Annotated in this window: 199 protein-coding genes and 2 pseudogenes (2 of these 201 cut by a window edge); 103 read left to right on the forward strand and 98 right to left on the reverse strand. The window is 73.3% G+C overall.

What is annotated here, in order from left to right; translation table 11 throughout:
• On the forward strand, positions 1-109 hold the end of the coding sequence (locus BM142_RS06460; RefSeq protein ID WP_092195964.1) for a transglycosylase domain-containing protein. The gene continues 1,061 nt to the left of window position 1, outside the view; 109 of the gene's 1,170 nt are visible here — the last part of the coding sequence; the start codon falls outside the window, past its left edge; the stop codon is at positions 107-109.
• A gap of 16 nt (positions 110-125) precedes the next feature.
• On the opposite strand, the gene ribA is transcribed toward BM142_RS06460, so the two are convergent.
• The gene (ribA, locus tag BM142_RS06465; RefSeq protein ID WP_254790604.1) at positions 126-596 is read right to left on the reverse strand and encodes a GTP cyclohydrolase II RibA; all 471 of its coding nucleotides are present in this window, start codon (positions 594-596) and stop codon (positions 126-128) included.
• 129 nt (positions 597-725) lie between these two features.
• Here ribA and BM142_RS06470 point away from each other — a divergent pair, with 129 nt between their 5' ends.
• Both BM142_RS06470 and BM142_RS06475 read left to right on the forward strand, forming a co-directional pair.
• The gene (locus BM142_RS06470) at positions 726-2,597 is read left to right on the forward strand and encodes an HNH endonuclease signature motif containing protein (RefSeq protein ID WP_092195965.1); all 1,872 of its coding nucleotides are present in this window, start codon (positions 726-728) and stop codon (positions 2,595-2,597) included.
• Between the two features lie 208 nt (positions 2,598-2,805).
• On the forward strand, positions 2,806-3,159 hold the full coding sequence (locus BM142_RS06475) for a nuclear transport factor 2 family protein (protein WP_092195966.1): 354 nt from the start codon (positions 2,806-2,808) through the stop codon (positions 3,157-3,159).
• Here the strand turns inward: BM142_RS06475 and BM142_RS06480 are convergent.
• Both BM142_RS06480 and BM142_RS06485 read right to left on the reverse strand, forming a co-directional pair.
• The gene (locus BM142_RS06480; RefSeq protein ID WP_217640610.1) at positions 3,119-3,484 is read right to left on the reverse strand and encodes a hypothetical protein; all 366 of its coding nucleotides are present in this window, start codon (positions 3,482-3,484) and stop codon (positions 3,119-3,121) included. The two genes, BM142_RS06475 and BM142_RS06480, sit on opposite strands and share 41 nt — an antisense overlap.
• Positions 3,485-3,544: 60 nt before the next feature.
• Positions 3,545-5,218, reverse strand: coding sequence for a CocE/NonD family hydrolase (locus BM142_RS06485; RefSeq protein ID WP_175527137.1), 1,674 nt, complete (start codon positions 5,216-5,218; stop codon positions 3,545-3,547).
• Between the two features lie 429 nt (positions 5,219-5,647).
• On the opposite strand from BM142_RS06485, the gene BM142_RS06490 reads away from it, so the two are divergent.
• The 3 genes from BM142_RS06490 (at position 5,648) to BM142_RS06500 (ending at position 8,280) form a co-directional block, all read left to right on the forward strand.
• Positions 5,648-6,565, forward strand: coding sequence for a hypothetical protein (locus BM142_RS06490; RefSeq protein WP_175527138.1), 918 nt, complete (start codon positions 5,648-5,650; stop codon positions 6,563-6,565).
• A gap of 405 nt (positions 6,566-6,970) precedes the next feature.
• Positions 6,971-7,618 carry a dihydrofolate reductase family protein gene (locus BM142_RS06495; protein ID WP_092195969.1) on the forward strand — a complete coding sequence of 216 codons (648 nt, stop codon included), beginning with the start codon at positions 6,971-6,973 and terminating at the stop codon, positions 7,616-7,618.
• A 26-nt stretch (positions 7,619-7,644) separates the two neighbouring features.
• Positions 7,645-8,280 (forward strand): DUF2238 domain-containing protein, encoded by a 636-nt coding sequence (locus BM142_RS06500; protein ID WP_139228790.1) that lies wholly within the window; start codon positions 7,645-7,647, stop codon positions 8,278-8,280.
• Between the two features lie 39 nt (positions 8,281-8,319).
• On the opposite strand, the gene BM142_RS06505 is transcribed toward BM142_RS06500, so the two are convergent.
• The 3 genes from BM142_RS06505 to BM142_RS06515 all read right to left on the reverse strand — a co-directional run bounded on the left by BM142_RS06505 (position 8,320) and on the right by BM142_RS06515 (position 13,829).
• On the reverse strand, positions 8,320-11,580 hold the full coding sequence (locus tag BM142_RS06505) for an acetyl-CoA carboxylase family protein (RefSeq protein WP_254790605.1): 3,261 nt from the start codon (positions 11,578-11,580) through the stop codon (positions 8,320-8,322).
• A 262-nt stretch (positions 11,581-11,842) separates the two neighbouring features.
• Positions 11,843-12,769, reverse strand: a complete 927-nt coding sequence (locus tag BM142_RS06510) for a DUF4253 domain-containing protein (protein ID WP_092195972.1) — start codon at positions 12,767-12,769, stop codon at positions 11,843-11,845.
• Positions 12,770-12,860: 91 nt separating this feature from the next.
• A complete protein-coding gene (locus tag BM142_RS06515) occupies positions 12,861-13,829 on the reverse strand; it encodes an Lsr2 family DNA-binding protein (RefSeq protein WP_092195973.1) in 969 nt (322 codons plus the stop codon).
• A 53-nt stretch (positions 13,830-13,882) separates the two neighbouring features.
• On the opposite strand from BM142_RS06515, the gene BM142_RS06520 reads away from it, so the two are divergent.
• The 4 genes from BM142_RS06520 (at position 13,883) to BM142_RS06535 (ending at position 17,337) form a co-directional block, all read left to right on the forward strand.
• A complete protein-coding gene (locus tag BM142_RS06520) occupies positions 13,883-14,353 on the forward strand; it encodes a hypothetical protein (RefSeq protein WP_092195974.1) in 471 nt (156 codons plus the stop codon).
• A gap of 27 nt (positions 14,354-14,380) precedes the next feature.
• Positions 14,381-14,968, forward strand: a complete 588-nt coding sequence (locus BM142_RS06525) for a tetratricopeptide repeat protein (protein WP_092196186.1) — start codon at positions 14,381-14,383, stop codon at positions 14,966-14,968.
• 87 nt (positions 14,969-15,055) lie between these two features.
• Entirely contained in the window at positions 15,056-15,838 is a 783-nt protein-coding gene (locus BM142_RS06530; RefSeq protein ID WP_092195975.1) for a DUF6308 family protein, read from the forward strand.
• Positions 15,839-15,945: 107 nt separating this feature from the next.
• Positions 15,946-17,337, forward strand: coding sequence for an ADP-ribosylglycohydrolase family protein (locus BM142_RS06535; RefSeq protein WP_092195976.1), 1,392 nt, complete (start codon positions 15,946-15,948; stop codon positions 17,335-17,337).
• 6 nt (positions 17,338-17,343) lie between these two features.
• Here BM142_RS06535 and BM142_RS24415 read toward each other — a convergent pair whose 3' ends face one another.
• The 10 genes from BM142_RS24415 to BM142_RS06580 all read right to left on the reverse strand — a co-directional run bounded on the left by BM142_RS24415 (position 17,344) and on the right by BM142_RS06580 (position 33,852).
• Positions 17,344-17,514, reverse strand: coding sequence for a hypothetical protein (locus BM142_RS24415; RefSeq protein ID WP_175527139.1), 171 nt, complete (start codon positions 17,512-17,514; stop codon positions 17,344-17,346).
• 133 nt (positions 17,515-17,647) lie between these two features.
• Complete coding sequence (locus BM142_RS06540; protein WP_092195977.1) at positions 17,648-18,079, reverse strand: hypothetical protein; 432 nt, start codon at positions 18,077-18,079, stop codon at positions 17,648-17,650.
• The gene (locus BM142_RS06545; RefSeq protein WP_139228792.1) at positions 18,076-19,047 is read right to left on the reverse strand and encodes a hypothetical protein; all 972 of its coding nucleotides are present in this window, start codon (positions 19,045-19,047) and stop codon (positions 18,076-18,078) included. The genes BM142_RS06540 and BM142_RS06545 overlap by 4 nt, the downstream gene beginning before the upstream one ends.
• 288 nt (positions 19,048-19,335) lie before the next feature.
• Complete coding sequence (locus BM142_RS06550; protein WP_217640611.1) at positions 19,336-19,656, reverse strand: hypothetical protein; 321 nt, start codon at positions 19,654-19,656, stop codon at positions 19,336-19,338.
• 271 nt (positions 19,657-19,927) lie between these two features.
• Positions 19,928-21,196, reverse strand: coding sequence for a hypothetical protein (locus BM142_RS06555; RefSeq protein WP_139228793.1), 1,269 nt, complete (start codon positions 21,194-21,196; stop codon positions 19,928-19,930).
• Between the two features lie 141 nt (positions 21,197-21,337).
• Positions 21,338-22,621: a DUF6884 domain-containing protein gene (locus tag BM142_RS06560; protein WP_092195980.1), complete on the reverse strand. Its 1,284-nt coding sequence runs from the start codon at positions 22,619-22,621 to the stop codon at positions 21,338-21,340.
• Positions 22,618-24,264 (reverse strand): nuclease-related domain-containing DEAD/DEAH box helicase, encoded by a 1,647-nt coding sequence (locus BM142_RS06565; protein ID WP_092195981.1) that lies wholly within the window; start codon positions 24,262-24,264, stop codon positions 22,618-22,620. The genes BM142_RS06560 and BM142_RS06565 overlap by 4 nt, the downstream gene beginning before the upstream one ends.
• A gap of 1,287 nt (positions 24,265-25,551) precedes the next feature.
• The gene (locus tag BM142_RS06570; RefSeq protein ID WP_092195982.1) at positions 25,552-31,140 is read right to left on the reverse strand and encodes a DUF4011 domain-containing protein; all 5,589 of its coding nucleotides are present in this window, start codon (positions 31,138-31,140) and stop codon (positions 25,552-25,554) included.
• On the reverse strand, positions 31,124-33,376 hold the full coding sequence (locus tag BM142_RS06575) for a HelD family protein (protein WP_092195983.1): 2,253 nt from the start codon (positions 33,374-33,376) through the stop codon (positions 31,124-31,126). The genes BM142_RS06570 and BM142_RS06575 overlap by 17 nt, the downstream gene beginning before the upstream one ends.
• Complete coding sequence (locus BM142_RS06580) at positions 33,373-33,852, reverse strand: hypothetical protein (RefSeq protein ID WP_217640612.1); 480 nt, start codon at positions 33,850-33,852, stop codon at positions 33,373-33,375. Before BM142_RS06580 ends, BM142_RS06575 begins: the two co-directional genes overlap by 4 nt.
• A gap of 567 nt (positions 33,853-34,419) precedes the next feature.
• Here BM142_RS06580 and drmD point away from each other — a divergent pair.
• The 6 genes from drmD (at position 34,420) to BM142_RS06610 (ending at position 48,634) form a co-directional block, all read left to right on the forward strand.
• A complete protein-coding gene (gene drmD, locus BM142_RS06585; protein WP_092195984.1) occupies positions 34,420-37,638 on the forward strand; it encodes a DISARM system SNF2-like helicase DrmD in 3,219 nt (1,072 codons plus the stop codon).
• Between the two features lie 41 nt (positions 37,639-37,679).
• Complete coding sequence (locus BM142_RS06590) at positions 37,680-41,642, forward strand: Eco57I restriction-modification methylase domain-containing protein (RefSeq protein WP_217640614.1); 3,963 nt, start codon at positions 37,680-37,682, stop codon at positions 41,640-41,642.
• On the forward strand, positions 41,642-45,307 hold the full coding sequence (gene drmA / locus BM142_RS06595) for a DISARM system helicase DrmA (RefSeq protein ID WP_092195986.1): 3,666 nt from the start codon (positions 41,642-41,644) through the stop codon (positions 45,305-45,307). The genes BM142_RS06590 and drmA overlap by 1 nt, the downstream gene beginning before the upstream one ends.
• Positions 45,304-47,409 (forward strand): DUF1998 domain-containing protein, encoded by a 2,106-nt coding sequence (gene drmB / locus BM142_RS06600; protein WP_175527140.1) that lies wholly within the window; start codon positions 45,304-45,306, stop codon positions 47,407-47,409. Before drmA ends, drmB begins: the two co-directional genes overlap by 4 nt.
• The gene (gene drmC / locus BM142_RS06605) at positions 47,406-48,119 is read left to right on the forward strand and encodes a DISARM system phospholipase D-like protein DrmC (RefSeq protein WP_092195987.1); all 714 of its coding nucleotides are present in this window, start codon (positions 47,406-47,408) and stop codon (positions 48,117-48,119) included. The genes drmB and drmC overlap by 4 nt, the downstream gene beginning before the upstream one ends.
• A 107-nt stretch (positions 48,120-48,226) precedes the next feature.
• Positions 48,227-48,634, forward strand: a complete 408-nt coding sequence (locus BM142_RS06610; RefSeq protein WP_217640615.1) for a very short patch repair endonuclease — start codon at positions 48,227-48,229, stop codon at positions 48,632-48,634.
• On the opposite strand, the gene BM142_RS06615 is transcribed toward BM142_RS06610, so the two are convergent.
• On the reverse strand, positions 48,623-49,783 hold the full coding sequence (locus BM142_RS06615; protein ID WP_092195988.1) for a DNA cytosine methyltransferase: 1,161 nt from the start codon (positions 49,781-49,783) through the stop codon (positions 48,623-48,625). The two genes, BM142_RS06610 and BM142_RS06615, sit on opposite strands and share 12 nt — an antisense overlap.
• A 132-nt stretch (positions 49,784-49,915) precedes the next feature.
• Between BM142_RS06615 and BM142_RS06620 the strand changes: the two genes are divergently transcribed.
• Complete coding sequence (locus BM142_RS06620) at positions 49,916-50,836, forward strand: HNH endonuclease (protein WP_092195989.1); 921 nt, start codon at positions 49,916-49,918, stop codon at positions 50,834-50,836.
• A gap of 32 nt (positions 50,837-50,868) precedes the next feature.
• On the opposite strand, the gene BM142_RS06625 is transcribed toward BM142_RS06620, so the two are convergent.
• From BM142_RS06625 to BM142_RS06645, 5 genes are all read right to left on the reverse strand, one after another.
• Positions 50,869-51,969 (reverse strand): PDDEXK family nuclease, encoded by a 1,101-nt coding sequence (locus BM142_RS06625; protein WP_092195990.1) that lies wholly within the window; start codon positions 51,967-51,969, stop codon positions 50,869-50,871.
• A gap of 7 nt (positions 51,970-51,976) precedes the next feature.
• Complete coding sequence (locus tag BM142_RS06630; RefSeq protein ID WP_092195991.1) at positions 51,977-53,062, reverse strand: endonuclease NucS domain-containing protein; 1,086 nt, start codon at positions 53,060-53,062, stop codon at positions 51,977-51,979.
• Positions 53,063-53,119: 57 nt separating this feature from the next.
• Positions 53,120-54,118: a phospholipase D family protein gene (locus BM142_RS06635; RefSeq protein WP_092195992.1), complete on the reverse strand. Its 999-nt coding sequence runs from the start codon at positions 54,116-54,118 to the stop codon at positions 53,120-53,122.
• A 115-nt stretch (positions 54,119-54,233) separates the two neighbouring features.
• Positions 54,234-54,980, reverse strand: a complete 747-nt coding sequence (locus BM142_RS06640; RefSeq protein ID WP_092195993.1) for an enoyl-CoA hydratase/isomerase family protein — start codon at positions 54,978-54,980, stop codon at positions 54,234-54,236.
• A 101-nt stretch (positions 54,981-55,081) separates the two neighbouring features.
• The gene (locus tag BM142_RS06645) at positions 55,082-58,366 is read right to left on the reverse strand and encodes a TM0106 family RecB-like putative nuclease (RefSeq protein ID WP_092195994.1); all 3,285 of its coding nucleotides are present in this window, start codon (positions 58,364-58,366) and stop codon (positions 55,082-55,084) included.
• 237 nt (positions 58,367-58,603) lie between these two features.
• Between BM142_RS06645 and BM142_RS06650 the strand changes: the two genes are divergently transcribed.
• The 6 genes from BM142_RS06650 (at position 58,604) to BM142_RS06675 (ending at position 63,520) form a co-directional block, all read left to right on the forward strand.
• Entirely contained in the window at positions 58,604-59,491 is an 888-nt protein-coding gene (locus BM142_RS06650) for an alpha/beta fold hydrolase (protein WP_092195995.1), read from the forward strand.
• A 120-nt stretch (positions 59,492-59,611) separates the two neighbouring features.
• Positions 59,612-60,859, forward strand: coding sequence for an MFS transporter (locus BM142_RS06655; protein ID WP_092195996.1), 1,248 nt, complete (start codon positions 59,612-59,614; stop codon positions 60,857-60,859).
• A 230-nt stretch (positions 60,860-61,089) separates the two neighbouring features.
• Entirely contained in the window at positions 61,090-61,380 is a 291-nt protein-coding gene (locus BM142_RS06660; protein WP_092195997.1) for a Fe-S cluster assembly protein HesB, read from the forward strand.
• Between the two features lie 144 nt (positions 61,381-61,524).
• Complete coding sequence (locus tag BM142_RS06665) at positions 61,525-62,874, forward strand: ABC1 kinase family protein (protein ID WP_092195998.1); 1,350 nt, start codon at positions 61,525-61,527, stop codon at positions 62,872-62,874.
• Positions 62,875-62,918: 44 nt separating this feature from the next.
• Positions 62,919-63,140 carry a FitA-like ribbon-helix-helix domain-containing protein gene (locus BM142_RS06670; RefSeq protein WP_092195999.1) on the forward strand — a complete coding sequence of 74 codons (222 nt, stop codon included), beginning with the start codon at positions 62,919-62,921 and terminating at the stop codon, positions 63,138-63,140.
• Positions 63,137-63,520, forward strand: coding sequence for a type II toxin-antitoxin system VapC family toxin (locus tag BM142_RS06675; protein WP_092196000.1), 384 nt, complete (start codon positions 63,137-63,139; stop codon positions 63,518-63,520). The genes BM142_RS06670 and BM142_RS06675 overlap by 4 nt, the downstream gene beginning before the upstream one ends.
• Before the next feature lie 49 nt (positions 63,521-63,569).
• Here BM142_RS06675 and BM142_RS06680 read toward each other — a convergent pair whose 3' ends face one another.
• The 4 genes from BM142_RS06680 to BM142_RS06695 are packed head-to-tail and all read right to left on the reverse strand — an operon-like array spanning position 63,570 to position 67,783.
• Complete coding sequence (locus BM142_RS06680; RefSeq protein WP_092196001.1) at positions 63,570-64,334, reverse strand: 3-oxoacyl-ACP reductase; 765 nt, start codon at positions 64,332-64,334, stop codon at positions 63,570-63,572.
• Positions 64,334-65,701, reverse strand: a complete 1,368-nt coding sequence (locus BM142_RS06685) for an aldehyde dehydrogenase family protein (protein WP_092196002.1) — start codon at positions 65,699-65,701, stop codon at positions 64,334-64,336. Before BM142_RS06685 ends, BM142_RS06680 begins: the two co-directional genes overlap by 1 nt.
• Positions 65,698-66,399 (reverse strand): gamma-glutamyl-gamma-aminobutyrate hydrolase family protein, encoded by a 702-nt coding sequence (locus BM142_RS06690; RefSeq protein ID WP_217640616.1) that lies wholly within the window; start codon positions 66,397-66,399, stop codon positions 65,698-65,700. The genes BM142_RS06685 and BM142_RS06690 overlap by 4 nt, the downstream gene beginning before the upstream one ends.
• Positions 66,400-66,418: 19 nt before the next feature.
• A complete protein-coding gene (locus tag BM142_RS06695; RefSeq protein WP_092196004.1) occupies positions 66,419-67,783 on the reverse strand; it encodes a glutamine synthetase family protein in 1,365 nt (454 codons plus the stop codon).
• 233 nt (positions 67,784-68,016) lie between these two features.
• On the opposite strand from BM142_RS06695, the gene eat reads away from it, so the two are divergent.
• From eat to BM142_RS06715, 4 genes are all read left to right on the forward strand, one after another.
• On the forward strand, positions 68,017-69,468 hold the full coding sequence (eat, locus tag BM142_RS06700) for an ethanolamine permease (RefSeq protein WP_092196005.1): 1,452 nt from the start codon (positions 68,017-68,019) through the stop codon (positions 69,466-69,468).
• 14 nt (positions 69,469-69,482) lie between these two features.
• On the forward strand, positions 69,483-70,196 hold the full coding sequence (locus BM142_RS06705; protein ID WP_092196006.1) for a FadR/GntR family transcriptional regulator: 714 nt from the start codon (positions 69,483-69,485) through the stop codon (positions 70,194-70,196).
• Between the two features lie 76 nt (positions 70,197-70,272).
• Positions 70,273-71,109 (forward strand): polyphosphate kinase 2, encoded by an 837-nt coding sequence (gene ppk2 / locus BM142_RS06710; RefSeq protein WP_092196007.1) that lies wholly within the window; start codon positions 70,273-70,275, stop codon positions 71,107-71,109.
• A 111-nt stretch (positions 71,110-71,220) separates the two neighbouring features.
• On the forward strand, positions 71,221-71,844 hold the full coding sequence (locus BM142_RS06715) for an antibiotic biosynthesis monooxygenase (RefSeq protein ID WP_092196008.1): 624 nt from the start codon (positions 71,221-71,223) through the stop codon (positions 71,842-71,844).
• 146 nt (positions 71,845-71,990) lie between these two features.
• Here BM142_RS06715 and BM142_RS06720 read toward each other — a convergent pair whose 3' ends face one another.
• From BM142_RS06720 to BM142_RS06745, 6 genes are all read right to left on the reverse strand, one after another.
• On the reverse strand, positions 71,991-72,452 hold the full coding sequence (locus BM142_RS06720) for a hypothetical protein (protein WP_092196009.1): 462 nt from the start codon (positions 72,450-72,452) through the stop codon (positions 71,991-71,993).
• Positions 72,443-73,030: a helix-turn-helix domain-containing protein gene (locus BM142_RS06725; protein ID WP_092196010.1), complete on the reverse strand. Its 588-nt coding sequence runs from the start codon at positions 73,028-73,030 to the stop codon at positions 72,443-72,445. Before BM142_RS06725 ends, BM142_RS06720 begins: the two co-directional genes overlap by 10 nt.
• Positions 73,031-73,112: 82 nt before the next feature.
• Positions 73,113-74,240 (reverse strand): aromatic ring-hydroxylating oxygenase subunit alpha, encoded by a 1,128-nt coding sequence (locus BM142_RS06730; RefSeq protein ID WP_092196011.1) that lies wholly within the window; start codon positions 74,238-74,240, stop codon positions 73,113-73,115.
• Entirely contained in the window at positions 74,237-75,388 is a 1,152-nt protein-coding gene (gene solA, locus BM142_RS06735) for an N-methyl-L-tryptophan oxidase (protein ID WP_092196189.1), read from the reverse strand. The genes BM142_RS06730 and solA overlap by 4 nt, the downstream gene beginning before the upstream one ends.
• A gap of 2 nt (positions 75,389-75,390) precedes the next feature.
• Positions 75,391-77,838: a GcvT family protein gene (locus BM142_RS06740; RefSeq protein ID WP_092196190.1), complete on the reverse strand. Its 2,448-nt coding sequence runs from the start codon at positions 77,836-77,838 to the stop codon at positions 75,391-75,393.
• Positions 77,839-77,992: 154 nt separating this feature from the next.
• Complete coding sequence (locus tag BM142_RS06745; RefSeq protein WP_092196012.1) at positions 77,993-78,763, reverse strand: IclR family transcriptional regulator; 771 nt, start codon at positions 78,761-78,763, stop codon at positions 77,993-77,995.
• Between the two features lie 213 nt (positions 78,764-78,976).
• Between BM142_RS06745 and BM142_RS06750 the strand changes: the two genes are divergently transcribed.
• From BM142_RS06750 to BM142_RS06775, 6 genes are all read left to right on the forward strand, one after another.
• Positions 78,977-79,261 (forward strand): FmdB family zinc ribbon protein, encoded by a 285-nt coding sequence (locus BM142_RS06750; protein WP_092196013.1) that lies wholly within the window; start codon positions 78,977-78,979, stop codon positions 79,259-79,261.
• Positions 79,262-79,364: 103 nt separating this feature from the next.
• The gene (locus BM142_RS06755; protein WP_092196014.1) at positions 79,365-80,054 is read left to right on the forward strand and encodes an AmiS/UreI family transporter; all 690 of its coding nucleotides are present in this window, start codon (positions 79,365-79,367) and stop codon (positions 80,052-80,054) included.
• A gap of 66 nt (positions 80,055-80,120) precedes the next feature.
• Positions 80,121-81,374 (forward strand): formamidase, encoded by a 1,254-nt coding sequence (fmdA, locus tag BM142_RS06760; RefSeq protein ID WP_092196015.1) that lies wholly within the window; start codon positions 80,121-80,123, stop codon positions 81,372-81,374.
• 121 nt (positions 81,375-81,495) lie between these two features.
• Positions 81,496-85,947, forward strand: coding sequence for an HAD-IC family P-type ATPase (locus BM142_RS06765; RefSeq protein ID WP_092196016.1), 4,452 nt, complete (start codon positions 81,496-81,498; stop codon positions 85,945-85,947).
• A 105-nt stretch (positions 85,948-86,052) separates the two neighbouring features.
• Positions 86,053-86,292: a ribbon-helix-helix domain-containing protein gene (locus BM142_RS06770; protein WP_092196017.1), complete on the forward strand. Its 240-nt coding sequence runs from the start codon at positions 86,053-86,055 to the stop codon at positions 86,290-86,292.
• On the forward strand, positions 86,292-86,609 hold the full coding sequence (locus BM142_RS06775; protein WP_092196018.1) for a type II toxin-antitoxin system PemK/MazF family toxin: 318 nt from the start codon (positions 86,292-86,294) through the stop codon (positions 86,607-86,609). The genes BM142_RS06770 and BM142_RS06775 overlap by 1 nt, the downstream gene beginning before the upstream one ends.
• A gap of 16 nt (positions 86,610-86,625) precedes the next feature.
• On the opposite strand, the gene BM142_RS06780 is transcribed toward BM142_RS06775, so the two are convergent.
• The 5 genes from BM142_RS06780 to BM142_RS06800 form a co-directional block, all read right to left on the reverse strand.
• Positions 86,626-89,904, reverse strand: a complete 3,279-nt coding sequence (locus BM142_RS06780) for a DEAD/DEAH box helicase (protein WP_092196019.1) — start codon at positions 89,902-89,904, stop codon at positions 86,626-86,628.
• Positions 89,905-89,960: 56 nt separating this feature from the next.
• Entirely contained in the window at positions 89,961-90,494 is a 534-nt protein-coding gene (locus tag BM142_RS06785) for a DUF4916 domain-containing protein (RefSeq protein WP_092196020.1), read from the reverse strand.
• A 59-nt stretch (positions 90,495-90,553) separates the two neighbouring features.
• Positions 90,554-92,302 (reverse strand): putative bifunctional diguanylate cyclase/phosphodiesterase, encoded by a 1,749-nt coding sequence (locus tag BM142_RS06790; protein ID WP_092196021.1) that lies wholly within the window; start codon positions 92,300-92,302, stop codon positions 90,554-90,556.
• 59 nt (positions 92,303-92,361) lie between these two features.
• Complete coding sequence (locus BM142_RS06795) at positions 92,362-93,750, reverse strand: DUF4407 domain-containing protein (protein WP_092196022.1); 1,389 nt, start codon at positions 93,748-93,750, stop codon at positions 92,362-92,364.
• Between the two features lie 135 nt (positions 93,751-93,885).
• Positions 93,886-95,529, reverse strand: a complete 1,644-nt coding sequence (locus BM142_RS06800) for a sigma-54-dependent Fis family transcriptional regulator (RefSeq protein ID WP_092196023.1) — start codon at positions 95,527-95,529, stop codon at positions 93,886-93,888.
• Between the two features lie 104 nt (positions 95,530-95,633).
• Between BM142_RS06800 and BM142_RS06805 the strand changes: the two genes are divergently transcribed.
• Both BM142_RS06805 and BM142_RS06810 read left to right on the forward strand, forming a co-directional pair.
• Positions 95,634-96,812 carry an LLM class flavin-dependent oxidoreductase gene (locus tag BM142_RS06805; protein ID WP_092196024.1) on the forward strand — a complete coding sequence of 393 codons (1,179 nt, stop codon included), beginning with the start codon at positions 95,634-95,636 and terminating at the stop codon, positions 96,810-96,812.
• Between the two features lie 238 nt (positions 96,813-97,050).
• Positions 97,051-97,884 (forward strand): hypothetical protein, encoded by an 834-nt coding sequence (locus BM142_RS06810; RefSeq protein WP_092196025.1) that lies wholly within the window; start codon positions 97,051-97,053, stop codon positions 97,882-97,884.
• Positions 97,885-97,927: 43 nt separating this feature from the next.
• Here BM142_RS06810 and BM142_RS06815 read toward each other — a convergent pair whose 3' ends face one another.
• On the reverse strand, positions 97,928-98,203 hold the full coding sequence (locus tag BM142_RS06815) for a hypothetical protein (RefSeq protein ID WP_139228794.1): 276 nt from the start codon (positions 98,201-98,203) through the stop codon (positions 97,928-97,930).
• Positions 98,204-98,433: 230 nt separating this feature from the next.
• Between BM142_RS06815 and BM142_RS06820 the strand changes: the two genes are divergently transcribed.
• Genes BM142_RS06820 through BM142_RS06830 form a run of 3 tightly spaced genes read left to right on the forward strand, consistent with a single transcriptional unit; the run spans position 98,434 to position 101,147 of the window.
• Complete coding sequence (locus BM142_RS06820) at positions 98,434-99,900, forward strand: APC family permease (protein WP_092196027.1); 1,467 nt, start codon at positions 98,434-98,436, stop codon at positions 99,898-99,900.
• A 35-nt stretch (positions 99,901-99,935) separates the two neighbouring features.
• Complete coding sequence (locus BM142_RS06825; protein WP_092196028.1) at positions 99,936-100,334, forward strand: hypothetical protein; 399 nt, start codon at positions 99,936-99,938, stop codon at positions 100,332-100,334.
• A gap of 57 nt (positions 100,335-100,391) precedes the next feature.
• Positions 100,392-101,147, forward strand: a complete 756-nt coding sequence (locus tag BM142_RS06830; RefSeq protein WP_092196029.1) for a DUF6308 family protein — start codon at positions 100,392-100,394, stop codon at positions 101,145-101,147.
• Here BM142_RS06830 and BM142_RS06835 read toward each other — a convergent pair.
• The gene (locus tag BM142_RS06835; RefSeq protein ID WP_092196030.1) at positions 101,114-101,695 is read right to left on the reverse strand and encodes a TIGR03086 family metal-binding protein; all 582 of its coding nucleotides are present in this window, start codon (positions 101,693-101,695) and stop codon (positions 101,114-101,116) included. The two genes, BM142_RS06830 and BM142_RS06835, sit on opposite strands and share 34 nt — an antisense overlap.
• A gap of 91 nt (positions 101,696-101,786) precedes the next feature.
• Here BM142_RS06835 and BM142_RS06840 point away from each other — a divergent pair, with 91 nt between their 5' ends.
• The 8 genes from BM142_RS06840 (at position 101,787) to BM142_RS06875 (ending at position 108,051) form a co-directional block, all read left to right on the forward strand.
• The gene (locus BM142_RS06840; protein WP_092196191.1) at positions 101,787-102,206 is read left to right on the forward strand and encodes a DUF1810 domain-containing protein; all 420 of its coding nucleotides are present in this window, start codon (positions 101,787-101,789) and stop codon (positions 102,204-102,206) included.
• A gap of 65 nt (positions 102,207-102,271) precedes the next feature.
• Entirely contained in the window at positions 102,272-102,709 is a 438-nt protein-coding gene (locus BM142_RS06845) for a YciI family protein (RefSeq protein ID WP_254790608.1), read from the forward strand.
• A gap of 7 nt (positions 102,710-102,716) precedes the next feature.
• On the forward strand, positions 102,717-103,871 hold the full coding sequence (locus BM142_RS06850) for an RNA polymerase sigma factor (protein ID WP_092196032.1): 1,155 nt from the start codon (positions 102,717-102,719) through the stop codon (positions 103,869-103,871).
• 205 nt (positions 103,872-104,076) lie between these two features.
• The gene (locus BM142_RS06855) at positions 104,077-104,811 is read left to right on the forward strand and encodes a hemerythrin domain-containing protein (protein WP_092196033.1); all 735 of its coding nucleotides are present in this window, start codon (positions 104,077-104,079) and stop codon (positions 104,809-104,811) included.
• A gap of 103 nt (positions 104,812-104,914) precedes the next feature.
• A complete protein-coding gene (locus BM142_RS06860; RefSeq protein WP_092196034.1) occupies positions 104,915-105,949 on the forward strand; it encodes a glutathione S-transferase family protein in 1,035 nt (344 codons plus the stop codon).
• Between the two features lie 51 nt (positions 105,950-106,000).
• Positions 106,001-106,432: a hypothetical protein gene (locus BM142_RS06865; protein WP_092196035.1), complete on the forward strand. Its 432-nt coding sequence runs from the start codon at positions 106,001-106,003 to the stop codon at positions 106,430-106,432.
• A 120-nt stretch (positions 106,433-106,552) separates the two neighbouring features.
• Positions 106,553-107,137, forward strand: a complete 585-nt coding sequence (locus BM142_RS06870) for a DUF6318 family protein (protein WP_139228795.1) — start codon at positions 106,553-106,555, stop codon at positions 107,135-107,137.
• 485 nt (positions 107,138-107,622) lie between these two features.
• Complete coding sequence (locus BM142_RS06875; RefSeq protein WP_092196037.1) at positions 107,623-108,051, forward strand: hypothetical protein; 429 nt, start codon at positions 107,623-107,625, stop codon at positions 108,049-108,051.
• A 17-nt stretch (positions 108,052-108,068) separates the two neighbouring features.
• Here the strand turns inward: BM142_RS06875 and BM142_RS06880 are convergent, their stop codons facing one another.
• Both BM142_RS06880 and BM142_RS06885 read right to left on the reverse strand, forming a co-directional pair.
• Positions 108,069-108,887, reverse strand: coding sequence for a discoidin domain-containing protein (locus BM142_RS06880; protein WP_092196038.1), 819 nt, complete (start codon positions 108,885-108,887; stop codon positions 108,069-108,071).
• 66 nt (positions 108,888-108,953) lie between these two features.
• The gene (locus BM142_RS06885; protein WP_092196039.1) at positions 108,954-109,856 is read right to left on the reverse strand and encodes an SGNH/GDSL hydrolase family protein; all 903 of its coding nucleotides are present in this window, start codon (positions 109,854-109,856) and stop codon (positions 108,954-108,956) included.
• Between the two features lie 200 nt (positions 109,857-110,056).
• On the opposite strand from BM142_RS06885, the gene BM142_RS06890 reads away from it, so the two are divergent.
• A complete protein-coding gene (locus BM142_RS06890) occupies positions 110,057-112,075 on the forward strand; it encodes a primary-amine oxidase (RefSeq protein WP_217640617.1) in 2,019 nt (672 codons plus the stop codon).
• A 73-nt stretch (positions 112,076-112,148) separates the two neighbouring features.
• Here BM142_RS06890 and BM142_RS06895 read toward each other — a convergent pair whose 3' ends face one another.
• Complete coding sequence (locus BM142_RS06895; RefSeq protein WP_092196041.1) at positions 112,149-112,889, reverse strand: alanyl-tRNA editing protein; 741 nt, start codon at positions 112,887-112,889, stop codon at positions 112,149-112,151.
• A gap of 160 nt (positions 112,890-113,049) precedes the next feature.
• Between BM142_RS06895 and BM142_RS06900 the strand changes: the two genes are divergently transcribed.
• Positions 113,050-113,670, forward strand: coding sequence for a hypothetical protein (locus BM142_RS06900; protein ID WP_092196042.1), 621 nt, complete (start codon positions 113,050-113,052; stop codon positions 113,668-113,670).
• Between the two features lie 9 nt (positions 113,671-113,679).
• Here BM142_RS06900 and BM142_RS06905 read toward each other — a convergent pair whose 3' ends face one another.
• Entirely contained in the window at positions 113,680-114,612 is a 933-nt protein-coding gene (locus tag BM142_RS06905) for a helix-turn-helix domain-containing protein (protein WP_175527142.1), read from the reverse strand.
• Positions 114,613-114,695: 83 nt separating this feature from the next.
• On the opposite strand from BM142_RS06905, the gene BM142_RS06910 reads away from it, so the two are divergent.
• The gene (locus BM142_RS06910) at positions 114,696-115,679 is read left to right on the forward strand and encodes an alpha/beta hydrolase (protein WP_256381280.1); all 984 of its coding nucleotides are present in this window, start codon (positions 114,696-114,698) and stop codon (positions 115,677-115,679) included.
• Between the two features lie 65 nt (positions 115,680-115,744).
• Here the strand turns inward: BM142_RS06910 and BM142_RS06915 are convergent, their stop codons facing one another.
• From BM142_RS06915 to BM142_RS06935, 5 genes are all read right to left on the reverse strand, one after another.
• A complete protein-coding gene (locus tag BM142_RS06915; protein ID WP_092196045.1) occupies positions 115,745-116,815 on the reverse strand; it encodes an acyl-CoA dehydrogenase family protein in 1,071 nt (356 codons plus the stop codon).
• On the reverse strand, positions 116,815-117,978 hold the full coding sequence (locus BM142_RS06920; protein ID WP_092196046.1) for an acyl-CoA dehydrogenase family protein: 1,164 nt from the start codon (positions 117,976-117,978) through the stop codon (positions 116,815-116,817). The genes BM142_RS06915 and BM142_RS06920 overlap by 1 nt, the downstream gene beginning before the upstream one ends.
• Positions 117,979-118,033: 55 nt before the next feature.
• Positions 118,034-118,333: a hypothetical protein gene (locus BM142_RS06925; protein ID WP_092196047.1), complete on the reverse strand. Its 300-nt coding sequence runs from the start codon at positions 118,331-118,333 to the stop codon at positions 118,034-118,036.
• Positions 118,334-118,405: 72 nt separating this feature from the next.
• Positions 118,406-120,673 (reverse strand): SpoIIE family protein phosphatase, encoded by a 2,268-nt coding sequence (locus BM142_RS06930; RefSeq protein ID WP_254790609.1) that lies wholly within the window; start codon positions 120,671-120,673, stop codon positions 118,406-118,408.
• The gene (locus tag BM142_RS06935) at positions 120,670-121,470 is read right to left on the reverse strand and encodes an alpha/beta fold hydrolase (protein WP_254790611.1); all 801 of its coding nucleotides are present in this window, start codon (positions 121,468-121,470) and stop codon (positions 120,670-120,672) included. The genes BM142_RS06930 and BM142_RS06935 overlap by 4 nt, the downstream gene beginning before the upstream one ends.
• A gap of 210 nt (positions 121,471-121,680) precedes the next feature.
• Between BM142_RS06935 and BM142_RS06940 the strand changes: the two genes are divergently transcribed.
• The 4 genes and pseudogenes from BM142_RS06940 (at position 121,681) to BM142_RS06950 (ending at position 125,793) form a co-directional block, all read left to right on the forward strand.
• Positions 121,681-122,430, forward strand: coding sequence for a hemerythrin domain-containing protein (locus BM142_RS06940; RefSeq protein WP_092196049.1), 750 nt, complete (start codon positions 121,681-121,683; stop codon positions 122,428-122,430).
• 252 nt (positions 122,431-122,682) lie between these two features.
• Positions 122,683-122,940: pseudogene (locus BM142_RS25625) on the forward strand (esterase/lipase family protein); the annotation flags it as partial.
• Between the two features lie 148 nt (positions 122,941-123,088).
• Positions 123,089-123,364, forward strand: a pseudogene (locus BM142_RS24840) (alpha/beta fold hydrolase); the annotation flags it as partial.
• 104 nt (positions 123,365-123,468) lie between these two features.
• Complete coding sequence (locus tag BM142_RS06950) at positions 123,469-125,793, forward strand: HelD family protein (RefSeq protein ID WP_254790612.1); 2,325 nt, start codon at positions 123,469-123,471, stop codon at positions 125,791-125,793.
• On the opposite strand, the gene BM142_RS06955 is transcribed toward BM142_RS06950, so the two are convergent.
• The 4 genes from BM142_RS06955 to BM142_RS06970 form a co-directional block, all read right to left on the reverse strand.
• On the reverse strand, positions 125,790-126,509 hold the full coding sequence (locus BM142_RS06955) for a hemerythrin domain-containing protein (protein WP_092196050.1): 720 nt from the start codon (positions 126,507-126,509) through the stop codon (positions 125,790-125,792). The genes BM142_RS06950 and BM142_RS06955 overlap by 4 nt on opposite strands.
• Positions 126,510-126,638: 129 nt before the next feature.
• Positions 126,639-127,898 (reverse strand): cytochrome P450, encoded by a 1,260-nt coding sequence (locus BM142_RS06960; protein WP_092196051.1) that lies wholly within the window; start codon positions 127,896-127,898, stop codon positions 126,639-126,641.
• Between the two features lie 39 nt (positions 127,899-127,937).
• On the reverse strand, positions 127,938-129,545 hold the full coding sequence (locus BM142_RS06965) for an SIR2 family NAD-dependent protein deacylase (protein WP_092196052.1): 1,608 nt from the start codon (positions 129,543-129,545) through the stop codon (positions 127,938-127,940).
• A 45-nt stretch (positions 129,546-129,590) separates the two neighbouring features.
• Positions 129,591-130,259, reverse strand: coding sequence for a hypothetical protein (locus tag BM142_RS06970; protein ID WP_092196053.1), 669 nt, complete (start codon positions 130,257-130,259; stop codon positions 129,591-129,593).
• Positions 130,260-130,360: 101 nt separating this feature from the next.
• Between BM142_RS06970 and BM142_RS06975 the strand changes: the two genes are divergently transcribed.
• Together BM142_RS06975 and BM142_RS06980 are read left to right on the forward strand one after the other, a co-directional pair.
• The gene (locus tag BM142_RS06975; RefSeq protein WP_092196054.1) at positions 130,361-131,215 is read left to right on the forward strand and encodes a DUF1206 domain-containing protein; all 855 of its coding nucleotides are present in this window, start codon (positions 130,361-130,363) and stop codon (positions 131,213-131,215) included.
• Between the two features lie 22 nt (positions 131,216-131,237).
• Positions 131,238-132,134 carry a DUF1206 domain-containing protein gene (locus BM142_RS06980; protein WP_092196055.1) on the forward strand — a complete coding sequence of 299 codons (897 nt, stop codon included), beginning with the start codon at positions 131,238-131,240 and terminating at the stop codon, positions 132,132-132,134.
• Between the two features lie 56 nt (positions 132,135-132,190).
• Here BM142_RS06980 and fabG read toward each other — a convergent pair whose 3' ends face one another.
• From fabG to BM142_RS06995, 3 genes are all read right to left on the reverse strand, one after another.
• Positions 132,191-132,940 (reverse strand): 3-oxoacyl-ACP reductase FabG, encoded by a 750-nt coding sequence (fabG, locus tag BM142_RS06985; protein ID WP_092196056.1) that lies wholly within the window; start codon positions 132,938-132,940, stop codon positions 132,191-132,193.
• Complete coding sequence (locus tag BM142_RS06990; protein ID WP_092196057.1) at positions 132,940-134,157, reverse strand: acetyl-CoA C-acetyltransferase; 1,218 nt, start codon at positions 134,155-134,157, stop codon at positions 132,940-132,942. The genes fabG and BM142_RS06990 overlap by 1 nt, the downstream gene beginning before the upstream one ends.
• 138 nt (positions 134,158-134,295) lie before the next feature.
• Entirely contained in the window at positions 134,296-134,679 is a 384-nt protein-coding gene (locus BM142_RS06995) for an STAS domain-containing protein (protein WP_092196058.1), read from the reverse strand.
• 199 nt (positions 134,680-134,878) lie between these two features.
• Here BM142_RS06995 and BM142_RS07000 point away from each other — a divergent pair, with 199 nt between their 5' ends.
• Both BM142_RS07000 and BM142_RS07005 read left to right on the forward strand, forming a co-directional pair.
• On the forward strand, positions 134,879-135,181 hold the full coding sequence (locus BM142_RS07000; RefSeq protein WP_139228796.1) for a hypothetical protein: 303 nt from the start codon (positions 134,879-134,881) through the stop codon (positions 135,179-135,181).
• 214 nt (positions 135,182-135,395) lie between these two features.
• A complete protein-coding gene (locus tag BM142_RS07005; RefSeq protein WP_092196060.1) occupies positions 135,396-135,764 on the forward strand; it encodes a hypothetical protein in 369 nt (122 codons plus the stop codon).
• Positions 135,765-135,785: 21 nt separating this feature from the next.
• On the opposite strand, the gene BM142_RS07010 is transcribed toward BM142_RS07005, so the two are convergent.
• A complete protein-coding gene (locus tag BM142_RS07010) occupies positions 135,786-138,761 on the reverse strand; it encodes a sacsin N-terminal ATP-binding-like domain-containing protein (RefSeq protein ID WP_092196061.1) in 2,976 nt (991 codons plus the stop codon).
• Between the two features lie 187 nt (positions 138,762-138,948).
• Between BM142_RS07010 and BM142_RS07015 the strand changes: the two genes are divergently transcribed.
• The 3 genes from BM142_RS07015 to BM142_RS07025 all read left to right on the forward strand — a co-directional run bounded on the left by BM142_RS07015 (position 138,949) and on the right by BM142_RS07025 (position 142,613).
• Entirely contained in the window at positions 138,949-139,380 is a 432-nt protein-coding gene (locus tag BM142_RS07015; protein ID WP_254790614.1) for an ATP-binding protein, read from the forward strand.
• A gap of 66 nt (positions 139,381-139,446) precedes the next feature.
• A complete protein-coding gene (locus BM142_RS07020; protein ID WP_092196062.1) occupies positions 139,447-140,997 on the forward strand; it encodes an aldehyde dehydrogenase family protein in 1,551 nt (516 codons plus the stop codon).
• Complete coding sequence (locus BM142_RS07025; RefSeq protein WP_092196063.1) at positions 140,994-142,613, forward strand: GMC family oxidoreductase; 1,620 nt, start codon at positions 140,994-140,996, stop codon at positions 142,611-142,613. Before BM142_RS07020 ends, BM142_RS07025 begins: the two co-directional genes overlap by 4 nt.
• Positions 142,614-142,712: 99 nt before the next feature.
• Here BM142_RS07025 and BM142_RS07030 read toward each other — a convergent pair whose 3' ends face one another.
• Positions 142,713-144,032: an MFS transporter gene (locus BM142_RS07030; protein ID WP_254790615.1), complete on the reverse strand. Its 1,320-nt coding sequence runs from the start codon at positions 144,030-144,032 to the stop codon at positions 142,713-142,715.
• Between the two features lie 344 nt (positions 144,033-144,376).
• On the opposite strand from BM142_RS07030, the gene BM142_RS07035 reads away from it, so the two are divergent.
• Positions 144,377-145,987 carry a DEAD/DEAH box helicase gene (locus tag BM142_RS07035; RefSeq protein ID WP_254790616.1) on the forward strand — a complete coding sequence of 537 codons (1,611 nt, stop codon included), beginning with the start codon at positions 144,377-144,379 and terminating at the stop codon, positions 145,985-145,987.
• Between the two features lie 156 nt (positions 145,988-146,143).
• Here the strand turns inward: BM142_RS07035 and BM142_RS07040 are convergent, their stop codons facing one another.
• A complete protein-coding gene (locus BM142_RS07040; RefSeq protein WP_217640619.1) occupies positions 146,144-147,910 on the reverse strand; it encodes a sigma-54-dependent Fis family transcriptional regulator in 1,767 nt (588 codons plus the stop codon).
• A 165-nt stretch (positions 147,911-148,075) separates the two neighbouring features.
• Between BM142_RS07040 and BM142_RS07045 the strand changes: the two genes are divergently transcribed.
• Positions 148,076-149,719 (forward strand): flavin-containing monooxygenase, encoded by a 1,644-nt coding sequence (locus BM142_RS07045; protein ID WP_092196066.1) that lies wholly within the window; start codon positions 148,076-148,078, stop codon positions 149,717-149,719.
• A 37-nt stretch (positions 149,720-149,756) separates the two neighbouring features.
• Positions 149,757-150,971 (forward strand): methyl acetate hydrolase AcmB, encoded by a 1,215-nt coding sequence (gene acmB / locus BM142_RS07050; RefSeq protein WP_092196067.1) that lies wholly within the window; start codon positions 149,757-149,759, stop codon positions 150,969-150,971.
• A gap of 107 nt (positions 150,972-151,078) precedes the next feature.
• Here acmB and BM142_RS07055 read toward each other — a convergent pair whose 3' ends face one another.
• The 6 genes from BM142_RS07055 to BM142_RS07080 all read right to left on the reverse strand — a co-directional run bounded on the left by BM142_RS07055 (position 151,079) and on the right by BM142_RS07080 (position 158,712).
• Positions 151,079-152,086: a sugar phosphate isomerase/epimerase family protein gene (locus BM142_RS07055; RefSeq protein ID WP_092196068.1), complete on the reverse strand. Its 1,008-nt coding sequence runs from the start codon at positions 152,084-152,086 to the stop codon at positions 151,079-151,081.
• A gap of 55 nt (positions 152,087-152,141) precedes the next feature.
• On the reverse strand, positions 152,142-153,311 hold the full coding sequence (locus BM142_RS07060; protein ID WP_092196069.1) for a Gfo/Idh/MocA family protein: 1,170 nt from the start codon (positions 153,309-153,311) through the stop codon (positions 152,142-152,144).
• A 67-nt stretch (positions 153,312-153,378) separates the two neighbouring features.
• Positions 153,379-154,434 (reverse strand): substrate-binding domain-containing protein, encoded by a 1,056-nt coding sequence (locus BM142_RS07065; RefSeq protein WP_092196070.1) that lies wholly within the window; start codon positions 154,432-154,434, stop codon positions 153,379-153,381.
• A gap of 93 nt (positions 154,435-154,527) precedes the next feature.
• Positions 154,528-155,661: an ABC transporter permease gene (locus BM142_RS07070; protein WP_092196071.1), complete on the reverse strand. Its 1,134-nt coding sequence runs from the start codon at positions 155,659-155,661 to the stop codon at positions 154,528-154,530.
• Entirely contained in the window at positions 155,658-157,220 is a 1,563-nt protein-coding gene (locus tag BM142_RS07075; protein ID WP_254790617.1) for a sugar ABC transporter ATP-binding protein, read from the reverse strand. Before BM142_RS07075 ends, BM142_RS07070 begins: the two co-directional genes overlap by 4 nt.
• 325 nt (positions 157,221-157,545) lie before the next feature.
• Positions 157,546-158,712, reverse strand: coding sequence for an ROK family protein (locus BM142_RS07080; RefSeq protein ID WP_092196072.1), 1,167 nt, complete (start codon positions 158,710-158,712; stop codon positions 157,546-157,548).
• A gap of 162 nt (positions 158,713-158,874) precedes the next feature.
• On the opposite strand from BM142_RS07080, the gene BM142_RS07085 reads away from it, so the two are divergent.
• Positions 158,875-159,381 (forward strand): hypothetical protein, encoded by a 507-nt coding sequence (locus tag BM142_RS07085; RefSeq protein WP_092196073.1) that lies wholly within the window; start codon positions 158,875-158,877, stop codon positions 159,379-159,381.
• A gap of 46 nt (positions 159,382-159,427) precedes the next feature.
• Here BM142_RS07085 and BM142_RS07090 read toward each other — a convergent pair whose 3' ends face one another.
• Positions 159,428-159,985 (reverse strand): helix-turn-helix domain-containing protein, encoded by a 558-nt coding sequence (locus BM142_RS07090; RefSeq protein ID WP_092196074.1) that lies wholly within the window; start codon positions 159,983-159,985, stop codon positions 159,428-159,430.
• Between the two features lie 28 nt (positions 159,986-160,013).
• On the opposite strand from BM142_RS07090, the gene BM142_RS07095 reads away from it, so the two are divergent.
• From BM142_RS07095 to BM142_RS07110, 4 genes are all read left to right on the forward strand, one after another.
• Entirely contained in the window at positions 160,014-160,361 is a 348-nt protein-coding gene (locus BM142_RS07095; protein ID WP_092196075.1) for a hypothetical protein, read from the forward strand.
• 1 nt (position 160,362) lies between these two features.
• A complete protein-coding gene (locus tag BM142_RS07100) occupies positions 160,363-161,280 on the forward strand; it encodes an alpha/beta hydrolase family protein (RefSeq protein WP_092196076.1) in 918 nt (305 codons plus the stop codon).
• A 99-nt stretch (positions 161,281-161,379) separates the two neighbouring features.
• A complete protein-coding gene (locus BM142_RS07105; protein WP_092196077.1) occupies positions 161,380-161,862 on the forward strand; it encodes a cupredoxin domain-containing protein in 483 nt (160 codons plus the stop codon).
• Entirely contained in the window at positions 161,852-162,292 is a 441-nt protein-coding gene (locus tag BM142_RS07110) for a hypothetical protein (RefSeq protein WP_092196078.1), read from the forward strand. Before BM142_RS07105 ends, BM142_RS07110 begins: the two co-directional genes overlap by 11 nt.
• A 48-nt stretch (positions 162,293-162,340) precedes the next feature.
• Here the strand turns inward: BM142_RS07110 and xylA are convergent, their stop codons facing one another.
• Positions 162,341-163,501 carry a xylose isomerase gene (gene xylA / locus BM142_RS07115; protein ID WP_092196079.1) on the reverse strand — a complete coding sequence of 387 codons (1,161 nt, stop codon included), beginning with the start codon at positions 163,499-163,501 and terminating at the stop codon, positions 162,341-162,343.
• Between the two features lie 50 nt (positions 163,502-163,551).
• Positions 163,552-164,838 carry an ROK family transcriptional regulator gene (locus tag BM142_RS07120; protein ID WP_092196080.1) on the reverse strand — a complete coding sequence of 429 codons (1,287 nt, stop codon included), beginning with the start codon at positions 164,836-164,838 and terminating at the stop codon, positions 163,552-163,554.
• Positions 164,839-165,050: 212 nt separating this feature from the next.
• Between BM142_RS07120 and BM142_RS07125 the strand changes: the two genes are divergently transcribed.
• The gene (locus BM142_RS07125; protein ID WP_092196081.1) at positions 165,051-166,481 is read left to right on the forward strand and encodes an FGGY-family carbohydrate kinase; all 1,431 of its coding nucleotides are present in this window, start codon (positions 165,051-165,053) and stop codon (positions 166,479-166,481) included.
• Between the two features lie 95 nt (positions 166,482-166,576).
• On the opposite strand, the gene BM142_RS07130 is transcribed toward BM142_RS07125, so the two are convergent.
• A complete protein-coding gene (locus BM142_RS07130; RefSeq protein WP_175527143.1) occupies positions 166,577-167,239 on the reverse strand; it encodes an alpha/beta fold hydrolase in 663 nt (220 codons plus the stop codon).
• 128 nt (positions 167,240-167,367) lie between these two features.
• Here BM142_RS07130 and BM142_RS07135 point away from each other — a divergent pair, with 128 nt between their 5' ends.
• Complete coding sequence (locus BM142_RS07135) at positions 167,368-168,792, forward strand: NAD(P)/FAD-dependent oxidoreductase (RefSeq protein WP_092196083.1); 1,425 nt, start codon at positions 167,368-167,370, stop codon at positions 168,790-168,792.
• 18 nt (positions 168,793-168,810) lie between these two features.
• Here the strand turns inward: BM142_RS07135 and BM142_RS07140 are convergent, their stop codons facing one another.
• Positions 168,811-170,118 (reverse strand): erythromycin esterase family protein, encoded by a 1,308-nt coding sequence (locus BM142_RS07140; protein WP_175527144.1) that lies wholly within the window; start codon positions 170,116-170,118, stop codon positions 168,811-168,813.
• A gap of 22 nt (positions 170,119-170,140) precedes the next feature.
• A complete protein-coding gene (locus tag BM142_RS07145; protein WP_175527145.1) occupies positions 170,141-171,292 on the reverse strand; it encodes a carboxylate-amine ligase in 1,152 nt (383 codons plus the stop codon).
• A gap of 210 nt (positions 171,293-171,502) precedes the next feature.
• On the opposite strand from BM142_RS07145, the gene BM142_RS07150 reads away from it, so the two are divergent.
• Positions 171,503-172,456 carry a S1C family serine protease gene (locus BM142_RS07150; protein WP_092196085.1) on the forward strand — a complete coding sequence of 318 codons (954 nt, stop codon included), beginning with the start codon at positions 171,503-171,505 and terminating at the stop codon, positions 172,454-172,456.
• A 69-nt stretch (positions 172,457-172,525) separates the two neighbouring features.
• Positions 172,526-173,458, forward strand: a complete 933-nt coding sequence (locus BM142_RS07155) for a GGDEF domain-containing protein (protein ID WP_175527146.1) — start codon at positions 172,526-172,528, stop codon at positions 173,456-173,458.
• A 3-nt stretch (positions 173,459-173,461) separates the two neighbouring features.
• On the opposite strand, the gene BM142_RS07160 is transcribed toward BM142_RS07155, so the two are convergent.
• Positions 173,462-174,268, reverse strand: a complete 807-nt coding sequence (locus BM142_RS07160) for an SDR family oxidoreductase (RefSeq protein ID WP_092196087.1) — start codon at positions 174,266-174,268, stop codon at positions 173,462-173,464.
• Positions 174,269-174,329: 61 nt separating this feature from the next.
• Here BM142_RS07160 and BM142_RS07165 point away from each other — a divergent pair, with 61 nt between their 5' ends.
• Positions 174,330-174,971, forward strand: coding sequence for a CAP domain-containing protein (locus BM142_RS07165; RefSeq protein WP_092196088.1), 642 nt, complete (start codon positions 174,330-174,332; stop codon positions 174,969-174,971).
• Entirely contained in the window at positions 174,968-175,894 is a 927-nt protein-coding gene (locus BM142_RS07170; RefSeq protein WP_092196089.1) for a YihY/virulence factor BrkB family protein, read from the forward strand. The genes BM142_RS07165 and BM142_RS07170 overlap by 4 nt, the downstream gene beginning before the upstream one ends.
• Here the strand turns inward: BM142_RS07170 and BM142_RS07175 are convergent.
• Positions 175,839-176,831: a helix-turn-helix transcriptional regulator gene (locus BM142_RS07175; protein WP_092196090.1), complete on the reverse strand. Its 993-nt coding sequence runs from the start codon at positions 176,829-176,831 to the stop codon at positions 175,839-175,841. The genes BM142_RS07170 and BM142_RS07175 overlap by 56 nt on opposite strands.
• A 92-nt stretch (positions 176,832-176,923) precedes the next feature.
• On the opposite strand from BM142_RS07175, the gene BM142_RS07180 reads away from it, so the two are divergent.
• A complete protein-coding gene (locus BM142_RS07180; RefSeq protein WP_092196091.1) occupies positions 176,924-177,445 on the forward strand; it encodes a DinB family protein in 522 nt (173 codons plus the stop codon).
• 17 nt (positions 177,446-177,462) lie between these two features.
• On the opposite strand, the gene BM142_RS07185 is transcribed toward BM142_RS07180, so the two are convergent.
• The 10 genes from BM142_RS07185 to BM142_RS07230 all read right to left on the reverse strand — a co-directional run bounded on the left by BM142_RS07185 (position 177,463) and on the right by BM142_RS07230 (position 189,289).
• Positions 177,463-178,392, reverse strand: a complete 930-nt coding sequence (locus BM142_RS07185) for an ABC transporter permease (RefSeq protein WP_092196092.1) — start codon at positions 178,390-178,392, stop codon at positions 177,463-177,465.
• The gene (locus tag BM142_RS07190) at positions 178,389-179,474 is read right to left on the reverse strand and encodes an ABC transporter permease (protein WP_092196093.1); all 1,086 of its coding nucleotides are present in this window, start codon (positions 179,472-179,474) and stop codon (positions 178,389-178,391) included. The genes BM142_RS07185 and BM142_RS07190 overlap by 4 nt, the downstream gene beginning before the upstream one ends.
• Positions 179,471-181,018, reverse strand: coding sequence for an ABC transporter ATP-binding protein (locus BM142_RS07195; RefSeq protein WP_175527147.1), 1,548 nt, complete (start codon positions 181,016-181,018; stop codon positions 179,471-179,473). Before BM142_RS07195 ends, BM142_RS07190 begins: the two co-directional genes overlap by 4 nt.
• Before the next feature lie 92 nt (positions 181,019-181,110).
• Positions 181,111-182,133, reverse strand: a complete 1,023-nt coding sequence (locus BM142_RS07200; RefSeq protein ID WP_092196095.1) for a BMP family protein — start codon at positions 182,131-182,133, stop codon at positions 181,111-181,113.
• 232 nt (positions 182,134-182,365) lie between these two features.
• The gene (locus tag BM142_RS07205) at positions 182,366-183,556 is read right to left on the reverse strand and encodes a vWA domain-containing protein (protein WP_217640620.1); all 1,191 of its coding nucleotides are present in this window, start codon (positions 183,554-183,556) and stop codon (positions 182,366-182,368) included.
• Entirely contained in the window at positions 183,549-184,463 is a 915-nt protein-coding gene (locus BM142_RS07210) for an AAA family ATPase (RefSeq protein WP_092196096.1), read from the reverse strand. The genes BM142_RS07205 and BM142_RS07210 overlap by 8 nt, the downstream gene beginning before the upstream one ends.
• A 9-nt stretch (positions 184,464-184,472) precedes the next feature.
• Positions 184,473-185,378 (reverse strand): XdhC family protein, encoded by a 906-nt coding sequence (locus tag BM142_RS07215; RefSeq protein WP_217640621.1) that lies wholly within the window; start codon positions 185,376-185,378, stop codon positions 184,473-184,475.
• Positions 185,379-185,505: 127 nt separating this feature from the next.
• Positions 185,506-187,908, reverse strand: a complete 2,403-nt coding sequence (locus tag BM142_RS07220) for an aerobic carbon-monoxide dehydrogenase large subunit (protein ID WP_092196098.1) — start codon at positions 187,906-187,908, stop codon at positions 185,506-185,508.
• Positions 187,905-188,399 carry a (2Fe-2S)-binding protein gene (locus BM142_RS07225; RefSeq protein WP_092196099.1) on the reverse strand — a complete coding sequence of 165 codons (495 nt, stop codon included), beginning with the start codon at positions 188,397-188,399 and terminating at the stop codon, positions 187,905-187,907. Before BM142_RS07225 ends, BM142_RS07220 begins: the two co-directional genes overlap by 4 nt.
• Before the next feature lie 11 nt (positions 188,400-188,410).
• Positions 188,411-189,289, reverse strand: a complete 879-nt coding sequence (locus tag BM142_RS07230) for an FAD binding domain-containing protein (RefSeq protein ID WP_092196199.1) — start codon at positions 189,287-189,289, stop codon at positions 188,411-188,413.
• A gap of 115 nt (positions 189,290-189,404) precedes the next feature.
• Here BM142_RS07230 and BM142_RS07235 point away from each other — a divergent pair, with 115 nt between their 5' ends.
• Positions 189,405-190,361 (forward strand): LysR family transcriptional regulator, encoded by a 957-nt coding sequence (locus BM142_RS07235; protein ID WP_092196100.1) that lies wholly within the window; start codon positions 189,405-189,407, stop codon positions 190,359-190,361.
• Here BM142_RS07235 and BM142_RS07240 read toward each other — a convergent pair.
• From BM142_RS07240 to BM142_RS07250, 3 genes are all read right to left on the reverse strand, one after another.
• Positions 190,358-190,705, reverse strand: coding sequence for a hypothetical protein (locus BM142_RS07240; RefSeq protein ID WP_139228799.1), 348 nt, complete (start codon positions 190,703-190,705; stop codon positions 190,358-190,360). The two genes, BM142_RS07235 and BM142_RS07240, sit on opposite strands and share 4 nt — an antisense overlap.
• A 75-nt stretch (positions 190,706-190,780) precedes the next feature.
• On the reverse strand, positions 190,781-191,752 hold the full coding sequence (locus BM142_RS24420; RefSeq protein ID WP_092196102.1) for a hypothetical protein: 972 nt from the start codon (positions 191,750-191,752) through the stop codon (positions 190,781-190,783).
• Positions 191,753-191,861: 109 nt separating this feature from the next.
• Positions 191,862-192,344 (reverse strand): ArsI/CadI family heavy metal resistance metalloenzyme, encoded by a 483-nt coding sequence (locus BM142_RS07250; protein WP_092196103.1) that lies wholly within the window; start codon positions 192,342-192,344, stop codon positions 191,862-191,864.
• 131 nt (positions 192,345-192,475) lie between these two features.
• Here BM142_RS07250 and BM142_RS07255 point away from each other — a divergent pair, with 131 nt between their 5' ends.
• Genes BM142_RS07255 through BM142_RS07270 form a run of 4 tightly spaced genes read left to right on the forward strand, consistent with a single transcriptional unit; the run spans position 192,476 to position 195,020 of the window.
• On the forward strand, positions 192,476-192,820 hold the full coding sequence (locus BM142_RS07255) for an ArsR/SmtB family transcription factor (protein ID WP_254790618.1): 345 nt from the start codon (positions 192,476-192,478) through the stop codon (positions 192,818-192,820).
• Positions 192,817-193,941: an ACR3 family arsenite efflux transporter gene (arsB, locus tag BM142_RS07260; RefSeq protein ID WP_092196105.1), complete on the forward strand. Its 1,125-nt coding sequence runs from the start codon at positions 192,817-192,819 to the stop codon at positions 193,939-193,941. The genes BM142_RS07255 and arsB overlap by 4 nt, the downstream gene beginning before the upstream one ends.
• Positions 193,938-194,588, forward strand: a complete 651-nt coding sequence (locus tag BM142_RS07265) for an arsenate reductase ArsC (protein ID WP_092196106.1) — start codon at positions 193,938-193,940, stop codon at positions 194,586-194,588. The genes arsB and BM142_RS07265 overlap by 4 nt, the downstream gene beginning before the upstream one ends.
• Before the next feature lie 21 nt (positions 194,589-194,609).
• The gene (locus tag BM142_RS07270; RefSeq protein ID WP_092196107.1) at positions 194,610-195,020 is read left to right on the forward strand and encodes an arsenate reductase ArsC; all 411 of its coding nucleotides are present in this window, start codon (positions 194,610-194,612) and stop codon (positions 195,018-195,020) included.
• Here the strand turns inward: BM142_RS07270 and BM142_RS07275 are convergent.
• The 5 genes from BM142_RS07275 to BM142_RS07295 all read right to left on the reverse strand — a co-directional run bounded on the left by BM142_RS07275 (position 195,017) and on the right by BM142_RS07295 (position 199,010).
• Complete coding sequence (locus tag BM142_RS07275) at positions 195,017-195,586, reverse strand: DUF4334 domain-containing protein (RefSeq protein WP_092196108.1); 570 nt, start codon at positions 195,584-195,586, stop codon at positions 195,017-195,019. The genes BM142_RS07270 and BM142_RS07275 overlap by 4 nt on opposite strands.
• Positions 195,583-195,792 carry a DUF4177 domain-containing protein gene (locus BM142_RS07280; RefSeq protein ID WP_092196109.1) on the reverse strand — a complete coding sequence of 70 codons (210 nt, stop codon included), beginning with the start codon at positions 195,790-195,792 and terminating at the stop codon, positions 195,583-195,585. The genes BM142_RS07275 and BM142_RS07280 overlap by 4 nt, the downstream gene beginning before the upstream one ends.
• Before the next feature lie 82 nt (positions 195,793-195,874).
• Entirely contained in the window at positions 195,875-196,744 is an 870-nt protein-coding gene (locus BM142_RS07285; protein WP_217640622.1) for a lysophospholipid acyltransferase family protein, read from the reverse strand.
• A 128-nt stretch (positions 196,745-196,872) separates the two neighbouring features.
• Positions 196,873-197,796, reverse strand: coding sequence for a cyclase family protein (locus tag BM142_RS07290; protein ID WP_092196110.1), 924 nt, complete (start codon positions 197,794-197,796; stop codon positions 196,873-196,875).
• The gene (locus BM142_RS07295; protein WP_254790619.1) at positions 197,793-199,010 is read right to left on the reverse strand and encodes a glycerate kinase; all 1,218 of its coding nucleotides are present in this window, start codon (positions 199,008-199,010) and stop codon (positions 197,793-197,795) included. Before BM142_RS07295 ends, BM142_RS07290 begins: the two co-directional genes overlap by 4 nt.
• Positions 199,011-199,101: 91 nt before the next feature.
• Here BM142_RS07295 and kce point away from each other — a divergent pair, with 91 nt between their 5' ends.
• The 11 genes from kce to BM142_RS07350 all read left to right on the forward strand — a co-directional run bounded on the left by kce (position 199,102) and on the right by BM142_RS07350 (position 210,891).
• Positions 199,102-200,025 (forward strand): 3,5-dioxohexanoate:acetyl-CoA acetone transferase, encoded by a 924-nt coding sequence (kce, locus tag BM142_RS07300; protein ID WP_092196112.1) that lies wholly within the window; start codon positions 199,102-199,104, stop codon positions 200,023-200,025.
• 22 nt (positions 200,026-200,047) lie between these two features.
• Complete coding sequence (locus tag BM142_RS07305) at positions 200,048-200,758, forward strand: GntR family transcriptional regulator (protein WP_092196113.1); 711 nt, start codon at positions 200,048-200,050, stop codon at positions 200,756-200,758.
• A gap of 177 nt (positions 200,759-200,935) precedes the next feature.
• The gene (locus BM142_RS07310) at positions 200,936-201,991 is read left to right on the forward strand and encodes a zinc-dependent alcohol dehydrogenase (protein ID WP_092196114.1); all 1,056 of its coding nucleotides are present in this window, start codon (positions 200,936-200,938) and stop codon (positions 201,989-201,991) included.
• A gap of 27 nt (positions 201,992-202,018) precedes the next feature.
• The gene (locus BM142_RS07315; protein ID WP_092196115.1) at positions 202,019-202,873 is read left to right on the forward strand and encodes an FAD binding domain-containing protein; all 855 of its coding nucleotides are present in this window, start codon (positions 202,019-202,021) and stop codon (positions 202,871-202,873) included.
• The gene (locus tag BM142_RS07320) at positions 202,870-203,373 is read left to right on the forward strand and encodes a (2Fe-2S)-binding protein (RefSeq protein WP_092196116.1); all 504 of its coding nucleotides are present in this window, start codon (positions 202,870-202,872) and stop codon (positions 203,371-203,373) included. The genes BM142_RS07315 and BM142_RS07320 overlap by 4 nt, the downstream gene beginning before the upstream one ends.
• The gene (locus BM142_RS07325) at positions 203,370-205,691 is read left to right on the forward strand and encodes a xanthine dehydrogenase family protein molybdopterin-binding subunit (RefSeq protein WP_092196117.1); all 2,322 of its coding nucleotides are present in this window, start codon (positions 203,370-203,372) and stop codon (positions 205,689-205,691) included. The genes BM142_RS07320 and BM142_RS07325 overlap by 4 nt, the downstream gene beginning before the upstream one ends.
• Before the next feature lie 88 nt (positions 205,692-205,779).
• Positions 205,780-207,066: a Tm-1-like ATP-binding domain-containing protein gene (locus BM142_RS07330; protein WP_092196118.1), complete on the forward strand. Its 1,287-nt coding sequence runs from the start codon at positions 205,780-205,782 to the stop codon at positions 207,064-207,066.
• An 85-nt stretch (positions 207,067-207,151) separates the two neighbouring features.
• Complete coding sequence (locus BM142_RS07335) at positions 207,152-207,808, forward strand: histidine phosphatase family protein (protein WP_092196119.1); 657 nt, start codon at positions 207,152-207,154, stop codon at positions 207,806-207,808.
• Positions 207,809-208,064: 256 nt separating this feature from the next.
• A complete protein-coding gene (locus BM142_RS07340; protein ID WP_092196120.1) occupies positions 208,065-208,937 on the forward strand; it encodes an MBL fold metallo-hydrolase in 873 nt (290 codons plus the stop codon).
• 41 nt (positions 208,938-208,978) lie between these two features.
• A complete protein-coding gene (locus tag BM142_RS07345) occupies positions 208,979-209,779 on the forward strand; it encodes an SDR family NAD(P)-dependent oxidoreductase (protein WP_092196121.1) in 801 nt (266 codons plus the stop codon).
• Positions 209,776-210,891 (forward strand): NAD(P)-dependent alcohol dehydrogenase, encoded by a 1,116-nt coding sequence (locus BM142_RS07350; RefSeq protein WP_092196122.1) that lies wholly within the window; start codon positions 209,776-209,778, stop codon positions 210,889-210,891. The genes BM142_RS07345 and BM142_RS07350 overlap by 4 nt, the downstream gene beginning before the upstream one ends.
• Before the next feature lie 131 nt (positions 210,892-211,022).
• On the opposite strand, the gene BM142_RS07355 is transcribed toward BM142_RS07350, so the two are convergent.
• The 3 genes from BM142_RS07355 to BM142_RS07365 all read right to left on the reverse strand — a co-directional run bounded on the left by BM142_RS07355 (position 211,023) and on the right by BM142_RS07365 (position 214,438).
• On the reverse strand, positions 211,023-212,147 hold the full coding sequence (locus BM142_RS07355) for a transaldolase family protein (protein WP_092196123.1): 1,125 nt from the start codon (positions 212,145-212,147) through the stop codon (positions 211,023-211,025).
• 19 nt (positions 212,148-212,166) lie between these two features.
• Complete coding sequence (locus BM142_RS07360) at positions 212,167-213,657, reverse strand: CoA-acylating methylmalonate-semialdehyde dehydrogenase (protein ID WP_092196124.1); 1,491 nt, start codon at positions 213,655-213,657, stop codon at positions 212,167-212,169.
• Between the two features lie 73 nt (positions 213,658-213,730).
• Entirely contained in the window at positions 213,731-214,438 is a 708-nt protein-coding gene (locus BM142_RS07365; RefSeq protein ID WP_092196125.1) for a GntR family transcriptional regulator, read from the reverse strand.
• A 463-nt stretch (positions 214,439-214,901) separates the two neighbouring features.
• Between BM142_RS07365 and BM142_RS07370 the strand changes: the two genes are divergently transcribed.
• Genes BM142_RS07370 through BM142_RS07390 form a run of 5 tightly spaced genes read left to right on the forward strand, consistent with a single transcriptional unit; the run spans position 214,902 to position 219,579 of the window.
• A complete protein-coding gene (locus BM142_RS07370) occupies positions 214,902-215,771 on the forward strand; it encodes a branched-chain amino acid ABC transporter permease (RefSeq protein ID WP_175527148.1) in 870 nt (289 codons plus the stop codon).
• 3 nt (positions 215,772-215,774) lie between these two features.
• Entirely contained in the window at positions 215,775-216,704 is a 930-nt protein-coding gene (locus tag BM142_RS07375; RefSeq protein ID WP_092196127.1) for a branched-chain amino acid ABC transporter permease, read from the forward strand.
• Complete coding sequence (locus tag BM142_RS07380; RefSeq protein WP_092196128.1) at positions 216,701-217,510, forward strand: ATP-binding cassette domain-containing protein; 810 nt, start codon at positions 216,701-216,703, stop codon at positions 217,508-217,510. Before BM142_RS07375 ends, BM142_RS07380 begins: the two co-directional genes overlap by 4 nt.
• Positions 217,503-218,195 (forward strand): ABC transporter ATP-binding protein, encoded by a 693-nt coding sequence (locus BM142_RS07385; RefSeq protein ID WP_092196129.1) that lies wholly within the window; start codon positions 217,503-217,505, stop codon positions 218,193-218,195. Before BM142_RS07380 ends, BM142_RS07385 begins: the two co-directional genes overlap by 8 nt.
• Positions 218,196-218,247: 52 nt before the next feature.
• Positions 218,248-219,579, forward strand: a complete 1,332-nt coding sequence (locus BM142_RS07390; RefSeq protein ID WP_092196130.1) for an ABC transporter substrate-binding protein — start codon at positions 218,248-218,250, stop codon at positions 219,577-219,579.
• Between the two features lie 108 nt (positions 219,580-219,687).
• Here the strand turns inward: BM142_RS07390 and BM142_RS07395 are convergent, their stop codons facing one another.
• A complete protein-coding gene (locus tag BM142_RS07395; RefSeq protein ID WP_092196131.1) occupies positions 219,688-220,350 on the reverse strand; it encodes a GntR family transcriptional regulator in 663 nt (220 codons plus the stop codon).
• Positions 220,351-220,637: 287 nt separating this feature from the next.
• Between BM142_RS07395 and BM142_RS07400 the strand changes: the two genes are divergently transcribed.
• Genes BM142_RS07400 through BM142_RS07420 form a run of 5 tightly spaced genes read left to right on the forward strand, consistent with a single transcriptional unit; the run spans position 220,638 to position 225,845 of the window.
• Positions 220,638-222,401, forward strand: a complete 1,764-nt coding sequence (locus BM142_RS07400; protein WP_092196132.1) for a PEP-utilizing enzyme — start codon at positions 220,638-220,640, stop codon at positions 222,399-222,401.
• Positions 222,402-222,409: 8 nt separating this feature from the next.
• Positions 222,410-223,282 carry a PEP/pyruvate-binding domain-containing protein gene (locus BM142_RS07405; RefSeq protein WP_092196133.1) on the forward strand — a complete coding sequence of 291 codons (873 nt, stop codon included), beginning with the start codon at positions 222,410-222,412 and terminating at the stop codon, positions 223,280-223,282.
• Positions 223,282-224,148, forward strand: coding sequence for a fumarylacetoacetate hydrolase family protein (locus BM142_RS07410; protein ID WP_092196134.1), 867 nt, complete (start codon positions 223,282-223,284; stop codon positions 224,146-224,148). The genes BM142_RS07405 and BM142_RS07410 overlap by 1 nt, the downstream gene beginning before the upstream one ends.
• Position 224,149: 1 nt before the next feature.
• Positions 224,150-224,443, forward strand: coding sequence for a putative quinol monooxygenase (locus BM142_RS07415; RefSeq protein WP_092196135.1), 294 nt, complete (start codon positions 224,150-224,152; stop codon positions 224,441-224,443).
• Positions 224,436-225,845 carry an NAD-dependent succinate-semialdehyde dehydrogenase gene (locus BM142_RS07420; RefSeq protein ID WP_092196136.1) on the forward strand — a complete coding sequence of 470 codons (1,410 nt, stop codon included), beginning with the start codon at positions 224,436-224,438 and terminating at the stop codon, positions 225,843-225,845. Before BM142_RS07415 ends, BM142_RS07420 begins: the two co-directional genes overlap by 8 nt.
• 64 nt (positions 225,846-225,909) lie before the next feature.
• Here the strand turns inward: BM142_RS07420 and mgrA are convergent, their stop codons facing one another.
• Positions 225,910-226,941 carry an L-glyceraldehyde 3-phosphate reductase gene (gene mgrA, locus BM142_RS07425; RefSeq protein ID WP_092196137.1) on the reverse strand — a complete coding sequence of 344 codons (1,032 nt, stop codon included), beginning with the start codon at positions 226,939-226,941 and terminating at the stop codon, positions 225,910-225,912.
• A 116-nt stretch (positions 226,942-227,057) separates the two neighbouring features.
• Between mgrA and BM142_RS24425 the strand changes: the two genes are divergently transcribed.
• Positions 227,058-227,231, forward strand: a complete 174-nt coding sequence (locus tag BM142_RS24425; RefSeq protein WP_175527149.1) for a hypothetical protein — start codon at positions 227,058-227,060, stop codon at positions 227,229-227,231.
• Positions 227,232-227,256: 25 nt separating this feature from the next.
• On the opposite strand, the gene BM142_RS24430 is transcribed toward BM142_RS24425, so the two are convergent.
• Entirely contained in the window at positions 227,257-227,427 is a 171-nt protein-coding gene (locus BM142_RS24430; RefSeq protein WP_175527150.1) for a hypothetical protein, read from the reverse strand.
• 10 nt (positions 227,428-227,437) lie between these two features.
• Complete coding sequence (locus tag BM142_RS07430) at positions 227,438-228,049, reverse strand: hypothetical protein (RefSeq protein ID WP_139228800.1); 612 nt, start codon at positions 228,047-228,049, stop codon at positions 227,438-227,440.
• 69 nt (positions 228,050-228,118) lie between these two features.
• Here BM142_RS07430 and BM142_RS07435 point away from each other — a divergent pair, with 69 nt between their 5' ends.
• Positions 228,119-229,513, forward strand: a complete 1,395-nt coding sequence (locus tag BM142_RS07435; RefSeq protein WP_092196139.1) for a serine hydrolase domain-containing protein — start codon at positions 228,119-228,121, stop codon at positions 229,511-229,513.
• A 107-nt stretch (positions 229,514-229,620) separates the two neighbouring features.
• Here the strand turns inward: BM142_RS07435 and BM142_RS07440 are convergent, their stop codons facing one another.
• On the reverse strand, positions 229,621-230,686 hold the 3' end of the coding sequence (locus tag BM142_RS07440; protein WP_092196140.1) for a vitamin B12-dependent ribonucleotide reductase. 1,817 nt of this gene lie beyond the right edge of the window; 1,066 of the gene's 2,883 nt are visible here — the last part of the coding sequence; its start codon lies off the right edge, out of view; it ends in the stop codon at positions 229,621-229,623.

The following is a 230,686-nucleotide window of genomic DNA, read 5'->3' on the forward strand; positions in this document are numbered from 1 at the left end:
GGACGCCGGGGTGACCGGGCTGGCGTCGGAGCAGGAGCCCTCGGGGGACGACTGCACGTCCCCGCCGGAGGAGGTCACCGAGCTGATCGCCGCGGAGGGCACCGCCTGACGTACCGCCGGCGCGCTCAGCCGGCGCCGTCGGCCGCCAGGACGAGGTCGTGCTGCATCCGCTCCCGCTTGGTGCGCAGGTAGCGCACGTTGTGCGGTGTCTCCACGACCGGCAGGGCCACCCGGCCGACGATGTCGAGGCCGTAGCCGTCGAGGCCGCCGTACTTGGCCGGGTTGTTGGTGATCAGCCGCAACCGGCGGATGCCCAGGTCGCCCACGATCTGCGCCCCGACGCCGTAGCTGCGCGAGTCGACCGGCAGCCCCTGCGCGGTGTTGGCGTCGACGGTGTCCAGCCCCGCCTCCTGCAGCGCGTACGCCCGGATCTTGTGGCCGAGGCCGATGCCCCGCCCCTCCTGGCCGCGCAGGTAGACGACCGCCCCGCACCCCTCGGCCGCGATCGCGGCGAGCGCCTGCTCGAGCTGCGCGCCGCAGTCGCAGCGCAGCGAGCCGAGGATGTCGCCGGTGAGGCACTCGCTGTGCACCCGCACGAGGGCGCCGCGCCTGCGACCGCCGGACTCATCCGCACCCGACCTCCCCGCATCTAGGGCCCGCCGCCGGCCCATTCCTGATCCAGTTCCCCCTGGTCAAACGCCCGACGGTCCACTACTATCGAACGTATGTTCGACAACGAGACGGTCCTGACGAAGGGGGAGTACGACTCCTTCGTCATCGCCTGCCTCGAGACGGAGTTCGGTGGCGAGTACCCCGATCCGATCGACTTCGTGCGCGACGACCACCAGCGGTTCCTCGACTCCCGGGCCCGGTTGCTGACGTCCGGGGCGGCGCTCCTGGACGACGCGGTGGCCGCGGCGAAGCAGCTGTCCCGCGACGAGGCGCGGCGCGTGCGGGCCCTGGCAGGCTTCGCCCGCAGCCGCCCGGCCGCGATGTTCGACCGGGCACCCGGCGAGCAGGGTGCCGCGTCCGCGGCGTCGCGCGCGTCCCGGCCGGTCGCGCTCACCGAGGTCAGCGAATGGGCCGTCGACGAGGCCGCGGCCACGCTGAGCGTCTCCGGCCGCGCGGCGTCGATGATGCTGGTCGACGCGATCACCCTGGTGGAGGGGCTGCCGGGCACGCTTGCCGCGCTGAGCGCGGGAGACATCTCCCCGGCGCACGCGCGGGTGATGGTCGAGGTCGCCGGCCCGGTGGCCGACCCCGCGAAGCGCCGGGAGGTCGAGGAGTCCGTGCTGCCGCGGGCATCGCGCCAGACCCCCTCCGCGCTGAAGGCCTCCGTGCGGAGGGCGGTCGCCCGCATCGACGCCACCGCGGCCGCCGACCGGCTGGCGAAGGCGGTGCGCGACCGGCACGTCCGGCTGGATGCCCGTGACGACGGCATGTCCACGCTGACCGCGCTGCTGACGACGCCGGTCGGGCGGGCCTGCCGCGAGGCGCTGAGCGAGTACGCCAAGGCGTGCGAGTTCGACGAGAACGGCAACCGCGATCCGCGCACCCACGACCAGCGGATGGCCGACTGCCTGGCCGACCTGATCCTGCGGCCGCACGCCGACCACCCCGCCGTCCGGGTGGTGCTCACGCTCGTCGCCGGCGTCGACACCGTGACCGGGCAGGGGCCGAACGCCGACGAACCCGGAGAGCTCGAGGGCGACCCGGTGTCCGCCGCGCAGGTCCGTGAGCTGGCGCGCCAGCTCGGCCTGATCCCGCGCACCGACGACGACCCCGCCTCCTCCGATGCACCGGCCCCCGCGTCCGCGACCCCGGCTGCCGACGACCACCACGCCGCTTCCTCCGCCGCCCCGGCCGCCGACCCCGCCGCGGCGAACGAGGCCGCGGACGAGACCCGGCTCGCTGCGCTCCGGGACGCGGAGCAGGCGGCGGCCGAGGAGCTGATGACCGCCTACGCCGCAGGTGAGCGGCCGACGAGCACGGACGCGGGAGCGGCGACCCGCGCGGCGCTCACCCGCCTGCTGGACACCCGCCGGCTGATCGACACCGCGCTCGCCGAGCGACCACGCATCGCGGTGGTCGACCAGCTCACCGGGACGTTGCTCGCGCTCACCGACAGCACGGAGCTCCGGTCGGCCACTGCCGCGGGGCGGGGGCTCGGGCCACCGGGCGCGACGGACGCCTACCGCCCCACCGATCCGCTGCACCGCTTCGTCCGGCTGCGCGATCGACGATGCCGCTTCCCGGGCTGCCGGCTGCGCGCCCGATGTTGCGACCTCGACCACCAGACTCCGCACCCGCACGGCGAGACGGCGCACGACAACCTGGCCTGCCTGTGCGAGCACCACCACCGGCTCTCGCACCAGGCGCCGGGCTGGCGGCTGCACCGCGACGCCGACGGCGGCCTGGTCTGGACCCTGCCCAGCGGGCGGACGATCACGACCTACCCGCCGGCCTTCGGCACCGACGACGGCGACACCCGCGTCCAGGAGCCCCCGCGGCGAACCGGCCGCCAGCGGTACGACGACACGCTCGCCGCCATCGCGAGCAGCCGCCCCGTCCCGCGGACCCCCGACATCCCGTTCTGATCGGCCGGCCGCCCGACACACGCTCAGGACCCGGACCACATGCGCGACGAGCCGGCCACGCGTGAGACGGACCGACCCGCCGGGCGAAGGCCCCGTGTGCGCTCGGACAGCTGGGTGACCGTGGCCGGCCAGGACTATCCAGCCGGTGGCCGTCATCTGCGACGATGCCCGTCCGCACCCGACCGCCGCCCCTGGAGGACCTGCACCCATGACTCCTTCAGACCGGGAGCCGTTCCTGCTGGACCTGTACCGCGCCTTCAACGCGCGTGACCTGGACGCGGTGCTGGCCGCCATGGCGCCGGACGTCGACTGGCCCAACGGGTGGGAAGGCGGCCGGGTCGCCGGACGCGACGCGGTGCGCGACTACTGGCAGCGCCAGTGGGCCGAGATCAGACCACGCGTCACGCCGACAGCTGTCCGGGAGCGCCCGGACGGCACGGTCGAGGTCGACGTCCACCAAGTCGTGCGAGACCCCGGCGGGGCGATCCTGGCCATCGCCGACGTCCGTCACGTGTACACGTTCACCGGCGGGCTCGTGGAACGCATGGGCCTCGAGACCTGATCTGCTGCCCCGGGACTCCCCGCTCGCGAGAGGTGATGGCTGGCCGCGAGCAGGTCGAGGGGATGTCGACGATCATGTCCTCCTGGGAGCCGACCAGGCGCCACTCCCCCACCTCGAGCAGGGTGTCTCGATCGTCGACGCCGTAATGCCGTGACGCCGTCTCCGCGTGTCGCAGGAAGCTGGAGTAGACGCCGGCGTAGCCGAGGGACAGCGTCTCCCGGTCCACCTGCACCGGCCGGTCCTGCAGCGGCCGGACCAGGTCGTCGGCGGCGCCCTGCATCGCGAACCGGTCGCAGCCGTGCTGCCTGCCCTGCAGGCTCGCCACCGCGATGAACGGCTCGATCCGGCAGTGGTCCGTGGAACCACCCGCTCCCGGGCTGCCGGCTCAGCCGGCCGGCAGGGTGACCGACGACGGCTGGATGCCTCCGGAGCCGATCCGGTGCTTCACCGGCACGCCGTGCGTCGCCTCGCCGGGCGGCTCGCCCGTACCGAGGTTGCGGGCGTAGCGGGGATGGGCGCCGCCGGAGACCTGCAACCGGATGCGGTGCCCGGCGCGGAAGCGGTGCGCGGTGTCGGGCAGCGTCGTCACCACCGTCCGCTCCCCCGTCGCCGGCTCCTCACCGGGCGCCGGGTCGAGCCGCACCAGCCGGTCGGTGATGTTGACCGACCGCCCGTTCGGCTCGACGTCGCAGATCCGGACGAAGACGTCGCCGTACGGGTTGTCGGACTCGACGGACAGCCGGACCCGCGCCCCGCCGAGCAGCTCCACCGGCTTGCGCAGCGGGCCGGTGGTGAAGGTGGCGACGTCGTCGCGCGCCTCGAGGTCGGAGTTGTCGCGCTGCCCGGCGCTGCCGGCGAGGATCCGGCCGCCGACCGAGGGGGTCGGGTCCATCGGGTCGTAGTGGATCGTCGTGACCCCGGGCTCGCACGGCGCGTCGTCGTCCAGCCGGCCGTCCGGGGCGAGGTACCAGGTGCGGTCGGTGGTGGGCGGCGGCCAGTCGGGCATCGTCCGCCATGTGCGCGCGCCGGTGACGTAGACCCGCACCCGGTCCCGGCGCTCGGGCACGGGTTCCGCGCCGGCCCCGGGCAGGTGGGAGTTCAGCCAACCGAGGCTCTCCGGCGTGGTCACGGCGGCGTCGATGGTGAGGTGCGCCCACGGGCCGACGGTGAGGCCGACGTCGACGCCGCGGTCGCGCAGGGCGGCGTACTGGTAGAGCGTCTGCTCGACGAACCAGTCCTGCCAGCCGCCGATGAGCAGCGTCGGGACGGTGCTCGAGTGGACGGCGGGGGTCGCGCGGTAGCGGTCCCAGTAGGGGTCGGACAGGTCGGGACGGGCCAGCCACTCGTCGAACCACGGGGCCGGGTCGCCGCCGAAGCGCTCGGCCAGGCCTTGGAGCGGGAGGTCGCCGAGATGGGGGGTCAGCCGCCGCTCCGCCGTCGCCAGCCGGAGGAGCCCGCGCAGGAAGCCGACCTGCTCCTGGTGGGCGACCAGGTCGGTCCAGATCGCCAGGTTGGTGAGCTGGAAGGCGCCGTCGATGAGCCCGGCCTGCGCGAGGTCGTGCGGACCGATGTGCAGGATCATCGCCTTGAGCTCGGGCGGCGGGTCGAGCGCGAGGGCCCACTGCGTGTAGCCGAGGTAGCTGGGCCCGAGGGTGGCGAGTCGGCCGTCGAACCACGGCTGGTCGCGCAGCCAGGCGACGGTGTCCTGCCCGTCGTGCTCCTCGTTGACGACGGGCGTGAACTCCCCGCCGGAGCCGAACGTGCCGCGCACGCTCTGGATCACCACCGCGTAGCCGCGCTCGGCGTACGGCACGGTCATGGGAACGGCGAACCCGGCGCCGCGGCCGTACGGGGAGCGCAGCAGCACGGTGGGGTGCGGCCCGGGCGTCGTCGGGAGGTAGACGTCGGCCCGCAGGGTGGCGCCGTCGCGCATCGGGACGTCGACGCCGCGCAGCACCCGCACCTCGGAGGTGGCCGCGGGCAACCGCCAGCGCCTGGCCAGGGCCGTTGCGGCGATGCGGGCGGCTCGGGGAAGCGGCTGACCGTCGGGCTGGGGCACGGACCGGACCCTAACGGTGGGCCCGACACCGGCGTCCTGCTCCGGCGGGTGCTCGCCCAGGAGGTCGGGCAGGCGCTGCGAAGGAGCGGCGTGCCGGCCGGCGACGACGCCGTTGCGAGGCGCGCAGGGTCGAGGGTGGGCATGTTCGTGGAGCGCAGTCGGGCCGGACGGGTCGTCTTTTCGACTGTTCAGCGTGTGCGGCGGTCGGCAGGCAGGCCGCGGCCGGTCGCCGCAGATTCGAGTACGCCAGGTCGCCACTCCCGGGTGTGCGCGCACACCCCAGCCGGGACGGGACAATTCTTCGGCACATTCGGTCATTTCCGTGACGACTGGTCCGTTACCGCCGGATCTCGATCATGGTGTGGTAGGGATGCCCTGCGCCGCACGCGCGAGGCATGCTGAGAACCGACGGGCCGAATCTGGTCGCCTATGGCCGTCGGGGAGCAAATGGCGAAACCGGGCCTTCCGTCTACCCAGAGGAATCTCATGCGCCATCGCCTTCTCCTCACCACGTTGGTCACGTCGCTCGGCCTGGTCGGCACCGTCGCTGTCACCGCCACCGCCGCCGGCGCCGACACGACCGCCGGCTCTGCGCAGTTCACCGGCACGGTGAGCGAGATCGTCGATCCGGCCGCGGATACGGGGATCCCGCGTCGCTGGATGCGCCAGGTGGGCGACCCCGCCCCCGCCGGCTACAGCCACGGCTACCAGTGGGGGGCGCCGCCGATCACGACCCCCGCCGGCCTCGTCACCTTCACCGGCACGCTGGACCTCGGTGACGCGAAGAAGGGCGATTTCGGGCTCATCGGGCTGCTGGACGCGGCGACCCTCGCCGCGGACGAGCGCGGCCTCAACGAGGGCAGCTACATCTACGTCACCATGAAGGACGCCGACACCGCCGTGGTCGGCTTGAGCGATGGCCGCGCGGCCGGCGGCGAGTACGTCCAGAGGTTCCACACGATCGACCTGGCCGGGACGGACGGGGTCTTCGACGTCACCTTCACCATCGACCCTGCCGCTGATCCTGTTGGCTGCGCGAGCAGTCCTGGCGACCTGCCGACCGCCGAAGGCTGCCTGACGCTGGCCGTCGACGACCTCCCTCTTCTCACCGACAGCTACGGCACCATCACGAACGATGGCGCCAACGGTGGCGAGGAGTTCCGCGACGGCGGCACCGCAGGCTGGGACGGCCTGGCTTCCGCCACGGACGCGACCGGCATCGACTACGACTTCACGGTCTCGCCGAGTTCCCCGGAGACCAAGAACGACTGCAAGCACGGCGGCTGGACCACCTACGGGTTCCCCAACCAGGGCCAGTGCATCAAGTCCATCGTGGCGCACAGCTAAGCACTGCAATCCTCGCCCCGGCGGCACGCGTCGCCGGGGCGAGGGCCTGTCCGGGGCAGTGGACGGCCGATGGCAAGGACGCCGCGCGGCAGACTGCCCCACGACACCCCGGCTCCGGCGCCGCCCGGACGTCAGTAATTCTCCGATCAGCAGCTCGCAGTGACAGCCGCGTCTTCCTCCACGGATCCTGCGTATTGCGGGTGCAAGGACCATTCCTGGCTCGTCGGCAACCGTTCCCCCCGGCCGGTTTCGTTCAGGCCTGACGCGCGTCTGCCGAGAATGGCGCTCGGCTTCTCCTCGACGAGCACGAAGCCGAGGGTCTGCACTGTCGGTATGCCGGCCCGTCGATGAGTTCCGCTCCCCGCAGCGGTCGGACCCTCGACGACCATCCCCGGAGGAGCGAACGTGGCGCAGCTGTTGAAGGTCCAGAACATGTTCCTGTCGAGCGACGGCTTCGGTACCGGCGAGGGCCAGAGCCTGGAGCGGCCGTTCGGCCACGCCAACCCCATGGAGCTGGCCGCCTGGGCCGGCGCCACGGCGAGCTGGCCCAACCGCACCGATCCGGGCGGGAGCCGCGGCCTGGACGACTACTTCACCCGCGACTTCTCGCACAACATCGGCGCCGAGATCATGGGCCGCAACAAGTTCAGCCCGCACCGCGGGCCGTGGCAGGACCTGGAGTGGCAGGGCTGGTGGGGCGACAACCCGCCGTTCCACACCCCGGTGTTCGTGCTGACCCACCACCCGCGGCCGTCGTTCACGCTGTCGGACACCACGTTCCACTTCATCGAGAGCGAGCCGGCCGCGGTGCTGGAGCAGGCTCAGGCTGCCGCCGGGGGCAAGGACGTCCGGCTCGGCGGCGGGGTGACCACCGTCCGCGAGTTCCTCGACGCCGACCTCGTCGACACGATGCACGTGGCGGTCTCGCCCGGGGTGACGCTCGGCTCGGGCGTGCGGCTCTGGGAGTCGCCCGACGAGCTGACCGACCGCTTCCACCTCGAGGTCGTCCCGAGCCCCAGCGGCGTGATCCACCACATCTTCTGGCGGCGGTGACGGTGCGCGCGTGGTAGCCCATGCGGGTGGACACGCGCACGCTGCTGCTGGGTGACTGGACGCCGGTGGTCCGGGACGGCATCGACGTCCTGCGGCTGGGAATCCTGGGTGGCGCCGTCGCCTACGCGGTGACCGGGGACTGGGGAGCCGCCACACTGCTGGCCCTGTTCGGCGGCATCACCGTCGTCGCGCGGCTGGTGAACCTGCCGCGGCTCTACGACCTGTCGCTGACCGTGGCGATGGCGCTGCAGGGGTTCGGCGAGGTGCTCGGCCTGTACGACGAGTGGGGGCACTTCGACGACCTCGTGCACTTCACCTTGCCGATGCTCACCGCGCCGGTCGTCTACATCGCCCTGGCGCGGGTGGAGGTCGTGCCGGACCCGCGCGACGAGACACACCTGCCGCACTACGTGGGCATCGCCGTCGTCACGGCCTCGCTGGGCATCTCGATGGGCGCGCTGTGGGAGATCTACGAGTGGCGCTCGGACGCGTGGCTCGGCACGAACCTCTCGATGGACAACGACGACACCAACGGCGATCTGGTCCGCGACACCCTGGGCTCGCTGGTCGGCGCCGCGCTGCTGGTCGCGTGGACCCGCTTCGGCTGGGGCTCGGTGCGACGCATCCCCGGGGTCAACACCCACGAGGACGTCGACGCGTGAGGGAGTCCGCCTGTCGACCCCATGCCCGGGCGGCGGTGCTCACCAGGTGTCGACGTTCGGCCGTCGCCGCCCCGCCGGCCGTGGGGTGTCGGCGACCTCGCGGGTGAGCGTGGTGATCCAGCGGCGGGTGTCGGCGGGGTCGATGACGTCGTCGATCTCCCAGTGGGCGGCGACGTTGAGGCCCTTGCCGTTCTCGTACGCCGCGGCCACGGCCGCGTCGTAGGCGGCGGCGCGCTCGGCGTCGTCCTCGATGGCCGCCAGCTCCCGGCGCATGCCGAGCCGCACGGCGCCCTCCAAGCCCATCGGGCCGAACTCGCTCGACGGCCAGCCGACGGTGAACCGCGGAACCTTCGTGCTGCCGCCGGCCATGGCCTGCGCGCCGAGGCCGTAGGCCTTGCGGACGACCACGGTCCCGATCGGAACCGACAGGTTGGCGCCGATGACGAACAGCCGGGAGAAGTGTCGGACCGTGGCCGTCTTCTCCGACTCGGGGCCGACCATGAAGCCCGGGGTGTCGCAGAGCGAGACGACCGGCAGTCCGTGGGCGTCGCAGAGCTGGAGGAAGCGGGCGGCCTTGTCGGCGGCGTCGGCGTCGATGGCGCCGCCGAGGTGCGTAGGCACGTTGGCGATGACGCCGATCGGCGCGCCCTCGACCCGGGCCAGCGCGGTGACCATGCCGGCGCCCCAGCCGTCGCGGAGCTCGAGCAGGCTGTCCTCGTCCGCGAGCGCGTGCAGCACGGCGCGCATGTCGTAGATGCGCTTGCGGTTCTCGGGGACGAGGTGGCGGAGCAGGCGCTGGTCCGGCGCCGTCCAGTCAGGAATCGGCCCCTGGAAGTAGGAGAGGTACTTCTTCGCCGCGGCGACGGCGGCCGCGTCGTCCGCGACCCGGATGTCGACGACCCCGTTGGCGTGCTGGACGTCGATCGGCCCGATGTCCTCGGGCGCGACCACGCCGAGCCCGCCGCCCTCGATCATCGCCGGGCCGCCCATGCCGATGTTCGCGTCCTCGGTGGCGATGACGACGTCGCAGGTGCCCAGCAGGGCGGCGTTGCCGGCGAAGCAGCGGCCACTGGCGATGCCGACGGTCGGGACGAGTCCGGAGAGCCGCCCGAACAGGGTGAACGCCGCGGTGTCGAGCGCGGAGACGACCGGATGGTCGACGTCGCCCGGCCGGCCGCCGCCGCCCTCGGCGAAGAGGACGACGGGCAGCCGGCGCTTCTCCGCCAGCTCGAACAGCCGGTCCTTCTTGAGGTGGCCGCGCATGCCCTGGGTGCCGGCGAGGACGGTGTAGTCGTAGGAGACGACGACGGCGGCGCTGTCGGCTCTGCCGACGATGTCCCCGTTGATGTCGGCCAGCCCGCCGACGACGCCGTCGGCCGGGGTGCGCTCCTGCAGCTCCTCCCGGCTGCGGCGGCGCTCCTGGGCGGCGAAGACCAGCGGCCCGTACTCGAGGAAGCTGCCCTCGTCGACGAGGTCGGCGAGGTTCTCGCGGGCGGTGCGCCGGCCCTGGGCGTGTCTCTTGGCCACCGCTTCGGGGCGGTACTCGTCGAGGCCCATCTCGTGGCGCCGCCGCACCTGGGCTAGGTCCGCTCGGTCGGCGTCGAGGTCGTGGGTGCCTTCGTCCTGCTCGGCGTCCCCGTCGGAGTGCTCGACGGTGGCGAGCAGCTGGCCCTGCTGGACGGTGTCGCCGAGTTCGACCGTGACGCGCAGGACGGTGCCCCCGGCCGGGAGCGCGACGACGTGCTCCATCTTCATCGCCTCGAGGACGACGACCGCTCCCCCGGGCTCGACCGTCGCGCCTTCCGTCGCCTCGATGGCGACGACGGTGCCGGGGACGGAGGCACGCAAGGCGTCCTCGTCGGGGTCGAGCTGCTCGGTCGGCTCGGGTTCGGCGTGCTGCGGTGCCTTCGCGACGAGCTCGGCGACCTCGTGGTCGACGAGCGTGGTGGTGGCCCGTCCGGCGAGGACGTCCGGGTCGGTCAGAACGGCGCGGAGGAAGGCGGTGTTGGTGGCGACGCCGCCGACGTCCACCTCGGCCAGTGCGCGGTGGAGGTGACGCAGTGCGTCGGCCAGGTCGCCCTGCCGCTCGTGGACGACGACCTTCGCCAGCAGCGAGTCGTAGCGCGAGCTCTGCTCGGCGCCGGGGCGGGCGGCGGTGTCGACGCGGACGCCGGGACCGCCGGGGAGGGTGAGCGAGGCGATGGTGCCGGCGGACGGGACGAGGGCGCCGTCGGCGGTGACCGTCTCGGCGTTGACGCGGGCCTGGGCGGCGACACCGACGGGCGCTGGTGCGCCGTCGGAAAGACCGAGGTCGGCGAGGGTCGCGCCGGTGGCGACGCGCAGCTGCAGCCGCACGAGGTCGAGGCCGGTCGTCTCCTCGGTGACGGTGTGCTCGACCTGCAGGCGTGGGTTGCACTCGAGGAAGACGAAGCGCTCGGGGTCGTCGGCGGAGACGAGGAACTCCACGGTAGCCAGGCCGCGTAGTCCGACGCGCTCGATGAGGTCGGCGGCGGCCCGGTGCAGTTGCTCGCGGAGGTGACCGGGCAGGTGCGGCGCGGGTGCGATCTCGACGATCTTCTGCCGCGAGCGCTGCAGGGAGCAGTCGCGGTCGCCGAGGACGACGACGTCTCCCCTGGCGTCGCCGAGGACCTGGACCTCGATGTGCCGGGCCGGGTCGAGGAAGGCCTCGGCGAGCAGCGTGGCGTTCCCGAAGGCGGCGCGTGCGTCAGCTCCGGCGCTGCGGACCGCCGCCGCGAGGTCGTCGCCACGGCGGACGATTCGGGTGCCACGCCCACCTCCGCCGAAGCGGGGCTTCAGCATGACGGCGCCCGTTTGCTCCATGAGGCTCTCGACGACGGCGACGTCCACCTCGACGCCGAGGCCTTCGAGCACGGGGATGCCGGCCTTCTCCGCGAGGCCGCGGGCGAGCACCTTGTCGCCGAGGGCCACGAGGGCCTTGGAGTTGGGCCCGACGAAGACGAGCGGGGCGTCGCGCCGGCTACTCACCTCCTCGCAGAGATCGGGCAGGTCGGGGCTCTCGGAGAGGAAGCCGTAGCCGGGGTGGAGCAAGTCGCAGCCGGTGGCGACGGCCGCCTGCACGATCGCGTCGGCGTCGAGGTAGGCGGCCGGGCCGGTGCCCGGAAGGACGTAGCTCTCGTCCGCCGCGGCGAGGTGGGGGGCGTCGAGCTCGTCGGCCGCCGTGACGGCGATGCTGGTCATCCCCTCGGCCGCCGCGGCGCGGGCGATGCGGACGGCGATCTCTCCGCGGTTGGCGATCAGCAGGCGGTGCGGGTCAGCCACCCGGGGATGCTCGCACGGACAGAGAACCGGCTCGTCGCTGCCGTGACGCAGGGAACGAAGGCTCGACTGGTGCTCGGCCGGGTCGGCCAGGCGACAGCTCTGGCCGACGGGGACTCCATGGACCACTTTCGAGCCACGCATGGCAACCGCCACGAGCGCGCACCATGCCGGTGACGCAGCGGGATCTACGAGGACGTTCCGGTCCCTGGAACCGGTGGGCCTCGGCCTCATCGCGCCGGCGGTTCAGGCCGTGACAACGGGGTCAGTCCCACCACAGTCTCCAGACCGGCCGGTCCACCAGCAGCCGGGCCAGGCCCGACACCGTGCCACCCGAGGCGTAGCCGAAGCCGTCCACGGGACCGTCCTCTGACAGCACATCGGGGCACAGCGCGGCGATCTCGGCCGCGACGGGCAGCGCCACGGACTCGTCCTCCGGCGGATCCGGCACGAGCAGCGTGAGGGTGGCGAACCCGAGCCCTGCCAGGACGGCGCCGAACCGGTCCTCCCAGCTCCGGAGCACCGCGGACACCTGGGCCGCGCTACGACTGTTGATCGCCCCGAACCAGCCGATCGAGGCGATCGCGTCAGCGGGACGACGGCACGCCACCAGCCCGATCCGCCCTCTGCCCCACAGCCCCAGCGCATCCGGCGTCACGATGGCCGGCGTACCCGTCCGCGGCAGCGGCGGTGCGAGGCCGGGGAACTCCGCGCCGAAGGGCCGGAGGTGCTCGACGTACGGATCCGCCCCCATCGGCACCAGGCTGTCCGCCCAGCCCGTGGCCAGCACCGTGCCCGGGTCCAGCGCGTCGACGGTGGTCAGCGGGGCCGGCTCGAACTCCCCGGCGTCCCAGGGGCGCTCGGCGTACTCGCGGCCGAGCGAGGTCAGCACCAGCGGCCACAGGTTCGTCTCGGCGAACCTGTCGACCAGCCGGCTCCAGGTGTCCGAGGCATCGGGTCTCCCCCGGTCGGCCAGCCAGAGCGCCGGGGGCTCGGGACGCACACCGCCGTCGATGCTCCGCGCGACGGCGGGGCGGCCGCTCCCGAGGTCGACGTCACCGAATCGGAGCCGGCCGGCCGGTGGCAGGTCGAGGAGCGCCGACGACGGCGCGACGACGTCCGCGAGCGACGGCACGCAGAGCCGCTGATCCGGCGGTTCCGGGTGGACGGGGCGATGGTGGAGGTTGGGCATGGGCCGACCCTGCGCTGTTGGCCGGCAGGCCGAGGACGCTCGAGCGGATCTGTGGAAGCGGCTACGTGATCCACAGGCACGCCCAACCCCGTCATGTCCCGTCGACGGACGTCCGGTACCGCTGGAGGAGGTCCCGCGGGATGCGCCCGCGGTCGCTGACCTCCAGCCCCTGGGCACGCGCCCACTCGCGGACGGCGGCTGGCCGGGGCTCGGCGGCCGGCACGGGACCACCGGCGGGGAACGTCGCCTCCACCTCCGCGGTCGCGGCCGCGGCGTCCAGCTCGGCCAGGCAGGCGCCCAGCCACCGGTAGGCCCACTCCTGGGCGAGCGGGCGGGTCTCGCAGAAGACGACCGGCACCGACGGGAAGCGGGCCTGCGCCTCGGCGAGCGCCTCGGCCGCGGCGGCGCCCGGCCAGTACTTGAGGGCGAACAACCGGCTGTACCGGTCCTCGACGACGACGGCCGCGCGCGGGAGGGCGGCCAGCTCCGCGAGGGCGTAGGTGAGCTTGCCGCTGCGCAGGCTGCCGGCCAGGTCGGCGAGGCTCTTGCGCTCCACGGCAGCCAGCGTCGCGCCGTCCCGGAGCACGGCGTAGTCGCCGGCCGGCAGCCGCTGCCGCACCGTGACCGCCTGCTGGTGGCCGAAGGACCACGGGTACTTCTCGCCGGTGTCGACGGCGATCTCCAACACCTGCCCTGCGGCGCGCGCGGTGGGCAGCGCCACGCCCGGCCGGGCCTGCTTGGTGGTGCTCGGCGTCTGCCAGAAGATCACCTCGCGGCCGCGCGCCCGGGTGAGGACCAGTTGCGAGCGGTTCTGTCGGCCGCGGTCGAGGACCAGGTCGATCGCCGGCCCGCGGCGGGTGCACGTACGCACCCGGTGCCGTTCGACGATCTCGGCGTCGGCGGGCCACTCCGCCGCGCGGTGGCAGTAGACCTTCGTCGCGCCGGGCCAGGTCTCGCGCGCCTTGACCACGATGCCCGCCGGCCCGAGTGGCACGCGGATCAGGTACGGCAGCGACGAGTCGGGCTCCGGGTTGCGCGCCACCAGCAGGTCGTCGACCACGGCGTCCAGCGTGGCATGTCCTCCGGCGCCATGGCCCGGCAGACTCGTGCGCCATGGGAGGCCGCAAGCGCGGGAAGTACCCGTACGACTACGCGCCTGGGGACGACGTCCGCTTCGCCGACAGCGGCGCCGGCGGGACACTGCGGGTGCTGCACGGTCCGGGCCGCGGGATGGGCGTGCCCGACGGCGTGGTGTGTCGCGTCGAGGTGGCGGCCGCGGACGGCTCGTTCGTCGACGAGTGCCACGAGGGGAAGCTCGGCAAGGAGCACCGCCTGCACGGCACGTCGCCCGGCGACCGGATCACCGTCATCGTGCACGGCGGGTTCGGCGACGAACAGCTGACCGCGACCCTGAATGTACTCCTGAGCGGCGATCTCGCCGACGTCGTCCGGTTCGGTGTCGGCCCGGCGTGGGAGCTGGTGAGGGCCATCGACACCGGCGACGCGGACCCGCGGGACAGCACGCCGGACGCCGACGCATGGGGAGCCGGCGTCCGGCTGCGCGGAGCCCGCGCAGCCGGCTGACCCCGTGTGGTCGCCTACGGTGCTGGGGTGCGCGGCCCCGTGGACGACGACGACATCGAGGAGCTGGAGTTCTCCGTGCGGAAGCCGGAGGACCACCGGCGCGCCGCCGCGACGCTGCTCGCCTGGGCGGACGAGGAGCATCCCGACGACGAGGCCGAGCCGGCCCGCCTGCTGAACGCGGCGGCGTGGCACCTCGAGCAGGTGGGCGAGCGCGACACCGCGCTGGGGCTGTACCGCCGCTCCGTGGCCGCGCGCGGGACGGTCCTGCCGGACGCCCGCTGCTACCTGCACGCCGCGCTCCTGCGGGCGGGCCTGGTGGACGAGGCCCGACAGCTCGCCGACGAGGTCCGGCGCGAGGCCCCGGCCGATCTGGACGTCTACGTGTTCATGAGCGAGAACCACGAGATGGCCGGTGACCTGCGGCAGGCGCACCGGTGGCTGAACATAGGCCTCCGCACGCTGGAGCTGCCCGACCCGATGGACGTACCACCCGACAGCGGGCACTCCGGGTACGTCCTGCTCCGGAGCCGCCGTCGCGTGCGGGCAGCCCTGGGACTCCCTCCCGACGACGTCGACGACCTCGTGCCTCCGCTGGAGCTGCCGGACGAGGAGTAGACCTGCGGGACGCCTCTCTGTTCCGCGCTCGCTCGTCGACCGGCACTGCTGTCTCCCCCCGCCGCTACGGTCACCGCCGTGCCCCCGATGCCCCCGTTCCTGCTGCCCAGCGCCTCCCCCGAACCCATGGCATGGAGTGACGCCCTGGCCGCCGTGTTGGGGTACGCGCGGGCCCAGCGGGACCTCTGGATCAGGCGCACACCGAGCCATCCCGACGGGATCACGATCAAGGTGCGCGCCTACGCGTACTCCGTCTACGACTGCGTGCCGCCGTCACCGGACGACGAGTTCGCCTGGCTGGACGTGCTGGTCGTCGACGGCATCAACGGCAAGATGGACCAGGCCGCGATCACGGCACTGAAGGACGCCGGCGACCGCGCCTGGCCGCACGTCCGAACGGCGATCGAACGTGCCGACGGCCGGGCGTTCTGGGAGCTGCCGGAGGTGGAGGTCGGCCGCACTCCGCCGCCGGGGACGACGGGAGCCGCCCTCGGCGATGCGTGGCTGGAGTGCACGGCGACAACCGGGATCAAGACCGCGCTGACGCACAAGATGCTGCACCACAAGCGACCCGCCCTGTTCCCCCTGATCGACAATGTGGCCGCTCCGCTGCTGCGGGCGCACACCGATGACGACGTCAATCTCTGGGGCGTCCTCCACCGGGAGCTCGGAGCCAACGACGAGCAGTTCACCGCCCTGGAAGGGACCTTCGCCGAACTGGTGAACGGTGAGGACGACGTCCCCCTGACGCGCCTCCGGCTGCACGACATCCTGGTGTGGCTCACGGCGAGCCGGAGATGGAACCACGCCGTCGCCGCAGGAAGGGAGACCGCGGAGTGGGGCCGGTGGCAGAGCGGCACCGCCTCGTGAGAGCCGGACTCGACATGGCCGTCGTCCGGACGCGCCCCTGGGGGCGTGCGAGGTCGTCGCGCTGATCGACGCGGAGAGCACCACCTGACGCCTGGCACTGTGAAGGCATGCACCGCTCCCACCGCGTGGCCGGCGCGCTGGTCGGCTCGGCCGTCGGTGACGCGCTCGGCGCACCGTTCGAGTTCGGCCCGCCCGGCCAGTTCTCTGCCCGCTTCCCTGTGCCGGCGCGCGGCGCGAACACAGAGATGTGCGGCGGCGGGTCGCTGGGGTGGGAGCCGGGCGAGTTCACCGACGACACCCAGATGGCACTGCTGGTGGCGGAGTCGCTGCTGGAGAACGACGGGTTGGAGGAGGCCGACCTCTTCGGCCGGTTCGTGCGCTGGGCGGAGGTCGAGCCGCCGGACGTCGGCAAGCAGATCCGGGCGGTCCTGCGCTCCGGACGGCCGTGGGACGTCGTCGCGGCCGAGCACTTCGCCGCGACGGGGCGGGCGGCGGGCAACGGGTCGCTGATGCGCGCGACGCCGGCCGCGATCTGGTTCTCGCGATCGGGCGGGGAGGCTTCGGCGGATGCCGCACGCCGGATCTCGGCGCTGACGCACGGCGACCCGGCGGCCGGCGAGGGATGCGCAATCTACGCCGAGCTGATGCGGGTGGCGCTGGACGGCGGTGACCCGCTCACCGCCGTCCCTTCGGCACTCGCCTTGGTCGCGGACGAGCACCGCGAGCGGTGGGCGGCGGTGCTGGCGTCGTCGTGGACGCCGGCGGACGCGACGGAGTCGAACGGCGCGGTGTGGTCGACCCTCGGCTCGGCCGTGTGGGCGCTGCGGCACGGGCGCGACTTCGCCGAGGTGCTGAGGCTGGTGATCGACCTCGGTGGGGACACCGACACGGTGGCGTGCGTCGCCGGCGGGCTGGCCGGTGCGATGTTCGGGATGGGCGGTATCCCGATGCGCTGGTCGTCAGCGGTGCACGGGCGGGTGCCCGCTTTCGGCGACCGGCGGTGGGGGCTCGCGGATCTGCAGGAACTGGCGGCCGCGCTCGACGGCAAACCCCTGGTGCACTACTCCCCGGGCGTCATCCCGCGGATCGGCCCGACGGAGGTGCTGCCGGGGATCTGGGCGGGGAACCTCGACGGCGCCCGGTACAGCGAGGCGGACTTCGCCGTCATCTCGCTGTGCCGGCTCGGCGACCCGTTCCCGCACGAGGTGCACCGGATGGCCTACGTGGCGGACAACGAGTGGAACCACGACCTCGACGCCGTGCTGGCCGACGTCCTCGACGACCTCACCGCGCTACGGGCGGAAGGGCACCAGGTGCTCGTTCACTGCCACGGCGGCGCCTCTCGCACCGGTCTGGTACTGCGCGGCTGGCTGGTGCGCGAGAAGGGGATGTCGGTCGAGGAGGCGACGGCGCACGTCGCCGAACGCTGGCCACACTTGGGCCTCTGGAACGGGAGCTTCACCGCCGCACTGGAGCGGCTACGTCCCGCCGAGGGGTGACCGGCGTCAGCGAATCTCGGTGCCCCGCGGCGGAACGGCCGGCGTCCTCGGACGCGCCGACGCGAAGTCGGGGACGAACCGCTGCGTCGGCTCCAGCTTGCCGGTGTCGGGAGCGGCATGACGGCCGATCCGGGGCATCGCGAACTCGGCTGTCTCATCGGTGAAGTGCTTGGCCACGGCACGACGCTACGAAGCGGAATGGCTCCGGTGCGGCAGGTGCGCGACGCGTCGCGGACGGCTGGGGCCGGAGAGACCGGTGTGGTCGATTTGTCGACTTGGCGGCATGTCTCCGCGTCGATCCGCTGCCGCGCTACAGCTCCCAGACGTGGTCCGGGTCGTCCCACGCCTTCCGGATCTGGCTGAGGTCGCCGAGGTCGACCAGTGGTGACGACTTCGCCAGGTCGACGATGCCCTGGAGCGCAGCCTCGGTGGCTGTTCCGTCGCCGCTGGTCATCGCGACGTCGAGGTGCCGGAAGAGCCCTTCGATCGTCGTCGACCGCTCCGCGAACACCTGCTCGAAGTACTGCTTGAGGAACGAGCTGGCCTCGTGGATGCGCGCGACCTCGACCGTCGCGTAGGCGTCAATCGTCGCGCGCTTGGTCTGCTGCTCCTCGCGCAGGCGGAGGTAACCGAGGGCGCCGTCGATAACGCTGTTGAGCGCCCCGAGAGCGTCGATCGCAGGCAGCGTCGACTCGGCGGGCGAGAGGGCTTTCCCCTCCACCGGCTTCTTGGCGAGCGTCACTTCATCTCCTTGTATTCGACCACCAGCCGGGTGGTGTCCGAGTTCAGCTGCCCGTCTTCCGCGACGAGCGGCACCGTGCAGACGTCCCGCACTGCTCGGGTCAACGTCATGGCGCGCTGGAGCTCGGTGCCGTGCTGCTTGGGGTCGAAGTCGAGCTGCTCCAGCGCGCAGAGAGCGTCCTGGGAACGTCCCACGAGTCCGGCGAGGACTCCGCTCACCTCGTCGACCCGCGTGTCCAGGGTGTCGAGGAACGAGCGGAAGGCGGCGTGGTCCTCGACGGCGATGGCCACCGTCGCCTCGTACTCCTTCGCCTTGGTCACCGCCTTCTCTCCCTGACCGTTCAAGGTCAGACCGCCGACGAGCATCGTCGGGCCGACGGTGACCACGCCGAGGGCGGCGGTGCCGAGCGCGATCCCACCTCCGCCGGCAGACAGGGCTCCCCCGCCCAGGTAGGCCATGGTGGCGTTCGAGGCAGCGGCGCCGGACAGCGAACTGATGGCCGTCCCGGTGCTGGCGGCTCCCAGCGTGGTGACCACGCTCGGGATGCCGATGAAGGCACCTGTACCGGTCACGGCCGCCATTCCGGCCCCCGTGAGCCAGTTGACGTCCGCGGTCAGCGCGCCCGCGAACCCCTCGACCTCCCGCTGCTCCGCGTCGATGCCCGCGAGGAACTGCGCCGCACTCTGCTTGACCTGCTTGCTGTGGCGCTCGATGAAAGCCACCATCCGCGCGATCACCAGCTCACGCGCCTGCTCCTGCTGCTCGCCGTACTGCCGGATCCGCTCGTTGCTCTCCCCGACGCGCTCCTCGGTACGGGCCAGCGACTCCTCGTAGCGCTTCTTCGCCGCGTCGGCGACGGCCCCGGCGTCCTTCATCTTCAGACCACCCATGACGCCGGTGACCAGACCACCGAGTCCGGTGCTCGCGCCGAGGCCCATGAGGGCGAGAGGGATGAGAGGTAGAACCACAGCGATGTCCTCCGGCGTGAGCGTTTCCTGGTCGTCGGCGAACCGTAAGTGCTCATCGCTCGATATCCGGGACGCACCATGCCGACCGTGACACCTGACGACACGCCTCGGGCGGGTGGTGTCGGCGGTGCGAATGTGGTCGCCATCTCGACGGTCGGCAAGAAGCCAACCCGCACCGTCCCTGCGAGGTGCCACCAGCCACCGTTGCTCGGGTGGCTCCGAACCCGGTCATCGCAGTCCGGCTCGGGTCCTTCCGGCTCGGTTCAGCCTGCGGCCGCCCTGCACTGACTACGCCCCCTCCTTCTGACCGCCGAGCCAGAAGAGCGCAAGATCGACGTCCCTCGCCGTCCATTCTGGGTCGTGCACACGGACGGCATCGAGCACACCCACGATCTCGGTCATGTAGCGGAGGTAGCGACCGGGCCGACGGCCGATGTCGCGGCCGAGCACTGCGCGGAGCGCCGCATGGGCGCGCCGGTCATACTCGGCCATCCGTCGGGGCGCCGCCGCGGCGATGACGGCAGACGCCAGCGCGTCGCCGGTCGTGAAACCGGGCAGGGCGGTCAGCGCGCTGCGGGCGGCCGACGCCGCGTCGGGAGTGGTGGTCATGTCATCGCGGGCGGCCTGGACGGCACGTGCGGTGATCTCCCGCACCTCGGACTCGGCTACCTGGTGGAGGGCTGAAGCTCAAGGCGTGTCTGCTCGAAGACGCTTCCAGAACAGCAGCGCGCCGATGTCGGCCTTCCCGGCGCTACCGGCTTCCTCGGTCCGGGCGGCCACCTGGTGGAAGACCTCGTCGTAGGCGCCAGGCGGGTGCAGGCCCGAGCGCTGGCGAGTCGGGCGATGTCGAGCGCAGGCAACATCCGGCCGTTCGTCGCGGTCACGGGAGTGTCCTCGCCTCGGCGAACTGGACGGGCACGGTGACGAGCTCGACGTCGAACGCCCCGCAGACCGCACGGAGACGTTCAGCCCACCGCTCGCTCCCGGACCTAAATTCGGGCACCACGACGGCGGCCCCGCAGGCTCGGTGGTCGAGATCGAACCGCTCGAACCAGGAGGCGAGGGGCGTGGCCTGGCGGATGAACTGGCGGTAGAGGACCGCCTGCTCGACGGCGTGCCGGTAGTAGTTCCCGACGCCTCCCGATCCCTCGATCTTGAGCTCCAGCGCCCACGGCGTGGAACCGTCTCGGAGCAGGGCATCGAGGTACCGGCCGGCGTTGGAGGACGTGCGGCCCCACCGCGTCGGGAACTGGCTCCCCCAGCTCACCCGGTCATCCCGTCCGCCGATGAGCTGTAGCTCACCGGTCGAGACAGGGATGGGTACGGCGCCACGCAGGACGCGTGACTCGAGCGCGTGCTCGTTCTGCTTCACACCCGCGGCCAGGATGTCGCCCCAGGCGTCGGCGAAACGGTTGATCTCGTGGATGGCACGGTCGACGGAGGCCTCCTCCTCGGTGACCTCCAGCCGCCCTTCCGGCACCTGTGCGAGCCATGCCGTCCGCTCGGGGCCACGCTTCCCCAGGTAGTCCTTGGCGACGTCGACCCACCCTCGGCGCTGACCGACCTGGGCCACCTCCAGGCCTTCGAGTCGTAGCGACCACCGGCCCTTGTTCGTCAGCATGGGGTAGGCGCGGAAGCTCTCCCGAGGAACGCCGGCGAGGATGCGCTGGACCAGTGCCGACGACTGATCGCAAAGATCCTCGAAGTAGCCGCGCCAGTCGGAGTACCGGTACTTCTCGTGGTCGCCGAGGTCGTCGAGACCGTGTCGGCTGATGGGGAGTACCTCCGCCCGGCTGGTCAGCCGGCGCAGGTTGACGCGGAACTCCGCGTCCAACAGGGCGGCCAGTGTCCTGAGCGCTCCCTCCGCCTCGGTGTCCCACGCGTCGTCCGCGAGGAACAGCGTCACCTCGTCGGCGGCGACAGGCACTCCCTTGTAATCGCCCTGACCATGCAGGTGCAGGTCGATGAGATCCAGCAGTCCGCCGATCTGCGTCTTCGTGTCCGTGCCGACGGCGATGGTTCGCTGTCCGTTGTAGAGGCAGCGGACGGCGGTGCCGACGATCGACTCCACTCTGTCGTTCTTGCCGTCGATGTCGGAGACGCCGGGAACCTGCTCCAGCAGTTCAGCCACGTCCTTGAGGGCAGTCATGTCCACCTTTCGATGTTGCGTGCACGGACGTCGGACCACCTGTCGCGATCCGCGGAGATGGCCGCATCGGCACCGATCGCCACGTGCGAGCACGTGGAGGGATGGTCCGGGCGGCGAGGGGCCTGCGTGCCGCACGGGAAGTCACTCGTCGGAGGACACCGCCCGTCGTAGCTGGGTGAGGGTGCGCCGCAAGGGACTCGCTGTCATTCCCTGGAGGTTCAACGGCGGATCGGCGGCCCGCAGCATCCGCTCCTCAGCGGGGAGGACCACCGATGCCGGGAGGGGCAGGACGGCGACGCTCATGTGCTCGTGCATCCACCGGCTCAAGGACTCCTCGTCGGTGACGAGCTCGCCGGATTGCCGCAGCGCGGCCGTGAGGGTCATCCGGAAGGTCGAGAAGTTCCGGTTTCCCTCCAGATGCATGCCGCCGACCCGACCCCAGAGCGTATTGGTGGACACCTTTCCGCTCGCCCGGACGCCCCCCGCCCGACCCGCGTACACCAGCCCCGGCGCCACGCGGTGACCGAGCCCGGCCGACAGGCTGTGCGCACCGGGGACATCTACCCACCAGCTGTACAAGCCCGGCGCGTCGTACGCCGAGCGGCCTCGGGCCAGGAAGTGAGCGGGCGCCATGGTGTTGCACTCGTCGAGCAGGGGCGATACGTCGACGGCGTCCATCAGCTCCGCACCGGCTGGTGCGGAGGCGTCGGCGTACCAGGCCAACCGCTCACCCTGCCGAAGCCCGGCGAGCGGCTCCACCACGGTCGCACCCACGGCGGCCAGAGGGACCAGCAGCGGCTCGGTGTAGGCGCGACCGGCGTGAACCTCGACGGCAGTGCCGCGCAGCGGTAGCCGTTCGGCGAGTTGGGCGACCACCCACTGACCCCACGCCGTCCGGTAGTGCGGCGACTGGTCGGCGAGGTAGACGTCGTACGGGGCAACGACGTCGGTGGGCTCGAGCAGGCCGAACTTGGCACTGAGCACGAACCACGGGACCCCTGCCTGCTCGGCGTGCGCACGGGCCTTGGTGAACGCCGCGCCCGTGAACAGCTCGGCAGCAGACCGTGCGGTGGAAGTCTTGGATCTGGAGCACCCGACGAGCACGACGCGTGCGACGGACGCCGCGGTAGCTGGAACTGTGGGCGTCCGTGCCACCGGCGGGGTGGGTGCGCGCGTGTGGGAGACCTCCGTGGCGTGCCGCCGGTATTGGCCGTGGCCGACCCGATCGAGCAGTGGCTCTCGGTGGGCGAAGGGGTTCCGGCTGTTCTGCGCGTTGGCCGTGGCGTACTGGATGTGCACCCCGACGGAGGAGGGCTCGACATCCGGCCGCTGGCTGAGCACCCAGTCGACGAGCGCCGCGCGGCTGAAGGGCTCGGGCAGGGTCTCCGCGGCGCGACCCAGGAGGTCCCAGATCGACTCGGTCACGCCACGCCCCCGCCGGTGAGGCGCCGCACGACTCCGCCGCCACCCACCCGGCCGATGAGATCGAGATCTCCGCAGACGACGAGCAGGTCGCGGGCGCGGGACAGGCCGACGTAGAGCATCTCTCTGGCACGCACCTCGTCCCGGAAGCCGTTCACGGCCAGGACGACGGCCGGCCGTTCGAGACCCTTGAAGCCCAGCACGTGCCCGTAGAACAGGTCCTCGTCCTCCCAGAACGAGTCCCAGTAGGCCTCGGGGCCGCCCTTCTGACGCGCCGCCTGCTCGGGGTGACGCCGGTAGGTGGTCAGCAGGGCGACGGCGTCGGCCGGCCACCCGTCGTCGAGCAGCCGCACGGCCTCGTCGTCGGCGACGTCGACCGTCTGGTCAGTAGTGCACTGCACGAACCGGACCGGAACGCCGTTGCCGCCGCGGTTCTTCATCTGCGACGTCGTCAGGCTGCCGAAGGTGCCGGCGATCTGCTTGGTGTTGCGCAGGTTCTCGGTCAGGTTGATCGGGGTGAGGGCCACTGTCGGCCGGCCTTGCCGGGCGAAGACCCGCTGGCCCTCGTCGGCGAAGACGTAGAGGCAGCCGTCGTCCGGCGAGCGCAGCGACGCGACGACGGCCGGCCACCAGCTCTCCGCGAAGTCCTGGGCCTCGTCGATGACGATGGCGTCGAAGCGCTCCGCCTCCGGCAGTGCGCCGGCCAGCGAGACCATCTCGCCGGGGAGGAACTCCTCCCAGTACGTGCTGTCGTCGTCCGATCCCGCAGGTACCCCCCACCCGATCCCGAGGTAGTGGAAGGTGCCGACGTAGGCGGGCTGCTGCTTCGCGGGCCAGGCGGCGATGCGGCGCTTGAGGAACTCGGCGAGACCGCGGGAGTAGCACATGACGGCGACCCGCTGCCCCGCTGCGGTCAGCCGCCGGGCCTTCTCCAGTGCCAGCCAGGTCTTGCCGGACCCGGCACCACCGCGGATCTCTACTCGCGCATTGCCCTCGAGCATGTCGAGGACGCGAGCCTGATCACGGGTGAGGAGGTCGCACTCGGCCTCGCGTTCGAGCAGGCCGGCTGCCAGATCCTGCTGAGGAATGCCGACCCCGGCCATGCACTCGACGAGCTCCTCGACCTGCTCGAGGGACGGCGGCTCCGTGTCGTGCTCCAGCTGGCGGAGCGCGGACGCGATGCGATCGGCCGCCGATGAGCAGTCGGCGCGGTCGAGGACCATCCAGCGCGGGGCGTCGGGTGCGTCGAAGTCGGCGGGCAGCGTCGTGGCCGGGAGGGCGACCAGGTGCACCATGCGTGGGTCGCCCGAGGTCCACCGGCGGTCGCGACGGAGGTAGTCGCGCAGCAGGTACTTGCACTTCTTCGCCTGGTCGACCGGCCGGATGCGCTTGTCCAGTCCTCCGCCGACCTGGCGCCACTCGCCGCCGCGGAGGGCGACGCTGCCGCCCTTCACCTCGATGACGGCGATACCGAAGCCCGGCCAGACGACGATCACGTCGGCCTCGCGGTCCTCCCGACGGTCGCTGAAGACCTGCCCGCAGACCATGACCGCGTCGTCGGGCAGCTGCTCCCGCAACGCGTCGGCGAACAGACGCTCGGCATGCGACTCGAAGTCAGGCTCGGCCGGATAGATGCGGGCCGTCAACGGGACATGCTCATGCTCGTGGAACCCCCGTGCTCAGGAACATTCGGCGCAGGATGTCAGCGCCTGCCGACAACTTCGGCCACGTCCGCGAATCGCCGTCCTCATGCGCAGAAGTCACACTTCCCGGTCACCGGCAGCTGCGTGAAGCAATGCGGGCAGAACCCAGGGCGTGCGGGGAGCGCAGTAGTGCCGGTCGGACGCGTCGTGGCCGATGCCTGTTTCCGCGCCTCTCGCACCGTCTGAGTCTCTGCGAGACAGCGCGCGCATCGGAGCCGCTGGCTCGATACCTTGGTCGACCTGCACAACTCGCATCGCAGCGGTGACGACCGTCGTGGGGCCCCGCCGGGCCCACTCACGCCGGCGTCGTGGAGCTCCTCGGCGATGGTTCGCACGCGCTCACCGCCGCCGGCATCCGCGACCTTGAAGACGGGGCGCTCGTGGTTGAGGCCGCTCATCGCGGTCGCTCCTCCCCGACCGGCACCGTCGTCAGGCGTCCGCCGGCCGCGCGACACGGGCGGCGTTGCTCCACAAGCATCACCGCACCCTCCCAGCGCCGCTCCGCAGGCACGGGACCCCCGGACGCCGTGTCCTCCCCTGCTGCCACACAGGCCTCGGCAGCAAGCTCCTGCGCCGCGCCGGCCGGACGGGAGGCACGCACAGAGCCCTCGGCGGCCTCGCCAGGTGGGCCGCCTGGCACCCACCTGATGGCTGGTCACACCTCGAGGCAGTAGGCGCAGCTACCGCTGACCGGCACCTCCGTGAAACAGGACGGACAGATGGCGCTCCGTCGTGTGGCGAGACTCGCCGATCGCGAACTCTGCAGCCGAGTTCGAGATCGTTGCTCGTCAGACTGCTGTCCAGCGCCGGCCGATCGGTGCGCCGCCCGGCTCGGCTTGCTGGCGCCAGCTGCGGCCGGCGCTCCTACTTGTCTGGCCCGCCGTGCCTGAATACGAGCGCGAGCTTCGTCGATCTGTCTTACCAGCTCAGCCTTACCAGTGCTGCTCGGGACGACCTCGACCGACTTGAGTCGTCCTTGCGCATTCGCCTTGCGTCTTCTCTTCGGCCGCAGCTGCGTGTTCGCCGAGGCGATGAGCTGTCTGTCCGCACGGCAAGCGCGACAGTTGCCATCCACGAGCTGCCGAACCGAGCGGCAGGACCGACAGGCGGCCGGTTTCGCTGTTGAGCGTGCCCCTGCCGATCCGCGCAGTTCCTCGGCAATCGTGCGGATACGCTCCCCTCCGCCAGCATCGATGGCCTTGAACATCGGCCGCCCGTGGTCGAGCCTGCTCACCGCGGTCGCCCCGACGCAGGGCCGTCGGCATCGTTCACGAGCAGTTCGCCATCCTGCTCCACCAGGTAGCGGGTGGCGAGCAGCCGGGAGACCGACGACGCGACGGCGGCCTGGATGTCAGCTCCCATGCGCCGCCACCCGAACAGCCGGGAGACGGCGGTACCGACGTGGTCCTTGTCCATCGTCCTCGCGTCGCGAACGAGGAGCACGATCGCTCGATCCAGTTCGTCCGTCGGGATCCAACCGATCCTGCGGACCCCCTCCTCCCCCGTGGGCACTCGCACCGACAGGGTGTCGTCGTCCCGGATGAACAGGAAGCCTGCGGCGTTCCGCTCGACGGGTCGCCCGTCGATCGTCACCTTCGACAGCACCAGGTCGATGTTCTTCTGGATGACGGCGCCGACCCGACCAACGCCCCAGTCGTTCCGGAAGCACTCCAGCAGCCGACCGTGGTGGACAGGCGCTTCGGCTCTGATGATTCGCTCGAAGTAGGCGCGCAGCGCTGGCCGAGCTTCCGCCATCGCTGGGCCTGCGAGCGAGCGTTCGTTGGGCAGGCGCCCGTAGGAGTTCCGCGACGGGTAGCCCACGGCCCACTCCGGCATGGCGTCGAAGTCGACCTCCTCCTCCACCAGTTCCGGCGGCGGGGCCGGACGAGGAGCCGGAAGCGTCGTCGTCTCACCGCGGACGGCGGACTCGATGGCCTTCCGGAGACGCTCGATCTGCCCTTGCCTGTCGCGGACCCAGGTGAGGCCCCAGATGCGATGGATCCGCCAGCCGAGACCTTCGAGCACCTGCTGGCGCAGGCGGTCACGGTCGCGCGCGGCCTTGGCAGAGTGGTACATCGCGCCGTCGCACTCGATACCGATCGCATACTCGCCAGGTCGGTCAGGGTGGCGGACCGCCATGTCGATCCGGTAGCCGGCTGTCCCGACCTGGGGGTCGACCTGGTAACCCATGCCGCGGACGACGTCGAGGACGTCCTCCTCGAACGGGCTCTCCGGAACCTCGTCGTCGGACCCTGCGTCGACCGCCAGGGCGCTGATGCCCCGGTCGGCGAAATCCAGGTACGCCTTCAGGTGCGGCACCCCGTTCTGGTCCGGGTCCGGCCTCGGGAACTCGTCGTTCGCGATGTCGCTCGCGCGGATCGAGGAGATGATCTCGACCCGCCGGCGAGCACGGGTGATGGCGACGTTGAGCCGGCGCCAGCCGCCCTTCCGGTTCAGCGGTCCGAAGTTCATCGTCAGCTTGCCGAACTCGTCCCGGCCGTAACCGATGCTGAACAGGATGATGTCGCGCTCGTCGCCCTGGACGTTCTCCAGGCTCTTCACGAAGAACCCGTCCAACCGATCGTGGTCGTTCAGCAGCTCCTGCAGTGCCGGCTCGTACGCGGACCGGAGCTCCATCGCCGCGAGGATCGCATCCTCCTGCGCCGCGCTGAAGGTCACGACACCCAGCGACGACCCCGGGTGCTCGCGACGGTGGTGGACGATGCGGTCGACGACGAAGTCCGCCTCAACGGGGTTGTCCCGGGTGCCGCCCCGCATGTAGACGCCATCGACCACGAAGCTCTGGACGCCGAGATCCAGGGAGTCGAACTTCGCTCCCGGGAACGTGTGCAAGGTCCGCTCGTAGATGCGGTGGTTCGAGTAGGTGATGAGCGACTCGTGCTGGCTCCGGTAGTGCCAGAGGAGGGAGAGGCTCTGAAGAGCACCCGTGGCCTTCGCGATGTCGAGCACGGATTCGAAGCTGTCCGGGGTGTCTTCCGAATCGTCGTGCTCGTCGACGTCCGTAGTCGTGCCGAAGAACGAAGTCGGAGGCAGCTGCTTCTGGTCCCCAGCGACGATCAATGCCTCGCCCCGGTAGACGCAGTTCACCGCATCCCACGGCAGCACCTGCGACGCCTCGTCGAAGATCACCACGTCGAAGCGCATCGACGCCGGCAGGTACTGCGAGACGGACAGCGGACTCATCATGAAGCAGGGCTTGAGCCCCTGGACCAGCGAAGCGCTCTCGGCAAGGAGCTGTCGGATGGGCTTGTGCCGAGTCTTCTTCTGCGCCTCTCGGACGATGACCTGCGCCCCGCGACTTCCTCGGGAGGTCGGGCGCAGAGCGGCGCAGCGCGCGACGACCTCGGAGTACCGGTCCTCGATCAGACGGCGGTCGAGGTCCTGGAACTCCGAGACCAGCGCATCTCGGTCGACGGCGCGGTACTTGTCGAGCCTCGCGTCGTTCCGGACGGTGGCGTCCACCCATGCTGCGAGGACCACTCGCTCGAGCGCCTCCGCGACGTCGTCAGCGGGCACTGCCTGGGCGACGAGCTGCCCGACGGCGGCGGCGAGCCCGCGTTCCTCCAGCCAGTCGATCGATCTGACGTGCTCGATCCACTCGTAGATGTCCTCGCTGGCGTGCTCCAGCATCTCGTCGGTCAGGACGACGGCCGCATCGAGGTCCGCGAACTCTCCGTCGAGGTCGGCCGATCGCGCGCCGGAGAAGAGGCCGCGGAGCTCTGCCGATGCTCCGGACCACCGCTCGAGCAGCTCGGTCAGCTCGCCCGACGCGAAGCTCGGGGACATGACCTTGTCCGCGACTACCGGCGCCACCGGACCGCCGAGCTGCTTCCGCGATGACTCCAGCCAGTCGAGCGCGCGCTCGACGTCGGCCCACTCGGTCTCGAGGCCGCGGTATGCGGAGCCGAGTCGCTGGACGTCCTCGTCGTAGCTCTCCAGCACGCGTGCGGCGCCGGCATCTCTCCGCCGAGCGATGCGCAGCAGATCCCGCACTTCCCCGACCGTCACATCACGCCCCGTCACGTCCGCGACGTGACCTATCGCGGCGATGGCCGGAGCGAGGTGCTCCGCGAGGCGAGTGCACCACTCGGCGAAGGCGTGGAGCGACATGCCTGCGGTCGTGCTGGCGTCGTGGCCGAGGTGGCTAGCAGCTTCGTCTCTCAACGCCGTGACGCTCGAGCCCAGCCGCTCCCCCAACGAGGTGAGCAGGGGATCCGGATCGCCGTCCGCCCCGAGCTGGCGCGCCAGCGCGTTCACGTCGATGTCGTCCCCGGCCAGCCGCACCGCACGGCGAGCCGTCTCGATGGCACTCGATACTCGGTCGAAGTCGGTCTCGACCCGCCGGTAGTAGGAGCCGAGACGCCCAGCGTGGTCCTGTTCACCGGAATCGAGGGCTCGTTCGGCCCGCTGCCACTCGGCGGCCTCGCCGAGGTGCGCGAGGACGTCCTTCTTGGCCTTGCCGGAGACGGCGGCTGACTTGACCCGCTTCCGGTCGGCTCGAGCTTGGCTGGAGAAGCGCCCGAGGCCCGTGTGGGTTTCGCGGAAGCGCTGGTCGAGCGCAGCGAGGTCGAGTTCGAGCGCTGCCGGCGTGAAGACCGTGCTGAGAGCCTCACGCCTGCTGCGGACTGCGGAGACGAGCGTGTCCAGCACTCGCTCGGACTCCTCGAGCGCCGCCTGCACGCCCGGGTGGAACCACGGCGCGAGCGGTCGGGCCGGGTTGTTGCCGAGAACGGCCAGGCCCGCGAGCCGCTCGGCCACACCGAGCGTCGGGTTGTCCGCGCCGAATCCCAGCGCCCCGCCGAGGCGCTGCGTGACGCCATTGACCTCGACCAGGCGGTGCGGGGCGTCGCGCAGCCACGACAGGAGCGCGGCCGCCGAACTGGCGGCGAGGTTCGGAGGCGGCGCCCACCCCAGCTCCCCGGGAACCAGCACTCCATCCACGGCGGAGAACAGATCGCTGTCGAGTTCGCCCTGTCGCGGACCCGCCTCGCGCAGGAGACGACCGGTGAGCTCGTGATGCTCCCCCGTCACCTGGGCCAGCTCCCCAGCGAGCTCCCGGTGGCCCACGACGGTCGATTCGTCGTCACACAGCCACGCGGTGACGACGCCCTCCGGCCGTCCCTCCACGAGCGCCAGGACGTCGCGACGACGAACGGCGTCGTCGTGGCGCCGGCCGAAGGGCATCCCGAAGTCCTCGTCGACGGCGTCGCACCGCGTCACCAGGCTCGATGCAGCGTCGCGTGCCCGACGAGCTGATCGCTGCATCGCGTCGACGTCGACATGCTTGCCGGTCGCCAGGTGCAGGTCCCGCCAGAGGAAGTCATCGCGGCGAACGACCGGGCTCCACGCCCGGCCGAGGGCCGCGGCCCGCTCGAGGATCGCCGCCAGTCCCTCGCCGTCCAGCTCCGCCCAGATGTCCGCGGGAGGAACCGCGATGTCGCGGTGCCGCTCCAGTTGGGCGACACGCCCCAGGACGGCGAACAGACTCCGCCCCAGCGCTGGCCGGACGTCGTTCATGGCCTCGGCGTAGTCCGTGAGGTCCTGGCGGTCCTTGGCCAGCGACTTCATCTCGACCGCCCCGAAACGGGTCAGGGCGCGCGGTGACTTCGTCAAGGCGTTGTTCAGCTCTGCGGCGACCTGCTTCCGAGTAGCGGCATGGCTGTGGAGCTCCAGCAGGAACGGGTCCAGACGCTTCTCTGCGAGCCTGTTCCGGACGACGTCGAGGGCCGCTGCCTTCTCGCTGACGAACAACACGGACTTCCCGGCGGAGATGAGCTCGACGACGATGTTGGCGATCGTCTGGCTCTTACCGGTCCCTGGCGGTCCGTCCATCACGAAGCTGCGACCCCCGCGTGCCGCGATGACGCACTTCCGCTGACTGCTGTCCGCGTCGAGGATGCTCATCATCTTCTCGGGCGGGAGCTCGACGTCGACGGCGTCCTCGGATACCGGCTCGAAGGCGTACTTCTCCCCGGACGGCGCGTCAGGTCCGAGCGCGAGCAGCTGGACCATGGGGTGCTCGAGGACCTGCTGGGCGTGCTCGGTGAGGTCCCGGTAGATGGCCTCCTTGTGGAAGCTGAACGTCGTCATGACCGCCCGCGGCGTGACACTCCAGCCCTTCTGTCCCGCAACGGCCTCCCGGACATCCGCCAGATAGCCGTCCAGGTCGACGTCGTCGGCATCGACCTCGGGCAGCGTGATGCCGTAGTCCTTCTCCATGACGAGCTGGAGCGCCGGGTTGAGGGCGATGTCGTCGTCCGTGCTCTCGATCGACCAGTGCCCTGCGTCGCCCTCACGCCGAAGCCGAACGGGCACGAGGAGGAGTGGGCTCTCTGCCGGCTTGTCGTCGTGGTCGCTCCAGGTGAGGAAACCCGCTCCGACGTAGAGGCTCCAGAACCCGCGGTCGGCGAAGGTCTGCTGACTGACCTGGTCGAGCCGCCGCAGGGACGGCCCCAGCTCCTTGGTCGTCTTGTTGCCGACGAGGATGTGCGGCCGCCGGAGCAGCAGAGCGTCGTGGAGCCGGTCGTCGCTCTCCTGCGCACCTTCCGGTTCCGGAGCTGTGAGCACGGACGTTCCGGCCGAGACCTGGCCGATCAGCTCGGCTGCACCTGGCGCCGCGATCTCCAGCGACGCCGTCCTCATGTGCTTGAAGTAGACGAGCCGCTGACGCCCGTCGACGGCGACCAGCGAGGAGCGCCAGAGATCGAGCTGTCGCCGCAGCTTGCGTTCGAGCTGGTCGCTCAGCCCGAGTCCTCCCGGCTCCTCGGCCATGTCGTGGGCGTCAGACCTCTGAGTCACGTGTGCCTTCCTGCAGCAGTCGCCGCGCGAGCGCCATCACGAGCGCCCGATCGTCATCACCGAGTCGAGTGACGAGCTCGACCAGAGCGTCGAGGTCGGCGGAGTCCGCGCGCTTCTCAGCCCTCGCCCCGTCGTCTCCGATCACCTCGACCTCGGGCTCGTCCGGGTCGGGTCCGGACGGAAGGAGGTGGTCGAGGCCCTCGGGCAGCACGCCGTCGTCCACGAGGCGCAGCACCTGGGTGCAGCGCGTCATCGCGATGTAGAGCAGCCGTCGGCCATCGACGGCGCTCCGGGCCAGCTCCGTCGGACCGAGCAGCACGACCGAGTCGAACTCGAGGCCCTTCACGGACGACGCGGGCACGAGCGTGAGCGGGTGCGAGAAGTCCCCGTCTCGACCGTTCCCGATCGTCGTTCCGGCAGCGGTGCAGCGCTCCAACAGCGAGTCGAACGACGAGTCGGGCAGGACGATCGCCGTCGTCCGACCGTCCTCCACATCAGCGGCGGCGAGGTCCAAGGCTCGGTCCTCGACCGAGTCCTCGCCGGCGATGTGCACGGTCGGGTCTCCGGCGCCGAGGCGCACGGACGTCGGCGCCTCGAGGTTCGGCGAGATGAGCGGCAGGAGACGAGCGGCGAGCTCCAGAGCTGCCGAAGGGACGCGGTAACCGATGGTGAGCGTCTCGACGACGGTCTCGCTCGTCGAGAGATGCGTCGTCAGCTCCGACCAGCTGTCCCTGATCCAGGCCCCGGTGGCCTGCGCGAGATCGCCGAGCACGGTGAAGGAGCCACTCGGGCAGCGCCGCGCCAGCGCCCGCGCCTGCATGGGCGAGAGGTCCTGCGCCTCGTCCACGACGACGTGTCTGTACGTGCGGACCTCACCGTTGAGGAGGTAGGAGAGCTCGTCGAGGCAGAAGAGGTCGCCGTCCGTCCAGGGTTCGTCCCCGATGCTGGTACGGGGTTCGCGGTAGAGGCCTGCCCGCTCGTCGGCCGAGAGCAGGCCATCACTGGCCTCGACGAGCCACGACTGCGTCCCGTACAGGCCGCGCAGCAGCTCTTCGGCGGTGAAGGTGGGCCACATGCGATCCAACGCGTTGTTGAACGTGGAGAGCCGACGGATGGCCGGCTCGGTCGCGATGACAGCCCGACCGCCGGCCGCTTGGGCCCCGGCGTAGGCGGCGTAGGCGGCGGCCGACAAGGACTGCCGGAGGACGTCTCGGGCCTGGTTGTGGGGCAGATCGCGAGCCGCGGCGTCGTCGACCAGCGCGCGGATGCGATCGGCCGCGAGCGTCGTCCGGGCGCCCCCCAAAGAGAACTCCAGGTCCTCGTCGCCCCACCCGCGTCGAGCATCGAGCGCTCGGCGAAGGACCTGAGCCATCGCGGCGCTCCCCTTGACCCTGGCGACGCCGACTGGGTCGGTCCCCGTGGCCATCGCCTCACCCGGGTACAGCGAGGCCAGGTCGACCTGCAGCACGTCCGACGCGTCGAGGGACGGCAGCACACCGCTCATGTAGCTGAGGAAGGCCGTGTTGGGGGCGACCACCAGGATGCCGGCACGACGAAGTCCTTCGTCGTTGAATGCGTGCCAGGCAGCGCGGTGGAGGCCGACGACGGTCTTGCCGGTTCCGGGGCCACCCTGGACGACGAGGACGCGGTCACGGGGCGCACGGATGATCCTGAACTGCTCCGCCTGGATGGTGGCGACGACCTCGCGCATCGCTCCGTCGCGCGAACGATCGAGTTCGATCAGCAGCGCATCGCTGACGGGTGTGGGACCCGCTGCGTCGGCATCCTGGGCGACCCCCACGGATGCCGCGGTGATCTCGTCGACCAGGCGCGAGAGGATCCGGTCCTGCTCGACGAAGACGCGCTTGAGATCCAGGTCCTGCGGGTCTTCCGGCGTCGCCTGGTAGAAGACCTGCGCAGCCGGGGCGTGCCAGCTGGCGACGACGAGGTTCTTCGACTCGTCGTGGACGCGGCGGCGACCGATGTAGAGCGGCTCGCCATCACGGTCGACTCGCCCGAAGACGAGCTGACCCGAACCCCGCGAGTTTCGCAGGATGTCGAGCGCCCGGCGCAGCGCAGCGGCGGTCGCACGGTTCCCCTCCTGATAGCTCGCGTAGGTGTGCTCGACGTCGGCGAGCCCCTTGTCGAGCAGCTGGTACGAGCGGGTGACGTACTGCTGCTCCAGGTCCAGATCTGGGTGACGATCGGTCTCAGGCGTCGCGGGCGAGGCCGTCATGTCGTGTCCTGACCGCGCGCCGCGAGCCAGATCGCGTGGTCGACCTCCCAGGGCGTCACCTTGGTCGCCCCCTCCCTGGTGAGGAACTCGGCGACGTCGATCAGCAGCTGCTGTGCGACGTGCGGGTCGCGGACGCCGTGGGGGGCCAGCCACCGGAGGACCATCCGGTCCGGCTTGATGCGCCCGTCGTCGCCGCAGAGCATCCAGAAGTAACCCCGCCGGATGCCGTACTGCCCTTCTCCTCGTACTCGTCGCAAGCGGTTGTCGATGGACGCGAGCAGGGGCGGCGAGGAGAGGGCCTGATTCGCGGCGGCGATGTCGTCGATCCCGTGGTCCAGGAGAGCGCGCGCATAGCCGAGGGCGGCCCGCGCCTTGGTGATCCCGTTGCGCGTGGACGTGCGCTGGCGGTTCCGCGCCACCTCCAGGAGCGAGTCCTCGTCGGGGAAGCACTCGACGAAGCGGCGCAGGGGATGCACGTCCTCGACGGGAGGCCCAAGCGTCAACAGCGGACCACTCGCTCCGTCGTCCAGGACGCGACGGACGAGCGGCACGACCACCCCGTCGTAACGGGCGCCGATGCTCCACACCGCGTCCAAGACGCAGGCGGAGAGGCTCGCCCAGCGCTGCTCACGCGTGCGAGGTCCGAGCGCTGCGACGCGCTCGGCAACACCAGCGACCACGTCGACCGTCGGAGGAACGTGGAACAGCGCCGTTGACGTCATCGATCCAGAACTCCCCGTCGTGCTCAGCGTCCCTGCCGAGGCCTATCGGGACCCTGCCATCTCGGAACGACAGTTCCGGTGAGGAGACGACCCGCATCACCGCTTCGGGTGCACTGCCGTGACACCGGCCCCGGCCGGCACGTGCGCCCCAGCCCCACCTCGAAGGCATTGCGCCGCAAAGTCCCTAGCGCAGCCTCAGGCCGGGACGCCCTCCAGAACGGTCATCGAACCCAGTGGCACCACGGACCCCAGCGACACGTGCACTCCCGAGGAGGGGCGACGCATCGCTGTCTCGTAACTACTGTCCGAGCTGTGGCAGTCATGGAAGACAGCAGCGTCCGTCCGTCCGAGCGACAGGACGCCTCCGCTCCGGACACCCGCTCCGTCCCCGAGCCGGGTCAGATCGCGGTTGTGCGTGGCGCGACCTGGGCGGTCACCGACGTCCGCGTCCAGGGGCTCCCCCGCAGCGGCGCCGACGACGCCACCACGGGCCTCCAGCACGCCGTCACCCTCCAGTCCCTCGAGGAGGACCGCCTCGGCCAGGAGCTCCAGGTGGTCTGGGAGCTCGAACAGGGCCGCTCGCTCCGACCGGAGCTAGGCCTCCCCACCACGATCGATCCGGACCGGTTCGACGACCCGAGCCGGCTCGCGGCCTTCATCGACGCCCTCCGCTGGGGCGCCATCACCTCCGCCGACTCCCAGGTCGTCCAGGCGCCCTTCCGCAGCGGCGCCAACGTCGAGCCCTACCAGCTCGAGCCGCTGCGTCGCGCGCTCCGCGAGACGCGGGCCAACCTGCTCCTCGCCGACGACGTCGGTCTCGGCAAAACCATCGAGGCCGGACTCGTCGCGCAGGAACTCTTCCTCCGCCACCGCGCCCGCACCGCGATCATCGTCTGCCCCGCCGGCTTGGCCCTGAAGTGGCAGGACGAGATGCTCGAGAAGTTCGGCCTCGACTTCACGATCATCAACTCGGAGACGATGCGCGAGGTTCGCCGCAGCCACGGGTTGCACGCCAACCCGTTCACGCTCTTCCCGCGCATCATCGTCTCGATGTCGTGGCTGCCCGGGCAGCGCGCCCAGCGCCTCCTCCGCGACGTGTACGCGCAGTCGGCGAAGCGCGAGGGCGCCCGGCGGTTCGCCTACGACATCCTGATCGTGGACGAGGCGCACCACGTCGCCCCCTCGAGCCCGCAGCGGGTCGACAAGCTGAACATCACCCGGCGCGGCTACGCCGTCGACTCGCGGCGCACCCACGCCGTCCGCGAGCTGGCCGAGAAGTGCGAGCACCGCCTGTTCCTCAGCGCCACCCCGCACAACGGCTACGTCGAGTCGTTCACCGCCCTGCTGGAGATGGTCGACCCACAGCGCTTCGTGCGCGGCTCGCACATCGACCGTTCGGCGCTGCGCGAGGTCGCGGTCCGCCGTCTGAAGCGCGACCTGAAGGAGGCGAAGGGCTTCCAGGAGCGCCAGGTCACCGCGCTGCCGTTCGAGCCCTCACCCGCCGAGGAGGAGGCCTACGAGTGCCTCCTCGCCTTCACCAACCGTCGCGACAAGGCGGTGGCCACGGGCGACGGCGCCGCCAAGCAGGCCCGCGACATGGCGACGCTCCTGCTGAAGAAGCGCTTCTTCTCCTCCCCGGTCGCCTTCGCCCGCACGGTGGACGTCTACCTGGAGACGCGGCTCCGCGGTGTGGACGCCGAACTGAGCGGCGACTACGACGACGTCCTCGGCGTCGACGCGGACGACCTCGAGGAAGGGAAGTCCGACCAGACCGAGCTGCTGACCCTCGCCGGCACCCGGCGGAAGCTCCCTCCCCTGACCGACGAGGACATCGCGGACCTGCGGTGGCTCAGCAGCTGGGGCCACGAGTTCGACGGCACCGTCGACTCCCGCCTGGCGGCCCTGGTCCGCCACCTCGACGGCGTGCTGCTCGCCGGCGAACTCTGGCTCGACGAGCGCATCGTCGTCTTCACCGAGTACGTCGACACCCTGTACTGGGTCAGGGACAACCTGCTCCAGCACGGCTACGACGCCGACCGGATCGCAGTCATCGACGGCAGCACCGACCCCGAACAGCGCGAGCTCACCCGCGCGCAGTTCAACGAGCCGCCGAGCCGCACCAAGGTCCGCATCCTGCTCGCCACCGACGCCGCCGGCGAGGGCATCGACCTGCAAGCCAACTGCCACCGGCTGTTCAACTACGACATCCCGTTCAACCCGAACCGGCTCGAGCAGCGCATCGGCCGGGTCGACCGGTACGGCCAGGAGCACCAGCCCGACATCCGGCACTTCACACCGGCGGCGGGCCCCTCCGGCCTGGCGTCGGACGTCGACTTCCTCGCTCGGGTCGCCACGAAGATCGCCCGGGTCGAGCTGGACCTCGGATCGGCGAACGAGATCATCGCGCCCGACATCCAGCGACAGCTGACCGGCGCCGCCCTCACACCGAAGTCGAGCGAGCAGGCCCCCAAGGGAGACCGCGCGATCAACGAGATGCTGCTGGGGCAGCGGCAGGTGAACGCCGAGCTGACCGCCCTCGAGACCCAGCTGGAGGAGGACCGGGAGAGCCTGCATCTGCGGCCGATGAACCTCCGGCGCGTGGTCGAGACCGCACTGGACCTCGACATGCAGCCTCGGCTGGTCCCCACCCAGGTGGAGGACGGCGGCGCCGAGGTCTTCGAGCTGCCGTCCCTCGCGCGCTCCTGGGAACCGGTCACCCGGGGCCTGGCCAGCCGGCTGGAGCCGGACCGCCTGCGGCCCATCACCTTCGACCAGGACGTCGCCCGCGCCACCACGGACGTCGTCCACGCCCATCTGGGCCACCCGCTGCTCCAGCGGTCCACCCGACTGCTCCGATCAGCGCTGTGGGGCGGCGAGACCGACCTGAACCGCGTCAGCGCCGTCGTGGTCCCCGGGCTCGACGAGTCCTTCGCCGCCGCGGTCGTCCGCCTCGTCCTCGTCGGTCGCGGCGGCATCCGGCTGCACGAAGAGGTCTTCCTGGCCGGCACTCGACTGGGCCGGCGGCAGCAGGTCGGTGTCGAGCGAGCCGAGGAGCTGCTGGCCCGGGCGTTGGACGGCGACGAGCTGACCGCCGCGCCGGACGAGGTCGCGCGCCGCCTCGCCACGGCCTGGGACGACGACACCGCTGGGTTGCGATCCCGTGTGGAGGACGCCATCCGGGTCCGGGTCGAGCGGCGGACGCGGGAGGTCGAGGACCGACTGGCGAAGCGGCGCGAGGAGGACCTCGGCCGGGTGGACGCCATCTTCACCCGGTTCGCCAGCACGCTCCGCGAGTCGATCGCCGCGGCGGAGAAGCTCGAACAGGAAGCGGAGGCGATGTTGTTCGACGTCGAGCAGCACCAGTCGGAGCGGGACCTGCGGCAGATGCGCGCCAGGCTCGACGAGATCGACGACGAGCGCCGCCGCGAACGAGAGGCGGTGGAGACCCGCTACCAGGACGTGAAGCCGTGGCCATTCCCTGCCGCGGTGCTCTTCGCGATCAGCCCCGCCGACGCCGAGCAGGGGGTGGCGGTCCGATGAGGCGTCGTCCGCCGAGCACGACGCAGTTGCACCAGGACTGGTTGGCGCAGGTCGAGACCGACGGCCCATTCCTGTCCCTGCCGGTCCTGAAGGACATGTGGCCCAACGGGATGGAGCCACTGAGCGACGTCGACGACCGGCTGGTCACGTTCAAGGAGAACCACGCCGTCTGGGAGCAGGCCTTCGACCGCTCACGCAACGAATCCGCCGAGCAGTACGCGGACGTGGCGCGGTCATGGGTGGACGTGGTGCTCGACGTCCTCGCCGGGTGGGAGGGGCATCGGATCGCACCGGGCGAGCTGCCGGAGGACGTGGTGGTCCGGTCGCCGGGCGAGACCATCGCGGTCCGCCCGGACGGCGCCCTGCGGGGGCGCGACGACGAGATCGCGTGCTTGTTGCGGGTCGTGCCGCCGACCGACAGCCTGCACGCGGCCGGCTTGGACGGCTGGTCGGCGAGCGAGGTCGACCGGATCGCCGCGCTGCTGCGCAAGGCCGACGTCGCTGTCGGCGTGGTGACCGACGGCCGCTGGTGGGCGCTCGTCTGGGCCGGCGAGAGCACGACTACAGGCTCGGGCGTGGTCGACGCGCTGAGCTGGCGCGAGGAGCCCCGGCTGCGCGACGCGTTCCTGACGCTGGTCAGCGCATCGACGCTGCGACACGCGAACCCCGAGCGCCGGCTCCCGCGGCTGTTCGAGCGCAGCGTGCTCGAGGCCGAGGAGATCACCGAGGCGCTCGGCGTCCAGGTCCGCAAATCGGTGGAGCTGCTGGTCCAGGCGTTCTCCGAGGCGCGGCTGTCCGCGCGGGGCAAGGGGCTCGACGACCCGCTGTGCGAGGACCCGGACGAGATCTACCAGGCCGCGGTCACGGTGATGATGCGGGTGGTGTTCCTGCTCTTCGCCGAGGAGCGCGGAATGCTGCCGACACCGGAGCTCTACCGGGCCGCCTACGGGATCAGCGACCTGCTCGACGACCTGCAGGCCCGGGCGCAGCAGGAGGGCGAGGAGAACCTCGACCACTCCACGGACGTCTGGCACCGACTGCTCGCGGTCAGCACCGCCCTCTACGGAGGGGCGAACTTCGACGAGGTTCGGATGCCGGCCTACGGCGGTTCCCTGTTCGACCCCCAGCGGTTCCCGTGGATGACCGCCGAGCGTCCCGACGGCGGACTGCGCCTGCGCGTGTCCGACCGGGTGATGCTCCACGTGCTCGAGTCGGTCCAGGTGGCCAAGGTCGGCGGTCAGGCGCGGCGGATCTCGTTCCGGGACGTCGACGTCGAGCAGATCGGCTACATCTACGAGGGCCTGCTCGGCTACACCTGCCGCGGGGTCGACGCCGAGGTCGTGCTCGGACTCGTCGGCAAGGACGGCGAGGAACCCGAGATCGACCTCGACACCCTGGACGAAATCTACGAGGAGTCGCGGGGCGCCAAGGACTTCGCCGGGAGGCTGACCGACTGGGTCAAGCAGACGCAGCCGGCGGCAAAGCTCGTCTCCGTGGCGAAGATGGCCAAGCTGCACGACGCCGACGTGGACGAGGCGGAGATGAACCGCCTCCTCAAGCCGGTCGCCGGCGACGACCCCGACCTGCTTCCCGCACTCGTGTCGTGGGGCAACCTCATCCGCCGGGACCTGCGCGACCTGCCCTACGTCGTCCCGCGCGGCGGTCTGGTGGTCTCGGAGACCCCGTCCCGGAAGAACGCCGGCGCGCACTACACACCCCGCTCCCTGGCCGAAGAAGTCGTGCTCCACGCCCTGCAGCCGCTGGTTTACGAACCCGGACCGCTGCAGACCAACGACGAGAACGCCTGGCGGCTCAAGTCGAGCTCGGCGATCCTCGACCTCAAGGTCGCGGACATCGCCGCCGGCTCAGGAGCCTTCCTCGTCGCCGCCGCCCGCTACCTCTCCGACCGACTCGTCGAGGCCTGGACCACCGAAGCCATCGTCGACGGCGACCACGTCGACACCGGCCTGCGCACCCGCGCCATCCGCGAGGTCATCGCCCACTGCCTCTACGGCGCCGACATCAACGGCATGGCCGTCGAGATGTGCAAGCTCTCCCTCTGGCTGGTCTCACTCGACCCCACCAAGCCGTTCTCCTTCGTCGACGACAAGGTCTTCCACGGCAACTCGCTGCTCGGCCTCACCTCCCTTGAGCAGCTTCGACACCTGCACATCGCACCGGAGACGAAGAAGTCGAAGCAGCTCAACGCCTTCGTCGACGCCGAGGCCGTGCTGAACGAGGTCACCCGCATCCGCCACCAGCTCGCCACTACCGTCGACGAGGACGACCCCCAGCGAACGCGCAACGGCAAGCGCCGCCTGCTCGGCCAGTCCGAGCAGGTCAGCGGCAAGCTCCGACTGATTGCGGACGGCATCGTCGCCACCGCCCTCCGCCTCGGCGGAAGGCCAGGAGCTGCGCTCGAAGACGCGTACACGGCCCTCGAAGGCGCCCTTATCAAGGCCTTCCCCGCCGACGACAGCATTGGCGACACAACCGTCCTCGACCGGATCATCGAGCAAGGACTCACGCCCACCGTTCCCACCGACTACGCCCGCTGGGAACCAGTGCACTGGATCATCGAGGCCCCTGACGTTCTCCTCGAACACGGCGGCTTCGACGCCATCGTCGGCAATCCGCCATTTCTCGGTGACAAGAAACTGAAAGCCGCGCTTGGAGACGAGTATCGCGAATTTCTGTCTCAGCAGATCGCCAATAACGTTCGGGGTGGCGCCGATCTCGTGGCCTATTTCTTGCTCCGGGCCGCCTCCTTGATGCGACGGACCGGCAAGCTCGGACTCATCGCAACCAATACCATCGCTCAAGGGGACACCCAGGAGGTCGGGCTTCACCAGCTGCTAGATGACGGCTTTACGATCACACGGGCAATCAAGAGCAGGCCGTGGCCGGCATCGAGCGCCAACCTGGAGTTCGCAGCCGTTTGGGGTGGATCCACAGAGCCCGAGAAGGGCTGTGGAGTCTGGGTTGACGGCGTGCGGGTTCATCGCATCTCGGCTCTGCTTGAGCCTGAGGGAGCAGTTGCCGGACGCCCAAGGCGGCTGACCGAGAACCAGAGCACCGCATTCATAGGCTCGTACGTGCTGGGCGACGGCTTTGTGCTTGACCGCGATCAGGCGACGAACATGCTCCAAGATGAACCGCGCAATTCTGATGTCATCTTTCCCTATCTCACAGGGGCGGACTTGACTGGTCGCCCTGACCTCTCTGCCAGCCGCTTTGTGATCAACTTCTTTGACTGGGAGGAAGCGACAGCCAAGCGCTACCGCCTGCCGTACGAGCGAGTACAGCGACTCGTAAGGCCGGAGCGAGCCAAGCTGAACAGGAAGGCCAATCGCGAGCGCTGGTGGCGCTACGCCGAGAACCGGCCGGGCTTGTACCGAGCCATACGGGATATGGATGGGGTAATCGTCATCGCGCGGGTCAGCAAGGCGGTCCTACCTGTACGCGTCCCCACCGGCCAAGTGATCGGCGATGCGTGCGTCGTCTTCGCCCTAGATACGCCCGGACATCTTGCGATTCTTACTTCCGCCCCTCACCAGATCTGGGCCATTACCTACAGCTCTACGCTGGAGACCCGCGTAAGATATACGCCTTCCGACGTGTTCGAGACATTCCCTCGACCCGCGGTCACTGCGCGACTAGAAGCGGCCGGTGAGGCTCTCGATAACACGCGACGCAAGTTGATGCAAGATCGCAGCATAGGCCTGACCGCTCTCTACAACCTGGTGAATGACCCTTCTCTATCGGCGGACCGAGACGTCTCAACCATCCGCGATCTGCATGTGGAGCTGGATGAGGCGGCCGTCCAGGCGTACGACTGGAGCGACCTGATGTTGGGCCATGGGTTTCACACATACCGCCAGGCTGAACGCTTCACCGTCAGCCCGGCAGCAAGGGTCGAACTGCTGGATCGACTACTCCGAGAGAATCACCGGCGTTCGGCAATGGAGCGACAAAACGGGCAAGCGCAGGAAGGTCGCATCTGATGCCCGAGTCCGGCTCCACAACAGTGCGGGCTGAGCTCGTCAACCTCATCCGAGATGAACTATTGGGCCCGCGCGGAGATGCGGACGAGGAGATCCCCGCAAGCCCTCGCGCCATGTACGCCGTCGGCGGTCTGGCACCCGTCACGATTGATCCCTCGCTTGCACGCCTATCGTTCGACCCGGACGAGGCCGAGAGCCAGGGAATCGACGGTGCTCCGGTCCAGGCGGTCAGCGATTCCGACCCCGACCGAGACGGACAGCTCGGGGTCCCCGTGCCGACCGACGAGGACGTCTCGACCGCCGAGTCGGATGACGAGGAGGACGATGGCCCAAAGGGAGCCCTGACCCATCCCTCGTCGATGGGCCTTCGGTTCCAGGTGCCCGCCGATGTCGGCACGCTCGTCGTCACAGCCGAGTGGGCCCGCTACGAGAGCTTCCAGCGCCTCAACGAGGAAACAGGCAAGAAGCGCACCTGGTTCCGGCGCACTCCCTTGGAGTTCCCCAGGGAGCTCGTCCTAGTAGGCACCACGGCACGACGAGCGGACGTCCTCGACCTCGACACCGACGTCAGCCTGCGCGTCGAAGTCTTCCCGCTCGGCGATCGACTGATCGTCGAACTGGCGCTCAGCAACGACCGCATCACCGGGACCGATGCCCCGCCCGGGGACTGGCTGTTCCAGACGAAGCTGACCGTCACCGCGAAAGACGGTTCGGAGTGCTTCCTCCCGAGCCGCGACGTCCTCGAACCGGGCTACCGGGAGCCCGACGAGGAGCGTCGCCGCCTGGACCTCCAGTACAAGCACAAGCTGGAGTACGCCGTCGGCCGCACCTGTTCCGTGGACTGGGACGAGGTCCCAAAGACCCGGCGCGCCCGCGAGATCACGACGACCTGGCTGCCGACCGCCGACGTCCCGCAGACCGTCGCCGGCGACGCCGGGAACACCGTCACGTCGATGCGCGTCCTCGCTGAGATCGACCCCGGCGACATCCGCCGGGCGCTCGAGCCGATGATCGCCGGTTACGCGGCGTGGCTGGCCGAGGACCAGGAGCCGGCAGCCGCCGCACTCCCCTACCACCTGAGGAAGACCGCCTCCGAGGCGATCGGCGAGGCGAAGGTCGTCGCCTCCCGGCTGAAGGCCGGGCTGCAGCTGCTGGAGAGCGACCCGGACACGCTGGCGGCCTTCCGGTTCATGAACCGAGCCATGCGCGACCAGCGCATCCGCTCCCAGGTTGCCGCCGCACGAGCGGCCAAGGTCGGCGTCACCGTGGAGCAAGCCCTGGCCGAGGTCGAGGCGAAGGGCGACAAGGCGGCTTCGTGGCGGCCGTTCCAGCTCGCCTTCATCCTCATGCAGTTGCCGGCGCTGGTGGACCCGACCGATCCCTATCGGAGCGGCGAGGACTCCCGGGTCGAGCTGCTCTTCTTCCCCACCGGTGGTGGCAAGACCGAGGCCTACCTCGGCCTGGCGGCCTTCACCTTCGCGATCCGGCGCCTCCAGGGAGCCGTCCAGGGCGAGGACGGGGAGCTGGACGGCGGTGACGGCGTCGCCGTCCTCATGCGGTACACCCTCCGCCTGCTGACCTCCCAGCAGTTCCAGCGCGCGGCCGCGCTCGTGTGCGCGGCGGAGTTGATCCGCCGGGAGGACGAAGCGACCTGGGGCGCCGAGCCCTTCCGCATCGGGCTCTGGGTCGGCAGCAGCGTCAGCCCCAAGCGCTACGCCGAGGCCGAGGCACAGGTGAAGCTGGCGAAGTCCGAGGACGGTCGTGCCCACGGCCTCACCGTCCTACAGATCAAGCGCTGTCCGTGGTGCGGGACCCCGATCGACCCGAAGCGCGACGTCGACGCCGTGGCCACCACCCAGCGGATCCACGTCCGCTGCGGCGATCGCGACGAGGAGTGCCCCTTCTCCACACGCGGACAGGACGACGAAGGCCTTCCCATCCTCACCGTCGACGAGGAGATCTACCGGCACCCGCCGACGTTCCTGCTCGCCACCGTCGACAAGTTCGCCCGGCTGGCGCGGGAGGGCGAGGCGGCGAGCCTCTTCGGCTACGTCGCCGAGCGCTGCCCCCGCCACGGCTACCGCCACCCCGACGCGCGGGGCGACTCGTGCAAGGGCCAGAAGCACAACGCCGTCACCAAGAGCGGCGTCAGCTACCCGGCCGCCGACGTCGAGCCGGTGTCGCGCCTCCGACCGCCGGACCTGATCATCCAGGACGAGCTGCACCTCATCACCGGAGCACTCGGCACCGCGGTCGGCGTCTTCGAGAACGTCGTCGACGTGCTCTGCTCCTGGTCCCGGGACGGCGACGCCGTCCTCCCGCTGATCATCGCCTCCACGGCGACGGTCCGGAAGGCCGAGGACCAGGTCCGCAACCTGTACGGACGAGGCGTCGACGTCTTCCCGCCGCAGGTGCTCGACGTCCGCCAGACGTTCTTCTCGAGGGAGCTGGAGGTCACCGAGGACGACCCGGGACGGAAATACCTCGGCGTCTGCGCGCATGGCATCCGGCTGACCCTCGCCGAGATCCGCATCGCCGAGGTGCTCCTGCTCGCCGGGCAGAAGCTGCTCGACGAGCACGGGAAGGCGGCTGACCCGTACTTGACGTCGGTCGCCTACTTCAGTGCCACGCGAGAGCTCGCCGGCATGCGGCGCTATCTCGACGACGACGTCACCACCCGTGTGTCCGGCAGGACCGAGCCCTTCCCGCGCCGCACCACGGACTTCTCACGACTGGCGATCGGCGAACTCACCTCGCGGATCTCGTCGTCGGAGATCGGGGCCACGCTGGACAAGCTCTCCCTAGAGTTCGACCCGGACCGCTGGAGCACGGCCGGCAAGGCCGCCTTCACCAAGGCGATGCAGGACGGCAAGGTGAAGGGCGGCTTCGACCAGCGGCCGTACGACTTCGTCCTGGCGACGTCGATGCTGCAGGTCGGTGTCGACGTCCCCCGCCTGGGCCTGATGCTCGTCGTCGGCCAGCCCAAGAACACCGCCGAGTACATCCAGGCGTCGTCCCGCGTGGGTCGCGATCCGTCCCGCCCCGGGCTGGTCGTGTCGCTGGCCAACTGGTCGAGGCCGCGGGACATGGCGCACTTCGAGCAGTTCCGGCACTACCACGAGACGTTCTACGCGCAGGTGGAGGCGCTCAGCGTCACCCCGTTCTCCGAGGCCGCTCTCGAGCGAGGGCTCATGGGTGTGCTGGTGAGCGCGGCCCGGGTGATGGACGTCGGCCGGCCGAAGTCGCTATCCCCCGAGCTCGGCGCCGGCCGGATCATCGACGGCGCGCAGCGCCTGGACGAGGTCATCGAGCGGCTCACCGAACGGGCAGCGCGTGCCTACACCGAGCCGGACTTCGACGAGCGGATACGCGCCAAGCTGATCCAGCGCAAGGACCGCTGGCTCGGACGTGCGATCGAGGAGGGCGGCGGCCTCGTCTACGAGCGGTCGACCGACAAGACCCAGGTCACCTCGCCCCTGCTGATCAGCCCCGAGGTCCGGACCACCACGGCCGCCGAGAAGGTGTTCGTCGTCGCCAACTCGATGCGCGAGGTGCAGCCGGAGATCAACCTGCTGGTCAGCCCCAGCCCGAGCCATCTCGCCGCCAAGGAGCCCGTCGACGCGCCGGGCTGGAGCTTCCAGCCCCCCGCCGAGGAGGACGCATGACCGCCCTGTCGGAAGACCCGACCGACGTCGCCCCACCCTCCCCCGACGTCCCCGAGGCGGCGGTGGCCACCGTCGAGCAGGAGCTCGACCCGCTCGCCGACGTCGAGGCCAACAAGCCGAAGAACCGGGCGAAGGTCGGTGCCGTCCGGCCTTCTGCGCTGCTCTACACGCAGGGCATCGGCTCGACGGTCGACCTGCCGCACCTGTCGGTGATGCCCCACGGCCTCGACGACTGGGAGCGCATCTACCGCCGTCGACCCACGCCGCCGGAGACGATCGTCGAGCCCCGCCTGCTCCAGGTCGTCCAGGCGCACCTGGGCAAGACCGTGCACGAACTGCGCAAGCCCCCGTGGGCATCCGCCGAGATCGGCCAGAAGGACTCGGCGACCGACCTGGGCATCCCCGGGCGCGTCTTCCCTCAATGGCTGCGGTGCACCGGCTGCGGCTTGCTCGGCCAGGTGTCCGACGGCGCCAGCTTCGAGTACCGCAACACCAATCCGTTCCGTCCTGACCAGGCGGAGTTCCTGCACCTGAGGTGCACTGGCTGGTCCGAGGGCGGCGCGGTGAAGCGCAAGCCGAGGGACCGGACAGCTGTGCCTGCCCGCTATCTCGTCGCATGCCAGAAGGGACACCTCGACGAATTCCCCTACGTCGCCTGGGTGCACCGGGGAGCGGCATGCCCGTCCGCTCCTCGCCCGCGGCTCCGCATGCAGGAGTGGAAGAGCAACCTCGGTCCGGATGTGCGGATCACCTGCCAAGCGTGCAAGGCCGACCGCGGCATGCTGGATGCGACCACTCGCGCAGCCGCCGCGAATCTGCCTCGCTGCCGCGGACGACACCCACACCTCGACGCATTCTTCCCCTGCAAGGAGCAGGGCCGGCTCATGCTGCTCGGAGCCGCCAACCAATGGTTCTCGAACACGGTGAGTGCCCTGTCCCTGCCGCGGGAGGACGAGGCCTCGGCGTCCGAGCTGGCTCCGGCCATCGGCTCCCTGCCCAAGAAGGTGCTGCAAGCCATCCACGGTCCGGAGGGCATGGACTCCCTCAAGCTTCTCGCCGGGGTGAATGGTCTCTCGGGCCTCGACGACGTCGACAACGCCGTCCTCTGGGAGGCGTTCCAGCTCGCGACCGGGCAATCGACGACCGCGGACGACAGCGAGCAGGCGGCCGCCCGACGCGACCCGCGGACTCTGCTGGCTCCCGAGTGGACCGTGCTCAGCGACCCGTCGAAGTTCACCAAGTACAGCGGCTCCCCTGACTTCAAGGCCGCGTCTCGCGACGTGGCTGCCGAGCTGGAGCCGCTCGTGACCGGCGTCGTCGCCGTCGAGCGGCTCAAGAAGGTCAACGCCTTCATCGGGTTCACCCGGATCGATGCCTTCGACCGCATCGACGACGCCTCCGACCGCGTCGCCCCCCTCACCCGCAACGGCCTCCCCGCGTGGGTGCCGGCCACCGAGGACCGCGGAGAGGGCATCTTCATCCAGTTCGACGAGGCGCGCGTCGCCAGCTGGGAAGCCGACGTGCTGGACCGTCCGGTCTGGCAGCGCTACAGGGCAGCGCACCGGCTGAACTTCCGGCGCCGAACGAGCAAGACCGCAGCGGAGATCCATCCGGACGGCCGCTTCCCGTCCCCGCGCTACTGGGCCATCCACACGCTCTCGCACCTGCTGATCCGCGAGATGGCGATGTCCAGCGGCTACGGCTCGGCCAGCCTGACCGAGCGCATCTTCGCCTGGCCCGGCAACGACGACGTCCCGCCGGCGGCCGGCCTCCTCGTCAGCACGACGTCCTCGGACAGCGAAGGCACCCTCGGTGGGCTCGTCGAGCTGGCCAAGCCGGGGAAGCTGCAGAAGGTCGTGCTGGACGCCCTCCGCCGCGGCACCCGCTGCTCGTCGGACCCGATCTGCTCGCACCGAGCACCGCGGGGCAAGGAGGACTTCCTGCACGGCGGAGCCTGCCACTTCTGCCTGTTCGTCAGCGAGACGAGCTGCGAGCGGACCAACCGCTTCCTCGATCGGCGGATGGTCCTCGACCTGGTCGCCGACCCGAGCACCTGGACGCCCGGACTGTTCGCCTCGCTGTGCGAGGAGGACGGCGGATGACGGCGGCCGCCGAGCTCGGCGCCTTCCTGACCAAGGACGAGGCGAAGCGGATCGGCGGTTCTCTCGATCTCGGCCACGGACTGCTCCACCAGGCCGTCAAGAGCGTCCACGGGGATCGTCGCGAGCGCGTGCTGGAGCTCCTCGACGCCGTCCTGGCCGATCTCGCCGGCGACGTCCGCGCCCTGGCGGTCGTGCTGTCGGCCCTGAGCGGCGTTCCTCGCGCCGCCCGACCGCAGTTGGTGTGGACGTCCCCGAGCCTGCCGCACAGCGAAGGCCACACGACCCTCGCCGCGTCGCAGTTGATCAACGAGGCGCAGTCGTACGTCTACGCCGCTACGTACTCCGCCACGATGGGGTCGTCCTACGTGGCGGCGCTCCAAGAGGCCGTCGGACGCGGTGTCGCCGTGACGCTCGTCGTCGATCGGGCGAGGCAGGCGCAGACGGCCACGGCGCTCGCCGGGAGGCTGGCCGGGGCGCGCATCTGGACGATGAGTCCACCCGAGGTGGGCGAGTACGCCGTGCAGCACGCCAAAATCGTGATGATCGACGGGCTCGCGGCACTCGTGACCAGCGCGAACTTCTCCTCCGCAGCGGCAGAGACGAATCTCGAGTGCGGCATCCTGCTGCGCGACGCCGCGGTGGCCTCGTCCATCAAGGCGCACCTCGACCAGCTGCGCGAGAGCAGAGTTCTGGTGGACTACTCCGCCTGATCCCGACTGTGGACGCTCCGTCAACCGAGCCGTCGCCGTGGAACGCTCAAGGCGTGATGGCGAGGACCCCCCAGCCCGGCCGGCATCCCGGGTCCTCCAGTGCCGAGATGTCCCGGCGCATGGGCCGCGTCAAGAAGCGCGACAACGGCCCGGAGATGGCCGTGCGTCGACTGCTGCACATCGCCGGCCTCCGCTATCGAGTGGCTTGGCCGGTCCCAGGCCAACGCCGGCGGACGATCGACATCGCCTTCACGCGCGCACGTCTCGCCGTCTTCGTCGACGGATGCTTCTGGCACGGCTGCCCTGTGCACGCGACGTCGCCGAAGGCCAACGCAGCCTGGTGGGTCGAGAAAATCTCGACCAACCGAGCCCGCGACGCGGACGTGACCTCGCAACTCGAGGAGATGGGTTGGACGGTGCTGCGCTTCTGGGAGCACGAGACGCCGGAGGGCGTCGTCTCAACCATCGTAGACCGGCTCGCGGCACCCGATGGCGCGTCGAGATCAGGGCGCTGACAACGCCACGTGCTCGTCGAGTGCCGACATGAAGTGCGGCGAGTACCGCAGACTGCTGCGCCGGAGTCGGTCGCGGAAACCCTTCGTCGCTCGGTGCGACAACGGCTCCTGGCCGTGTGTACGGAGGACGTCGGCCAGGTGTTGGTAACCAGGTGCCGGATATCGTGGCCACTCGGACACGCCGACTTCCCACGTCTTTCCTCCGACGTGACAGGCGGCCTTGGGCCAGACGCTGCCATCCACGTGCGGCGTCGCGCCGAGAGTGGCTGCGGGAGCGTCGCTGGCCAGCAGGCCCTCGCCGATCCAGCGAGCCACCGGGACGCTGACGGCGTTGCCCACCAGCTTCCACCGGTCGCGGGTCGGGGCATTCGCAGTCCACCCGGCAGGGAAGCCCTGGAGCACCTCCGCCGCTTCGATCGACGGCCGCACGATGCGCATGCCCGGCTCGTTGGCGCACATCCACACCGCCGGCGGGCTGGGGATGCTGACGGTCGTGGAGCCCTTCAACGTCGGCACGGCGTCGATCGCCCACCCGACACCGCGGTTGCCCTCGGTCCAGTAGAAGCCGTAGGCACTGTCCCGTGCGGCTCCGGAGGCTGCGCCGTCCGGCTCCTCGGAAGGTGCGTCGTCCCGGAACAGGACCGCTGCCGGGTCGTGCACGGCGGATGCGAGCAGGTACACACGCTTGCGGCGCTGCGGCAGCCCGAAGGAGCGGGAGTCGATGGTGCGGTAGGCCCACGCATAGCCCGCGGACTCCAGGGACGCAGTGATCTCCCGGATCGCCGCCCCCCGACCGAGCCGGAGCATGTTCGGCACGTTCTCGATCAGCACCCACTCGGGATGCGACGTCTGGAGGAGCTGGAGCACGTGACGGATCAGGCCGGATGCGAGGCCTTCCAGACCTGACGTGCGGCCCGCCTGCGACAGGTCGGTGCACGGGAAGCCAGCGGTGACGATGGTGGCATCGTGCAGATCCCGCAGACAGATGACGTCGCCGTTCAGGTCGGCGTCCTCGAAGTGGGCGGCCAGAACGGACCTCGCCGATGGCCACCACTCGTACAGCTCGGACGGCTCGTCGATGCCTGCCTGCTGCAGCCCTAGCTCCATCCCGCCGATCCCGGCGAACAATCCGAGGATCGAGTGCGTCACGGCGAGCAGCCTCCCACGGCAAACTCGGCCCGTGCTGCTCCGGCACACGTGACCAGAACTGGGCTCTCTCTTCGTGACGCCTCCTCGGCGCTCCCCGTTGCTGAACAGGTCAGATCAGTAGAGGCTCCGCCCGTGACCGGACTTGCCTCGGAGCAGTACGTCAGAGCGGCCGCCCTCGACTGGTTGAGCAGCGTGTCGCTCGACGGGACCATCCCGGTCACCCGTGCCCGGCTGCGAGACGACTTCCATGTTGGCGGTGACCGATTCCCGCTGGTCGACGCCGGCCGCGGGATCCGTCGTCCGAAGGGATGGTCGGCCGCGCTGAGCATCCTGACCGCGGCGCCGGAAGGCGCTCCGTCCCGGCCCTATGACGACTCCGAGGGCGCGGACGGGCTGCACCGGTACAAGCTCCGGCGAGACCAGCGAGGCGCCGCGGAGAACGAAGGGCTGCGTCGCGCCATGCTCGAGCAGGTACCGCTCATGTGGTTCTACGGCATCCGGCCCGGGATCTTCCAGGCCATCTTCCCCGTCTATCTGATCGGGGAGGAGCCGGACGAGTCGCAGTTCGTCATGGCCTTGACCGAGGAGCAACGCCAGATCTCACCGGGTAGTCGGGTGGAGGAGACGTTGCGGAAGTACCTGCTGACCATGACCCGGCGGCGCCTGCACCAGCCGGTCTTCGCGAGCCAGGTGATGGTGGCGTACGAGACCCGGTGTGCCGTCTGCTCGCTCAACCATCGAGAGCTCCTGGACGCCGCCCACATCATCCCGGACTCCGACCCGCGGGGAGCGGCGATCACCAGCAACGGCCTCGCACTCTGCAAGCTCCACCACGCTGCCTACGACCGTCACATCCTCGGGATACGACCCGACTACACCGTGGAGATCCACGACCGCCTGCTCGACGAGATCGACGGTCCGATGCTTCGGCATGGTCTCCAGGACCACCACGGGCGAGCGCTGATGCAGATTCCCACCCGCCGTGCGGATCGCCCGGACACGGATCGACTGATGGACCGCTACCAACACTTTCTCGCTGCGCGCCGTCCGTAGTGTGGTGCTCGAAGCCAAGAGCTGGTCAGGTACTAGCCCTGGTCGCCGAGCAGCTCATCCAGAGCTTCGACGATCACGTCCTTGGCGCCCGGGGCAGTCAGCGATGCCTCAGGTATGGAAGGTCGCTTCGCGTACCCGCGAACGGCCAAACCTGCGTACAGCGGGGTCACGCCTGGAAGCACCCGCAGTCGCTCAGCGAGTCGCTCCACCGCCTCGATAGGTAGCCCTGCCCCCCGGCGATGGATCCAGTCGAAGTTCATTGCCAGGACGCTGCGCCCTTCCGGGGCCGTGGAAATACTCCACACAGGGACGTCGATCCCGTGCGTTGAGAACCAGGCCGTGACGGACGGGTGCGCGCCTTCCCCCCAGTACCAGCGCGAGAAGAGCGGGTGACTGCGACCGTGTTCGTAGACGGCGGTGAGTACCTCTGCCGCAACTGGGCCACTGTGGTCGGCGATCGCCGACAGCAACTCTTGTTCGTTCCAGCGACGCCGGGAGCCTTCTGTCGCCTTGCGGCGGATGCCCTCCTGGCCGTAGACGGCGGGAACGAGCACCTCGACGCCTTCCTGCCCCATGTAGGTCAACTCGAGCGCGAGCACTTCGAACTCTGGCCGTGTCCGGTCGTTGAGGAACTCGATGATGCGCTTCAGCTCGTCAGTGATCGCGTCTACTGCGATGACCAGGCGCATGGCACCCGAGGCAAGGTTCCGGGTCACCGTCTCGCGCAACGACTCGGGGTCGAAGTCCCCACCCAAAGCGTCCGCCCGTCCCGCGAGGACCTCCACCAGAGATTTGCCTGCGCGAGCACGGAATGCCTCGTCGAGCTCGGCGTACGACATGCGCCAGATGCCGGATGCATAGGCCAATGTCTGGCCGACGACGCTTCGCCTGATCTCGGGGTTCGCACGCAGCTTGACCTCTACCACGGTGAGCTCACCGGTCAAGCTGACTGCGAAGAGATCCATGGGGCCTGTACCGGGCACGTACAACTGGCTCACGACCGCCAACGGCGAGCCGTCACCGCCGGGGAGGAGCTCGGGCGAATCCAGCAGCATTGTCTCGAGAGCCGCCTCGTCGGTGTAGCTCGTAACCGTCGGACGCTCCCACGAGCCTCCAGGCGTGCGGATGAGCACAGTCCCGTCACTCCCCTAAGTGGAAGGCGGTCGCCAACTGCTCGAGCGTGAAGCGGTTGCGGAGCTTGCAAGCACTGTTCTGGTTGGCGAACATGCCTTTCACCCAATAGGCATCCGACCGCGGGCGGGTTCGCTCCCACGTCACCGGGACGACGTACTCCCGGTGTTCCTCCCCGTTCGGGCGAGGCGGGTGCTGGTAGGCGGCCGCCAGCGGCTGGTCGGCCAGCTTCACGAGTTCCCCTTCGAGATCCACGACGGCATCCTCGAAGGGTCGCGCCTCTCCGGCTACCGTGCCGACACCCACGTACCCGGTCCCCGGGATGCATGCGAAGACCCGCGCGCCGATCGGCAGCTTGCGCAACGTCCGGGAGAACCACTCGGCGCCACCGGCGGAGACGAATCCGTACCGGCTTGCGTCCTCCCAGCTCCGATTGCCGCTCTCCTCGCCGAAGCTGACGTACCAGTCCTGTTCGTTCCACGCCTCCTTCGTGCCGCCCCGCCCGGCGCCAGCCTTCCTCGCCGGGGTCCGTGCCTCGTCCATCAGCCACGTCCGAGCCAGGTAGGCGCGCTCCCCGTCGTCGAAATACCGGAAGAAGACGACGTTGATGGGCACGCTGAAGTCGGACAGGTAGGCGATGATCCGCTCGGTGGCCGGGTCGACATCACCGGCGACCACGGTCAACCGGTGACCATCGTTGAGCTCTTCCGGCACATCGGCAGCGAAGGTGTCGGTCCATTCCTGCTCGAAAGCCACGCCAGGCTTGTAGTTGGCGAAGATGTCGATTACCTGCTCGTGGCTCAAACTCCGCACCCATGAGCCGTAATCGAGCAACTGGGCGACGACCTCGCGTGGAGTTCGGTCCCGTTTGAGCTCGAGGACGTGCAGAGCTCCCTCGTCATCGATGGCCAACAGATCGATGAACTTGCCGAAGTCCGTCGGTACCTGTCGACCGATGAGCAACAGCGGCGTACCGAGGATCGTGGGATCCGCCTCGATCATCGTCTCGAGTTGGGATTCGAGGGGCACGCCCGTAGCCGGGACCTTCACCGGCTTGCCGCCGTCGATTCGCCACAGCCCTACTTCCAGAGGCACTTGGTCGCTCCTACCTTGATTGCTATCGAGGGCGGCATCTTCGGTACTCCGCCTCCGTTACGACGTTGCATCGCCTGCCGGCGTCGCGGCTAGGTAGCGAACGGCCAGAGCGAACTCGCTGTGCCCTAAGCGCTTGTGTCCGCCTTGGAGCGACTGGCCCGTGAACCCTAGGTGGCTGAGTGGGACGCCGACCGCGCTCGGCACCTTGAGCCGCACCGTCACGTCATTGACCCACGGCCACCGTTCGCCCTCCTCCTCCGGCCTTCCGTCGCTCACGACGAAAGCAGGATCGCGGCGAGGAGAGTCGGTGACCTCGACGACGGCGCTACAACGGTGGGCGTCTTTGGCATAAATCAGGACGAGGTCACCGACCTGGAAAGAGGGCCGCCCCCGTTTGCTGCTCGAGAACCACGCCCCGGCGCCCCATGCTAGGTCCGCGGCCGCCTCGTCCTGATATACGGCTTTGATCCACAGATTCGCGCTACGCGCCTCCGCCAAGAGTCGATTGGCTTCCTCAAGGAACTGCGGTGGCTCAGCGTCGACGACCGGGGCCGACACGCTCGTGGGCAGGTTCTTCGCCAGCTTCTCGACACCGTCTATGTCGGCCTCGGTCACGATAGATGCGCTCCCCCACCAACCGTCGAAGTGCTTCGATGCCTCCTGCTGCTGGGTGCCGTCCAGCAGCACCCCGAGCTCAACGTTCGACTTGCCGCCGGTTCCTCCCAGGCCGGCGTCAGTCAGGTTGGCCGAGCCGATCAGCCCGAACGCGTCGTCACCGAGGAAGACCTTCGCGTGGAGTTGGGATAGCGAGCGCAGCTCGACCCCTGCTGCCAGGAGCTGCCGCAGCCCCTGAGTGCTCAGAGACCCATGCGCGATGGCAGCTGCGTCCAACTTCGTAAGAACCCTCCACGTCGCTGAACTCGCTTTCGCCAGCTGCGCCAACCGCGCAAGCACTCCGGCGCCCATGTACGGGCTGGCCAGACGTACCTCTGAATGGGCGGCCGCTAGTCCGGCCGACAACTCGTCATGTGCCTGGAGTACGAGGGTTTCCGTCATCGCCAGCCTTCATTCTCGTCCGGGTCATCGAGCTCTGACTGGCCTGCCGCCTAAGCGGTGCTCCCCCGCACGGGAAACGAGGCCTGACCAGCAGCACGACCTCTTGTCGGCATCGCTACTGGGCTGAACGACGCATCGACCACATCTGGGCGGGGCGCTCGGACTGCATGGCGACGTCCCAGGCCACCGCGCCGTTGACGACCTCCTTGCGGAAGTTGCCGACCGCCACCCGGGCCAGCTCCGGATCCGCCGCCACGCGGGCGGCGAGCTCCAAGGAACGCTTCTCCACCTCGGCGTCGTCCACCGACTCCCAGGCCAGCCCGAGCTCGCGGGCCTTGTCGCCGTTGATCTCCTCGCCGAACAGCGCCATCGCCGCCGCCGCCTCGCGGCCGATCAGCCGGGACAGGATGACGAAGTGCCCGCCGCCCGGGTGCATCCCGCGCTTGAGGAACCCGCACAGCAGCCGGGCGTCGCGGGCCACGATCCGCAGGTCGGTGGCCAGCAGCATGTTCGTGCCGGCGCCCACCGCCGAGCCGCGTACAGCCGCCACGGTCGGGACCTTCACCTGGCCGAGCCGGTAGAAGGAGTCGTAGATCTTGCCCATGCCCTCATAGGCCTCGGGTGCCGCCGGGTCCTCGCCGGCCGAGGTCAGCGTCGCGACGTCCCCGCCGGCGCAGAACGACTTGCCCACGGCCCGGATCACCAGCGCACCGACCTCCGGCTTGGCGTCCACCTCGTCGAACGTGGCGATCAGCTCGGCGGCCATCGCCGGGGTCAGCGCGTTGCGCCGGTCCGGGGCGTTCAGCGTCACGATCGCGACGCCGCCGTCCACCTCGAGCAGCACTTCACCGGATCCGGCCACGAGCCCACCTTCCTACCGAGCGGACCGGCCCCGACGCCGGCACCACCTCTCTGACAGGCATCAGACCACGCGCGTGCACCGCCCCGCGCAGGTGGCCAGAACTACGCGACGGCCGTCGCCGACTCCACCAGCCGGCACAGCGCGTTCACCTTCCGCAACTGGTCCGGCGTCCGCGCCGGCGCGTCCATAAGCAGCGGGCTCAGCACGACACATGCCAGCGCTTGCGCCCGCGACACCGCCACGTTCAGCCGGTTGAGGTCGTACAGGAACCCGATGCCCCGCGGAGCGTCGTCGGCGCTGGTACTGGTCATCGAGTAGATGACCACCGGCGCCTCCTGGCCCTGGAACTTGTCCACGGTCCCGACCCGCGCACCTTCGGGCAGCGCCGCCTTGATCAGCGCCACCTGCGCGTTGTACGGCGCGACAACGAGCACCTGCTCCGGCCCGATCAACGCCTCCTCGCCCAGGTGGTTGCGCCACGTCGAGCCCTGCACCGACCGCCACAGCCCCGCGACGACGTCCGCCTCCTGCTGGCTCTTGTCCGCCGCTGTCAGCTCGTGCCGGACCGGGTGCACCCGCAGACCGCTGCCCGACAGCGGCCCCTCCCCCAGCACCGCGACCCGGTCGCGACCGTCCGCCGCCTCCAGCCGGCCCTCGTACGCCAGGTCGGAGACGAACGCGGTGAGATCGGGATGCATCCGGTAGGAGCAGTCGAGGAAGACCCCGCGCTCGGTCGGGATGGTGGCGTGCCCGTCGAGCAGGTGCTCCAGCGCCGACGCCCCCGACTCCCCCGGGTGCACCGCCTGGCTCGGCTGGGCCAGCTGCTGCGGATCACCCAGCAGCACCATCGACCGCGCACCCCGCGCCACCGCGACCGCGTTGGCCAGCGAGAACTGCCCCGCCTCGTCGACCACCAGCACGTCCACGGCCTGCGCCACGTCCGCGCGGGTCCAGAACCACGCCGTCCCGCCGACCAGGTTCACGTCGCCGCTCACCAGCGCCGAGGCCACGAAGCCGTTGTCCGCAGACCACGCCACGTCGTCCGAGCCGCAGTGCTGGCTCTCGTCGCACTTCTGCAGCGCCGGCCGCCCGACCGCCTTCAGCAGGTTGCCGATCACCGCATGAGATGTCGCGGTGACGCCGATCTTCTTCCCGGCGTCCAGCAGCTCGCGGATCAGGGCAGCGGCCGCCGTCGTCTTGCCGCTGCCGGGCGGGCCCTGGATCGCCAGCACCTCGCCGTCGAGACTCAGTCCGAGCCGCACGATCGCGTCGGTCGTCGTCTCGCCCTCCCGCAGCTGTGTTCCCGCGGGAACGCGGCGCTCGACCAGCGCCTGGCCGAGGCAGTCGCGGCCGGCCAGCACGTCGTCCCCGGTCGCCTGGATCGCCTCGCGCAGGCTCTTGGTGTTCAGCGGACCGCCCGGCCCGAGTCCACGCGGGCGGGGCGGCTCCGTCGCCGTCGTCTTCAGCACCAGCCGCCCGGCCGTGGCGTCGAACTCGAAGACCTCGCCGACCTTCTTCGCGGTGTCCACGTCGAGCGCCTCGCCGGTGGAGACCTTCGTGTCCTGCACCGGGAACGAGTACTCGTACAGGTGGCTCCGCTTCTCCGGCCCCAGATACCGGACGAAGGACAGCCCGCCCAGCGCCGTGCCGTCCCGCTCTAGCTCCTCGGCGTCGAGGTCCTGGAGGCGGTAGACCTCCCACCATGCCGGGCGGTCCTCGCGGCGGTGCCAGCCGACGAGGTCGCCGAGCAGCTCGTGGCCGGCGTCGTGCAGGCGAGCAGTCAGCTCCAGCTCCGCGGCCTGGGCGTCGGTCAACTTCGCGTCGGGCGCCGAGGAGGTCAGCGTCGGCCGCGCCAACGACCCGTGCAGCGCCTCCAGCTCGGCGCGCTGCCGCTCCAGCCAGTCGTGCAGTTCGCGGGTCGAGTCGACGTCCTCCTTGTTGTACGACTCGATCGCGGCCAGCTTCGCGGCGTCGCCGTCGGCCAGCCACTGCTCGTAGACGAGCACGCTGCCGAGCCCGCTGGCCACCTCGCCCTCGTGCGACCGGCCGTAGAACGCCTCCACCTTCTTGATCGAGTACGACTCCTTGCTGATCCGCATCGACTGCCGGACGACGGGATAGAGGTCGACGAACCGCTCCTCGCGCAGCAGCTGGTCGAGCTCCGCCTCGCGCACGCCGTAGCCGCCGGTCAGCTTCTTGAGCGCCGTCACCTCGTAGGGCGCGTAGTGGTAGACGTGCATCTCCGGGTCGGCCTGCGCGGCGGCGACGATCCGATCGATCAGGTCGGCGACCATCTGCTTCTCCGCCGGCCGGTCGTGCGCCCACAGCGGTGTGAACCCGCCCGACCGGTCCCCCAGCCCGGCGAGGTACTCGATGCCCGCGCCGTCCTCGAACCAGGGGTCGCCCTCGAAGTCGAGGTACAGGTCACCGGGGCTGGGCGGCGGCAGCCGAAGAAGGCCGAGACCGGACACCGGCGGCAGCAGCGTCCGCGACGACTCCCCCGTCGTCCGCTCCTTGAGCTGCTCGGCCGCCTGCTGTTGCAGCCGGGTGCGCGCGTCCGCCCCGACGCCGGAGGACTTGAGCAGCTCCGGCGACGCGGTGGCCAGCGCCTCCAGCGTCGGGATGCCCGCCGCCCGCAGCAGGTCACGGTGGTCGCCGCGCATGCCGGCGACCAGGCCGAGGTCGTCGGCCTGCCGCAGTTCGCCGTTGCACCGGTCGGCCCAGCGGCACTGCTTGCAGTAGCCGATCGGCGAGGGTCCGGTCGCCGGCGGCGCGTCGACGAACGTCTCCAGCCGGGCTCGCGCGCGACAGGCGTACGCGGCGACGTCGATCAGCCGCCACGGCCGCGACTCGCCGTTCCCGGTGACGACGTGGATCCGCTGCGGCGCCACCCCCTGCAGCACGGTGAGCCGCTCGGCGTAGGTGGCCATCTGCAGCAGCGCCGCGACCTTCAGCTTCCGTGCCAGCTTGGTGTCGGCGATCTCGTACGACCAGTCGCCGAAGACCGGGGACGGCGTCTCGACGCGGAGCAGGAAGTCGGCCTGTCCGCCCCAGGCGCCGTCGAAGAACGTCCCCTGGTAGACGACGTCGACCCCGCGGCGCATCGCCTCGACGGTCGCGGCCTCCGTCCGGCGGCGACCGTCGACGTCGAACGCCGTCTCGATCTCGGCGACCGACTTCCCTGCCGCCACCAGCGAGGCCAGGTACTTCTTCTCGTGCTGGAGGCCCCGGTCGAAGACGAACTGCAGCTCGTCGGTCGTCTCGACGTCCGGCGCCGCCCACTCCCCCGCTGCCACGCCCAAGTCCAGGAACGTCAGGTGCCGGCACTCCTGGTGGGAGGTGAGATCGGTCGGACTCAGCACCAGCCGTCCGTCGAGTCGCTGCATCGCCCCGTGCCTCCCGATCGCCGTCGCCCGGCAGCCTGCCGTACGCACCTGCTGCCACGTGGATAGCGGACGCCTCCGACACGAACCGGGGCGCTGGGGCACCCACGCAGCCTGGTCCACCCGGACGGAGGAGTCCGGCCACCGATTGACCGGCGGAGTGCCCGCCGCCACGATGGCCGGACCGAGCAGGTCGTCGAGCGACCTGCCGCCCGCCGGTCGATGACGACGAGGGAAACCATGACCACCACGGACACCGTCCAGATTCTCCACCTCGGTGGTTCCACCATCGGCTACCGGTTCGGGAAGGCCTACGACTCGTCGCTCCCGACGCTGGTGATGGTCAACTCCTTCAGCACCTCCGCCGAGCTGTACCGGCCCCAGTTCGCCGACGAGAAGCTCTCCGCCACGGCCAACCTGCTCGCCGTCGAGCCCTACGGCCATGGCCGGACCCGCGCCACCTATGGGCAGTTCACCTACTGGGACTCCGCCATCGCGGGCCTGCAGGTGCTCGACGCACTCGGTATCCCGCAGGCGTTCGTCCTCGGCACCTCGCAGGGAGGATGGATCGCGGCGCGCATGGCCATGCTCGCCCCCGATGCCGTCACGGGCATCATCCCGCTGGGGACCTCGATGGACTTCGAGAGCCAGCGCAGTCGCGAGCTGGGGTGCTGGAACGGCCTCGAGTTCTGCACGCCGGCCATCGACGCCCTCGCCACCCCCGTCGGCGACGACTGGGTCATCCCGCTCGAGCTCGTCGACGCCGTCCTGCCGGAGGGCTTCGGCGAGGACGTGCCGGCCGAGGAGCGCACGTTCTGGCACGAGACCCACCAGCAGAACTACGCCGGCGACGACGGCCGTGAGCGGCTCCGGATCGCCAGCATCAACCTGCGCGACCGGGACGGCCTGCACGGTCGGCTGGACAGCGTGCGGTGCCCGGTCCTGTGGATGCACGGCACGGCCGACCGCGTCTACTCGGTGCCGAACGCCGAGGCCGAGATCGAGCTGTTCGTCAACAGCGCGGACGCCGAGCTCCGCGTCGTCGAGGGGGGCCACCACTTCCTCAGCGCGACGCACCCGGCCGAGGTCGATGCCGCCGCGGTCAAGTTCATCACCCGCTGGAGGTAGCGCACGGCCGCCGGCACCCAGGCGGCCGCGTTAGACTCGACGGCGTCCAGAACGTGTAACTACCTGCTGTCGGCCTCGCCCGGCGGATCAAGGCGGCACGCCCGTCCATCCCCCGAGGTCATGACGCTCTCCCGACTCACCGAGTCCCCGCTCGTCCGGTCCGCCGGTTTCTCCTACTTCCCGATCGCCTTCGTCGCGCGGCTGCCGTTCGCGATGATGGTCGTCGGGGTGCTCACCCTGGTCGTCGCCGAGCGCGACTCGGTGGCCCTCGGCGGGCTCAACGCCGCCGTCGCCGGCATCGGCACCGCGCTCGCCGGCCCGCTGCTGGGCGCCGCCGCCGACCGGCTCGGCCAGCGCCGGGTCCTCGTCCCGCTCGGCCTGCTCAACGCGGTCCTGCTCGGCGCCTTCGTGCTCGTCGTCGGAAGCTCCGCTCCCGACCTCGCCGTCCTCGCACTGTCGGTGCTCATCGGCGCCAGCGCGCCGCAGGTCGCCCCGCTCTCCCGCACCCGCCTGGTCGCGATCATCAAGAACAAGATCCAGCCCGACCGCCGGGAGACGCTGCTCAACGGCACCATGGCCTACGAGTCCGCCGCCGACGAGATGGTCTTCATCGTCGGCCCGTTCCTCGTCGGGCTGCTCGCCACCGCCATCGCCCCCTGGGTCGCCATGGTCGGTGCCGCCGCGCTCACCTTCGTCTTCGTCACCGCCTTCGCCCTGCACCCGACCGGCCGGCTGCAGCCCGGCACGGCCGGGCAGCGCGGCAACCAGGCCCCCGCCCGCGAGCTCGCGAGCTGGCCGCTGATCACCGTCGTCGCCGGCACCCTCGGCGTCGGCCTCTTCTTCGGCGCCACCCTCACCAGCCTCACCGGCTTCCTCGCCGCCACCGGGGACGGCGACCGCGCCGGCCTCCTCTACGGCGTCATGGGCATCGGCTCCGCCGCACTGGCCCTCGGCTCGGCGGCCCTCCCCGCACGGTTCCCCCCGAGGGCCCGCTGGCTCGTGTTCGGCGGCCTGCTCCTAGCCGCAGCCATCGGCTACGCCACGGCCCGCTCGGAGACCGGCCTGCTCGTCGCCCTCGGCATCCTCGGATTCGGCATCGGCCCGACCCTCGTCGCGCTCTACAGCCTCGCCGCCGCACTCAGCCCGGCCGGCCGCTCGGCCACCACCATGACGATGCTCGGCTCCGCCGTCGTCGTCGGCCAGGCGGTCGCCTCCGCCGTCACCGGCGCGCTCGTCGACCTCCTGGGCCCGGAGACGGCGCTGGCTCTCCCCGCTCTCGCCGCGGCGCTCGTCGTCGCCGCCGGCCTCGCCCACCGGGCCCCGGCCCCGCGGCCGGCCGAGCCGGTCAGGGACCTCGTCGACGCCTGAACCGGTGCCGGCGACCAACCCGCAGCGTTACCCGATCGTGACCTCTGTTTGACGGATCGGACCGGCGCAGGAACCGTGGGAGCTGCAGGCATCACGTCCCCGCCACCGGCTGCACGCCGGACCGGCCGACCGCTCAGCGGCGCCCGGGCGGGCCGTCCAGACATCCGCCGCAACCTCCCGAACGCAGACCACAGCAGGTTGCGGCGTACCCGAACGAGAGGACTGCACCAATGCTGACCATCACTCCCGACGCCGCCACCGCCGTCCGCGCCATCGTCGAGGCCTCCGAGGTCCCCACCGAGGCCGGCGGCCTGCGCATCGCCAAGGACGCCGAGCAGCAGGCCCTCGCGCTCAGCCTCGCCGCCGTCCCGGCCGAGGACGACACCGTCGTCGACGCCGCCGGTGCGCGCGTGTTCCTCGACCAGCAGGCCGCGCAGCTGCTCGACGACAAGGTGCTCGCCGCCGGCTCCGACGAGCAGGGCCGCGTGCAGTTCGGCATCGGCGAGGCGCCGACCGCCTGACCGCTCCCCCGCACGAACCGACGGCCGGCGTCCCCACTGCGGGGCGCCGGCCGTCGCCGTGCCACGGCAGCACGCCGGCCCCGGTGGGGCAGCCGGCGACATCGGGTCGTCGATCGACCCGACTCCCGGCGCTACGTTGCGCCCGTGGACACCGACTCCCCGGAGGGCGCCCGGCCGGCACGGGGCCGCCTGGCACGGGCGGCCCGGCTGGCCGCGCTCCCGGCGGCGCACGCCGGCCGCACCGCCGTCGGGCACGGCAAGCGGATCGGCGGCCGGCCCGCCGAGGCCGTCACCGCGCAGGTGCAGCAGCGCACCGCCGCCCAGCTGTTCGCCACCCTCGGCCAGCTCAAGGGCGGCGCCATGAAGGTGGGCCAGGCGCTGTCGGCGATGGAGGCAGCGCTGCCCGACAACCTGGTCGAGCCCTACCGCGAGGCGCTGGTCCGGCTGCAGGAGGCGGCCCCGCCCATGCCGGCGGCGATGGTGCACACCCAGCTCGACCGTGCCTTCCCCGGCGGCTGGACGCGGCACCTGCGCGACTTCGACGACCGGCACGTCGCCGCGGCCAGCATCGGCCAGGTGCACCGCGCCACCTGGTCCGACGGCACCCCGGTCGCGGTGAAGGTCCAGTACCCGGGCGCCGCCGATGCGCTGCTCACCGACCTGCGCATGCTGCAGCCGCTGGCCCCGATCATCTCCGCCGCGATGCCCGGGCTCGACGGCCGGGAGCTGATCGCCGAACTCCGCACCCGCCTGGTGGAGGAGCTCGACTACGCGCGCGAGGCCGAGGCCCAGACCGCGTTCGCCGACGCGTACCGCGACGACCCGGACATCACCGTCCCCGACGTGCTCGCAGCCGAGGGCGTCGTGCTGGTCACCCGCTGGCTCGACGGCACCCCGCTGTCGCAGGTCATCGCCTCGGGCACCCGACCCGACCGGGACCGCGCCGGGCTGCTGCTGGTGCGCCTGCTGCTCTCCGCCCCCGTCCGCGCCCGACGGCTGCACGGCGATCCGCACCCCGGAAACTTCCGGCTGCTCCCCGACGGGCGGCTCGGCGTCCTCGACTTCGGCGCCACCGAGCCCCTGCCGACCGGCTGGCCCGCACGGCTCGGACCGCTGCTGGCCGCCGGCCGGGACGGCGACGCGGGGGCGCTGCACCGCATCGCGGCATCGGCCGGCCTGCTGCATCCCGACAAGGTCGACCCGCCGGCCCTGCTGGCCCTGCTCGGCCCCTACCTGGAGCCGCTGCGCACGCCCGAGCACCGGTTCACCCGCAGCTGGCTGCAGGAGCAGACCCGCCGTGCGTCCGACCCGCTCAGCAGCACCGCCCGCACCGAGCGCCGGCTGACCATCCCGCCCCGGCACCTGCTGCTGCAGCGCGTCGCGTCGGGGCTGGCCGGCGTGCTGTGCTCGCTCGGCGCCACGGTGGCGGTGGACGCCGAGGCCCGCCGATGGCTGCCGGGCTACGACGATCCAGCCGGACGCCGACGGGACTGACACCAATGCGTCGCATTGTGCAAGCAGACTGCTAGCATTTGGGCATGCGGACGCTGTACCTGCGCAACGTGCCCGACGACGTCGTCGCGCGCCTCGAGAGCCTCGCGGAGCGCCACGGCATGTCGGTGAGCGCGCTGGCCCTCCGCGAGCTGACCGAGGCGTCCCGGCGCGCCGACAACCCCCGACTGCTCGCCGAGCTGCCCGATCTCGGCATCCCCACCTCGACCATCGTGGAGGCCCTGGACGCCGACCGCGCCACGCGGTGATCGTCGTCGACGCGTCAGCCGCCGTCGCCGCGCTGCTGAACGCCGGCCAGGCCCGAACAGCGGTCTCCGGCGAGGCGGTGCACGCACCGCACCTGATCGATTCCGAGGTCGCCCAGGCTCTCCGGCGCCTGGTGCTGCGCCGGGAAATCGGCGCGGACGACGGGTGGGTGGCCCTGGACGCCTGGCGTCGGCTCGGCGTCGTCCGTCACCCCGTCGCCGGCCTGCTCGACCGGGTCTGGCAGCTGCGGGAGAACGTGTCCGCCTACGACGCCTCCTACCTCGCCCTCGCCGAGGCGCTCGGCGGCAGTCTGCTGACCGCGGACGCGCGGCTCGGTCGCGCTCCCGACCTCCGCTGCCCGGTCACCGTCGTCCCCCGCTGACCGCACCGCAGGGCCTCGACCAGTGCCGGCTGCGACGACGGTCGGCCGACTACTCGGGCGTGACGTAGGCCCCGGAGATCCCGCCGTCCACCAGGAACGTCGACGCGGTCATGAACGACGAGTCGTCGCTGGCCAGGAAGGCGACCGCGGCGGCGATCTCCTCCGGCTCGGCGAAGCGGCCCAGCGGCACGTGCACCAGCCGGCGCGCCGCCCGGGCCGGGTCGGAGGCGAACAGCTCCTGCAGCAGCGGGGTGTTCACCGGTCCCGGGCACAGCGCGTTGACCCGGATGCCCTCGCGGGCGAACTGCACGCCCAGCTCCCGGCTCATCGACAGCACCCCGCCCTTGGAGGCGCTGTAGGAGATCTGCGACGTCGCCGCGCCCATGACCGCCACGAACGACGCGGTGTTGATGATCGACCCCTTGCCCTGGCGCTGCATGTACGGGATCGCCGCCTTGCAGCACAGGAACACCGACGTCAGGTTCACCTGCTGCACCCGCCACCAGGCGTCCAGCCCGGTCTCCAGGATCGAGTCGTCGTCCGGCGGGGAGATGCCGGCGTTGTTGAACGCCACGTCCACCGAGCCGTAGGTGTCGTGCGCCGCGGCGAACAGCGCCGTGACGTCCGACTCGCTGGTCACGTCGGTGCGCACGAACAGGCCGTCGACCTCCTTCGCCGCGGCGGCGCCGGCCGCCTCGTCGACGTCGGCCACCACCACCCGCGCCCCCTCGGACGCGAGCCGGCGCACCGACGCCAGCCCGATCCCGCTCCCCCCTCCGGTGATCACCGCGACCCGGCCTGCCAGACGCTCCATCAGGACTCCTCCGTGCTGAGAAAGACGTTCTTGGTGTCGGTGAACGCGGCCAGCGCGTCCGGGCCCAGCTCGCGGCCCAGCCCCGACTGCTTGAAGCCGCCGAACGGCGTCGCGTAGCGCACCGACGAGTGCGAGTTGACCGACAGGTTCCCGGCCTCCACCCCGCGCGAGACCCGGAAGGCCCGGCCGACGTCGCGCGTCCAGATCGAGCCCGACAGCCCGTACTCGGAGTCGTTGGCGATCCGCACGGCGTCGTCCTCGTCGTCGAAGGGGACGACGGCGACCACCGGGCCGAACACCTCCTCCCGCAGCACCGGGTCACCGGCATCAGGGGTGAGCACCGTCGGCGGGAACCAGAACCCCGGGCCGGACGGCGCGCTCCCCCGGTAGGCCACCCGCGCGTCGTCGGGCACGTAGGACGCGACCTTGTCGCGGTGCGACGCCGAGATCAGCGGGCCCATCTCCGTCACCGGATCGGCCGGGTCGCCCACCCGCAGCCCGGTCACCGCCGGCTCCATCAGCTCCAGGAACCGGTCGAACACCGACCGCTGCACCAGGATCCGCGACCGCGCGCAGCAGTCCTGCCCCGCGTTGTCGAACACCCCGCCGGGCGCGCTGGCCGCCGCCTTCTCCAGGTCGGCGTCGGCGAACACGATGTTGGCGCTCTTGCCGCCGAGCTCCAGGGTCACCCGCTTCACCTGCTGGGCGCAGCCGGCCATCACCTGCTTGCCCACCGCCGTCGACCCGGTGAAGGTCACCTTGCGCACCAGCGGGTGGTCGACGAACCGCTGCCCCACCACCGAGCCCTTGCCCGGCAGCACCTGGAACACGTCGTCGGGCAGGCCCGCCTCGCGGGCCAGCTCGCCGAGCCGCAGCGCGGTCAGCGGCGTCATCTCGGCCGGCTTCAGCAGCACACAGTTGCCCGCGGCCAGCGCCGGCGCGAAGCCCCACACCGCGATCGGCATCGGGAAGTTCCACGGCGCGATCACGCCCACGACGCCCAGCGGCTCGGAGAAGGTGATGTCCACGCCGCCGGCCACCGGGATCTGCCGGCCGAACAGCCGCTCGGGTGCGGCGGCGTAGTACTCGAGCACGTCGCGCACGTGCCCGGCCTCCCACCGCGCCGCACCGACCGGGTGCCCGCTGTTGCGCACCTCCAGCGACGCGAGGTGCTCGACGTCGGCGTCCACCGCGGCCGCGAAGCGGCGCAGCAGCCGGGCCCGGTCGGCGGGTGCCACCCGCCGCCAGGAGGCCGAAGCGGCGGCCGCGCGCTCGATCGCGCGGTCGGCATCGGACGCCGACGTCAGCACCACCTCCTGCAGGGCCTGCTCGTCGGCCGGGTTGACCAGCTGGATCGTGCTCGTCACGCGTTCCCCTCGATACGGATGTCCGCCGAAGCGGCGTCGACCAGACTGCGGAACAGCCGCAGGTCGTCCGCCGTCTGCTCGGGATGCCACTGCACCCCGACGGCGAACCGCGGCCCGCGCAGCTCCACCGCCTCCACTGTGCCGTCCTCGGCGTGGCCGACCGGAACCAGGTCCGGTGCCAGCTCGCCGACCGCCTGGTGGTGGTAGCACTCCACCTCGACCTCGTCCCCCAGCAGCCCGCCCAGCAGGCTGTCCGCGTCGAGCCGCACCCGGGTGCGCCCGAACGTCGCCGGCGCCGGCCGGTGCCCCTCGTGCCCGACCACCTCCGGCAGGTGCTGCGCCAGCGTGCCGCCCAGGGCCACGTTGAGCACCTGCATGCCGCGGCACACCCCGAGCACCGGGACGTCGGCGGCCAGCGCTGCGTGCAGCAGCGTCTCCTCGGCCGCGTCCCGGACGGCGGAGGTCCCGCCCGTCCGCGGGTGCGGCTGCGCGCCGTACCGCGCCGGGTCGACGTCCCCGCCGCCGCTGAGCACGAGCCCGTCGAGCACGTCCAGCACGCCGGGGTCCACCTCCGGCAGCGGGGGCAGCAGCAGCGGCGTCCCCCCGGCCCGGACGACGACGTCGAGGTAGTCCCGCGGGATCAGCGCCGCCTCGTGGTCCCACACCCCGTGCCGGGCGGGCATGAGGTAGGTCGTCACCCCGATCCGGGGACGGCGGTCAGAGCCGTTCGAAGCCACGCACCCGCTCCCAGTCGGTGACGGCGGCGTCGAAGGCGGTGACCTCGACCCGCGCGGCGTTGACGTAGTGGTCCACGACCTCCGGGCCGAACGCCTTCCGGGCCACCTCGCTGCCCTCGAGCAGGTCGGCCGCGTCGCGCAGCGTCGTGGGCACCCGCGGCTTGTCCGAGGTGTACGCGTTGCCGGTGAGCGGATCCTCCAGCGGCAGCTCGTTCTCCAGCCCGTGCAGCCCGGCCACGATCAGCGCGGCCACGGCGAGGTAGGGGTTGACGTCGCCGCCGGGCAGCCGGTTCTCGAACCGCAGCGACTCGCCGTGCCCGACCACCCGCAGCGAGCAGGTCCGGTTGTCCACGCCCCAGGCCACCGCAGTAGGCGCGAAGCTGCCCTCGGCGAACCGCTTGTAGGAGTTGATGTTCGGCGCGAGGAGCGCGGTCAGCTCCGGCAGGCAGGCCAGCTGCCCGGCCAGGAAGTGCTCCATCAGCGGGCTGAACCCGTGCGGGCCGTCCCCCGCCATCGCCGAGCGGTCGTCCTCGCCGCGCAGGCTCAGGTGGATGTGGCAGGAGTTGCCCTCCCGCGCGTCGAACTTGGCCATGAAGCTCAGGCTCATGCCCTGCTGCGCCGCGATCTCCTTGGCGCCGGTCTTGTAGACGACGTGGTTGTCGCAGGTGGAGAGGGCGTCGGCGTAGCGGAAGGCGATCTCGTGCTGGCCGAGGTTGCACTCCCCCTTGACCGACTCGACGTAGAGCCCGGCGCCGGTCATCCCCCGGGCGATGCCGCGCAGCAGCGGGTCGAGCCGGCCGGTGCCGATCAGCGAGTAGTCGACGTTGTACTGGTTCGCCGGCTCCAGGTCGCGGTAGCCGCGGCGCCACGCCTCCTCGTAGGACGTGGCGAAGGCGAAGAACTCCAGCTCCGTGCCGACGTGGGCGGACAGCCCGCGCTCGGCCAGCCGGTCCAGCTGCGTCCGCAGCACCTGCCGGGGCGAGGGCCCGACCGGCCGCTCGTCGAGCCACAGGACGTCGCACAGCACCAGCGCCGTCCCGGGGTGCCAGGGGACCATCCGCAGCGTGCCGAGGTCCGGGCGCAGCGCGAAGTCGCCGTAGCCGGTCTCCCAGGAGGTCATGGCGTAGCCCTCGACCGTGTTCATCTCGACGTCGACGGCGAGCAGGTAGTTGCACGCCTCGGCGCCGTGCGCGAGCACCTCCTCCAGGAAGTACCGCGCCCCGCAGCGCTTGCCCTGCAGCCGCCCCTGCATGTCGGTCATGGCCACGAGCACGGTGTCGACGTCGCCGTGCTCGACGAGCCTGCGCAGCTCGTCGACGGACAGCGGTGCCGGGGGTCGATCCACGTCGCCTCCTCGGGCGGGTCGCCGTCCCTGGGGACGGGCGCACCCTGCAACGGGCCAGTCGAAGCCCAATAGGAGTGCATCGAACAGCCCGCGCGGGTGCCCCGTCAACGCCGGTCGCACCGACCCTTGACAGCGCACCGGCCGGCCACCACGCTTCCGGCCACGCATCTGCTCCAAAGGTCCACCTCGAGCCCCATTGCCCGCCGCCGGCGGGCCCACAGCCGGGAGAGCCCATGGCCGATCGCCGACACGTCCACGGTGCCGACTACGAGCAGATGGGTGCCGACTACCTGCACCAGCGCCAGCTCAAGTCGGGCGCCGCCGGCTGGGTGCTGCTCGCCGGGCTCGGGGTCGCCTACGTCATCTCCGGTGACTTCGCCGGCTGGAACTTCGGCCTCGCCGAGGGCGGCTGGGGCGGCCTGCTGATCGCCACCGTGCTGATGGCGATCATGTACACCGCGATGGTCTTCGGCCTCGCCGAGCTCGCCGCGGCGCTGCCGGTCGCCGGCGCCGGCTACGGCTTCGCCCGCCGGGCGATGGGCCCGCTGGCCGGCTTCGCCACCGGCACGGCGATCCTCATCGAGTACGTCATCGCCCCGGCGGCGATCGTGGTGTTCATCGGCGGCTACGTCGAGGCGCTCGGCCTGTTCGGGCTGACCAGCGGCTGGCCGGTCTACCTGGCCTGCTACGCGATCTTCGTCGGCATCCACCTGTACGGCGTCGGCGAGGCGCTGAAGCTCATGTTCGGCATCACCGCCATCGCCGTCGTCGCGCTGGCCGTGTTCGTCGTCGCGATGATCCCGCAGTTCGACGCGTCGAACCTCTTCGACATCGAGCCCACCGCCGCCGCGGGCGCCAGCGACTTCCTGCCGTTCGGCTTCGCCGGCATCATCGCCGCTTTCGTCTACGGCATCTGGTTCTTCCTGGCGGTCGAGGGCGTGCCGCTCGCCGCCGAGGAGTCGCGCGACCCGAAGCGGGACATGCCCCGCGGGATCATCGCCGCGATGATGGTGCTGCTCGTCTTCGCGGCCCTCATGCTGGTCACCGCACCCGGTGGCGCCGGCTCCTCTGCCATCGCCGAGTCCGACAACCCGCTCCCCGAAGCCCTCCGGGCGGCCTACGACGGCAACACCTGGATGGCCGACTTCGTCAACTACGCCGGCCTGGCCGGGCTGGTGGCGAGCTTCTTCTCCATCGTCTTCGCCTACTCGCGGCAGCTGTTCGCGCTCTCGCGGGCCGGCTACCTGCCGCGCTGGCTGTCGCGCACCGGCGCCCGCCGGACGCCGTACCTGGCCCTGATCGTGCCGGGCTCCATCGGCTTCCTGCTCGCCGCGATCACCCAGGACGGCGCCCTGCTGATCAACATCGCGGTGTTCGGCGCGACGGTGTCCTACGTGCTCATGACGCTGGCGCACATCGTGCTGCGCAAGCGCGAGCCCGACCTGCACCGGCCGTACCGGACACCCGGCGGCGTCGCGACGACGGGCGTCGCACTGGTGCTCGCCCTGGCCGCCGTCGTGGCCACCTTCTTCGTCGACGTCAAGGCCGCCGGCATCACCGCGGCCATCTTCGTCGCGGCGCTCGTCTACTTCTGGTTCTACAGCCGGCACCGCCTGGTCGCCAACGCCCCCGAGGAGGAGTTCGAGGCCGTCAGCCGGGCGGAGGCCGAGCTCGCCGGCGACTGACGCCGCGCGGACCGATGACGCTGCGCGGCGCCGACGAGGCGCTGTTCCGGCCGATCCGCGGCGGCAACGCCTTCGAGGAGACCGTCGAACGGCTGCTGTCCACGCTGCGGCTCGGCGTCGTCGCCCCCGGCGGGCGGTTGCCCCCGGGACGCGAGCTCGCCGCCCGCCTCGGGGTGAGCCGGGCGACGCTGCGCGAGGCGCTGGCCACGCTGCAGACCGCCGGGTACCTGGAGTCCCGGCGCGGCCGGTACGGCGGCACGTTCGTCGTCGCCACCCCTCCTCCCGGGGCCGGGCCCACCCCCGGCGGCCGTTCCGCGGCGGGGATCGACGACGTCCTGGCGTTCCGGCAGGTGCTCGAGTCGGGCGCGGCGGAGGCGGCCGCGGCCCGGTCGCTGACCCGCGCCGACCGCGAGCACCTCTCCGCCCGGCTGGCCGGGTGCACCGGCTCCGGCGCGCCGGACTACCGGCGCCTGGACTCGCGGCTGCACCTGGCCGTCGCCGAGGTGGCCGGCTCGCCCTCCCTGACGACGGCGGTCGTCGACGTCCGCTCCCGGGTCAACGAGCTGCTCGACGCGATCCCGCTGCTGGCGCCCAACATCGAGCACTCCGACCGCCAGCACGCCGCGATAGTCACCGCGATCCTCGCCGGCGACCCGGCCGGCGCGCGGAAGGCCATGACCGATCACCTGGCCGGCACCGCGGCACTGCTGCGGGGCTTCCTGACCTGACCGCGGGCCCGACCCGCGTGCCACCGGCGCGCACCGCCGTCTTGCCGCCGCCGTCCGGCGCGGGCGATGCTGGCCCATGGCCGTAGCCGAACAGCCCTTCCGCTCCGTCGAGGAGACGCCGGCCACGACCCGCAAGGTGGACCGGGCCTACTACGAGGGTGAGCTGGCCCGGCTGCAGGTGGAGCTGGTCAAGCAGCAGGAGTACATCCGCGCCCGGGGTCTCCGGGTGGTCGTGATCTTCGAGGGCCGCGACGCCGCCGGCAAGGGCGGGGCCATCCAGCGGATCACCGAGACCCTCAACCCGCGTGCCGCCCACGTCGTCGCGCTGCCCGCGCCGACCGAGCGCGAGAAGACCCAGTGGTACTTCCAGCGCTACGTCGCCCACCTGCCCGCGGCCGGCGAGATGGTCCTGTTCGACCGCTCCTGGTACAACCGCGCCGGCGTCGAGCGGGTCATGGGCTTCGCCACCGACGCCGAGGTCGAGGAGTTCCTCCGCTCCGCCCCGGAGTTCGAGCGGATGCTCATCCGCAGCGGTATCCAGGTGATCAAGTACTGGTTCTCGGTCAGCGACACCGAGCAGGAGAAGCGCTTCCAGGCCCGCGTCCAGGACCCGACCAAGCGCTGGAAGCTCAGCCCGATGGACCTGGAGGCCCGCAACCGCTGGGTCGACTTCTCCCGGGCCAAGGACGCGATGTTCGCCGCCACCGACATCCCGGAGGCCCCGTGGTGGGTGGTGGAGGCCGAGGTCAAGAAGCGGGCCCGGCTCAACGTGATGACCCATCTGCTCGCCCAGGTGCCCTACGAGGACCTCACCCCCGAGGCACCGCGGCTGCCGCCCCGGCCGCCGATCGACCGGGACTACGTGCGCCCGCCCATGGAGAGCCAGAACATCGTGCCCGACGTCGTCCCCTGACCCGGCCGGCCGCGGGGCGCGGACGCCCGTTGACAGTTCCCCGTACCGGAGAAGCATGGCCTGCGCGGCGACGCCGCAGGGGCGCCGCGCCAGTCCCGGAAGGGGGGCGTCATGTACGCCCGTACCACCACTCTCACCGCCGACCCGACGCGCATGGACGACGGCATCGCCGACGTCCGCGACAACGTGATGCCCGCCGTCTCCGACATGGACGGTTGCGTCGGCCTGTCGATGCTCGTCGACCGCGACTCCGGCCGGTGCATCGTCACGACCGCCTGGGAGACCGAGGAGGCGATGGCCGCGACCCGTGACCGGGTGACGCAGATGCGCACCCGCGCCACGGAGCAGTTCGGCGGCTCCGACCCGCAGGTGCAGGAGTGGGAGATCGCCGCCGTGCACCGGCTGCACCCCGCGACCGACGACTCCTGCGCCCGCGTGACCTGGAGCCGCACCGACCCCGGTCAGGCCGACCGCGTGATCGACGCCTTCCGCACCGCGATCGTCCCCCGGATGGACGACGTCCCCGGCTTCTGCAGCCTCAGCCTGATGGTCGACCGGCGGACGGGCATGAGCTCGCTGACCTCCGTCTACGCCGACCGGTCGGCCATGGACGCCACCCGTGACCAGCTCGCGAGGATGCGCGACGAGTTCGCCCAGCAGATGGGCCTGCAGGTCACCGACGTCGCCGAGTTCGAGGTGGTCCTCCACCACCTCCGCGTGCCCGAACTCGTCTGACCGTCCCGCGCCGGCCTGGTCGCGCCTCCTCCGCCGGCAGCCCGACCGCCGGCGGAGGAGGACGCCGCCCGGCCCCGAGCCGCGTCAGGCAGAGCTTTCCCGGCCGGCGCCGTCCGGAAGCCGGGCGACCCGGACGGGCAGTTCGGTCAGAGAACGCTGTGCACGCGAGCACGGCCCGCTCGGACGAGCGACGTGGCCGCTTCCGAGGCGGCGGTGGCCGCCGCGATGGTGATCGGCTGAGCGTTGTAGCGCTGCCGCTCCCGGTCGCGCCGCATGCGGTCGTAGTGCCGCGATGCGGCATTCTCCGGCGGGTTGTCGAACACGGCCGCCAGGAACCGGCCGAGCGCGTCGTGCTGGCCAGCGCCGTGCGGGGTCCGGTAGCCGTACGCCGCCAGCATGGCCTCACCGACGTCGTGCGCGGCGTCGTAGGCGAGGTTGTACCGATTCTGCGCGTGCCGGACGTTCGGCAGGTCGGAAAGGGCCGTCTCGGCCTGCTCCAGGAACGCCACACAACGGCGCTCGTCGACCGGGACGCGCTCGAGCCGGCGCGCCCCCACGAGAGCGTCGACGCTGCGCTGCTGCTCGGTCGACAGCGGAGTCACGGCCACGGCAGGTCACCGATGACGGGCACGGTGGGGCTGTCCCGGACCTGGGCGAGAAAGCCGCTGCGTTCCCCCAGCTCCTCCGGCGTCATGATCGTCGGATTGATCTCGCGGCCGACCTGGTCACCCACCCGCCGGCAGGCCTCGTAGACCACCATGAGGTCGGGCATGCCCACGACCATGAGGTCGATGTCGTTCGGCGACGTCCCGTGCTCGCCTCGCATCCGGGCAGCGAACGAGCCGTAGAGGAAAGCCGTCTCCACACCCGCGATGTCACTCAACTCGGCGGCCAGCAACGGAACGGGACCGGCGGAGACCAGGAGCAGGTCCCTGACCGGCTGGGTCAGCGGCGAGCCGGGATTGGGGCGGACGAATCGGGCCTGACCGACCCGGCGTTCACTGAGCAGGCCGGCGTCGAGCAGCCGCCGCACCTCTCGGTGCACCGTGCCGTAGGCCAGCCCGGCCCGCTGGGCGAGCTCGTTCAGATTGAGCTCGTCCGCGGCGGACAGGAAGAGCTCCGCCAGCAGCCGCGCCTGCCCGTCCGACCGGAAGAGGGGGGCGACGAGAGGCGGTGCTGTTCTCACAAAGTTGGATATTCCTATCCATTAAACGGAATCACAACGTCGGCGAGGGTCGACGCCACGTCCCGATGCCGCCCGGCCGTCATCACTCCCCGAGCCGGCCGCGCAGCCAGTCGTGGAACAGCGCGAGGTGGTGCTCGACCGGCACCAGCACGCCGCCGGCCGCGTAGGCCCGCGAGCTCATGCCCGGCTGGGTGCGCTCGCAGGCGGCGAAGTCCTGCTGGTTGACCCGGTGGAACAGCTCGACCGAGCGGGAGACGTCCAGCCCGGCGGCGACGACGTCCGGCGCGTACAGCCAGTCGCACTCGACGACGGTGCGGTCGACGGCCAGCGGGGTCATCCGCAGCAGGATCACGTGGTCGGGCACCAGGTTGAGGAAGACCGCCGGCTTGATGGTGGCCGCGTAGTAGCGCCGGTCGCGGTCGGGGTCGATCCCCGGCAGCGCGGGGAAGCCGGCGCCGCCGTCGATGGTGAATCCTTCCGCGGCGGGAGCGAACTCCGCCCCGTGCCCGACGTAGGACTGCGCGGCGTGCCCGCGGCTGAACTCCGGCAGCACGTCGGTCAGCTCGGGGTGGATCGTCGCGCAGTGGTAGCACTCCATGAAGTTCTCGACGACGAGCTTCCAGTTGGCCGCCACGTCGTAGCGGATCCGCCGGCCCAGGGCCAGCCGCCCGACGTCGTACTCCTCGATCGCCGCCGGGTCGCCGAGCCGCTCGGTCACCGCGCCGACGACGTCGTCGGCGAACGACGGCGGGTCGTCGGCCAGGCACACCCACGCGTAGCCGAGCCATTCGCGCAGGGCCACCGGCACCAGCCCGTTGGCCACCCGGTCGACGTCGGGCATCCGCGCCAGGTTGGGGGCGGCGACCAGCGCACCATCGAGCCCGAACGACCACGCGTGGTACGGGCAGCGCAGCGTCCGGTTGACCTGGCCCGACTCCTCGGTGCACAGCTGCGCGCCCCGGTGCCGGCACACGTTGAGGAAGGCGCGCAGCGCGCCGTCCCGCCCGCGCACCACCAGCACGCTCTCCCGGCCGACCAGCACCCGCCGGAAGCTGCCGGGCGTCGTCACCTCGTCGGTGCGCGCGACGCACTGCCACATCCCCTCGAACACCCGCTCCTGCTCGCGGGTGAACAGCGCCGGGTCGGTGTAGTACCGGCCGGGCAGGGTCGACATCAGGCTGGAGGTACGGGCGGGGAGGGTCGCGGTCATGGGGTGGCCTCCAGTGCGGGCCGACGGGGGTCGAACAGGGAGATCGGGTGCGCAGTCGTTCTCGTAGTGGCGAGGTCGGCGAGGATCTCGCCGACCACCGGCACGAACTTGAAGCCGTGCCCGGAGAAGCCGCAGGCCACCGTGACCTGCGGGTGCTCGGGGTGCGCCGCGATCACGAAGTGCTCGTCCGGCGTCGTGGTGTACATGCAGGTGGCGGCCTTCAGCAGCGTCCCCGGCAGGGTCGGCAGGATCCCGGCGAGATGCCCGGCGATGGTCACGACCTCCTCCGGGTGCACCTCACGGTCGATCGTGGCCGGCGTGCACGGGACGCCCCGCCGGAAGAAGGCGACCTTCGCCCCGCCGTCCGGGCCGTCGATCGCCGGGAAGCCGTAGACCTGGGTGCCGTCGGCCGCCTCGTGGATGTAGATGGGGTGCCGGTCCGGCGTCCAGTCCCCGGTGCCGCCGGTCGGCTGGAACCAGTACATGACCTGCCGCTCCACGGTCAGCGGGATGCCGAGGTCGGCCAGCACCTCCGGCGCCCACGAGCCGGGGCTGACCACCAGCGCACCGGCCTCGTACTCCCCCGCCGCCGTCCGCACCCGCACCCCGCCGCCCGGGGTCGCCGACCACTGCAGCGCCGGCTCGCGGAAGCGCAGCTCGGCGCCGCGCGAGAAGGCCACGTCCAGGTGCGCGGCCACGGTCGCCTCCGGGCGGGCGAACCCGGCGGCGGCCTCCACCAGCCCCACCTCGTCGTCGGCAGGGCTCAGCGTCGGGAACCGGCGGCGGACCTCGGCGGCGTCGAGCAGCTCGTGCGCCAGCCCCCACTCGCGCGCGGCCCGCAGGCTGCCGGCGACGGTGCGGCTGTCGGGCCGGCCGAGGAACACCCCGCCGGTGCGCACCAGCACGTCGGCGCCGGAGTCGGCGCACAGCCTGTCCCACAGCTCGTAGGCGCGCAGCAGCAGCGGCACGTAGGCGGGGTCCTCGAAGTAGGCCTGCCGGGTGATCCGCGAGCCGCCGTGGCTGGACCCCTGGTCGTGCGCCGGGCCGAACCGCTCGAGCCCGAGCACCCGCTGCCCGCGGCCGGCCAGGTCCGCGGCCGCCGCGCTGCCCATGCCGCCCAGCCCCAGCACGATCACGTCGTAGGCCATGGTCAGCACCGCATCCGCGCGCCGGACGGGTCGACCAGCGGCTCGGCGGCCACCGTCGCGGCGACCGGCTCCCCGAACCAGTCGACGGTCACCGCGGTGCCGGGTCCCGCCACCGACGCCGGCAGCCAGGCGTAGGCGATCGACCGGCCGACCGTGGCGCCGAAGCCCGCGCTGGTGACGTGGCCGACCGGCGTCCCGCCGACCCGCACCGGCTCGCGGCCCAGCACCGTCGTCGCCGGGTCGTCGAGGACGAGGCAGGCCAGCCGCCGGTCGTGCGGGCGCCGCTCCAGCGCGGCCCGCCCGACGAAGTCGCCCTTCCCGGGCCGGACGGCGAAGGACAGCCCCGCCTCGACCGGGTCGTGCTCGGTCGACATGTCCACCCCCCACGCGCGGTAGCCCTTCTCCAGCCGCAGGCTGTCGAAGGCCCGCCGGCCGCCGGCGACCAGCCCGTGCCGCTGCCCGGCGTCCCGGAGCTGGTCCCACAGCCGCAGCCCGGCTGCCGCGTCGGTGTACAGCTCCCAGCCGAGCTCGCCGACGTAGGACACCCGCAGCGCGGTCACCGGCACGCCGCCGACGGACAGCTCCCGGGCCCGGAAGTAGCCGAACGCCTCGTGCGAGACGTCGCTCGTCGTCAGCGGTTGCAGGACGTCGCGCGCCCGCGGCCCCCACAGCCCGAGGCCGCAGGTGCCCGCGGTGGTGTCGCGCAGCTCCACCGACCCGTCGTCCGGGGCGTGCTGCCGGAACCAGTCGAGGTCGAGCGGGCCGTTGGCCCCCACCTGGAACCGCTGCTCCCCCAGCCGGGCGACGGTCAGGTCGCTGCGGATCCCCCCGGCGGCGTCCAGCAGCAGCGTGTAGGTGACCCGCCCGGCCGGCTTCGCGACGTCGTTGGTGGTCAGCCGCTGCAGGAGGCCGAGCGCCCCCGGACCGGTCACCTCGATGCGGGTCAGCGGGGTGATGTCGTACAGCGCCGCGTGCCGCCGGGTGGCCAGCGCCTCGGCGGCCACGGTCGGCGACCACCAGCGTGCGGCCCACGGGTCACGCTCGGGCAGGTCGAGCCCCTCGGCCAGCGGCGCGTTGGCCTCGAACCACAGCGGCCGCTCCCAGCCGCCGGCCTCGGTGAACACGGCGCCGAGCTCCTGCTGCCGGGGGTGGAAGGGGCTGGTGCGCAGCGGGCGGAGGACGGCGGGCGGGTCCAGCGGGTGGACGACGTCGTAGACCTCGACGAACTGCTGCGCGCCCCGCCCGGCCACGTACTCCGGGGAGAGCTGGACGTCGGTGAACCGGTGCAGGTCGCACTCGTGCACGTCGGTGCGCGGCTGCCCCTCGACCAGCCACTCGGCCAGCACCCTGGCCACGCCGGCCGAGTGGGTCACCCACACCGCCTCGGCGACCCAGAAACCGGGCAGGTCGCGGTGCTCGCCGAGCAGCGGCATCCCGTCGGGGGTGAAGGAGAAGACCCCGTTGATCCCGGCGGAGACCTCGGTCCCCGCGAGCCCGGGCAGCAGGGCGAGGCTCTGCTTCCAGGCGTCGGCGAAGTCGTCCGGGGTGAACGGCAGGCAGCTGTTCTCGTGCGCCTCGGTCTCGGCCGCGGTGACCGGCATCGGCCGGTGGCCGTAGGAGCCGATGCCGATCCGGTCGCCGTGCTCGCGGTAGTACAGGTCGGCGTCCTGGTGCCGCAGGATCGGCGCGCTGATCTCGCGGGTGGCACCGGCCAGCGCCGGCACCGGCGCGGTGGTGGCGTACTGGTGCGCCAGCGGCTGCAGCGGCACGGTCAGCCCGGCGAGCGCGCCGACGTCCGGGCCCCAGAAGCCGGCGGCGCAGACGACGACGTCGGCCGGCACGAAGCCGGAGTCGGTGTGCACGCCGCTGACCCGGCCGTGCTCCTGCGCGACGCCGGTGACCCGGTGCCGGGCGAGGAACCGGGCCCCCCGGTCGATCGCCCGCCGCGCCTGCGCCTCCCCGGCCGGGACCGCGTGCGCGAGCCCGTCGCTCGGCACGTGCAGCCCGCCCAGCACGGCGGCCGGGTCGAGCAGCGGGTGCAGCCGGGCGCACTCACCGGGGTCGACCAGCCGGGCCCCGATCCCCCAGGAGGTGGCCAGCCCGTGCCGGCGGGCCAGGTCGGCCCAGCGCTCCGGCGTCGTCGCCACCTCCAGGCCGCCGACCGGCCGGAACACCGGCTCGCCGTCGAGCTCGAGGCCGCCGAGCTTCGCCACCGTGTAGCGGGCGAACTCGGCCAGCATCTTCGACGGGTTGGTCTGGAAGACCAGGCCCGGTGCGTGCGAGCTCGACCCGCCGGCCGCGAACAGCGGGCCCCGGTCGAGCACGGTGACGTCGGTCCAGCCGCGTGCGGTGAGCTCGTCGGCCAGCGAGCACCCGACGATGCCGGCGCCGATGACGACCACGCGGGGAGACGTCCGGCGGGGAGACGTCCTGCGGGGAGCCATGTCCATGGCCACGCCCTTCGCTTGTTGCGACACCCGCAACGGCTCGCGAGATGCGCAACAGCCTGCGAACGCCGTCCGCGTCCCGTCAAGAGGGGACGGCGCGTCGGCGCGAGTCCTCACCTGGAGTTGACGAGCCCGACACACAACGCCGCGACGGCGCTCAGCCGAGCTGCCGGCCGGTCTCCGTGGCGACGACGCACAGCCGCTCGGCCACCGCGGCGAACCGCGCGGCGGGCAGCCGGTAGGAGGGGGCGGAGACGCTGAGCGCGGCGACCAGTCCGCCGTCCGGCGTGCACACCGGCGCGGCCACCGCGTTGAGGCCCAGCTCGAGCTCGCCCTCCGTCGCCGCCCAGCCCCGGGTGCGGACCTCGGCCAGCACCCGGTCGAGCACCGCGGCCTCGGTGATCGTGGCCGGCGTGTACGCCTCGAACGGGGCGGCCGGCAGGACCCGGCGGGCGGCCGCCGGCCCGAACGCGAGCAGCACCTTGCCGCTGGAGGTGGCGTGCAGCGGCGTCCGCCGGCCGACCCAGTTGAGCACCCCGACCGAGGCGCTCCCGTGCACCTGGCTGATGTTGACCGCGCTGTCGCCGTCGAGCACCGCGAGGTTGACCGTCTCGTCGAGCTCGGCGGCCAGCCGCTCGCACACCTCGCGTCCCAGCCGGGTCAGGTCCAGCTGGGCCGCGCTGGCCCCGGCGAGGCGGACCAGCCCGAACCCGAGCCGGTAGGTGCCCCGCTCCCCCAGCTGCTCGACCAGCCCGTGCGCCTCCAGCGTGGCCAGCAGCCGGGACGCCGTGGACTTGTGCACCCCGAGCTCGGCGCCGAGGTCGGTGACGCCGGCGCTGCCGCGGTCGGCCAGCACGGTGAGCATCGCCAGCGCGCGGTCCACGGACTGGACCAGCGGCGGCTGCCCGTCGCCGTCCCCGTTGCGCATGGTGCAACGCTAGCGGAGAAAGGGTGTCGACCGTACAGAACCCTTCGGTCGGTCACGCGTCGGAACAGTCCGTGAAGGCGCGCGCGAACGCGTCCGGACCGATTCGATCTTGCCCGCCCATCGTCCCCACGGGCCTTGACCGGCACTCCGGATCTCGACAGCGTGGCCGCCTGCCCGGGCACCGCGACGTCAACGACGACGACGAGGACGGCGATGGCTGTATACGTGTACCGCTGTGACGACCACGGCCTGACGGAGCGATCGCTCCCGATCGGGACCGCAGGCCGGACGACGGACTGCCCCACCTGCGGTTCTCCCGCGGCGCGGGTCTTCACCGCCCCCCGGCTGACGCTGGGCGACGCCACCCGCCGCGCCCTGATCGACCGCACCGAGCGGACCCGCGACGAGCCCGCCGTCGTGTCCTCCCCCGGTCCACGGCCGGCCCGCCGCACACCCGTGGCCGGCAACCCCGCCCTGCGCCGGCTGCCCCGGCCCTGAGCCGGACCCGCCGCACGCCGCCCCGGAAGGAGACACACCGCCGAACCTCGCGCACCGCACCATCGATCCACGGGGGCCGCACCAGTGAGAGAGGGACGCCCCCATGGCCAGCGTGGGACTGCTGTACGTCGGAGCCGTACTGATCCTCAACGGCCTGATGCTGCTCGGGAAGGTGGACGCCCGAGCGGCCGCGCCGCTGAACTTCTTCGTCGGCGGGTTGCAGGTGATCACGCCGACGTACCTCATCTTCACCGCCGGCGGGGACGCGGACACGATCCTCGCGGCGTCGGGCCTCTACCTGTTCGGGTTCACGTACCTCTACGTCGGCTTCAACCTGCTCGGCGGCCTGGACGGCACCGGGCTCGGGTGGTTCTCCGCGTTCGTCGCCGCGTGCGCCCTGGTCTTCGCCGGGCTCAACTTCGGCCGCCTGGACGATCCCGCCTTCGGCGTGATCTGGCTGTACTGGGCGGTGCTGTGGGCGCTGTTCTGGGTCGTGCTCGGGCTCAAGCGCGAGGAGTGGACCCGGTTCACCGGCCTCGTGGCCGTCGTCGCGGGCGTGTTCACCGCGGCCGTCCCGGCGTTCCTGCTGCTCACCGGCGTCTGGGGCGACTACCTCACCGAGTCCGCGATCGTGCTCGCCGTCATCTGCCTCGCCTCCCTCGCCCTCGCCCCGCGGTTGCGCGGGCCGGAACCGGCCGCGACGCAGGCACCCGCCCCGGAGCTCCGGACGGACGACGCGTCGCCGTCCGCCCGCGTCGACGTCCCCGCGGCCCGTCCCGGCGAGAGGCGGTGACGCCGATCCCCCACCCGCACCCCGCTCCCGCACCTGATGCGCACCGCCCAGACCAGGAGGCAAGCCGTGCCGAAAGTCGTGTACCCCCTCGACTCGTCCAAGAAGTTCACCGACCAGCAGTACGTCGGCCACAACCGGTGGCACCCGGACATCCCGGCCAACGTCACCGTCCGCCCGGGTGACACCTTCCGGGTCGACTGCCGGGAGTGGTTCGACGGGGCCATCCACAACGACGACTCCGCCGACGACATCCGCGACGCACCGCTGTCCACGGTGCACGTGCTCAGCGGGCCCTTCGCCATCGAGGGCGCGCAGCCGGGTGACCTGCTGATCGTCGACATCCTCGACGTCGGCCCGATCCCGCAGGAGGACTCCGGGCCGCTGGCCGGTCAGGGCTGGGGCTACACCGGCATCTTCGCCAAGCAGAACGGCGGCGGCTTCCTCACCGACCAGTTCCCCGACGCCTACAAGGTGATCTGGGACTTCGCCGGCCAGACGGCCACGTCGCGGCACGTCCCGGGCGTCTCCTTCACCGGCATCGTGCACCCCGGTCTGATGGGCACCGCACCGTCGGCCGACCTGCTCGGCCGGTGGAACCGGCGCGAGCAGGCGCTGATCGACACCGATCCCGACCGCGTGCCGCCGCTGGCCCTCCCGCCGCTCCCCCAGGACGCGATCCTGGGCACGCTCCAGGGCGGCGAGTTCGACCGGGTGGCCGGCGAGGCGGCCCGCACCGCCCCGCCCCGGGAGAACGGCGGCAACCAGGACATCAAGAACCTCACCAAGGGCAGCCGCATCTTCTACCCGGTGTTCGTCGACGGGGCGAAGCTGTCGCTGGGCGACCTGCACTTCTCGCAGGGCGACGGCGAGATCACCTTCTGCGGCGCGATCGAGATGGGCGGCTTCATCGACCTGCACGTCGACCTGATCAAGGGCGGCATGGAGACCTACGGCGTCAGCGAGAACGCCATCTTCATGCCGGGCAACGTCGACCCGCGGTACGAACGCTGGCTGGCCTTCTCCGGCACGTCGGTGACCCTGGACGACGAGCAGCGCTACCTGGACTCGCACCTGTCCTACCAGCGCGCCTGCCTGCACGCGATCGACTACCTGACGAAGTTCGGCTACTCGCCGGAGCAGGCCTACATGATCCTGGGGGCCGCACCGATCGAGGGCCGGTTGTCCGGGGTGGTCGACATCCCGAACTCCTGCTCGACGGTCTACATCCCGACCGGGATCTTCGACTTCGACGTGGCCCCCTCCGCGTCGGGGCCGGCCCGCGTCGATCCCGGCATGGGGGTCCCGCGGTCCACCTTCTGACCCGGCCGGCACCCCCCGTACGGCCCCGGCCCCGCGGCCGGGGCCGTACGGCCGCCGGAGATCTGCCGTCCGGCGGCCGCGGACGTACCGTTTCGGGTGACCGTCGTTCCACGGGGGCGCCATGGACCTGCTCCGCCGGGCAGCACGGGATGCGACGCGCCTGGCTGCCGGCACCGGGGCCCTGGCGGCCGTCCCGGCCGTGGTGGGCGTCGGCCTGCTCGCGGAGTCCGCCTCCCTGACCAAGCGGGTGGCCCGCGGCTCCCTCCACCTGGCGAAGGACACCGCGGTCGCCACCACCCGGGCCGTCGGCACGCTGGTCACCGGCGCGGATCCGCTGCCCGGCGGGCACCTGCACGACCTCGTCGACGCCGCCAGGGGCATGGTCGAGCCCCCCGCAGCCCGGCACACCCGCCGCGTCTGGGCCGACCGCGACCGGCTGCAGGTCGAGCTGGCCGCCGACGACGAGACGCCGGAGGCCCGCCGCTCGCTGCGCCGGCACCTCGAGCGGCTCGAGGGCGTCGAGTGGGCCACGGTCAACGACGTCGTCGGCCGGGTGCTCGTCGCCGTCGACGCCCGCCGGGTCGGCATCGCGGACGTCGTCGGCGTGGTCACCGAGATCGAGCAGGCCCGCGGCGGCACCGGCGTCTTCCCGCAGCGCCCCGACCACCCGGCCGACCTGGAGCCGCTGCTGGCCGCCGTCGCCGCCGCGGCCGTCGACGTCGCCGCCGTCGGGGTGGCCGCCCTCGGCACGGTGCTGCCGATCCCCGCCGTGACCCGGCACGCCACCCTGCTCACGGCGCTGCTCGACACCCAGCAGTGGCTCAAGCAGGCAGTGTCCGACCGGATCGGCCCGGTCGGCACCGACCTGGTCTTCGAGGGCACCGGCGCGCTGCTGCACTCGCTCACCCAGAGCCCGACCGTGCCGGCGCTCAACGCCGCCGCGGCGATCCAGCGGGTCCTCGAGATGCGCGCCCGGCGCCAGGTCTGGCGGCGCCGGGAACGCGAGCTGTGCCTGCCCGAGCCGGACGACGACGCGGACCCGCTGGAGCCCCCCGGCCCCCGCCCCGGTGAGCTCCCGCCCGGGCCCGTCGAGGCCTACCGCGCCCGCCTGGCCCCCACCGAGCTCGCCGCCTCCCTGGGCCTGCTCGCCCTCACCCGCCGCCCCGGCCGCTCGGCGGACCTGCTCAAGGCGCTCACCCCCCGGGCCGCCGTCCTGGGCCGGGAGTCCTTCGCCGCCTCGCTCGACGTGCTGCTCTCCCGCCGGGGCGTGCTCCCGCTGGACGGCTCGGCCTACCGCCGGCTGGACCGGGTCGACACCCTCGTCGTCGACGGCGCCGCGCTGTGCACCGGCCCGCCGGTCGTGGTGGAGGCCGCCGGCGAGGCCGACGGGTGGGACGACGCGGCGGTCTGGACGGCGGCCACCCGCCTGCTCGCCGGGGCCGGCGAGGACGGCACCCGCCTGGGACCCCGGCGGACGGCGGGCGCCGTCCCCGGCGGCGAGGTCCGCTCCCTGCTGCAGGGACGGCGCCGGGTCGGCACGGTCACCGTCGCCGCCGAGCTCGACCCGCACGCCGAGGCGCTGCTCTCCGCGGCGCCCGACGCGGGCCTGCGGCTGGTCCTCCCCCGGCACGTCGGCACGCAGGAGGTCGCCGGGCTGGCCGACGACGTCGTCGACGAACCCCTGGTCGAGGCCGTCCGCCGGCTGCAGGCGGACGGGCACGGCGTGCTGCTGGTGTCGGCGACCGACGGCCCGGCCCTCACCGCCGCCGACGTCGCCGTCGCGCCGGTCCTCGACGGGCGGGCGCCGGCGTGGGGCGCCGACCTGGTCACCGGGCCCGGCCTGGCCGACGCCTGCCGCATCGTCGGTGCCGCCGCGCAGGCGCGGGCGTTCAGCCGGCGGGCGGCCGGCGCGGCGCTGACCGGCAACGTCCTCGGCGCCCTGCTCGCCGCGGTGGGCAGCCCCCGCTACGGCCAGCGCCGGGCCACCGCGCCGGGCAAGTGGGCGACCGCCACCACGCTCACCACCGGCGTCTGGGCCGCCGGACGGGCCGCGCGCCGTCCGGTGCCCGCCGCCACGGCGCACACCCCGTGGCACGCGCTCGACCCGGACGACGTCCTGCGTCGCGTCGCCGACCTCCCTCGTGACGAGGAGCGCCGGCGGCCGTCGAGGACCAGCAGGATCACCGCGCTGCCGGTCGTCTCCGCACCCACGCGGTTCGCCCGCACCGTCGGCGCCGAGCTCGCCGACCCGCTGACCCCGGTCCTGGCCACCGGGGCGGCCGCGACCGCCGTCCTGGGCGACGCCACCGATGCGATCCTGGTCGGCAGCGTCACCGTCATCAACGCGCTGGTCAGCGGGCTGCAGCGGCTGCGCGCCGAGACGGTCCTCGCCGAGCTCCTGCTCGAGCAGGACAGCTGCGTGCGCCGGGAGACCGACGACGGCGCGGAAGAGGTGCCCGCGGCCGCGCTCCGCGTCGGCGACGTCGTCCTCGTCGAGGCGGGGGACGTCGTCGGCGCCGACGCCCGGCTGCTGGCGGCCGAGGACCTGGAGGTCGACGAGTCCGGCCTGACCGGCGAGTCGCTGTCGGTGGCCAAGGCGCTGCCCGCGACGCCGGGGGCCGAGGTCGCCGACCGCACCTGCATGCTCTTCGACGGCACCACCGTCGTGGCCGGCCGCGGCCGCGCCGTCGTCGTCGCCGTGGGCCCGGCGACGCAGGCCGGTCGGGCAGCGCGGGCCGCCGGGGGCGCGGCCCCACCGGCGGGCGTCCAGGCCCGGCTGGCCGAGCTCACCCGCTCGGTCCTCCCGCTCACCCTCGCCGGCGGCGCGGCCGTCACCGGGCTCGGTGTGCTCTGGCGCCGCCCGCTGCGCGAGTCGGTCGCGTCCGGCGTGGCCATCGCGGTCGCCGCCGTCCCCGAGGGGCTGCCGCTCGTGGCGACCGTCGCCCAGCAGGCCGCGGCCCGCCGGCTCTCCCGGCGCGGCGCGGTGGTGCGCAGCGCGCGGGTGCTCGAGGCGCTGGGCCGGGTGGACACCGTCTGCTTCGACAAGACCGGCACGCTGACGGAGAACCGGCTGCGGGTCGCCCGGCTGCTCCCCGACGGCGACACCACCGACGACGAGCTGCTCCGGCTGGCCGCCGCGGGCATGGGCAACGGCGACGACCGGGCGCACGAGACCGACCGCGCCGTCCTCGAGGCGGCCGGCGACGCGTGGGACGGCCCGCCGGACGCCGGCCTGCCCTTCGCCGCCGGCCGCGGGTTCTCCGTCGCCGTCCGCGACGGCCGGCTGGTGGTGAAGGGCGCCCCCGAGGTGGTGCTCCGCCGCTGCGCCGGGGCACCGGACGTCGGCGACCGCGTCCGGGAGCTGGCCGGCGGCGGGCTGCGGGTGCTGGCCGTCGCCGAGCGCGGGGTGGACGGCGTCCCCGACGACCTCGACGGGGCGGCCGCCGAGCTGACCTTCCGCGGACTCGTCGGGCTGGCCGACACCCTGCGCGAGTCGTCGGTGCGCGCCGTCGAGCAGCTCCGGGCCGCGGGCGTGCGGGTCGTCGTCGCCACCGGCGACCACCCGGAGACGGCCAGCGCGATCGCCGCCGAGGCCGGCATCCCCGACGCCGACCGGGTGGTCACCGGCGCCCGGCTGGCGAAGGCATCCGACGCCGAGCGGGCCCGGCTGGTGGCCGGGTCCGCCGTCTTCGCCCGCCTGTCCCCCGAGCAGAAGGTGACGCTCGTCCAGGCGCTGCGACGGGCGGGGGCGACCCTGGCCATGACCGGCGACGGCGTGAACGACGCCGCGGCGATCCGGCTGGCCGACGTCGGCGTCGGCGTCGAGGGCGCCGAGTCACCCGCCGCTCGGACGGCGGCCGATCTCGTGCTCACCGACCTCGACCTCTCCCGGCTGGTCGACGCCATCGCCGAGGGCCGGGCGATGTGGTCGCGCGTGCGCGACGCGGTGTCGATCCTCGTCGGCGGCAACGCCGGCGAGGTGGCGTTCACCGTGCTCGGCACCGCCTTCGGCGGGCGGGCGCCGCTCGGCACCCGGCAGCTGCTGCTGGTCAACCTGCTCACCGACATGTTCCCGGCGCTGGCCGTCGCCGTCGCCGCACCGAGGCCGGTCCCGGACGGCGAGGACGACGGCGCGCTGGCCGGTCACCCGCTCGCAGCGGTGCTGCGCGCCGGCCCGCACCGCGGGTTCACCGACGCCGTCCGGCGCATGGTGGTGGTCCGGGGCGCGGCCACGGCGGCCGGCGCGACCGGCGCCTGGGCGGTCGGGAAGGCCACCCCGGTCCTCCCCGGCCGCGCGGGCACCATGGGCCTGGCCGCGCTGATCGCCACCCAGCTGGCGCAGACGGCCTGGTCGGGCCGCCGCAGCCCGCTGGTGCTGGCCACGGTGGCCGGCTCGCTGGCCGTCCTCGTCGCGATCGTGCAGACCCCCGGGGTGAGCCGCTTCTTCGGCTGCACGCCGCTGGACCCGCTGTCGTGGTCGGTGGTGCTGGGCTCGGCCGCCATCGGCGCCGCCGGCGCCGAGCTGGTTCCACGCTTGGTCACCCGGTCGCGTGCTGACACCGCCACAGCCTGAGGGACGGCTGCACCGGGGACGTGCGACGACCTCATAGCTGGAGGTGCAGCCGGAGCGCCGGAGCGGTGGTACCACCGCGCATCCCACAATGCTACCGTGCTTCGCGTGAGTACGCAGATCGCGGTCCGGCTGCCCGAGGAACTGGTCGAGTTCGTCGATCAGCTGGTGTCCGAGGGGCGAGCTGCGTCCCGAGCCGCCGTCGTCACCCGGGCCCTCCACCGCGAGCTCCGTCGAGAAGTCGCGGCGCACGATGCAGCCATCCTCGCCGCCGACAGCAGCCCGGACGACGACATGGATGCGCTCGCCGAGCACACCGCACGGCTCCCGCTCGACGACCTCGACTGATGCGCCCGATCCACCTCGCCGCGCTGGACAAGACGCGCCCCGTGCTGGTGCTCACCCGCGAGCTGGTCCGGCCTCACCTGACCAGGGTGACCGTCGCCCCGATCACGAGCACCGCCCGCGGACTGTCCACCGAGATCCCCGTAGGGTCGGACAACGGCCTGGACCGGGCGAGCGTCGTGAGCTGCGACAACGTCGTGACCATCCCGACGGCGGCCCTCGGCCGCCAGATCGGGCGCCTGCTGCCCGAGCAGGAGCCGGCTCTCACCGCGGCCCTGCACGCCGCGTTCGACCTCGAAGAACTCCCCCGGCTGCGCTGACCGGTCACCGGGCGCCTCAGTCGAACAATCCGCGGATGTCCTCGGCGGTCAGCGCCCCGGACAGTGCGCCGGCCTCGTCGTCGAGCACCCGGGCGAAGAGGTCCCGCTTGCGCGCCTGCAGGGCCACCACCTTCTGCTCGATGGTGTCGGCGGCGACCAGCCGGTAGACCATCACCGTCTTGTCCTGGCCGATCCGGTGCGCGCGGTCGACCGCCTGCGCCTCCGCCGCCGGGTTCCACCACGGGTCGAGCACGTACACGTAGTCGGCCTCGGTGAGGTTCAGCCCGAACCCGCCGGCCTTGAGGCTGATGAGGAAGACCGGCGCCCGACCGTCGCGGAACTCCTCGATCGTCTGCTGCCGGTCCCGCGTGCTCCCGTCCAGGTAGGCGTACGGCAGCCCGGCGGCGTCCAGCCGCGCGCGCACCGTGCCGAGGAAGCCGGTGAAGGAGCTGAACACCAGCGCCCGGTGCCCCTCGGCGACCACCTCCTGCAGGTGCTCCAGGAATGCATCCACCTTGCTGGAGCGGACGTCGGCGTACTCGTCGTCGACCAGCGACGCGTCGAGCGCCAGCTGCCGCAGCAGGGTCAGCGACCGGAAGATGGTGAACCGGTGCTGCTGCAGGTCGTCGACGAGGCCGAGCACCTTGCGCCGCTCCTGCTGCAGGTGGGTGTCGTAGATCTTTCGGTGCTTCGGGTTGAGCACCACCTCGAGCACCTGCTCCTGCTTGGGCGGCAGCTCCGCGGCGACCTGCTCCTTGGTGCGGCGGCGCATCAGCGGCCGGATCCGGCGGCGCAGCGCGGCCAGCACCTCGGGGTCGCCGGCCTTCTCGATCGGCGTCCGGTAGTGCTCGGTGAAGCGCTGCGGGCTCGGGAACAGCCCGGGCGCGACGATCGAGAGCATCGCCCACAGGTCCATCAGGTTGTTTTCCACCGGCGTCCCGGTGATCGCGAGCTTGAACCGGGCCGGCAGCCGCCGCGCCGCCGCGTACGTCTTGGCCTGGTGGTTCTTCACGAACTGCGCCTCGTCGAGCACCAGCCCGCTCCACGGCAGCGCCCGGTAGTCCTCCTCGCCCAGCCGCAGCAGGGTGTAGGAGGTGACCACCAGGTCGGCTCCGTCCACCGCCTCGGCCAGCGTCGTGCCGCGCTTGCGGCCGGTGGCCTCGATGGTCGCGACGGCGAGACCGGGCGCGAACCGCTCCGCCTCCCGCGCCCAGTTCGACACCACGCTCGTCGGGGCCACGACCAGCACCGGCGCGGTCAGCTCCCCGGCCGCCTTCGCCCGGCAGACGAGGGCCAGGGCCTGCAGCGTCTTGCCCAGCCCCATGTCGTCGGCGAGCACGCCGCCGAGCCCGGCGTCCCACAGCACGGACAGCCACTGGTACCCCTGCAGCTGGTAGGGGCGCAGCTGTGCGGCCAGCCCGGCCGGTGCCGTCGGCGGTGCCGTGTCGTCCACGTCGAGCAGCGCCCGGACGTCGCTCGACCACCGCGCGCTCTGCTCGGCCACCACGCCCAGCTCGACGAGCTCGTCCCAGAGGCCGGCCTGGTAGCGGCTGATCCGCAGGCCGGGCCGGTCGGCGTCCTGCAGCGCCCGCGCCTCCTCGATCAGCTTCCGCAGCCGGTCGAACTCCGGCCGGCGGACGTCGAACCAGGTGCCGCTGGGCAGCAGGAGGTGCTCCTCCCCCGCCGCGAGCGCGGCGAACAGCGGGGCGAACGGGATGTCCTCGCCGTCCACGCTCACCGTGACGCCCAGGTCGAACCAGTCGGCGTCCCCGCCGTCGGTGGCCGACACCTCGACCACGGGGACGGCGTCCGTCCGCCGGAACTCCGGCGGCTCCCCGGTCATCTCGACGAGCACCCCCGCGTCGGCCAGGCGGGGCAGGAAGTCCGTCACCAGGACGGCGGCGTCCAGGCCCGCCAGCTCGGCGACCGGCATGGGCCCCGCCTTCGGCGCGACGCGCCACATCCGCAGCAGCCGCGCAGGCGGCGCCGGCAGCCCGCGCAGCACCTGCTCCTCGGCCGCGAGGTCACGGACGGCGTCCGCCGCACCACCCGGGGTGCCCAGCGGGACCTGCCGGACGGACTCCCCCGCGCGGTAGCGCACCGACCAGGTGAGGCGGACCCGGTGCCCGGCGGAGTGCTCGAGGTGCACGCACAGCTGCGGCGGCAGCACCTCCGGCAGCTCCACCGACCCGTCGGACGAGCGCACCGGCAGCGCCCGGTGCAGCGCGGGGTAGAACACGGTGAGGAAGCGGTCCCGGTCGGCCGGCGGCACGTGCACGGGCCCGCCGGTCACGAACCGCTCGACGCTGCGCGGGATCCGCTGCAGCGGGAGGAGCAGCAGCCCGCCCTCCGGCACGGCGCCCGCCGGCAGCCCGTCGGCCGTCGACGCCAGCGCGGCGCCGTGCGGCGGGCTGCCGAGGAGCCGCACCGACCCGACCGGGACGCGGGCACCGTCGGCCAGCTCGAGCACCGGCTGCACCCGCAGTCCCGCCTCCGGGCCGGCTCCGGTGCCGCCGTCCCCGCGGACGTCGACGGTGAGCGCACCGGGACGGTCGGCGACCCGCACCGGCGCGCCCCGCGTGGTCAGCAGGGGCACCCCGTCGTCCGCAGCCTGCCGCAGCGCCGGCCACAGCGCGGGACCGAACTCCTCGAGCCGGACCGGCACCTCCGCGGAGCGGTAGTAGGAGCCGGTGCCCTCGCCTGCCGCCAGGTGCGCCTGCTGGAGCGCCACCAGCGCGGCCACGTGCGCGGGATCGCGCATGCCCGACCAGTCGAGCTCCAGGTTCCGCCAGGACACCCCGGTCCGCACCCACCGTCCCCTCGCGCCCGGCACGACGGGACGCAGCCGCACCGACCCCTCGGACGGGGCACGTCCGCCCGGCTGCTCGACGTCGAACTGCAGGCCGACCGGGGTCAGCCCGGAGCCGGACGACGGCGGTTCCACCAGGTCGGCCAGCGCGGACTCCCAGTCCGGCGCGCGGGGAGCCGCGGGCGTCGCCAGCAGGTCCTGCCGGGCGGCGACGAGCACCGCGGCGGCGTGCTTGCAGTCCTCGCCGACCGGGCAGCTGCACTCGCCCCACCACCGGGCAGCGGGTCGGTCGTACACCGCCACCGTCCGGTAGATGCGCCGCCGGCTGCCGACCACCACGGCGCCGAGCTCACCGGTCGAGCGGACGTAGGAGAGTTCCGAGACCCGGCCCTCGCGGGCGTACGCGGCGCCACGCCGCCACGCGTCGTCGCCGACCGAGCGGCGGATGACGGCGTCGGCGAGCATCGGACGCAGCTCCTCGAGCACCGCCCGAGGCTAGCGACGCCGGGCGTGACGCAGCCCGGCGATCCACAGGTGCCCCGTCAGACGCCGAGGTGCGCCAGCGCCTGCAGGAGCAGCGTGGCCTGCCCGTTCTCGAACTCGGCCAGCACGGCCGGGTCGCGGGCCTCCAGCGGGGAGAACCAGGTCAGCTCGAGCGCGTCCTGCTGCGGCGCGCAGTCGCCCTCGACCGGCACCACGTAGGCCAGCGACACCGCGTGCTGCCGGGGGTCGTGGAAGGGCGTCACGCCCGGCGTCGGGAAGTACTCGGCGACGGTGAACGGCTGCGGGGCCGGCGGCAGCCGCGGCAGCGCGAGCGGCCCGAGGTCCTTCTCCATGTGCCGGAGCAGCGCCGCGCGGACCCGCTCGTGGTACAGCACCCGACCCGAGACCAGCGCCCGCTTGATCTGCCCGTCCTCACCGGCCCGCAGCAGCAGCCCGACGGCGATCACGGTGCCCTGCTCGTCCACCCGCACGGGCACCACGTCGACGTACACGATGGGCAGCCGCTCGCGCGCGGCGTCCATCTCCTCGCGGGAGAGCATGCCGCCACCGGTCTGCGTCGTCAGCTCGGTCATGGGGACTGTCTAGCCGACACCGCCGCCGGACCGCGCGCCCGGGCGGCGTGCGGCGCGTCTCAGTCGGCGACGGCGGCGAAGGTGCGGCCCCGCCGGGCGACCAGCTCGGCGGGCGGAACCGGCCGCCCGTACAGCCAGCCCTGCGCGTACGTGCAGCCGACCAGCCCCAGCACGGCGTCCTGGTCGCGGGCCTCGACCCCCTCCGCGACCATCGAGAGGCCCAGCGCCCGCGCCATGCCGACCATGCTCTCCAGCATCTGGGCCCGCCGCGGCGACGTCGCGATCGTGGCGACGAAAGAGCTGTCGAACTTCAGGATGTCGACCGGCAGCGCGTCCAGCCGGCTCAGCGACGAGTAGCCGGTGCCGAAGTCGTCGATGGCGATCCGCAGACCACTCGCGCGCAGGTCGTGCAGGGCGGCGACGGCGGCCGAGGACTGGGCCTCGAGCAGGCTCTCGGTCACCTCCAGCACGACGTCGCTGGCCGGCCAGCCGCTCTCGGCCAGCACCGCCCGCACCCGCTGCGGATACGCGGGGTCGGTCAGCTCCCGGCCGGAGACGTTGATCCCGAGCCCGAGCGATCCACCCATCGCCCGCCGCAGCGGGTTGAGCTGGGTGACGGCGGTGCGCAGCACGTGTTCACCCAGGGCGCCGATGAGGCCGTTCTGCTCGGCGACGGCGACGAACCGCTCCGGGGGCACCGGCCCGAGCCGCGGATGCGTCCAGCGGGCCAGCGCCTCGACGCCGGTCATCCGGCCCGAGGCGACCTCGACCACCGGCTGCACGTGCACCTGCACCTCCCCCGCGGCCAGCGCGGCGGCCAGGTCCCGGGCGAGCTCGGAGGACTCGCCGCCGTCGAGCTCGGCGCGTCCCCGACCGGCGGCCTTGGCCATGTAGAGGGCGTGGTCGGCGCGGCGCATCAGCTGGGCCGCGGAGTCTCCGGGCTGGTGCTCGGCGACGCCGCAGGACAGCCCGATGCCGGGGTGCCCGGCGGTCGTCCGGCGCACCAGGTCCAGCGCCTCGTCCCCCGTGGTCCCCGGGAGCAGCAGGGCGAACTCGTCGCCGCCGTGCCGGGCGAACACCGCCGTCGACGGGAGCGCCCGGCGCCAGACGTCCGCGACCCGGCACAGCACCCGGTCACCGGCCTGGTGACCGTCGGCGTCGTTGATCTCCTTGAAGTGGTCGAGGTCGAGCAGCACCGCCGCCAGCGGCGACCCGCTGCGCGAGGCCGCCGCCATGAGGTCGGGCAGCGCGTCGTCGAAGCCGCGCCGGTTGGTGAGCCCGGTGAGCGGGTCGCGGGTGGCCCGGGAGGCCAGGACCACCAGGCTCCGGGTGGCGACGCCGAGCGCCACGATCACCGAGTCCACCGCCAGCGCGGTGAACAGCGGGACGTCGCCGCGCAGCTGCAGCGCCGCCGTGATGGCGGACGTCGCGGCCACCATGTGCACGAAGGCCGCCCGGTGCGCGAAGAAGAAGTAGGCGTCGACCGCGATGAACGACATCAGCGCACCGCAGACCATCGCCGTCGCCGTGTCGGGGCTGACCAGGGCCGCGGTGGCGATCAGGACGCTGCCCGCGCCGACGAACCCGTGGAAGGCCGACCGGGGCCAGCGGGCGCCCCACCGGGTCACCACGGCGGCACCGGTGACGGCCACGAGCGTCAGCCCGGCCAGTGCCTCGCGGCCGGGGCCGGCCGGATCGGCACCGGCGACGACGAGCAGGCCGGTGATCCCGGCGAAGGCGTAGAAGACGGCGAGCGTCGCCGCCATCGTGCGCGGGGTCGCCACCTCGGACATCTGGGACCCGCTCATCAGAACTGCATCGTCCGTAAACGGTACCTGCTTGACCGCGGGTCACCCGGCCTGGTGACTCAGACCGGCATGCGGTCCTCGGGGCGGCGGCGGACGGTGCGCACCGTGCGCATCGCGGCGTTGCGGGCCAGTTCCCGGATCGGGCCGGTGTCCCACATCTGCCGCGCCGCCTCCGCCGGGGTCTCGGTCGCCGGCGCCGGCGCCTGGGTGCGGGCCGCGGCCTCGGCCAGGGCGGCCTTGCGCCGGGCCAGGATCGCCTCCTTCTGCCGGTCGACCCGCTCCTTCTCGGCCATCACCAGCAGCTCCTCCTTGGCGATCGCCACGGTCTTCCGCGACTCCTGCGCCAGCTCCTCGATCTCCACGTCCCCGCGGTCGCGCAGCGCGGCGAGGCGGTCGTAGGCCGTGGGCGGGCTGAAGTTCAGCAACAGCTTCATCAGCACCGGCAGCACCTCGACGCTCATGAACAGCAGCGAGAGCATGAACTGGGCGGCGGCCAGCGTGCCGTTGCGGTCGCCGAGGCGGTCCAGCGCCTCCAGCCGCATCAGCAGCCCGCCCGACCCGGTGTTGGTCGCGTCGAACGCCGCCTGCAGCTCGTCCTGCTCGCGCGTCAGCCGGGTCAGCTCGGCCCGGTCGGTCTCCAGCGACGACGCGGCCAGCCCGGCACTGCGCGTCTCGGCGGCCGAGGCCCCGGAGACGGCGTCGGCCAGCGCCGACCGCGCCGACACCACCACGGCCGCCTGCGCGTCGGCCGCGGCCCGCGCCTCCAGGTAGGCCTGGCCGGTGCCGGCGTCCCCGGTGCCGCACGAGCCGTCCAGCTCGCACTGCGCCTTGGCGTCCAGCTCCCGGGCCAGCGCCAGCTCCGCGTCCAGCGCGGCCTGCTTCGCCGTCACGTCGGCCCGCACGACGGCCAGCCCGTCGTCCGCCCGCCCACCGCTGGCCACCACGGCCTCGGCGGCGGCGATCCGCTCCTCCAGCTCCGGCAGGTGCGCGAACCGGGCGTCGTCGGCCAGGGAGGCGCGGTAGGCGTCGCCCTGCTCGGCCTGCATCGTGACGATCTCGGTGTCGATCTCCTTGCCGAACACCTGCATGGTCAGCGGCGTCGCGATGACCACGCCGAGGATCAGCGCCAGCCCCACCCGGGGGACGGCGAGGACGAGGTTGCGCTTCAGCGACGCGTCGTGGGCCATGCCGACCAGCAGCATCCGGTCCAGGTTGACCACGACCAGACCCCAGCCCAGCCCGCACAGCAGCGCGAACGGCCACCACACGCCGAGGGCCATGTGCACCGCGAAGGCCATCGACACCAGCGCCAGCCCGCCCGTGCTCAGCAGCACGCCGCCCAGCGCCACGAACTTGGCGCGGGCGCCGGGCGCGGCGCCCAGCACGTCGGGACGGGCGCCGGCCAGCACGGCCAGGCCGTTGCCGATCCGCCCTCGTCGGAACTTCACAGACAGAGCACCCCCGAGGCGCCGGGGTAGCGAAGAGCCGCCGCCTCACCGGGTCTTATCGGCAGTCCGCCGCACCGGTCCGAACGTGACCGACCTCGCGGCGCAACGCCGGCGCCACCGCGTCGCGGGCGCCGGTCAGATGCGGTAGATGCGCAGCTTCGCGTAGAGGGTGGGCCGGGCCAGGCCCAGTTCGCGCGCCGCGGCGGTCTTGTTCCCGCCGCAGGCGGCCAGCACGTCGGCGATCACCGTCGCCTCGGCCTTCTCCAGCGGGGTCAGCCGGCGGTCCCCCGGGCGCGCCCGCAGCTCGGCGGGCAGGTGGTCGACGCCGATCGGCCGGCCGCCGGCCGCGGCGACCGCCGAGCGCACGGCGATCCGCAGCTCGGCCACGTTCCCGGGCCACGGGTGCTCGCGCAGTGCCGCCCGCGCCTGCGGGGTCCACCGGGCGTCCGCCGGCGAGAGCGCCCGCACCAGCCCGTCGACCTCGGCCGAGCGCAGCCGGAGCGGCGGCAGCTCGACGACCGTCGCCGCCAGCGCGTCCAGCAGCCGGGTCAGGTGGTCGGCCCGCCCGGTGACCGTCGCGGTCACCCGCACCCCGAGGCCCGGCAGCAGGGCGGCCAGCCGGTCGGCGTCCGCGGCGGGCACCCGCTCCAGGTGCGCCAGCAGCACGGTGCCGCCCGCGGCCGCCCGCAGCCGCCCGGCCCAGCTCTGCGTCCCCAGCGCCGCGTCGAGGACCAGCGGCTCGTCGTCGCGGGCCGCCAGCGCGCCGGCGAGCAGGTGCCGCTTGCCCGTGCCCGCCTCCCCGCGCACCACGACGTCCGCGCCGTCGGCGAGCAGCCGCCCCACCAGCGCCGTCAGCCGGTCGGTGGCGGACCCGGTGGCCTCGCCGGCCGCCGGCGCGTCCGCCGGCACCGGGCCGGGCGGCGGGGGCTCCAGGACGAGGACAGCGCCGGAGATCCGCGGCCCGTCGGCGACCAGCCGCAGCGAGGCCGTGCGGGAGTCGAGCTCGGGGATGGTGATCGGCCCGCCGTCCTCGACGGCGCCCAGCACCCGCGACCAGAGCGCGTCCCGGTCGACGTCCAGGTCGGCGGCCGCCCGGTTGGTGATCAGCACATCGGGGCCGAGCGTGATGACGGGCGCGCCACCGCGGGCGGAGGTGAGGAACTCGTCGAAGAGCGCCCGCTCGCGGGCACCGGCCGCGTGCAGCAGCGCCTCCTGCACCTCCCGGACCAGCGCCAGCACGGCCGGCTGCAGGGCGTCGGTGGTCTCCGCGGCGCGGCACGTGATGTTGACCGCGCCGACCGCGCGCCGGGTGAGCGGGTGCGCCACCGGTGCGGCCACGCAGGTGAAGCGGTGGAAGGGCTCCTTGAAGTGCTCGGCACCGCGCACCATGGTCACCCGCCGGGCCTCCAGCGACGTGCCCAGCCCGTTGGTGCCGGCGTGCTCCTCGTCGAAGGAGAAGCCCTCGACGACCTCCATCCGATCCAGCTCTGCGCGCAGCGACGGGTCCGACACCCAGCGCCACAGCACCTGGCCGGCGGCGTTCGTGATCGCCAGGCAGGTGTCGCTGCCCACGAGCAGCGGGGCCAGCCGGGTGACCACCGGCACGGCCGCGCGGGCGAACCGGGTGTCGACGTCGGGCTCGAGGTAGGGCAGGTCCACCCGCTGCGGGTCGACGCCGGAGAGCCGCGACCGCCGCCAGGAGGTCAGGATCTCCGCCCGGACGCCGCCCGCGGTCTCCTCCCCCAGCTGGAACCGCTCCCACGGATTCGGCACCGCCACGCCTCCCGCCCCCTGCCCGCCCGGGGACCGTCAGATATCTGAACACCGACCCAGAGTGTGACGCAGCTTACGTTCGCAGCCACCGCCGTCACGAGGAGATCGACATGGACCGTCTGCGCTTCGGCACCTTCCTGGCCCCGTTCCACCCCGCCGGAGAGAACCCGACCCTGGCGCTGCAGCGGGACCTGGAACTGGTCGAGCACCTGGACCGCTGCGGCTACGACGAGGCCTGGATCGGCGAGCACCACTCGGCCGGGACGGAGATCATCGCCTCGCCGGAGATCTTCATCGCCGCGGCCGCCGAGCGGACCCGGCACATCAAGCTAGGCACCGGCGTCACCTCGATCGCCTACCACAACCCGCTCTGGGTGGCCGAGCGGATGGTGCTGCTCGACCACCTCACCCGCGGCCGCGCGATGCTCGGCTGCGGACCCGGCTCGCTGCCCACCGACTCGATGATGCTGGGGCTCACCCCGACCGACACCCGGGAGCTGCTCGAGGTCGACCTCGACATCATCCTGCGGCTGCTGCGCGGTGAGACGGTGACCGCGCAGACGAAGACGCACAACCTGGTCGACGCCCGGCTGCACCTGCGCCCCTACACCCAGCCGTGCTTCGACATCGCCGTCGCCGCGGTCGCCTCACCCACCGGGCCGCGCATGGCCGGCACGCACGGCATCGGGTTGCTCTCCATCGGCGCCACGCTGAGCAAGGACGGTTTCGACGCGCTGGCCCACCACTGGAACGTGGTCGAGGAGCGGGCCGCCGCGCACGGGCAGACCGTGTCCCGCCGGGACTGGCGCCTGGTGGGCCTCATGCACATCGCCGAGACCCGCGAGCAGGCCTACGCCGACGTCCAGTTCGGCATCGAGACGTGGTTCCGGTACTTCCAGAAGACCGCCGCCTTCCCGCAGATGGCGGTCGAGGGCGGCGACGCCACGGAGATGATCGACTTCATCAACGAGGCCGGCATCGGCGCCATCGGCACCGTGGAGGACGCCCGCGCGCAGGTGCAGCGGCTGTGGGACCAGTCCGGCGGTTTCGGCGCCATGCTGCTGCTCGGCCACGAGTGGGCCAACCCGGAGGCGACGAAGCGCTCCTGGGAGCTGATCGCCCAGCACGTCATGCCGCACTTCCAGGGCGGGGACATCAGCCACGCCCAGCGGACGCTGGACGCCAAGGAGTTCGCGATGGGCAAGCGGGAGGGCTACGCGGCCGCGCAGATGCAGGCCGTGGCCACGATGACCGAGCGCTACGAGAAGGAGAAGGCCGGCACCGCCTGAGCGTCCGGCGGCCGGCGACCCGGGGTCCCGCGTCGTCGGCCGCCCGCCGCGCCCGACCCGGTCGGGCCGTGACCCCGCCCGTCCGGAACCGGCTCGTCGTCCCGGCATGGGACGATCGGGCATCTGACCGACGGCGACGCGCCCCAGCGCGCCGTCCTCCCGATGGCCTCGACGACACCGAGGCGCGGCTGGGCCGGCCGGTGCTCGTGCACGGACCAACCGAACGAACGGGACCCACATGCCTCTGATCGTCTGCCCGAAGTGCAACAGCGAAGAGATCAACGGCACCCCGCAGGCCGACAGCCGCCTGCTCATCCACTGCGACGACTGCGGCAACGAGTGGCTGCGCGGCGAGGCACGCCGCGACCCGGGCCGCCCCGCCGTCCGCACCATCGACTCCCTGCACGCCGCCTTCCCCACCACCCTCGACGTGCGCCCCGACGTCCGCGAGCGGGTCGCGCTGCTGGCCTCGGAGTTCCAGCTCGAGCACCGCGGGCCCCTCCCCGAGCACGAGGACTACCGCGCCAAGTACCAGCAGCTGTTCAGCCGCGAGGGCCTGCCGGACGCCACGCCCGAGGACCTGCTCGAGTTCGCCGTCACCGACACGGTCGCCGGCGCCGGCAACATGTCCGGGCTGACCCGCGCGTGGAAGACCCAGGGTGCGGAGAAGGCGGCGCAGAAGGTCCGGGACTCGATCGAGTTCCTGCTGCACGGGCCCGACAGCCTGCGCCTGGAGGACCGGCTCACCCAGCTGGTCGACGGCAAGAAGGTCGGCTTCCCCTCCTTCAACAAGGAGCCGCTGCTGACCAAGGTACTGTGCGTCGCCGAGCCCGACCGCTTCCTGCCGATCCTCACCTACTCCTCGCCGACCGACGGCAAGAAGGAGATCGTCAAGCTGGTCTTCGAGCTCGACCTGCCGCCCGCGGAGAAGGTCGCCTGGACGATCGGCCGGCTGGCCGTCTGGAGCAACGACCTGCTCCGCTCGCTGGTCGGCAACGACATCCCCGACCTGCACCAGGCGGCACGGTTCCTCGCCTGGGCCCGGACCCGGCCGGCGCTGTCCCGCACCTGACCCCGCCGCGGCGCCGGCCTCGCCCGAGGCCGGCGCCGGTGGGTCAGCCGTCGGTGCCCGTCTCGTCGTCGATGTCGGCGTCGTCGTTCGCCGGCGTGTCCTCCTCACCGCCGGTGTTGTCGTCGTCGTCGATCCCGCCGGTGCCCTTGTCGACGGTGTCCGCGTCCTCCTCGCCGCCGTCGACCGGGTCCTCGGACTCGAACTCCTCCACGGTGACCCCCGCGTCGTCGTTCGTGATCTGCTCGGTCTCGCCGCAGCCGGTCAGGCCGAGGCCGATGGCCAGAGCTGCTCCGGCGGCCATCCGTCGGGTCCTGCGCATGGATCCTCCTCGCGCGTCGTCGGTTCGCCGGAGGCCTGCCCCAGGACGGAGATCGTCACGCCGGCACGGCGGGAAACGACACCGTCCCGTCATCTGCGGCGGCCCGTGGGGAGCATGCCGCGCCCGATCGGTGCACTGAACGTTCGCCGGCGGAAACGCCCCGGCAAACGGCGGCGGCCAGGGTCTCCCCAGCGGCGCCACCGGGGCCCGCCGGACTCCCGGGAGAACCCATGGCCATCTCCGATCGACCCACCACGGGCACGCCACCGGCCGTGCCCGTCAGCCCCCGCACCCCCGAGCCGGTGGTCCGCGGCCTGTCCGGCTCACTGGGCGTCGGCGCCATCGTGCTGATGGTCGTGGCGGCCGCGGCCCCGCTGACCGTCGTCGCCGGGTCCGTCCCGATCGGCATCGCCGTCGGCAACGGCGCGGGCTACCCGGCCGCGTACATCGTCAGCGCGGTGATCCTCGCGCTGTTCGCCGTCGGGTTCGTCGCGATGACCCCGCACGTCCCGCAGGCCGGTGCCTTCTTCTCCTACGTGCAGCGCGGGCTCGGCCGCGGCGCGGGCCTGGGTGCGGCGCTGGTCGCGCTGATCACCTACGTCACCATCCAGGGCGCGGTCTTCGGCTACATCGGCGCCGCGATCGGCGACTACCTGGACCAGTTCGGCGTCCCGGAGGTGCCGTGGTGGCTCTGGACGGCGGGCGTGATCGCCGTCATCGGGGTGCTCGGCTACCGGCACATCGAGCTCTCCAGCAAGGTGCTGGGCTTCGCGCTCGTCGCCGAGATCGCCGTCGTGGTGCTGCTCGACCTGGCCATCATCGCGCGCGGCGGCGGCCCCGAGGGCTTCTCGACCGCCGTGTTCACCCCTTCGGAGGTGTTCTCCGGCGCCCCGGCGCTGGGCCTGATGTTCGCCATCGCCGGGTTCATCGGCTTCGAGGCGACGGCGGTGTTCCGCGACGAGGCTCGCGACCCCGAGCGCACCATCCCGCGGGCCACCTACGTCTCGCTCGCCGTCATCGGCACCTTCTACGCGGTCTCCAGCTGGGCGCTGATCAGCGCGTGGGGGGACGAGGCCGCCGTCGAGGTCGCCGGCGCCGATCCCGCGGGCATGGTCGTCACCACCACGGCCGACTACGTGGGCGGCATCGCCGGCGACGTGCTGAACGTCCTGCTCATCACCAGCCTGTTCGCCTGTGCGCTGAGCTTCCACAACGTGCTGTCGCGGTACTACTTCACCCTGGGCAACACCGGCGTGCTGCACCGCGGCCTGGGCAGCGCGCACGCCCGGCACGCCTCACCCAGCTCGGCGTCGCTGACCCAGACCGTGGTCAGCGTCGTCCTCATGGCCGTCTGCGTCGTCGCGGGCCTCGACCCGGTGCTGGAGATCTTCACCTGGCTGGCCGGTGTCGCCACCGTCGGCATCGTCGCGCTGATGCTGCTCACCTGCGCCGCGGTGCTGGTGTTCTTCCGCCGCACCCGGGTCGACACCCGCCCGTGGCAGACGCTGATCGCCCCCGCCCTCGGGCTGCTCGGCCTGGCCGCGATCCTCGTCGTCCTCGTGCAGAACCTGGCCCTGCTGATGGGCGGCTCGACCGCGCTCGGCGTCGGCGTCGTCGTGCTGCTGGCGGCTGCGCTCGCCGGCGGACCGGTCCTCGCCCGGCTGCGCCCCGACGCCGCTCTCCCCGTCCCCGAGTGAGCCCTTCCCCTGCACCCCTCCGAGGAGTACGCATCATGACCATGACCGCCACGGTGGACGCCGCCGACGGGATCCCCGCCGCGGCAGGGGTCCGCGTCGGTCCCGGCCGCGTCGCCGCCGTCCTCGCCCTGGCATCGGCGGCGGTGCACCTGCTGCTGGTGGACGCCTCGTCGCTGGGCTCCCTGGTCATGGTGGCGATGGCGGCGGCCTGCCTGCCGTGCGCCTGGCACCTGTGGCGCTCCCCGACCCCGTCGGTGTGGGGGACGACGGCGGCGATCGACACCGCCATGCTGCTGCTGCACGCGCAGATGCTGGCCGGCGTCTCCGGGCACACCGGACACGGCGGCGCGCCGGCCGGGTCGCTGATGTGGCTGGGCCTCGGCCTGGTCGGCGCCCAGCTCGCGGTCGCCGGGGCGGCGGTGCTGCGCCGCTGACCGGCCGGCCGCTCCCCCGGCTGCCACCATGGGCAGCAGCGACGGGAGGAGGGACCGGTGGACGACGGCGCGCTGGTGCTGCCGAGCGTCGGCCCCGACCCGCTGCCGCTGGGCACGGCGCTGGCGGCCGCCGTCGGGTACGCCCGGGGACGGCGGCCCTTCCACTACCGGGCGCCGAACGCGCGCACCGGCCGATGGGTGGAGATCCCGGCGTTCGGCTACGAACGGTTCGACCGGCGTGCCGGGTCGCCGGGACCCCTCGGGGAGGCCGACATCCTCACCGCCGAGGGGCTGCACGGCCGGCTGGACCCCGAGTCCTGGGCGGCGCTGAAGGCGGTGCTGGACGACGTCGCGCCGCTGGCCGAGGCCGCGGTCGAGCGGGCCGCCGGGCGTACTTTCGCCGAGCTCCCGGGCGAGGAGTTCTCCGTGCTCGCCGAGCCCGGGACGGTGGGGGCGGTGCTCCGCCGCACCTGGCAGCACTGCACGGACACGCCCGGCGTCTCCCCCCAGCACGTCCTGGCCGCGCTGCACTCCCGCCGCCCGTCGCTGTTCCCGCTGCTGAGCCGCACCACCCGCTGGCAGCTGTTCCCGCACGTGGGCGAGGGCGACAGCGGGGTGGAGGCGGTCATCCACCGCGAGCTGGGCGCCAACGCCGCCGCGTTCGGCCGGCTCGAGGGGGAGCTGGCGGCCCTGGACCTGCGACTGGGCCGGCTCCGGCTGCACGACGTCCTGCTGTGGCTCAGCGGCACCCTGCGGCTGACCCACGCGGTGGCCCTGGGTCAGGCGCTCCAGGCGGGATCGCGCCCGGTCTGACCGAGCACCCGGTCGAGCACCGGGGCGTCGTCGGCGACCGGCACGACGGGTCCGTAGATCTGGTCGCGCAGCTCCGGAGCACCGGCGGCCAGCCCGACGCCGTAGGCCAGGCACGCCTGCGCGGTGGCCGGGTCGGCGCGGTACTCCTGGCCGGTCGCGGCGGCGAGGTCCCACCCGTGCACGAGCACCTCGTTGAGGCCGACGAGGCCGACCTCGTCGGCCGGCAGCGCCATCCCGGCGATGGTGGTGGTCCCGCTCCACGCCCCGGGCCGGTGCCAGGCCGCGGCGAGGGCGGCCAGCTGCGCCGGCAGCCGGGTGCGCCAGTCCGGGGCCAGGTGCGCGGCGTCCGGCTCCGCTCCCCCGGTCCCCTCGGCCTTCTGCGCCGCCCGGGCGAACGCGGACGTCAGCCCGACCAGGTGGTCGAGCAGCACGGCCACGTTCAGATCCGCGCACGGCGTCGGCTGGCACAGCTGGTCGTCCCGGACCCCGGCCACGATGCGGGCCACCTCGTCGGTCTGCGGTGCCAGGTCGAGCGTCGTCGTCTGCATGCCCTGTCCGACCGGGCGAGGCGGCCGAACTCATCGGCGCGGTCGGCGTCGTCGGTTGCCGGGTGCGGCGGTGACCGGCAGCCTGCGACGGGTGAGCGATCCCTTCGACCTCCAGCGGTTCCTCGACGCCCAGGCGCACACCTACGACCAGGCGCTCGCCGAGCTGCGCGCCGGGCAGAAGCGCACGCACTGGATGTGGTTCGTCTTCCCGCAGGTGGCCGGGCTCGGCCGCAGCGGGATGGCTCAGCGGTTCGCGCTCTCCGGGCTGGAGGAGGCACACGCCTACCTCGCCCACCCGACCCTCGGCCGCCGGCTGGTGGAGTGCGCCCGCGTGCTCACCCGGCTGGACACCACCGACGCCGACCAGGTGTTCGGGCCCGTCGACGCGATGAAGCTGCGCTCGTCGATGACCCTGTTCGCGCACGCGGACCCCGGCGAGCCGGCCTTCCGCGAGGTGCTCGACCACTGGTTCGCCGGAGTCGAGGACGAGGCGACCACCCAGCGGATCTGAGAATTTCCGCCGCCGGATGTCGAGAACGCCGGCACGGCTCCGTCCCCGGGGTGCACGCGGCCACAATGGGCCGCAGCGTTCCCGAGGAGAAGACGATGGCCAAGTACCTGCTGCTCAAGCACTACCGGGGCGCACCGGCGGCGGTCAACGACGTGCCGATGGACCGGTGGACGCCCGCGGAGGTCACCGCCCACATCCAGTACATGCAGGACTTCGCCACCCGGCTCGAGGGCACCGGCGAGTTCGTCGACGGGCAGGCGCTCGCCCCGGACGGCATGTGGGTCCGCTCCGACGGCGAGGGACGGCCGCCGGTCACCGACGGCCCGTTCGCCGAGACCAAGGACCTGATCGCCGGCTGGATGATCATCGACGTGGACAGCCAGGACCGGGCGGTCGAGCTGGCCGGCGAGCTGTCCGCGGCGCCGGGCGCCGGCGGGAAGCCGATCCACGAGTGGCTCGAGGTGCGCCCCTTCCTGGCCGCGCCACCGACCATCACCGAGTGAGCCGACGGTGGACGAGGCGCTGCTGCGGGCGGTCGTCCCTCCGGTGATCGGGATCCTCGGCCGCCGCGGAGCCGACTTCGCGGCGGCCGAGGACGCCGTGCAGGACGCCCTGGTCGAGGCCCTGCGGGTGTGGCCGGCCGACCCTCCGCGGGACCCGCAGGGCTGGCTGGTCACCGTGGCCTGGCGCCGGTACCTCGACGCCGTCCGGGCCGACACCTCCCGACGGCGCCGCGAGGTGCTGGTCGAGGAGGAGCCGGCACCCGGGCCCGGCGCGGAGACCGACGACACCCTGCAGCTGTACGTCCTGTGCGCCCATCCGTCGCTCTCCCCGGCGTCGGCGGTCGCCCTCACCCTGCGGGCGGTGGGCGGCCTCACCACGCGGCAGATCGCGCAGGCCTACCTGGTGCCGGAGGCCACCATGGCCCAGCGCATCAGCCGGGCGAAGCGGACCGTCTCCGGCGTCCGCTTCGACGCCCCCGGGGACGTCGGCACGGTGCTGCGGGTGCTCTACCTGGTCTTCAACGAGGGCTACTCCGGCGATGTCGACCTCGTCGCGGAGGCGATCCGGCTGACCCGCCGGCTGGCGGCCAGGATCGACCACCCGGAGGTGGCCGGCCTGCTGGCCCTGATGCTGCTGCACTCCGCGCGGCGCCCGGCGCGGACCTGCCCCGACGGCAGCCTGGTCCCCCTCGCCGAGCAGGACCGCGGGCTCTGGGACACCGCGCTCATCGCCGAGGGCGTCGAGGTGCTGCAGGCCGCGCTCGCCCGTGACCGCCTCGGCGAGTTCCAGGCCCAGGCCGCGATCGCCGCGCTGCACGCCGACGCCCGCACCGCCGCGGAGACCGACTGGGTGCAGATCGTCGAGTGGTACGACGAGCTGGTGCGGCTCACCGGCAGCCCGGTCGCCCGCCTCAACCGCGCCGTCGCGGTCGGCGAGGCCGACGGCCCCCGGGCCGGCCTGGCCGCGCTGGCCGAGCTGGACCCCACCCTCCCCCGCTGCACCGCCGTCGCGGCGTACCTGCACGAGCGGGACGGCGACCCGGCCACCGCGGCGCGGCTGTACGCCGACGCCGCCCGTGCCGCACCCAACCTCGCCGAACGCGACCACCTCACGAAGCAGGCCGCCCGGCTCAACGCGAGCCTTCGCGACGGGACGCGCTGAGCCGCGACGCCCTGACCGGGAGCGTGCGGCTGCTCGAGGGGTCCGCTCCCCGACGTGGGCCGGCTCGGCCACGCGTCCAGGAGGGTCAGGTCACCGCCCGTCCCGGAACTGATCCCGGAAATCCGGGACAGCTGTACCTGGGGGGCGGGACGCGCCTCTACCTAGCGTCGACCGTGTCCGACCGAGCCGAAGCCCGAGGTACCCGATGACCGCCGTCCTCGCCCGCCCGACCGTCCCCCGCCCGCGCACGTCGGCGGAGGACGCCCCCCGGCACACCCCCGCGGTGGCCTACCAGCGGGTGCTGCACCAGGCCCTGCGTCGCGAGTTCCGGCTGCTGTCCGACCTGGCGGGCTGGGCACCGGCCGACGACGCGGGCCGCGCCGCCGACCTCACCGGGCACGCCGACCTGCTCGCCCGCGTGCTGCTGCAGCACCACACCACCGAGCGGGAACTGCTGTGGCCGGCGCTCTTCCGCGTGCTCCCGGCACGCGAGGACGACACCGCACGCGACGCCGTCGCCTACTGGACCAGCCGTGCGGCCCTGCTCGACCACATGCTCCGCGACCTCTCCACCGTCGCCCGGCAGTGGGCGGTCGCCCACACGCCGCCGGCCCGCGACGCCTTCGCCCGGGCCTGCGCGCGGGTGGCCGACACCGTGGACGCGCACCTCACCGCCGAGGAGCGCGACCTGCTGCCCCTGGTCGCGCGGTTCCTCACCGACACCGAGTGGACGGCGGTCGGCCGGGCGGCGACGACGACGCTGTGCGGCCGCGACCAGCTGCTGCTCCTGGGCCTGGTGCTGGAGGACGCCTGCGCCATCGACCGGGCCCGCGTCATGATCGGGCTGTCGCCCGCGACCCGCACCGCGTGGCGGGTCGTCGGCCGCCGCAACTACCGCGCCGCCGTCGTCCGGCTGCGCGGCGCCCCGCCGGCCGCCTGAGCCGGGCGCCACCGGCTGCCGGACCGTTCGTCGCCCGGGGGGGTTACCGGAACGCAATGACCCCGGGAGTGTGAGCGCCGGAGGCATCGGGAACGCTCGAACGGTGAGCGAAGACAACAGCGGTTCCGGTTACGTCGAGGCCGAGTACACGCGCGACTCCCAGTACATCTCCGACCGGATCACCGCGGACGGCTCGAGCCGCTGGCCGGTGGAGCCGGGCCGCTACCGGCTCGTCGCCGCCCGGGCCTGCCCCTGGGCCAACCGTTCCATCATCGTGCGGCGGCTGCTCGGCCTGGAACCGGCCATCTCCCTCGGCCTGTGCGGCCCGACGCACGACGAGCGGAGCTGGACCTTCGACCTCGACCCCGGCGGCCGCGACCCGGTGCTCGGCTACGAGCGGCTTCAGGAGGCCTTCCTCGCCCGCGACCCCGACTACTCGCGGGGCATCACGGTGCCGGCGATCGTCGACGTGCCCAGCGGCGCCGTCGTCACCAACGACTTCCCGCAGATCACCCTCGACTTCTCCACCCAGTGGACCGCCCACCACCGCGACGGCGCCCCGGACCTCTACCCCGAGCACCTCCGGGCGGAGATGGACGACGTGATGGAGCGCATCTACACCGAGGTCAACAACGGCGTGTACCGGTGCGGGTTCTCCGGCTCCCAGCGCGCCTACGACAAGGCCTACCAGCGGCTGTTCACCGCGCTGGACTGGCTGGAGGACCGGCTCGAGCACCGGCGGTTCCTGATGGGCGGGCAGATCACCGAGGCCGACGTCCGGCTGTTCACCACCCTGGTCCGGTTCGACAGCGTCTACCACGGCCACTTCAAGACCAACCGGCAGAAGCTGTCGGAGATGCCGGTGCTGTGGGCCTACGCGCGCGACCTGTTCCAGACCCCCGGGTTCGGCGACACGATCGACTTCCCGCAGATCAAGGAGCACTACTACGTCGTCCACAAGGACATCAACCCGACGCAGATCGTCCCGGCCGGACCCGACACGTCCGGCTGGCTGATGGCGCACGGCCGGGACCAGCTCAGCGACCGGCCGTTCGGCGACGGCACCCCGCCCGGCCCGGTGGCCGCGGGCGAGGAGGTTCCGCCCGGCCACGGGCCCGGGGGCATCCCGCACCGCTGAGCCTGTGGACAACTCCTGAGCGGCCCGGGGCCGGCTGCCACGGTGAGCCACATGACGACGACTCCCCCGCTGGCCGATGTCCCGATCCGCTCCGCCTCCGACCTGACCGACCGCTGGGCACTGCTGCTCGACCCGCCCGTCTTCGGCGCCCGCAGCCTCTGGCTGACCTGGTTCGGCGCCGACGGCCGCATGCTGCCGATGGTCGTGCCGGTCGAGGAGCTGCCACTCGTGCCGGAGCCCGCGATGCTCATGGGCCTGCGGGAGATCTGCAGCTCGGTCATCGAGGACCAGCTGGGCGGTCACGGGCACCTCGCCATGGCCCTGTGCCGGCCCGGGACCCCGGTGATCACCGAGGACGACGACGAGTGGGCCGAGGAGCTGCGCTCCGCCCTCGACGAGGGTCGGATCGACGGCACGTGGAGCCTGCACCTGGCCGCGGGCGGGGGCGTCGTGCCGCTCGTGGAGGCACCGCCGTGGGTGTGATCGCGGTAGCGCGTGCCACCGGTCGGCGTGCCGGGTGGCCGTTCACCCGATCGCGCGGTGCACGGTCGGCTGTCCACAGGGAACGAGAAGACCGGGTCTCGAACTGGCTAGTCTCCCGCTGTGCGTGATCTTCGGGGACTGCGTCGCGCGGTGATCGGTGTCCTGCTCGGGACGGCGGTGCTGACCGGCTGCTCGGAGAAGCAGGAGGCCAGCGAGACGCTGCCGTCGTCCACCGCCGCGGAGACGAGCGAGGCACTGCCCGAGCTGGGACCGGCTGACTTCCCCGTCCCCGACGAGGCGCGCACGAAGGACGCCGAAGGAGCGGAGGCCTTCCTCAGGTACTGGATCGACCTCCTCAACCGCCAGCAAGCCATACCCGACGGCCAGCCGCTGCGCGACCTCTCGACCAGTGACTGCTATGAGTGCCTACGCATCGCGAAAGCCTTTGATGACGCCTCGGCTTCCGGGTGGCGCTATGAGGGCGGCGAGCTCTCGCTGAACGATCTGGCTGAGCCTCAAGTGAACGGCAATGAAGCATCCCTTGTGTTCGGTGCCCGCGTAGAAGCACTCACGGTCCGTGATTCGTCCGGGGCGCCAGTTCCGGGCGGGACGGGGGAAATCGCCCCTAACGCTGGCTCCGGAGTAACACTCGTATGGTCGGAGAGGCGCCAGCACTGGTCGGTGGCCGGGATGACCATCGGATGATCCGCACCGTTCGGGCTATTGCGGCATGTGTTCTTGGGGTACTGGCCGCCTTGCTGCCTATAACGGCCGCCGGAGCCTGCATTCAGATTCACTGCCCTGTTGACCTCGACGATGGTGCCGCCACCGTCACGTACGAAGGGGCCGGTGTACCGGCGATTGTTGGTGCGCAAGGCACCGAGGTAGCCGACTTCGCGTGGAGGCTTTTCGACCGCTGCTTGTCCGCCGCAGAGGCCACCGGTTACTGCTCACCAACAGATGTGCTGGCATGCCCGCCGGCGGAACCTGGCCGTGTAGTCGGCTTCTTTGTAGTTGAACGGCGTCCGATTGTCCGGGACGACCTCACTTACGTCAGCTCGGACGATCCTGGTCAGGTCCTGGCTGCCCCGGGCGGCTTCGCCGCCGGAGACCCCGTTGGCTCATGGCGATACGTCCGTGAAGGCTGTTTCGACATCACTCCGCTGAATCCGCCGCCGTCGGGGGCCGAGGTGTTCAGCTACTTCGAGCGGCTTCCGCTCCCCCAGCTGACCACCCAGCACCAGCCTCCGGGGAACGGTCTCAGCGGGCTGCCGGTCATCTTCTACACCGAATCCCCCACGACGCAGACCTTCACCGTCGACATCCGCGGCTTCAGCGTCGTCATCGAGGCCACCGCCGAGCAGTTCACCTGGCACACCGGCGACCCCACCGGGCAGCTCGTCACCACCGACCCCGGCCTGCCCTACCCCGACCAGACGATCGAGCACTCCTACCGGTCGGGCACCTACACCGCCTACCTCACGGTCACCTGGGGCGCGACGTTCACGGTCGACGGCAGCGCCGCGGCCGACGTCCCCGGGACGACGACCACGGACGGCCCGCCCGTCACCTTCGACGTCCTCCAGGCCCGGCCGGTCCTCACCAACTCTTACGACTGAGACGCCGGCCGCCGGGGTCAGCGTGCCTCGTAGACCTCGATCTCGGCCACCCCGGTGTTGCCCCCGCTGGTCCGCTCGGCATCGATCTGCAGCACCTGACCGGTGAAGGCCACGTCGTTCAGGACGATCGCGGTGCCGGCGTCGAACGGGCCGTAGGTCTCCCCGCCGTCGACGGTCACCGTGAAGCTCTCGACGACGGACGAGCCATCGCTCATCGACCGGCTGCGCAGCGTCATGCCGACCACGTCCACCGGCCGCCCCAGGTCGATCGTGATCGACGCGTCGTCGCCGTCCCCGTCGCTGGACCACTCGGTGGTGAGGTCGCCGTCCACGGCGTTGCCCCCGCCGAACGCCTCGGAGAACTCGGAGCTGACGGCCACGACGTCCGCCCCCACGGCCGCGTTCTCGCCGGGCGCCCCCTCCCCCGCCGGCGGCGTCCGGAAGCTCATCAGCTCGCTGCGGTACAGGTTGCCGTCGGCGCCGGAGCCCTGGACCCGGTAGAAGTACTCGGTGTCGGGCTGCAGCCCACCCATGACCGCCTCGTGGTCGGCGTGTGCCCCACCACCCATGTCGGCATCGGTCGCGATGCCGTCGCCGAGCGACTCGTCGCGGCCGAACACGACGGCGCACGCCATGTCGCGGTCGGTCGAGACGCGCAGCGTCGCCGACGTGCCGGACGGGTCGGGCACCACCACGGGGTCCTCGACGAACACCGACTCGGCCGCCAGGACCTCGGCACCAGCGGCGTCCTGGTCGTCCGACCCGCCGCAGCCCGACAGCACCAGGACGAGCCCGGCCACGGGCACCAGGACCGGGCGGAGCGCTCGTGACCTCATGGGCGGTCAACGGCCGCCGGGCGTCCGCCGTTCCGGGCCCGCTCGACACACGCAGCGGGACGGGGATCAGTCGACGACGGCCAGGACCGCCTCGGCGAGCAACTGCTGCCCCTCCTCGGAGGGGTGCACGTCGTTCGGCAGCACGAGCCCGGCCGCGACGGAGTCCCCGCCGGCCGCACCCGCCCGCGCCCGGAACGCCTCGAAGCCGTCCGCGACGTCCGCCCCGTTGGCCGCCGCGATCCGGGCGATCCCCCCGCCGAGTGCCTCGGTGGCCCGGCCGAACGCGTCCGCGTAGTCGAGCGCGTAGTACGTGACCACGACGATCTGCCCGTCGTAGCCGGCCTCCTCCCGCAGCGCGGACAGGATGGTCCCGACGTTCGCCTGCACGTTCTGCGCCAGCGCCTGGAGGTCCGCCGGGTCCGCGCAGCGGCTCGGCGTCGACTGCTGGCAGAGGAACGCGTCGTTGGCCCCGATCTGCAGGGTCACCAGCTCGACGTCCTCGTTCTCCGCCAGCGTCTGCACCGCGAGGTCCAGCTGCGACTGGTCCAGCGACTCGTACTGGACGTGCAGGGGGTAGGCGGTCCGGTAGCCGAACGTCGACCGGAGCGTGTTGCTGCAGCCGTTGCTCTGCGCCGCGGCGTCGAGGAAGCTCGCCGTCGTCTCGCCGGGGCAGGAGGCGTTGAGCACCTCCAGCCCGAGCTCCTCGGCCACCAGCTCCGGGTAGCCGACGAAGTTGTCCTCGTCGCGGAACTCGGCCACCGCGCTGCCGCGGAAACCGAAGGGCACCGAGTCGCCGAGCGCCAGGTACGTGCCGGCCGATCCAGTGCCGGCCGACTCCTCGGCGGCCGACGGACCGGCCGCCGCGCTCCCGGAGGCCGAGGCCTCCGCCGAGCCGCCGGACGAGCACGACGTGGTGGCGACGACGCACGCGCCCACCGCGACCGCGATCCGACCCAGCCGGCCGACCATGCCCGTTCCCCCACTCGCTCGCCGCCGACCCGGGCGGTCGGCGCGCCGGGCGCCACAGTAGGTGCCGCCACCGTCGCTGCGCGCTGCGCCGGGTCGGACGGGCAGCGCCCGCGCTCGTAACACCGGTGTCACGGTCGGCGTAACACGACATGCTTAGCGTCGGGCCGACCCCCGACATCGAGTCCCCCCGGGAGAACACCGTGACGCTCCTCGCCGCTACACCGCAGGACTCGGACACCGCCGGCCCCGGCCACCCGCTCGAGCCGCTGGCGCCGGAGGAGTTCTCCACCGCGGCCGCCGTGCTCCGCGCCGACCCCCGGTTCCCCGAGGGCACCCGCTTCGTCTACCTGGAGCTGGCCGAGCCGCCGAAGGACGTCGTCCTGGGCTGGACACCCGGCGCCGGCTGGGACCGGCAGGCCGCGGCCGTGCTGCGCAATCCCCGGCTGCGGGCCACCTACGAGGCGGTCGTGTCGCTGAGCACGTCCAGCGTCGTGTCCTGGCGGCCGGTCGAGGGCGTCCAGCCGCCGATGATGGCCGAGGAGTTCATGGCCTGCGAGGAGGTCGTGCGCGCCGACCCCCGCTGGCAGGAGGCGATGCGCGCCCGCGGGGTCGAGGACTTCTCGCTGGTCATGCTCGACCCGTGGGCGTCGGGCTACACCGGCCCCGGCGACGACCCCGCCGGGCGGCGGCTGGCCCGCCCCCTCTCCTTCGTCCGGTCCGGACCGGAGGACAACGGCTACGCCCGCCCGGTCGAGGGCCTCATCGTGACGGTCGACCTCGACGTGATGGAGGTGCTGGAGGTCGCCGACCACGGCGTCGTCCCGCTCCCCCCGCAGCCGGGCAACTACCTGCCCGAGCTGCTCACCGAGCCGGGCAACGTGCCGGCGTTCGGCGAGCTGCGCGCCCCGATGAAGCCGATCAGCATCACCCAGCCCGAGGGGCCCAGCTTCACCGTCGACGGGCACGCGGTCTCGTGGGGGCCGTGGCGCCTGCGGGTCGGCTTCACCCCGCGCGAGGGCCTGGTGCTGCACGACATCGGGTACGTCGACAAGGGCCGGCTGCGACCGGTGCTCTACCGCGCGTCGCTGAGCGAGATGTTCGTGCCCTACGGCGATCCCCGCCCCACCCACTGGAACAAGAACGTCTTCGACGAGGGCGAGTACGGGCTCGGCTGGCTGGCCAACCCGCTGGAGCTCGGCTGCGACTGCCTGGGCGAGATCCACTACTTCGACGGGCACGTCAACGACCAGGACGGCGAACCCGTGCGGATCGGCAACGCGATCTGCATGCACGAGGAGGACGCCTCCATCGGCTGGAAGCACACCGACTTCCGCACCGGCCGGGCCGAGGTCCGCCGCAACCGCCGCCTCGTCATCTCGATGATCGCCACGGTCGGCAACTACGACTACGGCTTCTACTGGAACCTCTACCTCGACGGCTCCATCGAGTTCGAGATCAAGCTGACCGGCATCCTGTCCACCGGCGCCCTGCCGGTCGGGGAGGACCCGGTCTTCGGGACGACGGTGGCCCCGGGGCTGATGGCGCCCAACCACGAGCACTACTTCAGCGTGCGGCTGGACATGCAGGTCGACGGGCAGCGCAACAACCTGCTCGAGGTCGACTCGGTGTCCGAGCCCGCGGGCCCGGGCAACCCGCACGGCAACGCCTGGCGCACCCGCCGCACCCACCTGGCCAGCGAGTCCCAGGCGCAGCGGCTGCCCGATCCACTGGCCGGCCGGGCCTGGCTGGTCAGCAGCGCGGAGACCACCACCGCGCTGGGCGCCCGGCCCAGCTACAAGATCGAGCCGGGCCCGTACACGTCGCCGCTGTGGCAGGACGGTTCGGAGCAGGCCGACCGCGGCGGGTTCGCCACCCGGCAGCTGTGGGCGACCCCGTACGACCCGGCGGAGCGCTTCGCGGCCGGGGACTACGTCGCGCAGAACCCCGGCCCGGACGGCCTGGTCGCCTACACCGCCGGCGACCGGCCGCTCGTCGACGCCGACCTGGTCCTCTGGTACACCGTCGGCGCTCACCACGTCGTCCGGCCCGAGGACTGGCCGGTCATGCCGGTGACCAAGGTGGGCTTCCACATGAAGCCGTTCGGCTTCTTCGACGGCAACCCGATGCTGGACCTGCCGGCCGAGGGCAGCCACTGCGCGCCGACCGTCGCCGGCGGCACCGAGGGCGGGTGCGGGGAGGGCTGCACCTGCGGCCACTGAGCCGCCGGCCCGGGACGGCCTCCCCGTCCCGGGCCGGGGCTCCCTCGCCGCGCCCGTCCGACGGACGGCGCCCTCAGACGATCCGGATCCGGAGACGGCGGAACCCGCGCCCCTTGTTCTCCATCTTCACGACCTCCACCCGGCCGACCATCGACGTCGAGGCGACGTGCGTGCCGCCGTCGGCCTGGGTGTCGAGGCCGACGATGTCGACGATCCGCACCTCCTCGATGTCGGGCGGCAGCAGGTTGGTCGCCGTCCGGATGATGTCGGGAATGGCGAACGCCTCGTCGCGCGGCAGCGTCTTCACCTCGATCGGCCGGTCTGCGGCGATCTCGGCGTTCACCGCCTCGGCGAGGCGGTCCTTGAAGTCCGGCGGCACCTCGGCGAGGTCGAAGTCCATCCGCGCGGTCAGCGGCTCCATGTTGCCGCCGGTCACCAGCGCCCCGAAGTCCCGGAAGACCACGCCGGTCAGCACGTGCAGCCCCGAGTGGGTGCGCATGAGCCGGGTGCGCCGCTCGTCGTCGAGCGCACCGCGGACCGCCGTCCCCACGGGCGGCACCGGGTCGCCCTCCACCGGGACCAGGTAGAACTCGTCGCCCTTGCGGGTGCCGGCGATCCGGGTGCGCACACCGCCCCAGATCAGCACCCCCTCGTCCGGCGGCTGGCCGCCGCCCCCCGGGTAGAAGGCCGACCGGTCGAGCACGATGCCCTGCTCCGGATCGGCGGCCAGCACCGTCGCGTCCCACTCCCGGACGGTGGAGTCGGCGAGGTCGAGGCGGTGGGTGTGCCCGTGGTGGTGGGTCTCGGTGCTCACGTCGGCATCGTGCCCGCCCGCCGACGGACGACGACAGGTCCTCCTCCGCCGAGTGGACCGGAACTGCCGCCAGACGTTGCCCCCTTCGCCCGACGCGCGCACAGTCGAAGGGTGCGGCGGGGCCGCAGGGGCGCCGCCCGCTCCGGAGAGGAGTGGTGGCATGTACGCCCGTTCCACCACCGTGCGAGGGACACCGCCGGCCATCGACGCCGGCATCGACTACGTCCGCGAGACGGTCATGCCGACGGTGCGGGACATGGACGGCTGGGTCGGGCTGTCCATGCTCTGCGACCGGGACACCGGCAGGTGCATCGTGACCACCGCGTGGGCGGACACCGACGCACTGCACGGCAGCGCCGGCGCCGTGGCGGCGATCCGGCAGCGGACCGCGGAGATCCTGGCCGGCGATGCGGAGACCGAGCAGTGGGAGATCGCGCTCCTGCACCGCAGGCGCGAGACGCACCACGGCGCCTGCGCCCGCCTGATCCGGGCCGACGGCGACCCGGACCGGCTGGAGCAGGTGCTCGAGACCATCCGGACGGCGCTGCTGCCGCGGATCGAGGAACTGCCCGGGTTCGTGAGCGTCAGCGTGCTGGTCGACCGGGACCGCGGCCGCCTCGCGGCGGCGGTGAGCTACGACAGCCGGCTGTCGATGGCCGAGGCCGAGCGAGCCGGCATGTCGCTGCGCGAGGAGTTCAGCGGCCGGACCGGGACGGCGATCACCGACGTCGCGGCCTACGACATCGCGCTGGCCCACCTGAGGGCCCCGGAGACGGTCTGACCGCGACGGTCAGGTCACCGTCCGGAGACCCCGTCGCACCTCGTCCGGGGTGCAGCCGTACTCGGCGCGGAACGCCCGGCCGAAGGTGGCCTGGTCGCGGAACCCGCAGCCGTGGGCCACCTCGGCGACGGTGACCCGGGTCCCGGCCCGTTCCAGTTCCCGGCGGGCCGCGGTCAGCCGCAACCGGCGCACGTACCGGCTCGGCGTCTCGTCGCGCGCCGCGAACACCGCGTACAGCGAGCGCAACGAGACGAACCCCGCGGCCGCCATCGCCGCCGGAGAGAGCTCCGGGTCGCGCAGGTGCGTGCGGACGTAGGCGGTCACCCGCGCCCACGTCGAGGCGTCCCCGGGAACTGCCTCGCGCTGCAGCGCTGCCGTCAGGAGGTCGACGGCCGCGTCCGCCACCGGCGCGTCGAGCCCACCCTCCAGGCTGCCCGCGGACTCCAGCGTCGTCCCGAGCAGCGCCGTGAGCAGCCGCACCCCGCCACCCCCGAGCAGCCGCGCTCCCGGCCGGGCGAGCGCCGGGACCCGTGCCGCGGGCAGCAGCAGCGTCCACTTGTGCAGCGGGCCGGGCACCACGAAGCGCACCGACTCGCTGCTGCGCCACACCAGTGCCGACCCCGGCCGCACCACCAGCCGCTCGTCGTCCACCTCGACCAGTTCCTCGCCGGCCCGCACGAACAGCACCCCCACCGAGTCGCTGTCGGTCCGCGCGTGCTCGGCCCGCCCCCGGTGCCCGGCGCACGGTCCGCACCGGCAGTCGACGAGGGTGAGATCGCCCAGGCGGTAGTCGGTGAGGCTCTCGGCCGGCGCGGGCCCGCCGGACTCCCCCGGCTGCAGCGCCCACGGCAGGTGGCTGGCGCTGATGGCCTCCCGCCAGGCGTCCACCCGGTCGGCGGCCGGCACCGCGGCGGGGTTCCACGACACCGCCTGCAGACCCATCGCCGTCGTCCTCCCGCCGCCGTGCCCGGCATGCAACCCCGTCCTCCCTCCGGGCGCAAGGTCTGCGCGGGACGCCGCACCGGGTGCACGCATCGTCGCGACCCTCGTCCCCGGAGCGGCGAGGGTCGAGGCGAGCGGCCACGGCGGCCGCACGAGGAGGCGACATGCGCGAGGACGTGGAGTTCCGGACCGAGGACGGCGTGACGCTGCGCGGCTGGCACTACTCCCCCGACGGCATCGACGGACCGGCACCGCTCGTGGTGATGGCCCACGGCTTCTCCGCCGTCAAGGAGCACCTGCTCGACGACTTCGCCCAGCACTTCGCTGCGGGCGGCCTCGGCGTGCTGGTCTACGACAACCGCAACCTCGGCGCCAGCGACGGCAGCCCGCGCGGCGAGATCGACCCGTGGCAGCAGGTGCGCGACTACCGGACGGCGATCACCTGGGCGGGCACCCAGCCGTGGGCCGACCCGGACCGGATCGGCGTCTGGGGCTCCAGCTACAGCGGCGGCCACGCGCTCGTCGTCGCCGCCCTCGACCGCCGCGTGAAGTGCGTCGTCTCGCAGGTGCCGCTGGTCAGCGGACTGCAGAACGCCCGCCGCCTCATCCGGGCCGATGCCTTCGCCGGCCTCCGGGCCGCCTTCGACGCCGACCGCGCCGCCCGCTACGCCGGGTCCGAGCCGGCCATGATCCAGGTCGCCTACGAGAAGGACCCCGCGGAGATGGCGGCGCTGCCCACCGAGGACACCCACGACTTCTTCTTCGGACCGGTCCAGGACCGGGCGCCGAGCTGGCGCAACGAGGTCACCCTGCGGTCGGTGGAGATGTTCGTCGAGTACGAGCCCGGCGCCTACATCGCCGACATCTCCCCCACCCCGCTGATGATGGTCGTCGCCGCGAAGGACCACCTGACCGTCGCCGACCTCACGCTGGAGTACTACGAGCGCGCCAAGCAGCCCAAGGAGCTCCTGGTGCTGCCGGTCGGGCACTTCGACGCCTACGTGGACGACGCCTTCGCCGTCTCCGCCCCGGCGCAGCTGCGCTGGTTCCGCACCCACCTGGGCTGACCTGGTCACCGCGGGAGCGCCCGGCCGACGTCAGGCCGGGCGCTCCCGCGTTGGTCCCGCGGGGCTCAGACCACGCGGGTCAGTGCCGGCCACAGCGCGTCGGGGCCGCCGGCCAGCACGCCGGCACCGAGCACCCGCGCCCAGGCCAGGTCGCTGCCGGCCTCGTCCCGCCAGGACCACAGCCGCCGGGTCAGGTGGTGCAGCTTGTGCTCCTGCGTGAAGCCGATCGCCCCGTGCACCTGGTGCGCCAGCCGGGCGACGACCTCGACCGCGGCACCGGCCCGCACCTTGGCGGCCGCCGCGGCCAGCACCACGTCCTCGCCCCGGTCGAGCGCCTGCACCGCGGCGTCGGTCAGCGCCGTCACGGCGGTGACCTCGCCGGCCATCTCGGCCAGCTCCATCTGGATCGCCTGGAACCTGCCCAGCGGCCGGCCGAACTGGTGCCGCTCGCCGGCGTACTGCACCGTCCAGGCCAGCACCTGCTCCAGCGCGGCCGCCAGCTGCACCGCCCGTGCCAGGGCGTACCGGGCCCGGACCTCGCCGGCCTGCGCCGCGGACAGCAGCGCGCCGGAGCAGCCGGCCCGGTCCAGGACCAGCGACCCGCGCGGCTCCCCGGCCAGGTTGGCGGCGTCGGTCGCCGGCAGCGACGACGCGTCGACCAGTGCCAGCACCGCCCCCTCGATCCCGGCGGGGGCCGGGGCCAGCACGACGACGGACGACGCGACTCCTGCCCACGCCACGTCGGGCACGGTGCCGGTGAGCGTGAACCGTCCCGGTCCGTCCCCGTTGTCGACCGGGTGCACGGTGACCGCGTCGGCGATCGCGAACGTCGTCGGCTCCTGCGGCGACGGCAGGTCGAGGTCGGCCGCCACCAGGGCCGGTGTGGCGACCAGCAGCTGCTCGGCCACCGGCACCGCCCCGGCGCCCGCGGCCAGGGTGCGGACGATGGCGACGGCGTCGGCCAGCTCACCGCCCGACCCGCCGGCCTCCTCCGGCAGCCCCACGCCGGTCAGCCCCGCGTCGGCGAGGGCGGCCCACAGCCCGGCGTCCCAGCGCCGCTCCGCCGTCAGGGCGAACGGCTCGAAGCCGGAGAGGATGTCCCGGACGGTCTCGACCACCAGGTCCTGGTCCGACATCAGCGCAGCCCCAATCCACGAGCGACGATCCCGCGCAGGATCTCGTTGGTGCCGCCGCGCAGCGTGTAGCCCGGCGCGTGCAGCTGTGCCTCGGCCAGCGCCCGGCCCAGCGGATCGGCAGAGTCCAGCGACGGCGTCACGTCGACCACCTTCCGGATCTCCTCGATCACGTCGCCCTCGAACGTCGTCCCCACGTCCTTCACCAGTGCAGCCGGGATGTTCGGCAGCTCCCCGCGGTCCAGCGCCGCCGCGATCCGCAGCGACATCTGCCGCAGCGCCAGCAGCCGGGCCGACAGCCGGCCGAGGGTCGCCAGCGCGGCGGCGTCCCCCGAGTCGGCAACTCGACGAGCGAACTCGGCGACAAGGGGATATGTCGACAGGAACCGCTCCGGCCCCGACCGCTCGAAGGCCAGCTCCGCGGTCACCTGGTGCCAGCCGTTGCCCTCCTCGCCGAGCAGCATGTCGCCGGGGACGACGACCTGGTCGAACACCACCTCGTTGAAGTGGTGCCCGCCGTCGAGGATCCGGATCGGGTTGATCGTGATGCCCGGCAGCGACAGGTCGACCAGCAGCTGCGACATCCCGGCGTGCCGGTGGGCGGGGTCCGCCGGCGCGGTACGCACCAGCACGATCCCGTAGTGGGAGGTGTGCGCGTTCGACGTCCAGACCTTGGCCCCGTCGACGACCCAGTCGCCGTCGCCGTTGCGGACCGCCTTCGTGCGGATCGAGGCGAGGTCGGAGCCGGAGTCGGGCTCGCTCATGCCGATGACGAAGAAGCACTCCCCCGCGGCGATGCGCGGCAGGATCTCCTGCCGCTGCCTCTCCGTGCCGTAGCTGAGCAGGTTGGGACCCGACTGCCGGTCGGCGATCCAGTGCGCGGCGACGGGGGCGCCGGCGGCGAGCAGCTCCTCGGTGACGGCGTAGCGCTCCATCGCCGAGCGCTCGTGCCCGCCGTACCGCTTCGGCCAGGTCATGCCCAGCCAGCCGCGCTCGCCGAGCTTTCTCGAGAAGGCGGGGTCGACGCCGGACAGCCAGGTGTCCACGTGGGTGGTGAAGGTGCCGGCGGCGAGCTCGGCGGCGAGGAACTCGCGCACCTCGGCCCGCACCTGCTCCGCGGCGTCCGACCGCGGCGCGGGCGTCAAGGTCAGCGAGTCACTGCTCATGGGTCGGTTCTACCCGCTGCAGCACCGGTGCCGCCCGGCGGGGAGCCCGTGCCGGTCAGCGGTCGGCCTCGCCCGTCCCGCCGCGGGTGAGCTGGCGCAGTTCGCTGACGACGTCGGTCGCCACCGCGCCCAGCGAGGTCAGCGCGCCGGACACCAGCCGCCGTACGCCGTCCATGTCCAGGCCCAGGCCGGCGCCCAGGCCGGCCGCCACGTCCATGCCGCGCAGTTCCCCGACCGACGCCTCGTGCTCGGCGAGATCCGGCGACCAGCGCATGGCGTCACCCGACATCGACCAGTCGCCGGTCGCACCGTCGATGGCCGTCGCCACCGGGTTCGGGTTCTGGGACGAGGGCATGGCCGCCTCCAGCGCGCGGGGGGGTTCGGCTCCATGGTGACCCCGGCCGCGCCCCGACGGAAGGGCCCGGGCTCAGCCGCGGCGGGTCAGCACCAGCAGCGCGATGTCGTCGGCGCGGTGCGACCCGGTGAGCTCGCCCAGCAACCGGTCGCACAGCTCGTCCGGATCCGTCGTCCCCGCCCCGGTCGCCACCGCGAGCAGCGCCGTCAGCCCCTCGTCCAGATCCGCCGACCGGCTCTCGACCAGGCCGTCGGTGAAGAGCACCAGCGTCGCCCCGGGCGGCAGCACCCCGGCCCACTCCCGCGCCGGCGTCGCCGCCGGTGGCGCCCCGAGCAGCCGGGTCGGCACCACCGGGAGGAACTCCGCGCGCCCCTCGCTGAGCAGCAGCGGCGGCAGGTGCCCGGCCGAGGCGATCCGCAACCGGCCGTCCGCGGGGTCCAGCGTCGCGAACAGCGCGGTCGCCATCCGCTGCATGCCCATCAGCGACCAGCCGGCCTGCAGCCGCTCGATCATCGCGCTCGGCGTCGGCCGGTCGACGAGCAGCGCCCGGGACACCGAGGTGAGCTGCCCCATGGTGGCCGCCGCGGTGATGTCGTGGCCGACGACGTCCCCGACCGCCAGCGCCACCTCGCCCCCCGGCAGCTGGACGACGTCGTAGAAGTCGCCGCCCACCTCCACCCCGTACGTCGCGGCCAGGTAGCGGACCGCCGTCGACAGCCCCAGCAGCTCCGGGGGCTCCGGCGGCAGCAGGTTCGCCTGCAGGGTGTGCGAGGTGCGGACGTCGAGCTCGTAGCGCTGGGCCTTGGCGACGAGCAGCGCCACCTGCAGCCCCAATTGCTCGGCGACCTCGACGTCGGCCTCGGTGAACGCGCCCCGCCGCCGGTCGGCGCAGATGGTGAGGACGCCCAGCCGGCGGCCGTCGGCGACGAGGGGCACCGCCACGATGCCGGCCAGGTCGAGCGTCTGCGCCACGGTGGCGTGCTGCGCGTCCGCGGTGATCGAGGTGAGGTACTCCGCCGGGACGTGACGGACCCACTGGGTGCGGCCCTCCCGCAGCGCGCGCACGCTCGGGTGGGACTCCCGGCCCGCGGTCAGGTGGCGACGGCGCACCTCGTCGGCCAGGTGCTGCAGCCCCGGATCGCGGTGCCGCGCCACCGGCCGGGTCATGCCCTCCTCGGTCACCAGGTCGATCACGCACAGGTCGGCCAGCCGCTCGACGACCAGGGCGGCCAGGCGGTCGACGGTCTCGGGCAGGTCGGCGGCCCCGGCCAGCAGCCGCGCCGCCTCCAGCAGGAAGGCCGCCCGCTCGGCCTGCCGGGCCGTCTCCTCGTGCAGCCGCGCCCGCTCCAGCGCCTGGCCGGCCTGCCGGCCGAGGGTCCACAGCAGGTCCACGTCGGCCGGTTCGGGGGCCCGCGAGGTGCCCGGCTCGGCCAGGCTGATCAACCCTCCGCTCTCCCCCTGCAGGCCCAGCACCAGCGCGCCGAGCCGCCGGCCGTCGGCCGACACCGGGACGACGACCAGCGCGCTCAGCCCGCCCCGGGCCATCCCCTCGGCCACCGCGGGCTGCGACGACCGCATCCGGTCGTCGAGCTCCACGGTCCGCACGCCCTCCGCCAGCTCGAGCGCCAGCCGCTCCCCGGCCGCCTCCTGCAGGGCGTGCAGCAGCTCGTCCGGCAGCCCGTCCGAGCGGGCGGTCCGCAGCCGCGGCACGTCTCCCGGGGCTCCCCCCGGCTCCTCGACGAGCACCAGTGCGGCTCCCCCGGCCCGCAGCGCGGCGCGGCCGTGCTCGACGATCACCCCGGCCACGTCGGCGACGGTCCGCGCCGCCGCCAGGTCGGACACCACCGCCTGCACGACGCGCGAGCGCGCCTCCGACTGCTCGGCCAGGCGCTGGGCGGCGAGCAGCTCGCGCTCGTAGCGCCGCCGCGCGGTGGCCTCGAACAGCGTGGCCCGCACCAGCAGCGGCGCCCCCGCGTCGTCCCGGAGCTCGACGGCGTTCACCAGGCAGGGCAGCAGCGAGCCGTCGACCCGCACGACGTCCAGGGCGATCTCCCGCACCGCCCCCTGCATCCGCAGCAGTGGGGCGAGGTGGGTCTCGTGGAACGCCCGCCCCCCGACGCTGAGCAGGTCCTGGAAACGGGTGCCGATCAGCTCGTCGGCCGCGCGGCCGGTCCAGGCGCAGAAGGTCCGGTTGGCCTTGACGATGCGCCCGTCGGGCAGCGTCGAGAGATAGCCCATCGGCGCGTTCTCGTACAGGTCGGCCGGGTCCTCCTCGAGCAGCCGGCCCAGCTGCGCGCGAGGGTCCTGCCCCGGGTTGCCGACGGGATCCGTGCCGCTCACCCCGCCAGGAAGGACCGGATCGCCGCCGTCGTCTCCTCCGGCGCGCTGAGGTGCGGCACGTGCCCGGTGGCCGCCAGGTGCGTGAACACGCTGCCCGGGATCGACTCGTGGACGTAGCGGCCGACCACCTCCGGCGCGATGACGTCGTCGCTGCACTGCAGCACCAGGACGGGAACGCTGATGCCCGGGAGGTCGGCGCGGTTGTCGGACAGGAACGTCACGCGCGCGAACTGGCGGGCGATGTCGGGGTCGGTGCGGCAGAAGCTGTTGGTCAGCTCCGCGGCCAGCGCCGGATCGTCCTGGTTGCCCATGATCACCGGGGCCATCTGCCGGGACCAGCCCAGGTGGTTGGCGTCCAGCGCGTCGAGCAGCCCCGCGATGTCGGTCCGGCTGAACCCGCCGACGTAGTCCCCGTCGTCGATGTACCGGGGGTTGGGGCCGACCATGACCAGGGCGCCGAAGAGCTCCGGGGCCTGCTGCCACGCCAGGACGCCGATCATCGCGCTGACCGAGTGCCCCACGAGCACGACGTCGGAGAGCCCCAGCTCCCGGCAGACCTCGACGATGTCGTCGGCGTAGCCGCGCAGGGACGCGTACTTCTCGGGGTCGTACGCGCTCAGGTCGGAGTTCCCCGCCCCGACGAGGTCGAGCAGGACGACCCGGTGGTCGACCTCGAAGTCCGGCGCCACGAACCGCCACATGGCCTGGTCGCAGCCGAACCCGTGCACGAAGACCACCGGCCGTCCGTCGGGCACGCCGCTCACGCGGACGCAGTTGCGCTCCAGGACGGTGACCACGCCCTCGACCCTAGGCGACGCCTCCGCGGGTGTCGCCGGTCCCGCGCGCTGCCGAACCACTACGCCGGGGGACGACGCGCCGCAGCGCCTGCCCGGCACACCACCGTCCGGTTCCGGAAACCGCTGTCCGCCCCGTCCCCGTGCCCTTACCCTGCCGCGCATCCCGCAGGACCGCCGCTGCGCCGGTACGACCGCCGAACGAGGTGCGCCATGACCGCTACCGCGGTCCGGCCGACCGGCCTGGTCCCCGTCCCCCGCCGGGCGCCCGACGTCGCCGCCGCACCGGCCACCCGGCCGGGCGCCGCCGCCTCCCGGGCCCTGGCCTACCAGCGGGTGCTGCACCGCCTGCTGCGACGCGAGCTGCGGCTGCTCGCCGAGCTGGCCGGCTGGGCGCCCTCCGGGGAGCACCGGCGCACGGCGGCACTGACCGGGCACGCGGATCTGCTCGGCCGCGTGCTGCTGCACCACCACGCCGTCGAGCGGGAGGCGCTGTGGCCCGCTCTCGTGCGGGCCGTGCCGGACGCGACCGGGGCGGTGGAGGACTGGCGGGCCCGGTGCGACCGGACCGACCAGCTGGTGCGCGACGCCGCCACCGCCGCGCGGCAGTGGCAGGTCGCGGGCAGCGACCCCGCGCGGTGGGCCTTCGCGGCGGCCTGCCGGGCACTGGCCGACGCCGTCGACGCGCAGACCGCCGAGGAGGAGCGCACGCTGCTCCCCCTGCTCGCCGGCACCCTCGCTCCGGAGGACTGGGCCGCGATCGCCGGCTCCGCACGCTGCCGGCTGTCCGGCCCCGAGCAGCTGCTCGTGCTCGGCCTGGCGCTCGAGGACTCCTGCGCCGACGACCGTGCCCGGCTGCTCGAGGGCCTGCCCCGGTCGGTGCGGACGGCGTGGCGGCTGTCCGGCGCCCGGCGCTACCGGACCGCGGTGGTGCGGCTGCGCGGCGCCCCGCCCTCGACGTGACCCGGCGGCGTCAGTAGCGCGACGTCCCGCAGTCCCGGCAGCGCTTGCGGTCGGCGGCCGTCACGCCGCGGCAGTTGTCGCAGACCCAGGTGGTCCGCTCCTCGGTGGTGGTGCTCATGGTTCCCCCTCTGTCGGGCTCGCCCACGACGGTAGGGAACGGCTGTGTCCGGAAGGTGTCCGCCGGGTTGCGCTTGTCGGCAAACTAATCGCCCGGGCCGATGAATCCGGGCGCAACCGGAAGTCCCTCCTGGCATGCGGACCACCTTCGTGCTCGTCCCCGGCGCCGGCGGGGACACCTGGTTCTGGCACCGCCTCGTACCCGAGCTGGAGCGCCGCGGCCACGATGCCCTGCCCGTCGAGCTGCCCGCCGCCGACGAGACGGCGGGGCTGGACGCCTACGCGTCGGCGGTGGTCGAGGCCATCGGCGACCGCTCCCCCGTCGTCCTGGTGGCGCAGTCGATGGGCGGGCTGACGGCGCCGCTGGTCTGCGCGCGCGTGCCGGTCCGGCTGATGGTGCTGCTCAACGCCATGATCCCCGCGCCCGGCGAGACCGGCGGGCAGTGGTGGGGCGTCACCGGGCAGGACGAGGCGCAGGCGGCACACCGGGCCGGCCTCGGCCTGCCCGGCGAACCGGACGACGCGACCACGTACTTCCACGACCTCCCCGCCGACGTCGCGGCGACGGCCGGGTCGCAGCCGCTCGCCCAGTCCGGCCGGCCGGCCGTTCGAGGACCCGTGGCCGCTCGACCACTGGCCCGACGTCCCCACCCGCGTGGTGGCCGGCCGCGACGACCGCCTCTTCCCGCTGGAGTTCCAGCGGCGGGTCGCCGCGCAGCGGCTGGGCCTCGACGTCGACGAGCTGCCCGGCGGCCACCTGCTCGCGCTCAGCCGGCCGGCCGAGCTGGCCGACCGGCTCGACGGCTACCTGCGGTGACGTAGCGGTTCCTGCCGTCAGGGCGGCCGCCCGGCGGGCACAATGGGCGGTTCCGCCTCCGGACGCTCCCGCGCGGACGGCCCGCTCAGCAGGAAGAGACCAGCTTGTCGACGGTAGGACCCGAGGCCGCCCAGGCGGCCGACCTGGCGACGGAACAGCAGTACGTGAGCGGCCTCTACACCCGGCTGGACGAGATCCGGGCCCGCACCGTGCACCGGCTGGACGAGCAGCTGGCGATCGTGCCGCACAACCCGCAGGCCATCGGCGAGCGCGAGGCCCAGGTGGAGTGGCACACCCAGCGCATCGTCGCACTGGACGCCGCCGAGAGCGGGCTGTGCTTCGGCCGGCTGGACCGCCGCGACGCCGACGTGCCGCGCTACATCGGCCGGATCGGGCTGTCCGCCGAGGACGGCGAGGAGGAGCCGCTGCTGGTCGACTGGCGGGCCCCGGCGGCGCAGCCGTTCTACACCGCGACACCGCTGCACGACCTCGGCGTCCGCCGCCGCCGGCACATCCGCACCCGGCTCCGCACCGTCGTGTCCGTCTCGGACGAGACGCTCGACCTCGATGACGCCCCGGGGACCGCGGGTGCGTCGACGCTGACCGGCGAGGCGGTGCTGCTCGCCGAGCTGAACGCCTCCCGCACCGGCCGGATGAGCGACATCGTGCGCACCATCCAGGCCGAGCAGGACCGGATCATCCGGGCCGACGCCGGCGGGGTGGTCGTCGTGCAGGGCGGCCCGGGCACCGGGAAGACCGCCGTGGCGCTGCACCGGGCCGCCTACCTGCTCTACACCCACCGCGAGCGGCTTGCCCGCAGCGGCCTGCTGGTCGTCGGGCCCACCCCCACCTTCCTGCGCTACATCGCCGACGTCCTCCCCTCCCTCGGCGAGACCGGTGTGGTCCTCGCCGATCTCGGCGGGCTCCGACCGGGCCTGCGGGCCGACGCCCCCGAGCGCCCGGAGGTGGCCGAGGTCAAGGGGCGCCTGGTCATGGCCGACGTGGTCGCCGCCGCCGTCCGGGCCCGGCAGGCCGTCCTCGACCGGCCGGTGGAGCTGGAGATCGACGGCACGCGGCTGCGCGTCACCAAGGCCGACGCGGCGCGGGTCCGCTCCCGCGCGCGCAGCGCCTCGCGGCTGCACAACGAGGCCCGCCCGGCCGCCGCCCGGGCCGTCATCGGGCTGGTCGCCGCCAAGTACGCGGACAAGCTGGGCGCCGACGTCCTCGGCGGGGCCAACCTGCTCGAGGCCGGCGACGTCGGCGCGCTGCGCCAGGAGATCGCGGCGGAGCCCGCCGTGCACCGGCTGGTGGACCTGCTCTGGCCGCGGTTGACCGCCGAGCAGGTCGTCGGCGACCTGCTCGGCTCCCCGGCCCGGCTCGCGGCCGCCGCCCCGCAGCTCTCCGACGCCGAGCGCACCCTGCTGCACCGCCGGGCGACGGCGCCCTGGACGGCGGCCGACGTCCCGCTGCTCGACGAGGCCGACGAACTGCTCGGCGTCGACGACAGCGCCCAGCGGGCCGGGGAACGCCGCGAGCGGCAGCGCCGGCTGCGGCGGGCGCAGGACACCCTCGACCAGCTGCACGGCTCCCGCTCGCAGGACAGCGAGACCGAGGAGGAGTCCGAGGAGCTCTCCGCCGGTGACCTGCTCGACGCCGAGGGGCTGGCCGGCCGCCACGAGGAGGTCGACACCCGCAGCGTCGCGGAACGAGCCGCCGCCGACCGCACCTGGACCTACGGGCACGTGATCGTCGACGAGGCGCAGGAGCTGTCGGCGATGGCGTGGCGGCTGCTGCTGCGCCGGTGCCCGACCCGGTCGATGACGCTGGTCGGCGACGTCGCGCAGACCGGCTCGGCCGCGGGCGCCGCCAGCTGGGACGAGGTGCTCACCCCGCACCTGGGCCGGACGTGGCGGCTGGAGCAGCTGACCGTCAACTACCGCACCCCGGCCGAGATCATGGCCGTCGCCGACGAGGTGCTCGCGGCGGGCGGCACCGGTGGCACGGCCGCCCAGGCGGTGCGCTCGACCGGCGTGCCGCCGTGGGCCGAGCGGGTGACCGAGGTTGGGCTGGCCGACGCCGTCGCGGAGGCGGCCGCGCGGTTCGACAAGGAGGACGGCACGCTCGCCGTCGTCGTCGCCCCGTCCCGGCTCGACGCGGTCGCCGAGGCCGTGGCCGCGCGGCTCCTCGGCACCAGCACGGACGGGGAGCTCACCACCGGCCCCGCTGTCCTGCCGCCGGGGGCGGTGAAGGGGCTGGAGTTCGACTCGGTCCTCGTCGTCGACCCGGTCGCGATCGTCGACGAGGGCGTCCGGGGCCACAACGACCTCTACGTCGCGCTCACCCGGGCCACCCAGCGGCTCGGCGTCGTGCACCCCGGCGAGCTGCCGGCGATGCTGGCCGGCCTCGGGACGTCCGCCCCGGGCCGCTAGGCGTACCGGAACGCGGCCCGCTCCGTGCGCTCGAACGCACGCCGGAACGCCACGGACCACAGCATGACGGCGGCCCGCCCCAGGAAACCGGCGGCGGCGGCCCGCCCTTCGGCGGGCAGGCCGTACATGATCCAGGCCAGGGTGAAGGGGATCAGCCGCGCCGGATAGCCCGACGACACCTGCTCGTCCAGGCCCGCCCAGTCCTCGGGGGTGAGGAAGCGCTGCACCAGCGCGAGGGCGTCCCGTTCCTCGTGCCCCAGATGGGAACCGAGCCTCTCGCGGGTACGGGTCAGGTCGTCCGCGAGAGCGGCGCGGGCGGCCTCGTCGGCCCGCTCTGCCAGGGTGGCGAAACCGCGCGCGCAGGCCTCGAGCATCGGGTCGATCTCGCCGTGCTCGGCCGCCATCGCGTCGAGCGTCGCACGGTCCGCCGCCGTCCCACCGTCCGTGACGGCGGCCAGGAGTGCGGGCCAGATGTAGCGGTCCTCACCGGTGTGGTGGTGGTGCAGGACGGTCGCGAATCGCCGCCATCGCAGGTCCAGGGCGCGCCAGGTCCTCCGGTCGGTCACCGGCGTCGCGTCCACGGCCGCGGTGAAGGCGGCCAGGTCACGGCGGAACGCGTGGTGCATGAGGAACATCGGGGTCAGGTCGACCGGGCCGTCGGGGGCAGCCGCCTGACCGGGGAGCGTCAGCTGACCGTGGGTGCGGGTGCTCGTCATCGCGAGTGGTCCTCCGGGTCGTCTTCTGGTGCCCGGCCTGCAGGCCGGCCCGCGGCGACTGTCGCCGTCCCGGCTTGGAGACCACTGGAGCCCGGCTTGGATACGTGGCAGGACCGCCCCTCGCCGGGCTCAGGAGGCCGTGCCGCGCACCTGGAGGACGACGCCGCCGGCCGGCTTGGCCGGGATGCGGTGCAGCGCGATCGTCAGGTCCTGGTCCGGGACGTCGAACTCCAACCGGGCCAGCCGGACCGCCAGCGCCGAGAGCAGGCCGATGGTGAGCTGCTCGCCGGGGCAGCGGTGGTTGGTGCGGGGGTCCCCACCGCCCTGCGGCACCAGCTCGAACTCGCCGATGTCGCGGACCCGGCCGTCGGCCAGGAAGCGCTCCGGCCGGAAGGTGTACGGGTCGCCCCACAGATCCGGGTCGTGGTTCTGGCCGTACAGGTCCAGCAGCACCATCGAGTTCTCCGGGATGCGGACGCCGTCCCACTCGACCTCGCGCGGTGCCCGGCCGCCGATGAAGGGGGCGAAGGGGTAGAAGCGGCGCACCTCGTGGGCGAAGGCCTCGGCGTACGCCGCGTCGCCGGCGGCGAGCCGCGCGCGGTGCTCCGGCCAGCGGATCAGGGCGTGCCCGGAGAAGGCCACGAACCAGGCGACCGCGGTCGTCGGCCGGACGATGTTGAGCAGCTCGACCGCGGCCACCCGGGAGTCCAGCTGCTCGCCACCGGCGTCCCGGTGCGCGGCGACCACGGCGACGGCGGAGTCCTCCGGCACGGTGCGCGCCCCGCTGCGGACGTCGCGCACGAGCTGGGCGAGCCAGGCCTCGCGCCGGCCGCGCGCCCGGCGCGCCCGGACGTGCCGGGGCCCGCCGGTGGCGAAGCCGTCGACCATGGCCAGCAGGTCACGGGCCACCCCGGGGACCTCGTCGTCGGCGACCGGGATCCCGGCCCAGCGGCAGACGGCACCGGCGAGAACCGTCCCCGCCTCGTCGAAGAGCACGATCTGCCGTCGGCGCGCCCACTCGGCGACGGCGCCGTCCCAGGCCGCCGTCACCTGCTGCACGAGCGACCCGATGCCGTCCTCGCGCATCAGCAGGCCGACGAACATCGCCTTGCGCACGCGATGGGCCTCGCCGTCGAGGGTGTGCACCGCCCCCTTGCCGAACAGCGTGCCCTGCACCGGCTCCGGGATGGCGTGCGCGCGGCGCACGTGGTCCTCGTCGTAGAGGAACCGGGCCGCCTCCGGACCCTCGATCGCCGTGACCGGCAGGCCCCCCAGCCGCGCGCCGACCGTGCGGGAACCGTCCGCCCGCCGCCGGTCGGGCAGCCAGCCGTACCCCCTGGTGAGCAGCTGCAGGGCGTTCTCGGGGCGGCGCGGCTTCCGTCCAGGCATGCGTGCTCCCCTGCCCAGGACCCCCGCCGGGCAATCGTGTCACCCGGGGCGCTGCTCCTGGACGCGGTCGTCCTCGACCTCGGTGGACCCGTCCGCCGGCCGTGCAGCACTGCTCCCGGAACCCAGCCGCCGCAGCAGCGCGGCCACCTCCTGCGCGGCCGCCGAGGCGGAGTCCTCCCGCACGGCGGCCGCGGCCCGGGTCAGCGCATCGGCCAGCGCGCACTCCTCCTCGTCGAGCAGGCCCCGGTAGGCCGGGTCGAGCAGGTAGCCGGTGGGCGGGGTCGACAGGCAGCCGATCAGGTCCAGCAGCACCTCCAGCCGGCGGGCCGCCTCCGCGGCCCGGAGGTCGGCGGGGCCCATCGCCACGGTCTCGACGTCCCGCTCCCACAGCCGCGCACGGGCCGGGTCCTCCCGCAGCGCGAGGACCGTGCCGTTGCGCCGTCCGCCCGCCGATCCCGGGGCCTGCACCGCGCTGCGCACCTGGTGGGCGATCCGGACGAGGTCGTCGTCGAGCATCGACGTGCCCACGAAGAGCACGTGCCGGGTCAGCAGCAGCGAGTGCAGGACGCCGGCGAGGGCCGCGCGGGTGTCCCCGAACTGCAGGTACTCCTCGCGGGTCAGGACCACGCTCTCCGGGTGCGCGGCGTCGCCGTGCAGCTTGAGCAGCCAGGGCGATCCCGGAGCCGCCTCCTGGAACGGGAGCACGCGCACGTCCCGCCCGATGTCGCCGGCGGCCTGCTCGACGAGCGGGTCGTAATTGGTGGTGACGAACTCCTGCACCGGCAGGTCGGCGATCAGCGCGTGCGCGAGCGCGTAGGAGCCGGGGCCGAATCGCTCGGCCACGAAGGACTCGAGCCGTTCCCGGCCGAGTTCGCGGGCCAGCAGCGCCGCGGCGTCCTGCGGGGGCAGCGCGGACAGCCCGTCGCGCAGCCCGGCCGCCAGCCCGGAGGCGTCGGCCAACTCGTCGACCAGCCGTTCCCAGGTCGGCAGCCCGGCGGCGGCGCTCACCCCGGCGCCGACGAAGACCGCCAGCTGCCCGCGGCGCGCCCGGTCCCCCAGCTGCCGGGCCAGTGCGCACAGCTGGGGCGGGAGATCCCAGCTGCCCTCCTCGCCGCGCCGGACGCGCTGCGCCGCCGCCAGGTCGCTGGGCCCGCGCAGCACGAGGGCCACGTCGAAGCCGTGCTGGAGCGCGGCGTCCCGCAGCACCGGCAGCAGCCGCTGCAGCAGCGCGCCGCGCCGTCCGGCGGCACCGCCCCAGCCGGTGCCGAGGGCCGGGAGGCCGACCAGCCGCCGGGCCCGGCCGTGCGCGGGCCGGGGCACCTCCCGCCGGGCGACGGCGGCCAGCGCTGCGCGGGCGCCGTCGAGCAGCCACTCCAGGTGCTGCTCCTCGTCGCGCCCGCGGCCGTCCACGGTGTCGACCAGCCACACCTGCCGTTCGCCGTCCCCGGGGACCTGCAGCACCCGCTCGTCGCCCGACCACCGCAGGTCCACGCAGGCGCCGTCGTCGACCACCCCGGACACGAGGGAGGCCGGCAGCAGCGGGCACCAGCCGGGGGCCACCCGGAGCGACCGGTCGGTGGGCACCAGAACGTCGTCGCAGGACAGCCGGACCAGGTCCGCGCCGACGACGAAGACATGACCGCTCATGGCCCCGGTCCTACCCGGGCGCCGGCCGGATCACGACCGGGCGGATCAGGCCCCGCAGCCGCCGGCGCCGCAGGCGCACCCGGCGCAGGCGTCGGAGAGCGTGCGGGCCGGCGCCGGCGCGGGCCGGGCGGCGACCGTGCGCAGCACCGAGGCGCCGACGAGCACCGGGACGGCGAGGACGGCCACGGCGAGGGCGGCGATCACGGTGGCCACGTCGCCCGCGCGTGCCCAGGTCTGCCCCAGGCCCGTGGCGATGAGCAGGCCGGTGACCAGCACCGCCCAGACCAGCAGGGCCTGGCCCCCCCGCCGGGCCACGCCGCCGCGGCCGAGCAGACCGGCCCCGGCAGCCAGCAGCAGCAGCGGCACCGCGACCAGCAGGACGGCGGCCGCCACCGGCTCGGACACCAGCGCGGCGCCGAGGGCCACCGCTCCGCCGGCGAGGGCGGCCGTGCCCAGCGGACGGGCCCGGCCGGCCACCGCTGCGCTCATGCCGCCGGACCCGGCCCCGCGCAGGAGCAGCGCGCCGCGCACGGCGAGGAAGAGCCCCGCGGAGCCCAGGACCAGACGCGCGCCACCGCCCTCCCAGAGGACACCGGTGACGGCGACGACGAGCATCAGCACCGCCAGCCCGGTCCAGCGCGGCCAGGTGCGTCGCGCCACCTCGGGGGCCATCGACTCGGTGCTGCTGCTCAGGATGCCGGTTGCGCTCGCCACGGACCCAGTGTCCCTCACCGCGCCGCCGCGCTCGGCAGGCGCCGCGACCGCGCCCTGTGCCACGCTGAGCCGTTGCCGCCCGGCCCGTCGAAGGAGTCACCATGAGCGCGCAGGGAACGGCCGGCCGAGGCCTGGGAGCCGCCCGCCAGGCGGGGGACAGCGACGGGCTGGAGCACCTCGCCCGCGTCGGTCCGATCGCCTACGGCGTGGTCCACCTGCTGGTCGCGTGGCTCGCGCTGCAGCTGGCCTGGGGCGGGAGCACCGGCGGGGAGTCCGCCGACCAGTCCGGCGCTCTGCAGACCCTCGCCGAGACGCCACTCGGGAAGCCGCTCCTCTGGGTCCTGGCCGTGGGGCTGATCGCGCTGGCCGCCTGGCAGGCCGCCGAGGTGCTGCGCTGGCGGCACGGCTGGTCCGCCTCGGGCAAGGCTCGATCGCAGGCGCTGGAGCGGACCGGCAAGGCCGTCGTCAAGACGGTCGTCTACGCCGCGCTCGCCGTCCTCGCCATCCGGTTCGCCACGGGCGGTGGACAGGGCAGCTCGCAGCAACAGCAGCAGACCACGGCCGGGGTCTTCGGCTGGCCGGGTGGCCGGTGGCTGGTGGGCGTCGCCGGGCTCGTCCTCGTCGGGGTGGGCGCCTACCACGTCTACAAGGGCCTCACGAAGCGCTTCCTCCGGGAGATCGACACCACCGACTGCTCCCGCTCGGCCCTGCGACTGGTGACGAGGCTCGGCCAGGTGGGCTTCCCGGGCAAGGGGATCGCGCTCGGGGTGGTCGGCGGGCTGTTCGCCTATGCCGCGATCACCTTCGACCCCGAGAAGGCGCAGGGGCTCGACGGCGCGCTGCACACCATCCTCGACCTGCCCTGGGGCCAGATCCTGCTGACCCTGGTCGCCGTCGGCATCGCCGCGTTCGGCGCCTTCTGCATCGTGCGGGCCCGCTACCCCGAGCGCACCTGAGACGACGGACCCCGCCCTCCTCATGCTCGGCAGGACCGGCTCGAGCCCCGGGACAGGCCCCGCCCGCTCGCTGCGCGACCGCGTGCACGACGTCGTCGAGCGGGCCCGCGCGGTCACCGACCACCCGGTGCTCACCCACCTGGCACGCGCGGGCCTGATCGCCTACGGCGCGATGCACCTGCTCATCGCCTACCTCGCGGTCCGGCTGGCGTGGCGGCTGCGCGGCGCCGACGCCGACCAGACCGGTGCGCTGCAGACCGTCGCCGACGGTCCGGGCGGCCGGGTGCTGCTGTGGGCGATCGGCCTCGGCATGCTGTCGCTCGCGGTCTGGCAGGGCGGCGAGGTGCTCCTGTGGTGGCGCGGTCTGCTCGACCGGTCGCACCGGGTGCGCACCGCCGTCGTCTGCACCAAGTGCCTGGCCAAGGCCGTCGTCTACGGCGGCCTCGGCGTCACCGCCCTGCTCTTCGCGGTCGGGGCCGGGTACCAGGCCGACGAGCGGCTGCGCGAGCTCACCGACGACACGCTGCTGGTCCCCGGCGGGGCCGCGCTCGTCCTCACCGTGGCGCTCGGGGTGGTCGCGGTGGGGCTCTACACGCTCGTGCGCGGCTTCACCGGGGGCTTCATGCGCGACATCGACCTGCCCGCCGCCCCCGACCGCTGGGAGCCGGTGATCGAGGGCATCGGCCGGGTCGGGTACGTCGCCAAGGGGATCGCCTTCGGCCTGGTGGGCGTGCTGCTCTGGCGGGCGGCCCTCTCGGCCGACGTGTCGACGGCGACCGGGCTGGACGGAGCCATGACCGTGATCGCCGGCGTGCGGGGCGGGCCGTGGCTGCTCACCGCGGTCGCGGCCGGGTTCGCCGCGTTCGGGGTCTACGCGCTCGCGAGGGCCCGGTACCCCGACCGCGACCCCAGTTCCTAGGCCCCCTCCAGGGCACCGCCCCGAGCCTGCGAGGGGTGGGGAGAAGGGGTCCTTCGTCAGGTGCGGGGGCCGCCGGCGACGTAGACGACCTGGCCGGAGACGAACCCGGCGCCCTCGCTGACGAGGAAGGAGACGGTGTGCGCGATGTCCTCGGGCTGCCCGGCCCGGGCGACCGGGATCGCCGCCGCGCGCTTGGCCACGTAGGGCTCCCACTCCTCCCCGATCCGCTCGGCGGTCGCCCTGGTCATGTCGGTGACGATGAACCCCGGGGCGATCGCGTTGGCCGTCACGCCGAACTTGCCCAGCTCGATCGCCAGCGTCTTGGTGAACCCCTGCAGGCCGGCCTTCGCGGTGGCGTAGTTGGCCTGGCCGCGGTTGCCCAGCGCCGAGGTGCTCGACAGGTTGACGATCCGGCCCCACTGCGCGTCGATCATGTGCTTCTGCGCGGCGCGGGTCATGAGGAACGACCCGCGCAGGTGCACGTGCATGACCAGGTCCCAGTCGGCGTCGCTCATCTTGAACAGCAGGTTGTCCCGGGTGACGCCGGCGTTGTTCACCAGGACGACCGGCGGCCCCAGCTCGGCGGCGACCCGGTCGACGGCGGCCTGCACCTGATCGGCGTCCCCGACATCGGCGCCGACTGCGAGCGCGCGGCCGCCCGCGGCCTCGATCTCGCCGACCGTGCCGCGGGCGTCGTCCTCGGACAGGTCGAGGACGGCGACGGCGAAGCCGTCGGCCGCCAGCCGACGGGCGGTCGCCGCCCCGATCCCGCGCGCGGCGCCGGTGACGATGGCGGCCCGCGCCATCAGCGGGCCACCCGCTCGAACAGCGCGGCCAGCCCCTGCCCGCCGCCGATGCACATCGTCTCGAGGCCGTAGCGGACCTCGCGGCGGTCCATCTCGCGCAGCAGGGTGGCCAGGATCCGCCCGCCGGTCGCGCCCACCGGGTGGCCGAGGGAGATGCCCGAGCCGTTGACGTTGGTCCGCTCGAAGTCGCTGTCGGTGAAGCCCCACTCGCGGGTCACCGCCAGCACCTGGCTGGCGAACGCCTCGTTGAGCTCGATCAGGTCGACGTCGGAGAGCTTGAGGTCGGCCTGTGCCAGCGCCTTGGCCGTGGCCGGCACGGGGCCGATGCCCATGGTCTTCGGCGGCACGCCGGCCACGCCCCAGGACACCAGCCGGGCCAGCGGCCGCAGCCCCAGCTCGGCGGCCTTCTCCGGCGTGGTGACGATCGCGACCGCGGCGCCGTCGTTCTGCCCGCTCGCGTTGCCGGCCGTGACGGTGGCCCCGTCGTCGTCCCTGCCCATGATCGGGCGGAGCTTGGCGAGGGTCTCCACGTTCGAGTCGGGGCGGATGTGCTCGTCCCGGTCGACGACGGTGTCGCTCTTGCGGCCCTTCACGGTGACCGGGACGATCTCGTCGGCGAACCGCCCGGCCTCCGTGGCCGCAGCCGCGCGCTGATGGCTGCGGACGGCGTACTCGTCCTGCTCCTCGCGGGAGATCTTGTACTCCCGGCGCAGGTTCTCCGCCGTCTCCAGCATCCCGCCCGGCACCGGGTGGTTCTGCCCACCGGCGGTGACCCGGCCCCGCGCCAGCCCGTCCTGCAGCAGCACGCCCGGCCCGGCCTTGACGCCCCAGCGCATCGCCGTCGAGTAGAAGGGCGCATTGCTCATCGACTCCGCGCCGCCGGCCAGCACCAGCTCCGACGCTCCCGACTGCACCTGCATCGCCGCGTAGAGCACCGCCTGCAGGCCCGAGCCGCAGCGCCGGTCGATCTGGATGCCCGAGGCCGTCACCGGCAGACCGGCGTCCAGGGCGGCAACCCGGCCGATCGCCGGTGCGTCCATGGTCGGGTAGCAGTGGCCCAGCAGGACGTCCTCCACCGACTCCGGCGGCAGCCCGGTGCGTTCCACCAGCGCCCGGATCACCGTCGAGGCGAGCTCCTGCGCCGGCACGTCCCGCAGCGATCCGCCGAAGCCCCCGACCGGGGTCCGCAGCGGCTCGCAGATGACCGCATCTCGCACGGTGGTCCTCCCTGTTGCTCTCCGACCGGAACCGACCCCGTCAGCCGGGGCGGACGGGGTCGAGTCTCCACCCGGACCGGGCAGGCCGCGCGAGCGGCCCGGCCGAGCCGGGCGCGGGGAGGGTCCAGGACCTGCCGGTCAGGCGACGCCCTGCTGCTCCGGGAGCGCGGAGCCGTCGATCCGCTCGGCGTGCAACAGGTCCCACAGGCCGGTGATCTGCAGCGGCCGGATGACCGCCCGGGAGGACGCCAGCACCCGCATGGCCACGTCCTGGCGGACGGCGCGGCGGTGTGCGGCCGCCAGCACGCAGAGGCCTGCGGAGTCGAGGAAGGTGACCTGACCGAGGTCGACGGTGAGCTCGCGGACCTCGCCGTCGAGCTGGGCCTCGAGTGCGCGACGCAGGACCGGCGCAGAGGTGGAGTCCACCTCGCCCGAGGCGGTCACGCGGACGACGGGGCCGGAGCCGGAGACGGCGACCGACACGAGCTCGGTGGTCGGTGGGTCGAGCGAGGATGCGGTCACGGGCGTGCCTCTCGGAGCGGGATTCCGGACCAGCGGCGGGCCCATCGGGCCGCGGAACTGGCGAGGCGGCTGGCTGATTGAACCGCTGCCTGTGACCGTATTGACCGCATCGGCACATCGCAAGGGCTGCGATCGGGCGTCCATGGCTCGTCGTCCGGGTGGCCGCCGCCGTCCGGGACGAGAGCGGATACTGGTCGGCGTGGCGGGTCGATGGGCGGTGGGCGGCGCGGTCGCGGCGCTGGGGGCGGTCGCCGCCTTCCTGCTGCTGGACCCGGTCATCGCCGCGTTCGCGACCATCCTGTGGGGAACCCTCGTGGTGATGGTCGTGGTGGCCGGCGACTGGGACCGCCACTCCACCTTCGAGGAGCGCGAGCTCGAGCGGGCGCGCCGGCGCAAGGAGAAGTGGGAGCGCGGCGCGGACGCCCGGGCGCGCGACCGCGCCAGGTTCGAGGCGCACCGCGCCCGCCAGGACGCGAAGCGGGCCTCCCGGCCCGAGCGGTAATCCGCTCGACGCGGCGCCGGCACCCCGCCTAGCGTCGTCGGCATGCGGTACTCCGTGCGCCTGCGCACCGTCTGAGCCGACGTCCCGCGGAGCGGCTGTCGCCGCCCGCCGTCCACGCCCGTGTCGTCCCGGGCGTTCGCTCCCGTCCCGGCCGGCCGGCGTGGTTCGCCCCGCCGCGTCCCGGCTGCCGCTCCCTCCTCCTCCGGAGATCCCCATGTCACGCCCGTCCCCGATCAGCGACGGCCCCGCCGCCGCGGCCCGCTCCGCGCTTCCCGAGACCGCCACCGCGGCGTTCGACCGGCTCGCCGGTGCCCTCCTGGCCTCCCCCTCTGCACCACTCGGTCCGCTGCTGCGAGGGCAGTTGCCGGGCACGGCGGGGGTCCGCTGGCTGCGCCAGGAAGGGCTGCCGCCGACCACCCGCCCGACAGCGCTCACCCCGGCGCAGTGGCTCTCGCTCCACGAGTGCTGGAGCGCCACCTCCCGCGCTCCCGGACCGGGAACCCCCCGTGGCCGGCGGGGCGGCCGGCCGTCCCCCACCGGGCACGCGCCCGGGGCCGCGGCCATCCCGCGCTGGGGCCAGTAGGCGGATCCGCGCGTCGGCGCCTCACTCTCCGATCGCGTCCTCGGCCGCCAGGTCGGGGGCGCGGTCGGGGACGGCGAACGCCTCGGCCAGCGCCTGCCGGCTCGACCACGCCCCGGCCCGCCAGGCGAGCGCCCGGCCGAGCGCCTCCGGGGTGCCGTCCACGTGGTCCACGTCCCGGGCGGGCCACCAGGCGACCGGTTGCCCGCCCACCTCGAGCCGGTCGTGCAGCTCGACCGTCCCGGGCAGCGCCTCGAGGCCCAGTCGAGCGGCCGCGAGCGCGGCGCCGGGCAGCTCCGCCCACGGGCGCCGCTGCCCGCGTGCGGTCACGGCGCCGTGCACCCGCTCGCTGGCCAGCGGCAGGTCCAGCAGGTCCGCGACCGCGCCGGCAGCTCCTCCGGCGGGCACCACGGGCACTCGGACCAGTGGCTGCAACCACGGTGCGTCGAGCACGACCGCGTCGGACGCCACCCGCTCCGGCGCCACCCGCACGCGATCCGGCGGGTCGACGTCGATCCCGTCGAGCGCCCGGGCCAGCCGGGCGTACACGGTGCGCAGCACGTCGGGCCGCACGGTGCGGCCCGGGTCGCCCAGCCGTCCGAGCAGGTCGACCGCGCCGTCCACGTCGGCCAGGACGTCGGCCACCGTCGCGGGCGGCCGGAGCAGCGCCAGCACCTCCGGATCGGCCGCCGCAGCTTCGTACAGTCCCTGCAACTCCGCGCCGTCCGGGGAGCGGAGCCGGTCGGGCCGCTGCCCCTCCACGACCGGGTGCGTCGACAGCCACCACCGCAGGTAGCCCGGCACCGCGACGCCGTCGAGGTCCACGTCCGCCCAGGCCTCGGCGGGCAGGGCGGCCAGGAGCCGGAGGGCCGGCGTCCAGTCGGTGACCAGCTCCAGGTCGCGGACGGCGGTCAGCACCGGCCATCCGGGTGGTGGCCCGCCGGGCGGCAGCCGGTCGAGGACGTCGTCCAGCCAGCGATCCACGCCGTCGACGTCCAGGTCGTCCGGGTCGTCGGCCCGCACCAGGGCGAAGGTGTCGAGCACGCCGACCGCGCGGAGCGCCTCGGGATCGGCGGTGGCGGCCGTGTCCCCGTCCAGCACCCCAAGCGAGCCCTCGGCGAGGACCACGGCCAGCGGCGACCCGGGCAGCACCAGCTCCCCCGCCGGCGCCCATCCCCCGTCGGCATCGGGCAGCGCGAGCTCGGCCAGCCACGGCAGCTCCCGCGCCTCCGGCCGGGCGGCCGTGACGAGGGCCAGCACCGCCTCGGCCAGCTCCTCCGGCTCCGGCGCACCGTGGAGGGCGTCGTCCACGGCGTCCATCGAGTTCTCCACGGCGGCACGCACGGCGGGATCGGCCAGGACTGCAGCCGCGGTGGCCGGTCGCGCCCCGAGCCGTTCCAGCAGCCGCCGCGCGGCGGGCGGGGTGACGGACTGCGGCTCGGCCAGCGGCAGACCGAGAGGGGCCAGCCGGGAGACGGGGAGCCCCGCGTCGGGCAGCAGCACCCCCGCCGGGCCGTGCGCGGTGCGGCCGTCGGCGAGCGGCACGGGCAGCGCGGCCAGCTCCTCGCGGTCGGCGCCGTCCAGGGCCGCGTAGAGGGCTGCCCACCACGAGGCCGGCCGGTCCACCCCGCGGACCGCCTCCACCACCTCCGCGATCCCGGTCCGGCGCACGCCCAGCGCGGTGCGTGCGCGGACGTCCGACCGCTGCGACCAGCCGGCCGGGAGCAGACCGGGGACGACGCCCGCGAGTGCGGCCACCCGCTCCTCGACCGGGTCCTCCAGGGCGGTCGCCCGGTCCGGCGACTGCCGGGCGCCCGGATCCCCGGCGACGGGGAGCCAGGCGCGGGTCCGCAGCCGGTCCAGGACGGCGTGGCACAGGGCGGCGTCCAGCTCGGCGCCGGCCAGGTCCACCCGGGGCACCAGCGCCAGCGCCGCCGGATCGGCGGGCAGCCCCGACACGAGGTCGGCGACGGTGCCGGCCGCCGCCGAGACCAGGGCATCGGTGACCGGCCCGGGGGCGACGTGCCGGCGGTCGGGACCGAGCGGGAACGGGGCGATCAGCCGCAGGGGAAGGGAGAACGGCTCGTCGCTCGGGGTGGGGGCGTGCACCACCTGTCCGGGCGGCAGGGGCGCCGGCCGGCCGTCGTCCAGCGGCACCGCCGCGGTCACCGTCCAGCCGCGGCGGGCCCGCTCCTCGACCGGGCGGTCGAGGAGCAGCTCGGCGGTCAGCTCCCCCGAGCGCTGGGCCACCGCCCACGTCGTGGCCGACGGGCCGTCCAGCAGCCGGGCGGCACCGGGTCGGCGCTCGATCGCCAGCTCCCGCCGCACGCCGTCGACCAGCACGTCGATCGCGGTCAGCCCCGGGAGGGCGAGCAGCAGGTCGGCGCGCAGCGCCGCCAGTGCCGACGCCACGACCGGGACCGCACCGGCCCGCAGCGGCAGCACCACCTCGGTCGCGAAGCCCTCGGGGGGCGTGCCGCCGACCGGCCACGGCAGGCGCAGCACCGGCACCGCGCCGTCCCGGCGGGCGACCTCCGCGGCCAGGGCCGGCACCGCGGTGACCGCCGCGCGCGTCGGGTCGGCGCCGAACCGCACCCCGCCCGTCGCCGACAGCACGACCGGCTCGTCGGTGACCGCCAGGACGGCGGCGAACCCGACCCCGAAGCGCCCGACGCCGGCCGGCTCGTCGCGCTTGACCGAGGCGCGCAGCGTCGCCAGCCCCTGCACCCCGGCGGCGTCCAGGGGCGCGCCGGTGTTGGCCGCCCGCAGCGTCGCTCCGCGCAGCTCCAGCCGCAGGTGCCCCGGGACACCGGCGCGGGCGGCGGCGTCGGCGGCGTTCTGCGCCAGCTCGACCAGCAGCCGGTCCCGGTAGCCGCCGCGGACGAGGTCCTCCTCGGCGTTGGCGTCCTCGCGGAAGCGCGCCGGATCACCGGTCCACGCCGCGAGGACCCGCCGGCGGATCGCGGCGGTGCCGAACCGGTCCTCCTCCGCGTTCTGCATGCTCGGCCCCTTCCGCCGCCCGGTCCGGCAGACCCTAGTTCGGGCCGGGGCCGCGGCGATCTCCAACTACCGGGTGATACCTGGGTTGGCGGGCTCCCGGATCGGGCACCGCAGCGGTGCACGACCACGACCGAAACCACGGCGTGGCGGAAGGCCTGGAGTGGGTCCCGGAATCGAGGCGGTGGCTGTGGCGCTCTGGCAGCCCGCGCCGTCCCCGTTCGGTTTCCGCGAGCTCTGGTGCGAGGAGCTGCACTCGCTGGCCCAGCTGGCCAAGCTGCGGGCCCGGCTGCGGGCCACGCTCACCGGCAGTCCGACCGTGGTCCACCCGGAGCGGGAGCACTGGTCCGAGCGCCTGGTGCTGATCGCCGACGAGCTCACCTCGAACGCCCTGCGGCACGGCGGTGCCCCCGTGGCCACGGCGTTGAGCCGGACCGGCGACCGGTGGCTGCTCGCCGTCAGCGACTCCTCCACCGCCGTCCCGCCGGAGCCCGCCCTGGGCCGGGATCCCGGCCTCGGCGGCTTCGGGCTCTACCTGGTCGCCGACCTCTCGGCACGGCACGGCTGGTTCCGGGAACGGGACACGAAGACCGTGTGGGCCGAGATCGAGGCCGACGCCTGACCCCCGGTGTCGCCCACCCGGGTCTCCCTCCTGCCCGCCAAGTGACCCGCGGGTAACCTGCGCCACATGTCGCTCGTCGAGCAGATGGACACGGTCACCGACGCCGCCGCCGGCACGGTCGACCGCCACGCCACCACCCAGACCTTCGAGTCCACGAACCCCGCCTCCGGTGCGGTCGTCGGCGTCTTCCCGGTGCACGACACCGGCGCCGTCACCGAGACCGTGGAGCGCGCCCGCCCGGCCGCGGCCCGCTGGGCCGAACTGGGTTTCGACGGGCGCAGGGAGCGGCTTGCCGCCTACCGCGGCTACCTCGCCCGGCGGATGAACGAGCTCGCCGACCTCGTCCACCGCGAGAACGGCAAGCCGCACGCCGACGCGATCCTCGAGATCACCCTGGCCGTCGAACACCTGGCCTGGGCCGGCAGCCACGCCCGCAAGGCGCTGGGCTCCCGTCGGGTGAGGACCGGCCTGCTCGCGGCCAACCACGCCGCGTACCTCGAGTACCAGCCGCTCGGCGTCGTCGGCGTCATCGGCCCGTGGAACTACCCGGTTTTCACGCCGATGGGCTCGATCGCCTACGCGCTGGCCGCGGGCAACGCCGTCGTCTTCAAGCCCTCGGAGCACACCCCCGCCGTGGGCGCCTGGCTGGCCGCTGCGTGGCGCGCCGCCGTCCCCGACTGCGCGGACGCGTTCCAGGTCGTCACCGGGTTCGGCGAGACCGGTGCCGCCCTGTGCCGCGCCGGCGTCGGCAAGCTCGCCTTCACCGGCTCGGCCCCGACCGGCCGCAAGGTCATGGCCGCCTGCGCCGAGACGCTGACCCCGGTGCTCATGGAGCTCGGCGGCAAGGACGCGATGATCGTCGACGACGACGCCGACGTGGTGGCCGCCGCCGACGCCGCCGTCTGGGGCGCCATGAGCAACGCCGGGCAGACCTGCATCGGCATCGAGCGCGTCTACGCGACCAGCGCCGTCTACGACCGGTTCGTCGCCGAGGTCACCGCCCAGGTCCGGAAGCTGCGCCCCGGCTCCGACGACGAGGCGACGTACGGCCCGATGACCATGGCCTCCCAGGGCGACATCGTCCGCCGGCACGTGTCGGACGCGGCGGCCAGCGGCCGGGTGGTCCGGGGCGAGGCCGACCCGGCCCTGTTCCCCAACGAGAACTACCTCGCCCCCGCCGTGCTGCTCGACGTGCCCGACTCCTCCCCCGCCATCTGCGAGGAGACCTTCGGGCCGACGCTGTCGATCACCCGGGTGCGCGACGCCGAGGAGGCCCTCGAGCGGGCCAACGCCACCTCCTACGGCCTGGCCGGCTCGGTGTTCACGCGGTCGAAGGCCCGCGGCCTCGACCTCGCCCGTCGCATGCGCAGCGGCATGACCTCGGTGAACTCCGTCCTCACGTTCGCCTCCGTCCCGGCGCTGCCCTTCGGCGGGGTCGGCGAGAGCGGCTTCGGCCGGATCCACGGCGAGGACGGGCTCAAGGAGTTCACCCGCGCCAAGGCGATCACCCGCCAGAAGTACGCGCTGCCGGTGAACCTGATGAGCTTCGGCCGCCCCGCCTCGGCCACCGACGCGGTCGCCCGGGTCATGGGGATGATCCACGGGCGCCACCGGTGACCGCACCGGAGTCGACCGAGTTCGACGTCGTCGTCGTCGGTGCCGGGTCGGCCGGCTGCGCGGTCGCCGGCCGGCTGTCGGAGGACCCGACGCTGCGGGTGCTGCTGCTCGAGGCCGGCGGTTCCGACGACGTCCTCGAGGTGCAGATCCCGGCCGGGCTGTACAAGACCTGGCGCACCCGGCTGGACTGGAACTACACGACCGAGCCGCAGCCGGGCCTCGACGGCCGCCGGCTGTTCTGGCCACGCGGCAAGCTGCTGGGCGGTTCCTCCTCGATCAACGCCATGATCTACATGCGCGGCGGGAGGTGCGACTACGACGAGTGGGCGGAGCTGACCGGCGACCCGTCGTGGTCCTACGAGCACGTGCTGCCGCTGTTCCGGCGCATGGAGGACAACGCCCGCGGCGCCGACCGCTTCCACGGCGTGGGCGGGCCGCTGCGGGTGGAGGACCTGCGCTCGCCCCACCCGTGGACCCGCGCCGTCGTCGAGGCCGCGGTCGCCGCCGGCTACCCGCGCAACGACGACTTCAACGGCGCCGCCCTCGAGGGCGTCGGGCAGTACCAGGTGACGCAGCGACGGGGCCGCCGCTGGTCGTCGGCCGCGGCCTACCTGCACCCGGCCGGCCGGCGGCCGAACCTGACCGTCCGGACCGGCGCCCTGACGACCCGGGTGCTCGTGGAGAACGGCCGGGCGATCGGCGTCGAGTACCGCGCCGGCGGGCGGGTGCACACCGCGCACGCGGCCCGCGAGGTGGTGCTCTCCGGTGGTGCGATCAACAGCCCTCAGCTGCTGATGCTGTCGGGCATCGGGCCGGCCGACCACCTGCGCGAGGTCGGCGTCGACGTCGTCCACGACCTGCCCGGTGTCGGCGGCGGCCTGCAGGACCACCCGCTGGTGCCGGTCGTCTCCACGGTGCGGTCGGGGACGTCGCTGCGGCTGGCCGAGTCGCCGGTCAACCTGGCCCGGTGGAAGGCCACCGGCCGGGGCCCGCTCACCTCGAACCTGGCCGAGGCGGGGCTGTTCACCCGCTCGGACCCCGCGCTGACCGAGCCGGACCTGCAGTTCCACTTCCTGCCGGTGAAGTTCTGGAAGCAGGCGGAGATCGACCCGGACGCCGAGGCCTTCAGCAGCCTCGTCGTCCTGGTGCGCGTGCACTCGCGCGGATCGGTGCGGCTGCGCTCGGCCGACCCGACGTGGGCGCCGGTCATCGACGCGGGCTACCTCACCGACGAGCGCGACCTGGAGGCGCTGGTCTCCGGCGTCGAGCAGGCCCGCGGGATCGCGGCGACCGAGCCGCTCGCGTCGGTGCTCGGCGAGGAGTGGTCGCCGGGCGGCGCGGTGCAGGGCCGCGACGGGCTGCGCGCCTCGGTGCGGAACACCCTCGAGTCGCTGTACCACCCGGTGTCGTCGTGCCGGATGGGCACCGACGAGCAGGCGGTCGTCGACCCGCAGCTGCGGGTGCGCGGCATCGAGGGGCTGCGGGTGGCCGACGCCTCGGTGATGCCGACGCTGGTGCGGGGCAACACCAACGCGCCGACGATGATGATCGGTGAGCGGGCCGCGGACCTGATCCTGGGCCGCACCGTCGACCCCGTCCTGGCCGCCGCCGGCTGACGCGCCGCGCCATGATCAGGTGCCCTGATCATGGCGCGTCCTCCCCCACGGCGGGCGGTGAGGGAGGACGCCGCGCGGCGAGGGAGGACCCGAGCTCCCTCACCCGTGGGCCTGGGCGGCCGCCGCCTCCCCGCGGTCGGTCGGGCCCACGGTCGTCGCGGGCGGGGGCAGGTTCCGGCGGATCGAGATCGAGGCGGCGGCCGCCACGAGGCACAACCCGCCGGCGAGGAACCAGGCCAGGTCGTAGGAGCCGGTGACGTCGCGGATGACTCCCCCGCCGAACGCCGCGACCGCCGCGCCCACCTGGTGGGAGGCGAACACCCAGCCGAAGACGACGGGTGCGCGGGCGCCGAAGTGCTCGCGGCACAGCGCCAGCGTCGGCGGCACCGTGGCCACCCAGTCCAGCCCGTAGAAGACGATGAACGCGATCATGCTGACGTGCAGATCCGGCCCGAACAGGGTGGGCAGCGCGAACAGCGAGAGCCCGCGCAGGCCGTAGTAGGCCAGCAGCAGCACCCGCGGGTCGACGCGGTCGGTGAGCCAGCCGGAGAAGATCGTGCCGGCGATGTCGAACAGGCCGACGACGGCGAGCAGGCCGGCCGCCGTCGTCACCGGCATCCCGTGGTCGTGGGCGGCCGGGATGAAGTGCGGCTGCACCAGCCCGTTGGTCGACATGCCGCAGATGAAGAAGCCGGCCGCCAGCAGCCAGAACGGCCGTGATCGCGCGGCCAGCGTCAGGCCCTGCACCGCGGCGCGCGCGGCGCCGGCCCGCACCGGCTCCGGGTCGTCGGCGGGGGTACCGCCGTACGGGGCGACGCCGAGGTCGCGCGGCCGGTCGCGCAGCAGCCAGGCCACCAGCGGCAGGACGGCGAGCGCGGCCGCCGTCGTCCCCAGGGAGGCCGCCCGCCAGCCCCACGCGGAGTCGATCCAGGCCACCAGCGGCAGGAAGACCAGCTGACCGGCCGCGCCGCCGGCGGTGAGGATCCCCGAGACCAGGCCGCGCCGGGCGACGAACCAGCGGCCGGTCACCGTGGCCACCAGCGACAGCGCCATCGATCCGGAGCCCAGGCCGACGAGCACGCCCCAGAGCAGGACCAGCTGCCAGCTCGCCGTCATGAAGACCGTGAGCCCACTGCCCAGGGCGACCACGAGCAGCGCGGCCAGCACGACCCGGCGGATGCCGAAGCGCTCCATCAGCGCGGCGGCGAACGGCGCGGTCAGCCCGTACAGCGCCATGTTGATCGCCACGGCGGCCGAGATCGTGGAGACCGACCAGCCGAACTCCGCGCGCAGCGGGTCGATGAGCACGCCCGGCACCGCACGGAAGGCCGCAGCGCCGACCAGCGCCAGGAACGTCACGGCCGCCACCCACCACGCGGGATGGATCCGGGGCACACGCGGCGGGGCGGCGACGGTCACGCCGGACAGCATGACCCGTGGGCACCCCCGGGGACGACGCGCCGCCCGGACGAAAAGGACCGGGATCCCGCCACATCGGCCACCCGGCGCTCACCCGATGTGACGGGGGACTCCCCCAGGGTGGGACCACGCGGCGGTGATCTCTGGTTGAGTACTACGTACCGGCGCCGCCCTCGCTCATCCGGAGCGGCAGGAATCGACGTCGGGCTGAGGCTGCGCCACCTTGGTGCGCCCGGCTGACCGACGTCTCGCCGACGATGCGAGCCCGCCCTGCCCCCGCGCAGACGTGCTGGCGCTCGCGCTCGCCGAGGCTCGTGCGGCCACTCGAACGCCGAAGGACTCTCTTGACCTCCATCAGCAACTCCCCTGCCTCCTCCACCGACGGCGTCCCCCGGCGCCGTCGAGGCGGACGCGGCCGCGGCGCCCGCCCCGCCGGTGACCAGCAGGGCCAGAACCCCCAGAGCCAGAACCCGCACCGCCCGGAGCCGGCGGCCGCGGCCCCGGCTCCCGTCGTCCCCGTGGGCGCCGACGCCACCGTCCTCCCGACCGACACCACCTTCGCGGCGCTGGGCGTTCCCGCCCCCCTCGTCGAGGTGCTCACCAGCAGCGGCATCACCGCACCGTTCCCGATCCAGGTGGCCACGCTGCCCGACAGCCTGGGCGGGCGCGACGTCCTCGGCCGGGGCCGCACCGGCTCCGGCAAGACCCTCGCCTTCAGCCTCCCGCTGGTCGCCCGCCTGGCCGCCTCGGACAGCAAGCGGCAGGCCAAGCGGCCCCGCTCGCTGATCCTGGTGCCGACCCGCGAGCTGGCCAACCAGGTCGCCGCCGTCGTCGACCCGATGGCCCGCGCCCTGGGCATGAAGACGACCACGATCTTCGGCGGCGTCGGCCAGAACCCCCAGGTGCAGGCCCTCGCCGGCGGCATCGACGTGCTCATCGCCTGCCCCGGCCGGCTCGAGGACCTCATCGGCCAGGGGCACTGCGACCTCGGCGCCGTCGAGATCACCATCCTCGACGAGGCCGACCACATGGCCGACCTGGGCTTCCTGCCCGGCGTCAAGCGGCTCATGGACCGCACCCCCAAGGTCGGCCAGCGGCTGCTCTTCTCCGCCACCCTGGACAACGGCGTCGACGTGCTCGTCAAGCGCTACCTGAGCAACCCGGTCACCCACTCGGTCGACCCCGCCGTGGCACCGGTCAGCACCATGACCCACCACGTGCTGCAGGTGCAGACCGCCGACAAGGCCGAGGTCGTGCGCCAGCTCGCCTCCGGTCTGGGCCGCAGCGTGCTGTTCACCCGCACCAAGCACCAGGCGAAGAAGCTCGCCAAGCAGCTCACCGCGTCGGGCATCCCAGCCGTCGACCTGCACGGCAACCTCAGCCAGAACGCCCGCGAGCGCAACCTCGAGGCGTTCACCACCGGCGCCAGCCGGGTGCTGTGCGCGACCGACATCGCCGCCCGGGGCATCCACGTCGACGACGTCGCACTCGTCGTCCACGTCGAGCCGCCGGCCGAGCACAAGGCCTACCTGCACCGCTCGGGCCGCACCGCGCGCGCGGGCGCCGAGGGCGCGGTCGTCACCGTCTCCACCCCCGACCAGGCCGGCGAGGTCCGCACCCTGGCCCGCCAGGCCGGCATCACGCCGAAGGTCAGCGCCGTGCGCCCGGGCGCGCCCGAGATCGAGGCGCTCACCGGCCCGGCCGCCCCCTACGTCGAGCCGGCGCCGGTCGTCGAGCAGCCGCAGGGCAACGGCGGTGGGCGCCGTCGCAACGGCGGTGGCTCCGGTCGCGGCTCCTCCGGCGGCGGCACGCCCAAGGCCGGGTCCTCCGGCGGCTCGCGCGGAGGCTCCGGCCGCGCGTCCGGCCCGGCGCGGACCCGCGCCGAGCTCGCCGCCCGGGCCGGGAGCTCGTCGGCGGCGTCCTTCAGCGCCCGCTCGCGACGCGGCGGCCGCTGACCCTCGGCCCCTCCGGCCGCCCCTCGGCCCGTCCGGCCGCCCCTCGGCCCGTCCTCCCTCACCGGAGAGCGTCCTCCCCCACCGTCCGCGGTGAGGGAGGACGCGCCATGATCAGGTTCCCTGATCATGGCTCCGCGGGCGGGGAGCCCGGGCCCGTCAGGCGTCGGTGATCGCGTAGGTCGTGATCTTGCGGTAGAGGGAGCTGCGGGACATCCCGAGCGAGGCGGCCGCGCGTGCCCGGTTGCCCCGGCACCGCGCCAGCGCCGCCACGATCGCGTCCCGCTCCACGGACTCGAGCGGTGTCAGCGTGTGCCTGCTGCCGGACGTCCGGCACCAGGCCGGCAGGTCCTCGGGCCGGATCTCGCCGACCGGGTGCTTGCGCAGCGCCTCCGCGAGGGCCTCCCGCAGCTGGACGAGGTTTCCCGGCCACGGATGGCGGCCGATCAGCCGGCCGGCCTCGGGGTGCAGCCGCACCCGCCGGTCGGGTGCGAGCTCGGTGAGCAGGGAGGCGACGATCCCCGGCAGGTCGTCGGTGCGGAAGCGCAGCGGTGGCAGGGTCACCGCCTGCTGGAACTCCCCCAGCACCGCCTGGAACGGCAGGTCGAGCCCGGTGCTGGCGTCGCTCAGCGTCGCCGCGACCAGGTGCCGGTCCGGGTCCAGGGAGCCGAGGAACGCCGGGAGCCGGGCGGCCAGGTCGGCCCCGATCCGGTCGAGGTGCCGCAGCACGACCAGCGTGCGCGCCGGGCCCGTCTCCGGGAGTGCCTCCCGCACCACGTCCTCGACCTCGCCCGCCACCACGGCACCCGCGGGATGGCGGCGGCCGAACAGCTCGGCGACCAGCGTGCTCCGGCCGGTTCCCGGCTCACCCATGACGAGCAGCCGGTCGCCGCGGCCGAACGCGGCCCCGATCTGCCCGCACGCCGCGACCCACGCGGGTGACCGGCCCCCGGGCGCGGGGGGCGGTGGTGCCGGACCGCCCACCCGGGTTCCCGGCACCGCGGGCCGCGACCGGCCGGGCTCGTCGTCCAGAAGCAGCACGATGCCGGCGACCTCCTCCCCGGCCAGGATGCGCGTCGCCCGCAGCCGCACCGTGCGGCCGGACTCCAGGACGACGGACTCCGCCACCCGGTCCCGCCGGCTCATCAGGAACAGTGCGTACTGGTGGACGGCGAACTGCTCGGCGGGTGAGTAGAGCTGCTGGGCCCGCCGGTTGACCATCAGCGAGTCGCCCACGGCCATGACGGCCTGCCGGGGTCGGGCACCGGCCTTGACGAACGTCTCGAAGAGGGCCTGCTGCGCCTGACTGCGGTCCAGCAGCAGGTTGCGGCCGATGTCGGCGGCGGCGCGCCGGACGAGCGTGTGCATCAGCGGCGTCCAGGTCTCGGCGAGCGAGCTGACGTCGAGCACCCCTTCGACCCGGCCCGTCGCCGGGTCGACGACCGGCGCCCCGGTGCAGGCGAACCGCACGAGCGCCTCGGTGAAGTGCTCCGCGCCGACGACGGCGACCGAGGACCCCGTCTCGAAGACCGTCCCGATCCCGTTGGTCCCCACGCCGCCCTCGCCGAAGTCGAAGCCGGCGGTGAAGTCGACCCGGTCGAGCTGGCGGCCGACCGAGGTCGAGCAGTCCAGCCGGTGCACGATCCGGGCCTGCGCGTCGGACAGCGCGATGGCCACCGGCACGTCCACCATCTCGCCGGCCAGCCGGTCGATCACCGGGCGGGCGCAGCGGACGAGCCGGGAATCCAGGTCGACGTCGTCGTGGTAGCTGATCCGGTACTCGTCGGCATCGACGCCGGCCGACCGGCTGCGCCGCCAGGACGCCGCCACCACGTCGCGGACGCCGGCCGCCCCCGCGGCGCCGCGCTCGAGGAACTGCGCCCGGGCCGCGGCCACGAGCCGGGGGTCGTCCGCTCGCAGGTGCACGGTCACCTCCACGGCGTCCCCGTCCGGCCACGGTGCCGCACGGGTGGCGACCGGCGGCGGGAGCCCCCCGGAACTGTCCCAAACTGGGACGGTCCGCCGCGGGGTCCGACGCCGACGATGTGGTCTCGAACGTGATCCAGACCACAGCGAAGGGTAGGGCACCAGATGAGCGTCCAGGCAGACGTGCGCCCCGGCATCGACGACACCGCCGCGACCCGTGAGCTCGACGCCCTGATCATCGGCGCCGGGGTGGCCGGTCTCTACCAGCTGCACCAGTTGCGCGGGCAGGGACTGCGGGTGCGCGCCTACGACGCCGCGGACGACGTGGGCGGCACCTGGTTCTGGAACCGGTACCCCGGCGCGCGGTTCGACTCCGAGGCCTACATCTACCAGTACCTGTTCGACGAGGACCTCTACAAGAACTGGAGCTGGAGCCAGCGGTTCCCCGACCAGCCCGAGATCGAGCGGTGGCTGCACTACGTCACCGACCGCCTGGACCTCCGCCGCGACATCCAGTTCGGCGCGACGGTCACCAGCGCACGGTTCGACGAGGAACGGGGCCGGTGGACCGTCACGACCGACCGCGGCGAGACGGTCGACACCCGGTTCCTCGTCACCTGCGCCGGGATGCTGTCGGCGCCGCTGACCGAGGTCTTCCCCGGGCAGGAGACGTTCCGGGGCACCGTCGTGCACACCTCGCGCTGGCCGGCCGACGGCGTCGACCTCGACGGCAAGCGGGTCGGCGTGGTGGGGATCGGCGCCACCGGCATCCAGGTGATCCAGACCATCGCGGGCCAGGCCGGGCACCTGACCGTCTTCGCGCGGACCCCCCAGTACGTGCTGCCGATGAAGAACCCGCACTTCGAGGCTGACGACGTCGCGGCCTACAAGCAGCGCTTCCCCGAACTGCGGGAGACCCTTCCCCGCACCTTCACCGGCTTCGAGTACGAGTGGGCGCACACCTGGGCCGAGCTCACCCCCGAGCAGCGCCGCGAGGAACTGGAGGAGATCCACGCCAACGGCTCGCTGAAGCTCTGGCTCGCCTCGTTCTCGGAGATGTTCTTCGATGCCGAGGTCAACGAGGAGATCTCGGAGTTCGTCCGGGAGAAGATGCGCGACCGGCTGCAGGACCCGCGGCTGTGCGACGTGCTGATCCCCACCGACTACGGCTTCGGCACCCACCGGGTCCCGCTGGAGACCGACTACCTCGAGGTCTACCACCGCCCGGACGTCGAGCTGGTCAGCGTCCGCGACAACGCCATCACCCGCGTCGTCCCCGAGGGCGTGGTGCTGGCCGACGGGACGGTCCACGAGCTGGACGTGCTGATCCTGGCCACCGGCTTCGACGCCGGCACCGGGGCGCTCACCCGCATCGACATCCGGGGGCGCGGCGGCCGCTCGCTGACCGAGGACTGGGGCCGCGACATCCGCACCACCATGGGGCTGATGGTCCACGGCTACCCCAACCTGCTCACCACCGCCGTCCCCCTGGCGCCGTCGGCGGCGCTGTGCAACATGACCACCTGCCTGCAGCAGCAGACGGAGTGGATCAGCGATCTCATCGCCCACCTGCGGGCCACGGGGAAGACCGTCATCGAGCCGACCAAGGACGTCGAGGACGCCTGGGTGGCCCACCACGACGAGACGGCCGGCGCCAACCTCATCTCCCGGACGTCGTCCTGGTACCTGGGGGCGAACGTGCCGGGCAAGCCCCGCCGCGTCCTCTCCTACACCGGCGGGGTCGGCGCCTACCGGGACAAGTGCACCGAGGCGGCCGCATCCGGCTACCCCGGCTTCGAGATCCGCTGACCCCCACCCATCCCGCACCCCTCACCGGAGGACTGCCATGACCCACCCGTTCAGCACCGATGCCGACGCGATCCTCGACCGCGCCGTCCGGGCGGAGGCCCCCGTCGCCGGGGTCGTCGCCATGGTCACCGACCGCGACGGCACCGTGTACGAGGGCGCCGCCGGCGCCCGCCGCCTCGGCGGCGACCAGCCGATGACCGCCGACACCGTCTTCGCCCTCTTCTCCACGACCAAGGCCATCACCGCCACCGCCGCGCTCCAGCTCGTCGAGGAGGGGCGCCTCGACCTGGACGCCCCGGCCGCGACCTACCTCCCCGAGATCGGCGAGCTGAAGGTGCTCGACGGCTTCGGGGACGACGGTGCCCCGCGGCTGCGCGAGCCGAAGCGGGAGATCACCACCCGGATGCTGCTGACCCACACCGCGGGCTTCGGCTACGACTTCTTCAACGAGCACTACAACCGGCTGGCCGAGGACCACGGGCAGCCGAGCGTCATCACCGCCACCAAGGCCGCGCTGACGACCCCGCTGCTGTTCGACCCGGGCGAGCGCTGGGAGTACGGCAGCAGCCTCGACTGGTGCGGGCAGGTCGTGGAGCGGCTGACCGGCGACCGCCTCGGGGACGTCTTCGCCGCCCGGATCTTCGGGCCGCTCGGCATGACCGACACCGGGTTCGAGCTCCGGGACGACCAGCGGACCCGGCTGGCGACGATGCACGCCCGGGGTGCGGACGGCTCGCTCACCCCGATGGAGTTCGAGCTGCCCTCGTCGCCGGAGGTGCACATGGGCGGGCACGGGCTCTACGGGTCGGTCGGGGACTACATGCGTTTCCTGCGGATGTGGCTGAACGACGGCCGGGGCGAGGACGGCGTCGTCCTCCGGCCGGAGACGGTGCGGATGGCCGTGCAGAACCACCTCGGGGACCTCAAGGTCACCGGGCTCCCCGGGGTGATCCCGTCGCTGTCCAACGACGCGGAGTTCTTCCCCGGGATGCCGAAGTCCTGGTGCCTGCCCTTCATGATCAACGACGAGGCGGCCCCCACCGGCCGGCCCGCCGGCGCACTCAGCTGGGCCGGGCTGGCCAACCTCTTCTACTGGATCGACCGCGACAACGGGTACGCCGGCTTCTGGGCCACCCAGATCCTGCCGTTCGGGGACGCGACGTCCTTCGGCAGCTACCTGGAGTTCGAGACGGCCTTCTACTCCTCGCTCGCCGGGCGCGACCGGCAGCCGGAGGTGGCCGCCGCGCAGTGAGCCGCCCGCTCGCCGTCCTCCCTTCCCGTGGCGCGTCCTCCCCCACCGTCCGCGGGAAGGGAGGACGCGCCATGATCAGGTTCCCTGATCGTGGCCGGGCGGGCGGGTCAGTTGCCGCTGGCGAAGGCCGAGTCGAAGGCCGCGGACGGCGGGTCGAACGCCAGCCGGCGCACGAACTCCAGCGCCTCGGGTGCGCCGACCAGGCGGTCCATGCCGGCGTCCTCCCACTCCACCGAGATCGGCCCGTCGTAGCCGATCGTGTTGAGCATCCGGAAGCAGGCCTCCCACGGGACGTCGCCGTGCCCGGTGGACACGAAGTCCCAGCCGCGCCGCGGGTCCGCCCAGGGCAGGTGCGACCCCATCCGCCCGTTGCGTCCGTTGCCGACCTGCTTCTTCGCGTCCTTGCAGTCGACGTGGTAGATCCGGTCCTTGAAGTCCCAGATGAAGCCCACCGGGTCGAGGTCCTGCCAGACGAAGTGCGACGGGTCCCAGTTCAGCCCGAACGCCTCGCGGTGCCCGATGGCCTCCATCGTCCGGACGGTCGTCCAGTAGTCGTAGGCGATCTCCGACGGGTGCACCTCGTGGGCGAAGCGGACGCCGACCTCGTCGAAGACGTCGAGGATCGGGTTCCACCGGTCGGCGAAGTCCTGGTATCCCTCGTCGATCATCGACTCGGGCACCGGCGGGAACATCGCCACGGTCTTCCAGATCTTGGACCCGGTGAACCCGACCACGGTGTTCACGCCGAGCTTGGCCGCGGCGCGGGCGGTCAGCTTCATCTCCTCGGCCGCCCGCTGCCGGACGCCCTCGGGGTCGCCGTCGCCCCAGACGCGCGGGTGGACCATGCCGCGGTGCCGCTCGTCGATCGGGTCGTCGCAGACGGCCTGGCCGTTGAGGTGGTTGGAGATGGCGAAGACCTGCAGGCCGTGGCGCTTCAGCAGCTCCAGCTTCTCCTGCACGTAGGCGTCGTCGTTCGCGGCGCGCTCGACGTCGAGGTGGTCGCCCCAGCAGGCGATCTCCAGGCCGTCGTAGCCCCAGCCGGAGGCCAGCCGGCACATCTCCTCGAAGGGCAGGTCGGCCCACTGGCCGGTGAACAGGGTGACGGGACGGGGCATCAGCGGTCTCCTCGGTCGCGGGGGACTCTCGGCGCGGAAAGTCCCGGGAATGGGTTCAGGAAGGGATCTCGGTCCAGGTCGAGCGGTCGCCGGCACTGCGTTCGACGGCGTCGAGCACGCGCTGCACCTGCAGCCCGTCGGCGAACGACGGCGCCGGGTCGGTGTTCTGCGCGATCGCGGTGACCAGGTCGACGACCTGGTGGGTGAAGCCGTGCTCGTAGCCGAGCCCGTGTCCGGCGGGCCACCAGGCGGAGACGTAGGGGTGGCCGGGCTCGGTGACGACGATCCGCCGGAAGCCCGCGGTCTCGTCCGGGTCGTCCCCGTCGAAGAAGTGCAGGACGTTCATGTCCTCGAAGTCGAACGCCAGGCTGCCGCGCGAGCCGTTGATCTCGATCCGGATGGCGTTCTTCCGGCCGAGGGCGAACCGCGTGGCCTCGAAGACGCCGAGCGCCCCTCCGGTGAACCGGCCGAGGAACACCGCGGCGTCGTCCACGGTGACCGTGCCGGTCCCCTCGCCGCCGACGCCGGACAGCGATCCGGCCGAGGCGGGCAGCGGCCGCTCGGGGACGAAGGTCTCCAGCAGCGCGCTGACGCCGGTGAGTGCCTGCCCGGTGATGTGCTGCGTGAGGTCGACGATGTGCGCGCCGATGTCGCCCAGCGCACCCGAGCCCGCCTTGTCCTTCTCCAGCCGCCAGGACATCGGCGCGGCCGGGTCGGCGATCCAGTCCTGCAGGTACTGCGCCCGGACGTGCCGGATCTCGCCCAGCCGCCCGTCCGCGACCAGCTGCCGGGCCAGCCCGATGGCGGGCACCCGGCGGTAGGTGAAGCCGACCATCGAGCGGACCCCGCGCGCGGCCGCCTTCGCGGCGGCGTCGGCCATCGCCTCGGCCTCGGCGACGGTGTTGGCCAGCGGCTTCTCGCACAGCACGTGCTTGCCGGCCTCGAGCGCCGCGACGGCGATCTCGGCGTGCGTGTCGCCGGGCGTGCAGACGTCGACCAGATCGATGTCGTCGCGCTCCAGCAGGCGGTGCCAGTCGGTCTCGGTCTCGCGCCAGCCGAGCTTGCCGGCGGCCGCGGTGAGCCGTGCAGGGTCCCGGCCGGCCAGCACGGCCAGGTCCGGCCGCAGCGGCAGGTCGAAGAAGTGGGGGGCGGTACGCCAGGCCTGCGAGTGCGCCGCGCCCATGAAGGCGTAGCCGATCAGCCCGATGCCGAGGGTGGGGGTCATGCGGATCTCCCAGCGGGGTGGAGCAGCAGGGGAACGGCGCGCGTTCCCCTGCTGCTCCGTCGACGGATCAGGACTCGAACGCGCGGTCGATGTAGTCCTCGACGTTCTCCTCGGTGACGACCGGGGCGTTGAGCACGATCTCCCGCGGGACGCCCTGGGAGACCAGGTCCGACAGGCCCTTGCCCTGGGCGATCAGCCGGGCCAGGCGGATGCCGTCGGCGGCCTGGGTGTGCGGGTAGATGACGGTCGCCTGCAGGACGGAGCCGCCCTCCTGGATTTCGCGCATGGCGTTCGCCGAGCCGGCACCACCGACCATGACGAACTCGTCGCGGCCGGCGTTCTCGATGGCGGCCAGCACGCCGACGCCCTGGTCGTCGTCGTGGTTCCACAGCGCGTCGATCTGCGGCGCGGCCTGGAGCAGGTTGGCCGCGGCCTCCTCGCCGCCCTCCACGGTGAAGTCCGCCGCGACGCGGTTGTCGACGTCGAGGCCGCAGTCCGACAGCGCGTCGGCGAAGCCCTGGCTGCGGTCCTGGGTGAGCGGCAGCGAGTCGATGCCGGCGATCTCGGCGACGACCGCGTCGGGGTTGTCGCCGACCTGCTCGCAGATGTAGGTGCCGGCGGAGACTCCCATGCCGTAGTTGTCGCCGAGGATGGTGGCGCGGGCCGCGAAGGGGCTGTTGAACTCGCGGTCGACGTTGATGACCGGGATGCCGGCCTCCATCGCCTGCAGCGCCACCGGCGTCATGGCCGCGCCGTCGAAGGGCAGCAGCACGATCGCGTCGACGCCCTCGTTGATGAAGGTCTCCACCTGGCTGATCTGCGTGCTGACGTCGTTGGTGCCCTCGGCGACGATCAGGTCGATGTCCTCGTACTCCTCCGCGGCGTCGCGGGCGGCCTCGGTGATGCCGGCCATCCAGCCGTGGTCGGCGGCCGGGGCCGAGAACCCGATCCGGACCGTCTCGCCGGTCTCGTCGTTGGAGCTGGCGACGTTGTCGCCGCCGCCGTCGGAACCGGAGCTCTCCGGCTCGTTGCTGGTGCAGCCGGCGACGAGCACGCCGGCGCCGGCAAGGGCGACCGCGGTGGACATCAGACGGCGGTAGGGGCGCTGCCTCGCTGCAGACATGTATCTCTCCTCGTGTGCCACTTCCCGGCGGGTCGCCGGCAGGTTGGGGTGGGGGTCAGGGGTCAGGCCGGCGCCGGGCCGGTCGCCGGCCGGTCAGCCGGCATCGCTCGAGCCGCCCGCCACCGCGCCGGCGGCGGCCCCGCGGGGTCCGAAGGACGACTCGCCGGACCGCGACCGCCGGCCGAAGCCCTGCCCCTCGGCCAGCCGCATCTGCAGCAGGACGGCGAGCACGATGATCACGCCCTGGGCGACGGCCTGGACCGAGCTGGACAGGTTGTTCAGCGTGAAGACGTTCTCGAGCGTGGTGAAGATCAGCACGCCCAGGACGGTGCCGACGATCGTGCCGCGACCACCGGTGAGCAGGGTGCCCCCGATCACGACGGCGGCGATGACCTCCAGCTCCAGCAGGGTGCCGTGGGTCGAGCTGCCGGTCGTCGTCCGCGCCATCAGCATCACCGCGGCGATGCCGCAGGTGACCCCGGAGAGCACGTAGAGCTTCAGGGTGTGCCACTGCACCCGGATGCCGGCCAGGCGGGCGGCCTCGGCGTTGCCGCCGACGGCGAAGGTGTGCCGGCCGAAGGTGGTGCGGTTGAGCAGGATCCAGCCGGCGACCGACACGAGCGCCCAGATGATCACCAGCCCCGGGATGCCGAGGACGTCGCCGCCGAAGAAGTCGAGGAAGCCGTCGTTCTGCACGATCTGGGTGCGGCGGTTGGCGATGATCTCGGCCAGGCCCCGGGCGGCGGCGAGCATGGCGAGGGTGGCGATGAAGGCCACCAGCCGCCCGTAGGCGATGACGACGCCGTTGACCAGCCCCGCCCCGGCGCCCACGGCGATCGCGGTGATCACCATGACGATCCAGTGGACGTCCTCGGCCATCTGCTGGGTGGCCAGGGTGGTGGCCCAGACCGACGACAGCGCGACCAGCGCGCCCACCGACAGGTCGATGCCACCGCCGATGATCACGAACGTCATGCCGACGCTGACCACGCCGATGACGGCTGCCAGGCGCAGGATGGTGAGGACGTTGTCGATGTCGACGAACCGCTCCGGCGCCGTCACGGCACCGACGATGCAGAGCAGACCGAGGGCCACCACCAGGCCGAGCAGGCGCCCGGCCGGCCCGGCCATGAAGCCTGGCCCCTTGCCGTTCGTCCCCTCGGGCGCGCGGCCCTCCGCCGGTGCGGGTGCGCCCGCTCCCCCGGTCGTCGCGGTGCTGCCGGTCATGCCACGTCCCCTTCGTGCGGCTGTGCGGTGGGCGGCTGCCGGTCGGGCCGCTGACGCGGGCCCACCGTGCCCTCCATGACGAGGTCGAGCACCGCGTGCTCGTCGAGCGCGTCCGCCGGTTCCTGGGCGACGACGGAGCCGTCGGAGATCACCAGCACCCGGTCGGCGAGGCCGAGGACCTCCGGGATCTCGCTGGAGACCACGACGACGGCGACCCCGCGGTCGGCCAGTTCGCGGATCAGCGCGTAGATCTCCGAGCGGGCGCCGACGTCCACGCCGCGGGTCGGCTCGTCGAGGAGCAGCACCCGGCAGTCGCGCAGCAGCCAGCGGGCCAGCACGACCTTCTGCTGGTTGCCGCCCGACAGGGTCCGCACCTCGCGGGTCACGTCGGCCGGACGGACGTCGAGCGCAGTGACCTGCTCCTGCGCGGCGTCCTTCTCGGCACCGCCGGTGAGGAAGCCGCCGCGGGCGAACCGGGCCAGGCTGGCGATGCTGATGTTGCGGTAGACGGCGTCGCCCAGGAGCAGCGCCTGGCTCTTCCGCTCCTCCGGGGCGAGCCCCACGCCGGCCGAGACCGCGGCGGACACGCTGCCGGGGCGCAGCCGCCGGCCGGCCACGGTCACGGTCCCACCGGTCGCGCGGCGCGCGCCGTAGATCGTCTCGAGGATCTCCGAGCGGCCCGACCCGACCAGTCCGGCAAGGCCGACCACCTCGCCCGGGGCCACGTCGAAGGAGACGCCGCGGAACGTCCCGCGCAGCGCCAGGTCGCGCACCGAGAGCAGCGGTTCGGCGGCGGCGACCGGCCGGCGCTCGGGGAAGACGTACTCGATGTCGCGGCCGGTCATCAGCTCGATCACCTGGCGGGTGGGCGTGTCCTGCACGGGGAGGCCGGTGGCGACGGTCCGGCCGTCCTTGAGCACGGTGATCCGGTCGCCGACCTGGCGGATCTCCTCCAGCCGGTGGGAGATGTAGACGACGGCGACGCCGTCGCGGGTGAGGTCCCGGATGACCTCGAACAGGTGCTGGACCTCTTCGTTGTCGAGGACGGCCGAGGGCTCGTCCATGACGATCAGCTTCGCGTCCTGCGACAGCGCCCGGGCGATGCTGACCATCTGCTGCGCGGCGGCGGGCAGCGAGCCGACCTCCGCGGTGGGCCGGATCTCCGGGTGACCGAGGCGGGCGAGGAGCTTCCCGGCGGCCTCGTTCGCCGGCGCCGGGCGGGCGATGCCGAGCCGGGAGCGCTCGCGGCCGAGGAAGATGTTGTCGGCCACGGTCAGGCCGGAGACCAGGTCCAGTTCCTGGTAGATGGTGGCGATGCCCAGCGACATGGCCGCCTGCGGGCTCCGCAGGTGCACCTGCTCGCCGCGCCAGGTGATCGTGCCCGCGTCCGGCTGGTGCGCCCCGGCGAGCACCTTGATCAGGGTCGACTTGCCGGCGCCGTTCTGCCCGAGCAGGCAGTGCACCTCGCCGGTCCGGACGTCGAGGTCGACGCCGTCCAGCGCCCGGACGCCGGGGAACGTCTTGACGATGCCGTGCATCTCCAGCAGCGGCGCCGTCACGGGCGCGGACCCGTCGGTTCGTCGATCACATCATCACCCGGACTTTTGCTCAGCGTTGACCATTAGTCGGCTCAGGCGAGAACATATGTCCGGCGTCACATCGGGTCAAGACCGTTGGGCCGCGGTTACCGAACCGAGATGCGAGGTCCCGCCGAGCGGGCTCCGGAGGGTCCGCGCCGGTGCGGACCCCACATCGGCCGGGACGGCTCACGGCCGCGGTGCGGTCCGGAGGACCGCAGAGTCGTCGCCCCGGAGGACTCCGCGCGCAGGTGCGACGCAGCGGCTCACGCAGACCGGGACGGCTCATGGCCGCCGTGCGGTCCTGCTAGCGCGCGAGCGTCTCGACGACGGATTCCTCGTCGAGGTACCCCTCGATCGCCATGAGCGCGGCACCGATCCGCCCGGAGAGCTCGGGGGCGTCGCTGACCGTGATCTCCAGCGCCCGCGCGGCCAGCGGCATGGAACGGCGGTAGACGGCCTCGCGGATGCCGGCCAGCAGCGGGGCGCCGGCCTGGGCCACGCCGCCGGTCATCACGATGCGGTGCGGGTTGAAGAAGTTGACCAGCGCGGCGAGGACCGTGCCGATGGTGCGGCCGGCGTCCCGGACCAGCTCCAGTGCGGGGCCGTCGCCCTGCGCGGCCAGCTCGACCACGTCCCGCGTCGAGGCGACCGGCAGGCCGGCGTCGACGGCGTCGCGCAGCAGCGCCCCGCCGCCGGCGATCGCCTCCAGGCAGTTCTCGTTGCCGCAGCGGCAGAGCACGGTGCGCCCGTCGGCGGGCTGCACGTAGATGTGCCCGATGTCGCCGGCACTCCCCTGCGCCCCCCGGTAGACCCGGCCGTCGACGATCACGCCGCAGCCGATGCCCGTCCCGACCTTGACGACGAGGACGTCCTGCACAGAGCCCGCGATGCCCATCTCCCCCAGCGCCATGACGTTGACGTCGTTGTCGACGTACACCGGGCACTCGTAGCGGCCGAACGCACCGGGGATGGGGTAGTCGTGCCAGCCCGGCATGATCGGCGGATGGGACGGCCGGCCGGTCGAGAACTCCACCGGCCCGGGCACCCCTACACCGACCGCGCACACGTCGGCCGGTGCGTGACCGGCCTGGGCCAGCACCAGCTGGGCCAGCCGGTCGACCTCGGCCAGGACGATCTCCGGCCCGTCGCCGATGTCGATCGGGTGGCCGACGGTGGCCAGGATCCGGGCCGAGAGGTCGGTGACGGCCACGTCGACGCTGGTGACCCCCAGGTCCACGGCGAGTACGCAGCCGGCCTCGCTGTTGAACCGCAGCAGGGTGGGCGGGCGGCCTCCGGTGCTCCAGCCCCGGCCGCCCTCCTCGAGGAGCCGGGCCGCGATGAGCTGGTCCACCCGCGCGCTCACCGTGTTCCGGGAGGCGCCGGTGAGGGCGACGAGATCGGCGCGGCTGCGTGCCCGGCCGGTCCGCACGTGCCGTAGCAGCGCGCCGGGCGAGGCAGAGGTGGACGCCACGGCGCCATACTGACACGCCCGCGCCGCCCCACCTCCCCGCTCGGCAGGTCGCTCACCTGCACGAGGTGGTCCGCCCGGGAACGGTTGACCGGGCGGCGCGTGGGCACCTGTCCGGGCGTCCGACCACCGGGTCGCGCCCCGAACACACTGCGAGGTACTGCCATGGGTCTGCCCATCACCCTGTCCGAGATCGCCCCCCGGATCTCCGCCGGCGCCTTCATCCTCAACAGCGGGCTGGGCAAGCGCGGCGCGGATGCCGACGCCGCGGCCGGCATGCACGGCTTCGCCGCCAGCACCTACCCCTTCCTGAAGTCCGTCGCTCCGCAGCAGTTCGTGCAGGGGCTGGCCACCACGGAGATCGTGCTGGGCGCCGCCCTGCTCACGCCGTTCGTCCCCACCTTCGCCGCGGGTGCCGCGCTGACCGCCTTCTCCGGTGGCCTGCTGGGCCTCTACCTCAAGACGCCGGGCATGCGGAAGCCGGGCAGCCTGGCGCCCACGGAGCAGGGGCTGTCCCTCGCCAAGGACAGCTGGCTGGTCGGCATCGGCATCGGCCTGATGACCCGCGGGCTGATCGAGCGCCGGCCGCGGGTCACCGTCAGGAAGGCGGACAAGCGGGCGAGGAAGCAGGCGCGGCGGGCCGCCCGCGAGGCACGCCGCAGCGCCCGCTGAGGGGCTGCCACCCGTCACGGGTCCCGACGGGACGTGGCCGGCGGCGTCAGCCCGCGGGCAGGTGCACCGTGGTGACCAGCCGGCGGCGGCGGGTGCCGCCCGGCGGGTTCTCCATCCGGGCCTGCAGGACGGCGCGCAGCTCGGTCACCATGACGTCGAACTCCTCGTCGGTGACCCAGACCGGCACCTGCCGGTAGCCGACCCGATCGGCGGCGAGGTCGGGCGGCCCGTCCTGCGACGCGCGGGTGAGGTAGCGGTCGAAGTCGGCCATGAGCGCGGCGGCGAAGCCGGTGAACGCCCGGCGGTGCTCATCGGCGGTCATGGCGGCGGCGTCCTCGACCGATGCGGCCGCATGGTCGAGCCGGTAGCTCCGCTCGGCGGCCCCCCGCACCTTGCGCTCCCCCACCACGGTGAGCACGCCCGCCCCGGCCAGCACCCCGACGTGCCGGTACAGCGTCGCCGTCGGTACGTCGGGCAGCTCCGCGCGCAGCTCCGCCGTGGTCAGCGTCCGGCCACCGAGGAACGCCTGGACGAGGCGCAGGCGGACCGGGTGCAGCAGCAGCTCGGCACTCGCCACCCGGACCACCGTTCTCGTGTTTGACATCAATATCAGCGTTGAGAATAATCAGCACATGGCCACCGTGCAACTGACGCCCACCACCGTGACCGTCCACTTCCCGCTGCGGGAGAAGATCGCCGGCCTCGTCCGCGACGTCGCGATCCCCCGTGCCGCCGTGCGCAGCGCGGAGCCGGTCCCCGAGCCGCTCACCGCGATGCGGGGTCTCCGCGCCCCCGGCCTCGCCCTGCCCGGCGTGCGCAAGGTCGGCACCTGGCGGCGGCCCGGCGAGCGGACGCTCGTCTCCGTGCGCCGGGGCCAGCCCGCCGTCCGGGTGCGCCTGGAGGGCGCCCGGTACGACACCTTGCTGCTGGGCACGGACGACGCCGCCGCGCTGGCCGCGTCCCTGCACCCGGCGGGCTGACGTGCGCGAACTGCCGGTGCAGATCCCGGGCGAGCCCCCGCTCGCCGGCACGCTGACCCTCCCCGAGGACGGCCTCCCGGCCCCCGCCGTGGTCATCGCGTCCGGCTCGGGCCCGCTCGACCGCGACTCCAACCACCGCCGGGCACGTTTCGACGTGGCCCGGCAGCTGGCCGGCTCCCTGGCGGCCGGCGGCCTGGCCTCGCTGCGCTACGACAAGCGCGGCGTCGGCGCGAGCCCCGGCGACTGGCGAACGGTGGGCCTGCACGACAACGTCGACGACCTCGGCCGCGCCCGGGACGTGCTGGCCGCCCGGGACGAGGTCGACGCCAGCCGGATCCTGCTCGCCGGCCACAGCGAGGGCGCGATCCTGGCGACGGCCCTCGCCGCCCGTGGGGTCCCGGTGACGGGCCTGGTGCTGCTGTCGATGAGCGCCGCGCCCGGCGCCGAGCTGCTGCGCTGGCAGGCGCGGACCATCGGCCCGACGCTACCCCGCCCCGTCCGCGCCCTGCTGCGCCTGCTGCGGGTCGACCTCGAGAAGAAGGTCGCGGCCAACCACGACAGGATCCGGGCCACGACGGCCGACGTCGCCCGGATCGGCGGCGCCCGGATCAACGCCCGCTGGCACCGCGAGTTCCTGGCCCACGACCCGCGCGAGGACCTCCGCCGCCTGACCGTCCCGGTGCTCGCGCTGACCGGTGAGAAGGACCTCCAGGTGGATCCGGCGCACCTGACCACCATCCGGGCGACGGTGCCGGCGGAGGTGACCGCCGCGGTCGTCCCGGACCTGACCCACACCCTCCGCCGGCAGCCCGGGCGCCCGTCGATGGGCGCCTACCGGAAGGAGCTCCGGAAGCCGGTGGACCCTGCGGTGCTCACCACGGTCGTCGGGTGGTGCCGCGAGGTCACCGGCCTGGGCTGACGACGACGCAAGACCTTCCCCCAGGTACTCAAATGTTGGAGTATCTGCACCGAGCGCGGTCTCCCCGCCCGGCGACCGCCCTCCGAGGAGGAGGAAGCCGTGACCCACCGGACCCGTTCCTCCCGGGCCAGCCGTGTGGCCCGGATCGTCGCCGCAGCTCTGCTGGCCGCCGGACTGACCGCGTGCGGCGGATCGGACGACTCAGCGCCGGAGTCGGGGGCCGCCGACACCGCCGAGGCGGTGCCTGATCAGGCGGGCGGCTACGGCCCCGCGCCGGCGCCGGGCTCGACCGCGGAGCAGGAGGCGGAGTCGGTGACCGCGACGCTGGTCGATTTCGCCGTCGAGCTCGACGAGGACAGCTTCTCGGCCGGCACCCACGAGTTCACGGTGGTCAACGACGGCGGCTCGACCCACGACCTGGTCGTCGAACGGGACGGCGAGACCGTCGCGGCCGTCGAGGCGATGGACCCCGGAGGCTCGACGACGCTCACCGTGGCTCTCGAACCCGGGGAGTACGTCCTCTACTGCTCGATCGCCAACCACCGGGCGATGGGCATGGAGACCACGATCCGTGTCACCTGACCGCGGGCCGCGCGACACGTCACCGACGACCGTCGACCGCGGCCCGACCGCCGCGACGCCGTGGGTGCTGCGGATCGCCGGGGCGGCGCTCCTGGCGGCCATGGGGTGGATCCACCTGGGCCTGTGGAACGACGGTTACCGGTCGATCGACGTCATCGGGCCTGCGTTCCTGCTGAACGCCGTCGCGAGCTTCGGCCTCGCCGCCCTGCTGCTCGTCGCCCCGCGGCCAGGAGTGGCCTGGGTGGCGGCCCTCGGCGCGCTCACCGCCGCCGGGACGCTGGCCGGGTTGCTGCTGTCCACGACCGTCGGGCTGTTCGGGTTCACCGAGTCGACCGCCGCCGCGCTGTGGTGGGAGTCGTTCTGGGTGGAGAGCGGGGCCGTCGTCGTCCTCGCCGCGCTGGCCGTGCTCACCCGGCCGCGGCGGCACTGACCGGGGCGGGCGGGGCGGGAACCCGCCCCGCCGCCCCGGCCCGGGTGCTCAGCGGACGCCGAGCAGGTGCTCCATGGCGAGCTGGTCGAGCCGCTCGAACTGCAGGCCGCGGGCGCCGAGCGCCTCCGGGTCGAACGACTCGGCGCGCAGGTCGTCGAGCGACTCGCCCGCGCCCAGCGTCGGGACGGCGAGCTCGGCGACCCGTGCGGCCTCGAGCGCCTCGGCGACCTCCGGGTCGGCGCGGAAGGCCTGCGCCTTCTCCTTGAGGATCAGGTAGTTGCGCATGCAGGCCCGCGCGGTCTCCCACACGCCCTCGATGTCCTCGGTGCGCGGCGGCTTGTAGTCGAAGTGGACGTAGCCGTCGTAGGCCCGGCCGCTGCCGGCACCCAGCATCGCGTCGACGGTCCAGAAGGCGCCCCGCAGGTTGCCGGCGCCGAAGCGCAGGTCCTGGTCGAAGCGGGGGCCGTGCTGGCCGTTGAGGTCGATGTGGAACAGCTTCCCGTGCCACAGCGCCTGCGAGATGCCCTGGGCGAAGTTCAGCCCGGCCATCTCCTCGTGCCCGACCTCGGGGTTGAGGCCGACGCGGTCGGGCTCCTCGAGCTCGTTGATGAAGGCGAGGGCGTGCCCGATCGTGGGCAGCAGGATGTCGCCGCGCGGCTCGTTGGGCTTGGGCTCCAGGGCGAACCGGATGTCGTAGCCCTTGTCGCGGACGTAGGAGCAGAGGATGTCCAGCCCCTCCTTGTACCGGTCCAGCGCGGCGAGAACGTCCTTGGTGCCGCCGGACTCCGCGCCCTCGCGCCCGCCCCACAGGACGTAGGTCTTCGCGCCCAGCTCGGCGGCCAGGTCGATGTTGCGCAGCACCTTGGCGATCGCGTAGCGGCGGACGGTGCGGTCGTTGGCGGTCAGTCCGCCGTCCTTGAACACCGGGGCGCCGAAGAGGTTGGTCGTCGCCATCTCGACGCCCAGGCCGGTCTCGGCCAGCGCCTTTCGGAACCGCTCGAGGGTGGCCTCGCGGGTGGCGTCGTCGGGCACCAGGTCGTCGTCGTGGAAGGTGATCGCGGCGGCCCCGAGCTCGGCCAGCCGGTGCACGGACTCGACCGGGTCCAGCGCCGGACGCACCGGGCCGCCGAAGACGTCGACGCCCTGCCAGCCCACGGTCCAGAGGCCGAAGCTGAACTTGTCGTCCTTGGTCGGGGTGTAGTCGGTCATGGGGTGGATCTCCGTCCGGGCTCGGTCGATGGGGCAGGTAACAGGAGAGGTCAGGAGCCGATGGCCGGGCTCGCGCCGTCCCCGCCGGTCGCGGGGACGAGCGTCGGGTCGTCGAACACCGACTCGAGGGCGACGTGCGCGCCCCCGCGGACGGCGGCCGTGAAGCCGAGCGTCGACAGCACGATGCGTGCCCCCGCGAGGTCGGGGCCGAACACGCGGGCCCGGAGCTCGGCGGCCATGGGTTCGGTGAGGAACCGGCCGAGGACGGCGAAGTAGCCGCCCAGGAGGACGACCTGCGGGTTGAACACGTTGATCAGCACCGCGGCGCCACTGCCGAGCTCGGTGCCGACCTGCTGGAGGGCGTCGAGCGTGCGCCGGTCACCGGCGTCGGCACGGGCCGCGATCTCGGCGAGCCTCGTCTCGAGGTCGCGATTCGGGTCGTGCACCGGGTCGTCGGGGTCGGCCGCGGCCCGCAGGAGCGCGGTGAGACCCACGACCGTCTCCCAGCAGCCGCGGCGTCCGCAGCCGCAGACCAGCTCCGGGTCACCGAGCGCGGTGTGCCCGACCTCCCCGGACAGCCCGCCGGCGCCGCGCAGCAGCCGCCCGTCGACGATCAGGCCGCCGCCGACGCCGACCTCACCGGTCAGGTACACGAGGTCGGGCGTCCGGGCCTCGGGGCCCATCGCCCACTCGGCGATGGCCGACAGGTTCGCGTCGTTCTCCACCCGGATCGCACCGTCGAAGTCGACGCGGGCGCGCAGGCCGTCGAGGACCGGCACGTCGTGCCAGCCGATGTTGGGCGCGTAGGTGGCGACGCCGTCGGCGCTGCGCACCAGACCGGGCACGGCGACGGTGACCCCGACGGGCACGGCGCCCCGCTCGGCCGCCGCGGCCTGGCCCTTGCCGACCAGCCGGGCCACCTCGTCGAGGGTGGCCTCGGCACCGAGGTCGTGGACGTCGAGGGGCACCCGCCGCTCGACGAGCACCTCGCCGCGCAGGTCCAGCACGAGGATGGCGATGTAGTCGACGTTGAGCTCGACGCCGATGCCGCAGACGCCGCGGCCGTCCAGGTGCACGGTCAGCCCCGGGCGCCCGACCGAGCCGGCGCGGTCGACGTCGCCGGTGGTGACCAGCCGGCGGTCGGCCAGCTCGGCGACGAGGCTGGACACGGTCGCCTTGTTCAGCCCGGTGTCCTGGGCGATGCGGGCGCGCGAGCGCGGACCGGCGTCCCGGAGGTGCCGGAGCACCAGGCCCAGGTTGCTCCGCCGGACGGTGGCCTGGTCGGCGGGCGTCTGCCGGCCGGCGGCACCGTCGTAGAGGCGGCGATCCTCGAACACGGACCGTCACCCCCTCCCGAGCGCGTCGTCGCACCCATTTGTCGGTCGCGCCAACAAATTACTGAGGCCAAGGGGCTGTGGTCAAGATGACAGCCTGGCGGCGGCCGGCCGTCACACGGTCGGGCGTCCCCCGCCGCACCTCGCCCGACCCGCCGGGAGCGGCCGGGCGTGGTTACAGTCCCGGCCGTGACCACCCTTCCCGGCGGGCCCCGATGAGCGCGGCCCGCACCCTCGTCGCCGGCGTCGACACCTCCACCCAGGCGTGCAAGGTGGTGATCCGCGATGCCACCACCGGGGAGCTCGTGCGCTCCGGCCGCGCGGCCCACCCCGACGGCACCGCGGTGCCCCCGGCCGCCTGGGAGGCGGCGTTCACCGCCGCGGCGGAGGAGGCCGGGGGCCTGGACGACGTGGCGGCCCTGGCCGTGGGCGGCCAGCAGCACGGGATGGTCTGCCTCGACGCCGACGGGACCGTCGTCCGGGACGCGCTGCTGTGGAACGACGTGCGCTCCGCCGGCGCGGCGGCCGACCTGATCACCGAGCTCGGCGGCGGGGACGAGGCGGCCGGGCGGCAGGCGTGGGCCGACGCCGTCGGGGTGGTGCCCGTGGCCTCGTTCACCGGCACCAAGCTCCGCTGGCTGGCCGACGCGGAACCGGACAACGCCGACCGAACCGCCGCCGTCTGCCTCCCGCACGACTGGCTGACCTGGCGGCTGTCCGCGGACCGGCGGCTGGACACGCTGGCCACCGACCGCGGAGACGCGAGCGGCACCGCCTACTGGTCGGCCCGCACCGGCGAGTACCGGTTCGACCTCCTGGAACTGGCCATGCGCGGCCGCCGCCCCGCCGTCCCACGGGTCGCCGGCCCGGCCGAGCAGGTCGGCGTCCTCGCCGGCACGGGAGCCCTGCTCGGGCCCGGCACCGGCGACAACGCCGCCGCCGCCCTCGGCCTCGCGGCCCGCCCCGGTGACGTGATCGTCTCGATCGGCACCTCCGGCGTGGTCTCCGCCGTCACCACGACCGCCGTCGCCGACGTCACCGGAACGGTCGCCGGCTTCGCCGACGCCACCGGCAACCACCTCCCCCTGGTCGCCACCCTGAACGCCGCCCGCGTGCTCGACGCCGCCGCGACGATGCTCGGCGTCGACCACGCGACGCTCTCGGACCTGGCGCTCTCGGCGCCGTCCGGCGCCGACGGCCTGGTGCTGGTCCCCTACCTCGAGGGCGAGCGGACGCCGAACCTGCCCGACGCGACCGGTGCCCTCCACGGCCTGACCCTGCGCACCGCCACCCCCGCGCACCTCGCCCGCGCCGCGGTGGAGGGCCTGCTGTGCGGGCTCGCCGACGGCATCGAGGCGGTGGTCGCCCAGGGCGTCTCCGTCGAACGGGTGCTGCTCATCGGCGGGGCCGCGCGCTCCGCCGCCGTCCAGCAGCTGGCCCCCGGCATCTTCGGCCGCCCCGTCCTGGTCCCGCCGCCCGGGGAGTACGTCGCCGACGGGGCGGCCCGCCAGGCGGCCTGGACGCTGTCCGGCGACGCGGAACCGCCCGCCTGGGACCAGCCGGGCCTGCAGGCCTTCGAGGCCGCGCCGGCCACCGGGGTCCGGGAACGGTACGCGGAGGTTCGCGGCCGTACCGACGGCCAGTAGAAGGACCACCCTTCCCCCCACGCCTCGCAGGCTCGGCGCGGGCCCCTGAAGGGTGGCCGCTCCAGCACGTCACCAGCGGGGGTCGTTCCAGGCCGTCACCGGCTCGCGGCGGGCCCGGGCAGCACCGCGGCGACGGCGTCGGGGTGGGTCATCGGCGTCATGTGCGCGGCGCCGGGGACCTCGACGAGCCGGCCCTGCGGCGCGGCCGCGGCGAGGCGGGCCGCCCAGTCGTGCGGGCAGAGCCGGTCGCGCGTCCCGCGGAGCACGGTGACCGGGACGGCGACGGCGGACAGCCGCCGCCGGACGTCGTCCGGTGCGGCGGCCCGCCACAGGGCGGCCATCGCCCGCGGGCCGGTCGACCACCACTGGGCCACGACGAGCGGCACCAGCCACCAGGGCTCGGCGAGCGCCGTGCGCAGCCACCGCCGGGTCAGCCCCCACGCGGAACGCAGCCGCGGATCGGTGGTCGGGCCGAGGAGCACCACGGCCACCACCCGCCTGTCCCGGGCCGCGGCCGCCACGACCACCTGGCAGCTCTGCGAGTGCCCCACCAGGACGACCGGGCCCTCCCCCAGCGCGGCCAGCAGCCGATCGGCCAGCTCCTCCAGCGACGGCACCGGCTCGGCCCCTCCCATGCCGGGCAGCAGCACGACCCCCGCCGGCACCCGCGCGCGGAGCCGGCGCAACGAGCGTTCGTCCAGGCCGAGACCGGGTACGAGGATGCACTGGACGGACGTCCGCCCGGGGTTCTCGGCCACCTGCTGGGGTCTACCCGGACGGTGCGCCGGCCGCGACCCGGCGGCGGATGGGCCCGTGCGGCCCGGACCGCAGCGGCCTCGGACCGATCCCGAGCCTGCCGGCCACCGACGTGGGAGGATGAATCATCATGACGACTTCACCAGCGCACGTACCCGCCACCAGCGACTCCCGCCCGGGCCGGCCGCGCGTCGTCATCGTCGGCTCGGGCTTCGGTGGTCTGTTCGCCGCCCGACGCCTGGAGAAGGCCGACGTGGACGTCACCCTGATCGGGAAGACCAGCCACCACCTCTTCCAGCCGCTGCTCTACCAGGTGGCGACCGGGATCCTGTCGGAGGGCGAGATCGCCCCCGCGACCCGGGAGGTCCTGGCCCGCCAGAAGAACGCCCGCGTCGTGCTCGGCGAGGTCGTCGACGTGGACCTCGCCGCCCGCACCGTCACCTCCACCGTCCTGGGCCGCCGCACCGTGCACCCCTACGACGAGCTGATCGTCGCCGCGGGCGCGGGCCAGTCCTACTTCGGCAACGACCAGTTCGCCGAGTTCGCGCCCGGCATGAAGAGCGTCGACGACGCCCTCGAGCTGCGCGGCCGCATCTTCGGCGCCTTCGAGCTGGCGGAGATCGCCGAGACGCAGGAGGAGGTCGACCGGCTGCTCACCTTCGTCGTGGTCGGCGCCGGCCCCACCGGCGTGGAGATGGCCGGGCAGATCGCCGAGCTGGCCCGTCGCACGCTGCGGCGGGACTTCCGCCGGATCGACCCGACCGGCGCCCGCGTGGTGCTCCTCGACGCGGCCCCCGCCGTCCTGCCGTCCTTCGGCGAGAAGCTGGGCGACCGCGCCCGCCGCCAGCTCAACGACATCGGCGTGGAGGTCCAGCTCGGCGCGATGGTCACCGACGTCGACGCCGACGGCATCGAGGTCAAGGACGCCGACGGCGAGGTCCGCCGGATCAGCGCCGCCACGAAGATCTGGGCAGCCGGCGTCCAGGCCAGCCCGCTCGGCCGGATCCTCGGCGAGCAGTCCGGCGCCGAGGTCGACCGGGCCGGGCGCATCTCGGTGCAGCCCGACCTCACCCTCCCCGGCCACCCCGAGGTGCACGTCGTCGGCGACATGATGGCGCTGGACAAGCTCCCCGGGGTGGCCCAGGTGGCCATCCAGGGCGGCCGCTACGCCGCCGACTCGATCCGCCGCCGGCTCGCCGGCAAGGAGCCGCAGAAGCCGTTCCACTACCTCGACAAGGGGTCGATGGCCACGATCTCGCGGTTCTCCGCGGTCGCCGACATCGGCAAGCTGAAGTTCAGCGGCTTCGTCGCCTGGGTGATCTGGCTCGTCATCCACCTGCTCTACCTGGTGGGCTTCAAGAACCGGCTCACCACGATCCTGCACTGGACGGTGAGCTTCCTCGGTCGCGGCCGGTCCCAGCGGACGGCCACCCAGCAGCAGGTGTTCGGCCGCCTGGCGCTGGAGAACCTGCCGCCGGAGTTCGAGGCATCCAAGACCGGCGGTCCGAAGACCGCCCCGGTGGGCGAGGACGTGACCGGGCGCGAATCGGCCTGAGGCCCCCCGGGGGCCCGGTCAGAACGCCTCGGACGTCAGGGGGACGTGCTCCTCGGCGCGCTCGAGGTGCAGGGGGTGCAGCGGCGTCGTCTCCTCGATGTGGAGGAAGGCGTCGTAGCGCCGCCCCAGCACGGTCGGCACGTAGTTGCCCCGCCGCTCCCGCTCCGGGCGGTACACGACACCGATGGCCCGGTGGTCCAGCCGGCGGGTCAGCCAGTCCGGCTGCTCCCCCCGGGGGACGACGACGAGCGCGTCCTGCCCCACCGCGTCGTGCAGCAGCGCCTCCAAGCTCCCCGGCCGGGCCGGGGGCACGGGCATCGGCGCCATCTGGGCGCCCCAGCGGCTGCCGGCGATCACGCCTCCCCGGTACCCGCCCAGCCCGACGAGGACGACGTCGTCGGTGCCGTGCCGCTCGCGCAGCAGCTGACCGACGTTCGTCATCCCGGCGCCGGCCATGTCCGTGGCCCGGGCATCACCGACATGGGTGTTGTGCTCCCAGAGGACGGCCTTGACCGGGTGGGCACCGTCGTCGCCGCCGTGCGCCAGCAACCTGTCCAGGGTGTCGACCATGTGCACGTCCCGGACGTTCCACGACTCGGCCGATCCACGGATCATCGCGCGGTAGTAGCGCTCGGCGTCCACGACCACCGCGGCGTTCTGCTCCGCGGCGAACCGGGCCTCGCGGTCGGTCGCCGCCTCCGCCGCGCCGCGGCCGGCGCACAGCGAGCGGAGCAGGTCGACGGCAGCCTGCTCGCAGGAGGCCGGGGCGAACCGGCTGGCGAACGCGTACTCGGCACCGTCCTCCCCGAACGGTTCGAAGCAGGAGAGCGCGCGGGTGGCGGCGTCGACGTGCTGCGGCTCGTGCACCCGCAGCCACCCGACGAGGGTGTGCATCGAGTCCCAGACGCTGTAGACGTCGAGGCCGTAGAAGCCCACCCGCCGCTCCTCCGGGCGGGTCGCGTTGACGCCGCGCAGCCACCGGCAGAAGTCCACGACGTCGTCGTTGGCCCACATCCACGTCGGCCACCGCGCGAAGGCGTCCAGGGCATCCCGGGGATCCTGCTCCGCGTCCGGCCGGAGGCGCACGCTGCGGTTGACGCGGTAGCAGTCGGGCCAGTCGCCCTCGACCGCCACGAGGCCGAAGCCGCGCTCCTCGATCAGCCGCCGGGTGAGGGCCGACCGCCAGGCGTAGTACTCGTGGGTGCCGTGGCTCGCCTCCCCCACGGCGACGATCCGCGCGTCCCCGATCCGCTCGATCAGCGGGTCGAGATCCCGCCCGGTCCGCAGCGGCCTCGCCAGGGTCCGCACGTCGTCGTGGGTGCTCACGGAAATCCTCCCGCTCCGGTGCTCAGCGGTTCTCCAGCGCGGTGCCCTCGCGGACGACCCCGGCCGCGACCTGGCGCCGGTCGCCGGTGCGCAGCCAGGTCCTCCGCTGCCGCGACGCCGACGTACCCCGTTCGAAGAGCCGTTCCACCATGTCGAGGACGGCGGCCCACTCATCGTGCGCGGCCAGGTCGTCGCGCAGCTCGGCCAGCAGCCCACGGACGGCGTTCCGCGCCGGGACGAGCGCGCAGCTCAGCGGGTCGAACAGCTCGCCCTCGAGGCCGAAACGGGCGGCCCGCCAGCGTGCCGCCCGCAGCAGCTCGGGCCGCGGCCTCGGGCAGGGCTCGGCCCGCTCTGCCCGACCCGCCAGCACGCGCACCAGCGATCGCGCCAGCGCCGCGTGCAGGACGACGTCGTCGACCTCCGTGCAGACGTCGGCCAGCCGGAACTCCAGCGTCGGCAGGTGCGAGGAGGGCCGCAGGTCCCAGTAGAGGTGCGACGCGTCGGCGATCACCCCGGACGCGACCATCCCGGCCACCACCTCGGTGAACCGCTCGGCGCTGCCCAGGTACTCCGGCGGGCCGGTCGTCGGCCACCGGGACCACCACATCGTCCGGTAGCTCTGGTGCCCGGTGTCGAACCCGTCGTGGAACGGTGAGCTGCCGGTCATCGCCAGCAGCACCGCCAGGTACGGCCGCGCCCGGTCCATCACCGCCACCGCGGTCGCCAGGTCCGGCACCCCGACGTGCACGTGGCACCCGACGATGTCCTGCTGCTGCGCCAGGCCTGCCCAGCGGGTGACCATCGCCTCGTAGCGCGGCGCCGGCGTGATGTCCTGCTGCTGCCAGCTGTCGAACGGGTGCGTGGAGGCGGCCAGGATCCGGACCCCCGCCCGGGCGGCCGCCCCGGCCGACTCGGCCCGGGTGGTGACCAGCTCGGCGCGCAGCTCGGGCAGCGTCCGGCAGATCCCGGTCGCCGACTCCAGCTGGGTCGTGGTGATCTCGGCGTGCAGGTGCGGGCCCGACTCCCCGCGCAGCACGGCCATGGCCAGGGCGGGGCTCCGGGTGAGCCGGTACGTTCCCGGGTCGACGAGGTGGAACTCCTCCTCGACGCCGACCGTGCTGCCGGCCGGGACGGGCTCGGCAACGGCCGGTCCCGCACCGTCGGCCTGCTCCACGCGCGCTCCTGTGCAGCGAGGCGGCTCGGGGCCGCCGGGGCTCCCCGGACGCGGGGCCGGCTGGCGCCCAGCCGTGCAGCCGACGGTAGATCCTGCCTGCCCTCGCCGCATGCCGCCGGCGGCTCGGTGTTCGCCCACGGCGTGACCGCTGCCGGCGGGCGCCGGACCGGCGTTCACTGGGGCGTAAGCCAGTAATCAACCGGAGGCGCCATGACCCTGGTACCGGAACCGGGGACCGAGCCGGCCCTCGACGCGTACTCGCGCATCGTCACCGCGGTGGCCGCCGACCTCACCCCGCACGTGGCCGCCCTGCAGGTGACCGGCCCCGGCGGGCGCACCGGTGCGGGCTCGGCCGTCGTCGTGAGCGCCGACGGGCTGCTGCTCACCAACGCCCACGTGGTCGCCGGGGCACGCTCCGGCCGGGCGGTGTTCAGCGACGGGAGCGACACCCCGGTCGTCGTCGTCGGTGCCGACCCGCTGTCCGACCTGGCGGTGGTCCGCGCCCGCGGCGCGACGCCCGCCCCGGCCGTGCTCGGGGATGCCACGGAGCTGCGCGTCGGCCAGCTGGTCGTCGCCGTCGGCAACCCGCTCGGGTTGAGCGGCTCCGTCACGGCGGGGGTGGTGAGCGGGCTGGGCCGGTCGCTGCCCACCCGCGACGGCCGGACGGCGCGGGTGGTCGAGGACGTGATCCAGACCGACGCCGCGCTGAACCCGGGCAACAGCGGCGGCGCGCTGGCCGACTCGTCGTCCCGCGTGGTCGGCATCAACACCGCCGTGGCCGGGTGGGGGCTCGGGCTGGCCATCCCGGTCAACGACACCAGCCGCCGGATCGTCGACGCGCTGATCGCCGACGGGCGGGTGCGCCGGGCCTACCTCGGGCTGGTGAGCACGCCGGCACCGCTGCCGGCACCGCTCGCCGAGCGCACCGGACGGCGCCGCGGGCTGCGGATCGTCGACGTCGTCGCGGGTGCACCCGCCGACCGGGCCGGCCTGAAGCCCGGCGACCTCGTCCTCGAGGCCGGCCGCCGCCCCGTCGCCGACGCGCAGAGCCTGCAGCGCCTCCTGTTCGGCGAGGCGATCGGCCACCCGCTGCCCATGACGGTGCACCGCAACGGCGCGATGGTCGACGTCCTCACCGTGCCGTCGGAGCTCACCGGTGGGTGACCGCGGCACACCACTCCATCGGGGGCGACCGATGGGGTGATCGGCGGCCGACCAGGCAGGATGGAGGCCATGACTGCCGACCGGCGGACGCCCGCCCTCCTGCTGGCGGTGCTCTACGCCGTCAGCGGAGGCCTGTGTCTGACCTCGGTGCTCTGGCCGATGCACCGGGACACCCCCGTGGCGCTGACCTCGGTCCTGGCCGCCATCGGGCTCGGCGGCGGCTGCGCCATCTGGTTGCTCCGCGCCCGGGTGCGGGAGGGATGGCTGCACGCCGCCGTCGCCCTGGTCAGCGTGCTGATCGCGCTCCTCGCCTGGCAGTCGGTGACCGCCGTGGGGATCGTCGGGCTGGGCCCGGCCGTCATCGCCGTCGGCCTGTACGCCGCGCACGTCTTCTCCCTGCCGGCCGCCCGGGCGCACGCCACCGTCCTGGCCCTCCTGACCACGTTCGGCGCGGTCGCCGCCCGGCCCGACGGGTTCGCCGTCCCGTGGGCTGCGCTCATCGTGGGCGTCGTCGTCCTCACCGAGGCCCAGGGCCGCCTCGCCCACGGCCTGCGCACCGCCGCGACCACCGATCCGCTCACCGGCGTGGCCAACCGGCGGGCCTGGGAGGACGAGGCCGCCCGGCACCTGGCCCGCGCGGCGCGCACGGGTGAGCCGCTGAGCTTCGCGATCCTCGATCTCGACGACTTCAAGGAGGTCAACGACCGCGAGGGGCACGGCGCGGGCGACGCCCTCCTGCGGGACCTGACGGCCGGGTGGTCGGCGCGGCTGCGGCAGGCCGACCTGCTGGGCCGCTACGGCGGTGACGAGTTCGTGCTGTGCCTGCCGGCCACCGACGGGGACGGCGCACGCGGGATCCTCGCGCAGCTGGACGCGACCCACGCCTTCGCCTGGACGGTCGGGGTCGCCAGCGCACAGCCCGGGGACACGCTTGCCGCCGTGCTCGCCCGCGCGGACGCCGACCTCTACCTGCGCAAGCGCAGCGGTCGCACCGCCGGCTGACCCTCAGGGGCGCCGCCAGTCGTCCTCGGTCAGGTGCGAGCCGGCCATCGGCCCCATCCGGAGCATGCCGCCGTCCACCGCCCAGGACGCGCCGGTCACGTACCCGGCCGCGGGCGAGGCAAGGAAGGCGACGACGGCCGCCACCTCCCGGGCGTCCCCGGGTCGGCCCAGCGGGACCCCCGGCCGCTCGTGGCCGGGGGACCGTGGGTCCTCGTCCTCCTGACCCGTCATCGGGGTGGCGATCTCCCCGGGGGCCACGGCGTTCACGGTGATCCCGTGCTCGGCGAGCTCGAGGGCGGCCACCTGGGTGAGCAGACCGAGGCCGCCCTTCGCGGCGCAGTAGGCGGCCGCCCCCACCCGGGGCTGGTGCTCGTGCACGCTGGTGATGGTCACGATCCGCCCGCCACGACCGGCCGCCACCATCCGCCGGGCCGCACGCTGGAGGCAGAGGAAGGCGCCGTCCAGATCGGTGGCCAGCACCTCGCGCCAGGTGTCCAAGTCCAGCTCCAGCAGCGGCGTCAGGTGACCGGTCCCGGCATCGGCGACCAGGACGTCGACGCCACCGAGGGCGTCGGCCAGCTCGTCGACCACGTCGGCGGCCTCCGGCAGGCGGGTGAGGTCCAGGTGGCGCACCTCCGCACGCCGGCCGCGGGCGCGCACCTCCTCGGCGGTCGCCTCGCCGGCCGCCTCGTCGCGGAACCAGGTGATCCCGACGTCGCAGCCCTGCTCGGCGAGCGCGACCGCGGTCGCCCGCCCGATGCCCGACTCCGACCCGGTGATGATCGCCACGCGTTCGGTGCTCCCGGTCATGCGGTCACGCTAGGCAACGGCCGGAGGTTCCGCAGGTGCGGCGGAACGGGTAGGCGCAGGCATGCTGCTCTCCCGCCGGACGGTGCCGGCGTTGCTGCTGGCCCTGCTCGTGACGCTGGGCGGGCCGGCGGGCTGCGTCGCCGTCGACACCCGGTCACCCGCAGGCACCGCGTCCGGCACCACGTCCAGCCCCTCGCCCGAGTCCCCGCCCGGGGACGGCGCAGAGGTGCCGGCCGGGCAGCGGATGGCGCGGGCGCTGTTCGACCGGGTCAACGTCGAGCGCGAGAACCGCGGGCTAGGGCCGGTTGCGTGGAACGACGCGCTGGCCGGGGTGGCGCGCGAGTGGAGCGAGGACATGGCCGGCACCGGCCGCCTGGAGCACCAGGACGTCCGGTCCCTGCTGGAGCGCGACGAGCTGTCCGGCTTCACCGGCATCGGCGAGAACATCTTCACCGCCTCGGCCCCGGTCCCGGCCGGGGTGGCCCACGTCGGCTGGATGCGCTCGGCCGGTCATCGCGCCAACGTGCTCAACCCAGGGTGGAACCGGCTCGGCGTCGGGGTGTTCTGCGCCGACGACGGATCGGTGTGGGCCACCCAGCAGTTCGGGCGCACGGTCGGCGCCGACCGCCCCCCGGTCAGTCAGGAGACGCCTCCGGAACAGCCGATCGCCGCACCGGAGGAGGACGGACCCACCTGCCCGTGACCCGCACCGCCGCGACCACCGCACCCGACGACGGCACGACGCCGCCCGGGGCCGGGCGGCTCGCCACGACCCGCGACCGCCTCCGGCGCGTCCGCGGCCGGCTGGCCCAGGGGTACCACCGGGTGCCCGAGCCGGTGCGCCGGTCGGTCGGCTGGCTGCGCAGCCCGGAGTTCGTGACGACCAGCTCCAGCCTCGCGTTCTACGCCATGATCTCGCTGCCCCCGATGGTGCTGCTGGGCTTCTGGATCGCCGGCTGGTTCGTCGACGGGTCCAGCCTCCAGGACCTCGGCAGCCGGGTGACCGACCAGGCGCCCGACGAGCTGCCGGTCGCCGACGTGCTCCGGGCGCTGATCGACGTCGCGGGGCAGACCGGCCCGCTCGCCGCGGTGGCCGCCGTCTGGCCGGCCACGACCTACGGGGCCGCCCTGGCGCGCGCGTTCAACGACATCGCACCGGAGGCCGAGCGGCGCATCCGGGGGTGGAAGGGCCGGGTGCTCGCGCTGGGGATCATCGCCGCGCTGCCCTTCGCCGTCTTCTCCGGGCTGGCCACCGTCTACGTCGTACCGCGGCTGCTCGGTGGCGGCGTCTGGCTGCAGGTGGCACTGGGGCTCGGGACGCTGCTGGTCGTCGGGCTGGTCATCGCCCTCATCTACGGGCTGTTCGAGCTCTGGGAGACGCGGTGGCACGACGTCGCCCTGGGCGCGGCCACCGCGGTCGGCCTGGTCGCCCTGACCACGGGCGGCTACCTGGTCTACCTCGAGTTCGCCGACTTCACCGAGCGCTACGGCCCGACGGCCCTGGCCACCGCGGTGCTGCTCGGGCTGTGGTTGCTGCTCGGGAACGCGGCACTGCTGGCCGGCTACCGCCTCATGTCCCGGCGGGCCCGCCGCCGGGTGCGGTCGGCGCGCCGGCCGCCCGGGTGAACCGCCGACCCCAGTCGCCCACCAACTCGGCCAGCTCCGGCGGGCCGAGCACGGTGAACTCCGCACCGACCATCCCGAGGGCGAGCGCCGGCCAGCCCAGGTCGTCGGCCGCCATGCTCACGCGGCAGCTCTCGGCGCCGGTGGGCTCGACGCCGGCCCACTGCCCGATCCGCGCCCGGACCTCGTCCGCCGGGGCCCGCACCTCCACCTCCACGGGGACCGTGGCGCGCCGGGAGGTGAGGCGGGACCGGACGAACTCCCCGGCGTCGCCGCCGGGCAGGGCCCGCGGCGCGAACCGCACCCCGGTCACCGCGGGGTCGCCGAGCCGATCGAGGCGGAAGGTCCGCCAGTCCCCGCGGTCGACGTCGAAGGCCACGAGGTACCAGCGCCGGCCGAGCGCGACCAGGCGGAAGGGCTCGACGAACCGATCCGCGGTCTCCCCCGACGCGGTCGTGTAGCCGAAGCGCAGCCGTTCGGTGTCGCGGCACGCCTGGGCGACGACGGTGAGGGCCTGCGGATCGATCTCGGCGCGGCTCGGCGACCAGACCGCCGGCACGGTCACCGCGCGCAGGGCGTCCGCCCGCCGCCGCAGCCGCGCCGGGAGCACCTGGACGATCTTGGCCAGGGCCCGCAGGGACGCCTCCGCCGTCCCGGTGACCGGCGACTGCGCGGCCGCCTGCAGGCCGACCGTCAGCGCGACGGCCTCGTCGTCGTCGAGCACCAGCGGGGGCAGCACGGCCCCCGGTGCCAGCTCGTACCCCCCGTCCACACCCGGGCGGGCCTGCACCGGGTAGCCGAGGTCGCGCAGCCGGTCGATGTCGCGGCGCAGGGTGCGCACCGAGACGCCGAGCCGGTCGGCGAGGTCGGCGCCGCCCCAGTACCGGCGGTTCTGCAGCAGCGAGAGCAGGCGCAGCGCTCGGGCGGTGGAATCGGCCATGCCGCCAGATTCTCCCCGATTGCGGTCAGGGTCTGGCACTGATCGCCTCTAGCGTCGTCCTCGACGGATCGAGACGACGGAAGGCGGATCCGATGACCGACGCGACCACCCTCACCGCCGAGCGGGCCGACCTGCTCGAGAGCCTGGCGGCGCACCGGCACTTCCTGCGGTTCACCGTGCAGGGGCTGACCGACGAGCAGGCCCGGCAGCGGCCCACCGCTAGCGAGCTGACCCTCGGCGGGCTGGTCAAGCACGTGGCGCACCAGGAGGCGGGGTGGGTGCGGTTCGTCCTGGAGGGGCCGGACGCGATGGCCACGCCCACCGACGACGTGGGCTTCCAGACCTGGGCCGACGAGTTCGTCCTGCGGCCCGAGGAGACACTCGCGGGCGTCCTCGCCGAGTACGTGCAGATCGCGGCACGCACCGACGAGCTGGTGCGCACGATCCCCGATCTCGATGCCACCCACCCGTTGCCGGAGGCACCGTGGTTCCCGCCCGGCGCCGTCCGGTCGGCCCGGCGGGTGTTCCTGCACATCGTGGCCGAGACCGCCCAGCACGCCGGGCACGCCGACATCCTGCGCGAGACCCTCGACGGGCAGAAGACGATGGGCTAGCTAGATCCTCGTCGTCCTCACCCCGTGCGGCTCTCCCGGTCGTAGTTGCGCCCCAGGAACTGCGGCACGCGGGCCCACCGGAAGGCGAAGATCATCACGATCAGCGTCGCCACGTAGGGGATGACGAGCAGGACCTGGCCCGGGATGTCGGTCCCGGCGATCTCCGTCCGGAGCGCGATCACGTCCATCGCGGCGAAGAAGAGCGCGCCCGCCACGATGAACTGCGGGCGCCAGCCGCCGAAGAAGGTGAGCGCGATGGCCAGCCACCCGCGGCCGCCCACGATGCCCTCGGTGAAGGTGCCGGTGTACACCAGCGGCAGGAAGGCCCCGGCCATCCCCATCAGCGCGCCGCCGGCCGTCGTCGTCCAGAGCCGGGTGCGGACGACGGCGATGCCCAGGCTGTCCGCGGCACGCGGGTTCTCGCCCACCGAGCGCAGGTCCAGCCCCGCCCGCGTGCGGTAGAGGAAGAAGTACAGCCCCACGGCGAGCAGCCCGGCGAAGTACACCAGCGCGTTGTGCGAGAAGAACACCCTGCCGAGCACGGGGATCTCGCTGAGCAGCGGGATCTCCAGCCGGGGCAGGGTGTCGGTGCGCGGCGTCGTCGCGGTCTGCCCGATGACCACCCGGTAGAGCAGCCCGGCCAGCCCGGTCGCGGCGAAGAACAGCGCGAGGCCGACGACGAACTGGTCCAGCCGGAGGACCGTCGTCGCCCACCCCAGCGCGAATCCGAAGACGGCCCCCACACCGGCGGCGAGCAGGATGCCCAGGGTGCTGCTGTCGGTGGCGAAGCTGATCAGGAAGCCCACCGACGCGCCCAGGAGCATGACGCCCTCCTGCGACACGCTGAAGACACCGGTCAGCCCGCCCAGCATCGTGCCCAGGGAGGCGAGCAGGAACGGGACCATGGCGACCACGGTGAGCTGGGCCAGGGACGTGAACTCGGTCATGCGGCTCTCCTCGCCAGCCGGGCTGCGATCACGTCGGAGAGCAGCAGGAAGATCAGGATCAGCGCCTCGATGATCAGGACCATCTCGGCCGGCACGCCCACGGTGCGCTGCATCGAGCTGGCGCCGACCTCGAGGATCGCGATGCCGAAGGCGACCACGGGCACCCAGAGGGCGCTGCCGCGGGCGATCAGCCCGATGATGATGCCGAGCAGCAGGAAGTTGGACTGCATGCCCTCCAGCGCCCGGCCGTGGACGCCGGCGACCTCCAGTGCCCCGGCCAGACCGCCGAGCGCGCCACCGACGATCAGCGCGACGACCGCGACCTTCTCGACCCGGATGCCGTTGATGCCGGCGGCCCGCGGGTTCGTGCCGGACGCGCGCAGCTCGAAGCCGGCGGCGGTGCCGCGGGTGACCAGGATCGTCGCGAGGGCGACGAGCCCGGCGAGGAGGATGCCCGCGTGCACGCCGGGCGGCCCGCCGATGTCGGGCAGCACCGCCCCCTCCCCCACCCGCTGGGTCGCGGCCACCCCGGCGGCCGGGTCGGACCAGATCTCCGTGGCCGCGTAGTCGAGGACCTGGAAGGACACGAAGTTCAGCAGCACCGTGCTGAGGATCTCGTTCACCCCGAACCGGCCCATGAGGAACGCGGCGATGCCGGCCCACACCACGCCGGCGAGCACGCCGGCGAGGATCAGCAGGGGCATCAGGGCGACCATCGGCAGCTCGGCGTAGACGATCCCGACCCCGGCCGCCGCGGTCGCACCGACCAGGAGCTGGCCCTCGCCGCCGATGTTGAACCGGTTGACGGCCAGCGGGATCGTGAAGCCCAGGGCCAGCAGGGTGAGCGGCACCCACTTGGTCAGGGTCTCGGTGAAGCCGAAGCCGGTGCGGAACGACGTGGTGAGGATCGTGCGGAACGCCCCGACGACGTCGTAGCCCAGCGCGGCGATGACGACGCCGGAGACCAGGAACGCGGCCACGAGGGCGAGGACGTAGGGCAGCAGCCCCCGCAGCAGTCGCGCGGTCAGGCTGGGTGCGGCGGGCGCGACGGCGTCCGGCTCGGTGAGCACGGGGGTGGTCATGCGGTCTCCTGGACGCCGGCCATCAGACGGCCGAGCGCGTATGCGTCGTAGTCGCCGCGCCGGCGCTCGCCGACGATCCGGCCCGAGTAGAGGACCACCATCCGGTCGGCCAGCAGGCTGAGCTCGTCGAGGTCCTCGGAGATCAGCACCACCGCACAGCCACGGTCGCGCGCCTCGTGGACGCGCTCGTAGACGAACCGGGCCGATCTCAGGTCCAGGCCACGGGTGGGGTTCTGCAGCACCAGCACCGACGGCTCGCGGTCGAACGCCCGCGCCAGGATCAGCCGCTGGATGTTCCCGCCCGACAGGTTGCCGGCCGGCGCGTCCGGCCCGGGCGTCTTGATGGTGTACCGCTCGATCGTGGCCAGGGCGTGCTCGCGCACCCGCCGCCACTGGATCAGCCCGCCCCGGCGGTGGGCCTTGTCGCGCTGGGACCCCAGCAGCAGGTTGTCGGTGACCGAGGCGGCGCCGAGGATGCCGTCGCGGTGCCGGTCCTCCGGGACGTAGGCCACCCCCGCGTCCAGCCACCGCCGGGTCGGCCGGCCGGCCAGGTCCGCGTCGTCGACGCGCACGTCGCCGTCGTGCACCGGACGCACGCCGGCCAGGACCTCGGCCAGCTCCACCTGCCCGTTGCCGGCCACGCCCGCCACACCCAGCACCTCCCCCGCGCCGACGGTCAGGTCGACGCCGTGCAGCGCGGGAACCCCCTGGTCGTTGCGCGCGACGAGTCCCGAGACGGCCAGCAGGGGGGCGCCGGAATCCGGTGCGTGCCCGCTCCGCTGCTCGGCGGGCGCCACCTGGCCGACCGAACCGAGACCGAGGGCGGCGGCCAGGTCGGAGGACGGCTCGGCGAGCTCGCCGACCATGAGCGAGGCCAGGCCGGTGGCGTCGGTCTCCGCCCGGCGGACCGTCGTCAGGCGCTGCCCGTCGCGCATCACCGAGATGCGGTCGCAGATGGCCAGCACCTCGCGGACCTTGTGCGAGATGAAGACGATGCTCGTGCCCTCGGCGACGATCTCCCGCAGGGAGGCGAAGAGCCCGTCCACCTCCTGCGGCGTGAGGTTGGTCGTCGGCTCGTCGAGGATCAGCACGCGGGCACCGCGGTAGAGCACCTTGAGGATCTCCACCCGCTGCCGCGCACCGACCGAGAGCCGGTCGGTGCGCTCCCGCGGGTCGACGGCCAGGCCGAACCGCTCGGAGAGCTCCGAGACCCGACGGGCGGCGGCGCGCAACCCGCCGGAGCCTCCGCTCGTTCCGAGGACCACGTTCTCCACCACGGAGTAGCTCGACACCTGCAGCAGGTGCTGGTGCACCATGCCGATCCCGAGCCCGATGGCGTCCCGCGGCGAGCGGATCTGCACCGTGCGGCCGTCGACCCGGATCTCTCCGGCGTCCGGCCGGTACAGGCCGTAGAGGACGTTCATCAGCGTGGTCTTGCCCGCGCCGTTGCCCCCGACCAGCCCGTGCACCTCACCGGGTGCCAGCTCGAAGTCGGCGTCGAGGAGGGCGCGGACCGGTCCGAACGACTTGCTGATGCCGGTCATGGTGACCGGCCGGTCCTGGTCGGGGCCTCGCCCGGAGGCCTCGGAAGCCCCCGGAGCGTGAGCCCCGACCGGACCGGCGGATGCCGGATCGCTCATTCGACCGGCGTCGTGTCGCGCTCGACCTCGATCTCACCGCTGGCGAGCTGCTCGACGACTGCGTCCACCTCGTCGATGACGGCCTGGTCGACGTTCTGCGGGGTCTGCAGCGAGATGCCCTGGTCGTAGGTCATGCCGAGGTAGCCACCGGTCTCGCCGTCCTCGATCGAGGTCAGGATCTCGTCGAGCATGACCTCGAAGTCGTAGAGCACCGAGGTCAGGTAGTGCTCGGGCGCCAGGTTCGACTTGTCCGTGTACTTGGCGGTCATCAGCGCCCCCGCGGGGCCGTCGCTGACCGCCTCGAAGGCGCCGACGACGCCGAGGTTCAGCGAGGTCAGGATGACGTCGTTGCCCGCGGCCAGCAGCTGGCTGGTGAACTGCTGCGCCCGGGTGGGGTCGTTGAAGTCACCGGTCCACACCGGCGTCAGGGTGGCGTCCGAGCCGGAGTCCTCCAGCGCCTGCTCCACGGCGTGCACCTCGGAGTAGGAGAAGGGCAGGGTGACACCGCCCAGGTAGGCGATCTGACCGGACTCGGACGCGGCGGCGGCCAGCACGCCCAGCGGGTAGAAAGCCAGGTGGAAGTTGCGGTCCAGCACCCAGACGTTCTCCGGGACGTCCTCGGGCTCGGTGTCCTGCTCGGCGATGAACACGACGTCGGGGTTCTCCGCCGCGACGGCGACCGTGGCGTCGTAGAACTGGCTGCCGTGCGTCCAGACGACGTCGTTGCCGTCGGCCACGTACTCCCGGATGACCCGCTCGGCGTCGGGCACCTGCACGCTCTCCGAGTAGGTGATCTCGGCGCCGTGCTGGTCCTCGGCGGCCTCGAGGGCCTCGAGGCCGAGGAAGTTGTAGTCGGCGTCGGTCGTGGTGCCGGAGAAGACCGCGGCGATCCGGGTCGCGTCGTCCCCTCCACCGGCGGCGCCACCGTTCCCCCCGTCGTCTCCGTCGCCTCCGCAGGCGGTGAGGGTGAGCAGCGCCGCGGCGCCGAAGGCGGTCGCGGAGAGTCGGGCAGATCGCATGAGCGGGCACCATCCTCGGGATCGGTGAAGTGCGGACAGATTTCTCTCAGCGCTAAGGCGGGACCAGTGCGCGCGCGGTACCGCAACCCAATCGAGATACGGGTCCGCGAGGTCCCGCCGCGGGCGTCGAGCGACCGGGCGACATCCGGATCGCGTGCACGCTAGGCACCGTGTGTGTCGGTCCCGAGACGGACAGATGTCCGGTGGCGCACCCGCCGTCCCGGGCTCCCCGTCAGCGGCGCGCGTCCTCGCGCACCGCCACGACGACCTGCTCCAGCGCCGCGAGGCTGTGGCCGCTGACGAACGCGTCGCAGTACGGCAGCGCGGCGGCCATGCCCCCGACCAGCGGGGCGTACCCGGGGCCGGCCTTGCGCGGGTTCACCCACACGACCCGGTGGGCCAGCCGGTGCAGCCGTCGCATGGCGTCCGCGACGTCGTCGGGGTCGTCCTGGGCCCACCCGTCGGACAGCACGACGACGACGGCACCGCGGGCCATCCCCCGCCGGCCGTGGTCGGCGACGAACCGGCCGATCCCCGCGGCCAGCCGGGTGCCGCCGGCCCACTCCGACGACGCCGCCCCGGCGCGGGCCAGCGCCTGGTCGGGATCCCGGACGGCGAGCTGCCGGGTCAGCCGGGTGAGCCCGGTGGAGAAGACGAACGCCTCCGCCCGCGCCCCGGCGACCGCCCCCTGCAGCAGGGTCAGGTAGACCCGCGTGTAGGGCTCCATCGAGCCGGAGACGTCGCAGAGCAGCACCAGCCGGCGCGGCGTCGTCCGCCGGACCGCGTGCACCAGCCGGGCGGGGTCGCCACCGGTGCGCTGGGCGGCACGGACGGTGCGCCGCAGGTCGAGCCGGTCGCCCGACCGCCGGCTGGCCCGGCTGCGACGGCTCCGGCGGACCGGCGTGCTGAGCACCAGCCGCCGCACCAGCTCCCGGACGCCGGCCAGCTCGTCCGCGCCGAGGTCGGCGAAGGAGGTGTGCCGCAGCCGCTCCTCGGCGGAGGCCGCCGCCAGCCGCACCTCGCGCTCGTCCCCGTCGCCCCCGTCGCCCGGCGTGCCCGGCGCCGCGCCCGCCTCCCCCGGCTGGGTCGGCCGGTCGTCCGGGGGCGTGGGCCGGGTGTGCGGCTCGCTGCCCACCGGTGGCGGGGCGGTCGGGTCGCCGCGGCTGTCGGCCGGGTCCAGCCGGCCGTCGAAGATCGCGGAGAACACCGCGTCGAACACCGGCAGTTGCGCCCGGTCGGTGACCAGCGCGACCCGGCAGGTCCAGTACAGCGCCGACCGGTCGACCGGCGGCACCAGCTGCAGCGCCCGTGCCAGGCCCGCGGCCCGCTCGGGCGGCGCCGGCAGCCCGGCCCGGTGCAGCGCCGTCGTCAGTCCGACGGCGAGCGGGCCGGCGCCCACCACGACCTGCCCGAGGTCAGCCACCGGCCAGCCAGGAGGCCCCCCGGGAGCGGGCGAGCTCCTGGTCGTCCCGGTTCTTCAGCACCGCCCCCCAGGTGCGGTCGACCGCGGCCGCGTCCAGCCGGGTCAGGCCGAGCAGGTCCAGCGCGGCGACCCAGTCGATGACCTCCGCGATGCCCGGCGGCTTGACCATGTCCAGCGAGCGCAGCCGGGCGACCGCGGCCGCGGCGGCCACCGCCAGCGGCTCGGCGCTGCCGGGCACCCGCCGGGTCACGATCTCGGCCACCCGCTCCGGGGAGGGGTAGTCGATCCAGTGGTAGAGGCACCGCCGGGTCAGCGCGTCGTGCAGGTCCCGGGTCCGGTTGGAGGTGAGGACGACGACCGGTGGGTGGGCGGCGCGGATCGTGCCCAGCTCGGGCACGGTGACCGCCGCCTCGGCCAGCACCTCGAAGGTGAACGCCTCGAACTCGGCGTCGGCGCGGTCGATCTCGTCGAGCAGCAGCACGGCCGGGCGCGGGCCGGGGTGCTCGATCGCCTGCAGCAGCGGCCGGCGCAGCAGGTAGTCGGCACCGAACAGGTCGTCCTCCGCGAGCGACCCGCCGCGCGCCTCGGCCAGCCGGATGCCCAGCAGCTGGCGGGGGTGGTTCCACTCGTACAGCGCCTCGGCGGCGTCGATGCCCTCGAAGCACTGCAGCCGGTAGAGCGGGGTGTCCAGGATGCGGGCCAGCGCCTTCGCCGCCTCGGTCTTGCCGACGCCGGGCTCCCCCTCCAACAGCAGCGGTTGCGGCAGCCGCAGGGCGAGGAACAGCGCGGTCGCCAGACCCGGGTCGGCCAGGTAGTCCACCGCGTCGAGCCCGGCGGCGAGGGTCTCCACGTCCGGCACGCGGGCGCGGACGTCCTCCTCGGCGCCGATCCGGGCCGCCGCCGTCACGACCGGCCCTCAGGACGCCGGGGCATACCGCTCCGGGTCGGCCACGAACGCCGTCCGGCAGCCCTCGCAGCAGAACCACGTCGTCGTCCCGCCGACCTCGGCGTGCGGGGTGCTGTCCACGGCGGCGACCGTCATGCCGCACACCGGATCGACGGCCCGGGCCGGACCGGCGTCCGGCCCCGCCGACGGGCGCTCCCCCGCGTGCCGTTCGGCGGCGCGGCGCTCCTGCACGATCTCGGCGAGCACCGACAGGGCGATCTCCGCCGCCGTCCTGCCGCCGATGTCGAGGCCGGCCGGGCTGTGCACCCGGCTGCGCTGCTCGTCGGTCACGTCGAGGGAGGCCAGCACGCCGGCCCCCCGGATCCGGCTGGCGATCAGCCCCACGTAGGGGATGCCGAGGCGCAGCGCCGCGGCGAGGGCCGGCTCCTCCCCCCGCCCGTGCGAGGCCACCACCAGCGCGGCGTCACCGGCCGCGGGTGCGGCCTCGTCCCCGGCCACCAGCGCGACGTCGAGGCCGAGCGGACGGCCCAGCGCGGCGAGCGCCTCCGCGACCGGGCTGTCGCCGACCACCAGCATCCGCGGGGCCGGGACGCGTGGCTCGAGGAAGATCTCCACCGCACCACCGGACAGGCACGGGTTGGCGACGGTGACCGCGCCCTCCTCGGTGCTCTGCGGACCGACGTCACCCGGGACGATCCGCAGCAGCAGCGGCTCGTTCGTCGACAGCGTCATCAGCCCGTACTCGCGCACCGACGCCTCGGCGCAGGTGCCGCCGACGAAGCCGTCGATCGACCCGTCGGAGCGGACCAGCGCGGTGTCGCCGGCGTGCGCGCTGGTCGGCTTCTGCGCCCGGACGACGGTGGCCTGCACGAACGGCTCACGGGTGCGGGTCAGCTCCGCTGCGGCGTCGGTCACGGACAACGGTGGATCTCCCTTCCGATGAGCGGTTCGGCCCGCTGCAGGGGCGGTGACGGGCTGGAACGGCCTTCTCGCAGGGGCCCGCGCCGAGCCCGCGAGGCGTGGGGGGCGAGAAGGTCCTTGTTCAGATCGGGGGCGTGGGCCGGCCCTGCATGGCCTCCCACACCCGGGCGGGGGTGCACGGCATGTCCATGTGGGTCAGGCCGAACGGGGCGAGCGCGTCGACCACGGCGTTGACGACGGCCGGCGGCGAACCCACGGTCGCCGACTCCCCGATCCCCTTCGCACCGATGGGGTGGTGCGGTGACGGGGTCACGGTGTGCCCGGTCTCCCAGTCGGGGACCTCCATCGCGGTGGGGATCAGGTAGTCCATGAACGACCCGCCGAGGCAGTTCCCGTCCTCGTCGAAGCCGATGAACTCCATCAGCGCCATCCCGACCCCGTCGGCCAGGCCGCCGTGGATCTGCCCCTCGATGATCATCGGGTTGATCCGCGTGCCGCAGTCGTCCACCGCGACGAACCGCCGCACGTGCACCTTGCCGGTGCCCTTGTCGATGTCGACCACGCAGATGTACGCCCCGAACGGGAAGGTCAGGTTCGGCGGGTCGTAGGTGACCTCGGCGTCCAGGTTGCCGTCGACGCCCTCGGGCAGCGCGACGGTGCCGTGCGCGCCGAGCGCGATCTCCGCGATCGTCTTCCCGGCGCCGGGATCGCCCTTCACGAACCAGCGGCCCTTCTCCCACTCGAGGTCCTCGGGCCGCGTCTCGAGCATCGCCGCGGCGATCAGCCGGGCCTTGTCCCGGACCTTGCGCGAGGTGAGGGCCACCGCGGCGCCGCTGACCGGGGTGGACCGGCTGCCGTAGGTGCCCAGCCCGAAGGGGGTGTTGTCGGTGTCGCCGTGCACGACGTCGATGTCCTCGGGCGGGATGCCGAGCTCCTCGGCGACGATCTGCGCGAACGTCGTCTCGTGGCCCTGGCCCTGGCTCTGCACCGACAGCCGGACGACGGCCTTGCCGGTGGGGTGCACCCGCACCTCGGCGCCGTCGGCCATGCCCAGGCCGACGATGTCCATGTGCTTGCGCGGTCCGGCGCCGACGGTCTCGGTGAAGAAGGAGATGCCGATGCCCATGAGCTCCCCGCGGGCCCGCTTCTCCGCCTGCTCGCGGCGCAGGTCCTCGTAGCCGGCGATCTGCATGGCCAGCCGCATGGTCGGCTCGTAGTCGCCGGAGTCGTACTCCCAGCCGGTCTTGTTGGCGTAGGGGAACTGCTCGGGCTTGATGAAGTTCTTCAGCCGCAGCTCGACCGGGTCCATGCCCAGCTCGCTGGCGAGGACGTCGACCATCCGCTCGACCAGGTAGACCGCCTCGGTCACCCGGAACGAGCAGGCGTAGGCCACCCCGCCGGGGGCCTTGTTGGTGTAGACCCCGGTGACCTTGCAGTGCGCGGCCTGCAGGTCGTAGCTGCCGGTGAAGATGTGGAAGAAGCCGGCCGGGTACTTGGTCGGCTGCGCGGTCGCGTTGAACGCCCCGTGGTCGGCCAGCACGTTCGTGCGGACGGCGAGGATCTTCCCGTCCCTGGTCGCCGCCACCTCGCCGGTCATGATGTAGTCGCGGGCGAACGAGGTGCTCATCAGGTTCTCGGAGCGGTCCTCGACCCACTTCACCGGCTTGCCGGTCACGATCGACCCGACCACGGCGAGGATGTAGCCGGGGTAGATGCCGACCTTGTTGCCGAAGCCGCCGCCGATGTCGGGGCTGATCACGCGGATCTTGTGCTCGGGGATGCCGGCCACCATCGCGAACAGCGTGCGGTGCGCGTGCGGGGCCTGCGTCGTCTCGTAGAGGGTGAGCTTGCCGTCGATCGGCTCGTAGTCGGCGATCGCCCCGCAGGTCTCCATCGGCGCGGGGTGCACCCGCGGGTAGACCATCTCCTGCTTCACGACGACGTCGGCGGCCGCGAAGACCGCGTCGGTCTCCGCGGCGTCGCCGGCCTCCCAGTCGAAGATGTGGTTGTCGGTGCGGCCCTCGAGGTCGGTGCGGACGACCGGCGCGCCCGGGTCGAGCGCCCGCCGCACGTCGATGACCGGGTCCAGCTGCTCGTACTCGACGTCGATGAGCTCGAGGGCGTCGCGGGCGGAGTACCGGTCCTCGGCGACGACGAACGCGACCTCCTGGCCCTGGAACCGGACCTTGTCGGTGGCCAGCACGGCCTGGACGTCGGCGGACAGGGTCGGCGCCCAGGCGAGGTTGAGCCCTTCGAGGTCCGTGCCGGTGATGACCGCGTGCACCTTCGGGTGCGCGAGGGCCTCGGTGGTGTCGATCGAGACGATCCGGCCGTGCGCCATCGGCGAGCGCAGGATCGCGCCGTGCAGCATGCCGGGCAGCACGATGTCGTCGAGGTAGTTGCCCTTGCCGCGGACGAACCGCGGGTCCTCCTTGCGCTGGATGCGGCCGAAGCCGATCGGCCGGTCGGCGGCGGTGGCCGACGGGTTGGCCTCGCGGGCCGGGCGTTCCTCGACGGTGGTCATGCCGGTACCTCGCTGGCGGTCGTGCCCTCGGCGGCCGGGTGCGCGGCGGCCCACTGGACGGAACGGACGATCGTGGCGTAGCCGGTGCAGCGGCAGATCTGGCCGGAGATGGCCTCGCGGATCTCGTCCTCGGCCGGATCGGGGTTGCGGTCGAGCAGCGCGCGGGCGGTGAGCATCATCCCCGGGGTGCAGAACCCGCACTGCAGGCCGTGCTCCTCCATGAACCCCTGCTGGACCGGGTCGAGGGTCGCGCCGTCGGCCATGCCCTCGACCGTGGTCACCTCGTGCCCGGCGGTCATGGCCGCCAGCTGGGTGCACGACTTCACCGGTTCGCCGTCGACGAGCACCACGCAGGTGCCGCAGTTGCTGGTGTCGCACCCCCAGTGGGTGCCGGTCAGCCCGAGCGACTCGCGCAGGTAGTGCACGAGCAGGATGCGGGGTTCGACGTCGCGGGTGACCTCGGTCCCGTTGACGGTCATCGTGACCTGCATGGTCGGCCTCCTCAGGCGACGGCGGGGTGGGCCGCGCGGTCGAGGGCACGGCCCAGGACGCGGCGGGTGAGTTCGGCGGCGAGGTGGCGCTTGTAGTCCACCGGGCCGCGCTGGTCCTCGATCGGCGAGCTGGCCGCGGCGGCCAGGTCCGCGGCCTCGGCGAAGAGGTCCTCGCTGGGCCGCTCCCCGATCAGCACGGCCGCGGCCTCGACCGCCGGCCCTTCCAGGCCCAGGGCGGTGAGGCCGATGGTGGCGTCGGCGACGGTGCCGTCCTCGGCCATCCAGAGGGCCGCGCCGGCGGCCGCGACGGCCCAGTCACCGACCCTGCGCTCGACCTTCTCGTAGGCGCTGCCCGCCCGCGGGCGGACGGGGAACCGGATCTCGGTGATCAGCTCGTGCTGCTCGCAGGCGGTCTCGTAGGGGCCGCGGTGGAAGTCGGCCATGTCGACGACGCGCTCGCCGCCCGGGGAGGCGATGACGATCCGGGCGTGCAGGACGTCGCACACGGTGGTGAGGTCCTCGGCGGGATCGGCCTGGCCCAGGGAGCCGCCGATGGTGCCGCGGTTGCGCACCACGGGATCGGCGATGACCCGCTCCGCGTCGTGGATGATCGGGAACAGCCGGCCGACGACGTCGGAGTCCAGCAGCTCGGCGTGGCGGGTCAGCGCCCCCACGCGCAGCTCGTCGGGCTCCTCGGTGAGCGCGTGCAGCTCGGCGACGTCGTTGATGTCGATGATCCAGTCGGGCCGGGCCAGCCGGAGCTTCATCATCGGCAGCAGGCTGTGCCCGCCGGCGATGACGCGGGCCTCCGGCCCGTGGCGTTCGAGGAGCTCCAGGGCGTTCGCGACGCTGGTCGCGCGGACGTAGTCGAACGGAGCCGGTACCTGCACGGGGGGACCCCCTTCCCACGGGCCCCGCGGTGGGGCCCTGGTGCGGTGGACCTTGTCGGTGACCTGGATCACTGTCAACATCGAGATAACCGACCGGTTATGAGGGCCGTCCGCCATGACGTTCACCCAGCTCCGCACCTTCGCGCTCGTCGCCGAGCTGGGGTCGCTGCGTGCCGCGGCGAAGGCACTGGGGGTGAGCGAGCCGGCGGTGTCCTCGGCGGTCGCGGCGCTGCGAGCCGACCTCGGGGACCCGCTCTTCCGGCGGACCGGTGCCGGGATCACGCTCACCCCGGGCGGGCGGGCGCTGGCCACGCGGGCCCGGGAGCTGGTCCGGCTGGCCGACCGCACCCGCCGCGAGGTGAGCCAGGCGACCTCCGCAGGCTCGCTGCGCGTGCTCGCCACGGCGGCCTGCGCCGAGCACGTGGCGGGCGCGGCGGTGGCGGCCTTCACCCGGCGGCTGAACCGGGCGGCGGTGGACCTCACGGTGGGCTCGACCGGCTGCGCGGCGAGCGCCCTGGCCGACGACGTCGCGGACATCGTGCTCGGCGTCCGGCCCCGGCCGGTGTCCGGACCGGCACCGGACGCGGTGCCCTTCCTGCGGTACGAGCGGATCGTGGTGGCCGCACCCGGGCACCCGCTCGCCGGCCGTCGCCGGCTCGCCGTCGCCGACCTCGGCGGCCGTCCCTGGCTGACCGGCCCGGGCGGGTTCGAGGCGGGCAGCGAGGAGGAGCGCTGGGCGGACCGGGCCGGCCTGCCGACCGAGGTCGAGGAGTGCGAGAGCGAGGCCGCCGCGCTGACCGCCGTCCGGTCGGGGCCGGGGCTGCTGCTCGCCCTCGCTCACGCCGTGGCCGGCGACCTCCGGCGGGGCACGCTCGTCCGGCTGCCGGTCGAGGGCACGCCGGTCACCGGCCTGTGGTGGGCGACCATCCCCGGTGACGGGCGGGCGACGAGCGCGGCGCGGGCGCTGCAGCGCTTCCTGACCACGCCGGACGCGACCAGCGCGCTGCTCGACCGGCCGACCCGGCCCCGGCCCACCGTGCGGGTGGGGCTGTGGAGCTCGCCGGTCCCCTAGTCCGCCGACGGGTCCGGCGGCGGTGGCTCACCGCCGGCCACCCGGTCGGAGATGCGGGCACCCGGGTGCGACTGGGCCGCCCCCGAGGACCCCGCCTCCGGGTCGAGCCCGATGGACCGGTTCGGTCCGGGCTCCCCCTCGCCGAGGACGACCTGCCCCTCCGTCATCTCAGGGTCGCCGTGCCGCTGCTCGACCGGCGCCTCGCCCGGCTTCGCCTCGGCGCCCCGGTCGTGCACCTCCCGGACGGCGCTGCCCCGTTCCGCGACGCCGATCGCGTCGGCGACGTCGTCGCCGCTGCGCGCGTGGTCGGGCGACGTGCCCTCGGTGCGGGGTTCCTCGGTCACGGCGTCCTCCACGGCGTCGGGGCGGGCTGGGGCCGAGTGTCGACCCCACGGGGCGCGCGGGGCAAGCGCGGGCGGTCAGTCCCGCTCGGCCAGGGAGGCCGCGTGCGCGACGGCCCGGTCCCGGGCCTCGGCGGCCTCCTCGGCCTCGTGCTGGGCCGCGGTGAGCCGGCGCTGCGCGCGCTTGAGGGTGGCGGCGGCGTCCCCGGCGTCCCGTTCGGCGCCGGCGAGCTGCTCGGCCAGGTCGTCCACCCGTTCCCGCAGCTGGGTACGACGCTCCTCGAGCGTCCCGACCTCCCGGCGCTGCTCCTCGGCCGCGCTCTCGGCCTCCTCGGCGGCGGCGACGGCCGCCTCGGCCGCCTCCCGGGCACGCGCCAGCTCGCGCTGCCGCTTCTCCTCCGCGGCCCGGCGGCGCTCCTCCTGCTCGCGCGCCCTGCGCTCGGCCGCCGACTCCCCCGCCTGCTTCTCCTCCGGCGACCCCTGCTTCTCCCGCGCGCCGGCCGTCGCCGGCTTCCCGGGCCGTTCCGGGCGTCCGGAGCGGGGCGGGTGCACCAGCCGCAGGTCGGGCCGGGCGACCGTCGTCCCCATGCCGCTGTAGCTCATCGGCGAGGTGAGCCGGCCGGTGAGCAGCGCCCGCCCCGCCTCCGGGTCGGACATCGCGGCGCGGAGGGTCTCCTCGATCTGGGTGGCCACCGAGGTGCTGACCGGGTGCCCCTGGTCGTTCGCCAGCGCGCGGGCCTGCCGGGTGAGGGCCGTGAGCAGCTGCCGGCGCTGCACGTCCAGGGCGCGGAGCTGGTCACCGGCCAGGTTCTCCTGGGCCTCGCGGAGCAGGCTCCCCAGCTCGACCAGGCCCTCGATCTCGGCGCGCTGCTCCCGGACCAGGAGGTTGGCCGCCCAGGCGGCGGCCGACGGCTTGGGCAGCGCGCCGATCTCCTTCGCCAGCGCCTTGTCGCCGTCGGCCCTGGCCTCGTTTTGGCGGGCCTTCCGGAGGGCGATGAACTCCTCCGGCGGGACCGCGTAGAGCTCGTCGGCCACCTCGTCGAGATCCACGGGCGAGACCTTGCCAGAGGCCGTCCCCGCCGTCTGCCGAACGCGAACCATGCGATCTCGTGGCCATCGACGCCCGATCGCCCCGAGACCGCATGGTTCGTCGCGCGCGTCAGCAGCAGGCGGCGGCGACGCGCGCGTCGGTGTCCGCGCCCTCGGGCCGGCAGCAGGTGCCGTCACCGGCCACCTCGGACAGCTCGGCCTCCGTCCTGCCCTCGAGGTCGGGGCGGGCGTCGGCGGTGACGGTGTAGACCTCCCACGGCTCGCCGCCGGGGCCGGTCACCCAGACCTTGTCCTGGACGGCGTAGCAGCAGGTGGTGCCGTCCTCGACCCGCGTGGCCAGGCCGGCGTCGGCCAGCCGGCTCGTCGCCGCGCCGACCTCGTCGGTGGAGGGCACCTCGACGCCGAGGTGGTCCATGCGGGTCGGCTCGCCGGCGTCCCCTTCCAGCAGGACCAGCTTCAGCGGCGGCTCGGCGATGGCGAAGTTGGCGTACCCGGGACGGCGCTTGGCCGGGACGGCGTCGAAGAGCCGCGAGTAGAAGTCGACGGCGGCGTCGAGGTCGGCGACGCGGAGCGCGAGCTGTACACGGGACACGGGGGATCCACCTCTCGTCAGGACATCGACAGGCATCGATGTCTGAATACCGAATGAACACCAGGCATCGATACTTGTCAATACGATGGACGTCGCTACGATGGGCGGCGATGTCTGCGACGGAGGAACCGATGACCGACCCTGGCCTGGCGTGCTGCACGCCGCTCTCCGGCACGGCGATGTCCGCCGAGCAGGCCGAGCAGGTCGCCCCCCTGCTCAAGGCGCTGGCGGACCCCGTACGGCTGCGCCTGGTGAGCCTGATCGCCTCGAGCGCGACCGGCGAGGCCTGCGTCTGCGACCTCAACGACGCGTTCGACCTCACCCAGGCGACGATCAGCCACCACCTCAAGGTGCTGCACTCGGCCGGTCTGCTCGACCGCGACAAGCGCGGCGTGTGGGTGTACTACGCCGTGCGGCCCGCGGCGCTGGCCGCCGTCGCGAACCTGTTCCAGGCACCGGCGCTGATGCCGTCATGAGCGACACCGTGCACGAGCACGGCCGCCCCGCCGCCCCGGCCGACGCACCGGTGCTGCAGAAGCTGTCCACCCTCGACCGGTTCCTGCCGATCTGGATCATCGCCGCCATGGCCCTCGGGCTGGCGCTGGGCCGCTGGGTCCCGGGTCTGGACGACGCCCTCTCGGCGGTCGAGGTCGGCAACGTCAGCCTGCCGATCGCGATCGGCCTGCTGCTGATGATGTACCCGGTGCTGGCCAAGGTCCGGTACTCCGAACTCGACCGCGTGACCGGCGACCGGAAGCTCCTGGGCGCCAGCCTGGTGCTCAACTGGGTGCTCGGACCGGCACTGATGTTCGCCCTCGCCTGGCTACTGCTGCCCGACCTCCCCGAGTACCGGACCGGCCTGATCATCGTGGGTCTGGCCCGCTGCATCGCGATGGTGCTGATCTGGAACGACCTGTCCTGCGGCGACCGCGAGGCGGCGACCGTCCTGGTCGCGATCAACTCGGTGTTCCAGATCGTCGCCTTCGCCGCGCTCGGCTGGTTCTACCTGCAGGTGCTGCCCGGCTGGCTCGGGCTGTCCACGACGTCGGCGGAGTTCAGCGTCTGGGCGATCGTCGTCTCGGTGCTGGTCTTCCTCGGCATCCCGCTGGTCGCGGGGTTCCTCACCCGGACGCTGGGCGAGCGCCGCAAGGGCCGAGCCTGGTACGAGGAACGGTTCCTCCCGCGGATCGGCCCGGTCGCCCTCTACGGGCTGCTGTTCACCATCGTCATGCTCTTCGCCCTGCAGGGGGACGCGATCACCTCCCAGCCCTGGGACGTCGCCCGCATCGCGCTGCCGCTGCTCGCCTACTTCGCGCTGATGTTCGGCGGCTCGTTCCTCCTCGGCATGCGGCTGCGGCTGGGCTACGCCAAGACGGCGACGCTGGCCTTCACCGCCGCCGGCAACAACTTCGAGCTGGCCATCGCCGTCGCGATCGGCACGTTCGGCGTCACCAGCGGTCAGGCGCTGGCCGGTGTCGTCGGCCCGCTGATCGAGGTTCCCGTGCTGGTCGGCCTGGTCTACGTGTCCCTGTGGGCCGCCCGGCGCTGGTTCCCCGGCGACCCGACCGTCCCCGACCTCGTCCGGAGTGCCCGATGACGACCGAGAAGTCCCTGCCCGGCCTGCTGACCCCCGAGGCCGCGCTGCACCGGCTGGCCGACGACCTCGCCGCCCGTTTCGCCGGCGTGTTCGCCCGCGAGACGGTCGACCGGTACGTCTTCGAGTCCTACACGGCGCTCGCCCGGACGGCGCGGGTCACCGCGCACCTGCCGGCGCTGACCGCCCGCTTCGCCACCGAACGGCTCACCGCGCTGGCCCAGGCGAAGGGAGCGGTCGCGCACGACGTGCTAGAGGTGCTCTTCGTCTGCGTGCAGAACGCGGGGCGGTCGCAGATGGCCGCCGGTCTGCTGCAGCAGCGCGCCGGCGGCCGGGTGCACGTCCGCTCGGCCGGCTCCCAGCCCGCCGCGTCCGTCGACGACGCCGTGATCGCCGCCATGGCGGAGGCCGGCGTCGACCTCGGCCAGGCCTTCCCGAAACCGCTCACCGACGACGTCGTCCGCGCCGCCGACGTCGTCGTCACCATGGGCTGCGGCGACGCCTGCCCGGTCTACCCCGGCAAGCGCTACCTCGACTGGCAGGTGCGCGACCCCGCCGGCCTCTCCCTCGGCGAGGTGCGCTCGATCCGCGAGGACATCGACTCCCGGGTGCGTGCGCTGCTCGCCGAGCTCCAGCCCGCCCCCGCCTGAACTCCGATCGAGAGGCTCTCCGTGTCCGACACGCCCAGCGTGCTGTTCGTCTGCGTGCACAACGCCGGCCGCTCGCAGATGGCCGCCGGCTGGCTGCGCCACCTGGCCGGGGACGCCGTCGAGGTCCGCTCGGCCGGCTCCGTGCCGGGCGACCAGGTCAACCCCTCCGCGTTGCAGGCCATGGCCGAGGTCGGCATCGACATCTCCGACCAGCGACCGAAGGTGCTCACCACCGACGCGGTCGAGGCGTCCGACGTCGTCATCACCATGGGCTGCGGGGACGCCTGCCCGATCTTCCCCGGCAAGCGCTACCTGGACTGGGAGCTCGAGGACCCGGCCGGCAAGGGCGTGGAGTCCGTGCGGCCGATCCGCGACGAGATCGAGCGCCGGATCCGCAGCCTGCTGGCCGAGCTCGAGGTGCCGGTCGGCTAGCCGGTCTCGCGCTCGAGCAGGAAGAAGAACGGGGCCGGCAGCCCCCGCATGTCCATCGCGCCGAGCACGACGTCGGGGCCGACCCGCCGGAACACGTCGATGATCGGCAGCGCGTCGTAGATCATCGCCGCGGTGCTCACCCCCCGGTGCTCGACGGTGCGCAGCCGCGCCTTCGGCCGGTGGGTGTGCAGCAGCGGTCGGATCCGCCCGAACACCGTGCGGACCGGCCACGTCCCTGCCAGGCCGGCGTGGTCGCGCAGCAGCGGCAGCGGGATCCAGGCGGGGTCGACCGCCCGGGGTCGGCCGCCGCGGCCGGTGAACAGCAGCGGGTGCACGGCCTCGGCGCCCAGGAACTCCTTGCCGTACCAGCCGTAGGCCTCCAGCAGCCCGTCCAGCCGGGATCCGGTCGGCAGGCCGCTCCCCCGCCACCTGCCGAGCAGATCGGCCGCCGGCACCGGAAGGAGCCCGTCGAAGAACGCCAGCGCCTCCGCGGGGGCCACCCCGGCTCGGTGCTCGGCCAGCCACCGGGCCGCCGCCTCGTCGCTGAGGTGCGGGATGGTGGTCACGCCACGGGCCGCTCGAAGGTGACGAGCACGCCCTCGACGCCGCCGGGGCCGATCCGGCCCTTCACCTCGACCGAGGTGATCGCCTTGAGCTGCCAGCCCTCGCGCGCGTGCTGGTTGAGCACCTTCTCCAGCTTGTCGCCGGACATCTTGCCGCCGATCATCCCCTCGCGGATCTCGGCAACCGTGTACTCGTACCGCGCCGCCATCGCTGCGCTCCCTCCGTCGTCCCGGGTCCGTCGTCGCTGCCCACCCTGCCGCTGCCCGGCTCCCCCGTCGACCCTGGACCGGTCAGCCGAGGACGGGCACGGCGCGCCGGGCGGCCAGCCGGTCCATGCCGGCCTGGATGTCGGCCTGCACCCGGTCGTAGACCGACCGCACGTACACCGCGTCGTCGGCGCGGTCGGGGTCGTCGTCGACCTCGACCGGTTCGAGCAGCTCGGTCCGGATCTTGGCCGGCAGCGGCACGTGCGCCGGGAGGATCTCGACCGCCAGCGGGAACGGGAAGCCGGAGATGATCGGCAGGTTGGCGCCGCGCAGCGTCGACTTCAGGCCGGTGAGCCGGTCGAGGGCGTTCGCCAGCCACTTCCCCTCGGACAGGACGAAGACCGTGTCGTGCCCACCCACGGTGGCGACCGGCAGGATCGGCACACCGGACCGGATGGCCTGCTTCACGAACCCGGTGCGCCCACCCAGGGTCGCGACGTCCCGCTTGCGCCAACTGCGCATCGCGTCGACCTCGCCCCCGGGCCAGACGACGACGTCCTCGCCGCCGGCCAGCGCCGCCGTCACGCTCGTCCGGTTGGCCGCGACGACCCCCACGGCCCGGAAGTAGTCACCGAGCCCGGGCGCGGCCATCAGCACGTCGTGCGCCGTGCCGTGCAGCACCCGCTCGCCACCGAAGTGCGTGTGCCACGCGTTGACCAGGGTCCAGGCGTCCATCGTGAGCGCGCCACCGGAGTGCACGCCGACGACCAGGCAGGTCTCGTCGGGCACCCGCTCCCAGCCGTCCACCTCGAGCCGGAACCAGTACCTGGTGAGCAGGTCGTAGAACGGCTGCTGCACCCTCAGCAGCGTCTCGTTCGGCGGGGTCGGCTCCATGGCCGCCCCCACCCGCCACGCGATGAGTCGTTCGATCAGGTTCCGGTCCTGCTCGCCCACGGGCCCTCCCTCGTCTCCTCGAGGGTCAACGGCCGACCGGGCTCCCGGTCACGCGCGATGCGCGAAGGAATTCCTGGTCAGGGCGTCGTGCGGTCGGCGGTGACCCGCGCCGGCGGGGGCAACGCCGGTCAGACGATGGCGACGGGGTCGAGCATCGATCCGGTGGCGCCCTCGATCTTCAGCGGCAGGGCCACGAAAAGGAACTCGTGCACCCGCTCGCGGGAGATCTCCTCCAGGTAGACCGACTCGAAGAGGTAGATCGCGTTCTCGATCAGCAGCAGCGTGTGCACCGGCTGCGGGTTCGCCGGCGTGCCCGGGTCGGGCGCCGGCTGGACCTCGAAGGTCTCGGTGTCGCTGCCCACCGCGACCACGCCCTGCTCCAGCAGCCAGCGCGCCGCGCTGATGTCGGGACCGGCCGTGACGTGCCGGGCGAGGCCCTCCGGGTCGGGCCACTGGCTCAGGTACCCGGACCGGATGAGGACGACGTCGCCGGCGCGCACCTGCACCCCCTGGTGCGCGGCCACCGCCTGCAGCTCCTCGGCGCCCACGGGCTCGTGCGCCGGCAGCGCCTCGATCCCCCGGAAGGCCGGCACGTCGAGCAGCACACCGCGGGTGATGAACGGCGGCAGCTTGGACCCGTCACCGAGCTTGGGCCCGCGGTCGCCCAGGTGCTCCCGGGCGTTGCCGCCGCCGTACCAGTGGTCGTCCTCACCGATGGTCATGTGCGCGAGCGCGTCCACGTGCGCGCCGCTGTGCGACGTGCCGCTGACCGTCTCGGCCATGTAGCCCAGGTTGACCTCGTTGCGCGGGCCCCAGGGGTGGATGCCGTCGCCGCGCAGCCCGTTCGGCGTGCGGTACATGCTCACGTCGAACGGCGGGTGCGCCCCGAACAGCGGCATGCCGGTGTAGCGGGGCAGCGCCAGGGAGTAGGTGGTGCCGCGGGTCGGCAGGGCCAGCGCGGCGAGCAGCTCCTCCGGCCGCTGCCGCGCGGCGGGGCCGCGCTCGGGGTCCACGGGTGCGGTGGGGTCGGCGGTCCCTGCCTCGCTGGTCATCGGGTGGGGGTCCTCTCGGGTGGGGCGCTCTCGGGTGGGGCGCTCTCGGACGGGGTGCTCAGCCATTCGGCCGCGATCCGGTCGGCGGTCGTCTCGAGCAGGTCGGCGGCGTGCCGCATGCTCCGCCCGGCGTCGGGCTCCAGCTCGGCCAGCGTGTGGACGCGCTCGATCCCGACTGCGTGCAGCCGGTCGGCGGCGACGGTGCTGCGCCCGGCCACGGCGACGACGCGGGCGCCGGCCCGCGCCGCGGCGGCGGCCACCCCGACCGGCCCCTTGCCGTGCAGGCTCTGCTCGTCCAGGGAGCCCTCGCCCACGACGACGAGGTCCGCGCCGGCGAGCGACCGCTCGAAGCCGGTGAGCTCGAGCAGGGTGTCGATGCCCGGGCGCACCTCGGCGCCGAGCAGGGCCGCGGCGCCGAAGCCGAGCCCGCCCGCGGCCCCGGCACCCGGCAGGTCGCGCAGGTCGCGGCCGGTCGCGGCGGCCACCACGTCGGCCCAGCGCTCCAGCGCCCGGTCGAGGAGCGCCACGGTCTCCGTGCCCGCCCCCTTCTGCGGGCCGTACACGGCGGCCGCGCCGGACGGCCCGGTCAGCGGGTTGTCGACGTCGCACGCGACCACGACGGTCGCCTCCGCCAGCCGCGCGTCGAGCCCCGCGAGGTCCAGCCGCTCCACGTCCAGCAGGCCGGCTCCGCCCTCGGCCGGGAGGGGTCCGGACGCCGTCCGGAGACCGGCGCCGAGTGCGGCCGCCAGCCCGGCCCCGCCGTCGGTCGTGGCGCTGCCGCCCACGGCGAGCACGATGCGGCGGGCCCCCCGGTCGAGCGCGTCGCGGATCAGCTCGCCGACGCCGTAGGTGGACGCCGTCCGGGCGGTCGAGTCGTCGGGGGTCCCGCCGGGCAGCAGCCCGAGACCGGCCGCGGCGGCCATCTCGACGAAGGCGGTCTCCCCGTCCAGCGCGTAGGTGGCCCGGACGGGGTCGCCCAGCGGCCCGCGCACCTGGCACACCACGGGCCGGAAGCCGTGCCCCAGCACCATGTCCACCGAGCCCTCGCCCCCGTCGGCGATCGGGTGCTCGACGACGGAGGCGTCGGGGAGCCGCCGGCGGAGGCCACGGCCGAGCGCGGCGGCGGCCTGCGCGGCGGTCAGCGAGCCCTTGAACTTGTCGGGCGCCACGAGGATCCGTGGCGCGACCCGACCCAGCGGAGCAGCAGCGGACACCGTTCCCTCCCTTCCGAGGCACGTCAGGTTCCCAGGCGGTGCAAGGGCAGGCTACGCTCGATAATCGAGAGAACCATCCAGGGGAGGCTCCATGGCCACGCGAGCGACGTCGGCGATCATCACCTGCGCCCCGACGGGCGCGATCCACACGCCGACGATGTCCCCGGCGCTGCCGGTGACGCCGGAGCAGATCGCGCAGGCGGCGCTGGGTGCGGCGGCCGCCGGCGCGGCGATCGTGCACCTGCACGTGCGCGATCCCCAGGACGGCCACCCGGTGCAGGACCCGGCCCTGTTCAAGGACGTCCTGGCGATCGTCCAGGACGGCTCCGACGTGGTCATCAACCTCACCACCGGCGGCAGCCCGCACATGTCGGTGGACGAGCGGATCGCCCCGGCCGTGGCGCTTGCCCCCGAGCTCGCCTCGCTGAACATGGGCTCGATGAACTTCGGCCTGTTCCCGATGCTCGACCGCTACCCGAGCTTCCAGCACGAGTGGGAGCGGGAGCGCCTGGCGGACAAGGACGTCGTCTTCAAGAACACCTACGCCGACATCGAGCGGATCCTCAAGCTCTGCGGTGACCAGGGCACCCGCTTCGAGTTCGAGTGCTACGACACCTCCCACCTCTACAACCTGGCCAACATGCTCGACCGGGGCCTGGTGCGCCCGCCGCTGTTCGTCCAGACCGTCTTCGGTCTCCTGGGCGGCACGGGGGCCGACTTCGAGGACCTCGCACACATGCGGCGGACGGCGCAGCGCCTCTTCGGCGACGACTTCGAGTGGTCGGTGCTGGGCGCCGGCTCCTCGCAGATGCGGCTCGGCGTCATCGCGCTGTCCCTCGGCGGCAACGCGCGGGTGGGCCTGGAGGACTCGCTGTGGGACGGACCGGGCAGACTCGCGGAGTCCAACGCGGCGCAGGTCGAGCGGATCACCGCCCTGGCCCGCCTGCTGCACCGCGACGTCGCCACCCCGGAGGAGGCACGACGCCGCCTCGACCTGCGCGACGCCAGGCCCTGATGACCGCCGGAAAGGACCTGCCATGAGCGACGGCCAGCTCAGCCCCGAGATCGGCGGCGAGCTGCTGTCGGCGACGGTGAAGCGCCTCGTCCTGGACCGGATCGTCCAGGGGCACTACCAGCCGGGCGAGCGGATCGTGGAGTTCAAGCTCGCCAAGGAGCTCGGCCTCAGCCAGTCCCCCGTGCGCGAGGGGCTCCGCGAGCTCGCCGCCGTCGGCATCGTCACGATCCACCCCCGCCGCGGCGCCCGGGTGCGGCTGCCGAGCGCCAAGGAGCTGGCCGACGTCAGCCTGGTCCGCGCGGAGATCGACGCCCTGGCCGCCCGGCTGGCGGCCGGACGCATCTCCGACACCCGGCTGGACGCCCTCGAGGGGCTCGTCGGGGACATGGTCGCGCGGCTGGACGCGGGCGACTTCTCCGGCGTGACCGAGGCCGACGTCCGGTTCCACCACCTCATCGCCGAGGCCTCGGAGAACCACGCCCTGGAGCGGGCCTTCGAGCAGCTCGCCCCGTTCGCCCGGACCTTCATCACGCTGACCCTCCCGGACGTCGACGTCCGGGAGATCGTGGAGCAGCACCGCCCGATCCTGGCGGCACTGCGGGCCCGGGACGCCGAGCGCGCGGCGGAGGCGGCGCGCGCTCACCAGCTGTCGGTCAGCGAGCTCCTGCAGACCCACTTCCCGGCCGCGCTCGGCGACCCGGCCGAGGTCCAGGAGAGCTCCCCCGGGGCCTGACCCGCCCCCTCCCCGCTCCCCGGCGGGAACGGCGGACACCGGTCCGCTGTCGATTATCGAGAGACCTTGACGGCCATGGGCATCGACCCCTAGTTTCGATAATCGGTGATGCACCTGACGCCCTGGGCGTGCAGGACCCACCGCCGGGCCCACCCCGCGAACCACCTGGAGATACGAATGACGGAGACGATGCAAGCGCTGGTGGTCCTGGAGCCCGACGTCCTGGAGATCCAGGAGAAGCCCGTCCCCGAGCCCGGCCCGCACGAGGTGCTCGCCCGGGTGCGGTCCACCGCCATCTGCGGCACCGACGCGCACCTGATCCGCGGCGACTACCCCGGTTTCTGGCCGCCGGCCTTCCCGTTCACCCCGGGGCACGAGTGGGCCGGCGACATCGTCGCGCTGGGCCCCGGCGCCGAGGCCTTCGGCTGGCAGGTCGGCGACCGCGTCGCCGGGACCAGCCACAACGCCTGCGGGGCGTGCCAGAAGTGCGTGGAAGGGCGCTACAACCTCTGCGAGAACTACGGCAAGCCCGGCCTGCACGCCCAGTACGGGCACAACGTCCAGGGCTGCGACGCCACCTACGTCGTCCACGACGTGAAGACGATCTTCAAGCTGCCCGACTCGATCTCCTACGACGAGGGCGCGGTGATCGACCCGGCCAGCATCGCCCTCCACGTGGCCCGGCGCGGCAACATCCAGCCCGGCGACACCGTCGTGGTGACCGGCGCCGGGGCCATCGGCCTGCTGGCCGCCGACAGCGCCCTCATCTGCGGCGCGGCCCGGGTCGTCGTCGTCGGCCGGGGCTACCGCCTGGAGAAGGCGGCGGCCCTCGGCTTCGAGACCGTCGACACCACCGCCGGCGACCCGGTGGCCGAGGTCCGCGGGCGCACCGGCGGGCTCGGCGCGGACGTCGTCCTGGAGTGCGCGGGGGTGCCCGACACCCTGACCTGGGCGATGGCGATGCTGCGGCGGGGCGGGCGCTGCGCGATGGTGGGCATCCCCACCGAGGACGTCGCCCTGAGCATCCAGCCGCTCGTCCTCGACGAGCTGGAGCTGGTCGGTTCCCGCGCCTCCGCCGGCGAGATGCGCCGGGTGATCCCGTTCGTCGCCGACGGGCGGGTCCGCGTCTCCGAGCTGATCACCCACCGCTTCCCGCTGGCCGAGTACGACAAGGCGCTCGCCACCTTCAACGACCGCTCCAGCGGGGCGATGAAGATCATCGTCCACCCCTGACCGGCCCACCGCGGAAGGACGGCGACGATGCCGAAGTACTACCGGCCGACCACCCGGGCCGACGCGCTCGCCGCGCTGGCCGAGGGCGGTGCGGGCGCGCGGCCCCTCGTCGGGGGCACCGACCTGCTCGTGGGGCTGCGGCACCACACCCTCGAGCCGGACCTGCTCGTCGACCTCAAGGCGGTCACCGACCTGCCCGAGCCGATCGCCGTCGACGACGAGGGCATGCGGTTCGGCGCCACCTGCACGCTCGGCGAGCTGGTCGAGCACCCGGTGGTGCGCGAGTGGTACCCGGCCCTGGTGGAGGCAGCGCTCACCGTCGGATCCGTCGCGATCCGCAACCGGGCCAGCCTGGTCGCCAACTCGTGCAACGCCTCGCCCGCGGCCGACACCGCTCCCCCGCTCCTCGTGCACGGGGCCCGGGTCACCATCGCGTCGCTGGACGGGGACCGCACCGCGGCCCTGGACGACTTCTTCCTCGGCCCCCGGCGCACGCTGTGCGGGCCCGGCGAGCTGGTGACCCGGATCGAGCTGCCACGGCCCGCGCCGGGGTCGGGGGCGGCCTTCCGGCGGCTGACCAGGCGGCGCGGGGTGGACCTCGCGACCGTCAGCGTCGCGGCCGGCGTCGGCCCGGACGGCGCCCTCGTGCTCGGGATGGGCGCCGTGGGCCCCCGGCCCCTGCGCGCCGAGGTGCCCGGCCCGGTCGACCTGGACGACGAGGCATCGCTCGCGCCGGCGCTGGACCGGCTGCTGGCGGCCGCCACCCCGATCTCCGACGTCCGGGGCAGCCGCGAGTACCGGCTCGCCACGCTCCGCGTGCTCACCACGCGCGCGGTCCGCACCGCCGCGTCCCGACGCAACCCGAGGGAGATGGCGTCATGACCAACGACGACCCCGTCGTCGACGACGGGCTGCAGACGGTCCGGCTCAGCGTCAACGGCACCCGGCGGACGGTCGCGGTGCCGGCGCACCGGACGTTGCTCGACGGGCTGCGCGAGGAGGTCGGGCTGCCCGGCACCAAGAGCTGCTGCGCGGAGGGCGAGTGCGGCGCGTGCACCGTGCTGCTCGACGGCAAGGCGGTGAACTCCTGCCTGGTGCTGTGCGTCGAGGCCGAGGGCCACGAGGTGACCACCGTCGAGGGGCTGTCCGCCGACGGCCTCACCGACCTGCAGGAGGAGTTCCTGAACGCCGGGGCCGTGCAGTGCGGCTTCTGCATCCCGGGGCAGGTGGTGTCCGCCGAGTACCTGCTGCGGACCAACCCCTCCCCCGACGAGGCGGAGATCCGCGAGGCCCTGTCGGGCAACCTGTGCCGCTGCGCCGGCTACCAGCGGATCGTGCGCGCGGTGCAGGCCACCGCCGTCCGGAGGGGGGCGGCGCAGTGACCACGGCCCCCGAACGAGCCATCGCGCAGCGCGACGCGCTCGGCGAGCCCGCCGACCTCTACCCGGGTGGCCAGGTCGGCCGGCCGGTGCTCCGGTACGGCGGCGGTGACCGGACGTCGGGCGCCCAGCAGTTCGTCGCCGACCTGCGCTTCCCCGGCGCGCTGCAGGTCGCCCTGGTGACGGTCCCGGTCGGGTGCGCCGACGTGCTGGGGATCGACACCGCGGCGGCCCGCGCCGTCCCCGGGGTGGTGGACGTGGTGACGGCCGCGGAGCTGCCCTCGCCCGTGCCGCGGTTCGGGGTCTCCCACACCGACCGCCCGGTGCTCGCCGACGGCCGGGTCAACTACCACGGCGAACCGGTGGCCGCGGTGGTCGCCGAGACCCTCGACGCGGCCCAGGCCGCCGCGCGCGCGGTGGTCGTGGACTACCGGGAGCTCCCGGGCGTCTACTCCCTCGACGCCGCCCTCGCCCCGGGCGCGCACCTCGTGCAGGATCCCTCGATCCGGCCGGAGCACGCCCTCATCGACACCAACGTGCTGGAGGACGCGCACTACGCCTGGGGAGACATCGAGGCGGAGGAGGCGCGCGCGGACGTCGTCGTCGAGAACACCTACACCTTCCCGATGGTCACCCACTTCCCGATCGAGCCGGGCGGCACCGTCGCCGTCCCGACCGACTCCGGCGGGCTGGACGTCTACTCCCCCGTGCAGCACCCCTACCTGCTGCAGCGCACCATCTCCTCGGTCTTCGGCCTGCCGCTGAACCAGGTGCGGGTGTTCGCGCCCGACCCCGGTGGCGGCTTCGGCGGCAAGCAGAACCCGAAGCTCGAGCCGCTGATCGCCTTCCTCGCCCTGCGCACCCGGCGGGTCTGCCGGATCGTGCTGTCCCTCGAGGAGACCTTCCAGAGCATGCGGCGGGCCGGCTGCCGGATGCGGGCGCGCACCGGATTCACCTCCGACGGCGAGCTCACCTTCCACCGGGTCGAGGCCGACTTCCAGATCGGCGCCTACGCCGACGTCGCGCCGCGGGTCATGGGCAAGGGCAGCTACGTCGCGGCCGGGCCCTACCGCATCCCGGGGGTGCGGATCGACGCCCGCGCCGTCATGACCAACACCACGCCGAGCACCGCCTTCCGCGGCTTCGGCAGCCCCCAGGTGTCGTGGGCGATGGAGTCCCAGCTCGACGCCGGCGCCCGGGAGCTGGGCCTCGACGGTCTGGAGATCCGCCGCCGGAACCTGGTCGCCCAGGGCGAGGCCTTCGTGCGCGGGGAGTCCGCCGCGCACGCCGACGGCGACTGGCACCAGAGCCTGGAGAAGGCCGCCGAGCTGATCGGCTGGGGGACGCCGCTGCCGCCGAACCGCGGCCGGGGCATCGCGGTGGGCATCAAGCCCGGTGCCACCTCGGGCCTGTCGCAGAGCCTGGTCCGCCTGCTGTGCGACGGCAGCGCGATCGTCTACGCCGGCACCTCCGACATGGGGCAGGGGGCACGGACGCTCTGGCAGCAGATCGTCGCCGACGAGCTCGGGGCCGAGCTGGACCGGGTCACGGTGGTCAGCGGCGACACCGGGACGGTGCCGTTCGACCTGCAGACCTCGGCGAGCCGGTCGACGGTGTTCATGGGCTCGGCCGTGCTGGAGGCCTGCCACGACGTGCGGCGGCGGGTGCTCGAGCTGTACGCCGAGTCGACGGGCGTGCCGGCGGAGCAGCTCGACGTCCGTCCCGGCCTGCTGATCACCCCCGACGGGGAGCTGAGCCTGCCGGAGGCCGCCCGCCAGGCGCTCGGCTCGCTGCGCGGGGAGTTCATCGGGCAGGGCACGCGGCGGCTGCGTGGCAAGGGCGCGCACCCGCTCGGCGGTGACGCGGCCTTCTACGAGTTCAACGCAACGGCCATCGAGGTCGAGGTCGACCGGGAGACCGGCGAGCTGCTGCTCACCCGGCACGTGACGGTCAGCGACGTCGGCACCGAGCTCAACCCGCTGCAGGTCGTCTCCCAGGACGAGGGCGCGGCGATCATGGGCCTCGGCCACAGCCAGATGGAGCAGCTGCTGCTCGACGACCACGGCCGGATCCGCAACCTGGGCGCCCTCGACTACCGGATCCCCACCTTCAAGGACGTCCCGCTGGAGCTGGTCAGCGAGGCCGTGGAGAACCACGACGGCCCCGGGCCGTACGGCTCGAAGGGCATCAGCGAGGGCGCCCTGCTGTGCACCGCCGGCGCGCTCGGCGCCGCGGTGGCCGACGCCACCGGCGTCGTGATCCGCGATCTCCCGCTCACCCCCGAGCGGGTGTGGACGGCGCTCCAGGGCGCCGACAGCTGACCCCGTCGCCTGCGAGGGCGAGGACGGCGGAGCCCACGGGCCGCCGCCGACCGCACCACCGACCTGCACCCGTCACAAAGGAGTGGCCATGTCCCGCAAGCCCGTCGTCTGTCTCGCCGGCACCCTGGACACCAAGGGGACCGAGTACGCCTACGTGCGCGACGAACTGCTCGCCAGCGACGTCGACGTCCTCGTCGTCGACTGCGGTGTCCTCGGCGAGCCCTACTTCCCGCCGGACATCGCGTCCGCCGAGGTGGCTGCCCGGGCCGGCGTGGACCTGGCCGAGTTCGCCGCGGGCGTCGAGGGCGGAGCCGGTGGCCGCAGCGCGGCGATCACCAAGATGAGCGAGGGCCTGCGCGCGGTGATCGCCGACCTCTGCGCCGAGGGGCGGATCGACGCGGTCCTCGGCCTCGGCGGCACCGGTGGCACCGACCTCCTCGGGGGCGCCCTGCAGAACCTCGGCATCGGGGTGCCGAAGCTCATCGTGAGCACCATGGCGTCCAACAACACCCGGCCCTACGTCGGCCACTCGGACATGATGATGATGAACGCCGTCACCGACATCGCCGGGCTGAACCGGATCTCCAAGCAGGTGCTGAGCAACGCCGCGCACGCGGCCGCCGGCATGGCGCGCGGGTACGAGGCCACCAAGGCGCAGGCGGAGACCAGCAAGCCGCTCATCGCCATCTCGATGTTCGGCGTCACCACGCCCGGCGTCATGCGCATCCGGGAGCAGCTGGAGGAGAACGGCTTCGAGGTCGTCACCTTCCACGCGGTCGGCGAGGGCGCCGGCATGGAGCACCTGATCGACACCGGTGCCATCGACGGCCTGATCGACTACACGCTGCCGGAGATCATCAACCACTGGAACAAGGGCATCTTCGACCCGGGCTGCGAGCGCATGGAGGCCGCGGTCCGCACCGGGATCCCGCTGGTCGTCGTCCCGGGCGCGGCCGAGTGCTTCAACTTCGGCGCCCGGAACACCATCCCGGCCGAGTTCGACACCGACGAGCGCAACATCATCATCCACAACCCCAACATCACCTCCCTGCTGGCGACCCCGGACGAGATGCGGCGGCTCGGGACCTACATCGCCGAGCACGTGAACTCCGCCCCCGGACCGAAGGCGGTCGCGCTGCCGCTGAACGGGCTGGACAACTACTTCAAGGAGGGCAGCCAGTGGCACGGCGTGGACGTCTCGCCGCTGCTGGACTCCATCCGCGCGACGCTGGACCCCTCGATCGAGCTGGTCGAGATGGACAACAACATCAACGACACGGCGTTCGCCGACGCGGTCTACCAGCTGTTCACCGCGCAGTGGGAGCAGCGGAAGGCGGCCGGCATCCCCGCGGCCACCGCGACGACCGCCGGCTGACCCACCGTCCCACCCCGTCCCGCGCCGGGACGCCACCCTCCCGGGTGGCGTCCCGGCGCGGTCGTCCCCCGACCCCGGAGGTCCCATGACCCAGCGCCTGTTCCTGCTCCGCCACGGCGAGGTCACCTCGCACCGGGGCGACGTACCGGTCACCGACGAGGGCCTGCGGACGGCCGTCGAGGTGGGCCACCGGCTCGCCGGCCGGGCCGAGGGCCCGATCCGCGTGATCAGCGGCGAGACCCGCCGCACCCGGGACACCGCGGCGGCGGTGGCGCGGGGCGCCCGGGAGGCCGGCGCCACGGTGCTGGAGGACGGCGTCGCCTTCGCGCTGCGCAACCCCGACCTGTACCTCGCCGGCGTGCGCGTCGACATGGTCAGCAGCGAGGAGGCGTTCGCCGTGCAGATCCCGGGCTTCACCGAGGCCGACGTCGCCAAGGTGGCGTTCTTCGCCGAGTGGCTGACCGCGCCCGACCGGGTCGGCTGGTGGGTCCGGCACCCCGATCCCCCCGGCGACGACGCGGCCGCGGTCGCCGCGCGCATCCGCTCCTTCGCCGCCAGCCTGGCCGACCGCGCCGACGACACCGCCGTCACCGTGGGCGTCACCCACTCCCCGGTCCTGCGTGCCTGCGGGCTCGACGTGGCCGGCTCCGACACCGGGGAGCCGGCCTGGCTGGCCGGGCTGGAGGCGGAGATCGGTGCCGATCGCTCCGTGACGCTCCGGGTGCTGGCCGAGGCACCGTAGCCGCCGGCAGGGCCCAGGACGGCACGTCCGGGCGGACGAGGGCCCGGTGCGCGGCGGATCGATCGCCCGCGCACCGGGCCCTCGCGCGTCCGGCGGACATCGCCTGCGACGACACCCCGGTAGCTGTTGACACACAACGGATCGAGAATCGATTATTACTCCGTACCGGTCAACGCCGACCAGGCCGCAGCTCCCGCTGCACCGGGACGTGGCGCCGGGGTCGGCCCGGCCGCCGGCGCTCCAGGGAGGTTCCGTCGTGCAGCGCGTGACGCCCCATGTCTTCACGTCCACCGAGATCCGTGGCTGCAATCCCAGCTACGTCGTGACGTCGGCGGGCGTGGTGGTGATCGACACCCCGCAGCTGCCGACCAAGGCGGTGCAGATGCGCCGGCAGGCCGAGGAGCACGGGCCCATCCGCTTCGTGGTCAACACCGAGCACCACGTCGACCACATCTTCGGCAACTACTGGTTCAAGGGCGCCGGCGACGTCGTGCACCACCAGGGCGTCGCCGACAACTTCATGACGGTCACGCCCGACCTCGATCCGTTCGCCTACGCGCTCGAGGCCATCCCGACCGACGACCCGGGCGCGGCCGGGATGATCCCCGACCGCGACACGTACTACGAGGACCCGAACGCCGGCGACCTCGTCTTCACCGGCGACCTCGACATGACGGTCGGCGGCACCACCTTCCACCTGATCCACACGCCCGGCCACACCCCCGGCCAGGTGGCGGTCTACGTCCCCGAGGAGCGGGTCGTCTTCACCGGTGACACCGTGTTCTCCGAGTGCCAGACGTGGCTCATGACCTCCGACATCGACCAGTGGGTCGGCGCGCTCGACGTGATCGCCGGCCTGGACGTCGACACCGTGGTCCCCGGCCACGGGCCGGTGACCACCCCGGCCTACCTGGCGACCCAGCGCTCGGTGCTCCTGGAGTGGACCAGCGCCGTCGCCGAGGCCGTGGCCAAGGGCTGGTCGCGCGAGGAGACCATCGAGCGGGTCCACTTCCGCGACAAGTTCGGCCCGGTCGACGTGGGACAGGGCTACATGATGGACCACATCCAGTCGCTCAACGCGGCCTCGCTCTGGGACAAGTTCACCGCCAAGCGCGCACCCGTCCGCTGATCCCGCTCCCCCACTCACCGTCCCGGAGGTCTCCGCACGCCATGAACCAGGCCAGCATCGAGGAACTGCAGCGCTTCACCCTCGCCGACCGGGTCGCCGTCGTGGCCGGCGGCTCCGGCGGGGTCGGCGTCCGGACCTGCGCCGCGCTCGCCGCCGTCGGCGCCACGGTGGCCATCATCGGCCGCTCCGAGGAGCGGCTCGCCGAGGCCCGCGCGGCGGTGGAGAAGGTCGGCGGCGAGGCGCTGGTGGTGACCGGCGACATGTCGGACAAGGCGGCCGCCGACGGCGCGATCCAGCAGACCCTCGACGCCTTCGGCCGCGTCGACGTCCTGGTCAACGGCATCGGCGGCGGCGCCGGCACCGCGCTCTACCCGGCGGAGGAGTACCCGCAGGCGGAGTGGGACCGGATCCTCGACCTCAACCTGACGACGGCGCTGCTGGTGTCGCAGGCGGCGGCCCGCGCGATGATCGCCGGGGGCCGCGGCGGCTCGGTGCTCAACATCAGCTCGGTCCGCGGACAGCTCGGCATCGATGCGGGGTACTCCGCCTACGTCGCCGCGAAGGGTGCGATGGACGCCGTCACGCGGCAGCACGCCACCGAGTGGGCCAAGCACCGTATCCGGGTCAACGCCATCTCGCCGACCTTCGTCCGCACCGAGCAGGCGGCCACGCTGCTGGCCGCCCCGGGGTTCTACGACAACCTGGTCGCCCGCATCCCGCTGCGCCGGATCGCCGAGACCGACGACCTCGTCGGCGCACTGCTCTTCTTCTGCTCCGACGCCTCGTCGTTCGTGACCGGGCAGGTCCTCACCCTCGACGGCGGCCTCACGGCGACCCAGTGACCCCCGACTCCCGGGCCGTCTGCGCGGTCGCGCGGGAGCCGGGTGGCCCGTTCTCCGTCGAGGCCGTCACGCTCGCCCCGCCCCGGGCCGACGAGGTGCTGGTCGACATCGTGGCCGCCGGCATGTGCCACACGGACCTGCTCGTGCGGGATTCGCGCCCGGAGTCCCTGCCGGCCGTCCTCGGCCACGAGGGCGCCGGGATCGTGCGGGAGACCGGCAGCGGCGTCCGGGACCTGGCCCCCGGCGACAAGGTGGTGCTGAGCTTCCCGTCCTGCGGGTCCTGCATCCGCTGCCGGACCGGCCGCACGGCGTACTGCGACTCGATCGCCGCCCTGAAGTTCCGCTGCGCCCGGCCGGACGGCTCGGTCGCGACCACCGACGCGCACGGCCGCCCGGTCGGCGACCACTTCTTCGGCCAGTCGTCGTTCGGGACGTCCGCGGTCGCCTACGCCCGCAGCGCGGTGAAGGTCCCCGACGACGTCGACCTGCGGATCGCCGGGCCGCTGGCCTGCGGGGTGCAGACGGGCGCGGGCACCGTGCTGGACGTGCTGCGGGTGGTGCCCGGGTCGTCCATCGCCGTCTTCGGCGCCGGCTCGGTCGGGCTGTGCGCGATCATGGCGGCCCGGCTGTGTGGCGCGACGACGATCGTCGCCGTCAACCGCCGGGCCTCCCGGCTGACGCTGGCCGCCGAGTTCGGGGCCACCCACCTGGTCAGCCCGACCGAGGTCGACCCGGTCGAGGCGATCCGGGACGCCACCGGCGGCCGCGGGGTGGACGTCGCGTTCGAGACCACCGGCGTCCCCGACGTCCTGACGGCGGCGGTGCGGTCGCTGGACTCGCTGGGCACCTGCGCCTACGTCGGCACCGCCTCGCCCGGCGTGACCGGGGGCATCCCGATGCTCGAGGCCATGACCAAGGGCCTGACCGTGCGCGGCGTGCTCCAGGGCGACAGCACGCCGAGCCGCACCATCCCGCGCCTCTGGGAACTGCACCGGCGCGGGCTACTGCCCTTCGAACGGCTGATCACCACCTATCCGCTGGCCGACATCGACCGGGCGGCGGCCGACACGGCGACCGGCGACGTCGTCAAGCCCGTCCTGCTCATGCCGTGACCCGCCGTCCGGCGACGGGCGGGACGAGGTCGGCGGCGACCCCCGACTGCTGCGAGTGCGACGAACTGGTGGTCATCAGCGGCTGATGACCACCAGTTCGTCGCACTCGGCAGTCGCCCGGACGGGGGCGCCTACTTCTTCGGGTCGGGGAGCAGCACGTCGCGGACGATGCCCTCGAGGTCGTTGCAGGCGGCCAGGAACTGGCGCAGCGTCTTCCGGGTCGCGCCGAAGTCCTGGAACTCCCCGATCGTCATGCCGTCGGGGTCGTAGGCCCGCCGGAACTCGGGGAACCGCTCGTACAGCGTGTCCAGGATCTGCGGGGCGACCGGCTCGTCGATGCGCGGGAGCGGTTCGATCCCGCTGGCGTTGAGCCGGACCTGCCACTCGAACGGCGGGGAGATGACGACGTCGCCACCGACCAGCTGGCTCCAGTGCATGTGGTTGCGGAAGGCGGCCGACAGCAGCCGGGTGCGGAAGCCCCGCTCGGTGAAGATCTGGTGGGCCCGCTTGAACGCCGCGACCCCGGCCCACTCGAGCACCCCCGGGTCGACGGTGACGGCGTCCCGCGCGGCGACCGTCTTCAGCCAGTCGTCGAGACGGCCGACCATGATCGTGCAGACCGGGCCCATCGCGGCGACGTCCAGGCCCTCCGCCTCGCGGCGCTGCAGGCCGCGCTCGATCGCCTCGGCGACCGCCACCGCCTGCGGCACGGTGAACGACACCGTCGCGTTGATGCTGACCCCGCGGTAGGTGGCCTCCTCCATCGCACCGATGCCGACCTCGGTCGCCGGGATCTTGACGATCACGTTGGGCGCCAGGGCGTCGAACTCGACGGCCTGCGCCACGAGGGCCGCGCCGTCCCGGTAGAGCCGCGGATCGGTCTGCACCGACAGCCGGCCGTTGCGGCCGCGGTGCTCGGTGAAGGCGCCGGCCAGCAGGTCCGCGGCCTCGACCGACAGCTCCTTGACCATGGCCCAGCCGATCTCGGACTCCGAGGCGGTGGGGTGCTCGTCGGCGTACCCGCGGATGCGCTGCCGCCAGCGGGGCAGGTCGCTCGTCAGCGCGGCCAGGGCGATGACCGGGTTGCAGGTGGCGCCCACCGCTCCCCAGCCGATCGCGGCGGACAGCTCCGCCGGGGTCGCCGAGTCGTTCCACAGACGGGTCGGGGTCTCCTGCGTCATGCGCAGCAGCGGCGGCACGCGGTCGGCCGCACCCGCGGCGGCTCCGGTCGCCACGGCGGTCACCAGGTTCGTCATCGTCGGTCCTCGTCCCGGCTCAGCGCGCGGTGGGCATGTCGAAGGAGGCGTCCCGCTCGAGCTCGGGCCAGCGCTGGGTGACCACCTTCGCCCGCGTGTAGAAGCGCACGCCGTCGGGGCCGTGCACGTGGTGCTCGCCGAAGAGGCTGTTCTTCCACCCGCCGAAGGAGTGGTAGGCCATGGGCACCGGCACCGGCACGTTCACGCCGATCATCCCGACCTGGACCCCGCGCACGAACTTCCGGGCCGCGCCCCCGTGCGAGGTGAAGATCGCCGTCCCGTTGCCGTAGGGGTTGGCGTTGATCAGGTCGATCGCGTCGTCGACGGTGTCCGCGCGCAGGACCGACAGCACCGGGCCGAAGATCTCCTCGCGGTAGACGGCCATCCCCGGCTGCACCTGGTCGACGAGGGTGGGCCCGACGAAGAAGCCGTTCTCGTGCCCGGGGACGACCAGGTCGCGGCCGTCGACGACGACCTTCGCGCCCTCCTCCTCCCCCGCCGTGATCAGCGAGACGATCCGGTCCCGGGAGGCCCGGGTGACGATCGGGCCCATGTCGCTGCCCGGCTCGCGCCCCGGCCCCACGCGCACCGCGCGGCTGCGCCGGTCGAGGACCTCGATCAGCTCGTCACCCACGGAGCCGACGGCGATGGTGGCCGAGACCGCCATGCACCGCTCCCCCGCCGACCCGTAGGCCGCGGCGGCGAGGTGGTCGGAGGCGAACTCGAGGTCGGCGTCGGGCAGCACGATGGCGTGGTTCTTGGCCCCGCCCAGCGCCTGGACCCGCTTGCCCGCGCGGGTGCCGCGCTCGTGCACGTACTGCGCGATCGGGGTGGACCCGACGAAGGAGACGGCGGCGACACCGGGGTGGTCGAGCAGCGCGTCGACGGCGACCTTGTCGCCCTGGACGACGTTGAAGACGCCCGCCGGCAGCCCCGCCTCGGCCCACATCTCGGCCATGAGCAGCGCCGCGGAGGGGTCCCGCTCGCTGGGCTTGAGGACGAACGTGTTCCCGCAGGCGATGGCCACCGGGAACATCCACATGGGCACCATCGCCGGGAAGTTGAACGGCGTGATGCCGGCGACCACGCCCAGCGGCTGGCGGAAGCTGAAGCTGTCGACGCCGGTGGAGACCTGGTCAGAGTACTCGCCCTTGAGCAGCTGCGGGATGCCGCAGGCGAACTCGACGACCTCCAGGCCGCGCTGCACCTCCCCGGCGGCGTCGGACAGGACCTTGCCGTGCTCGTCGGTGATGGCCGCGGCGATCTCGTCGCGCCGGCGGCGCACGATCTCCCGGAACGCGAAGAGGATCCCGGTCCGCCGCGACAGCGACGACTCCGACCACTCCTCGAACGCCGCCGCCGCGGCGGCGACGGCGCGGTCGACGTCGCCCTGCTCGGCCAGGAGGACCTCCGCCTGCTGCTCGCCCGTGGCCGGGTCGAACACCGGCCCGACGCGGGTCGAACCGCCTCCGGTCCGCGCACCGTCGATCCAGTGCTGGATGGTCCTCATCTGGTCTCCCTCGTCGTCGGGGGTGTGCCGGGCAGGAGCGCCCGCTGCCGGCCGGCGGCCGGCTCGTCGGGCGTCAGGACGTCCCGGTGGCCTGCGACTCCGCGCCGTGGACCTGCTGCTCGGCGACCTCGGCCAGGTGCCCGGCCAGCCGCTCGCGGACCTCGTCGAAGTGGGTCTCGATCGCGCGCACGACGGCCTCGGCGTCCCGGCGGCCGACGGCCTCGAGGATCGGGTCGTGCAGCGAGCAGGTCCAGCGCGGGTCGGAGTGGGGGCCGAGCAGGGTGATGTAGGTGCGCGACAGCGGCTCCAGCGACCGCCAGACGCGCAGCAGCGTGCGGTTGCCGGAGACCTGCATGATCTTCTCGTGCAGGCTGGCGTCCATGATCGCCAGCGCCCGTCCGTCGCCGGCGTCCGCCGCCCGGTGCATGTCCTCCCCGATGGCCAGCAGCGCGCTCACGTCCGCCTCGGTCAGGTTCGCCATGGCCAGGCGGGCGCCGAGCACCTCGATCGTCGAGCGGACGACGTAGGCCTCCAGCAGCTCCTCGGTGTCCAGCCGGCGCACCCGGGCGCCGCGGAACGGCGTGATGGCGATCAGCCCCAGCGCCTCCAGGCCGCGGAGTGCCTCGCGGACGGGGGCCTGGCTGGTGCCGAACTCCTTGGCCACCGCGGTCTCGACGATCCGCGAGTCGGGTGGGTAGGAGCCGTCGAGGATCCCCTCCAGCAGCCGCTCCTTCACCTGGTCGGCGAGGACGCTGCGCGTGAGGGCGTCGGGGCCGGACATGGCCACCTCCAGTGATCGGTCGGGACGAGCACGGCCGGTGCCGGCTCCAACCCTCATGATCTCGGCACACCCGCCGCCGCGCTCGGACGAACCCCCGCGCCACGCAGGAGCCCGCTGACCGGGCGCCGGACGACCGTTCGCACGGCCTCCACAGGTGCAGCTTCGATAATCGATGATCAGCCTAGGAGGGCGTTCCCGCAGCGTCAAGAGCGCGGTCCGCGGACCGGTGATCGCCGCGGGCGTCACTGCGGGAGACCGCGGGTGGCCACCTCCGTGACCGGGCCGGCCGCCGTGTCCGTTCTGCAACATGGAGCCCTTGTGGCGCCCCTCACAGGGCCGCTATGGTCCCGCCCTATCGATTATCGAACACCGATGTTCGATCGACGAGGAGCGCGATGCGACCGCACGGATCCCTTCCACGTCCCCCGGGCCAGGGGCACGTCGAGCGGGTGGTGGGCTGACCATGGACACCTTGATCATCGGCCTCATCGAGGCCGCGCCGCTGGTCCTCGCGGCCATCGGTTTCACGTTGATCTACTACCTCAACGGGTTCATCAACGTGGCCTACGCCGAGACCGTGACGTCCGGCGCCTACTTCGCGATCCTGTTCAACAGCATCCTGGGGCTGAACTTCTACGCAGCGATCGTCCCCGCCGCCCTGCTGGCCGGGGCGCTCAGCGCGCTGACGTACGTGGCCGTCTTCCGGCCGGCCCTGCGCCGCGGCGTCGGCAAGATCGAGATGATCGTGCTCTCGGTGGGCCTGTCGTTCCTCATGCGGCACGCCGTCCGGCTGTTCTTCGGGGTCGACCTCTACCTGTTCGACATCACCGACCCGTCGTACCTGTCGGTGTTCGGCACCGGTGTCACCAGCGCGCAGATCTGGGCGATGGTCCTCGCCGTCCTCATCGCCGTCGGCGCCTACCTGCTCACGTACAAGACGACCTACGGGCAGCAGATCCGCGGGCTGGCCAGCAACGCCGACCTGGCGGCCACCAGCGGGATCGACCCGACGAAGACCTCGGTCCTGGTCTGGTTCGTCTCCGGCGTCGCCGGCGGGCTGGCCGGCATCTTCATCGGCGTCTTCTCGTTCGTCGACTACACGCTCGGCTGGAACCTGATCCTGATCATCATCATGGTCACGATCATCGGCGGGATCGGCAGCGTCCGTGGCGCCCTCGTGGCCGGGGCGGCCACCGGGATCGCCACCGCCGTCCTCACCAACCTCTCCGACCCGCTCTACGCGCAGGTGTTCCTGCTGCTGCTGTTCATCGCGGTGCTGCGGTTCCGCGCCGCGGCCGCACGGTCGGTCAAGACCCTGATGGCGAGGAGCTGACCCGTGAACGCACTCGTCTTCCCGCTCCAGGGGCTGACGATCATCGTCTGCCTCGGCGTCCTGCTGCACCTGCAGTTCGGCCGGACCGGCATCGTGAACTTCGGGGTGGTGGGCTTCTCCGGACTCGGGATGTACACCACCGGCATCCTCGTCGTGAACTACGAGGTCCCCTTCGCCCTGGCGCTGCTGATCGCCACCGCGCTCACCGGGCTGGTCGCCTTCCTCCTGGGGTTGCTGATCCTCAACCTCGAGAGCGAAGCGGTCCTGGTCGCCACCCTGGCGTTCTCCACCATCGTCTTCTACCTCGTGACGTCGGAGTCCTGGCTGACCGAGGGCGTCGTCGGGCTGGGCACGGTTCCCCGGCCCTTCGACGTGGGCGACACGTCGACGAGCCAGCTGCTCTTCCTGCTGGTGCTCGTCGCGATCGCCGCGGCGCTCCTGGTCTACGCCGCCCGCCTCCAGCACGCGCCCTACGGGCGGCTGCTGTTCAGCATCCAGGACAACGAGACCCTGAGCCGCAGCCTGGGCAAGCCCACCTTCCGGCACAAGCTGGTGTTCTTCACGGTGACCTGCGCGGCGATGGGTGCCATCGGCGGGCTGGACGCCTCGGTGAACCAGTTCCTGGTGCCGCGGCTGCTCACCGCGGACCTCACCTTCGTGGTGTGGATCGCCCTGGTCCTCGGCGGCCGCAAGCGGGTGTTCGGCGCCGTCCTCGGCACCCTGCTCACCGTCGGGATCTTCGACATCGTGATCGAGCTCTACGTCGACGTCCCGCGCGAGTTCGCGCAGCAGCTCCCCAACGTCCAGCTGATGCTCTTCGGCCTCACGCTGATCCTGGTCATCCTGTTCCGCCCCCAGGGCCTGCTCGGCGAGCGCAGACGGAAGCCCCAGGACAGCCCCACCGCCGAGAGTCGGAAGAAGGTCCAGGCATGACCGGCGCATCCTCCGCCACGCGGCCTCCCGGCAGCCCGGCCGCCGGCGCGAAGACCCTGCACCTGCACGACGTGCACAAGCACTACGGCGGGCGGACGGTCGTCGACATCGACGACCTGGTGCTGGGCGCCCACGGCATCGAGGGGCTCATCGGACCCAACGGGGCCGGCAAGACCACGCTGATGAAGCTGATCACCCACGTGGTGTCGCCCGACCGCGGGCGCATCGAGTACCACTCCCCCGACGGCACGGTGCTGCTCACCCAGCACAGCCCCGACGCCATCGCGCGGATGGGCGTGGTCAAGACCAACCAGGTGATCCAGGACTTCGAGAGCCTGACCATCCGCGAGTCGCTGCTGCTGTCCCTGGCCGGCGCCGAGCAGGAGAAGTTCTACAAGGTGCTCCGGGACAAGGCGTTCCTGCGCCGGGCCGACCAGGAGATCGACGAGTACCTCGACATCTTCACCTTCCAGGACCCGGACGGCCGGGCCGGATCGGCCGGCGAGAAGAAGCTCCTGGACATCCTCCGCTGCCTGCTGCTCAAGCCGCGGTTCCTCCTCATGGACGAACCGACGGCGGGGCTGCCGCAGGAGGAGACGGACAAGGTCATGGAGCTCATGCGGACGAAGACCCAGGAGACGGACCTCTCGATCCTGATCATCGAGCACGATCTCGATCTCATCTGGGGGACCTGCGAATTCGTCCACTTCATGGCGGAGGGGGAGATTCTCCTGCAAGGCACACCCAGCGACGTCCGCAGCAACGCCACCGTGGCGGAGAAGTACCTGGGGGCCAGCCATGCTTGAGGTCTCCGGGCTCCGCAGCGGCTACGGCGACGTCACCGTGCTCCGCGGCATCAGCTTCTCGCTGGACCACGAGATCTTCGCCGTGCTCGGCGCCAACGGCGCGGGGAAGAGCACGCTGCTGAAGACGCTGGCGCGGCTGCTGCCCATCACCGGCGGCTCCCTGACCTTCCGGGGACGCGACGTCACCCAGTCGCAGCCGCACCGCCTCGCCGCGGCGGGACTGGCCTACGTCCCGCAGGAGTCGAACGTGTTCCCCGACCTGACCGTGGCCGAGAACCTCTCGATCGGCGGGCTGATCGGCACGCGCACCAAGGAGGAGCGGCTCGAGGAGCTGTTCGACCTCTTCCCGGCCCTGTCGGCCCGGATGCGGCAGAAGGCCGGGACGCTCAGCGGCGGCGAGGGGCAGATGGTCGCCGTCGGCCGCGCGCTCATGCAGGACCCGTCGCTGATCCTGCTCGACGAGCCGACGGCCGGGCTGTCACCCAAGTACGCCGACGCCCTGTTCTCCATGATCTCGACGATCCACCGGGACAAGGGGCTGAGCGTCGTGCTCGCCGAGCAGAACGCCTCGAAGACGCTGGCCATCGCCCACCGGGCCATGGTGCTCAACCTCGGGGAGGTGTTCGTCATCGACCAGGCCGCGAATCTCGACACCGACTCGCTCCGGGAGGGCTACCGCCTGTAGCGGCCCTCCCCCCTCAGCCGGACACCCGTTCCCGCCCCACCTGGAGGCAATCATGAAGAACACTGCACGATTCCGCGGCGCCAAGGCGCTGACCGTCGGCATGTCCATCCTGCTCGCGTCGGCATGCGCCTCCGGCTCCGCCGGCTCCGACGACGACGCCGCCGCCGGCGGTGGCGGTGGCGGTGGCGAGTGCGCCGAGGGGGACGGCCCCATCACCGTGGGGCACCTCAACTACTACACCGGACCCTTCTCCGACGTCGGCCCGTTCTTCGAGGCCACCGTGGAGCTGGTCATCGACAACATCAACGAGAACCCGCCGCTGGACCGGGAGCTCGAGGCGTCCCACGACGACATCGGCACGGTCGGCGAGGCGCAGGTCGCCCGCAACTTCCTGCAGCAGGAGGACGTCGACATCCTGCTGAACCCGGCGCACGAGTACTCGTCGTACCAGGAGTTCGCCCAGGACTACGTCGCCGAGAACGACGCGCCGATCATGCCGTCGCTGCACGGCGGGTCGATCCCCGCCGACATCGGCGGCACCGCGGCGGAGCCCATCTTCCGCGGCCAGGCGATGGACACCGCGCAGGCGATCGCCGGCGTGCTCCAGGCGCGGGAGGCCGGCGCGGAGACCATCGCGATCGTGGCGACGCAGATCTCCGGCAGCCAGCTGCAGAAGGAGGCCGCGGAGGCCGCCGCCGAGGAGATCGGCCTCGAGGTCGTCGAGGTCATCGACGTCCAGCCCGAGCAGCCGAACTACCGCAGCACGATCAGCACGATCGCCGGCGCCGACCCCGACGCGCTGCTGCTGTTCAGCCAGGCGGAGGACGGCGGCACGATGGTGAAGCAGGCGGCGGAGGCCGGCCTGTCCCTCACCATCATCGGCTCCACCGAGTGGCTGCAGGAGGCGTTCCCGCAGTCGGCCACGCAGAGCGCGCTGGAGCAGCACGAGGCGGTCTGGATCGCCGGCCTCGGCACCGCGGACACCCCGGCCTGGGACGCCTGGAAGGAGCTGTGGGAGGGCTCCGACGCCACGGAGTACGCCGACGCGGCGAACTCCTACGCCTACGGCTACTACGACCTGCTGAACGTGACGGCGCTGGCCATCGAGGCGGCCGGCAGCGTCTGCGCCAGCGACTGGGTCGAGGCCATGCCGGAGGTCACGGAGGGCGGCACCGAGGTGTTCACCTACGAGGAGGGCATCGAGGCGCTGCGCGACGGCGAGGACATCGACTACAACGGCGTGAGCGGGAACTACGAGTACACCGACACCGGCGTGGTCGGCAGCCTCTTCGGCGTCTACGAGTGGCAGGGCGACTCCCTGGAGCAGGTCACCACGGTGGACGAGGAGGAGGTCCTCGAGCTGGACACCAAGGTCAGCCAGTAGGCGGGTGATCGGTGCCCGCCGGTCCCCCGGGGCCGGCGGGCAGCACCGCCCGACGACGAGGGCGCCGCACCCCGTGGGTGCGGCGCCCTCGTCGGCCGGCCGGCCGGCTCAGGTGCCGGCGCCGCCGAGGTGGCCGATCACCGAGGCACCGAAGAACTCGATGTGGGCGCGCATCTCCTTGCCGAGCAGCTCGGGGTCGCGGAACTCGACGGCCTGCAGGACCGGCCGGTGCAGCTCGGCGATCGCGTGCAGGTCGGAGTGGCTCTTCAGCGCGCTGACCAGGCTCCGGGCCTCCACCCGCAGCGACCGCCAGACGTCCAGCAGGACCTGGTTCCCGGAGGCCTCGACGATGATCTCGTGGAAGCGGGTGTCGTGGACCATGAGCGCGTGCAGGTCGCCGGCCCGTGCCGCGCGGCGCATCCCGGCGAGCTCGTCGCCGAGCAGGACCAGCTCGGCCTCGGTGATCCGCGGGGCGGCCGCACGGCCGGCGACCTCCTCGAGCGCGGCCCGGACCGGGTAGATCTGGACGAGCTCCTCGCCGGTCACCTCGCGCACCCGCGCGCCGCGGTGCGGCTGCGACTCGACGAAGCGCATCGCCTCGAGGTCGCGCAGCGCCTCGCGCACGGGCGCCTGGCTGACGCCGAACTCGGCCGCCACGGCGCTCTCGACGATGCGCTCGCCGGGCCCGTACGTGCCGTCCAGGATGCGCTCGACGATGCGCTCCTTGATGGCGTCGCGAAGCAGCACGGTGCGCCCAGCCGGTCGCGGCATGCCCTCACCTCTCATCGATGAACAGTTCGGAGACCGCTCAGTTATCGATAGTTAGCGCTGCGGAGGCGGGCGCTGTCAAGCAGCCACCGGCCCGCTGCGGCGCCGCCTGTGGGCGGGGACGCCCGCGTCCGCCGGTCCGTGCCGGCAGGGGGTTGACGCCTGTCACAGCATCTGCTTGATTATCGATTGTTCGGCGTGAGGGCCGCCACATCCGGGTGCAGACCCGGAGGAGCCGCTCCTCCGCCGGCGCCCGACCTCGCACCACCACAACTCACGACGGAGTGGGCATGAGCGACGAGCAGGTCCTGGCAACCTTCTACGGGGACGACGACTTCCCGGTGCAGTGGGAGGAGGGACAGCGGGAGCTCTTCTGGGTGCACGACGACCTGCACATCCCGAACCCCATCTCCCCCATGTACGCCGACATCGGCGGCTGGTGGCTCAAGTGCGACTACATGTTCCGCCGCTTCGGGACACCCTTCGCCGCCGACTGGATCTCCAAGGTCGTCAACGGCTACGTCTACACCGCGGCGATCCCGGCGACGCCGGGACTGTCGGCGGAGGCGTCGGAGTACGGCACCCGGTACACCCCGCGCGTGCCGCTGGACCCGGCGGACCCCGCCGAGCTCGGTGCCTACATGGGCTGGACGCTGCCCTACTACGCGGAGAACTTCCTCGACTGGTGGCGCGACCGGCTGCGCCCCGAGATGGAGCACAACTTCGTCCGGTTCGACGAGTACGACTACGACGGCGCCAGCCTCGTCGAGCTCGCGATCCTGCTCGAGGACGCGATCGACATGCACGACCGGCACTGGTCCATCCACTGGGTGCTCAACTTCGCCCAGTTCTCCTCGACCATGGCGCTCAACGCGGCGGTCGCCGCCGCCAAGGGCGAGGGCGACCACTCCGCGCTCATGGGCCGGCTGCAGAGCTCGACGGTCAACCGCAACTGGGACTCCATCGAGGAGCTCTGGCAGATCAAGGAAGGGCTGAAGAAGGAGCAGGGCGAGGTGGCCCGCGCCTTCGAGCGCCCGACCGCCGGCGACGTCCTGCGCGCCCTGCAGGGTTCCGACGCCGGCCGCGCCTTCCTCGCCGAGCACATCGAGCCCTACCAGAAGGCCTTCGGCTTCAAGTCGATGTACGCCCACGAGTTCTCGTTCAGGACCTGGCGGGAGGACCCCACGCCGATCATCGAGGCGATCCGGGGCTACCTCGAGAGCGACTACGACTACCCGGCCGAGCTGCAGGCCGTCGCCGACGACCTGGAGAAGGCCAAGGCCGAGGTGTTCGAGGGCGTCGAGCCCGGCCCGGCACGCGAGGAGCTGGAGCGGGCGCTCGAGCTGAGCCTGCGGATGAACCCGCTGACGCCCGACCACCACTTCTACATCGACCAGGGCACCAACGCCCGGGTGCGGCTGGTGCTGATCGCCATCGGCCGCACGCTGGTCGAGGCCGACGCGCTCGACGACGCCGAGGACGTCATGTACCTCAAGTACAACGAGCTGCGCCGCCTCATGGCGGGCAGCAACTCCTTCGACGCCAAGGAGCTGGTCGGCGACCGCCGCGACGCCCGCGAGGACGCCTACGAGGTGCGCCCGCGCGACTGGATCGGCACCGCGACGGAGGAGTCGGTCGGCTTCCCGTACTGGTCGCTGTGGGCCTTCCCGGAGAAGCTGAACCGTCCCGCCCCCTCCCACGAGGGCGAGATCCCCGGCCTGCCCGCCTCGGCCGGCGTGGTCGAGGGCACCGCGCGGGTCGTCCTCTCCGCCGAGCAGTTCGGTGAGGTGGAGCGCGACGAGATCGTGGTGTGCCGCATGACCAGCCCGTCCTGGGTCGTGCTGTTCACCAAGATCTCCGGGCTGGTGACCGACGCCGGGGGCATGGCCTCGCACCCCGCCGTCGTCTCCCGCGAGTTCGGCATCCCCGCCGTCGTCGGCACCTCCGACGCCACCCGCCGGATCAAGACCGGCGACCGGGTGCGGGTGAACGGCTCCACCGGCCGCGTCGAGATCGTCGGCGACGTCCGCACCACGCCGGCGACGTCGCTCTGAGGGCACCCGTGACCGCCACCCTGAACACCCCGACCGAGGAGACCGCCGTGCCCACGCCCGACGCTCCGCTGGTGCTGCCGTTCGACGACCCCCGCTGCCGCGTGGTCGAGCTGACCGGCGGCAAGGGCGCCAGCCTCGCGACCATGACCGCGGAGGACCTGCCGGTCCCGCCGGGCTTCGTCATCACCTCCGCGGCCTTCGCGGCCGCGGTCGACGAGGAGTCCCTGCGGGAGGCCATGCGGCGTCAGGACGTCGAGGCCGCCCGGGCACTCGTCGCCGCGGCCCGGCCGCCCCGCGAGCTGATCGAGCAGGCCTTCGGCCGGCTGGAGGGGCTGGTCGCCGTCCGGTCGTCGGCCTGCGCGGAGGACTCCGACGGCGCCAGCTACGCCGGCCAGCAGGAGACCTTCCTCAACACCGAGGGCCTGGAGGCGGTGCTGCACAACGTCGTGGAGTGCTGGCTGTCCTTCTTCACCGACCGGGCGGTCTTCTACCGCCAGGAGAAGGGCTCCCTGGAGGACGTCGCCATGGCGGTCGTCGTCCAGCAGATGATCGACAGCCAGAAGTCCGGCGTCCTGTTCACCGTCGACCCGGTGCACGGCCGCAAGGACCGCATGGTCGTCGAGGCCGCCCGCGGGCTCGGGGAAGCGGTCGTCTCCGGGGAGACCACCCCGGACAACTACACGCTCTCCCGCGAGGGGGCCGTGAAGCGGTCGAAGGTGGTCGACGCCGAGCGGGTGCTCGACGACGCCGAGTGCGCGGCCCTGGCCCGGATGGGCCGGCAGCTCGCCCAGCTGCACGGCTGCCCGCAGGACATCGAGTGGGCCTTCGACGCCGCCGGTGACCTGTACCTGCTGCAGTCGCGCCCGATCACGACCATCTAGTGAGGTTCGTGACCTACGCGTCGTCCGGCGTCCCCTCCCGGGTGGGCCGGCTCGATGGCGACACGGTGCTCGACGTCGGGTTCGACGGCGACATGGTGGCGTTCATCGAGGCCGGTGCCCCGCCCGGGGTGGAGCGGGCGGTCCCGGGTGCCCGCCTGCTCGCGCCGCTGGTGCCCCGCTCCTTCCGTGACTTCCTCGCGTTCGAGGGGCACCTGGTCAACGCCTACCGGAACCTGGGCCGCGAGGTGCCGGCCGAGTGGTACGAGGTGCCGGTCTACTACCGGAGCATGGGGACGACGGTCATCGGCCCCGACACCGTGCTGCCGTGGCCGTCCTACAGCCGCCAGCTCGACCACGAGCTGGAGCTCGCCGCGGTGATCGGCCGGCCGTGCCGGGACGTGCGCGCCGAGGACGCGCTCGACTCCGTCTTCGGCTACACGATCTGGAACGACATGTCCGCCCGCGACGTGCAGCGGCGCGAGCTGCCGGTCGGCATGGGCCCGGCCAAGGCCAAGGAGTGGGACGGGTCGAACGTCCTCGGCCCGTGCATCGTCACCCCGGACGAGATCGACCTCGACACCCTGGAGCTCGAGGTGCGGGTCAACGGTGAGCGCTGGGGCGGCGACCGGGTCTCGGCCATGCACCACTCGTTCGGCGACCTCATCGCCTACGCCTCTCAGGACCAGACGCTGCTGCCCGGCGAGGTGCTGGGCTCCGGCACCGCCACCGGCGGCTCCGGCCTCGAGCAGGACCGCTGGATCCAGCCCGGGGACGTCATCGAGATGGAGGCCGGCCCGATCGGCGTCCTGCGCAACACCGTCGGCACACCCACCCCTGCCCCGACCCACCAACGGAAGGACAACTGACATGGCGTTCGTCGTCGCTGCCACCTGGAAGGCCAAGCCCGGAGAGGCCGAGCGCGTCACCGAGGTGATCAAGAAGATGACGCCGCTGTCCCGCGCGGAGCCGGGCAACGTCTTCTACCAGGCCCAGGTCAACCCGGAGGACCCGGAGACGTTCTTCCTCTACGAGCAGTACGCCGACGCCCAGGCCTACGAGGACCACAAGAACACGCCGCACTTCCAGGAGAACGTGTTCGGCTACATCCTCGAGTACCTGGCCGAGCGCAGCGTGAAGACCTACGAAACCATCGATGCCTGAGGTCACCACGGTCGACCCGGCCACCGGCGAGCCCCTGGCCCGCTACCCGGCGCAGGACGTCGACGCGGTCCTCGACGTCCTCGCCGCGGTGCACGCGGCCCAGCCGGCGTGGGCGGGGCGACCGGTCGAGGACCGGGCCGCCCTGGTGCGGGCCATCGGCAAGCAGCTGCGCGCGCGGGCCGACGAGCTCGCCGGGCTGATGACCGCCGAGATGGGCAAGCCCGTCGGCGAGGCCCGGGCGGAGATCGAGAAGTCGGCCAGCGCCTGCGACTACTACGCCGACCACGGGCCGGGCTTCCTCGCCGACCGTCCGGTGGAGACCGGCGCGCAGCGCAGCTGGGTGGCCGCCGAGCCGCTCGGCGTCGTCCTCGCGGTCATGCCCTGGAACTTCCCCTACTGGCAGGTGCTGCGCTTCGCCGCGCCGACGCTGCTGGCCGGCAACACGGCCGTCCTCAAGCACTCGCCCAACGTGACCGGGTGCGCACTCGCGATCGAGCAGGTGTTCCGGGACGCCGGGCTGCCCGAGGACGTCTTCCGCAGCATCGTCGTCGCGGAGGCCGACGTCCCGGAGGTGAGCCGTGCGCTCGTCGAGGACGACCGGATCGCCGCGGTGAGCCTCACCGGCAGCGAGCGGGCCGGCGCGGCGGTGGCGGCCAGCGCGGGCCGGGCGATCAAGAAGAGCCTGCTCGAGCTGGGCGGGTCCGATCCGTTCGTCGTCCTGGCCGACGCCGACCTCGACGTCGCCGTGGCCGGGGCGGTGCGCAGCCGTTTCCTCAACACCGGGCAGAGCTGCCTGGCGGCCAAGCGCTTCGTCGTGCACCGGTCCGTGGCCGGGGAGTTCAGCCGGCGGTTCGCGGCGGCCGTGGCGGAGCTGAGCGTCGGCGATCCCCGCGACGAGGCCACCGCGATCGGGCCCATGGCACGGGCTGACCTGCGGGCGGACCTGGACGGCCAGGTGCGTGCCTCGATCGCGGCGGGGGCGACCGTGCTGGCCGGCGGCGCTCCGTTGCCGGGCCCGGGCGCCTTCTTCGCCCCGACCGTGCTCGGCGACGTCACCCTCGACATGCCCGTCATGGCCGAGGAGACGTTCGGGCCGGTGGCGGCCGTGATGCCGGTCGACGACGACGACGACGCGGTGCGGGTCGCCAACGCCACCCGGTACGGGCTCGGCGCCAGCGTGTGGAGCCGCGATCCCCAGCACGCCCTCGCGGTGGGCCGGCGGATCACCTCCGGCGCGCTGTTCGTCAACACGGTCGTCGCCTCCGACCCCCGGCTGCCGTTCGGCGGGACCAAGCGGAGCGGCTACGGCCGGGAGCTCGGCGAGGCGGGCGCGCTGGAGTTCACCAACGCGCGGACGTACGTCCTCGGTGGCGGAGTGCCCCAGGGGCCCGCCACCGAGTGACACCTCGACCGCGGCTCCCGGGTACTGCCTGCCGGGAGCCGCGGCCGGTGTGGTCCTCCCCCGCTCAGGCGGTGCGCGGCCCCTGCCAGAGGTCGATGCCGCTGTCGACGGCGTGCTCGTCGATCGACCGGAGCTCGTCGTCGCTGAAGGCGAGGTTCTCCAGCGCCGCCACGTTCTGCTCCAGCTGCGCGACGCTGCTGGCCCCGACCAGCACCGTGGTCATCCGCGGGTCGCGCAGCGCCCACGCCAGCGCCATCTGGGCCAGCGTCTGGCCACGGTTCCCGGCGATCTCGTTCAGCGTGCGGATGCGGCCCAGCGCCTCGTCGGTGAGCAGGTCGGCCGAGAGCGACTTCCCCTGCGTCGCGCGGGACCCCTCGGGGACGCCGTCCAGGTACTTGGCGGTGAGCATCCCCTGGGCGAGCGGGGAGAAGGCGATGCACCCGGCGCCGACCTGCTCGAGGGTGTCCAGCAGGCCGTCGGTCTCGATCCAGCGGTTGAGCATGGAGTAGGAGGGCTGGTGGATCAGCAGCGGCGTCCCGAGGTCGGCGAGGATGGCCGCCGCCTTCCCGGTGTCCTCGGGCGAGTAGGAGCTGATGCCGGCGTAGAGCGCCTTGCCCGAGCGCACGGCGGTGTCGAGGGCGCCCATCGTCTCCTCGAGCGGCGTGGTCGGGTCCGGCCGGTGGCTGTAGAAGATGTCGACGTGATCCAGGCGCATCCGCCGCAGCGACTGGTCGAGGCTGGCGGTCAGGTACTTCCGCGAGCCCCCGCCCTGGCCGTAGGGGCCCGGCCACATGTCGTAGCCGGCCTTGGTGGAGATGACCAGCTCGTCGCGGTACGGGGCGAAGTCGTCGGCGAGGTGCCGGCCGAAGTTCGTCTCCGCGGAGCCGTAGGGCGGGCCGTAGTTGTTCGCCAGGTCGAAGTGCGTGATGCCGAGGTCGAAGGCGCGCCGCAGGATGTCGCGCTGGCGGTCGAACGGCACGTCGTCGCCGAAGTTGTGCCACAGGCCCAGGCTGATCGCGGGCAGGTCCAGTCCGCTGCGCCCGGTCCGGCGGTAGGTCATGGAGTCGTAGCGGTCGTCGGCTGCTCGGTAGGACATGGCGACATCGTTCCTGGTCGTCCGCCGCGTGGACACCGGGGGCCACGGGCCCGGTGACCGCGGGCGGCGGCACTAGGCTGGGGAGAGCACCGGCCGCCTACCCAGGGAGAACTGCGATGCTCCGCCTGCTCGGACTGCTGCTGGTCATCTGGCTGGTGGTCAGCGTCATCGGCGCCGTGATTGAGGGCCTGTTCTGGCTCACCGTCGTCGGGCTGCTGTTCTTCGCCGCCACCGCGGCGATCGGCTGGACCAAGCGCAACGACGGCACGGCCCTGCCCCGCGGCCGCTGAGCGGTTCTCGGAACAGCTGCGCGACTCAGTCGCCGTCGGCGTCCGCGGACATGCCGTCGCCGTAGGGGTGCACGCCCGTCGACCGGTCGGGCGCGGGCTGCTGCGGTTCGGCGTGCACCTCGACCTGCTCGGTCACCGGTACCCGCGACCCGGCCACCAGCTCGTCGACGGGGATCGAGTAACGCTTCGCGCCCATGCCCGCAGCCTCACGCACGACCGGTGGCCTGTCCAGCACGTCGCGGCCGGTCGAGCAGGGCGCGGGCCTGCTCCGGCCAGGCCAGGGCGAACACCCAGACGTCGGGCGGGACCTGACCGTGCACCAGGAGCACGGCCGGCCCGAGGTCGGCGACGGCGGCGAACCCCTCGGGACGCCGGTGGTACCAGAGCACGAACGCATGGCCGTCGACGTCGGCCTGGGTGCGCTGCCAGGTGCGCTGGTCCATCAGCCGCCGGGCCACCCGGTCGCCGGTGTCCCCCGCCGCGTTCACCAGCCGCCGGATGTCGTCGGCCGGCAGGCCGGACGGGATCTGGTTGAGCAGCAGCTCGACCACGGCGGTGGCCGCCGCGCGGTCGAGCGACGGGTCGACGGTCCAGCGGCCGTCCGAACCGGGACGGCAACCGCGGCGGGCCAGCGTGCGCACCGTCCACGGCCGCGGGCCACCGCGGTGCCCCGCCGGCCCGAGACTGATGTCGTCCCAGTACGCGGGGCCGCCGGCGTCGGCCCGCCCCGTGCCGGTCGACACGACCTCCACCGCGCCGGAGGGCACCCAGCGGGGCAGCACCACGGGCATGTCCAAGCCGGCGAGAGAGGTCTGCACCCCGCGGGTCTACCGGCTGGCGGCCGATGCGTCCAGGGGCGGCCCGCAGTCTCTCTAGGCTGACCGCCCGTGACGACTCCCGCCACCGTCCGCTCCGCCGCCGGCTACCTGCTGTCCTGGATCGAGGCCCAGGCAGCCCACCGCCGCGTGCCGGGGGTGCAGGTGGCCGTCCGGTCCGGGGACGAGCTGGTGCTCTCCGCCGCGGTCGGCGTGGCCGACGTCGCGGCCGGCACCCCGCTGACCACCGGGCACCTGTTCCGCGTCGCCTCGCACTCCAAGATGTTCACCGCCACCGCCGTGCTGCAGCTGGTGGAGGCCGGCCGGATGCGGCTGGACGACCCGATCGGCCGGCACCTGCCCGAGCTGTCCGCCGGAAGCTCGCCGATCGCGCGGGCCACGGTGCGGGAGTTGCTGGGGCACCTGTCCGGCGTCGCCCGCGACGGTGCCGCCGCCGACTTCTGGCAGCTGGAGCAGCCGTTCCCCGACCGGGACGCCGTGCTCGCCGAGGTGCTGCGCGACGGCGTCGTCCACCGGCGCAACGAGTACTTCAAGTACTCCAACGTCGGCTACGCCCTCGTCGGCCTGGCGATCGAGGCGGTCACCGGCACGCCGTACGCCGAGCACCTGCGCTCCGCCGTCCTCGAGCCGCTGGGCCTGACGCGGACCGGCGCGGACCACGACCCGGCGCGGACCGGGGAGTTCGCGGCCGGACACACCGCCCTGCTGCTCGGGGCGGACCGGCGGGAGACGCTGGGGCAGGCCGACACCGGGGCCATGGCCGCCGCGACCGGGTTCTTCTCGACCGCCGAGGAGCTCACCGTGTTCGGGGCGGGGCACCACTTCGGCGACGAGCGGCTGCTGGCCGACGACTCGAAGCGGCTGATGCAGCGCCTGGAGTCGGTGGTGACGGCGTACGGCAGCGAGGTGGGCCGCTACGGCATCGGCATGGCTCTCATGACCGTGGGCGACCGGGAGCTGGTCGGGCACAGCGGCGGCTACCCCGGGCACAGCACGCAGACCCTGATCGACCCGGTGGGGAGGCTCGTTGTCAGCGTGCTGACCAACGCGATCGACGGGCCGGCCGAGGACCTCGCCGTGGGGCTCGTCAAGCTGGTCGACCTCGCCCTGCAGCCACGGGTCGAGGTGCCGCCACCGCCGGACGGCGCCCCTCCCCCGGCCTCGTTCACCGGCCGGTTCTCCTCGCTGTGGGGCGTGCTCGACATCGCGGAGCTCGGCGGGCGGCTCGTCATGGTGCGACCGACGCTGCCCGATCCGCTGCCGACCGTGGAGGAGCTGCAGGTCGTGGACGGATCGACGCTGCGGAGCGCCGCCCAGCCCGGGTTCGGCCCGGCCGGTGAGCTGATCCGGCTCGAGCGGGACGCCGACGGGCGGGTCGCATCGCTGCGCTACGGCGGGGTCACCTGCCGGCCGGTGGCGCCACCCCTCCGCCATCTCCCCGGGTGAGGCACGTCCCGGCGGACGGTCGCCTGCGTTCCAGGGGACGGACGACCGAGCGCCCCGGCCCCGCACGTGGCGGGACCGGGGCGCCGGTCGTCGGGACTAGCTGCTGATCAGCTGCACCCGCTGGTGGAGCCGCAGCCCTCGCAGACGTAGCAGCTGCCGGCCGGGCGCATCTTCGTGCCGCAGGTCATGCACAGCGGCGCGTCGGTGGCGGTCCCGGTGACCAGCTCGAGGAGCTCGGCCGAGGAGTGCGCCTCCTTGACCGACGTCGGGCCCTCCGGGGTGACCTTCTCCTCGACCTTGGCGGTCTCGATCGGCGCGGAGTTGCGCAGCTGCTCCAGGTCGACCTCGTCCTCCTCGGTGACCGTGTCGGTCGAGGCGGAGGTGCCGTAGCCGGAGACCTGCGCGGCCCGCTCCTCGGCGGTGAAGATGCCGAGCCCGGCCCGCTTCTCCACGGGCAGGTGGTCCAGCGCCAGGCGACGGAAGATGTAGTCCATCACCGACTGGGCGATCCGGATGTCCGGGTCGTCGGTCATGCCGGCCGGCTCGAAGCGCATGTTGGTGAACTTCTGGATGTAGGTCTCCAGCGGCACACCGTGCTGCAGCGCGATGGACAGCGAGATGGAGAAGGCGTCCATGACACCGGCCAGGGTCGACCCCTGCTTGCCGAGCTTCAGGAACACCTCACCGAGGCTGCCGTCCTCGTACATGCCGGCGGTCATGTAGCCCTCGGCGCCGGCGACGCTGAAGGACGTGGTGACGCTGGTGCGCTTCTTCGGCAGCCGCTTGCGGACCGGGTGCGAGAGGGCGTCCGGCGCGGCGACCGCGACGGCGGCCTCCTCCTTGGTGCCGTCGTTCTTGCCCTTGCCACCGGAGAGCGGCTGACCGACCTTGCAGTTGTCGCGGTAGATCGCCAGCGCCTTGAGGCCGAGCTTCCAGCCCTCGAAGTAGATCTTCTCGACGTCCTCGATCGTCGCCGACTCCGGCATGTTGACCGTCTTGCTGATCGCGCCGGAGATGAACGGCTGCACCGCGGCCATCATGCGCACGTGGCCCATCGGGGAGATGGCCCGCTCCCCCATCGCGCAGTCGAACACCTCGTAGTGCTCCGGGCGCAGGGTCGGGGCGTTGACGACGTGGCCGTGCTCGGCGATGTACTCGACGATGGCCTCGATC

The sequence above is a fragment of the Blastococcus tunisiensis genome (assembly GCF_900112815.1).
In the GTDB taxonomy this organism is placed as follows: Bacteria; Actinomycetota; Actinomycetes; order Mycobacteriales; family Geodermatophilaceae; genus Blastococcus_B; species Blastococcus_B tunisiensis.

What these genes read in the sequence shown, in the direction of transcription:
- BM142_RS07010 (WP_092196061.1), bottom strand. Translation starts at nt 138,761, where the DNA reads ATGCAGAACGCGGAGGAGGACCGGTTCGGCACCGCCGCGATCCGCCGG.
- BM142_RS06905 (WP_175527142.1), bottom strand. Translation starts at nt 114,612, where the DNA reads ATGGGTCTGCAGGCGGTGTCGTGGAACCCCGCCGCGGTGCCGGCCGCC.
- BM142_RS06475 (WP_092195966.1), top strand. Translation starts at nt 2,806, where the DNA reads ATGACTCCTTCAGACCGGGAGCCGTTCCTGCTGGACCTGTACCGCGCC.
- BM142_RS06755 (WP_092196014.1), top strand. Translation starts at nt 79,365, where the DNA reads ATGGCCAGCGTGGGACTGCTGTACGTCGGAGCCGTACTGATCCTCAAC.
- BM142_RS06610 (WP_217640615.1), top strand. Translation starts at nt 48,227, where the DNA reads ATGTCCCGGCGCATGGGCCGCGTCAAGAAGCGCGACAACGGCCCGGAG.
- BM142_RS24425 (WP_175527149.1), top strand. Translation starts at nt 227,058, where the DNA reads ATGCTCCGCCTGCTCGGACTGCTGCTGGTCATCTGGCTGGTGGTCAGC.
- BM142_RS06865 (WP_092196035.1), top strand. Translation starts at nt 106,001, where the DNA reads ATGACGACGACTCCCCCGCTGGCCGATGTCCCGATCCGCTCCGCCTCC.
- BM142_RS07365 (WP_092196125.1), bottom strand. Translation starts at nt 214,438, where the DNA reads ATGTCCGGCCCCGACGCCCTCACGCGCAGCGTCCTCGCCGACCAGGTG.
- BM142_RS06740 (WP_092196190.1), bottom strand. Translation starts at nt 77,838, where the DNA reads ATGGACATGGCTCCCCGCAGGACGTCTCCCCGCCGGACGTCTCCCCGC.
- kce (WP_092196112.1), top strand. Translation starts at nt 199,102, where the DNA reads ATGGCCACGCGAGCGACGTCGGCGATCATCACCTGCGCCCCGACGGGC.
- BM142_RS07065 (WP_092196070.1), bottom strand. Translation starts at nt 154,434, where the DNA reads ATGTCTGCAGCGAGGCAGCGCCCCTACCGCCGTCTGATGTCCACCGCG.
- BM142_RS06745 (WP_092196012.1), bottom strand. Translation starts at nt 78,763, where the DNA reads ATGCGCAACGGGGACGGCGACGGGCAGCCGCCGCTGGTCCAGTCCGTG.
- BM142_RS06815 (WP_139228794.1), bottom strand. Translation starts at nt 98,203, where the DNA reads ATGCGCAGGACCCGACGGATGGCCGCCGGAGCAGCTCTGGCCATCGGC.
- drmD (WP_092195984.1), top strand. Translation starts at nt 34,420, where the DNA reads ATGGAAGACAGCAGCGTCCGTCCGTCCGAGCGACAGGACGCCTCCGCT.
- BM142_RS06470 (WP_092195965.1), top strand. Translation starts at nt 726, where the DNA reads ATGTTCGACAACGAGACGGTCCTGACGAAGGGGGAGTACGACTCCTTC.
- BM142_RS07330 (WP_092196118.1), top strand. Translation starts at nt 205,780, where the DNA reads ATGTCCCGCAAGCCCGTCGTCTGTCTCGCCGGCACCCTGGACACCAAG.
- BM142_RS06955 (WP_092196050.1), bottom strand. Translation starts at nt 126,509, where the DNA reads ATGACGAGCACCCGCACCCACGGTCAGCTGACGCTCCCCGGTCAGGCG.
- BM142_RS06775 (WP_092196018.1), top strand. Translation starts at nt 86,292, where the DNA reads ATGCGCCCGATCCACCTCGCCGCGCTGGACAAGACGCGCCCCGTGCTG.
- BM142_RS06825 (WP_092196028.1), top strand. Translation starts at nt 99,936, where the DNA reads ATGACCATGACCGCCACGGTGGACGCCGCCGACGGGATCCCCGCCGCG.
- BM142_RS07060 (WP_092196069.1), bottom strand. Translation starts at nt 153,311, where the DNA reads ATGACCCCCACCCTCGGCATCGGGCTGATCGGCTACGCCTTCATGGGC.
- BM142_RS07085 (WP_092196073.1), top strand. Translation starts at nt 158,875, where the DNA reads ATGGGTCTGCCCATCACCCTGTCCGAGATCGCCCCCCGGATCTCCGCC.
- BM142_RS07150 (WP_092196085.1), top strand. Translation starts at nt 171,503, where the DNA reads ATGACCCTGGTACCGGAACCGGGGACCGAGCCGGCCCTCGACGCGTAC.
- xylA (WP_092196079.1), bottom strand. Translation starts at nt 163,501, where the DNA reads ATGACCGACTACACCCCGACCAAGGACGACAAGTTCAGCTTCGGCCTC.
- BM142_RS07175 (WP_092196090.1), bottom strand. Translation starts at nt 176,831, where the DNA reads ATGGCCGATTCCACCGCCCGAGCGCTGCGCCTGCTCTCGCTGCTGCAG.
- BM142_RS07225 (WP_092196099.1), bottom strand. Translation starts at nt 188,399, where the DNA reads ATGCAGGTCACGATGACCGTCAACGGGACCGAGGTCACCCGCGACGTC.
- BM142_RS06750 (WP_092196013.1), top strand. Translation starts at nt 78,977, where the DNA reads ATGGCTGTATACGTGTACCGCTGTGACGACCACGGCCTGACGGAGCGA.
- BM142_RS06820 (WP_092196027.1), top strand. Translation starts at nt 98,434, where the DNA reads ATGGCCATCTCCGATCGACCCACCACGGGCACGCCACCGGCCGTGCCC.
- BM142_RS06885 (WP_092196039.1), bottom strand. Translation starts at nt 109,856, where the DNA reads ATGGTCGGCCGGCTGGGTCGGATCGCGGTCGCGGTGGGCGCGTGCGTC.
- BM142_RS06575 (WP_092195983.1), bottom strand. Translation starts at nt 33,376, where the DNA reads ATGACGGCCTCGCCCGCGACGCCTGAGACCGATCGTCACCCAGATCTG.
- BM142_RS24430 (WP_175527150.1), bottom strand. Translation starts at nt 227,427, where the DNA reads ATGGGCGCGAAGCGTTACTCGATCCCCGTCGACGAGCTGGTGGCCGGG.
- BM142_RS06490 (WP_175527138.1), top strand. Translation starts at nt 5,648, where the DNA reads ATGGCCGTCGGGGAGCAAATGGCGAAACCGGGCCTTCCGTCTACCCAG.
- BM142_RS06965 (WP_092196052.1), bottom strand. Translation starts at nt 129,545, where the DNA reads ATGAGCGGTCATGTCTTCGTCGTCGGCGCGGACCTGGTCCGGCTGTCC.
- mgrA (WP_092196137.1), bottom strand. Translation starts at nt 226,941, where the DNA reads ATGTCCTACCGAGCAGCCGACGACCGCTACGACTCCATGACCTACCGC.
- BM142_RS07020 (WP_092196062.1), top strand. Translation starts at nt 139,447, where the DNA reads ATGTCGCTCGTCGAGCAGATGGACACGGTCACCGACGCCGCCGCCGGC.
- BM142_RS07180 (WP_092196091.1), top strand. Translation starts at nt 176,924, where the DNA reads ATGACCGACGCGACCACCCTCACCGCCGAGCGGGCCGACCTGCTCGAG.
- BM142_RS06790 (WP_092196021.1), bottom strand. Translation starts at nt 92,302, where the DNA reads ATGAGCGGGTCCCAGATGTCCGAGGTGGCGACCCCGCGCACGATGGCG.
- BM142_RS06980 (WP_092196055.1), top strand. Translation starts at nt 131,238, where the DNA reads ATGCTCGGCAGGACCGGCTCGAGCCCCGGGACAGGCCCCGCCCGCTCG.
- BM142_RS07055 (WP_092196068.1), bottom strand. Translation starts at nt 152,086, where the DNA reads ATGCCCCGTCCCGTCACCCTGTTCACCGGCCAGTGGGCCGACCTGCCC.
- BM142_RS07305 (WP_092196113.1), top strand. Translation starts at nt 200,048, where the DNA reads ATGAGCGACGGCCAGCTCAGCCCCGAGATCGGCGGCGAGCTGCTGTCG.
- BM142_RS06705 (WP_092196006.1), top strand. Translation starts at nt 69,483, where the DNA reads ATGACGCTGCGCGGCGCCGACGAGGCGCTGTTCCGGCCGATCCGCGGC.
- BM142_RS07395 (WP_092196131.1), bottom strand. Translation starts at nt 220,350, where the DNA reads ATGCCGCGACCGGCTGGGCGCACCGTGCTGCTTCGCGACGCCATCAAG.
- BM142_RS06730 (WP_092196011.1), bottom strand. Translation starts at nt 74,240, where the DNA reads ATGACCGCGACCCTCCCCGCCCGTACCTCCAGCCTGATGTCGACCCTG.
- BM142_RS06765 (WP_092196016.1), top strand. Translation starts at nt 81,496, where the DNA reads ATGGACCTGCTCCGCCGGGCAGCACGGGATGCGACGCGCCTGGCTGCC.
- BM142_RS06550 (WP_217640611.1), bottom strand. Translation starts at nt 19,656, where the DNA reads ATGACCACCACTCCCGACGCGGCGTCGGCCGCCCGCAGCGCGCTGACC.
- BM142_RS06960 (WP_092196051.1), bottom strand. Translation starts at nt 127,898, where the DNA reads ATGCCTGGACGGAAGCCGCGCCGCCCCGAGAACGCCCTGCAGCTGCTC.
- BM142_RS07370 (WP_175527148.1), top strand. Translation starts at nt 214,902, where the DNA reads ATGGACACCTTGATCATCGGCCTCATCGAGGCCGCGCCGCTGGTCCTC.
- arsB (WP_092196105.1), top strand. Translation starts at nt 192,817, where the DNA reads ATGAGCGACACCGTGCACGAGCACGGCCGCCCCGCCGCCCCGGCCGAC.
- BM142_RS07415 (WP_092196135.1), top strand. Translation starts at nt 224,150, where the DNA reads ATGGCGTTCGTCGTCGCTGCCACCTGGAAGGCCAAGCCCGGAGAGGCC.
- BM142_RS07235 (WP_092196100.1), top strand. Translation starts at nt 189,405, where the DNA reads ATGACGTTCACCCAGCTCCGCACCTTCGCGCTCGTCGCCGAGCTGGGG.
- acmB (WP_092196067.1), top strand. Translation starts at nt 149,757, where the DNA reads ATGACCCACCCGTTCAGCACCGATGCCGACGCGATCCTCGACCGCGCC.
- BM142_RS07315 (WP_092196115.1), top strand. Translation starts at nt 202,019, where the DNA reads ATGCCGAAGTACTACCGGCCGACCACCCGGGCCGACGCGCTCGCCGCG.
- BM142_RS07360 (WP_092196124.1), bottom strand. Translation starts at nt 213,657, where the DNA reads ATGAGGACCATCCAGCACTGGATCGACGGTGCGCGGACCGGAGGCGGT.
- BM142_RS06645 (WP_092195994.1), bottom strand. Translation starts at nt 58,366, where the DNA reads ATGCAGCGACTCGACGGACGGCTGGTGCTGAGTCCGACCGATCTCACC.
- BM142_RS07200 (WP_092196095.1), bottom strand. Translation starts at nt 182,133, where the DNA reads ATGCGATCTGCCCGACTCTCCGCGACCGCCTTCGGCGCCGCGGCGCTG.
- BM142_RS06535 (WP_092195976.1), top strand. Translation starts at nt 15,946, where the DNA reads ATGCACCGCTCCCACCGCGTGGCCGGCGCGCTGGTCGGCTCGGCCGTC.
- BM142_RS07380 (WP_092196128.1), top strand. Translation starts at nt 216,701, where the DNA reads ATGACCGGCGCATCCTCCGCCACGCGGCCTCCCGGCAGCCCGGCCGCC.
- BM142_RS06835 (WP_092196030.1), bottom strand. Translation starts at nt 101,695, where the DNA reads ATGCAGACGACGACGCTCGACCTGGCACCGCAGACCGACGAGGTGGCC.
- drmB (WP_175527140.1), top strand. Translation starts at nt 45,304, where the DNA reads ATGACCGCCCTGTCGGAAGACCCGACCGACGTCGCCCCACCCTCCCCC.
- ppk2 (WP_092196007.1), top strand. Translation starts at nt 70,273, where the DNA reads ATGGCCGTAGCCGAACAGCCCTTCCGCTCCGTCGAGGAGACGCCGGCC.
- BM142_RS07265 (WP_092196106.1), top strand. Translation starts at nt 193,938, where the DNA reads ATGACGACCGAGAAGTCCCTGCCCGGCCTGCTGACCCCCGAGGCCGCG.
- drmC (WP_092195987.1), top strand. Translation starts at nt 47,406, where the DNA reads ATGACGGCGGCCGCCGAGCTCGGCGCCTTCCTGACCAAGGACGAGGCG.
- BM142_RS07310 (WP_092196114.1), top strand. Translation starts at nt 200,936, where the DNA reads ATGACGGAGACGATGCAAGCGCTGGTGGTCCTGGAGCCCGACGTCCTG.
- BM142_RS06530 (WP_092195975.1), top strand. Translation starts at nt 15,056, where the DNA reads ATGCCCCCGTTCCTGCTGCCCAGCGCCTCCCCCGAACCCATGGCATGG.
- BM142_RS07185 (WP_092196092.1), bottom strand. Translation starts at nt 178,392, where the DNA reads ATGACCGAGTTCACGTCCCTGGCCCAGCTCACCGTGGTCGCCATGGTC.
- eat (WP_092196005.1), top strand. Translation starts at nt 68,017, where the DNA reads ATGGCCGATCGCCGACACGTCCACGGTGCCGACTACGAGCAGATGGGT.
- fabG (WP_092196056.1), bottom strand. Translation starts at nt 132,940, where the DNA reads ATGGCGCGGGCCGCCATCGTCACCGGCGCCGCGCGCGGGATCGGGGCG.
- BM142_RS06715 (WP_092196008.1), top strand. Translation starts at nt 71,221, where the DNA reads ATGTACGCCCGTACCACCACTCTCACCGCCGACCCGACGCGCATGGAC.
- BM142_RS06680 (WP_092196001.1), bottom strand. Translation starts at nt 64,334, where the DNA reads ATGGAGCGTCTGGCAGGCCGGGTCGCGGTGATCACCGGAGGGGGGAGC.
- BM142_RS06555 (WP_139228793.1), bottom strand. Translation starts at nt 21,196, where the DNA reads ATGACTGCCCTCAAGGACGTGGCTGAACTGCTGGAGCAGGTTCCCGGC.
- BM142_RS07255 (WP_254790618.1), top strand. Translation starts at nt 192,476, where the DNA reads ATGACCGACCCTGGCCTGGCGTGCTGCACGCCGCTCTCCGGCACGGCG.
- BM142_RS07165 (WP_092196088.1), top strand. Translation starts at nt 174,330, where the DNA reads ATGCTGCTCTCCCGCCGGACGGTGCCGGCGTTGCTGCTGGCCCTGCTC.
- BM142_RS06920 (WP_092196046.1), bottom strand. Translation starts at nt 117,978, where the DNA reads ATGAGCAGTGACTCGCTGACCTTGACGCCCGCGCCGCGGTCGGACGCC.
- BM142_RS06635 (WP_092195992.1), bottom strand. Translation starts at nt 54,118, where the DNA reads ATGACGGAAACCCTCGTACTCCAGGCACATGACGAGTTGTCGGCCGGA.
- solA (WP_092196189.1), bottom strand. Translation starts at nt 75,388, where the DNA reads ATGGCCTACGACGTGATCGTGCTGGGGCTGGGCGGCATGGGCAGCGCG.
- BM142_RS06510 (WP_092195972.1), bottom strand. Translation starts at nt 12,769, where the DNA reads ATGCCCAACCTCCACCATCGCCCCGTCCACCCGGAACCGCCGGATCAG.
- BM142_RS07195 (WP_175527147.1), bottom strand. Translation starts at nt 181,018, where the DNA reads ATGACCGGCATCAGCAAGTCGTTCGGACCGGTCCGCGCCCTCCTCGAC.
- BM142_RS06660 (WP_092195997.1), top strand. Translation starts at nt 61,090, where the DNA reads ATGCTGACCATCACTCCCGACGCCGCCACCGCCGTCCGCGCCATCGTC.
- BM142_RS06925 (WP_092196047.1), bottom strand. Translation starts at nt 118,333, where the DNA reads ATGCCCTCGTCCCAGAACCCGAACCCGGTGGCGACGGCCATCGACGGT.
- BM142_RS07005 (WP_092196060.1), top strand. Translation starts at nt 135,396, where the DNA reads ATGTCACGCCCGTCCCCGATCAGCGACGGCCCCGCCGCCGCGGCCCGC.
- BM142_RS07320 (WP_092196116.1), top strand. Translation starts at nt 202,870, where the DNA reads ATGACCAACGACGACCCCGTCGTCGACGACGGGCTGCAGACGGTCCGG.
- BM142_RS06650 (WP_092195995.1), top strand. Translation starts at nt 58,604, where the DNA reads ATGACCACCACGGACACCGTCCAGATTCTCCACCTCGGTGGTTCCACC.
- BM142_RS06805 (WP_092196024.1), top strand. Translation starts at nt 95,634, where the DNA reads ATGGACCGTCTGCGCTTCGGCACCTTCCTGGCCCCGTTCCACCCCGCC.
- BM142_RS06785 (WP_092196020.1), bottom strand. Translation starts at nt 90,494, where the DNA reads ATGACCGAGCTGACGACGCAGACCGGTGGCGGCATGCTCTCCCGCGAG.
- BM142_RS06900 (WP_092196042.1), top strand. Translation starts at nt 113,050, where the DNA reads ATGTACGCCCGTTCCACCACCGTGCGAGGGACACCGCCGGCCATCGAC.
- BM142_RS07090 (WP_092196074.1), bottom strand. Translation starts at nt 159,985, where the DNA reads ATGTCAAACACGAGAACGGTGGTCCGGGTGGCGAGTGCCGAGCTGCTG.
- BM142_RS06975 (WP_092196054.1), top strand. Translation starts at nt 130,361, where the DNA reads ATGAGCGCGCAGGGAACGGCCGGCCGAGGCCTGGGAGCCGCCCGCCAG.
- BM142_RS07385 (WP_092196129.1), top strand. Translation starts at nt 217,503, where the DNA reads ATGCTTGAGGTCTCCGGGCTCCGCAGCGGCTACGGCGACGTCACCGTG.
- BM142_RS06940 (WP_092196049.1), top strand. Translation starts at nt 121,681, where the DNA reads ATGACCGCTACCGCGGTCCGGCCGACCGGCCTGGTCCCCGTCCCCCGC.
- BM142_RS07345 (WP_092196121.1), top strand. Translation starts at nt 208,979, where the DNA reads ATGAACCAGGCCAGCATCGAGGAACTGCAGCGCTTCACCCTCGCCGAC.
- BM142_RS07095 (WP_092196075.1), top strand. Translation starts at nt 160,014, where the DNA reads ATGGCCACCGTGCAACTGACGCCCACCACCGTGACCGTCCACTTCCCG.
- BM142_RS07355 (WP_092196123.1), bottom strand. Translation starts at nt 212,147, where the DNA reads ATGACGAACCTGGTGACCGCCGTGGCGACCGGAGCCGCCGCGGGTGCG.
- drmA (WP_092195986.1), top strand. Translation starts at nt 41,642, where the DNA reads ATGCCCGAGTCCGGCTCCACAACAGTGCGGGCTGAGCTCGTCAACCTC.
- BM142_RS07045 (WP_092196066.1), top strand. Translation starts at nt 148,076, where the DNA reads ATGAGCGTCCAGGCAGACGTGCGCCCCGGCATCGACGACACCGCCGCG.
- BM142_RS07335 (WP_092196119.1), top strand. Translation starts at nt 207,152, where the DNA reads ATGACCCAGCGCCTGTTCCTGCTCCGCCACGGCGAGGTCACCTCGCAC.
- BM142_RS07135 (WP_092196083.1), top strand. Translation starts at nt 167,368, where the DNA reads ATGACGACTTCACCAGCGCACGTACCCGCCACCAGCGACTCCCGCCCG.
- BM142_RS07400 (WP_092196132.1), top strand. Translation starts at nt 220,638, where the DNA reads ATGAGCGACGAGCAGGTCCTGGCAACCTTCTACGGGGACGACGACTTC.
- BM142_RS07280 (WP_092196109.1), bottom strand. Translation starts at nt 195,792, where the DNA reads ATGGCGGCGCGGTACGAGTACACGGTTGCCGAGATCCGCGAGGGGATG.
- BM142_RS06880 (WP_092196038.1), bottom strand. Translation starts at nt 108,887, where the DNA reads ATGAGGTCACGAGCGCTCCGCCCGGTCCTGGTGCCCGTGGCCGGGCTC.
- BM142_RS06845 (WP_254790608.1), top strand. Translation starts at nt 102,272, where the DNA reads ATGGGCCGCAGCGTTCCCGAGGAGAAGACGATGGCCAAGTACCTGCTG.
- BM142_RS06655 (WP_092195996.1), top strand. Translation starts at nt 59,612, where the DNA reads ATGACGCTCTCCCGACTCACCGAGTCCCCGCTCGTCCGGTCCGCCGGT.
- BM142_RS06670 (WP_092195999.1), top strand. Translation starts at nt 62,919, where the DNA reads ATGCGGACGCTGTACCTGCGCAACGTGCCCGACGACGTCGTCGCGCGC.
- BM142_RS07125 (WP_092196081.1), top strand. Translation starts at nt 165,051, where the DNA reads ATGAGCGCGGCCCGCACCCTCGTCGCCGGCGTCGACACCTCCACCCAG.
- BM142_RS06520 (WP_092195974.1), top strand. Translation starts at nt 13,883, where the DNA reads ATGGGAGGCCGCAAGCGCGGGAAGTACCCGTACGACTACGCGCCTGGG.
- BM142_RS06810 (WP_092196025.1), top strand. Translation starts at nt 97,051, where the DNA reads ATGCCTCTGATCGTCTGCCCGAAGTGCAACAGCGAAGAGATCAACGGC.
- BM142_RS07390 (WP_092196130.1), top strand. Translation starts at nt 218,248, where the DNA reads ATGAAGAACACTGCACGATTCCGCGGCGCCAAGGCGCTGACCGTCGGC.
- BM142_RS07190 (WP_092196093.1), bottom strand. Translation starts at nt 179,474, where the DNA reads ATGACCACCCCCGTGCTCACCGAGCCGGACGCCGTCGCGCCCGCCGCA.
- BM142_RS06855 (WP_092196033.1), top strand. Translation starts at nt 104,077, where the DNA reads ATGACCGCCGTCCTCGCCCGCCCGACCGTCCCCCGCCCGCGCACGTCG.
- BM142_RS07155 (WP_175527146.1), top strand. Translation starts at nt 172,526, where the DNA reads ATGACTGCCGACCGGCGGACGCCCGCCCTCCTGCTGGCGGTGCTCTAC.
- BM142_RS07220 (WP_092196098.1), bottom strand. Translation starts at nt 187,908, where the DNA reads ATGACCACCGTCGAGGAACGCCCGGCCCGCGAGGCCAACCCGTCGGCC.
- BM142_RS07420 (WP_092196136.1), top strand. Translation starts at nt 224,436, where the DNA reads ATGCCTGAGGTCACCACGGTCGACCCGGCCACCGGCGAGCCCCTGGCC.
- BM142_RS07290 (WP_092196110.1), bottom strand. Translation starts at nt 197,796, where the DNA reads ATGACCAGCGAGGCAGGGACCGCCGACCCCACCGCACCCGTGGACCCC.
- BM142_RS06915 (WP_092196045.1), bottom strand. Translation starts at nt 116,815, where the DNA reads ATGTCGGACCAGGACCTGGTGGTCGAGACCGTCCGGGACATCCTCTCC.
- BM142_RS07070 (WP_092196071.1), bottom strand. Translation starts at nt 155,661, where the DNA reads ATGACCGGCAGCACCGCGACGACCGGGGGAGCGGGCGCACCCGCACCG.
- BM142_RS07160 (WP_092196087.1), bottom strand. Translation starts at nt 174,268, where the DNA reads ATGACCGGGAGCACCGAACGCGTGGCGATCATCACCGGGTCGGAGTCG.